The organism is Aureimonas sp. OT7 (genome assembly GCF_014844055.1).
Classification (GTDB): Bacteria; Pseudomonadota; Alphaproteobacteria; order Rhizobiales; family Rhizobiaceae; genus Aureimonas; species Aureimonas altamirensis_A.
Genome location: NZ_CP062167.1, coordinates 2,307,986 through 2,512,500 on the forward strand (window position 1 = coordinate 2,307,986; position 204,515 = coordinate 2,512,500).

178 protein-coding genes, 3 tRNA genes, 2 rRNA genes, 2 pseudogenes and 1 riboswitch (2 of these 186 running past the window's edge) are annotated in these 204,515 nt (G+C 64.8%); of the genes and pseudogenes, 85 read left to right on the forward strand and 100 right to left on the reverse strand.

Annotation, left to right across the window (positions count from 1 at the left end; genetic code table 11):
* Window positions 1-2,858: the 3' portion of a transcription-repair coupling factor gene (mfd, locus tag IGS74_RS11090; protein ID WP_246723141.1), read on the forward strand. The gene continues 517 nt to the left of window position 1, outside the view; the window shows 2,858 of its 3,375 coding nt (coding positions 518-3,375); its start codon lies off the left edge, out of view; the stop codon is at window positions 2,856-2,858.
* 63 nt (window positions 2,859-2,921) lie between these two features.
* Here mfd and IGS74_RS11095 read toward each other — a convergent pair whose 3' ends face one another.
* The 3 genes from IGS74_RS11095 to parE all read right to left on the reverse strand — a co-directional run bounded on the left by IGS74_RS11095 (window position 2,922) and on the right by parE (window position 7,135).
* The gene (locus IGS74_RS11095; protein ID WP_192386180.1) at window positions 2,922-4,433 is read right to left on the reverse strand and encodes a DEAD/DEAH box helicase; all 1,512 of its coding nucleotides are present in this window, start codon (window positions 4,431-4,433) and stop codon (window positions 2,922-2,924) included.
* Between the two features lie 198 nt (window positions 4,434-4,631).
* A complete protein-coding gene (locus IGS74_RS11100; RefSeq protein WP_192386181.1) occupies window positions 4,632-5,144 on the reverse strand; it encodes a hypothetical protein in 513 nt (170 codons plus the stop codon).
* 2 nt (window positions 5,145-5,146) lie between these two features.
* A complete protein-coding gene (parE, locus tag IGS74_RS11105; RefSeq protein ID WP_246723142.1) occupies window positions 5,147-7,135 on the reverse strand; it encodes a DNA topoisomerase IV subunit B in 1,989 nt (662 codons plus the stop codon).
* Between the two features lie 280 nt (window positions 7,136-7,415).
* Between parE and IGS74_RS11110 the strand changes: the two genes are divergently transcribed.
* The gene (locus tag IGS74_RS11110; protein ID WP_192386183.1) at window positions 7,416-8,312 is read left to right on the forward strand and encodes a hypothetical protein; all 897 of its coding nucleotides are present in this window, start codon (window positions 7,416-7,418) and stop codon (window positions 8,310-8,312) included.
* 311 nt (window positions 8,313-8,623) lie between these two features.
* Here IGS74_RS11110 and glnA read toward each other — a convergent pair whose 3' ends face one another.
* Both glnA and IGS74_RS11120 read right to left on the reverse strand, forming a co-directional pair.
* The gene (gene glnA / locus IGS74_RS11115) at window positions 8,624-10,033 is read right to left on the reverse strand and encodes a type I glutamate--ammonia ligase (RefSeq protein ID WP_039196268.1); all 1,410 of its coding nucleotides are present in this window, start codon (window positions 10,031-10,033) and stop codon (window positions 8,624-8,626) included.
* Between the two features lie 49 nt (window positions 10,034-10,082).
* Window positions 10,083-10,421: a P-II family nitrogen regulator gene (locus tag IGS74_RS11120; RefSeq protein ID WP_039196266.1), complete on the reverse strand. Its 339-nt coding sequence runs from the start codon at window positions 10,419-10,421 to the stop codon at window positions 10,083-10,085.
* Window positions 10,422-10,556: 135 nt separating this feature from the next.
* Here IGS74_RS11120 and IGS74_RS11125 point away from each other — a divergent pair, with 135 nt between their 5' ends.
* Window positions 10,557-12,095 (forward strand): NAD(P)H-hydrate dehydratase, encoded by a 1,539-nt coding sequence (locus tag IGS74_RS11125; RefSeq protein ID WP_281413003.1) that lies wholly within the window; start codon window positions 10,557-10,559, stop codon window positions 12,093-12,095.
* Here IGS74_RS11125 and uvrA read toward each other — a convergent pair.
* A complete protein-coding gene (gene uvrA / locus IGS74_RS11130) occupies window positions 12,051-14,927 on the reverse strand; it encodes an excinuclease ABC subunit UvrA (protein WP_039196264.1) in 2,877 nt (958 codons plus the stop codon). The two genes, IGS74_RS11125 and uvrA, sit on opposite strands and share 45 nt — an antisense overlap.
* Before the next feature lie 250 nt (window positions 14,928-15,177).
* Between uvrA and ssb the strand changes: the two genes are divergently transcribed.
* Window positions 15,178-15,708, forward strand: a complete 531-nt coding sequence (gene ssb / locus IGS74_RS11135; protein ID WP_192386184.1) for a single-stranded DNA-binding protein — start codon at window positions 15,178-15,180, stop codon at window positions 15,706-15,708.
* A gap of 100 nt (window positions 15,709-15,808) precedes the next feature.
* Here the strand turns inward: ssb and IGS74_RS11140 are convergent, their stop codons facing one another.
* The gene (locus IGS74_RS11140; protein ID WP_039196260.1) at window positions 15,809-16,435 is read right to left on the reverse strand and encodes a MarC family protein; all 627 of its coding nucleotides are present in this window, start codon (window positions 16,433-16,435) and stop codon (window positions 15,809-15,811) included.
* A gap of 333 nt (window positions 16,436-16,768) precedes the next feature.
* Between IGS74_RS11140 and gyrA the strand changes: the two genes are divergently transcribed.
* The 7 genes from gyrA (at window position 16,769) to ribA (ending at window position 24,995) form a co-directional block, all read left to right on the forward strand.
* Window positions 16,769-19,537: a DNA gyrase subunit A gene (gene gyrA / locus IGS74_RS11145; RefSeq protein ID WP_192386185.1), complete on the forward strand. Its 2,769-nt coding sequence runs from the start codon at window positions 16,769-16,771 to the stop codon at window positions 19,535-19,537.
* A 395-nt stretch (window positions 19,538-19,932) separates the two neighbouring features.
* Window positions 19,933-20,442, forward strand: coding sequence for a pantetheine-phosphate adenylyltransferase (coaD, locus tag IGS74_RS11150; protein ID WP_192386186.1), 510 nt, complete (start codon window positions 19,933-19,935; stop codon window positions 20,440-20,442).
* Window positions 20,439-20,993: a peptidylprolyl isomerase gene (locus IGS74_RS11155; RefSeq protein ID WP_039196256.1), complete on the forward strand. Its 555-nt coding sequence runs from the start codon at window positions 20,439-20,441 to the stop codon at window positions 20,991-20,993. The genes coaD and IGS74_RS11155 overlap by 4 nt, the downstream gene beginning before the upstream one ends.
* An 83-nt stretch (window positions 20,994-21,076) precedes the next feature.
* Window positions 21,077-21,547, forward strand: a complete 471-nt coding sequence (locus IGS74_RS11160) for a peptidylprolyl isomerase (protein ID WP_192386187.1) — start codon at window positions 21,077-21,079, stop codon at window positions 21,545-21,547.
* A gap of 17 nt (window positions 21,548-21,564) precedes the next feature.
* Entirely contained in the window at window positions 21,565-22,614 is a 1,050-nt protein-coding gene (gene queA, locus IGS74_RS11165) for a tRNA preQ1(34) S-adenosylmethionine ribosyltransferase-isomerase QueA (protein ID WP_192386188.1), read from the forward strand.
* Window positions 22,611-23,747, forward strand: a complete 1,137-nt coding sequence (tgt, locus tag IGS74_RS11170; RefSeq protein ID WP_192386189.1) for a tRNA guanosine(34) transglycosylase Tgt — start codon at window positions 22,611-22,613, stop codon at window positions 23,745-23,747. Before queA ends, tgt begins: the two co-directional genes overlap by 4 nt.
* 99 nt (window positions 23,748-23,846) lie before the next feature.
* Complete coding sequence (gene ribA / locus IGS74_RS11175; RefSeq protein WP_246722529.1) at window positions 23,847-24,995, forward strand: GTP cyclohydrolase II RibA; 1,149 nt, start codon at window positions 23,847-23,849, stop codon at window positions 24,993-24,995.
* 6 nt (window positions 24,996-25,001) lie between these two features.
* Here the strand turns inward: ribA and IGS74_RS11180 are convergent, their stop codons facing one another.
* The 4 genes from IGS74_RS11180 to IGS74_RS11195 all read right to left on the reverse strand — a co-directional run bounded on the left by IGS74_RS11180 (window position 25,002) and on the right by IGS74_RS11195 (window position 27,612).
* Window positions 25,002-25,976: an alpha/beta hydrolase family protein gene (locus IGS74_RS11180; RefSeq protein WP_192386190.1), complete on the reverse strand. Its 975-nt coding sequence runs from the start codon at window positions 25,974-25,976 to the stop codon at window positions 25,002-25,004.
* Between the two features lie 59 nt (window positions 25,977-26,035).
* A complete protein-coding gene (locus IGS74_RS11185; protein WP_039196244.1) occupies window positions 26,036-26,230 on the reverse strand; it encodes a hypothetical protein in 195 nt (64 codons plus the stop codon).
* Window positions 26,231-26,312: 82 nt separating this feature from the next.
* Window positions 26,313-27,245, reverse strand: coding sequence for a dihydrodipicolinate synthase family protein (locus tag IGS74_RS11190; protein WP_192386191.1), 933 nt, complete (start codon window positions 27,243-27,245; stop codon window positions 26,313-26,315).
* Between the two features lie 290 nt (window positions 27,246-27,535).
* Window positions 27,536-27,612 (reverse strand) — tRNA-Pro (locus IGS74_RS11195).
* A gap of 437 nt (window positions 27,613-28,049) precedes the next feature.
* Between IGS74_RS11195 and IGS74_RS11200 the strand changes: the two genes are divergently transcribed.
* Complete coding sequence (locus tag IGS74_RS11200; RefSeq protein WP_192386192.1) at window positions 28,050-28,259, forward strand: hypothetical protein; 210 nt, start codon at window positions 28,050-28,052, stop codon at window positions 28,257-28,259.
* Window positions 28,260-28,550: 291 nt separating this feature from the next.
* On the opposite strand, the pseudogene IGS74_RS11205 reads toward IGS74_RS11200, so the two are convergent.
* Both IGS74_RS11205 and wrbA read right to left on the reverse strand, forming a co-directional pair.
* Window positions 28,551-28,841: pseudogene (locus IGS74_RS11205) on the reverse strand (transposase); the annotation flags it as partial.
* A 99-nt stretch (window positions 28,842-28,940) separates the two neighbouring features.
* The gene (gene wrbA / locus IGS74_RS11210; RefSeq protein WP_192386193.1) at window positions 28,941-29,540 is read right to left on the reverse strand and encodes an NAD(P)H:quinone oxidoreductase; all 600 of its coding nucleotides are present in this window, start codon (window positions 29,538-29,540) and stop codon (window positions 28,941-28,943) included.
* Between the two features lie 143 nt (window positions 29,541-29,683).
* Between wrbA and IGS74_RS11215 the strand changes: the two genes are divergently transcribed.
* Together IGS74_RS11215 and gpt are read left to right on the forward strand one after the other, a co-directional pair.
* Window positions 29,684-30,424 (forward strand): competence/damage-inducible protein A, encoded by a 741-nt coding sequence (locus IGS74_RS11215; RefSeq protein ID WP_246722530.1) that lies wholly within the window; start codon window positions 29,684-29,686, stop codon window positions 30,422-30,424.
* A 73-nt stretch (window positions 30,425-30,497) separates the two neighbouring features.
* On the forward strand, window positions 30,498-30,992 hold the full coding sequence (gene gpt, locus IGS74_RS11220; protein ID WP_039196234.1) for a xanthine phosphoribosyltransferase: 495 nt from the start codon (window positions 30,498-30,500) through the stop codon (window positions 30,990-30,992).
* Between the two features lie 69 nt (window positions 30,993-31,061).
* On the opposite strand, the gene IGS74_RS11225 is transcribed toward gpt, so the two are convergent.
* The 15 genes from IGS74_RS11225 to IGS74_RS11290 form a co-directional block, all read right to left on the reverse strand.
* Complete coding sequence (locus IGS74_RS11225) at window positions 31,062-32,864, reverse strand: NAD(P)/FAD-dependent oxidoreductase (protein WP_192391755.1); 1,803 nt, start codon at window positions 32,862-32,864, stop codon at window positions 31,062-31,064.
* 190 nt (window positions 32,865-33,054) lie between these two features.
* Complete coding sequence (locus IGS74_RS11230) at window positions 33,055-34,950, reverse strand: sigma-54-dependent Fis family transcriptional regulator (RefSeq protein WP_192391756.1); 1,896 nt, start codon at window positions 34,948-34,950, stop codon at window positions 33,055-33,057.
* A 370-nt stretch (window positions 34,951-35,320) separates the two neighbouring features.
* Window positions 35,321-36,007 carry a CBS domain-containing protein gene (locus tag IGS74_RS11235; protein WP_192386194.1) on the reverse strand — a complete coding sequence of 229 codons (687 nt, stop codon included), beginning with the start codon at window positions 36,005-36,007 and terminating at the stop codon, window positions 35,321-35,323.
* A 66-nt stretch (window positions 36,008-36,073) separates the two neighbouring features.
* The gene (gene fhuB / locus IGS74_RS11240; RefSeq protein WP_192386195.1) at window positions 36,074-38,029 is read right to left on the reverse strand and encodes a Fe(3+)-hydroxamate ABC transporter permease FhuB; all 1,956 of its coding nucleotides are present in this window, start codon (window positions 38,027-38,029) and stop codon (window positions 36,074-36,076) included.
* On the reverse strand, window positions 38,026-38,907 hold the full coding sequence (locus IGS74_RS11245; protein WP_192386196.1) for an ABC transporter substrate-binding protein: 882 nt from the start codon (window positions 38,905-38,907) through the stop codon (window positions 38,026-38,028). The genes fhuB and IGS74_RS11245 overlap by 4 nt, the downstream gene beginning before the upstream one ends.
* Window positions 38,908-38,915: 8 nt before the next feature.
* Window positions 38,916-41,060: a TonB-dependent siderophore receptor gene (locus IGS74_RS11250; RefSeq protein WP_192386197.1), complete on the reverse strand. Its 2,145-nt coding sequence runs from the start codon at window positions 41,058-41,060 to the stop codon at window positions 38,916-38,918.
* Between the two features lie 116 nt (window positions 41,061-41,176).
* Window positions 41,177-41,761 (reverse strand): glycerol-3-phosphate responsive antiterminator, encoded by a 585-nt coding sequence (locus IGS74_RS11255; protein ID WP_197057576.1) that lies wholly within the window; start codon window positions 41,759-41,761, stop codon window positions 41,177-41,179.
* A gap of 2 nt (window positions 41,762-41,763) precedes the next feature.
* A complete protein-coding gene (locus tag IGS74_RS11260) occupies window positions 41,764-43,317 on the reverse strand; it encodes an FAD-binding oxidoreductase (protein WP_192386198.1) in 1,554 nt (517 codons plus the stop codon).
* 1 nt (window position 43,318) lies between these two features.
* A complete protein-coding gene (locus IGS74_RS11265; RefSeq protein WP_192386199.1) occupies window positions 43,319-44,995 on the reverse strand; it encodes a glycerol-3-phosphate dehydrogenase/oxidase in 1,677 nt (558 codons plus the stop codon).
* A gap of 19 nt (window positions 44,996-45,014) precedes the next feature.
* Entirely contained in the window at window positions 45,015-46,196 is a 1,182-nt protein-coding gene (locus tag IGS74_RS11270; RefSeq protein WP_206688145.1) for an FGGY-family carbohydrate kinase, read from the reverse strand.
* A 4-nt stretch (window positions 46,197-46,200) separates the two neighbouring features.
* Window positions 46,201-46,443, reverse strand: a complete 243-nt coding sequence (locus tag IGS74_RS20050; RefSeq protein ID WP_206688146.1) for an FGGY family carbohydrate kinase — start codon at window positions 46,441-46,443, stop codon at window positions 46,201-46,203.
* A 10-nt stretch (window positions 46,444-46,453) separates the two neighbouring features.
* Window positions 46,454-47,866 carry an MFS transporter gene (locus tag IGS74_RS11275; protein ID WP_192386200.1) on the reverse strand — a complete coding sequence of 471 codons (1,413 nt, stop codon included), beginning with the start codon at window positions 47,864-47,866 and terminating at the stop codon, window positions 46,454-46,456.
* Between the two features lie 158 nt (window positions 47,867-48,024).
* Window positions 48,025-48,810, reverse strand: a complete 786-nt coding sequence (locus IGS74_RS11280; RefSeq protein ID WP_192386201.1) for an ABC transporter ATP-binding protein — start codon at window positions 48,808-48,810, stop codon at window positions 48,025-48,027.
* Window positions 48,807-49,580 carry an ABC transporter permease gene (locus IGS74_RS11285; RefSeq protein ID WP_192391757.1) on the reverse strand — a complete coding sequence of 258 codons (774 nt, stop codon included), beginning with the start codon at window positions 49,578-49,580 and terminating at the stop codon, window positions 48,807-48,809. Before IGS74_RS11285 ends, IGS74_RS11280 begins: the two co-directional genes overlap by 4 nt.
* 26 nt (window positions 49,581-49,606) lie before the next feature.
* Complete coding sequence (locus tag IGS74_RS11290) at window positions 49,607-50,551, reverse strand: ABC transporter substrate-binding protein (RefSeq protein WP_206688147.1); 945 nt, start codon at window positions 50,549-50,551, stop codon at window positions 49,607-49,609.
* 220 nt (window positions 50,552-50,771) lie between these two features.
* Here IGS74_RS11290 and IGS74_RS11295 point away from each other — a divergent pair, with 220 nt between their 5' ends.
* Both IGS74_RS11295 and IGS74_RS11300 read left to right on the forward strand, forming a co-directional pair.
* Window positions 50,772-52,247 (forward strand): NAD-dependent succinate-semialdehyde dehydrogenase, encoded by a 1,476-nt coding sequence (locus IGS74_RS11295; RefSeq protein WP_192386203.1) that lies wholly within the window; start codon window positions 50,772-50,774, stop codon window positions 52,245-52,247.
* Window positions 52,228-53,424 carry an iron-containing alcohol dehydrogenase gene (locus IGS74_RS11300; protein WP_192386204.1) on the forward strand — a complete coding sequence of 399 codons (1,197 nt, stop codon included), beginning with the start codon at window positions 52,228-52,230 and terminating at the stop codon, window positions 53,422-53,424. Before IGS74_RS11295 ends, IGS74_RS11300 begins: the two co-directional genes overlap by 20 nt.
* On the opposite strand, the gene ggt is transcribed toward IGS74_RS11300, so the two are convergent.
* A complete protein-coding gene (gene ggt / locus IGS74_RS11305) occupies window positions 53,421-55,163 on the reverse strand; it encodes a gamma-glutamyltransferase (RefSeq protein ID WP_192386205.1) in 1,743 nt (580 codons plus the stop codon). The genes IGS74_RS11300 and ggt overlap by 4 nt on opposite strands.
* A 268-nt stretch (window positions 55,164-55,431) precedes the next feature.
* Here ggt and IGS74_RS11310 point away from each other — a divergent pair, with 268 nt between their 5' ends.
* The 6 genes from IGS74_RS11310 to IGS74_RS11335 are packed head-to-tail and all read left to right on the forward strand — an operon-like array spanning window position 55,432 to window position 63,307.
* Window positions 55,432-55,524 carry a potassium-transporting ATPase subunit F gene (locus IGS74_RS11310; protein ID WP_039195850.1) on the forward strand — a complete coding sequence of 31 codons (93 nt, stop codon included), beginning with the start codon at window positions 55,432-55,434 and terminating at the stop codon, window positions 55,522-55,524.
* Between the two features lie 30 nt (window positions 55,525-55,554).
* The gene (gene kdpA, locus IGS74_RS11315) at window positions 55,555-57,264 is read left to right on the forward strand and encodes a potassium-transporting ATPase subunit KdpA (protein WP_192386206.1); all 1,710 of its coding nucleotides are present in this window, start codon (window positions 55,555-55,557) and stop codon (window positions 57,262-57,264) included.
* 24 nt (window positions 57,265-57,288) lie between these two features.
* Complete coding sequence (gene kdpB, locus IGS74_RS11320; RefSeq protein WP_192386207.1) at window positions 57,289-59,340, forward strand: potassium-transporting ATPase subunit KdpB; 2,052 nt, start codon at window positions 57,289-57,291, stop codon at window positions 59,338-59,340.
* Window positions 59,341-59,353: 13 nt separating this feature from the next.
* The gene (gene kdpC / locus IGS74_RS11325) at window positions 59,354-59,935 is read left to right on the forward strand and encodes a potassium-transporting ATPase subunit KdpC (protein ID WP_192386208.1); all 582 of its coding nucleotides are present in this window, start codon (window positions 59,354-59,356) and stop codon (window positions 59,933-59,935) included.
* Window positions 59,925-62,609: a sensor histidine kinase KdpD gene (locus IGS74_RS11330; protein ID WP_192386209.1), complete on the forward strand. Its 2,685-nt coding sequence runs from the start codon at window positions 59,925-59,927 to the stop codon at window positions 62,607-62,609. The genes kdpC and IGS74_RS11330 overlap by 11 nt, the downstream gene beginning before the upstream one ends.
* Window positions 62,606-63,307 carry a response regulator gene (locus IGS74_RS11335; protein ID WP_192386210.1) on the forward strand — a complete coding sequence of 234 codons (702 nt, stop codon included), beginning with the start codon at window positions 62,606-62,608 and terminating at the stop codon, window positions 63,305-63,307. The genes IGS74_RS11330 and IGS74_RS11335 overlap by 4 nt, the downstream gene beginning before the upstream one ends.
* 10 nt (window positions 63,308-63,317) lie before the next feature.
* Here the strand turns inward: IGS74_RS11335 and IGS74_RS11340 are convergent, their stop codons facing one another.
* From IGS74_RS11340 to IGS74_RS11380, 9 genes are all read right to left on the reverse strand, one after another.
* Entirely contained in the window at window positions 63,318-65,072 is a 1,755-nt protein-coding gene (locus IGS74_RS11340) for an L-lactate permease (protein ID WP_192386211.1), read from the reverse strand.
* A 74-nt stretch (window positions 65,073-65,146) separates the two neighbouring features.
* Window positions 65,147-65,566 (reverse strand): monovalent cation/H(+) antiporter subunit G, encoded by a 420-nt coding sequence (gene mnhG, locus IGS74_RS11345; protein ID WP_192386212.1) that lies wholly within the window; start codon window positions 65,564-65,566, stop codon window positions 65,147-65,149.
* Window positions 65,566-65,847, reverse strand: a complete 282-nt coding sequence (locus tag IGS74_RS11350) for a monovalent cation/H+ antiporter complex subunit F (RefSeq protein ID WP_192386213.1) — start codon at window positions 65,845-65,847, stop codon at window positions 65,566-65,568. Before IGS74_RS11350 ends, mnhG begins: the two co-directional genes overlap by 1 nt.
* Window positions 65,844-66,185 carry a Na+/H+ antiporter subunit E gene (locus IGS74_RS11355; RefSeq protein WP_192386214.1) on the reverse strand — a complete coding sequence of 114 codons (342 nt, stop codon included), beginning with the start codon at window positions 66,183-66,185 and terminating at the stop codon, window positions 65,844-65,846. Before IGS74_RS11355 ends, IGS74_RS11350 begins: the two co-directional genes overlap by 4 nt.
* The gene (locus tag IGS74_RS11360; protein WP_192386215.1) at window positions 66,185-67,690 is read right to left on the reverse strand and encodes a Na+/H+ antiporter subunit D; all 1,506 of its coding nucleotides are present in this window, start codon (window positions 67,688-67,690) and stop codon (window positions 66,185-66,187) included. Before IGS74_RS11360 ends, IGS74_RS11355 begins: the two co-directional genes overlap by 1 nt.
* The gene (locus tag IGS74_RS11365; protein WP_192386216.1) at window positions 67,687-68,070 is read right to left on the reverse strand and encodes an NADH-quinone oxidoreductase subunit K; all 384 of its coding nucleotides are present in this window, start codon (window positions 68,068-68,070) and stop codon (window positions 67,687-67,689) included. The genes IGS74_RS11360 and IGS74_RS11365 overlap by 4 nt, the downstream gene beginning before the upstream one ends.
* Complete coding sequence (locus IGS74_RS11370) at window positions 68,067-68,474, reverse strand: MnhB domain-containing protein (RefSeq protein ID WP_192386217.1); 408 nt, start codon at window positions 68,472-68,474, stop codon at window positions 68,067-68,069. The genes IGS74_RS11365 and IGS74_RS11370 overlap by 4 nt, the downstream gene beginning before the upstream one ends.
* The gene (mbhE, locus tag IGS74_RS11375; RefSeq protein ID WP_192386218.1) at window positions 68,471-70,780 is read right to left on the reverse strand and encodes a hydrogen gas-evolving membrane-bound hydrogenase subunit E; all 2,310 of its coding nucleotides are present in this window, start codon (window positions 70,778-70,780) and stop codon (window positions 68,471-68,473) included. The genes IGS74_RS11370 and mbhE overlap by 4 nt, the downstream gene beginning before the upstream one ends.
* 79 nt (window positions 70,781-70,859) lie before the next feature.
* On the reverse strand, window positions 70,860-71,939 hold the full coding sequence (locus IGS74_RS11380; protein ID WP_192386219.1) for a catalase family protein: 1,080 nt from the start codon (window positions 71,937-71,939) through the stop codon (window positions 70,860-70,862).
* Window positions 71,940-72,077: 138 nt separating this feature from the next.
* Between IGS74_RS11380 and IGS74_RS11385 the strand changes: the two genes are divergently transcribed.
* From IGS74_RS11385 to IGS74_RS11395, 3 genes are read left to right on the forward strand one after another with little or no spacing between them, the layout of a single operon-like run.
* Window positions 72,078-72,713: a CDP-alcohol phosphatidyltransferase family protein gene (locus tag IGS74_RS11385; protein WP_192386220.1), complete on the forward strand. Its 636-nt coding sequence runs from the start codon at window positions 72,078-72,080 to the stop codon at window positions 72,711-72,713.
* Window positions 72,710-73,306 (forward strand): lysophospholipid acyltransferase family protein, encoded by a 597-nt coding sequence (locus IGS74_RS11390; RefSeq protein ID WP_039195838.1) that lies wholly within the window; start codon window positions 72,710-72,712, stop codon window positions 73,304-73,306. The genes IGS74_RS11385 and IGS74_RS11390 overlap by 4 nt, the downstream gene beginning before the upstream one ends.
* Window positions 73,306-74,244 carry a phosphatidate cytidylyltransferase gene (locus tag IGS74_RS11395; protein ID WP_192386221.1) on the forward strand — a complete coding sequence of 313 codons (939 nt, stop codon included), beginning with the start codon at window positions 73,306-73,308 and terminating at the stop codon, window positions 74,242-74,244. The genes IGS74_RS11390 and IGS74_RS11395 overlap by 1 nt, the downstream gene beginning before the upstream one ends.
* A gap of 42 nt (window positions 74,245-74,286) precedes the next feature.
* Here IGS74_RS11395 and IGS74_RS11400 read toward each other — a convergent pair whose 3' ends face one another.
* Both IGS74_RS11400 and IGS74_RS11405 read right to left on the reverse strand, forming a co-directional pair.
* A complete protein-coding gene (locus IGS74_RS11400) occupies window positions 74,287-75,381 on the reverse strand; it encodes a ribonucleotide-diphosphate reductase subunit beta (protein ID WP_192386222.1) in 1,095 nt (364 codons plus the stop codon).
* A 34-nt stretch (window positions 75,382-75,415) separates the two neighbouring features.
* Window positions 75,416-78,214, reverse strand: coding sequence for a ribonucleoside-diphosphate reductase subunit alpha (locus IGS74_RS11405; protein WP_192386223.1), 2,799 nt, complete (start codon window positions 78,212-78,214; stop codon window positions 75,416-75,418).
* 107 nt (window positions 78,215-78,321) lie between these two features.
* Window positions 78,322-78,534: riboswitch (cobalamin riboswitch) on the reverse strand.
* Window positions 78,535-78,666: 132 nt separating this feature from the next.
* Here IGS74_RS11405 and IGS74_RS11410 point away from each other — a divergent pair.
* From IGS74_RS11410 to IGS74_RS11425, 4 genes are all read left to right on the forward strand, one after another.
* The gene (locus tag IGS74_RS11410; RefSeq protein ID WP_192386224.1) at window positions 78,667-80,160 is read left to right on the forward strand and encodes a CHASE3 domain-containing protein; all 1,494 of its coding nucleotides are present in this window, start codon (window positions 78,667-78,669) and stop codon (window positions 80,158-80,160) included.
* Between the two features lie 29 nt (window positions 80,161-80,189).
* A complete protein-coding gene (locus IGS74_RS11415) occupies window positions 80,190-80,603 on the forward strand; it encodes a response regulator (RefSeq protein WP_192391758.1) in 414 nt (137 codons plus the stop codon).
* Window positions 80,600-81,682 (forward strand): histidine kinase dimerization/phosphoacceptor domain -containing protein, encoded by a 1,083-nt coding sequence (locus IGS74_RS11420; RefSeq protein WP_246722531.1) that lies wholly within the window; start codon window positions 80,600-80,602, stop codon window positions 81,680-81,682. Before IGS74_RS11415 ends, IGS74_RS11420 begins: the two co-directional genes overlap by 4 nt.
* A 79-nt stretch (window positions 81,683-81,761) precedes the next feature.
* On the forward strand, window positions 81,762-82,967 hold the full coding sequence (locus tag IGS74_RS11425; protein WP_192391760.1) for an alpha/beta hydrolase: 1,206 nt from the start codon (window positions 81,762-81,764) through the stop codon (window positions 82,965-82,967).
* 7 nt (window positions 82,968-82,974) lie between these two features.
* On the opposite strand, the gene IGS74_RS11430 is transcribed toward IGS74_RS11425, so the two are convergent.
* Window positions 82,975-83,514: a cytochrome b gene (locus IGS74_RS11430; RefSeq protein ID WP_192386225.1), complete on the reverse strand. Its 540-nt coding sequence runs from the start codon at window positions 83,512-83,514 to the stop codon at window positions 82,975-82,977.
* 47 nt (window positions 83,515-83,561) lie between these two features.
* Between IGS74_RS11430 and IGS74_RS11435 the strand changes: the two genes are divergently transcribed.
* Genes IGS74_RS11435 through IGS74_RS11445 form a run of 3 tightly spaced genes read left to right on the forward strand, consistent with a single transcriptional unit; the run spans window position 83,562 to window position 86,904 of the window.
* Window positions 83,562-84,386 carry a CDP-alcohol phosphatidyltransferase family protein gene (locus IGS74_RS11435; protein WP_192386226.1) on the forward strand — a complete coding sequence of 275 codons (825 nt, stop codon included), beginning with the start codon at window positions 83,562-83,564 and terminating at the stop codon, window positions 84,384-84,386.
* Window positions 84,386-85,849 carry a sulfatase-like hydrolase/transferase gene (locus tag IGS74_RS11440; RefSeq protein ID WP_192386227.1) on the forward strand — a complete coding sequence of 488 codons (1,464 nt, stop codon included), beginning with the start codon at window positions 84,386-84,388 and terminating at the stop codon, window positions 85,847-85,849. Before IGS74_RS11435 ends, IGS74_RS11440 begins: the two co-directional genes overlap by 1 nt.
* Window positions 85,849-86,904 (forward strand): glycosyltransferase family 4 protein, encoded by a 1,056-nt coding sequence (locus tag IGS74_RS11445; protein WP_192386228.1) that lies wholly within the window; start codon window positions 85,849-85,851, stop codon window positions 86,902-86,904. Before IGS74_RS11440 ends, IGS74_RS11445 begins: the two co-directional genes overlap by 1 nt.
* A gap of 3 nt (window positions 86,905-86,907) precedes the next feature.
* Here the strand turns inward: IGS74_RS11445 and IGS74_RS11450 are convergent, their stop codons facing one another.
* Window positions 86,908-87,774 carry a DMT family transporter gene (locus IGS74_RS11450; protein WP_192386229.1) on the reverse strand — a complete coding sequence of 289 codons (867 nt, stop codon included), beginning with the start codon at window positions 87,772-87,774 and terminating at the stop codon, window positions 86,908-86,910.
* Between the two features lie 109 nt (window positions 87,775-87,883).
* Here IGS74_RS11450 and IGS74_RS11455 point away from each other — a divergent pair, with 109 nt between their 5' ends.
* On the forward strand, window positions 87,884-89,257 hold the full coding sequence (locus IGS74_RS11455) for a PLP-dependent aminotransferase family protein (protein ID WP_206688149.1): 1,374 nt from the start codon (window positions 87,884-87,886) through the stop codon (window positions 89,255-89,257).
* A gap of 1 nt (window position 89,258) precedes the next feature.
* On the opposite strand, the gene IGS74_RS11460 is transcribed toward IGS74_RS11455, so the two are convergent.
* A complete protein-coding gene (locus IGS74_RS11460; RefSeq protein ID WP_192391762.1) occupies window positions 89,259-91,253 on the reverse strand; it encodes a BCCT family transporter in 1,995 nt (664 codons plus the stop codon).
* Between the two features lie 127 nt (window positions 91,254-91,380).
* Window positions 91,381-91,992, reverse strand: a complete 612-nt coding sequence (locus IGS74_RS11465) for a GntR family transcriptional regulator (RefSeq protein WP_192386230.1) — start codon at window positions 91,990-91,992, stop codon at window positions 91,381-91,383.
* 112 nt (window positions 91,993-92,104) lie between these two features.
* On the opposite strand from IGS74_RS11465, the gene IGS74_RS11470 reads away from it, so the two are divergent.
* Window positions 92,105-93,484: a gluconate:H+ symporter gene (locus IGS74_RS11470; RefSeq protein WP_192386231.1), complete on the forward strand. Its 1,380-nt coding sequence runs from the start codon at window positions 92,105-92,107 to the stop codon at window positions 93,482-93,484.
* 83 nt (window positions 93,485-93,567) lie between these two features.
* A complete protein-coding gene (locus IGS74_RS11475) occupies window positions 93,568-93,942 on the forward strand; it encodes a TSUP family transporter (protein ID WP_192386232.1) in 375 nt (124 codons plus the stop codon).
* Window positions 93,943-94,046: 104 nt separating this feature from the next.
* Here the strand turns inward: IGS74_RS11475 and IGS74_RS11480 are convergent, their stop codons facing one another.
* Window positions 94,047-94,787: an SDR family oxidoreductase gene (locus IGS74_RS11480; protein ID WP_192386233.1), complete on the reverse strand. Its 741-nt coding sequence runs from the start codon at window positions 94,785-94,787 to the stop codon at window positions 94,047-94,049.
* Window positions 94,788-94,867: 80 nt separating this feature from the next.
* Here IGS74_RS11480 and IGS74_RS11485 point away from each other — a divergent pair, with 80 nt between their 5' ends.
* Complete coding sequence (locus IGS74_RS11485; protein ID WP_192386234.1) at window positions 94,868-95,506, forward strand: TetR/AcrR family transcriptional regulator; 639 nt, start codon at window positions 94,868-94,870, stop codon at window positions 95,504-95,506.
* Between the two features lie 48 nt (window positions 95,507-95,554).
* On the opposite strand, the gene IGS74_RS11490 is transcribed toward IGS74_RS11485, so the two are convergent.
* The 13 genes from IGS74_RS11490 to phnG form a co-directional block, all read right to left on the reverse strand.
* Window positions 95,555-95,639 (reverse strand) — tRNA-Leu (locus IGS74_RS11490).
* A gap of 104 nt (window positions 95,640-95,743) precedes the next feature.
* On the reverse strand, window positions 95,744-96,319 hold the full coding sequence (gene phnN / locus IGS74_RS11495) for a phosphonate metabolism protein/1,5-bisphosphokinase (PRPP-forming) PhnN (RefSeq protein ID WP_192386236.1): 576 nt from the start codon (window positions 96,317-96,319) through the stop codon (window positions 95,744-95,746).
* Entirely contained in the window at window positions 96,312-97,448 is a 1,137-nt protein-coding gene (locus IGS74_RS11500; RefSeq protein WP_192386238.1) for an alpha-D-ribose 1-methylphosphonate 5-triphosphate diphosphatase, read from the reverse strand. Before IGS74_RS11500 ends, phnN begins: the two co-directional genes overlap by 8 nt.
* A complete protein-coding gene (locus IGS74_RS11505; RefSeq protein ID WP_192386240.1) occupies window positions 97,445-98,140 on the reverse strand; it encodes a DUF1045 domain-containing protein in 696 nt (231 codons plus the stop codon). The genes IGS74_RS11500 and IGS74_RS11505 overlap by 4 nt, the downstream gene beginning before the upstream one ends.
* On the reverse strand, window positions 98,140-98,955 hold the full coding sequence (gene phnE, locus IGS74_RS11510) for a phosphonate ABC transporter, permease protein PhnE (protein ID WP_039195825.1): 816 nt from the start codon (window positions 98,953-98,955) through the stop codon (window positions 98,140-98,142). Before phnE ends, IGS74_RS11505 begins: the two co-directional genes overlap by 1 nt.
* A 59-nt stretch (window positions 98,956-99,014) precedes the next feature.
* A complete protein-coding gene (gene phnD / locus IGS74_RS11515; RefSeq protein ID WP_039195824.1) occupies window positions 99,015-100,007 on the reverse strand; it encodes a phosphonate ABC transporter substrate-binding protein in 993 nt (330 codons plus the stop codon).
* 24 nt (window positions 100,008-100,031) lie between these two features.
* Window positions 100,032-100,886 (reverse strand): phosphonate ABC transporter ATP-binding protein, encoded by an 855-nt coding sequence (gene phnC, locus IGS74_RS11520; RefSeq protein WP_192386241.1) that lies wholly within the window; start codon window positions 100,884-100,886, stop codon window positions 100,032-100,034.
* 43 nt (window positions 100,887-100,929) lie between these two features.
* Window positions 100,930-101,697, reverse strand: a complete 768-nt coding sequence (phnL, locus tag IGS74_RS11525; protein ID WP_192386242.1) for a phosphonate C-P lyase system protein PhnL — start codon at window positions 101,695-101,697, stop codon at window positions 100,930-100,932.
* Window positions 101,698-101,700: 3 nt separating this feature from the next.
* Entirely contained in the window at window positions 101,701-102,477 is a 777-nt protein-coding gene (gene phnK, locus IGS74_RS11530; RefSeq protein WP_039195823.1) for a phosphonate C-P lyase system protein PhnK, read from the reverse strand.
* Window positions 102,474-103,352, reverse strand: coding sequence for an alpha-D-ribose 1-methylphosphonate 5-phosphate C-P-lyase PhnJ (locus IGS74_RS11535; protein ID WP_192386243.1), 879 nt, complete (start codon window positions 103,350-103,352; stop codon window positions 102,474-102,476). The genes phnK and IGS74_RS11535 overlap by 4 nt, the downstream gene beginning before the upstream one ends.
* The gene (locus IGS74_RS11540) at window positions 103,349-104,425 is read right to left on the reverse strand and encodes a carbon-phosphorus lyase complex subunit PhnI (protein WP_192386244.1); all 1,077 of its coding nucleotides are present in this window, start codon (window positions 104,423-104,425) and stop codon (window positions 103,349-103,351) included. The genes IGS74_RS11535 and IGS74_RS11540 overlap by 4 nt, the downstream gene beginning before the upstream one ends.
* Entirely contained in the window at window positions 104,425-105,024 is a 600-nt protein-coding gene (phnH, locus tag IGS74_RS11545) for a phosphonate C-P lyase system protein PhnH (protein WP_192386245.1), read from the reverse strand. The genes IGS74_RS11540 and phnH overlap by 1 nt, the downstream gene beginning before the upstream one ends.
* Entirely contained in the window at window positions 105,021-105,479 is a 459-nt protein-coding gene (gene phnG, locus IGS74_RS11550) for a phosphonate C-P lyase system protein PhnG (RefSeq protein ID WP_192386246.1), read from the reverse strand. Before phnG ends, phnH begins: the two co-directional genes overlap by 4 nt.
* 100 nt (window positions 105,480-105,579) lie before the next feature.
* On the opposite strand from phnG, the gene phnF reads away from it, so the two are divergent.
* The gene (gene phnF, locus IGS74_RS11555; RefSeq protein WP_192386248.1) at window positions 105,580-106,299 is read left to right on the forward strand and encodes a phosphonate metabolism transcriptional regulator PhnF; all 720 of its coding nucleotides are present in this window, start codon (window positions 105,580-105,582) and stop codon (window positions 106,297-106,299) included.
* A 28-nt stretch (window positions 106,300-106,327) separates the two neighbouring features.
* Window positions 106,328-107,620 carry an amidohydrolase family protein gene (locus IGS74_RS11560; RefSeq protein ID WP_192386250.1) on the forward strand — a complete coding sequence of 431 codons (1,293 nt, stop codon included), beginning with the start codon at window positions 106,328-106,330 and terminating at the stop codon, window positions 107,618-107,620.
* A 4-nt stretch (window positions 107,621-107,624) separates the two neighbouring features.
* Here the strand turns inward: IGS74_RS11560 and IGS74_RS11565 are convergent, their stop codons facing one another.
* Entirely contained in the window at window positions 107,625-108,080 is a 456-nt protein-coding gene (locus IGS74_RS11565) for a TspO/MBR family protein (protein WP_192386252.1), read from the reverse strand.
* 74 nt (window positions 108,081-108,154) lie between these two features.
* On the opposite strand from IGS74_RS11565, the gene IGS74_RS11570 reads away from it, so the two are divergent.
* Window positions 108,155-108,973 (forward strand): alpha/beta fold hydrolase, encoded by an 819-nt coding sequence (locus IGS74_RS11570; protein WP_192386254.1) that lies wholly within the window; start codon window positions 108,155-108,157, stop codon window positions 108,971-108,973.
* Here IGS74_RS11570 and IGS74_RS11575 read toward each other — a convergent pair.
* Window positions 108,904-109,911, reverse strand: coding sequence for a bile acid:sodium symporter family protein (locus tag IGS74_RS11575; RefSeq protein WP_192386256.1), 1,008 nt, complete (start codon window positions 109,909-109,911; stop codon window positions 108,904-108,906). The genes IGS74_RS11570 and IGS74_RS11575 overlap by 70 nt on opposite strands.
* A gap of 233 nt (window positions 109,912-110,144) precedes the next feature.
* On the opposite strand from IGS74_RS11575, the gene IGS74_RS11580 reads away from it, so the two are divergent.
* A complete protein-coding gene (locus IGS74_RS11580; RefSeq protein WP_156122435.1) occupies window positions 110,145-111,269 on the forward strand; it encodes a GGDEF domain-containing protein in 1,125 nt (374 codons plus the stop codon).
* On the opposite strand, the gene IGS74_RS11585 is transcribed toward IGS74_RS11580, so the two are convergent.
* The gene (locus IGS74_RS11585) at window positions 111,253-112,161 is read right to left on the reverse strand and encodes a LysR substrate-binding domain-containing protein (protein ID WP_192386258.1); all 909 of its coding nucleotides are present in this window, start codon (window positions 112,159-112,161) and stop codon (window positions 111,253-111,255) included. The two genes, IGS74_RS11580 and IGS74_RS11585, sit on opposite strands and share 17 nt — an antisense overlap.
* A 97-nt stretch (window positions 112,162-112,258) precedes the next feature.
* On the opposite strand from IGS74_RS11585, the gene IGS74_RS11590 reads away from it, so the two are divergent.
* From IGS74_RS11590 to IGS74_RS11630, 9 genes are read left to right on the forward strand one after another with little or no spacing between them, the layout of a single operon-like run.
* Window positions 112,259-113,305 carry an ABC transporter substrate-binding protein gene (locus IGS74_RS11590; protein ID WP_246722532.1) on the forward strand — a complete coding sequence of 349 codons (1,047 nt, stop codon included), beginning with the start codon at window positions 112,259-112,261 and terminating at the stop codon, window positions 113,303-113,305.
* A 3-nt stretch (window positions 113,306-113,308) separates the two neighbouring features.
* Complete coding sequence (locus IGS74_RS11595) at window positions 113,309-114,352, forward strand: ABC transporter ATP-binding protein (protein WP_039195809.1); 1,044 nt, start codon at window positions 113,309-113,311, stop codon at window positions 114,350-114,352.
* Entirely contained in the window at window positions 114,349-115,254 is a 906-nt protein-coding gene (locus tag IGS74_RS11600; protein WP_052195074.1) for an ABC transporter permease, read from the forward strand. Before IGS74_RS11595 ends, IGS74_RS11600 begins: the two co-directional genes overlap by 4 nt.
* The gene (locus IGS74_RS11605) at window positions 115,251-116,051 is read left to right on the forward strand and encodes an ABC transporter permease (protein ID WP_039195807.1); all 801 of its coding nucleotides are present in this window, start codon (window positions 115,251-115,253) and stop codon (window positions 116,049-116,051) included. Before IGS74_RS11600 ends, IGS74_RS11605 begins: the two co-directional genes overlap by 4 nt.
* Before the next feature lie 21 nt (window positions 116,052-116,072).
* The gene (locus IGS74_RS11610) at window positions 116,073-117,188 is read left to right on the forward strand and encodes an FAD-dependent oxidoreductase (RefSeq protein ID WP_192386260.1); all 1,116 of its coding nucleotides are present in this window, start codon (window positions 116,073-116,075) and stop codon (window positions 117,186-117,188) included.
* Window positions 117,172-117,474, forward strand: a complete 303-nt coding sequence (locus IGS74_RS11615; protein WP_039195805.1) for a (2Fe-2S)-binding protein — start codon at window positions 117,172-117,174, stop codon at window positions 117,472-117,474. The genes IGS74_RS11610 and IGS74_RS11615 overlap by 17 nt, the downstream gene beginning before the upstream one ends.
* A complete protein-coding gene (locus IGS74_RS11620; RefSeq protein ID WP_192386261.1) occupies window positions 117,471-118,907 on the forward strand; it encodes an NAD(P)/FAD-dependent oxidoreductase in 1,437 nt (478 codons plus the stop codon). Before IGS74_RS11615 ends, IGS74_RS11620 begins: the two co-directional genes overlap by 4 nt.
* Window positions 118,900-120,024: an FAD-dependent oxidoreductase gene (locus IGS74_RS11625; protein WP_246722533.1), complete on the forward strand. Its 1,125-nt coding sequence runs from the start codon at window positions 118,900-118,902 to the stop codon at window positions 120,022-120,024. Before IGS74_RS11620 ends, IGS74_RS11625 begins: the two co-directional genes overlap by 8 nt.
* Before the next feature lie 53 nt (window positions 120,025-120,077).
* Window positions 120,078-120,422, forward strand: coding sequence for a RidA family protein (locus tag IGS74_RS11630; RefSeq protein ID WP_192386263.1), 345 nt, complete (start codon window positions 120,078-120,080; stop codon window positions 120,420-120,422).
* A 6-nt stretch (window positions 120,423-120,428) separates the two neighbouring features.
* On the opposite strand, the gene IGS74_RS11635 is transcribed toward IGS74_RS11630, so the two are convergent.
* Complete coding sequence (locus IGS74_RS11635) at window positions 120,429-121,076, reverse strand: DUF1028 domain-containing protein (RefSeq protein WP_192386264.1); 648 nt, start codon at window positions 121,074-121,076, stop codon at window positions 120,429-120,431.
* 79 nt (window positions 121,077-121,155) lie between these two features.
* Window positions 121,156-122,556, reverse strand: coding sequence for a DUF1338 family protein (locus tag IGS74_RS11640; protein ID WP_192386265.1), 1,401 nt, complete (start codon window positions 122,554-122,556; stop codon window positions 121,156-121,158).
* Window positions 122,557-122,713: 157 nt separating this feature from the next.
* Here IGS74_RS11640 and IGS74_RS11645 point away from each other — a divergent pair, with 157 nt between their 5' ends.
* On the forward strand, window positions 122,714-124,114 hold the full coding sequence (locus tag IGS74_RS11645; protein WP_206688150.1) for a glycosyltransferase: 1,401 nt from the start codon (window positions 122,714-122,716) through the stop codon (window positions 124,112-124,114).
* A gap of 8 nt (window positions 124,115-124,122) precedes the next feature.
* Here the strand turns inward: IGS74_RS11645 and IGS74_RS11650 are convergent, their stop codons facing one another.
* Entirely contained in the window at window positions 124,123-127,758 is a 3,636-nt protein-coding gene (locus IGS74_RS11650; protein ID WP_192386266.1) for a hydantoinase B/oxoprolinase family protein, read from the reverse strand.
* Window positions 127,759-127,903: 145 nt separating this feature from the next.
* Between IGS74_RS11650 and IGS74_RS11655 the strand changes: the two genes are divergently transcribed.
* The 5 genes from IGS74_RS11655 to IGS74_RS11675 all read left to right on the forward strand — a co-directional run bounded on the left by IGS74_RS11655 (window position 127,904) and on the right by IGS74_RS11675 (window position 132,274).
* On the forward strand, window positions 127,904-128,881 hold the full coding sequence (locus tag IGS74_RS11655; RefSeq protein WP_206688151.1) for a TRAP transporter substrate-binding protein: 978 nt from the start codon (window positions 127,904-127,906) through the stop codon (window positions 128,879-128,881).
* 62 nt (window positions 128,882-128,943) lie between these two features.
* On the forward strand, window positions 128,944-129,504 hold the full coding sequence (locus IGS74_RS11660) for a TRAP transporter small permease subunit (protein WP_192386267.1): 561 nt from the start codon (window positions 128,944-128,946) through the stop codon (window positions 129,502-129,504).
* Window positions 129,504-130,808, forward strand: a complete 1,305-nt coding sequence (locus tag IGS74_RS11665) for a TRAP transporter large permease subunit (RefSeq protein ID WP_192386269.1) — start codon at window positions 129,504-129,506, stop codon at window positions 130,806-130,808. Before IGS74_RS11660 ends, IGS74_RS11665 begins: the two co-directional genes overlap by 1 nt.
* Window positions 130,778-131,323: a winged helix DNA-binding protein gene (locus tag IGS74_RS11670; RefSeq protein ID WP_192386271.1), complete on the forward strand. Its 546-nt coding sequence runs from the start codon at window positions 130,778-130,780 to the stop codon at window positions 131,321-131,323. The genes IGS74_RS11665 and IGS74_RS11670 overlap by 31 nt, the downstream gene beginning before the upstream one ends.
* 3 nt (window positions 131,324-131,326) lie before the next feature.
* The gene (locus tag IGS74_RS11675) at window positions 131,327-132,274 is read left to right on the forward strand and encodes a hypothetical protein (protein ID WP_192386273.1); all 948 of its coding nucleotides are present in this window, start codon (window positions 131,327-131,329) and stop codon (window positions 132,272-132,274) included.
* On the opposite strand, the gene IGS74_RS11680 is transcribed toward IGS74_RS11675, so the two are convergent.
* Complete coding sequence (locus tag IGS74_RS11680; protein WP_192386275.1) at window positions 132,240-132,713, reverse strand: GNAT family N-acetyltransferase; 474 nt, start codon at window positions 132,711-132,713, stop codon at window positions 132,240-132,242. The two genes, IGS74_RS11675 and IGS74_RS11680, sit on opposite strands and share 35 nt — an antisense overlap.
* Before the next feature lie 287 nt (window positions 132,714-133,000).
* On the opposite strand from IGS74_RS11680, the gene IGS74_RS11685 reads away from it, so the two are divergent.
* From IGS74_RS11685 to IGS74_RS11700, 4 genes are all read left to right on the forward strand, one after another.
* Window positions 133,001-133,879 carry a putative selenate ABC transporter substrate-binding protein gene (locus IGS74_RS11685; protein WP_192386277.1) on the forward strand — a complete coding sequence of 293 codons (879 nt, stop codon included), beginning with the start codon at window positions 133,001-133,003 and terminating at the stop codon, window positions 133,877-133,879.
* A 9-nt stretch (window positions 133,880-133,888) separates the two neighbouring features.
* The gene (locus tag IGS74_RS11690) at window positions 133,889-134,548 is read left to right on the forward strand and encodes an ATP-binding cassette domain-containing protein (RefSeq protein WP_192386279.1); all 660 of its coding nucleotides are present in this window, start codon (window positions 133,889-133,891) and stop codon (window positions 134,546-134,548) included.
* A complete protein-coding gene (locus IGS74_RS11695; RefSeq protein ID WP_206688152.1) occupies window positions 134,529-136,067 on the forward strand; it encodes an ABC transporter permease in 1,539 nt (512 codons plus the stop codon). The genes IGS74_RS11690 and IGS74_RS11695 overlap by 20 nt, the downstream gene beginning before the upstream one ends.
* Before the next feature lie 131 nt (window positions 136,068-136,198).
* On the forward strand, window positions 136,199-137,692 hold the full coding sequence (locus tag IGS74_RS11700; protein ID WP_192386281.1) for an HWE histidine kinase domain-containing protein: 1,494 nt from the start codon (window positions 136,199-136,201) through the stop codon (window positions 137,690-137,692).
* 103 nt (window positions 137,693-137,795) lie between these two features.
* On the opposite strand, the gene IGS74_RS11705 is transcribed toward IGS74_RS11700, so the two are convergent.
* From IGS74_RS11705 to IGS74_RS11720, 3 genes and pseudogenes are all read right to left on the reverse strand, one after another.
* Window positions 137,796-138,470, reverse strand: coding sequence for an alpha/beta hydrolase (locus IGS74_RS11705; protein WP_246723144.1), 675 nt, complete (start codon window positions 138,468-138,470; stop codon window positions 137,796-137,798).
* Window positions 138,471-138,541: 71 nt separating this feature from the next.
* Window positions 138,542-138,754, reverse strand: a pseudogene (locus tag IGS74_RS11710) (transposon DNA-invertase); the annotation flags it as partial.
* Between the two features lie 199 nt (window positions 138,755-138,953).
* Window positions 138,954-140,165 carry an ROK family protein gene (locus IGS74_RS11720; protein ID WP_192386287.1) on the reverse strand — a complete coding sequence of 404 codons (1,212 nt, stop codon included), beginning with the start codon at window positions 140,163-140,165 and terminating at the stop codon, window positions 138,954-138,956.
* 169 nt (window positions 140,166-140,334) lie between these two features.
* Between IGS74_RS11720 and xylF the strand changes: the two genes are divergently transcribed.
* The 4 genes from xylF to IGS74_RS11740 all read left to right on the forward strand — a co-directional run bounded on the left by xylF (window position 140,335) and on the right by IGS74_RS11740 (window position 144,338).
* On the forward strand, window positions 140,335-141,378 hold the full coding sequence (gene xylF / locus IGS74_RS11725) for a D-xylose ABC transporter substrate-binding protein (protein WP_039195781.1): 1,044 nt from the start codon (window positions 140,335-140,337) through the stop codon (window positions 141,376-141,378).
* Between the two features lie 42 nt (window positions 141,379-141,420).
* Window positions 141,421-142,722, forward strand: a complete 1,302-nt coding sequence (locus tag IGS74_RS11730) for a sugar ABC transporter permease (RefSeq protein WP_192386289.1) — start codon at window positions 141,421-141,423, stop codon at window positions 142,720-142,722.
* 83 nt (window positions 142,723-142,805) lie between these two features.
* Window positions 142,806-143,558 carry an ATP-binding cassette domain-containing protein gene (locus tag IGS74_RS11735; protein ID WP_246723145.1) on the forward strand — a complete coding sequence of 251 codons (753 nt, stop codon included), beginning with the start codon at window positions 142,806-142,808 and terminating at the stop codon, window positions 143,556-143,558.
* A gap of 18 nt (window positions 143,559-143,576) precedes the next feature.
* The gene (locus tag IGS74_RS11740; RefSeq protein ID WP_192386293.1) at window positions 143,577-144,338 is read left to right on the forward strand and encodes an SDR family NAD(P)-dependent oxidoreductase; all 762 of its coding nucleotides are present in this window, start codon (window positions 143,577-143,579) and stop codon (window positions 144,336-144,338) included.
* A 54-nt stretch (window positions 144,339-144,392) separates the two neighbouring features.
* On the opposite strand, the gene bhcD is transcribed toward IGS74_RS11740, so the two are convergent.
* From bhcD to bhcA, 4 genes are read right to left on the reverse strand one after another with little or no spacing between them, the layout of a single operon-like run.
* Window positions 144,393-145,358, reverse strand: a complete 966-nt coding sequence (gene bhcD / locus IGS74_RS11745) for an iminosuccinate reductase BhcD (protein WP_192386295.1) — start codon at window positions 145,356-145,358, stop codon at window positions 144,393-144,395.
* A 15-nt stretch (window positions 145,359-145,373) separates the two neighbouring features.
* Entirely contained in the window at window positions 145,374-146,537 is a 1,164-nt protein-coding gene (gene bhcC, locus IGS74_RS11750; RefSeq protein WP_192386297.1) for a 3-hydroxy-D-aspartate aldolase BhcC, read from the reverse strand.
* Between the two features lie 11 nt (window positions 146,538-146,548).
* Window positions 146,549-147,511: a beta-hydroxyaspartate dehydratase BhcB gene (bhcB, locus tag IGS74_RS11755; protein WP_039195773.1), complete on the reverse strand. Its 963-nt coding sequence runs from the start codon at window positions 147,509-147,511 to the stop codon at window positions 146,549-146,551.
* A gap of 13 nt (window positions 147,512-147,524) precedes the next feature.
* Window positions 147,525-148,715, reverse strand: a complete 1,191-nt coding sequence (bhcA, locus tag IGS74_RS11760) for an L-aspartate--glyoxylate aminotransferase BhcA (RefSeq protein WP_192386299.1) — start codon at window positions 148,713-148,715, stop codon at window positions 147,525-147,527.
* A 150-nt stretch (window positions 148,716-148,865) separates the two neighbouring features.
* Here bhcA and bhcR point away from each other — a divergent pair, with 150 nt between their 5' ends.
* A complete protein-coding gene (gene bhcR, locus IGS74_RS11765) occupies window positions 148,866-149,672 on the forward strand; it encodes an HTH-type transcriptional regulator BhcR (RefSeq protein ID WP_192386301.1) in 807 nt (268 codons plus the stop codon).
* 12 nt (window positions 149,673-149,684) lie between these two features.
* On the opposite strand, the gene IGS74_RS11770 is transcribed toward bhcR, so the two are convergent.
* A complete protein-coding gene (locus tag IGS74_RS11770) occupies window positions 149,685-150,896 on the reverse strand; it encodes a urate hydroxylase PuuD (protein WP_192386303.1) in 1,212 nt (403 codons plus the stop codon).
* 135 nt (window positions 150,897-151,031) lie between these two features.
* Here IGS74_RS11770 and IGS74_RS11775 point away from each other — a divergent pair, with 135 nt between their 5' ends.
* Window positions 151,032-151,949: a LysR family transcriptional regulator gene (locus tag IGS74_RS11775; protein ID WP_192386305.1), complete on the forward strand. Its 918-nt coding sequence runs from the start codon at window positions 151,032-151,034 to the stop codon at window positions 151,947-151,949.
* Between the two features lie 5 nt (window positions 151,950-151,954).
* On the opposite strand, the gene uraH is transcribed toward IGS74_RS11775, so the two are convergent.
* Window positions 151,955-152,317 carry a hydroxyisourate hydrolase gene (uraH, locus tag IGS74_RS11780; protein ID WP_192386307.1) on the reverse strand — a complete coding sequence of 121 codons (363 nt, stop codon included), beginning with the start codon at window positions 152,315-152,317 and terminating at the stop codon, window positions 151,955-151,957.
* 165 nt (window positions 152,318-152,482) lie between these two features.
* On the opposite strand from uraH, the gene puuE reads away from it, so the two are divergent.
* From puuE to IGS74_RS11805, 5 genes are all read left to right on the forward strand, one after another.
* Entirely contained in the window at window positions 152,483-153,922 is a 1,440-nt protein-coding gene (gene puuE / locus IGS74_RS11785; protein ID WP_246722534.1) for an allantoinase PuuE, read from the forward strand.
* 11 nt (window positions 153,923-153,933) lie between these two features.
* The gene (locus tag IGS74_RS11790; RefSeq protein ID WP_192391768.1) at window positions 153,934-154,767 is read left to right on the forward strand and encodes a bifunctional allantoicase/(S)-ureidoglycine aminohydrolase; all 834 of its coding nucleotides are present in this window, start codon (window positions 153,934-153,936) and stop codon (window positions 154,765-154,767) included.
* On the forward strand, window positions 154,764-155,279 hold the full coding sequence (locus tag IGS74_RS11795) for an ureidoglycolate lyase (RefSeq protein ID WP_192386309.1): 516 nt from the start codon (window positions 154,764-154,766) through the stop codon (window positions 155,277-155,279). The genes IGS74_RS11790 and IGS74_RS11795 overlap by 4 nt, the downstream gene beginning before the upstream one ends.
* Window positions 155,269-155,859, forward strand: coding sequence for a nucleoside deaminase (locus tag IGS74_RS11800; protein ID WP_192386311.1), 591 nt, complete (start codon window positions 155,269-155,271; stop codon window positions 155,857-155,859). The genes IGS74_RS11795 and IGS74_RS11800 overlap by 11 nt, the downstream gene beginning before the upstream one ends.
* 156 nt (window positions 155,860-156,015) lie before the next feature.
* Window positions 156,016-157,518: a nucleobase:cation symporter-2 family protein gene (locus tag IGS74_RS11805; RefSeq protein WP_052195089.1), complete on the forward strand. Its 1,503-nt coding sequence runs from the start codon at window positions 156,016-156,018 to the stop codon at window positions 157,516-157,518.
* On the opposite strand, the gene guaD is transcribed toward IGS74_RS11805, so the two are convergent.
* From guaD to xdhA, 4 genes are read right to left on the reverse strand one after another with little or no spacing between them, the layout of a single operon-like run.
* On the reverse strand, window positions 157,515-158,819 hold the full coding sequence (gene guaD, locus IGS74_RS11810) for a guanine deaminase (protein ID WP_192386313.1): 1,305 nt from the start codon (window positions 158,817-158,819) through the stop codon (window positions 157,515-157,517). The genes IGS74_RS11805 and guaD overlap by 4 nt on opposite strands.
* Window positions 158,788-159,564: a xanthine dehydrogenase accessory protein XdhC gene (xdhC, locus tag IGS74_RS11815; protein WP_192386315.1), complete on the reverse strand. Its 777-nt coding sequence runs from the start codon at window positions 159,562-159,564 to the stop codon at window positions 158,788-158,790. Before xdhC ends, guaD begins: the two co-directional genes overlap by 32 nt.
* Window position 159,565: 1 nt before the next feature.
* The gene (gene xdhB, locus IGS74_RS11820) at window positions 159,566-161,893 is read right to left on the reverse strand and encodes a xanthine dehydrogenase molybdopterin binding subunit (RefSeq protein WP_192386317.1); all 2,328 of its coding nucleotides are present in this window, start codon (window positions 161,891-161,893) and stop codon (window positions 159,566-159,568) included.
* On the reverse strand, window positions 161,890-163,371 hold the full coding sequence (gene xdhA, locus IGS74_RS11825; RefSeq protein WP_192386319.1) for a xanthine dehydrogenase small subunit: 1,482 nt from the start codon (window positions 163,369-163,371) through the stop codon (window positions 161,890-161,892). Before xdhA ends, xdhB begins: the two co-directional genes overlap by 4 nt.
* A 127-nt stretch (window positions 163,372-163,498) precedes the next feature.
* On the opposite strand from xdhA, the gene IGS74_RS11830 reads away from it, so the two are divergent.
* From IGS74_RS11830 to IGS74_RS11840, 3 genes are all read left to right on the forward strand, one after another.
* Window positions 163,499-164,419: a LysR family transcriptional regulator gene (locus IGS74_RS11830; protein WP_039195750.1), complete on the forward strand. Its 921-nt coding sequence runs from the start codon at window positions 163,499-163,501 to the stop codon at window positions 164,417-164,419.
* A gap of 113 nt (window positions 164,420-164,532) precedes the next feature.
* Entirely contained in the window at window positions 164,533-165,834 is a 1,302-nt protein-coding gene (locus tag IGS74_RS11835; RefSeq protein WP_192386321.1) for an NCS2 family permease, read from the forward strand.
* A 100-nt stretch (window positions 165,835-165,934) separates the two neighbouring features.
* On the forward strand, window positions 165,935-167,827 hold the full coding sequence (locus IGS74_RS11840; RefSeq protein ID WP_192386323.1) for an AI-2E family transporter: 1,893 nt from the start codon (window positions 165,935-165,937) through the stop codon (window positions 167,825-167,827).
* 10 nt (window positions 167,828-167,837) lie between these two features.
* Here IGS74_RS11840 and IGS74_RS11845 read toward each other — a convergent pair whose 3' ends face one another.
* From IGS74_RS11845 to IGS74_RS11855, 3 genes are read right to left on the reverse strand one after another with little or no spacing between them, the layout of a single operon-like run.
* The gene (locus IGS74_RS11845) at window positions 167,838-168,227 is read right to left on the reverse strand and encodes a response regulator (RefSeq protein WP_192386325.1); all 390 of its coding nucleotides are present in this window, start codon (window positions 168,225-168,227) and stop codon (window positions 167,838-167,840) included.
* Window positions 168,224-170,776, reverse strand: coding sequence for a response regulator (locus IGS74_RS11850; protein WP_192386327.1), 2,553 nt, complete (start codon window positions 170,774-170,776; stop codon window positions 168,224-168,226). Before IGS74_RS11850 ends, IGS74_RS11845 begins: the two co-directional genes overlap by 4 nt.
* Before the next feature lie 48 nt (window positions 170,777-170,824).
* Window positions 170,825-172,000, reverse strand: a complete 1,176-nt coding sequence (locus tag IGS74_RS11855; RefSeq protein WP_192386329.1) for a GGDEF domain-containing protein — start codon at window positions 171,998-172,000, stop codon at window positions 170,825-170,827.
* Between the two features lie 189 nt (window positions 172,001-172,189).
* Here IGS74_RS11855 and IGS74_RS11860 point away from each other — a divergent pair, with 189 nt between their 5' ends.
* Window positions 172,190-172,636, forward strand: a complete 447-nt coding sequence (locus IGS74_RS11860; RefSeq protein ID WP_192386331.1) for an RbsD/FucU domain-containing protein — start codon at window positions 172,190-172,192, stop codon at window positions 172,634-172,636.
* Between the two features lie 2 nt (window positions 172,637-172,638).
* Here IGS74_RS11860 and IGS74_RS11865 read toward each other — a convergent pair whose 3' ends face one another.
* From IGS74_RS11865 to IGS74_RS11900, 8 genes are all read right to left on the reverse strand, one after another.
* A complete protein-coding gene (locus IGS74_RS11865) occupies window positions 172,639-173,037 on the reverse strand; it encodes a VOC family protein (protein ID WP_192386333.1) in 399 nt (132 codons plus the stop codon).
* Between the two features lie 61 nt (window positions 173,038-173,098).
* On the reverse strand, window positions 173,099-173,908 hold the full coding sequence (locus IGS74_RS11870; protein ID WP_192386335.1) for an MBL fold metallo-hydrolase: 810 nt from the start codon (window positions 173,906-173,908) through the stop codon (window positions 173,099-173,101).
* Entirely contained in the window at window positions 173,905-174,714 is an 810-nt protein-coding gene (locus tag IGS74_RS11875; protein ID WP_192386337.1) for a TatD family hydrolase, read from the reverse strand. Before IGS74_RS11875 ends, IGS74_RS11870 begins: the two co-directional genes overlap by 4 nt.
* Entirely contained in the window at window positions 174,711-176,261 is a 1,551-nt protein-coding gene (gene metG, locus IGS74_RS11880; protein ID WP_192386339.1) for a methionine--tRNA ligase, read from the reverse strand. Before metG ends, IGS74_RS11875 begins: the two co-directional genes overlap by 4 nt.
* Before the next feature lie 66 nt (window positions 176,262-176,327).
* Window positions 176,328-177,344 (reverse strand): DNA polymerase III subunit delta', encoded by a 1,017-nt coding sequence (locus IGS74_RS11885; protein ID WP_192386341.1) that lies wholly within the window; start codon window positions 177,342-177,344, stop codon window positions 176,328-176,330.
* A 3-nt stretch (window positions 177,345-177,347) separates the two neighbouring features.
* Window positions 177,348-177,983 carry a dTMP kinase gene (tmk, locus tag IGS74_RS11890; RefSeq protein WP_192386343.1) on the reverse strand — a complete coding sequence of 212 codons (636 nt, stop codon included), beginning with the start codon at window positions 177,981-177,983 and terminating at the stop codon, window positions 177,348-177,350.
* A gap of 11 nt (window positions 177,984-177,994) precedes the next feature.
* Entirely contained in the window at window positions 177,995-179,191 is a 1,197-nt protein-coding gene (locus IGS74_RS11895) for a D-alanyl-D-alanine carboxypeptidase family protein (RefSeq protein ID WP_246722535.1), read from the reverse strand.
* Window positions 179,192-179,293: 102 nt separating this feature from the next.
* The gene (locus tag IGS74_RS11900; RefSeq protein ID WP_192386345.1) at window positions 179,294-180,325 is read right to left on the reverse strand and encodes a septal ring lytic transglycosylase RlpA family protein; all 1,032 of its coding nucleotides are present in this window, start codon (window positions 180,323-180,325) and stop codon (window positions 179,294-179,296) included.
* Between the two features lie 554 nt (window positions 180,326-180,879).
* Between IGS74_RS11900 and IGS74_RS11905 the strand changes: the two genes are divergently transcribed.
* The 4 genes from IGS74_RS11905 to IGS74_RS11915 all read left to right on the forward strand — a co-directional run bounded on the left by IGS74_RS11905 (window position 180,880) and on the right by IGS74_RS11915 (window position 183,406).
* The gene (locus tag IGS74_RS11905; RefSeq protein WP_039195727.1) at window positions 180,880-181,089 is read left to right on the forward strand and encodes a cold-shock protein; all 210 of its coding nucleotides are present in this window, start codon (window positions 180,880-180,882) and stop codon (window positions 181,087-181,089) included.
* A 390-nt stretch (window positions 181,090-181,479) separates the two neighbouring features.
* The gene (locus tag IGS74_RS20430; protein WP_280940220.1) at window positions 181,480-181,605 is read left to right on the forward strand and encodes a hypothetical protein; all 126 of its coding nucleotides are present in this window, start codon (window positions 181,480-181,482) and stop codon (window positions 181,603-181,605) included.
* Between the two features lie 282 nt (window positions 181,606-181,887).
* Window positions 181,888-182,925, forward strand: a complete 1,038-nt coding sequence (locus tag IGS74_RS11910) for a M48 family metallopeptidase (RefSeq protein ID WP_192386347.1) — start codon at window positions 181,888-181,890, stop codon at window positions 182,923-182,925.
* Between the two features lie 391 nt (window positions 182,926-183,316).
* Window positions 183,317-183,406, forward strand: a tRNA-Ser gene (locus IGS74_RS11915).
* Window positions 183,407-183,618: 212 nt separating this feature from the next.
* Here IGS74_RS11915 and IGS74_RS11920 read toward each other — a convergent pair.
* Complete coding sequence (locus tag IGS74_RS11920) at window positions 183,619-184,590, reverse strand: DJ-1/PfpI family protein (protein ID WP_192386349.1); 972 nt, start codon at window positions 184,588-184,590, stop codon at window positions 183,619-183,621.
* 136 nt (window positions 184,591-184,726) lie between these two features.
* Between IGS74_RS11920 and IGS74_RS11925 the strand changes: the two genes are divergently transcribed.
* From IGS74_RS11925 to IGS74_RS11935, 3 genes are all read left to right on the forward strand, one after another.
* A complete protein-coding gene (locus IGS74_RS11925; RefSeq protein WP_192386351.1) occupies window positions 184,727-185,878 on the forward strand; it encodes a DJ-1/PfpI family protein in 1,152 nt (383 codons plus the stop codon).
* Between the two features lie 207 nt (window positions 185,879-186,085).
* Window positions 186,086-186,529 carry an SRPBCC family protein gene (locus IGS74_RS11930; RefSeq protein WP_192386353.1) on the forward strand — a complete coding sequence of 148 codons (444 nt, stop codon included), beginning with the start codon at window positions 186,086-186,088 and terminating at the stop codon, window positions 186,527-186,529.
* 330 nt (window positions 186,530-186,859) lie between these two features.
* Window positions 186,860-187,741, forward strand: a complete 882-nt coding sequence (locus IGS74_RS11935) for a serine hydrolase domain-containing protein (protein ID WP_192386355.1) — start codon at window positions 186,860-186,862, stop codon at window positions 187,739-187,741.
* Between the two features lie 221 nt (window positions 187,742-187,962).
* Here IGS74_RS11935 and IGS74_RS11940 read toward each other — a convergent pair whose 3' ends face one another.
* On the reverse strand, window positions 187,963-188,532 hold the full coding sequence (locus IGS74_RS11940; RefSeq protein ID WP_192386357.1) for a TetR/AcrR family transcriptional regulator: 570 nt from the start codon (window positions 188,530-188,532) through the stop codon (window positions 187,963-187,965).
* A gap of 174 nt (window positions 188,533-188,706) precedes the next feature.
* On the opposite strand from IGS74_RS11940, the gene IGS74_RS11945 reads away from it, so the two are divergent.
* Together IGS74_RS11945 and IGS74_RS11950 are read left to right on the forward strand one after the other, a co-directional pair.
* Window positions 188,707-189,519, forward strand: a complete 813-nt coding sequence (locus IGS74_RS11945) for an alpha/beta fold hydrolase (protein WP_246722536.1) — start codon at window positions 188,707-188,709, stop codon at window positions 189,517-189,519.
* A gap of 13 nt (window positions 189,520-189,532) precedes the next feature.
* Complete coding sequence (locus IGS74_RS11950; RefSeq protein ID WP_192386361.1) at window positions 189,533-189,754, forward strand: hypothetical protein; 222 nt, start codon at window positions 189,533-189,535, stop codon at window positions 189,752-189,754.
* 274 nt (window positions 189,755-190,028) lie between these two features.
* On the opposite strand, the gene IGS74_RS11960 is transcribed toward IGS74_RS11950, so the two are convergent.
* The gene (locus tag IGS74_RS11960) at window positions 190,029-190,919 is read right to left on the reverse strand and encodes a LysR family transcriptional regulator (protein ID WP_192386363.1); all 891 of its coding nucleotides are present in this window, start codon (window positions 190,917-190,919) and stop codon (window positions 190,029-190,031) included.
* Window positions 190,920-191,016: 97 nt separating this feature from the next.
* Here IGS74_RS11960 and IGS74_RS11965 point away from each other — a divergent pair, with 97 nt between their 5' ends.
* Window positions 191,017-191,769 (forward strand): sulfite exporter TauE/SafE family protein, encoded by a 753-nt coding sequence (locus tag IGS74_RS11965; protein ID WP_192386365.1) that lies wholly within the window; start codon window positions 191,017-191,019, stop codon window positions 191,767-191,769.
* 202 nt (window positions 191,770-191,971) lie between these two features.
* On the opposite strand, the gene IGS74_RS11970 is transcribed toward IGS74_RS11965, so the two are convergent.
* From IGS74_RS11970 to IGS74_RS11990, 5 genes are all read right to left on the reverse strand, one after another.
* Window positions 191,972-192,628 carry a hypothetical protein gene (locus tag IGS74_RS11970; RefSeq protein WP_192386367.1) on the reverse strand — a complete coding sequence of 219 codons (657 nt, stop codon included), beginning with the start codon at window positions 192,626-192,628 and terminating at the stop codon, window positions 191,972-191,974.
* Between the two features lie 329 nt (window positions 192,629-192,957).
* A complete protein-coding gene (locus IGS74_RS11975) occupies window positions 192,958-194,277 on the reverse strand; it encodes a hypothetical protein (protein ID WP_192386369.1) in 1,320 nt (439 codons plus the stop codon).
* A 73-nt stretch (window positions 194,278-194,350) separates the two neighbouring features.
* Window positions 194,351-196,351 (reverse strand): peptidoglycan-binding domain-containing protein, encoded by a 2,001-nt coding sequence (locus IGS74_RS20055; RefSeq protein ID WP_206688153.1) that lies wholly within the window; start codon window positions 196,349-196,351, stop codon window positions 194,351-194,353.
* Window positions 196,351-198,012 (reverse strand): DUF2235 domain-containing protein, encoded by a 1,662-nt coding sequence (locus IGS74_RS11985; RefSeq protein WP_246722537.1) that lies wholly within the window; start codon window positions 198,010-198,012, stop codon window positions 196,351-196,353. The genes IGS74_RS20055 and IGS74_RS11985 overlap by 1 nt, the downstream gene beginning before the upstream one ends.
* 738 nt (window positions 198,013-198,750) lie before the next feature.
* Window positions 198,751-200,250 (reverse strand): MFS transporter, encoded by a 1,500-nt coding sequence (locus IGS74_RS11990; RefSeq protein WP_192386371.1) that lies wholly within the window; start codon window positions 200,248-200,250, stop codon window positions 198,751-198,753.
* Between the two features lie 90 nt (window positions 200,251-200,340).
* On the opposite strand from IGS74_RS11990, the gene IGS74_RS11995 reads away from it, so the two are divergent.
* Window positions 200,341-200,886, forward strand: a complete 546-nt coding sequence (locus tag IGS74_RS11995) for a TetR family transcriptional regulator (RefSeq protein WP_192386373.1) — start codon at window positions 200,341-200,343, stop codon at window positions 200,884-200,886.
* Here IGS74_RS11995 and IGS74_RS12000 read toward each other — a convergent pair.
* The 3 genes from IGS74_RS12000 to IGS74_RS12010 all read right to left on the reverse strand — a co-directional run.
* Window positions 200,796-201,755 carry a LysR family transcriptional regulator gene (locus IGS74_RS12000; protein ID WP_192386375.1) on the reverse strand — a complete coding sequence of 320 codons (960 nt, stop codon included), beginning with the start codon at window positions 201,753-201,755 and terminating at the stop codon, window positions 200,796-200,798. The two genes, IGS74_RS11995 and IGS74_RS12000, sit on opposite strands and share 91 nt — an antisense overlap.
* A gap of 1,131 nt (window positions 201,756-202,886) precedes the next feature.
* Window positions 202,887-203,001: ribosomal RNA gene (gene rrf, locus IGS74_RS12005) — 5S ribosomal RNA — on the reverse strand.
* A gap of 56 nt (window positions 203,002-203,057) precedes the next feature.
* Window positions 203,058-204,515: ribosomal RNA gene (locus IGS74_RS12010) — 23S ribosomal RNA — on the reverse strand (it continues 1,361 nt past the right edge of the window).

Consider the following 204,515-nt stretch of genomic DNA (forward strand, 5'->3'; position numbering starts at 1 on the left):
CGGTGTCCGAAGTTTCCCTGCGTGAGGAATCGATCTCGCGGTTCCGCAGCAATTACGTGCGAAGGTTCGGTGCACCCTCGCGGGAGGATGGGCTCTACGCATCCATCTCCGAGGGCAAGCGTTTCGCCGGCATGGAACATTGGCTGCCGCTCTTCTACGAACGGCTCGAGACCATGTTCGATTATGTGGACGGGTTTCCGCTCGTACTCGACCATCTGTTGACCGAGGCCGCGGGCGAGCGTCGAAAGCTGATCGACGACTATTACGAGGCGCGGCGCCGATCCATCGCCGCCGAGAGCGCCGGGGGCGTGCCGTACAACCCCATCGCACCGGACGAATTGTACCTTCCGATGGACGAGTTGACCGACCGGATCGCCGCTGCCGGGCCGGTGCGCCTGTCGGCCTATGCACAGAGCGACGCCGGGGGCGCCGATACGCTGAACCTCGACGTGACGCGCGGCCGCACCTTCGCAGGGGAACGCCAGGCGGGCGATGTCAACGTGTTTTCAGCCGCGGTGGAGCATATCTCGCGGCTGCGCGCAGACGGCAAACAGGTGATCCTGGCCGCCTGGACCGAAGGGTCGCGCGATCGGCTCACGCAGATCGTGGAAGAGCACGGGCTGGGCAACATCAAGCCCGTCGACACGCTGAGCCAAGCTCTGGAAATCGGCCGGAACACGGTCGCCACCGCCGTTCTCGGGGTGGAAGCCGGTTTCGAAACCCAGCGCATCGCCGTTGTCGGCGAGCAGGACATATTGGGCGACAGGCTGATCCGCCGCGCGCGGCGGCGCAAGCGCGGTTCTGATTTCATCAGTGAGGTCTCGGGCCTTGCCGAAGGCGACATCGTCGTTCACGTCGATCATGGCATCGGGCGCTTCGTGGGCCTGCGCACGATCGAGGCGGCCGGCGCCCCCCATGACTGCGTCGAACTGCGCTACGCCGGAGACGACCGGCTGTTCCTGCCGGTCGAGAATATCGAGCTTCTCTCGCGCTATGGAGGCGAGGGGTCGGAAGCCAACCTCGACAAGCTCGGGGGGGGCGCATGGCAGGCGCGCAAGGCCAAGCTCAAGCGGCGGCTCCTGGACATGGCGGGGGAACTCATTCGCATCGCCGCCGTGCGCCAGACACGCGGCGCACCCAAGCTGGTGCCGCCCGAAGGGCTTTGGGACGAATTCCAGGCGCGTTTCCCCTATGAGGAAACGGACGACCAGCTTGGCGCCATCGAGGCGGTGGCCGAAGACCTTGGCGCCGGCCGGCCGATGGACCGTCTCGTCTGCGGCGATGTGGGCTTCGGCAAGACGGAGGTCGCTTTGCGGGCGGCCTTCATTGCCGCCATGAACGGGCTGCAGGTCGCCGTGGTGGTTCCGACGACGCTTCTGTCCCGCCAGCACTACAAGACATTCACGGAGCGATTTCGCGGCCTACCGCTGACCGTGTCGCAAGCCTCGCGGCTGGTGACCGGCAAGGAGCTGGCGGCGACGAAGAAGGCAATCCATGAGGGAACGGTCGACATCGTGGTCGGAACCCATGCCCTTTTGGGAAAATCAATCGATTTCAAGAATCTCGGTCTGCTGATCATCGACGAGGAGCAGCATTTCGGCGTCAAGCACAAGGAACGGCTGAAGGAACTGAAGTCGGACATCCACGTGCTGACGCTGTCGGCAACGCCGATCCCGCGCACGCTGCAGCTGGCGCTGACCGGCGTTCGCGAACTGTCCCTCATCACGACGCCGCCGGTGGACCGGATGGCGGTGCGCACCTTTGTCTCGCCCTTCGATCCGCTCGTCGTGCGCGAGACGCTCCTGCGTGAGCGCTATCGCGGCGGACAGAGCTTCTATGTGGCGCCCCGCCTGTCGGACCTTGCCGGTATCAAGGAGTTCCTGGACGAGCAGGTCCCGGAGTTGAAGGTGGCCGTGGCGCATGGGCAGATGCCGGCCGGCGAACTCGACGACGTCATGAACGCCTTCTACGAAGGGCAGTACGACGTGCTGCTGTCCACGACCATCGTGGAGTCGGGCCTCGATATCCCGACAGCCAACACCATGATCGTGCATCGCGCCGACATGTTCGGCCTTGCGCAACTCTACCAGTTGCGAGGGCGCGTCGGCCGCTCGAAGCAGCGCGCCTACGCGCTCATGACCATTCCGGCAAACAAGACGCCGACGGCCGGGGCGGATCGGCGCTTGAAGGTGCTGCAGTCCCTGGACACGCTGGGCGCCGGCTTCCAGCTTGCCAGCCACGATCTGGACCAGCGCGGCGCAGGTAATATCCTGGGCGAGGAACAGAGCGGCCATGTCAAGGAAGTCGGTTTCGAACTCTACCAGCAGATGCTGGAAGAGGCCGTCGCCGAAATGAAAGGCGAGGAGCCGGAGACGAATGGCATGTGGTCGCCGCAGATCACGCTCGGCACCGCGGTCATGATTCCCGAAAGCTACGTGCCCGACCTGCAATTGCGCATGACCCTGTATCGACGGCTGGCGGACCTGACCGACGCCAAGGAGATCGACGCGTTCGGCGCCGAGTTGATCGATCGGTTCGGCCCGCTTCCCCCGGAGGTGGACCATCTGCTCAAGGTAGTCTTCATCAAGGCGCTGTGCCGCAAGGCCAATGTCGAGAAACTGGATGCAGGGCCCAAGGGCGTCGTCGTGCAGTTCCGCGACAAGAACTTCGCCAATCCGGCTGCGCTGGTGCGCTTTATCGGAGAGCAGGGCGTGTCCGCCAAGATCCGGCCCGACCAGTCCATCGTCTTCATGCGGGATTGGCCGAAACCGGAACAGCGGCTCAACGGTGCCGCGGTCATCGCCACGCAACTGGCGCGCATGGTCGACAAGGCTCCCGAAGCCGCGAAGGCCGGATAAGACGAAAAACGGCAGGCGCTTTCAGGCGCCTGCCGCTTGTCCGTTTCGACTGTTCGGTCGATGTCAGCCTGCGGTGCGAATCAGCATGAAGGCGGGGATATCCTCGCCGAAGCCGACCGGGGACGGTTCGTTGCCATGGTCGTTGCCGCCGCGGTTGCGGCCGTTGCGGGACGGTTCCGGTACGCGGCGGGACGCCTCCTGCGCGCGGGGAGCAGCCTTGGCGGGCTCCGGCTTCCGACGCGCGGTTTCGGCGGGCTTGTCGGCCCGTTCGGCCTTTACTGGCTCGTCAACGGTATCGGACGAGGCTTCAAGCGCCTCGACCGGCTCCTCGATCGGGATGTCGCGCTTCGCACCTCTGCCACGGCCGCGCTCCGAAGAGCCGCCGGCCTTGCGCGCGCTCCGCTTGCCGCGCTTGTCTCCGCTGTCCGCACTTTCGGTCACGGTCGAAAGGTCACCGTCGAGCCAGTCTATATCCTTGGAGATCATCTTCTCGATGGCGGCCAGATACTTGCTGTCCTCACGCGTGACGAGCGTGAACGATTTGCCGGATCGGCCGGCCCTGCCAGTGCGGCCGATGCGGTGGACGTAATCCTCCGCATGGGTCGGCACGTCGAAATTGAAGACGTGGCTGACCATGGGAATATCCAGGCCGCGCGCCGCGACGTCGGATGCCACCAGCAGCGTCAGCTTGTTGTCGCGGAAGGCCTGCAGCGTCATGGTTCGTGCGCGCTGGTCCATGTCGCCATGCAGGGCGCCCACCGAGAAGCCGTGCTTCTCCAGCGAACGGAACAGGGTGGAGACATCGCGTTTGCGGTTACAGAAGATGATCGCGTTGGTGAGGGTCTCGCCCTCGTCGCGGATCAGGCCACGCAGCCGGTCGCGCTTGTCGTAGTCCGAGGAAGCCGTGGCAACGAGCTTCTGCTCGACCGTCATGGCTGTGGAGGCGGGCTTTGCCACCTCGACACGTACGGGGTTCTGGAGAAACTGGTCGGCGAGGCGGGTGATCTCGGGCGGCATCGTCGCCGAGAAGAACAGCGTCTGCCGCGTGAAGGGAATAACCTTGCAGATACGCTCGATATCCGGGATGAAGCCCATGTCGAGCATCCGGTCTGCCTCGTCGATGACGAGGATTTCCACGCCGGTCATCAGGAGTTTGCCGCGCTCGAAATGATCGAGAAGGCGGCCGGGCGTCGCGATCAGCACGTCGACGCCGCGCTCCAGCTTGCGGTTCTGGTCTTCGAAGGAGACGCCGCCGATCAGCAGAGCCACGTTCAGCCGGCTGTTGACGCCGTATTTATCAAAGGATTCCTCGACCTGCGCCGCCAGTTCGCGGGTCGGCTCGATGATGAGCGTCCGCGGCATACGAGCCCGAGCGCGCCCCTTTTCCAGGAGGGTCAGCATGGGCAGCACGAAGGATGCCGTCTTGCCCGTTCCGGTCTGGGCGATACCCAGCACGTCGCGGCGTTGCAGGGCATGCGGGATGGCCTGCGCCTGGATGGGCGTGGGCTCCGAATATCCGGCTTTCTCGACGGCCTCGAGAACCTTGGCGCTAAGTCCCAGCTCTGAAAATGGCATGAAGGGGTTTAATCTCTTGATCTCAATGGTCGAAGACAAGGTTGGGGAAGGCATATGCATTCGCATCGGCCATAGAACTGCAGGCCCGGAATGTCAAGTTGTCGCAACATTAAGGGCGGCGCGATACCGTAAGCTGATTGGAAAACCGACACGAAAGGGCGGCTTTTTCTTGAGGCCGATCTATGGCCGGACCGGGCTTCAATTGGACGCCGGCCCAAACGTGTAGGGCTCGCCCGGGGTGACGAACAGTTCGTATGTTTCGGCGATCTCACCGTCCAGCGGTACGATATCCAGAAACAGAGACAGCGTGGACGGGGCATCCGCGGACGGTTCGTCGGCCCGATAATTGACGATAGCGCCGTTTAGTCCGGCGATTTCCACGATCTCGGTTGTCGACAGCACCGATAACTGTCCTTCGTCCTCCCGGACCTGCTGCACGAAGAACCGGTTGCCATCCGGGTCCCCCGCTGCCTGGAGCAGGACCGTGCGCCACACGCCGTTACTTTCGCCGTCGGCCCAGGGGCCCAGCACCTGCACATCGGTGATGTAGGGCGATAGCTGATCGAGTTCCGGAGCGGCTGCCGCCTGCGGCGACGTCTCCGATGGCATGGTCTGCGGCGGCTCGACGCCTTCGGGCGCGGTATCCTGCGCAAGGGCGGGCATGGCCAGCAGGCAGGCAAGGGAGAGAGCGGGCAAGATGCGTGAGTTCATGGTCAGACGTCCAGATCTTCGGCGAATGCCGCCCGCTCCTGGATGAAGCGGAAGCGGGCTTCGGGCTTGTTTCCCATCAAGGCTTCCACCGCGCCGGCGGTTCCGGATTCGGGAAGGTCGTCCATTTCGACCCGCAGCAGCGTGCGCTTGCGCGGGTCCATGGTGGTTTCCTTCAACTGGCTGGGCAGCATCTCTCCGAGGCCCTTGAACCGGCTGACCTCTACCTTGCCCTTGCCCTTGAACTCGCGCTGCGTCAGCCGCTCGCGGTCGGCATCGTCGCGGGCGTAGATTGTCTTGCCGCCCTGGCTGAGCTTATAGAGCGGCGGTACGGCCAGGAACAGATGCCCGCCACGGATCAGCTCCGGCATTTCCTGGAAAAAGAAGGTGATGAGAAGCGAAGCGATATGTGCGCCGTCCACATCGGCGTCGGTCATGATGATGACGCGCTCGTAGCGCAGGTCGCTCTCGCGGTACTTGCCCCGCGTCCCGCAGCCGAGCGCCAGGATCAGGTCGGCGAGCTGCTGGTTGGCGCCCATCTTTTCGCGGCCGGCGCTGGCGACGTTCAGTATCTTGCCGCGTAGCGGCAGGATGGCCTGGCGTGTCCGGTCGCGCGCCTGCTTGGCCGAACCGCCGGCCGAGTCGCCCTCGACGATGAACAATTCGGCCCCCGCCGCCCCGTTCTGCGAGCAGTCCGCCAGCTTGCCCGGCAGCCGCAGCTTGCGCGTCGCCGTCTTGCGGCTGACTTCTTTTTCGGCGCGCCGGCGAAGCCGCTCGTCGGCGCGTTCGACCACCCAGTCGATCAGGCGCGCGGCATCCTGCGGCGAGCTGGCAAGCCAGATGTCGAAGCTGTCGCGGATGGCGCTCTCGACGATGCGCTGGGCCTCGCCCGTTGCCAGGCGATCCTTGGTCTGGCCGACGAACTCGGGTTCGCGGATGAAGACCGACAGCATGGCCGAGGCCGTCACCATGATGTCCTCGGCGGTGATGACGCTGGCCCGCTTGTTGCCGGACACCTCCGCGAAAGCCTTGATGCCGCGCAGAAGCACACTGCGCAGGCCGGCTTCGTGCGTGCCGCCCTCCGGCGTCGGGATGGTGTTGCAGTAGGACCGGACAGCGCCGTCCGCCGCCGTCCAGCAGACGGCCCATTCCACCGCGCCGTGGCCGGACGCTTTCTGCGTGCGGCCGGAAAAAACCTGCGTCGTGACGCGATGCTCGGAGCCGATGCTCGTCTCGAGATAATCCTTCAAGCCGCCGGGGAAGTGGAATGTAGCCTTGGGCGGTACCTCGGCCTCGCCGAGAAGGGCCGGATCGCAGGACCACCGGATCTCCACCCCACCGAACAGATAGGCCTTGGACCGCGCCATGGCGAACAGGCGTGCCGGATCGAATGTCGCTCCCTCGCCGAAGATCTGGCTGTCCGGGCGGAACCGTACGCGCGTACCGCGACGGTTCTGCACCTCGCCGACCTCCTGGAGCGGGCTTGTTGCGACCCCGCGCGCATAGCTCTGCCGATAGAGCCGACGGTTGCGTGCGATCTCCACTTCCAGGACATCGGACAGAGCATTGACGACCGATACGCCGACGCCGTGCAGGCCGCCGGAGGTTTCATAGACCTTGGAGTCGAACTTGCCGCCGGCATGCAGCGTGGTCATGATGACCTCGAGAGCCGACTTGTCCTTGTATTTGGGATGCGGGTCCACCGGAATGCCGCGCCCGTTATCGGTGACCGACAGGAAACCCTGCGCGTCAAGCGCGACCTCGATGAAGGTGGCATGGCCGGCCACCGCCTCGTCCATCGAATTGTCGATGACTTCGGCGAACAGGTGGTGGAGCGCCTTGGAATCCGTACCGCCCACATACATTCCCGGGCGCCGGCGGACGGGCTCCAGCCCCTCCAGCACCTCGATATCGGCCGCGGTATAGTCGTTGTCGGACGGGGCCTGCGGAGCACGCTGCGGCGCGCGCGGCTGTTGCGCAGGGGCGTCGGCCATCGGGACGACGCGCGCGGCTGAACCGGAAAACAGATCGTCGCTCATATCCGTGCCCCACTTTCGCGCCGCAATGCCAAACTTTTCGCACCCGCCTCCATCCGCATGCCTCTGGGTATACTTTCACGAAATGTTCTACAAGCGCAACGCCGTGGTTTCAGGCAGCAAAAGCTTGGAAACATGCGCTTCTCCACGGTTTTCGTCGACTGTCCCACAGGCTCGACAAGCGGGGACGCAACCGCCACTCTGGGGCCGGAAGCCAGATGATTCCCCGGGAGAAGCCGTGCCACGACGTTGTTCCTCGTTCCTGCTGGCGCTGGCCCTGGCGGTCCTGACCATGCCGGCGGGCAGCCTGCCGGCGGCAGGCCAGAGCATTTCGCCCTACAAGGATGGCCTCTTCGGCTACCGGGACGGCACGGCCAGCCTGGCGGGCGGGCGGGTCCTCGACGTTCCCTATGCGGCGGAAATCGACATCGACAGGCGCGACGAGGTTCCGGAACGTCGGGTGCGGCGCGACTATGTGGACCTGTCGCCGACGCGCCGGCAGACGGATGAAATCTGGCATACGCAGGCCGGCCCCGTCGAAGTGTCGCTGGCCGGCGTCAGGCGCGATCCCGCATTCGTCGTGCTCTTCATCCATGGCAAGGGCGGCGACCGCCGCCTCGGCATGAACGACTGGACGTTCGGCGGGAACTTCAACCGGCTGAAGAATATCGCCCAGCGCTCCGGCGGGCTGTACATGACCATGAGCGCGGGCCTGTTCGCCGAGGCGGACCAGAAGCGGGCGTCGGGCCTCGTTGCGGAGATCGCATCGCGCCATCCGTCCGCGCGCATCGTCGTGGCCTGCGGCTCCATGGGTGGGCGGCTGTGCTGGTCGATCGCGGAGGGGCGGCAGGCAAGCCTGCTCTCGGGCCTCGTCCTTCTCGGGGGGCAGAGTTCGACGGGCGATGTACGGGCCGCCATGAAGGCACGGGGCGGACGGCCGCTGCCGACGCTGATCGCCCATGGCTCGGCCGACAAGGTCTATGATTTCGGGTTGCAGCGCCATGTCACGGATGAGGTTGCAGCCGCGTTCCCAGGCTACCCGATCCGCTTCGTCGGGTTCGAGACGGGCAGCCACGGCACGCCGATCCGCATGGTCGACTGGCGCGATACGCTGAACTGGATTTTCCAGCAGTAGAAGCCACAGTTGCCTTAGCAAACAGTTGCGCTATACTTTTGGGTGGCGAAGGAGGCTGCTCGTTCGTGTAGCCAATGCCAGACATCCGCGCGGACACGCGCCCCGCTTCGCTGTTCAGCGAGCCGGCATGCAAGACCGGCCCTACGGGAGGTGTGTGATGTCTTCGATCATCGACTTTTTTGCCGATGCCAGCCTGCAGTTCTATGCCGGCCTGGGCCTTGCGGTGCTGCTGAGTGTGTTCGGCGGAGAATGACAAAGCCCCGGCCACGCATGCGCGACCGGGGCTTTTGATGTTCAGATGGGCCTGACGATCAGACCGAGTAGTACATGTCGAACTCGACCGGGTGCGGCGTCATTTCGAAGCGCAGCACTTCGGCCATCTTGAGCTCGATGAAGGCATCGATCTGGTCGTCGTCGAACACGCCGCCGGCCTTCAGGTAGTCCCGGTCGCTGTCGAGGGCTTCCAGCGCCTCACGCAGCGAGCGGCAGACGGTCGGGATTTCCTTCAGCTCTTCCGGCGGCAGGTCGTACAGATCCTTGTCCATGGCCGAGCCCGGATGGATCTTGTTCTTGATGCCGTCGAGGCCTGCCATCAGCATGGCCGAGAAGGCGAGATACGGGTTGGCCGTCGGGTCGGGGAAACGAACTTCCACGCGCTTGGCCTTCGGCGACTGGCCGAACGGGATACGGCAGGAAGCCGACCGGTTGCGCGCCGAATAGGCCAGCAGAACCGGTGCCTCGTAGCCCGGCACCAGACGCTTGAACGAGTTGGTGGACGGGTTGGTGAATGCGTTCAGCGACTTGGCATGCTTGATGATGCCGCCGATGTAGAACAGCGCCGTTTCGGACAGGCCGGCATACTCGTTACCGGCGAAGGTCGGCTTGCCGCCCTTCCAGATCGACTGGTGGACGTGCATGCCCGAGCCGTTGTCGCCGAAGATCGGCTTCGGCATGAACGTGGCCGTCTTGCCGTAGGCGTTGGCGACCTGATGGATCACATACTTGTAGATCTGCATCTTGTCGGCGTTGCGGACGAGCGTGTCGAACTTGATGCCGAGCTCGTGCTGGGCTGCCGCCACTTCGTGGTGATGCTTCTCGACCGAGACGCCCATTTCGGCCATCACGGTGAGCATCTCGGAGCGCATGTCCTGGCAGGAATCGACCGGGGGCACGGGGAAGTAGCCGCCCTTGACGCGCGGGCGGTGGCCGAGATTGCCCGTCTCGTACTCGGTGTCGTCGTTGGAGGGCAGCTCGGTCGAGTCCAGCTTGAAGCCGGTGTTGTACGGGTCGGCCTTGTAGCGGACGTCGTCGAAGATGAAGAATTCGGCTTCCGGGCCGAAGAAGGCCGTATCGCCGATACCGGACTGCTGCAGGTAGGCCTCGGCCTTCTTGGCCGTGCTGCGCGGATCGCGGTTGTAGGACTCGCCCGAGATCGGGTCCAGGATGTCGCAGTAGATCGACATGGTCGACTGCGCGAAGAAGGGGTCCATGTGGGCCGTTTCGGGATCCGGCATCAGGACCATGTCGGATTCGTTGATGGCCTTCCAGCCGCCGATCGACGAGCCGTCGAACATCGTGCCTTCGGAGAAGAGATCTTCGTCCACGATTGCGATGTCGAGCGTGACGTGCTGCAGCTTGCCCTTCGGGTCGGTGAAGCGCAGGTCGACGAATTTGACGTCGTTATCCTTGATCTGCTTCAAAACATCATTGGCCGAAGTCATTTTAGTCCTTCCTGTTTGGAATGTTCGAATGTTGGACGGGCTCGGGAGCTCAGATCGCGTCGACGCCGACTTCGCCGGTACGGATGCGAACGGCTTCCTCGATGTTGGAAACGAAAATCTTGCCATCGCCGATACGCCCGGTCTGCGCGGCCTTGCGGATCGCCTCCACCGCGGCCGCTACGGACTCGTCGGCGAGTACGACCTCGATCTTCACCTTGGGTAGAAAGTCGACGACGTATTCCGCGCCCCGGTAAAGCTCCGTGTGGCCCTTCTGGCGGCCGAAACCCTTGGCTTCCGTTACGGTAATGCCCTGAAGGCCGACATCTTGAAGCGCTTCCTTTACCTCATCGAGCTTGAAAGGCTTGATGATCGCTTCAATCTTCTTCATCGGGTCGTCTCCAATGCGCACGCGGGCTCAAGGTTGTCTATCCTGTCGCCCTCCCGAACGCTACCGTACGGAAGGCCAGTTCTGCCCGTTGTTTCACCAATTTGTTGCAAAAAGAATAGGCAAGGTGCGCAAAAAATGAACCGGCATGACGCGGATGTTGGCGATATTTGTTTGCTTACGCCGAAAGAATTGGCGCAAGCAGATGAAATGGCTGCCAAATTAGGCGGTTGCAGCTATTCATTGATGCAGGCGGCGGCGACCGCAGTCGCCAACGTGGCCGAAGCTATGGCGCCAACGGGCCCGATCGCGGTGCTGGCCGGCACTGGCAACAATGGCGGCGATGGCGTGTTGGCGGCGCATTATCTGCGCGCACGCGGGCGGTCCGTACGGCTGTTCATGCTGGGCAAACCGAAAGGCGGCGACGCCGCGCGCGCGATGTCGAAATGGGCATCGCAGGGCGAATCGCCGGAAGCCTTCCTGCCTGCCGAGTTCACCCTCATTGTCGATGGCCTCTTCGGTGCAGGGCTTCAACGCCCGCTGGATGGGGCGGCGGCTGAGCTTGTGCGGCGCCTGGGTGAGGCGCAGGCGCGGGTTCTGTCCATCGACCTTCCCAGCGGCGTATCGGGCGAAACCGGGCAGGTGCTCGGCCGTGCACCGCAGGCCGAGGCGACGGTGACCTTCTTTCGCCGCAAGCCCGGTCATCTGCTGCAGCCCGGTGCCGCCCTCTGCGGCAGGGTGACCGTCGCCGATATCGGCATTCCCGCCGGCCTGCTGCAAAGCATCCAGCCGCGCACCTTCGCCAACCAGCCGGAGCTGTGGCGACATCGGCTGCTGAAGCCGAACGAGGCGGACCATAAATATGCCCGCGGGCACGCCGTGGTCTTTTCAGGAGGCCCAAGCCATACAGGTGCGGCGCGGCTGGCCGCGATGGCGGCCCTGCGTGGCGGCGCTGGGCTGGTGACGATGTTTTCGGCCGGCGGGGCGATGGCCGTCAACGCCGCGCACCTGACGGCCGTCATGCTGCGGCGATGCGACGATGCCGCCCAACTGGCCGATCATCTGTCGGATGCGCGCCTGAACGCCTTCGTACTGGGGCCGGGCTTCGGCAGCGCGGACAAAGCGCGCGCCTATGCCGCCACGATCCTGGAGGCGGGCCGCGCACTGGTGCTGGATGCCGACGGCCTGACGGCCTTTCGCGACCACGCGGCCGACCTGTTCCTGCTGGGCGCCACCAACACGGCCCGGCTCGTGATGACGCCGCATATGGGCGAGTTCGCACGGCTGTTTCCCGACATCGCGTCGCAATCGGAACGCGGCAAGCCATTCATGTCCCGCATGGCCGCCGCGCGGTCCGGCGCGGTGGTGGTGCTGAAGGGCAGCGATACCGTGATCGCGGCACCGGACGGGCGCGCCGCGATCAACGCGACGGGCACGCCGGCTTTGGCCACCGCCGGTACCGGCGATGTGCTGGCCGGCCTTGTCGGTGCGCAACTGGCAAACGGCGTTCCGCCCTTCGAGGCGGCCTGCATCGCCGTGTGGCTGCATGGCGTCGCCGCGCGCCTGCACGGGCCGGGCCTGATCGCCGAGGATCTGCCGGGGCTCGTGCCCGAGGCGCTCGGCAGGCTGCATTCACTCTGCGGCTTCAGCCTTCCCGGCTGGCCGCCGCAGGAGTAGTTCCTTCAGGAAACGGCCGGTCCATGAGCGGGGCTCGGCAACGATATCCTCGGGCGTCCCGGTGGCGACGACTTCGCCACCGCCGTCGCCGCCCTCGGGGCCGATGTCGATCACGTAGTCCGCGGTCTTTATGACCTCCAGATTATGCTCGATCACGGCAACGGTGTTGCCCTGGTCGACAAGGGAGTGCAGCACCTCCAGGAGCTTGGCCACATCGTGGAAGTGCAACCCTGTCGTCGGCTCGTCCAGGATGTAGAGCGTGCGGCCCGTCGCCCGGCGCGACAGCTCTTTCGCCAGCTTGACGCGCTGCGCCTCGCCGCCCGAAAGCGTCGTCGCCTGCTGGCCGACCTTGATGTAGCCGAGCCCCACCTCCTTCAACGTGGCGAGCTTGTCGCGCACGGCCGGAACGGCAGCGAAGAATTCGACAGCCTCTTCCACCGTCATGTCGAGCACGTCGGCGATCGACTTTTCCTTGAAGGTTACGTCCAGAGTTTCCCGGTTGTAGCGCTTGCCGTGACAGACATCGCACGTCACGTAGACGTCCGGCAGGAAGTGCATCTCGATCTTGATGACGCCATCGCCCTGGCAGGCTTCGCAGCGTCCGCCCTTGACGTTGAATGAGAAGCGGCCTGGCTGATATCCGCGCGCCTTGGCCTCGGGCAGGCCTGCAAACCAGTCGCGGATGGGCGTGAAAGCCCCGGTATAGGTAGCCGGGTTGGATCGCGGCGTGCGGCCGATGGGCGACTGGTCGATATCGATGACCTTGTCCAGAAGCTCCAGCCCCTCGACCCGGTCATGCTCCGCCGGCACGTCCCGCGCATTGGAGATGCGGCGCGCCGCCGCCTTGAACAGGGTTTCGATGAGGAAGGTGGATTTGCCGCCGCCCGAGACGCCCGTGACGCAGGTGAAGAGACCCATCGGCACTTCCGCCGAAATGTTCTTCAGGTTGTTGCCGCGCGCCCCGACGACCTTGATCGCCTTGCCCTTCTGTTTCTTGCGGCGCTTGTCGGGCACCGGAACGCCGAGGGCGCCTGAAAGATACTGCCCGGTCAGCGACTTCGGATTGGCCATGACCTCGGCGGGCGTGCCGGCGGCGATCACCTGGCCGCCATGCACCCCGGCGGCGGGGCCGATATCCACCACGTAATCCGCCGTCAGAACGGCATCCTCGTCGTGTTCGACGACGATCACCGTATTGCCGATATCGCGAAGGTGTTTCAGCGTGTCCAGAAGACGCGCATTGTCACGCTGATGCAGGCCGATCGACGGCTCGTCCAGCACGTAGAGGACGCCCGTCAGGCCCGATCCGATCTGCGACGCCAGGCGGATGCGCTGGCTTTCGCCGCCCGACAGCGTACCGGAGGCGCGCGACAGGGTCAGGTAATCGAGCCCGACATCGACCAGGAATTTCAGCCGTTCGCGGATTTCCTTGAGGATGCGGACGGCAATCTCGTTCTGCTTTGCGGTCAGCCTGTCCGGCAGCACCTCGAACCAGTCGGCCGCGCCGCGGATGGAAAGCTCTGTCACCTCACCGATATGGCGCTCGGCGATCTTGACGGCGAGCGCTTCCGGCTTGAGGCGGTAGCCGTTGCAGGCCGGGCAGGGCGTGGCCGACATGTAGCGCTCGATCTCCTCGCGGGACCAGGCCGAGTCGGTTTCCTTCCAACGCCTTTCCAGATTGGGGACGATCCCCTCGAAAGTCTTGGTGGCGTTGTAGGATCGCAGGCCGTCGCTGTAGCGGAACTGGATCTTGTGGCTGCCCGTGCCGTGCAGGATGGCGTCCTGCGCCTTCTGCGGCAGAGCCGACCACTTGTCGGTCAGCTTGAACTCGTATTCCCGCGACAGCGCTTCCAGGGTCTGCAGGTAATAGGGCGAGGTGGACTTGGCCCATGGCGCGATCGCGCCGGCTTTCAGCGTGCGGTTTTCGTCGGGCACGATGAGCTTGGGGTCGATGGCGCGCTGCGAGCCGAGCCCGTCGCAAACGGGGCAGGCGCCGAACGGGTTGTTGAACGAGAACAGGCGCGGCTCGATCTCGGGAATGGTAAACCCGGAGACCGGACAGGCGAACTTTTCCGAGAAGACAAGCTGGCGCGGTTTGCCCTGCTCGTCCTTTTCGTCGGCGAACTCGGCGACGGCCAGCCCTTCGGCCAGCTTGAGCGCGGTTTCCAGAGAGTCGGCCAGCCGTGCCTGGATGTCGTCGCGCACGACGATGCGGTCGACCACCACGTCGATGTCGTGCTTGTACTTCTTGTCGAGCGCGGGGGCGTCGGCGATGTCATAGAACTCGCCATCGATGCGAACGCGCTGGAAGCCCTTTTTCTGGAGTTCGGCAAGCTCCTTGCGGTATTCGCCCTTGCGGCCGCGCACCATCGGCGCCAACAGGTAGAAGCGTGTCCCTTCGGCTTGCGCCATCACGCGGTCGACCATCTGGCTGACGGTCTGGCTTTCGATGGGCAGGCCGGTGACGGGCGAATACGGCACCCCGACCCGCGCGAACAGCAGGCGCAGATAATCGTAGATCTCGGTAACGGTGCCGACCGTGGAGCGCGGATTGCGCGAGGTGGTCTTCTGCTCGATGGAGATCGCCGGCGACAGGCCGTCGATCTGGTCGACATCCGGCTTCTGCATCATCTCCAGAAACTGCCGGGCATAGGCCGACAGGCTTTCCACGTAGCGGCGCTGCCCTTCGGCGTAGATGGTGTCGAAGGCAAGGGACGATTTGCCCGAGCCGGAAAGCCCCGTCATCACCACCAGCTTGTCGCGGGGGATGTCGAGATCGACATTCTTGAGATTATGTTCGCGGGCACCGCGAATGGAGATGACGTTTTTCATCTGGCCGGCCGATAATGGGGAAAACGGGTCCTGTGCCTCCCATATCGGGCATGGGACGGCGGGTTGAAAGACGTATCGGGCAAAAAGACTTGACGCCCCATTGTCTATGTTCTTTCTTTGTTCGCGTCAATCGCGCATCAAACGGGTGTGGATCGTGGCTGATTTCGTGGGGCCGGCCGCTTGGAACGGACGATGCGATGGTCTAGCTTCCGCCCCGTTCGAATTCATTTTCATAGACTGAGGTATCCCGATGGCAGGCAGCGTCAACAAGGTCATTCTGGTCGGCAATCTGGGCGCCGATCCGGAGGTGCGCCGCCTGAATTCCGGCGATGCCGTCGTCAACCTGCGCATCGCCACGTCCGAAACATGGCGCGACCGCCAGTCCGGCGAGCGGCGCGAGCGCACCGAATGGCACAACGTGGTCATCTTCAACGAAAACCTCGTCAAGGTTGCCGAGCAGTATCTCAAGAAGGGCGCGAAGGTCTATCTGGAGGGGCAGTTGCAGACCCGTTCCTGGGAAGATCAGCAGGGCCAGAAGCGCTACACGACGGAAGTCGTCCTGCAGCGTTTCCGCGGCGAACTGCAGATGCTCGACGGGCGTGGCGAGGGCGGCGCTTCCTTTGAAGGCGGCGGCGGCTCCGAACGCGGCGGCGGCGGTGGCGGTGGCCGTGGCGGTTACGACGATCGTGGCGGAAACGGCGGCGGCGGCCGTGGCGGCTATGACGAGCGCGGCGGCGGTGGCGGCCGCGGCGGCGACATGGACGACGAAATCCCGTTCTGATAGCCCGCAAGCATCGGCACGTCTGATAGCGCGCAGGCATCGGTACGATCGGACGCCCGGCCCCCAAGGCCGGGCTTTCTTTTAATACGGTTCGCCGAGGTCAGAGCGCAAAGAGCTGGCGCACGCCATCGGCCACGAACTGCACCGCCAGCGCCGCCAGCAGGACGCCCAGAAGGCGCGTCACCACTGCGCGTCCGGTAACGCCCATCAGCCGGTCGACCCTGTCGGCCACGGCCAGGAACAGGAATGTCGCGACGCAGACCAGCGCGATCACCAGCACCAGCAGGCTCTGCCCGACGAAGCCCGGAAGATTGCCGGACAACAGGATGACGGCCGAAATCGCCCCCGGTCCTGCCATAAGCGGGATAGCCAGCGGAAACGCCGCTACATTGGCCGCTTCCTCGGGGTGGGGCACGGCCTCCCCGGCGCTTTTCTCCTTGCGATGCTGCCGCTTCTCGAACACCAGCTCGAAGGCGATGGTGAACAGGAAGAGCCCGCCCGCGACTCGGAAGGCGCCCAGCGAAACGCCGATCGCCTCGATGATGACGAGCCCGAACAGCGCGAAGACGGCCAGGATCACGAAGGCGATGACGCTGGACTGTAGGGCGATGTGGCGGCGTTCGAGCCGCGTGCGCCCGGGCGTCAGCGTCAAGAACAGCGGGATGAGGCCGAGCGGGTCGATGATGACGATAAGGGTGATGAACCCGGTCAGAAGCATGTCCGCCATCGAAAAGCACCCCTGCGGCGGTTTCGATGAACACCGGTTCAGCGATACCGCTCCGTTGATTTGTCCTGTCGCATTTTCCCCAGCCGAAGCGATTCCGCTTCGGCCGGAAATGCTTTGGTCGAGAATCGCGCCGGCAGCGCGGGTGCGATCCTGCACGGTCAGCGCAGTACGTGCGACAACCATAGGGCGCATTTTTTTCGCGATCTGCTGCAGGCGGCAATAAGTTGTTGAAAAAGCGTTGAAAATACCCGCCGTTGCGGGATCGCGGATTTGCCAATCCGCCGCGCCGCAGGCTATAAGCGCGCAAGATCGAAGTGTAGGCAAGGAAGCGTCTTGGCAGACGATCGTAAGGACACCCCGCCGGCGGAGCGCCCCAGCGGCATCGAGCCCGTATCCATCATAGAGGAGATGCAGCGCTCCTACCTCGATTACGCGATGAGCGTCATCGTCAGCCGCGCTTTGCCCGACGTGCGGGACGGGCTGAAGCCCGTGCACCGCCGCGTGCTCTATGCAATGTCCGAGATGGGGCTCGTACATAACCGACCCTTCCGCAAGTCGGCGGGTGTCGTCGGCGAGGTGATGGGTAAATACCATCCGCACGGCGATGCCTCCATCTACGACGCGCTGGTGCGCATGGCGCAGGATTTCTCCCTGCGTGCACCGCTGATCGACGGACAGGGCAATTTCGGTTCCATCGACGGCGATCCGCCAGCCGCGATGCGATACACCGAGTGCCGGCTGGAGAAGCTGTCGGAAGCCCTGCTCGAGGATATCGACAAGGAGACGGTGAACTTCCAGGAGAATTACGACGGGCGCGAGCTCGAGCCGACGGTTCTCCCGGCCCGGATCCCCAACCTTCTGGTCAATGGCTCGGGCGGCATCGCCGTCGGCATGGCGACCAACGTGCCGCCGCACAATCTGGGCGAGGTCGTGAACGGCTGTATCGCCATGATCGACAACCCGGCCATCACCCTGCCGGAGCTGATGGAGATCATTCCCGGGCCGGACTTCCCGACGGGCGCGATCGTGCTTGGCCGGGCCGGCATCCAGTCGGCCTATGCTACCGGGCGTGGTTCCATCCTGATGCGCGGCAAGGTGCATGTGGAAAGCATGCGCGGCGACCGCGAGGCCATCGTCATCACCGAGGTGCCGTATCAGGTCAACAAGGCGTCGATGATCGAGAAGATGGCGGACCTTGTCCGCGACAAGCGGATCGAGGGCATCTCGGACATTCGCGACGAAAGCGACCGGGAAGGCTATCGCGTCGTCATCGAACTGAAGCGTGACGCCTCCTCCGACGTGGTGCTGAACCAGCTGTATCGCTTCACGCCGCTCCAGACGTCGTTCGGCGCCAATATCGTGGCGCTGAATGGCGGCAAGCCCGAGCAGATGACGCTGATCGACATGCTGTCGGCCTTCATCGCCTTCCGCGAAGAAGTGGTGAACCGCCGCACCAAGTTCCTGCTGCGCAAGGCGCGCGAACGCGCCCACGTGCTGGTTGGACTGGCCATCGCCGTCGCCAACATAGACGCGATCATCAAGCTGATCCGCGAGGCGCCGGACCCGGCCACTGCGCGCGAGCAGTTGATGAGCCGCGACTGGGACGCGCGGGACGTCGAGCCGCTGATCCGCCTGATCGACGATCCGGTCTACAAGATCTCCGACGCCGGTACGTACCGCCTGTCGGAAGCGCAGGCCCGCGCGATCCTCGATCTGCGGCTGCAGCGCCTTACGGCGCTCGGGCGCGACGAGATCGGCGACGAGCTGAACAAGCTGGGCGAAGAGATCCGCGATTATCTCGACATTCTCTCTTCACGCGTGCGCGTGCGGGAGATCGTCAAGGCGGAGCTGGCCGCGGCACGCGACGAGTTCGCCACGCCCCGGCGCACGGAACTCAGCGAAGGCGCCGCCGACCTCGAAGACGAAGACCTGATCCCCCGCGAGGAGATGGTCGTGACCGTCAGCCATGGCGGCTACATCAAGCGTGTTCCGCTGGCCACCTATCGCGCCCAGCGCCGTGGCGGCAAGGGGCGCTCGGGCATGGCGCTGAAGGGCGACGAGGATTCCGTCACGCGCCTGTTCGTCGCCAACACGCATACGCCCGTCCTGTTCTTCTCGTCGCGGGGCATCGTCTACAAGGAGAAGGTGTGGCGCCTGCCGCTGGCGACGCCGCAATCGCGCGGCAAGGCGCTGGTGAACATGCTGCCGCTGGAAAAGGGCGAGCGGATCACCTCGATCCTGCCGCTGCCGAACGACGAAGAGGCCGCCGAGGCACTGAACGTCATGTTCGCCACGACGCGCGGCACCGTGCGCCGCAACAAGCTGTCCGATTTCGTGCAGGTCAACCGCAACGGCAAGATCGCCATGAAGCTGGACGAGGCCGGCGACGAGATCCTGGCGGTGGCCACCTGCTCGGAAGATGACGACGTGCTGCTGACGGCGGCGTCGGGGCAGTGCATCCGATTCCCCGTCACGGACGTGCGCGTCTTTGCGGGCCGCAATTCCGTAGGCGTGCGCGGCATGTCGCTGGCCGAAGGAGACCGCCTGATCTCCATGGCGATCATGCGTCACGTGGATGCGACGCCGGCCGAGCGCGCGACCTATCTTCGCATGCGCCGCGCGGTCGACGGAGAGGCGACCGGCGAGGTCGTAGCCGACGAGGAGGCAACCGAGGAAGTGTCGCTGACGCAGGAGCGTTACGCCTTCCTGAGCGCGGCGGAAGAATTCGTGCTGACGATCAGCGAATTCGGCTTCGGCAAGCGTTCGTCTTCGTACGATTTCCGCACCATCGGGCGGGGTGGCAAGGGCATCAGGGCTACGGACGTGTCGCGCATCGGCGACATCGGGGCCCTGGTGGCCGGTTTCCCGGTCGAGGAAAGCGACCAGCTTCTGCTGATTTCGGATCGCGGCCAGATGATCCGTGTGCCCGTCAACGGCATTCGCATCGCCAGCCGCGCCACCAAGGGCGTAACGATCTTCAACACAGCCGACGGTGAGCGTGTCGTGTCCGTGGAGCGGATTCCCGACCAGGGCGAGGAAGTTCCCGAGCTCGGCGAGGCCGGCGGCGGCGATGAGCCGGGCGAGCCGACAACCGAAGGCTGAGCGTCACCTGAAAAGACAAGGGGCCGTCCATGGGATCGGCCCCTTTGTTCACGGATACCGGCGGGATGCCCGTATCAGTACATTACGCGGTTCTTGCGGACGGAGGCTCTGACGCGCGCCTTATCCGCTTCGTTATGTATGGTAATGGCGGTGGCCGTGAGCAGAGTGACGACCATGGCCATGGACAATGCGAAGATGAGCATTCCTAAGCCTCCGAATTTGCGTGGAAAACGTGGTTAACCCGCCGTTGGTTCCACGCCTTGCGCCGCCTTCCGCGAAACCGCACGCATGTTCCTGTCTGATTGCAGATTGCGCGCCATTTGCTCGCGAAGGGGTTTCGCGGATATGTCCAATTTTAACGAGATGGCCTTGCCTGCGATGAGGGTTACGAAGCTATGAACGAGCCGCGCCGCGCATTGTATTCGGGGTCGTTCGACCCGATAACCAACGGCCATCTGGATATCATTCGCCGCGGCCTGCGCCTGTTCGACGAAGTCGTCGTCGCCATTGGCGTGCATCCGGGCAAGAAGCCGCTCTTCACCTTCGATGAGCGCGTGGCCATGATCGGCGAGGCGCTGGGCGGTCCGATACCGGGATTGAAGGTGATCGCGTTCAAGGGCCTCGTCGTCGACGCCGCGCGCGCCAACGGAGCGAGCGTCCTGCTGCGCGGTCTGCGCAGCGGCAGCGACCTCGACTACGAGATGGAAATGGCCGGCATGAACGGCGCGATGGCCGCCGACATCGACACGCTCTTCCTGCCGGCTTCGCCGCCCGTCAGGCCCATAACCGCCACATTGGTGCGCCAGATCGCAGGGCTGGGCGGTGACGTTTCGGCATTCGTGCCGGCCAATGTCGTGGCCGCCCTGAACGCGAAATTTCCCAAAGTTCCGGAGTCTGCCTCATGAAGCTGCTTGCCCGCCTTGGCCTTATCGCCGGTATCCTTGTATCCGCCTTCACCTTTTCCGCTTCGGCGCAGCAACCGGACCCGGACAACCAGTTGACCGTGACGACCGACAAGGGATCGTTCGTCATCCAGCTCCGTCCCGATCTCGCGCCCCATCATGTGGAGCAGATCAAGAAGCTCGCCGCCGAGGGGTTCTATAACGGCGTCGTCTTCCATCGGGTGATCGACGGCTTCATGGCCCAGACCGGAGACCCGACGGGCACCGGCACGGGCGGTTCGCAGTTGCCGGACCTGCAGGCCGAATTTTCCAACGAGACCTTCGATCGGGGCACGGTGGGCATGGCGCGGGCGCAGGATCCCAACTCGGCCAACTCGCAGTTCTTCATCATGCTCGCGGACGGCGACTTCCTGGACGGCCAGTACACCGTCGTCGGCGACGTCGTCTCGGGCATGGAAGTCGTCGACCAGATCAAGAAGGGCGACGAGGCCCGGAACGGTACCGTCGCAGACCCGGACAAGATGCTCTCGGTGACAGTCGGCGGCGCGTCCTGAACCCGAAGCCGTCTCTCCCGGCGGTTGTGCTTGCCTGCGTGATGGGGCATTCACTGCGCACACTCTGAACGAAAGGAAGGCCGATGACCTTCGAAAAGCCCGAAGACACGCTCATACTGGAAACCAGCAAGGGGCAGGTCGTCATCGAACTGCGGCCCGATCTGGCGCCCAACCACGTTGCGCGCATCAAGGAACTGGCCCGCGAAGGGTTCTATGACGGTGTCGTGTTCCATCGCGTCATCGATGGTTTCATGGCCCAGACGGGCGACCCGACGGGAACGGGTACGGGCGGCTCCGACAAGCCGGACCTGAAGGCCGAGTTCTCTTCCGAGCCGCATGAGCGCGGCACCGTATCGGCCGCCCGCACGGCCAATCCGAATTCGGCGAACTCGCAGTTCTTCATCTGCTTCGACCGCGCACCGTGGCTCGACAAGCAGTATTCGGTGTGGGGCAAGGTGGTCGAAGGCATGGATGTCATCGACAAGATCAAGCGGGGCGAGCCGGTGCGCGATCCCGATTCGATCAAGACCATGCGCGTCGCCGCCGACCTCTAGTTTCGAAGGCGACGGACATGCGGGTCGATCTGTTCGATTTCGACCTTCCGGAAGAGCGGATCGCGCTGCGGCCCGCTCTTCCGCGCGAATCGGCAAAGCTTTTACACGTTCCTTCCCATGGGGACTTCGATGACAGGCGCGTCGGCGACCTGCCGGGCCTGCTGCGCCCCGGCGACTGCCTCGTCTTCAACGATACGCGCGTGATCCCCGCGCGGCTGGCAGGCATCCGGCGACGGGGCGACACCACGGCGCGGGTGGAGGTGACGTTGCATATGCGTCTCGGAGCCGATGAATGGCGCGCTTTCGTCAAGCCCGCCAAGCGTATCGATGCGGGCGAGATGCTGGAATTCGGCGGCGGCGCACTGACGGCCACGATCGCCGACAAGCGCGATGGCGGAGAGGTGACCCTGCGCTTCGACAAAAGCGGCGCGGCCTTGGATGCCGCCATCGCCGAGGTCGGTATCCTGCCACTGCCCCCCTATATCGCGGCCCGCCGCCCCGTGGACGCGCAGGACAGCGCCGATTACCAGACGATCTATGCGCGTGAGGAAGGCGCCGTGGCAGCCCCGACAGCCGGGCTGCATTTCACGCCGGAGTTGATGGCGCGGTTGCGGGAGCAGGGCGTGGAGACGGCCTTCTTGACGCTGCATGTCGGGGCAGGGACGTTCCTGCCCGTGAAGGCCGACGATACCGCCCAGCATCGCATGCATGCCGAGATCGGCGAGATCGATGCTGCCACGGCGGACCGGTTGAACGATGTCCGGAAACAGGGCCGGCGGATCGTGGCGGTGGGCACGACGTCGCTTCGCCTGCTGGAGTCGGCCGCCGACGAAGACGGGACGGTGCACCCCTTCCGCAAGGCGACCGACATCTTCATCACGCCCGGCTATCGCTTCCGGGCCGTGGATGCCCTATGGACGAATTTCCATTTGCCGCGCTCCACCCTGTTCATGCTGGTATCCGCGTTCAGCGGGCTCGAACGGATGCGGGCAGCTTACGAACACGCGATCGCCGGAGGCTACCGCTTCTATTCGTACGGCGACGCCTGCCTTCTGGAACGTGCATGAGCCAAGAGTTCGCATTCACACTCATCAACACCGACGGCAAGGCGCGCCGCGGCGAGATCACCATGCCGCGCGGAACGGTGCGCACGCCCGCCTTCATGCCGGTGGGCACCGCCGGCACCGTAAAGGCCATGTACCTGTCGCAGGTCCGGGAGCTCGGCTCGGACATCATCCTCGGCAATGTCTATCACCTGATGCTGCGGCCCGGCGCAGAGCGCGTAGGCCGGCTGGGCGGGCTTCACGAATTTGCCCGCTGGCCTTGGCCGATCCTGACCGACAGCGGCGGCTTCCAGGTCATGTCGCTGGCCTCGTTGCGCAAGCTGACCGAAAAGGGCGTCACCTTCCGCTCGCATGTCGACGGCTCGGTCCATGAATTGACGCCCGAACGGTCGATCGAGATCCAGGGCCTTCTCGACAGCGATATCCAGATGCAGCTGGATGAATGCGTGCGTCTGCCCGCGGATCGGCGCGAGGTCGAGCGCGCCATGGAGATGTCGCTGCGCTGGGCCGAGCGGTGCGCGGTCGCCTTCGGCAACCAGCCGGGCAAGGCGATGTTCGGAATCGTGCAGGGCGGCGACCAGCCGGACCTACGGATCCGCTCCGCAACCGAGCTGGCCGCAATGAACCTGAAAGGCTATGCGGTCGGCGGCCTCGCCGTCGGCGAGCCGCAGGAGGTCATGCTGGAGACGCTGGACGAGACGCTCCCCTCCCTGCCGGCGGACAAGCCCCGCTATCTGATGGGCGTCGGAACGCCCGACGATATCGTCAAGAGCGTCGCCCGCGGCATCGACATGTTCGACTGCGTCATGCCCACGCGCGCCGGCCGGCACGGTCTGGCCTTCACGCGGCATGGGCGTATCAACCTCCGCAACGCCATCCATGCCGAAGATGCGGCCCCGCTGGACGAGACGTCGGATTGTCCTGCGGCGCGGGATTACTCGCGGGCATACCTGCATCATCTGGTGCGCACCAGCGAGGCGCTGGGCGGCATGCTTTTGACGTGGAACAACCTTGCCTATTACCAGTCGCTCATGGCCGGCATCCGCGCAGCCATAGAAGAGGGGCGCTTCGCAGCCTATGCTGCCGAGGTGACGGAGGGCTGGGCACGTGGCGAAGCCAGGCGCAAGCTTGCCTGACACAGCGTTCGACCGGATCGAACGCCAGGTGTTGGAAACTGGCGCGTGGATAGGCCATATAGGAGCAAAGGCCACAATGCAGTCTGCGAGGCATCCTGCGTGAATATCGACAAGGCTCCCGTTACGGGACGTGATGTCGGCAATCTGGTGTTCGGCTCGCCCGGCACGCTCCGTGCCGAGCGTGGCGCAGCCGAGTTGCGTGCCGGCCGCCCGGTGGTACTGCGCCAGGAAGGATCGCGGATCGCAGTCCTGGCGCTCGATGCCGCCAGCCCATCCATCTACGAGGCATTCCTGGCCGCCACGGACGGGGATGCGTGCCTGTATCTCACGCCGCCCCGGGCAGCGGTGCTTGGCCTCGATGCCCCGCAGGGTGCGCTGATCCCGGCCCGCGCAAGAGATCATGACAGCATCTGCCGGCTCGGTTACATGCGTGGCGCGGATGCCCCGGCCGAGTGGCGCGCGGCGACGCCCCTGGTGCACGAGGCCGCCGCATTGGCGCGGTTGGCGCTGCTGTTGCCGGCCGTTCTCGTGGCCGCGATCGGCGAGGGGCCCTCCCTGTTCGACGCCTGCGCGGAAGTGGAACCGGGAGACATCCAGCAGGGGTTCTCCACCGCTGCGCTCGATTTCCGGGAGGTTGCCCGGACGCCGGTGCCCCTGAAGGATATCGGCGATGTCGTCTTTACCGTCTTTCGGGGCGGGTTCGCGCAGCGCGACCAGCTTGCGCTGATCGTCGGGGAGCCCGATTTCTCCGGCAGTGTCCCTGTGCGGGTCCATTCGTCCTGCATCACGGGCGACCTCTTCGGTTCGCTGAAATGCGATTGCGGCGATCAATTGCGCGGCGGGCTTGCAAAACTGAAGGCGCTGGGCGGCGGCGTTCTTTTGTATCTGGACCAGGAGGGGCGCGGCACCGGCATCGCATCGAAGATGCGGGCCTATGGCTTCCAGCATCAGGGTCTGGATACGGTGGACGCCGACGCGGAGCTGGGCTTCGGCGGCGACGAGCGGCGTTACGAGGCCGCGGTCTCGATCCTCCGGCAACTCGGCATTGGCTCCGTCCGGTTGCTCACCAACAATCCGGCCAAGATCGCCTACCTGCGCGGCAGCGGCATCGTGGTGGACGAGCGCCTGTCGGTGGAGGGCGAAGTGACGCCGCAGAACGAAGGCTACCTGCGCACCAAGGTGAACCGCTCCGGGCATCTGATGAATGTCGACGCCTTGCCGCGCAAGGATAGCGACGCGGCAGGCTGACCACGGTCAGTGCGGGGCGGAGCCGCCCCATTGCCCCTGTATGAAGCGCAATCCGTCCTGTATGGTCTTGCTCCACAGTGGCCATACGTGATCGCCATCGGTAATCCGGAACTCGATGGGGCGATCGTCGGCCTTCATGGTCTCGTACAGTGCGATCGCGCCGCGCCAAAGCTTGTGGCTGTCGTCGTCGCCGACCGTCACGTACAGCGCGGGCAGGGTGTCGCCGGCTTCCAGGCGCTCTTCCAGAAGCGTGAAGACGTTTAGCCTGTTGTAGCGCCGACCGTCGAAGGGTGAACCATAGGCCTTGCCGAAGTAGGGGGGCGCCGGCGGCAGATCCACCCCCTCGGTGACGTCCGTCGGATCGGCGTGGTGGAAGTAGGTGCTGTCGATGATGAGGGCCATCGCCTCCGGCGCGAGGTCAAGCTGATCCTGCGGTATGTTCTGCCACAGGCCTGGCGACAGGGCGACGGAAGCGACGTAAAGCTGCGGGTGGGACAGGGCCAGGCGAAGCGCTCCGAAGCCGCCCATCGACAGGCCGGCTATGGCGCGTCCGCCGCGATCCTTGCGCACCTGGTAGCGCGCTTCCACCGCCTGCCGGAGATCGCGCGTGATGGCCGTCTCGTAATTGCCGGGGCCGCCGACATCGGTCGAATCCACATACCAGCTATCGCCGACACCCGGCATAACCACCATTACGGGGTCAATCTCGCCGGATCCGATCATGCGGTCGAGGGTCGCCTGGATGTCGCCGAGGTCGCGCCAGCTCGTTTCGTCGCCGCCGTGGCCGTGCAGAAGGTACAGCACCGGCCAGCCGCCAGTCGGTGTCGGGCCATCCGGCTGATAGACAATTGCCGGAAGAGTGGCCGACAGGGCCGGGCTGTCGAACCGTTCGGCCGACATCTGGCTTGCCGCCATGGCGCCGCCCGTGACGCCGGATACGATGCTTGCCGCAATGGCCGCTATGCAAAATGCGCGCTTCATGGTCCGCCCGCTGCTTTCGTGAGGGGCAATATGGCGCGGCGTGCCGGGTTGGGCAGCTCTTACGTCCGGCGAATGCTGGGGGCCATGTCCTCGCCATAGGCGGAGACCGCATAGAATGCGGCCTTGACGACGTCCTTGCGGCTGGCGCCGGGATGGGCGGCCTGCACCTGACGGATGATCTTCTTGCGGGATTTGCCGGGCCGCGCAACCCGAACAAGCGTCGCGGCAATATCGAAAAGCGCGTCCTGTGCCACGCATATAACCTTGGGTTGTTTCGTCGGCCCCGCGTAACTGCATTCTGTTACACGCGTATGACATGGGGCGGCCGCCAGGCTGCTAGCGAACTGCCGGGATCGGTGGTTCGCTATCAGGCATGGCCGCCAATGTATCGAGAGCCCTGCCGACCGCCTCGGCAGTTTCGGCATCCACCCGCTGTAGCGGAGCGGGCGGGTTTCCGACGGATAGCGAAAGTCTATCCGCAATCTCATACATGATGCGCAGGCTGCCATGCGCGCGGAACAGTGCCCATAGTGGTGCGAACGCAGCATCGATCATGGACGTTTCGTCGGACTTGCCCGCCTGCGCGCATCGCGTCAGGCGCAGCGCCGGTTGCGGTAGCAGGCCCGCCACCACGCTGTACCAAGCCTGTCCACCTGCCAATAGCGACGATGCCGCGCCCCAATCGCCGCTGTAGCCGATCGTAAAGGTTGCAGGTGTCTCCTGCCGCAACCTTGCGAGTTCGCCGGCATAATCTCCATCCGAGGGCAGTGGCATCTTGATGGCCGCAATGTTTTTCACCATAGCCAGCTTGGCAATGAGGCTCGGCGAAAAGGAGAAGTTCGTCGTGCCGGGATTGTTGTAGATGCAGAGTGGCAGGCCGGTTGCGCCGGCAACGGCCAGATAGTGTTGCGCCACCTCGCTTTTCGTCAGCGGCGTGTATGACATTGGCGCGAGGAGAAGTCCGTCGGCGCCGGCGCGCTCGGCGTCGCCTGCGAGCTCCTCGGACCAGCTTGTCCGCAGCGATCCCGCACCGACGATCAGGGGAACCCGCCCGTCGGCGGCCTCGACCGCCGCCGCGACGGCACGGCAGCGCTCTGCCCGGTCGAGATAGGCGTAGATGCCGGTGCTGCCGAGGAGCCCGATCGAATCCACGCCAGCCTCAGCCAGGCGGTTCACCAGAAGGCCCAGCCTATCGGTATCGACGATGCCATCGGCACTGGCTGGCGTGGGTGGAAAGGCAGAAAGGCCCGTGAACGAAAGTGTGGTCATCCCTGCTTCTCGACTGTCGCGACCGCGCTTGCGGCTCCGGATGGCAGGTTACCGGATTTCGTCACCAGCGCCCATCAAGCAATCTGATCTTCGATAGCGGCCTTGGCTATGACGGAGAACGCGTCGGCAATCTTTCCGGCCCTCAAACGCCGTTGCCCTGGATAGCCTGCGACCCCGTCGATCTTCGCGTCGGGATAGGAAAGCCCTTCGATTGGGCTGAATTCACGTCATATCGGAGGAGAAACGACCGCGCCATTGAGGCCGAGGCCCGGGCTTTACGAGTGCTTGGATGGTCGGAGCGAGAGGATTCGAACCTCCGACCCCCTGAACCCCATTCAGGTGCGCTACCAGGCTGCGCTACGCTCCGACGGGCGAAGCTCTATGAAATCTCACGCCACAGCGCAACCGATTTCTGCCCTTGAAAAGGAAACGCCACGCGACCGCTCCCGAATTGTATCAGTCGGTAACGTAATCGAACCGTACGGTTTGTACAGGTTGTCGCACCGTGCCGCGGACTGTCATGCGGGTGACAAATCTCAAGACAGCTTGCATCGGTTAAAAATTGATTATCATGCACTGTAAGCTCTCGGAGCTGAAGTCGATATCGCAAAATTTATACGTAATTTGAGGCGATCGGAAGTCAGATATACTTAATTCGAGGAAGATATTCACGATTTATAAAAGTGTCATCGTTTCACCGATTGTAAAAAATATGCGAAGGCAGATGTGAGTGCTTGTGTTTTCGCCACATTGGCCGCTACAATCCGTGATTGAGGGTGTAGGGGGCAAGCGAGGGAGACGACCATGACTGGCAGTGACCGTCCTGGGTTTTCCGGCGCCGTGCCGGTAGACTCCATCTCCGACAGAGGGGTCGCTACGGAAAACGCGTCCGGGCTGATTCTGCGGCTGCGGGACAGCAATCGCGCCCTGGAAGACCTCTTGCGCGCGTTGGAGCGGGACGAGTCCACATGCCGCTCGCCGCACTCCGAACCCGACGCCTATCCATTCGTCTGACTTCAGGCGCGCATGAGAAAGGCCGGCGAATGCCGGCCTCAGACTGCTGAAAAACCCCATCGAATTGACTGCTGACAAGCCCCGTCGAATTTCGGCGGGGTTTTGTTATGGCGATTATTTTCGGTGATGTAGGCCGGCCGGGAAAGGTCGGCCGCTCTCTGACATGGGAGCTTGGGACCATTGCGATCTTCGTCATGTTCCGGGCTGCGGCTGCGAGAAGGCACTGGCAGGATGTTCCGATGGGACTTCGAAAGCGTGGCTATCGGTGCCCGTGCGGTCGCTTGGCATCGGCAGCTTCAAACGCAGGAACCAGCGATAGGCTACATTGACCTCGATCTCACGAATGAGCTGGCGTTCCGAGCGGACGTCGAACAGATATCCGACCATCAGCGCCTTGAACATCCAAGTCGGATCAAGTGCCGGGCGGCCGTGCTCGCGCAGTACAGACCGACAACGCGGTCCTGGATATAGGAGAAAATCGATCACCTGGTCGATCTTGCGGAGCAGGTGATCCTTCGGGACAAGCATATCGAGCGTGACTATCTCGGGTGCTGTCCGTTCGGGCGCAGGTTTCTTCAACATGCCCCGGTGAATCGAAAACCCCCGGCTAACGCCAGGGGTTTGTCAGCAGTCTGAGGCCGGCGAATGCCGGCCTTTTTTGCCAGTATCGGCCTTGTCCGATTATCCAGCGAGCTTGCCGGCGATCTCCGCGATATGGCGGCCCTGGAAGCGTGCGCCTTCGAGCTCGATCTCGCTGGGCTGCCGCGAACCGTCGCCACCTGCAATGGTCGTCGCGCCGTAGGGCGATCCGCCCACGACCTGATCCAGCGCCATCTGCCCGGCGAAGGCGTAGGGCAGTCCGACTACGACAAGGCCGTGATGCAGGAATGTCTTGTGCATCGACAGAAGGGTCGCCTCGTTGCCGCCATGCTGGGTCGCCGAGGACGTGAAGGCGCCGGCAACCTTGCCCAGCAACTTGCCGGCTGCCCACAGACCGCCCGTCCTGTCCCAGAAGGACTGCATCTGCGAGCTCGGATTGCCGAAGCGCGTCGGGGCGCCGACGATGATGGCGTCGTAGGCGGGAAGGTCTTCCGGCTTCGCTTCCGGGTGAGCCGAATCCGTCTTGAAGCCGGCGGCGGCGACGACGTCCGCCGGCGCGGTTTCCGGAACCCGCTTGATGTCCACCTCGGCGCCGGTGCTGGCGGCACCTTCGGCCACGGCGCGCGCCATGGCTTCGATATGGCCGTAGCTGGAATAATAGAGTACCAGAACCTTGGTCATGCATCTTCCCTTCGGTTGGCGCGGAGGCCGTTGCTGCTGGCCGTATAGATACGTGATTGCACGGACATGCGTTAGGCTGGATGCAGAGACGCACTGTCCACAGCGGTTGACCGCCGGCCCCGGCGGGAAAGGAAATTCAGGCAATGGCCCAGACTGCTTCCATGCTCGCGATCGGTGACGAACTCCTGTCCGGCCGGACCAAGGACAAGAATATCGCTCATCTCGCCGATGTCATGACGATGGCCGGCATCGACCTCAAGGAGGTTCGCATCGTCGGCGACGAGCCGGAAGAGATCGTGGCCGCCGTCAACGCGTTGCGCCAACGCTACGACTATGTCTTCACGTCGGGCGGCATCGGCCCCACCCACGATGACATGACGGCCGACGCGATCGCCGCCGCCTTCGAAGCGCCGATCGGCTATCACCCGCAAGCCTATGCGCTGATGGCCGCGCATTACGAGGCGCGGGGCATGGAATTCACGGAGGCGCGCAAGCGCATGGCCCGTACGCCGGAGGGCGCCAGCCTGATCGACAATCCCGTTTCCGTGGCGCCGGGGTTCCATATCGGCAATGTCTATGTGCTGGCCGGCGTGCCGGCCGTTTTCCAGGCCATGCTGGAAAAGATCGTCGCCGGCCTGCCGCAGGGCCCCGTCGTGCTGTCCGCGGCGGTGGAATGCTCCTTCGGGGAGGGCGATATCGGCGGCCCGCTGGGCGAGATCCAGAAGCGGCACCCCGATGTCGTCATCGGTTCGTATCCCAAGTTCGACGGCGCGCGCTACAGCACAGAACTCGTGGTGCGGTCGCGGGATGCCGAAGCGCTTTCACGCGCGCGGGGCGAGGTGCAGGCAATGCTGGCCGACCTGGCGACCAGCCGCTCCACGTAATGGCGCGCGCGCTTGCGGTAGGCGCGCAACCGGGCTATCGCATCGCCCTTGGAAAGATCGGAGCCATGCAGACATGACGAGCGAAAAGTCCTTTCCCGTTTCGTGGGATCAGTTTCACCGCGACGCGCGCGCGCTCGCCTGGCGGCTGGCCGGGGTGCGCGACGACTGGAAGGCCATCGTCTGCATCACACGCGGTGGGCTGGTGCCTGCCGCCATCATTGCGCGTGAACTCGGCACGCGGCTGATCGAGACCGTATGCGTGGCGTCTTACCACGACTACGAGACACAGGGCGAGTTGAAGGTCCTCAAGGGCATATCCCCGGACCTGTCTGGCGATGAGGGCGATGGCGTGCTGATCGTCGACGACCTCACCGATACCGGAAAGACGGCGGCGCTGGTGCGTTCGATGCTGCCCAAGGCCCATTTTGCCACCGTCTATGCCAAGCCCAAGGGCCGGCCGCTGGTGGATACCTTCATCACGGAAGTGTCGCAGGATACCTGGATATTCTTTCCGTGGGACATGGGGCTGACATTCCAGGCGCCGATTTCCAAGGGCGTTGCCGGCTGACAGCCCGGGGCGGTAACGCCGCCCGCCGCGCCTGTGGCGCGGAAGGCGGCGATGACCTGCGTCACCGCGTCAGGCGACGTGGTGGGGAGGGTGCAGGCCGTACACCGGCGTTTCAAGGCCAATCTGACGCGCCTTCAATTGCAGCGCCAGATATTGGGAGTAGTGTCGGGACTGGTGGAGATTTCCGCCGTGGAACCATAGCGCTTCCTGTGCGGTCGGCTTCCACATGTTGCGCTGCTCGCCTTCCCAGGGACCGGGGTCCTTCGGGGTGGCCGAGCCGAGGCCCCAGCACTTGCCGACCGCATCGGCGACCTCTTGCGAAATCAGGTCCGCGGCCCAGCCATTCATCGATCCGTAGCCGGTGGCGTAGACGACGAGATCGGCCGGCAGTTCGGTGCCATCCTTCAGCACCACCGCATCCTCCGTCAAATGGCTCACGTCGGAGCCCGACTTCAGCTTGATGGAGCCGTCGATGACGAGATCGCAGGCGCCGACATCGATGTAGTATCCCGACCCGCGCCGCAGGTATTTCATGAACAGGCCGGAGTCGTCAGCGCCGAAATCCAGCATGAAGCCGGCCTTTTCGAGCGCGGCGTAGAAATCGGCGTCCTGCTGCCGGATCTTGTCATAGATGGGGATCTGGAACTCGTGCATGATCCGGTAGGGGATCGAGGCGAAGATCAGGTCGGCCTTGCGCGTGGTGACGCCGTTGGCAAGTGCGCGCTCGGAGTAGAGATCGCCCAGCCCATGCTCCATCAACGAGTCCGAACGGACGATATGGGTAGACGAGCGCTGGACCATGGTCACGTCGGCACCTGCTTCCCACAGCGCGGCGCAGATGTCGTGCGCCGAATTGTTCGAGCCGACGACGACGACGCGTTTGCCCTTGTAGGCATCCGGGCCCGGATGCTGCGATGAATGCTGCTGCTCGCCCCGGAACACGTCCTGTCCGTCGAAATGTGGAATATTCGGCTTGCCGGACATGCCCGTGGCCAGAACCAGCTGCTTTGGATGAAGTATCGTTTCCTGCCCGTCGCGTTCCACGACGACCGTCCATTTGCCATCCGCTTCATCGTACTGGGCGCTCTTGGCCGTGGTGGACCCCCAGTAATTGAGCTCCATCACCTTCGCATACATTTCCAGCCAGTCGCCGATCTTGTCCTTGGGTGCGAAGACCGGCCAATTGTCGGGAAAGGGGATATAGGGCAGGTGGTCGTACCAGACCGGGTCATGCAGGCAGAGCGACTTGTATCGCTTGCGCCAGCTATCGCCCGGCCGCTCGTTGCGTTCCACGATCAGGGTGGGAACGCCCAGTTGGCGCAGCCTGGCGCCGAGCGCGATGCCGCCTTGCCCGCCACCGATGATGAGGACATCCGGCTGCACCTGGCGCCCCAGGGTCTCTACTTCGTCTTTCCGCCGCTCCGACCAGCTCTTGCGGTTGCGGTCGTGCCCGTGCTCGGCGCCCATGGGGCGCTTGAGCCCCTTGGGCTCTTCATGGCCCTTCAGTTCCGTCAGCGTGGTCAGCAGGGTCCATATCAGCCCGTTGCGGATGCGCACATGCCCCACGCCGCGCCCCACCTTCGTCTCGAATGCGAACCACCCGTCGGTGACGCCGCCGGTTTCCGAGGCCTCCCATTCCGTATCCTGCACGAAGCCGCTCGGCCGGATGGCGCCCAGCTGGGCTTTCAGCATGTCGCGGATTTCGGCGTGCCCTTCGGCCGTATCGATGTTCCAGGTAAACGCCACGAGGTCGCGCCAGTAGCAGTCGACCTGGAACAGGTTTACGGCGGTGTCGATATCGCCTTTTTCCAGCGCTGCCGCGAGCTTGGCAAGAACGCTGTCCACCCGCGTTGCGGGGCTGTCGTTCAGCATCGTCATGTCCTCCACGTCTGTGCGGTCGTTGCCGCTCGAGCCCCGGCCCTTATGGCCGGTCCCGATTGCCGCAAAGACGTTGCAAGAGGCATGCCAAAGCGCCGTAAGCGGAAAGATTGCGGGCTTCCCGGCCGGGCGAGACCGCCAAACCGTTGCAGGCGCCACACCTGCGGCGCAACACATGGTGTCGCTAATGCGGCCGCGTTACCCCGAGCCGGCGCATCCGCCGATGCATGGTCGTACGGTCTACGCCAAGGCGCCGCGATGCCGCCGAAATGTTCCAGCCCGTATCTGTCAGTGTGGCGTACAGGCGTTGCGCTTCGTCTTCCGGTGCGGAACAAGGCGCGTCACAAGGCGCCGCTGCCTGAACCAGAGACGGCGGAAGATCGTCCAGGCCGATCTCCCCGGAATCGGCGACAGCGCCGGCATAGGCCAGCGCGTTGGCCAACTCGCGGATATTGCCGGGCCAGTCATGCCGGCGCAGCGCCTCTTTTGCTCCGGTGGACAGGCGTGGCCCGCCCGGGCCCAGCAGCCGTGCGACCAGCCAGTCGAAATCCGCCCGGTCGCGGAGCGGGGGCAGGTCGAGCGCGGCGGCGTTGAGCCGGTAGAGAAGGTCTTGCCGGAAGCGGCCGGCGGAGACGAGTTCGGATAGGTTTCGATTGGTTGCCGACAGGACGCGGATATCCACGGTCCTCGTATCGGACGTGCCGACCGGCTGCACGACCTTCTCCGACAGGACGCGCAGAAGGCGGGTCTGGAGGGCGAGCGGCATGTCGCCGATCTCGTCCAGGAACAGCGTTCCGCCATCGGCCTCTTCCACCAGTCCGCGACGCGCCTTGCCGGCGCCGCTGAAGGCGCCGGCGGCGTGGCCGAACAGCTCGGCTTCGATCAGGCCCTCCGGAATGGCTGCGCAATTGATGGCGATGAACCGCCCCTGGCGGCCGGATGCGGCATGGATGGCGGCGGCCAGTACCTCCTTGCCGGTTCCTGTCTCGCCCTGCAGCAGGATCGGCAGTGTCGATGGGGCCAGTCGCCGGGCCACGGCGCGCATTCTGTCTATCCTGGCGTCGTTGCCGCCTATGGCGTCCAGCCCGGATGCGGCCGGCTGCATGGTCGGCGGGGCGGGTGGGCGGGCCGACTTCCACCGCGTCGGCGGCTCTATCGCATGGGCGAAGACGACGCTGCCGTCGCGCAGGCGCAACAGCCGTTCATGGGCCGGCCGGTCGCGCGTCAGATCCGGCAGGCCGTCCATCCCGATGGGGAAGAACCGATCGAGCCTTTCACCGATCAGGCCCGGCAAGGCACCGCCTGCCTGGCCAATGCTGGCGCCGAGGAGCCGGGCTCCACGATGCGTCATGCCGCAGATGCGGGCGTCGGCGTCCACGGCGATGGCGGCATCGGGATCGACGTCCAGGAACTCCGGTGAATGAGAAAACCGCAAGACCCAGTTGCGCCGCTGCGATGCCATCAGATTGGCCATCTCGATGCGCCGGGCGGTGGCCGTGACGAGGTGCAATGCCAGGTTCTGGCTGACCTTCGGCGTCGGCGACGACAACAGCGAAATATCCAGGACGGCGGCAAGACCGCCCAGCCCATCGTAAATCGGCGCGGCGGTGCAGGAGAGCGGCGTATGGGTCAGGTCGAAATGGTCGTCCTGATGGATCGTCAAAGCCTCGCCGGTGGCCAGGCAGGCGCCGATGGCGCATGTGCCGGCGCGCTCCTCCAGCCATTCGGAGCCAAGATACAGGCCGGCGCGGCGAAGGCGGTGGTCGAAATGCGGATCGCCCATGAACTCCACCGTCACGCCCTTCATGTCGGACAAGAGCAGCACGTAGTTCTGGCCGGCCACCTGCGCATACAGCCGCTCAAGCCCGGACCGCGCGATATGGACGAGCTCTTCCGATTGCTGCCGATGCTCCTTCAGCCGCGTCTGCGGCACGATGACGGCTTCGCAGGCAGCCGCCGGGTCCAGCCCGTGCCGTGTCAGGCAGCGCTGCCAGCTTTCCACCACGAAGCCGTCCCGGCCCGTGGCGTGGCCGCGGCTGGCAAGCTCGATCTCGCGTGCGTGCTTCGACCCGGAGACGATGGCTGATCCGCGCCGCCTCCCAACGACGCGCTCCCTCGACGGTTTCTCCCGCCGGGGAGCTTAGAGCGTTTCCCGCTCCTATGGAACCACTCTGTTTCTCCGAGGGCCGGATGGCCCGCCAGGAAGGCGGCGCAGGCCGTACCGGCGGTACGGGCAAGTCCGGCTGACGCCGCGGACGTCCGCCCCCGGGAAACCCGAAGGGCCGGAGCCATTCGAGCCGCCGTCTTCGGCGTGCATCTTGGCCATACACCAGTATGGCCTTCGACACCCACCTCGATTGCGGCCCGAAGCGCCTCCGGCAGAGTGATTCCATATGAGCGGGAAACGCTCTTGATCAACGCGGACCGTCCCGTCCATCCCGGAGGGACGGTCAACTCCAGGAGACGTCCACGCGGGTGGCATCCTCGATGCCGCGCACTTCGGCCATGCTTTCGGCAGCCAGACGCAAAGCGAGGCGCTCGCGCTGGCTGGAAAGATTGCCGCTGTAGTGCACGATCCCGTCCTGTACCTGCACGTTCTCGTCACGCAGGTAGAACCAGGGCTGGCGCCGAAGGTCTTCCATGAGGCGCCTGCGGATTTCCTCGTCGGAAATCGGCTCCGGTGCGCGGCGTCCGGCCTTGTGGATTGCCTTCAGAATGTCGGAGCGCGTGACGATGCCGACCGGGCGCAGCTTCTCCAGCACCACGATGGAGCGGATCTTGCGGGCGACCATTTCCGCGACGATATCGGCCATATCGGCATCCAGCGGCAGGGTGCGGACCTTGGACGACATCATGTCGCCGGCGACATTGGCGTGGCTGCGGATGTAATGCTCCAGCATCTCGCGCGGGTTCTTGCGATCCCACGACCACCAGTTGGACGGCAACAGCGTATCGATGCTGCGGCGGACGATCAGGTCCGTCGTCGTCACGATGCCGATGAGGTTGCCGGCGTCATCGACCACCGGCAGCGAATTGAACCCCTTGTCCAGCAGAAGCGCCGCCACATCGGCCACGGGCATGTCCGGCTTTATGGTCGTTATGGGCGAAACCATCAATTCGGAAGCCTTCATCGGCATGGGTCTGTCCTCCTGCATTCGTCGATTCATGTCCGGATTGTAGCGCAGTCCTATGAACCGTCCGCTTCACCTTCGGCTTATCAGCGCCACCAGGTACACCCCGCCGATCAGCGACGCGAACAGGCCGACCGGCATCTGGTAGGGAAAGCCGACCATGCGCGCCAGCCAATCGGCCCCCGCCAGCATGATCGCGCCGATCATCACCGCGGCCGCGGCCTCCTGCAACGGTCTGGAGAAGCCCATGCGCCGTGCGATATGCGGGCCGATCAATCCGGCAAAGGAGAGTGGGCCGACATGCAGCGTCGCGGCGGCCGAGGCAAGGGCGGCCAGCACCAGCATCGACCCGGTGGCCCGCCCGGCCGGCATTCCGAGCGCCGTTGCACCCGCCCGCCCCAATGGCAGGATGGCCAACCAGCGGGCGATGAATGGCAGCGGCAGCAAAAGCAGGACCGCACTGGCGACGGCGGCGATACCCTGCGTCGGCGTCGACGACTGGATCGCTCCGCTGAGCCATTCCAGCATCTGCATCGCCTCGGGCCCGCCATCGGAAATCACGGCGGTTACCGCCGCGCCGGCACAACTGCCTAGGGCGATGCCGGCCAGCAACAGCCGCTCCGGCCCGCCGGCATTGCGCGCCGCGAAATACAGGATGGCCAGCAGCGCCAGCGCGGAGCCAGCCAGCGTTGCCGCAAAGCGGAGCGACGGCGACGGCATGTCCACCGTTACGAGCACCGCGGCAAGGCCGAGGCCAGCGCCCGAACTGATCCCCAGTACCTCGGGGCTCGCCATCGGGTTGCCGGTGATACGCTGGAGAAGGTAGCCGGCCAGGGCCAGCAGCGCGCCACTGCCGGCCGCGACGCCTAAGCGCGGTGCGCGGAACGGCAGGAGCTCCAGCAGCGCGTTGCCGGTTGCGAAGGCCCAGCCGGTGCCGGTGCGCCCAACGCACAGGGACACCACGACAACCGCAAGAAGCACCAGGGCCAGTATGGCCAGCAGGGCTTGCGGGTGCGGGCTGCGGCGTCGCTCCATGCCGGTTTCGGCCGGTTGCAGCCCAAGCCGCAGCCGGGGCAGGGCCCACAGCAGGATCGGCCCGCCGATCAACGCGGTAAACGCGCCGGTGGGCAGAAGGTCCCGTCCGCCCGTCGTCATGGCGAGCACCAGTCCGTCGGCTATGGACAGAAACAGGGCGCCGGCCAGTGGCGAAAGCAGAAGCTGCTGGCGCAGCGTGCGCGCGCCACAGGCTCGGGCCAGCGCCGGGGCGGCGAGGCCGATGAAGCCGACGATGCCGACAAGCGCGGTGACGGAGCTTGCCAGAAAGACGGCCAGCGCCAGCGCGGCCAGGCGGGTGGCGCCGACACCGACGCCGAGGCTGCGGGCGCTTTCCTCGGCAAGGCCCAGTACCGTCAATGGACGCAGCATCAAAAATGCCAGCACGACGCCGACTGCCAGGCGGATGCCCAGCGTGATCGACGGCAACCAGCTTTCCTGGGATAGCGTCCCGCCGCCCCAGATGAACAGCGACATGACATAGTCGCCATTGGCCAGCGTGAGCGCCGCGCTCAGGGAGGCCACGACCAACGAAAGCAGCAGGCCGCTCAACACCGTGCCGACCGGCTCCAGCTTGCGCCGCCAGTTCAGCGCGACGATCAGCGCCAGCATCAGGCTTCCTCCGGCGAAGGCCACCGCCTCGCGCCCCGTGGCCAGCGCCGCCGGCAGATACAATGTGGCCAGCGTCAGCGCCAGTTGCGCGCCCGCGGCGACGCCGAGCGTGGAGGGATCGGCGATGGGATTGCGCAAGACGCGTTGCAGCAGCAGGCCGGACAGGCCAAGCGCCGCGCCCGCCAGAAGCGCGATGGCGCCGCGCGGCAGGACGGTGGCATGGAACAGGATCGCCGCGAAGCCGCCGGCTTGCGCTGCCCGCCACGCCGGCACCGCCTCCAGCAGAAACAGGGCAAGGGCCAAGGCGCCGGCGGCAAGCCAGGGGATGGGCGTCAGGCGTGTGTCGTCGCGGCCGTGCGTCATCCGCCGGCGGACCCGGACAACGCCGCCTCGAAAAGCCGCGTGAACCGGCGTGCGGTCGGCAGGCCGCCGAAGGCGTTCATCGGGGGCAGGATGTGGGCGCGTCCGGCCGCAACGGCGGGAATGGCTTTCCATAGGGCGCTGTGCGGCAGGGCGGCGGCGGCATCCGGCGGCACCGGGCCGACGACCACGATGATCGCATCCGGTCGCTCTGCCATCGCCTCGATGCCGATGGGGGCGGAGGCGGCGTAGCGGGTGTTGCCGGTGAAGGCGTTCGTGAAACCGATATCGGCCATGACGCTGCCAAACAGGGAATCCGGTCCGAACACCCGCACATGGCGGGCATCGCCGAGATTGACGAGATAGACGGGCCTTTGGGCGAAGCCGGCAAGGTTTTGCCGGCTGGCCGCGATCGCCGCCCTTGTACCTGCGATATAGGCCGTCGCAGCCTGCTCGCGTCCAAGCTCGGCTCCCATTCCTTGCATCGCCGCTTCCACAAGGTCCAGGGGCCGTTGGCCGCCACCGAAGATGGGATAGGAGCGGGTAGGGGCGATCCGCGCGATCTGTGGTTCCGCCCAGGCGTTGAAGGGCGAAATGTAGATGAGGTCGGGATGGATGCTCGACAGAAGCTCGAGGTTGAACGAGCCGCGCAATCCGAGGTCGATGACGCTTTGCGGGACCTCCGGCTCGACCGCCAGCCGCCGGAAGAGAACCAGCTCGACGGCGGCGACCGGCGTTACGCCGAGCGCCAGGATCGTTTCCAGGAGAGCCCAGTCCAGTACGGCGATGCGCCGGGGCACGGCTGCCGCCGCATCGGGCGGTATCAAGGCAAGGGTCGCCAGGCCGGCCATGAAGCCGCGCCGGTCAAGCGCGGCGGTCATGCCCTACCTCACCACTTGTAGGCAACGGACGCGATGACGCTGCGGCCTTCGCCGTAGTAGCAGCCGAAATTGCAGCTTGCGACATACTCTTCATCGGCCACGTTGTTGACGTTGAGAGCGGCCTTGAAATCATCTTTCTCGTAGCGGATCGCAAGGTCGACAAGGGTTGCGGACGGAAGGTCGATGGAGTTGGAATCGTTGCCGAAGCGCGAGCCGATATAGCGGACGCCGCCGCCCAGCGAAACGCCTTCGAGCACCGTTCCCGGCTGGAATGCATAATCCAGCCAAAGGGCGGCCGCATGTTCGGGAACGTTGGCCGGACGATTGCCCGTCGTGGTGGCTGTAATGATGCCGGCGACGACGGTGTCGTCGCCCTGCGTGATCTCGACGTCGGCATAAGTGTAGTTGCCAACGAGGCTCAGCCCGTCGGTCAGGCTTGCCGTCGCTTCCAGTTCGAAGCCGCGCGAGCGGATCTCGCCTGTCTGGGTGATCTCGCGGACCAGCGATCCGCCGTCCGGCACCGCCTGGTTGGCGACGACATTGGTCTGCTCGATCTGGTACAGCGACGCGGTGATGAACGAGTTCCAGCCCGCCGGCTGGTACTTGATGCCGCCTTCTATCTGCTTGCCTTCCGAAGGCTTGAACAGCGCGCCATCGGATGTTTCCCCGGTGATCGGGTTGAACGAGGTCGCATAGCTGACGAAGGGCGCCAGGCCGTTGTCGAACAGATAGACCGCGCCGGCGCGCCCGGTCAGCGCATCGTCGTCGACGCTACCGTCGGCATTGGACAGGTCCGACCAGTCCTGGCGCAGGCCCGCGGTGACGACCAGCCGGTCGAAACGGATCTGATCCTGCGCGTAGATGCCGGTCTGCTTCAGGTCGACATTGGTGAGGTTGGCGCCGTCCGGGTTGACGATGACGGGCGTACCGTAGACCGGGTCGAAGGCGTTGATGGGCAGGGCCGTGCCGGAGAAGTTCGACGAGCGGTCCAGGTTGTTCTGCCGGTAGTCCAGCCCGATCAGCGCGGTGTGCTGCAGGACGCCGGTCTCGAACTGCGTTTCGACCTGGTTGTCGATGCCGAAGCTGTTGGTCAACTCGTCCTGGACGGAGGGGCCGCGCGACACAGTGAAATTGTCGGCACTCAGGCCGGAGAAGTAGAGGTTCTGGTAGTTGAAGTCGAGCCGCGTGTACTGGGCGTTCTGACGAAACTCGACCGTTTCGTTGAAGCGATGGCTGAACTCGTACCCGATGGTGCCGAACCAGCTTTCGGAATCGTTGAAGTCGGGTTCGCCCAGGTACAGGCTCGGTGGAAGCCGGCCATAGGGGTTGCCGTCCAGGGTACCGGCCTGGGGCAGGCCGACGGGCGAATCCGCCTTGTCGTACTGCAGGCTGCCCATCAGCGTGAAGCTCGTGTCGGAATCTGGACGGAAGCTGATGGACGGCGCGAGGTAGACGCGGTCATCGTCGACGTAGTCCTGCTGCGTGTCCGAAAGGCGGCCCAGGCCGACCATGCGGTAGCTGACATCCTCGTTGTAGACGCCGCCGACATCGAACTTGGCGACATAGCGGTTGTTGTTGCCGATCTCGGCCGCGACATTGCGGAACTCGGTGAAGGTCGGACGCTTCTGCACGAGGTTGATGATGCCGCCGGGCGCGCCCTGGCCGTACAGGACGGAGGCCGGACCCTTCAGCACCTCGATGCGTTCGAAGCCATAGGGCTCGAAGGCGAGTGCGCCGAAGTCGCGGATGAATCGGAAGCCGTTGATGTAAACGCTGTCGGTGGCCTCGAAGCCGCGGATGATGGGTGAGAAGAAGCGCGGGTCGTTTCCGAAAGGCTGCGTCACGACACCGGACGTGTAGTTGAGCGCCTCGCCGATATTCTGGACGCCGCGATCTTCCATCTGCTGCGTGGTGACGACCGAGATGGATTGCGGCACCTCGATCAGCGGCGCCGAAATCTTGGAGCCGGTCTGCGTCTGCGTCGCGACATAGCCATCCACCGGTCCCGTCGCCGTGCCGAACGTGCCGCCCGCGCCACCGCCGCCTGCGCCCTCGACGACGACGGTATCGAGCGTCACGGTCGATTGAGCATGTGCCGACAGCGGAAGCGCGACGGATGCCGCCAGAATGGACAATCGATGGACGAGGCGCATGGCGTACTCCGCGCAGGAAAGTGGACAACTTTACTCCTGATTACGCGGCCGCAGGCCAAGTTTGAATATCGAAATTCAGCCACAATGTCGGATGTCCGCCGCCTGTGCGGGTTTTGTCACAATGCCGGTCGCTCCATGTTCCACAAGGCGGCATTGCTGGAGGATACCGCGACCGCGCCCCGCTTCAAGGCGGCCTGTGCGTCGGCCTGCGTGCAGATGAATCCGGAGGCCACCGCAGGCGGCATCCGCTTCCGATCGTCCGCCGGAATATGTGCCAGCATGGGCGCCGGCATCAGTTGCACCAGGTTAGGGCTGCTCTGGGAGATGGCCTTGACGCTGCGCGGCCAGGTGGACCGGTCCGTAACGAACACCTTCTGCATGGTCAGAAGGCCGCATTGCGCGGCCTTCTGGATGGTCGGGACCCTGGTGGACAGAAGAACCGATATTCCCGCTTCGGACAGGAACTCGATGGCCCCCTTGTCCTGGGACAAGCCCTCGCAACTATCGATGTTCAACACGATCAGCTTGTTGCGCCGGGTCAGCGTCCGCACCAGCTCGGCGACGTGGCGCAGCGATATGTTGGCCACGATGCCGATCTCGGCGCGGCTGGCCAGGAACGTGTCAACCTGCTCCGTGCCGTAGAGTGTCGCCATGACCGGATGGCGCAACAGTCGTTCGCCGATGGTTCTGTCCAGGGCCAAGATTACCTCTTCGCGTCGCGCGGCATATCCAGCGAAAGGCCGAGCTTGCCCGGGTTCAGCAGATTGTCCGGGTCGAGCGCAGATTTCACTGCCTCCAGAATCGGAAACGCGCTGCCGAGACTGTCGCGCATGTAGGGCGCGCGCAAGAGCCCGACTCCATGGTGGTGGCTGAGAGCCGCATTATGCCGGACGAGAACGGCGTTGGCTGCATCCCATGCAGCGCGATACCAGGCGCCACGGCGCTCGACATCCACGTCGCCGCGCAGTGAGAAATACAGGCACGCCCCGTCGATATAAGCATGCGACTGGTGCGCCGAGCCGGCCAACGTGCCCGGAACGGCGTTGATGGCGGCAACGACCTCGTCATAGATCTTCGGAAGGTCTTTCCAGCAGCCCGTCATCTCCAGCGTGTCGGCCACGAAGCCTGGGCTGCGCTTGAACCCTTCGGCGCTCTTGCCGGTCAGGTAGCGCGTGTCCAGCCAGCGTTCGAAGATGGCGTCGCCATCCAGCTTGCGGCCAAGCCCGGCGCAGACCCGCTCGCTGATGGTCATGACGGCATCGACGATCTCCGGCGCACCTTCGTCGGCGATCAGCAGCACGTTAAGCTCCGGTTCCTCGAACTGCACGCCGCTTTCCAGCGCGTCGTAGAGGCGCAGCGCGGCCGGGTTGGCGCCGCCCTGCATGATCTGACGACAGGCTTCGAGACCGGTCGCGAAACTGTCGAACCCGTAGGCGATCGCGCGGCTGTAGTCGGGCAGGCGATGCAGTTTCAGGCGGACGCGCACCACGATGCCGAGCGTGCCCTCCGAGCCGATGAAAAGCTGTTGCAGATCGGGGCCGATGGCCGCGCGGGCATAGCCGCCCAGCGTGACCAGCCTGCCGTCGGCTAAAACGACATCCATCCCGTAGACCATGTCCTCGATCTTGCCGTACCGCGTGGACAATTGCCCCGCGCCACGGCATGCCACCCAGCCGCCCACCGTGCTAATGCCGAAGGAGGACGGCCAGTGGCCCATGGTCATGCCGTAGGATTCCTGGATCGTCTGCTCGAAGACGTCGCCGAACATCCCGGCTTCCACCTCCACGATCTGGCTGTCCGCATCGAACCCGACCAGACGGTTCATGTCGCAGACGTCCAGCACGATGCCGCCGCGCAGCGGTAGGGCTGCGCCCGTCACATTGCTGCGGCCGGCAGAGACGGTCAGTGGCAGGCGATGCCGATGGGCGATCGTTGTGACAGCCTGCACCTGCTCCACCGTCGAGACGCGCACGAAGACGCCGTCCACTGCCGCTGGGGTGCCGTCCGTTTCCGCGATCATGGTGCCGGCCCACCAGTCGCGCGTGTTGACGACGAGATCGTCGCGCGTGGTCAGGACCTCGTCCGACGCGCTCCGCAGCTCTGCAATGACGGCCTCGGAAACCTGCACGGCATTGCGGGCAAGGCCCGCGGAAGCGCCGATCGTCTCGATCGACTTGGCATAATGCGGCTGCGTCGGCGCGCCGACGACGTAGTTGCCACGATTGTATCCGCGGCGCACCGCTTCCTTGCTCATCATATCAATAGTCTCCCGTAAGTATGGATTTTTCTTTGGCGATCGCCGCTTCATATCCGGCGATCTGGCTGGCGATCTCGTTGGACGAAAGCTTCAGCTCCCGCCCGATGATCTCACCGACGCGGGCTGCCGCCCGGCCGGAGGCGTCGCGTGCCATCAGGCGGGCCCGCATCCGCCGCGACAGGACATCGTCCACCGTTGCCGCCATCTCGTGCCGGACCGCATACACAACTTCGGCCTGCGTGAACGGCAGTCCTTCGACGATGGGCTCGGCAAGGCCCGAATCCTCGGCCAGAAGGTCGCTGACGAAGCGGGCTTCGGTGCCGTATCGCTCTCCCAGATGGGCCGCCATCCCGCCGGAGGCGACGATTGCCTGGGCGTCGTAGCCGGCCGCGCCAAGCAGCCAGGCTTTCTTGGTGGTGCATCTGCGCTTGTCGCCCAGCACGCTGCCCACGGCATCCACGGTCTGAGCGGCCATGTGGCGGGCGGTCGTCAACTTGCCGCCGACGATGGAAACGACACCGTCCTTGCCGACATGCACCGTATGGTCGCGTTTGACATCCATCGTGCTGCCACCCGGCGAGGACGAAACGAGCGGGCGGCAGCCGGCGATGCTGCCGACGACGTCGCTGGCGTCGATGTCCGTCTTCAAGGCCGAACGGGCGCCTTCCAGAAGGAAGTCGAGTTCGGTGCGCGTGCAATGAACGTCATCGAGGCTGCCCTTGTAGTCCTCGTCTGTGGTGCCGAGATAGGAAACGTTGCCCCACCGGGTGATGGTGGCCCGACGGCTGCGCCCCGGAACGGGGATCGTCACGGTGCAGTCGTTGCGGACCTTCAACCAGGGAATGGCGACATGCACGCCCTTGGCCGGCCGGACATGCAGCGGCCGCTCGTCGTTGTCGGCAACCATCCAGTCGCGCATCCAGACGCCCGTCGCCATGATGACGGCCTTCGCTCGCACCCGGATCTCGCGGCCGGATGCGGTTTCCACGACCGCGCCGTCCGCCTTTCCGCCATTGCGCGTCAGCTCCATGACGCGCGCATGGTTGAGGATGGCCGCACCATGATGGGCGGCAGACCGTGCCAGCGCCAGCGTCAGCCGAGCATCGTCGACCCGCGCATCGAAGTACATGAAGCCGCCGCGCAGCTGGTCGTCGCGGAAGGTGGGACAGTGCGCCAGCACCTCGGCGGCCGTCAGCCGCTGATGAAGGATGCCCTCGCGCCACCCGCCGGCCAAGTCGTAGCTCCAGAGCAGGCCCTCGAACGCCCTGGCCATCCGCGCATCGAAGATGCCGTCACGCTCCAGGATCGGGAACAGGAATGGCAACCGCTGCACCAGATGACCGGCATTGCGGCGCAGCCTCTGCCGCTCCAGCAGGGAATGGCGGACCAGTCCCAGATTGCCCTGCTCGATGTAGCGCAAACCGCCATGGACCATCTTTGACGATTTGGACGAGGTGCCGGAAGCGAAGTCGTCCTTTTCGATGAGCGCCACGCGATAGCCGCGCAGCGCCGCGTCGAAGGCGCAGTAGCATCCCGTCACGCCACCCCCGACGATGAGAATGTCGAACGTCTCGTCGGCAAGCCTGTCTTCCTGCTCGGCGCGGACGAGCCGCAAGGGCTCGGTGCGGGCAAGGTTTTCGCGGTCGCGGCTGGCGCGTCGGCCGGGAAGTCGAAACATGGGAAACCTCATCGATGTGTCACCCGCCACTGCCGGGCAAGGGCGGGCGGTTGTCATAGACGCCGGCTCGGGTACGGCCGATCTCGTCGGAGATGGCCGCGTGCCAGCCCGCCCGACGCGACAGACGCTCGTCTTCCGACAAGGAAGGTTCGAACGTCTCGCCCGGCGGCAGGGTGGAGCGGGCTTGCGAAAGATCGCTCCACATGAGCCCTCGCGCGCCGGCCATGAAGGCGGTGCCGCGCAGGCTCGCGCGCTCTGCGTCGGGCATGCGACGCACGGGGACGCCGCCAAGATCGGCCTGCATGCGCAGCAGCGGATCGGACGACGAAAGGCCGCCGCCCGCAACCAGCTCATGCATCTGCTTGCCGGCCACCAGCTCGTCCGCTTCCACACATGAGACGACCGACTGCGCGATGCCTCCCAGAACCGCATAGGCGAGCTCTTCACGCGTATGGGTCATGGAAAGCCCGGTCAGGGAGGCCCGCGCGGCCGGCACCATGACCGGCTGTCGCAGCCCCGTCAGCGTCGGCATGAAGCAGATGCCGCGCGCCCCGCCGGCCTCGGCCGCCAGGGCGCTGATCTGACGTGCATCGTCGAACCAGCGCATGTCGGCGCAAAGCCAGTTGAGCGCGGAGCCGGTGGTGGCCGCGTAAGTCTCCACCGCAAAGTCCGAGCATCCACCCTTGCGCCAGGCGGTCATCGTGAACGTCGCCTCGACGGCACCCGGCTGCGCCGGGCGCTCCTGGCCGATCACGAGATCGACGAAGCTGCCCGTTCCGTGGACGCACATGGCCTGGCCGCTGTCATGGCATCCGAGGCCGACAAGGCCTGCAAGCTGATCACCCATGGACGCCATGATCGGAACGCGGATGCCGATCAGGTCGCTGCGTGTATGTCCGAACTCGTCGGCGTCTTCCATAAGGGTCGGCAGCAACTCTTGCGGAAACTCCTGGGCGTCCAGCCAATCGCCGATGTAGCTGTGCTGGCGCAGGTCATAGGCCCCGCAGGAGGTGGCGTTGGTGGGCGTCGTCACGACCCTCCGGGTTTCGGAAAGATGCCACAGAAGCCAGCTGTCGACCGTGCCGAAGGCAAGGCGCTTTTGCTTCAGTGCCTCCGCCACGCATGGCGTGTCGCGCATGTGGCGCACGGCCCAGAGGTAGATGGCCCGTGCACCGATGGGGCGTCCGGCACGCTCGGTCAACTCTCTATCCCAGCGCGGCGATCTCGACGCCTTCGGCCGGCGCCGAAGCGACGACCTTCCGGCACATGGCCAAGGTGGTTTCCAGAAGCGCATCGGCGTCCTGTTCGACGACGCCGTGGCGCGGCGTCGTAACTTTCAGTGGTGCATAGGCGGGGGTGGTAACCCCGCCATCCGCCCGCACCAGGGCAGCCCGCGTGCCGGACGTGCCTTCGTCTATCGCCAGTATGGCCTGCTGCAGCATCGTCATCGTGCCTCCCTCAGTCGCCGGCAAACTGTGGTGCACCCGGCTCGTTGTCCGGATTGACGGAGGTGCGGGTTGGATCCCACCGGATGACGCTGCAGATGATGCAAGCGATAAGCGGAACCACCGACAGGATCAGGAACGTCGTTCCCAACCCATACGTCTCTCTGAAAATCGGAAAGACGAGGAGACCGATGGCTGCGCCGGTTGCACCCATCGCGCCGATGATGCCGTTCGCACCGGCACGCAGTTCGCTGCGGAAGGACAGGGAAGACAGGCTTTTTCCATTCGCCCCCGGTCCGCCAGAGTGAAAAAGGATGAAGAGTGAGGGCACGATGACCGCCAGCCAGACTGGCATCGTGTCGTGGAAAAGCCCCATGATGACCAACATGCAGAAGACGGCGCCGAAGCCGATGGCCGAAGCGCGACGCAGGCCGAAAATCCGTCCGATGGTGGGCGACATGAACCCGCCGACGATGCCGAAGACGTTGAAGACGAGCGTCCCCAGCATGGCGTTGATGAAATCGGTGCCGAACAGCGATGCGCTGATGAGCGGTAGATACCAGCCGACCGCGAAATACTGGATCGACTGGCCGATCTGAACCGTTGCCGCCAGGATGGTGCGCGGCAGGTAGACGCCCCGGAAGATCAGCGCGATGTTGCGAAAACCGCGTTTTGCCTGGTTGACGACCGGCAGGCGCTCGGCCGGCGGGGCCGCGGCGAAGGTAAGGCCGTAGATGCGACTCATGGCCCTGGCGGCGTCGTCCAGCCTTTCCTTGCGCGCCAGCCAGATGGGGCTTTCCACCATGAAGGCGAATTGCAGCAGCATGATCGCGAAGGCGAAAATGCCGGTCGCCGCGACGGAATAGCGCCAGATCGTGTCGCCCACATCCCAGCTATAGAACATCATTGCCAGAAGGATGTTCGTGCACACCGCAAGATACCAGATGCCTTGCCAGGTGTTCAGGCGGCTGCGCAGCCGGGCCGGGGTAAATTCGGCAAGTACGGCCATGGCGATGGCGAAGTCGATGCCATAGGCCGCGCCGACGAAGAACCGGCCGAAGATGATCACCTCGTAGCTCTGCGCTGTCGCTACCAGGACGGCGCCGACCAAAGCGAGGAGCTTGGCGAAGACGAGAGGGCGCATGCGGCCCCAGCGGTCGGCCATCCAGCCGCCGATCGGGTTGAACACGATCGCGACCCAAGATGCGAAGGACGTCATCAGCGCGACTTCGCGCGCGTCCAGCCCCATGTTCCGGGTCATCGGGCCAAGCCCGGCGCTGAGCGCCGAGTTGGCGAAGGCATCGAGAAACAGACCGCCCAGCGCAAGCCACCAGATGAGGCCGGCGCGCCCGCGGATACCGTCGCTCTTGTCGATAAACGAAATGACGTCTTCTATGCCCCGCAGGGCATACTTGCTCCCGTGCATGCTACTACTCCTCCCAGAGTAACAGACACATCCACATAAGGGTCGGGGCAAGTTTTGGACGAGCGAAGACCATCATGCAGATGGTCTTATATCTTCGTCTGCAGTTCGATCTTTAGCGGCCTGTCGAGGAGGTGTCAATCACCGAGGCGGCAGTTCGATCAGTGTTCGGCCGCTGCCAGGATGGCCTCCTGGCGGATCTCCTCGGTCAGGCGGGCGCGCAGGCGGGAGAATTCCGGGCTCGATTTCACCGTGTAATGGCGCGGATGCGGCAGGTCCACGGGGATGATCGACTTGATCCTGCCCGGGCGCGCGGACATGGTGACGACGCGCGAGCCGACGAAGATCGCCTCCTCGATATCGTGCGTCACGAACAGGACCATCTTGTGCTCACGCTCCCATATCCCGAGAAGCAGTTCCTGCATCAGGCCGCGCGTCTGGTTGTCGAGCGCGCCGAAGGGCTCGTCGAGAAGCAGGATCTTGGGGTCGTTGGCCAGCGCCCGGGCAATGGCGGTGCGCTGCTGCATGCCGCCCGACAACTGCTTCGGCCAGTGGTTTTCGAAGCCCTTCAGGCCGACATCGGCGATGTACTGGGCGACGGTCTCGCGGCGTACGCCCTCCGGCACGCCCTTTTCGCGCAGCCCGAAGCCGATGTTCTGCTCGACCGTCAACCACGGGAAGAGCGTATAGGACTGGAAGACCATGCCGCGGTCGGGGCCCGGTCCATGGATTTCGACACCATCCAGCGTGACGCGGCCGCTTGTCGGGCGATCCAGCCCGGCAACGATGCGCAGCAGCGTGGACTTGCCGCAGCCCGAGGGGCCGAGGATCGTGACGAAGTCGTTGGCCGGCACCGTCAGGCTGGTGGGCTGCAGCGCCGTGACGGGGGCGCCGCCCCGAACGCCCGGAAAGATGCGGCCGACGCCGTCGATGATGAGTTCGCTCATGCGAACCTCCAGGCGAAGACCCACCGGTTGAAGGATTTGAACAGGAAGTCGGAGATGAGCCCAATGATTCCGATGACGATGATGCCGAAGATGATCTGCCCCGTTGCCATCAGCGCCTGGCTGTTGATGATCATGTAGCCGATGCCGGAAGATGCGCCGATCAGTTCCGCAACGATGACGTAGGTCCAGGCCCAGCCCAGCACCAACCTGAGGATCTCGGCGATATCGGGTGCGTTGGCCGGCATCAGCACGCGTGCGACGATGCCCCTGTCGCGCGCGCCCAGCGTGTAGGCAGCCTCGACGAGGTCCTGCCTGGTCGAGGCCACCGACCCCGCAACCATCAGGACGATCTGGAAGAACGCGCCGATGAAGATGACCAGTAGCTTCTGCGTCTCGCCGATGCCCGCCCACAGGATCAGCAGCGGCACGAAGGCCGAAGCGGGGAGGTAGCGGGCAAAGGAGACGAACGGCTCCAGCAGCGCCTCGATGGGCTTATAGGCGCCCATGGCGATGCCGATCGGAACGCCCAGCGCGGCGGCGACGGCAAAGCCGCCGACGACGCGCCAGACCGTCATGCCGATATCGTAGAGGAAGCCGCGCTGCAGGAGGTTCCAGCCGTCCGCCAGCATGGTCAGCGGATCGGCAAGGAAGGTGCGCGAGACGAAGCCTCCCAGCGTCGCCACCGCCCACAGTGCAACGAAGGCCACGAAGAAGGATATGCCAAGGACGACGCGCGTTGTGGCGCCGACCGGCTGGAATGGACGAAGCATCATGATCCTGACGGCGCTGGATACAACTACTTGATGTACTGATCGTCGTAGAGCATTGCGACATCGGGCTTTTCACGGATGACGCCGATCTCCAGCAGCAACTCTGCCGCGGCCTCCGAGAAGGTCTTGAACTCGCCCTCGAAAAAGGTCGCATTGGCGGCCTTGTCCTGCCACCGCAGATGCTGGGCCGAGTTCGCGAACTGCTCGCCCGTCTGGTTCACGTCGGCGCCCATGATCTCATAGGCCTTGTCGGGGTCCGCCGCGATCATCTCCAGCGCCTCGAAGTAGCTGTCGGCCAGGGCTTTGCCGGCTTCGGGGTTTTCCTGAAGGAATGTCGGCGTGCAGCCGACCGTGTCCATGACGGCCGGGTAGTCGAGCGTCGTTGCAAGGATCTTGCCGGAATCCGGCGCGTCGCGCACTGTCGACAGATACGGCTCGTAGGTCATCGCGGCGTCGTTCTGCCCGGCAACGAATGCCTGGGCAGCGGGACCCGGCTCCATGTTGACGATCCGCACATCGCGCATCGTCATGCCGTTCTCTTTCAGCATCCAGGCCAGCAGGAAATAGGGAGACGTGCCGGGCGCGGAGGCGGCCACCGTCTTGCCCTCGAGAGCCGCGAAGTCGGCGATGTCGCCGCGCACCGCGATGCCATCGGCGCCGTAGGACTTGTCCATCTGGAAGATCTGCGTGGCCGGGACGCCGTTCGCGCTCCAAGCGACCCAGGTTTCCACCGTGGTTGCGGCGCACTGGATGTCGCCCGACGCCATCGCGAGATGGCGGCTGGCCTGCGGAATCTTCGACAGGGTGACATTCAGTCCATGCTTCTCGAAGATCCCGGCCTCTTTTGCCAGGGTCAGCGGTGCAAAGCCCGTCCAACCGGAGAAACCAAGATTGACGTCCGTCTGCGCCACCGCCGGCGCAGCGGCCAACGATGCGAGAAGGCCTGCCAGAATTCCGTATCGTGCGACCATGGGGACCCCAACCTTCGATTGCATATGTCTACACATAATCAATGTCGCGCCCGCTCATCCAAATCAAGGCCGAGGCGACAAAAAGTGATTACCGGATGGGCGTGGACAAAAGATATGCAGCACGCGTTTGCCTTTGCTCTTGCGACGATCCTCACTTTCAACGCCGCCGCCATGGCACTAGTGTTCGTCGGATCGAGCGATAGAATCTCAGGTTGAACACATGTCGACGTCCAGCAATACCGGTACGGCTTCCCTCCGGCTCTCCGACCCCGGCCTCCTGAAGCAGCAATGCCTAGTCGATGGCGCATGGCGCGATGCGGCCGGCGGCGAGACCATCGCGGTGACGAACCCGGCCGACGGATCCACCGTCGCGCATGTTCCCGTATTGTCGGCCGGCGAGGTCGAGGACGCGATCGAGGCCAGCGCCCGGGCCCAGAGGAACTGGGCGGCGCTGGCCGCAAAGGAGCGGGCCGCCACATTGCGCAATTGGTTCGATCTCATGATCGCCAATGCCGACGACCTTGCCGCCATCATGACGGCGGAGCAGGGCAAGCCGCTGGCCGAGGCGAAGGGCGAGATCGCCTATGCGGCGTCCTTCGTGGAGTGGTTCGCCGAGGAGGCCAAGCGGGTCTATGGCGAAACGATACCGGCGCCGGCATCCGACCGGCGGATCATGGTCATACGCCAGCCGGTCGGCGTAACCGCCGCCATCACGCCATGGAACTTTCCGGCTGCGATGATCACCCGCAAGGCGGCCCCGGCGCTGGCCGCCGGCTGCAGCATGATCGTGCGTCCGGCAGACCTGACGCCGCTGACGGCGCTGGCGCTGGGCGAACTGGCGGTGCGGGCCGGCATCCCGGCCGGCGTGCTCCAGATCGTGACGGGCAAGGCGCGCGAAATCGGCGCAGCGCTGACCGCCAGCGAAACCGTGCGCAAGCTGTCATTCACGGGGTCCACCGAGGTGGGGCGCCTGCTGATGGAGCAATGCGCGCCGACCATCAAGCGCATGTCGCTGGAACTGGGCGGCAATGCGCCTTTCATCGTCTTCGACGATGCGGACCTGGACGCCGCGGTGGAGGGCGCCATGCTGTCCAAGTACCGCAATGCCGGGCAGACGTGCGTCTGCGCCAACCGCATCTATGTGCAGAATGGCGTCTACGACGCGTTCGCCGAGAAACTCTCAGCGAAGGTCGCCGCACTCAAGGTCGGCAACGGCACCGAACCGGGCGTCGCCATCGGACCCCTGATCGAGGAAAAGGCCCTTCGCAAGGTGGAGGAACATATCGAGGACGCCGTCTCCAAGGGCGCCACGCTCTTGTCCGGCGGCAAGCGGCTGGGCGGACTGTTCATGGAGCCCGGCATCCTGACGGGCGTGACGCAGGATATGCGCGTATCGCATGAAGAGACGTTCGGGCCCCTGGCGCCGCTGTTCCCCTTCGAGACGGAGGAGCAGGTGATCGGCATGGCGAACGACACGATCTTCGGGCTTGCCGCCTATTTCTACACGCGGGATTTCTCGCGCTCGGTTCGCGTGGCCGAAGCCCTGGAATACGGCATCGTGGGACACAATACGGGCATCATCTCCAACGAGGTCGCGCCGTTCGGCGGCGTCAAGCAGTCGGGCCTCGGCCGCGAGGGCTCGCACCACGGAATCGAGGAATATCTCGAGATGAAATATGTCTGCAGCGCCGTCTGATGCCATCCGGGTGGAGGAGGGCCTCTTGCCCTTCTCCTTCCGCGCCGTGCCGGCAATGCTGGTCGAATGGGGTGGGGCGCGCCGCCTTGGGCCCATCCTGGCCGAGTTTCACGCCGAGCGGGACGTGCTGCTGGTCACCGATGCCGGATTGCACCGCGCCGGCGCGCTGGAGCCCGCCAAGCGCTCGTTGGTGCAATCCGGCTTCCGCGTCACGGTGTTCGATGCCGTCATCGCCGATCCGCCGGAATCCGTCCTGATGGCATGCGTCGAGGCGGCGCGGGCGTCCGGCTGCGACCTCGTGGTCGGCCTGGGGGGTGGCTCTTCGATGGATGTCGCCAAGCTGGCCGCCGTGATGATCGGTTCCACCCAGCCGCTGGCCGAAATGTACGGCATCGACAGGGTGGTCGGCCAAAGGGTGCCGCTGGTGCAGGTGCCGACGACGGCGGGCACCGGCTCGGAGGCCACCAACATCACCATTCTCACGACCGGCGAGACGACCAAGATGGGTGTCGTTTCCGCCCAGCTTTATGCGGATCTGGTGCTGCTGGATGCGGAACTGACGGTCGGGCTGCCGGCGCTGCATACGGCGGCCACCGGCATCGACGCGATGGTGCATGCAATCGAGGCCTACACCTCCCGGCATCGGAAGAATCCGCTGTCCGATGCGCTGGCGCGCGAGGCCCTGCGCCTTCTGTCGGCCAACCTTGTCGATGCCTGCCGCGACGGGCACGCCCGAGGGCCGCGCGAAGCCATGCTGCTGGGAGCGAACCTGGCCGGACAAGCCTTCGCCAACGCTCCGGTGGCTGCGGTCCATGCGCTGGCCTATCCTCTGGGCGGGCATTTTCACATCCCGCACGGCCTGTCCAACGCGTTGATGCTGGGCCCGGTCCTGTCCTTCAATATGCAGGCGGCGGCGCCGCTGTACGCCGAACTGCATGATGTGGTGGGCGGGGCGTCCCGCGGCGATGTAGCCGAACGGGCGCAAGGGTTCGTCGACGAGATGGAAACCTTGATGAACGCTTCCGGGGCGCCGCGACGCCTTCGCGATGCCGGCATCGGCGAGGAAAGCCTGCCCATGCTGGCCGCCGACGCGATGAAGCAGACCCGGCTTCTTGCCAACAACCCCGTCGAGGTGACCGAGGCGGATGCGCTCCGCCTGTACCGGCAGGCCTTCTAGTAGCCGATGGCCGCGCCGGCCGTGGCGCGGCTGTCGATGGCGCCGTAGTAGCGCGCCGTACCGGTGCCGGCTTCGATCTCTTCCAGGTCGCGTCCCCCGACCAGGATGCCGGCCGCTTCGCCCCAGATGGTCCAATCCGGGTCGATGCCGACCGTGTAGCCCATACCGGCCAACAGTCTTAGCGTGTCCGGCGACAGGGCGTAGGGCTCCATGGCGACGGTGTCGGGCAGCCATTGGTGATGGATGCGCGGCGCGTCGATCGCCTGCTGGATATCCATGCCATGGTCGATGACGTTCATGATCGCCGACAGGGTGATGGTGATGATGCGCGAGCCGCCGGGACTGCCGATCACCATGAAGGGCTTGCCGTCCCGGGAAACGATGGTCGGGCTCATGGACGACAGGGGCGACTTGCCGGGCTCGATGGCATTGGCCTCGCCCTGGACGAGGCCGTAGAGGTTCGGCACGCCGGGCTTGGAGGTGAAGTCGTCCATCTCGTTGTTCAGGAGTATGCCCGTCCCCTCGGCCACCTTGCCCGTACCGAACGAGCCGTTCAGCGTATAGGTGACGGCAACCGCGTTCCCGTCCTTGTCGATGATCGAGTAGTGCGTGGTCTCGGTCGATTCCGTCGCTCCCGCCGGTCTCAGATCCTCGCTGACGCCGGCGCGATACGGATCGATCCGCGCGCGGATTTCCTCCGCATAGGCTTTGCTTGTCAGTTTCTCGACCGGGTTGTCGACGAAGTCGGGATCGCCGAGAGCGGTGTTACGGTCCACGAAGGCATGGCGCATCGCCTCCACCATCAGCCGCGTCGTCTCGGCCGAGCCGTAGCCGAGATAGGAGATCGGGTAACCCTCCAGCACGTTCAGGATTTCGCAGATGACCAGGCCGCCGGAGGAGGGCGGCGGAGACGATACGATGTCGTAGCCGCGATAGCTGCATTCCACTGGTTCGAGCTCGCGGACGCGATACTCTTCGAAATCGGACCTGGCGAGAATACCGCCGTTCTCCTGGCTGGACTTGACGATCAGGTCGGCGATCTCGCCCTTGTAGAAGGCATCGGCGCCGCCCTGCGATATGGCCTCGAGTGAGGCGGCGAGATCGTGCTGAACCAATGTGTCGCCGAGGCGCAGCGGCTGGCCATCCCGAAGAAAGATGCCGGCGGCGGCCGGGTCCTGGGACAGCATGTCGTTGCCATCGGCAAAGGAGGCGATGTCGCCCGGCTCCAGCACGAAGCCCTCCCGGGCAAGCCGCAATGCCGGGGCGATCAGCCGTTCGCGCTCCCATGTGCCGTATTTTTCGCGCGCGGCCTCGAACCCGGCGACCGACCCGGGGACGCCGACGGCGAGGTAGGTGTCCGTGCTGGCGCCGGGGACCGGCTCGCCGGCCGCATCCAGATACATGTCGCGCGTGGCCGCCTTCGGGGCACGCTCGCGGAAATCCAGGAAGGTGGATGTTCCATCCGCAAGGCGGATCGTCATGAAGCCGCCACCGCCGAGATTGCCTGCCGTGGGATAGACGACCGCCAGGGCATATCCGACGGCAATGGCCGCATCCACTGCATTGCCACCCTGCCGCAGCACGTCCACGCCAACCTGCGATGCGAGGTGCTGGGCTGTCACGACCATGCCGTTATCCCCCTCGACCGGTGCCGGCGACGCGGCGCGGGACGGCCATGGGCCGGTGATGGCGATGCCGATCGCCGAGACGAGAATAAGCGTCCTGAGTTCTGCAGGCATTCTATACCCCCCCGTTTCGGCCACCATCCACCGGTTGCAGATCGGAGGCGAGGCGGCAGGGCTTGTCAAGCGTCGGTCCGCGTACGGCACGCCCTTATGCGATCCTTATGGCGGCGGCGACGGTTCCGGATCGAAAACTTATGCGCCTTGGCTCACATGGATTGCGGCCCTGAAAGGAGGGGCCCGCAATGTTGGACCTTCTCTATCTTGGCATCGGCATCGGCGCCTTCGTCGTGCTTGCGGCCTATGCCCGCGCGCTGGCATCGCAATGACCGGCTTCGACTTCTTCGTCGGCGGCATCACCACCGTCTTCGTGGCGGCCTATCTCGGCTACGTGCTGATGCGGCCCGAGCGTTTCTGATCCAACCCCCTCTGTGCGGAAAGCCAAACCATGACGCTTGTCGGTTGGGCGCAGATCATCGCCATCCTTGTCCTGTGCGTGATCTCGGCCCTTTTTCTCGGTCGCTTCATGGCCCGTGTCTTCGCGGGCGAGCGTACCCTCCTGTCACCCATCATCGCGCCGCTGGAAAGGATGATTTATCGCCTGGCCGGCATAGATCCGACCAGGGAGCAGGGCTGGCTCGCCTTCGCCCTGTCGATGATCGCCTTCAACCTCGTCGGGTTTATCGCCCTGTATGCGCTGCTGCGCCTGCAAGGCGCGCTGCCGTTGAACCCTTCCGGTTTTCCGGGGCTGGACGCGGACCTTGCCTTCAATACCGCGGTGTCCTTCGTCACCAATACCAACTGGCAGTCCTATTCGGGCGAAGCCACGATGAGCGACCTCAGCCAGATGGCCGGGCTGACGGTCCAGAATTTCCTGTCGGCCGCGACGGGGATCGCGCTGGCGCTCGCCCTGGTGCGGAGCTTTGCACGCGGCAGCGTCTCGACCGTCGGCAATTTCCATGTCGACGTCGTGCGCGCGGTCCTCTACGTGCTGCTGCCGCTGGCCATCATGACGGCGGCGGTGCAGGTCTACCTCGGCACACCGCAGACGCTTGCGGGTGCGGTGTCCGCCACGACACTGGAGGGCGGAACGCAGGTCATCGCGCGGGGCCCGGTCGCCTCGCAGCTCGCCATAAAACAGCTCGGTACCAATGGCGGCGGCTTCTTCAACGCGAACGCCGCGCACCCGTTCGAAAATCCGTCGCCTCTGACCAATGTCCTGACCATCTGGCAGATGCTCGTCGTTTCGTTGGGCCTCGTCTTCGCCTTCGGACGCATGATCGACGACAAGCGGCAGGCGCGTGTGCTCGTCTGCGTCATGGGTTTTCTCCTCTTCGCCGGGGTCGGTATCGCCTATTGGGCGGAAAGTGCCGGAACGCCCATGCTTGCCGCGGCCGGACTGGACCCGGCGGGCGGCAACATGGAAGGCAAGGAAGTGCGCTTCGGCATTGCGGCTTCTGCGCTTTTCGCCGCCGTCACCACGGGCCTTTCGGACGGCGCCGTCAATGCCATGCACGATTCGTTCACGCCCATCGGCGGAATGGTGCCCATGGCGCTGATCATGCTGGGCGAGATCCTGCCGGGGGGTGTCGGTTCCGGCCTCTACGGCATGCTGGTCATGGCCATCATCGCGGTCTTCATCGCCGGCCTCATGGTGGGCCGCACGCCGGAATATCTCGGCAAGAAGATCGATGCCGGAGACATGAAGCTGGCCGTCCTTGCCATCATCGTGCTGCCGGCGACGATGCTGGGCTTTGCGGCCGTGGCGGCCGTAACGCCCACGGCGCTGGCGACGCTCAACAATGGCGGCCCCCATGGCCTGTCCGAAATCTACTACGCCTACGCCTCCGCCGCGGGCAACAACGGCTCCGCCTTTGCCGGGCTCGGCGCCGATAACCCGTGGTGGAACACCACCCTGGCGCTGTCCATGCTTCTCGGCCGGTTCGCCTATGTCGTGCCGGTCATCGCCCTGGCAGGGCGGCTTGCGGCAAAGCCGAAGCTGGCTCCTTCACCCGGCACGTTTCCAACTCATGGCATCCTGTTTGCCGGCCTTCTGGCAGGCGTCATCCTCATCCTCGGCGGTTTGCAGTTCTTCCCCGCGCTGGCGCTCGGTCCGATTGCCGAACAGGTCCAGATGACGGTCGGAAAGACCTTCTGACAGATGCGCACGGAGCACCCGACAATGCTTTCAAGAGATCGCATATCCATCATCCAGCCGGACCTTCTGACCCAGGCGGCGCTGGAAGCGCTGCGCAAGCTGAACCCGGCCGAGTTGATCCGCAACCCCGTCATCTTCGTCACCGAGGTCGTCGCCTTCGCGGTGACGCTGCTTCTCGTCCGCGACGTGGCCACCGGCAATGCCGTCGCCTTCACCGGCCAGATCGCCGCCTGGCTGTGGTTCACGGTTCTGTTCGCCAATTTTGCCGAGGCCGTGGCCGAAGGGCGCGGTCGCGCGCAGGCCGACAGCCTGCGTCGCTCGCGGACCGATACGATGGCCCGGCGCCTTGCCGACGCTGCCGACAGAGCGACTTTCGATACGGTTTCGGCGCTCGACCTGAAGGTCGGCGATCATGTCCTCGTCGAGGCCGGCGAACTGGTGCCCGGAGACGGCGAGATCGTCGAGGGCATCGCCTCCGTCAACGAGGCGGCGGTGACGGGGGAGTCCGCCCCCGTCATCCGCGAGTCCGGCGGCGATCGCTCGGCCGTGACCGGCGGCACCAGCGTGGTATCCGACTGGATCGTGGTTCGTATCACCGCTGCACCCGGCTCTTCGTTCCTGGACCGGATGATCGCTCTGGTCGAAGGCGCGGAGCGCCAGAAGACGCCGAATGAGCTGGCGCTGACGATCCTTCTGGTCGGCATGACGCTGATTTTCCTTGTGGCTGTCGTAACCCTGGCGGGGTTTGCCTCCTATTCCGGCGTCCTCGTTTCCGTTCCGGTTCTGGTGGCATTGCTGGTCACGCTGATCCCGACCACCATCGGCGGCCTCCTGTCGGCCATCGGGATCGCGGGCATGGACCGGCTGCTGCGGCACAACGTCCTGGCCATGTCCGGCAAGGCCGTGGAAGCGTCCGGCGACGTCGACACCCTGCTTCTCGACAAGACGGGGACGATCACCTTCGGCAACCGTATGGCGACCGAATTCGTGTCCATGGGCGGCGCATCGCCGCGCGAGGCGGCACGGATCGCCAGCCTTGCCAGCCTTGCGGACGAAACGCCGGAAGGGCGCTCGATCCTGGCACTGGCACGCGAGGCGCACGACATCGCAACCGACCGCCCGGACGATCCGTCGATCCGCTTCGTGCCCTTCAGCGCAGCGACCCGCCTTTCCGGCGTGGATATGGGCGTGCGGCGCATCCGCAAGGGTGCCGTCGATGCCATCCGCGCCTTCGTCGCTCAGGAGGACGGGGCCATGCCCGCTCCCGATGGCTTCGACGCGGCAGTGGAGCGGATCGCGCGCTCCGGCGGCACGCCGCTGGCGCTGGCCGAAGGGCCGCGCATCGTCGGCGTCATACACCTGAAGGACGTGGTCAAGCCCGGCATCAAGGAGCGGTTTGCCGAGCTTCGCCGCATGGGCATCCGCACGGTCATGGTGACGGGCGACAACCCGGTCACCGCGGCTGCAATCGCCTCGGAGGCCGGCGTCGACGATTTCATTGCCGAGGCCACGCCGCAGGACAAGCTGGCTTATATCCGGGCGGAGCAAGGGCAGGGGCGCCTCGTCGCCATGTGCGGCGACGGCACCAACGATGCGCCGGCGCTGGCGCAGTCGGATGTCGGCGTGGCCATGCAGACGGGCACGCAGGCAGCGCGCGAGGCCGGCAACATGGTGGACCTGGACTCCGACCCCACCAAGCTGATCGAGATCGTGGGCATCGGCAAACAACTCCTGATGACGCGCGGTGCCTTGACGACGTTTTCGATCGCCAACGATGTCGCGAAGTATTTCGCCATCATTCCGGCCCTCTTCGTGGCGGCGATCCCCGAACTCGGGGTGCTGAACGTCATGGGGCTGGCGTCACCGCAGAGTGCCATCCTGTCGGCCGTGATCTTCAACGCGCTGATCATCATGGCGCTGATCCCGCTTGCATTGCGCGGCGTGGCGTATCGTGCCGCAGGCGCTTCCTCCGCACTGGCCCGCAACCTGGTCATCTACGGCCTGGGAGGCCTCGTGACGCCCTTCATCGGGATCAAACTCATCGACATGGCCGTTTCGGCCATCGGCATGGCATAAGGAGGCCAGGGCCATGATCACGCAACTTCGCAGCGCAGCGACGCTCGTCGCGGTGTTTACCCTGATGCTCGGGCTTGCCTACCCCCTCGCCATGACTGGCTTTGCCGGGGCAGTCTTTCCGGAGCAGGCGGCCGGCAGCCTGGTGGAGCGCGACGGCCGTATCGTCGGCTCTGCCCTGGTCGGACAAGCGTTCAGCGGCCCGGGCTATCTGCATCCGCGGCCGTCGGCGGCCGGCGGCGGCTACGACGCCTCGGCCTCCGGCGGCAGCAATCTCGGCCCTGCCAGCGCGCGCCTGCAGGAAAGGCTCGGCGCCGACAGCGCGGCGCTGCAGGCGCAGTACGGGGTATCGACCATCCCGGCCGATGCCGCGACGACTTCGGCAAGCGGGCTCGACCCGCATGTCTCGCCGCAATACGCACGTATGCAGGCGGCGCGCATTGCCGAGGCGCGGGGCATGGAGCGCACAGACGTGCTACGGCTGATCGACCGCGCGCAGGAGGGCCGCACCCTCGGCTTTCTGGGAGAGCCGCGCGTGAACGTGCTATCGGTCAACCTGGCTTTGGACGAAATGGCGGCAGGCCGCGATGGTGGATGAGGACGGGCCCAGGGTATCGGCCGACGCGTTGTTGGCCGATGCCGAGCGCGAGGGGCGCGGCCGGTTGCGCATCTTTCTTGGCGCCGCCCCCGGCGTCGGCAAGACCTATGCGATGCTGCAGGCGGCACGCGCCGCCGTGGCTGCCGGGCGCGATGTCGCCATCGGTGTGGTCGAGACGCATGGCAGGCCCGAGACCGAGGCTCTGCTGGCGGGGCTGGAGATCATCCCGCGCAAGGGCATCGCCTATCGCGGGCGGCTGATACCCGAATTCGACCTGGATGCCGCACTGAAACGCCGGCCGCAACTGTTGCTGGTCGACGAGTATGCGCATTCCAACGTGCCGGGCAGCCGCCATCCGAAGCGCTGGCGCGATTTACAGGACTGCCTGAAGGCCGGTATCGACGTCTGGACGACGATGAATGTCCAGCACGTCGAAAGCCTGAACGATGTCGTCCAGCGCATCACCGGGGTTCGCGTGCGGGAGACGGTGCCCGACAGCCGCATAGAGGCGGTGGACGAGATCGTGCTGGTTGATCTTCCCTCGGACGAGCTGATCCGGCGGCTAGGCGAGGGCAAGGTCTATGTGGAGGATACGGCAACCCGCGCCAAGCAGAGCTTCTTCCGGCCGAACAATCTGACGGCGCTGCGCGAACTGGCGTTGCGGCAGGTTGCCTCGCGCGTCGACAGCGACCTGATCGAGCGTATGCAGGGAAGCGCCATCGAAGGGCCCTGGCCGGCCGGTGAGCGCCTGCTGGTGGCGATCGGCGGCGACGGCGCGGCCGAGGGGCTGGTGCGCGAGGCAAAGCGGCTTGCCGATCTTCTCGGGGCACACTGGTTTGCCGTCACCATCGACCGGCCCGGCCACCAATGGAGCGACGAGCAGCGCCGCTGCATAGACGGGGCCATGAAGCTGGCAGGAGACCTTGGGGCCCAGACGATGAACCTTGTCGGCACCGATCTTCCCGGCACGATCCTGAAATTCGCGCGGGTGCAGAATGTCACCCAGATCGTCGTTGGCAAGGCGCGCCGGCCCGGCATTGCCGCGCTGTTGCCACGGGCAACCCTGGCGCAAGCGCTCGTCGGGCGGGCCGAGGGCATTGCCGTCCACGTATTGACGAGCGCGCCGACAGCCTCCGTACCCCGCCGCCTCGTTAGACCAGGCCTTGGACCTTCGGGCGGCTATCTGGTCGCCGCGGCCTGCGTGCTGCTGGCAACGCTGGCAGGCGTCGGCGTCGGCCATGTCGTGGATCTGCCGAACCTGTCGATGCTGTATCTTCTGGCCGTCGTCATTCCGGCCATCCGCCACGGTGTCCTTCCGGCGATCTTCGCCTCGTTGCTGTCGTTCCTGGCCTACAATCTCGTCTTCATCCAGCCGACCGGAACGCTGACGATCGCGCGCCCGCACGAGTTTCTGGCGCTGGCGATCTTCCTGATCATCGCCGTCAGCATGGCGACGCTGGCCGGCCGCCTGCGCGAGCAGAACCGCTCTGCCGTGCGGCGCACGCGGGCGGCGCGACGGCTGTACCAGGTTACGCGGCGGCTTTCCGCGCTGCCCGACCCGGAATCGGTGGGTGAGGCCGCCGTCTACGAGGTTCATGCGGCACTGGAGCGTACAACCATCCTGCTTGGGCCGGACGATAATGGCGGCATTTCCATTGTCGCCGCCTGGCCGCCGGAAGACAGGTTGGACATGCCGTCCAAAATGGCCGCTTTATGGGCCTTCGAGCATGATGAGCCGGCGGGATCGGGCACCGAGACCTTGCCCGGATGCAACTGGCTCTTCCATCCGCTCAACGCCGATGGCCGGCGTGTCGGCGTTCTTGGCATCGAACACGACCCTGCGACAGCGCCTTTGGATGGGGAGGGGCAGATCCTCCTGCAGACGCTGGGCGAGCAGGTGGCCGCCGCCCTGCACCGGGCGCGGCTATCGACCGAGATCCGCGATGCGAAGGCAGAGGCCGAGACGGAGCGTATCCGCAATACGCTGCTGGCCTCGATCAGCCATGATTTCCGCACTCCGCTCTCGTCGATCCTTGGATCGGCGACCAGCCTTCTGGACTACGGAAGCCATATGGATGGCGCAACGCAGGCGGACCTTCTTGGCCAGATCCGGGATGAGGCCGGCCATCTGGATGGCATGGTGCGCAACCTTCTTGCAATCACGCGGCTGGAGGCAGGTTCGCTCGATCTTCGCCGGGACTGGGTAGATATCGCCGATATCCTCAACCGGGCGGTTGCCGCCGCGCGCAGGCGCGGCGCTGTGCAGACCATGCTGGTTTGCGTGCCGCCCGGCCTGCCACTGGCCTACGCAGACCAGAGCCTGCTCGAACAGGCGGTGGGAAATGTCCTCGGCAACGCCTTGCGCCATGCCGGCGAAAGGGCGCAGATCGTCCTTCAGGCGGCACAGGAGGGGCGCGATGTCGTCATGTCCGTTACCGACGATGGACCAGGCATAGCGCCGGACATGGCCGAGCGAATCTTCGACAAATTCGTCAGCGGCGGCGCGACGCGCACCGCCGACGGCAGCGAAAGCGCGGGGCTGGGCCTTGCCATCGCACGCGGCGTGATGCAGGCGCACGGCGGCAACGCCACGTTGGCGCCGGCCGCCGCCGGTACCACGGGGGCGCGCTTCATACTGCGCATGCCCATCGACGAAAGGGTGCCCACGCCATGAGCCGCGTCAAGATCCTGCTGGTCGACGATGAGCCGGCCATCCATCGCTTCCTGCAGCCGACCCTGACGGCCGCCGGCTACGATGTCGTTGCCGCGACCACCGGCCGCCAGGCGATCCTTCTGGCGGCCACGCAGCACCCCGACATGATCGTTCTGGATCTGGGGCTGCCCGACATGGATGGGAAATCCGTGATCGCACAGTTGCGCGGCTGGACGACCCTGCCCATCGTCATCCTGTCTGCGCGCGACCGCGAGGCCGAGAAGATCGAGGCATTGGACCTCGGGGCCGACGATTTCGTCAACAAGCCGTTCGGGATCGGCGAGCTCATGGCGCGTATCCGGACGGCGCTGCGACATAGCGCGACGCGTCCGGAGGAAGCGCCGCTCCTGAAGCTCGACGATCTCGTCGTCGATCTGCCGCGCCATCGGGTGACCAGCATGGGAGCGGAGGTGAAGCTGACCCCGCGCGAGTTCGCTTTGCTGGCCTACCTCGTGCGGCATGCGGGCAAGGTGCTGACGCATCGGCAGATATTGAAGCATGTGTGGGGTGTCGCACACGAGAGCGACGTGCAGTATCTGCGCGTCTATATCGGTCAGTTGCGCGCCAAGCTGGAGGCCGATCCGGCAACCCCATCCATCATCATGACGGAGCCGGGTGTGGGCTACAGGGTGGCCGAGCCGAAGCCGAGCCACCCTTGATACTACCGCGTCAGGCGGTGGCGCGACTGGCCTGCATCGGCGCACCGCGATTGGCGAACATGGCCGCAAGGACGACGGCGAGCCAGGCTGCCGCAAGAACCCACCAAATGCCGCCGGAGATGAGGGCCATGCCGACAAGGCCCGCCTGCAAGGTATAATAGGACATCGGTATCAGCGTCATGCGGATGATGTCGCCCTCCCGGTCCGTCAGGCCCACCACGGCGCTGGCCGCGACCACATTGTGCACGCAGATCATGTTGCCGGCCGCGCCGCCCACCGCCTGCAGCGTGACGACCGCGATGGTGCCGAGGCCGGTCAGGCCGATCTGCTCCGCCGCCGAGAACTGGAACAGCGAGAACATCATGTTGGACACGGTGTTGGAGCCGGCGATGAACGCGCCCATCGCGCCGATCAGCGGTGCGAAGAGCGGCCAGAGAGAGCCGGTGACGGTGGCGATGGTTTCCGCCAGCACCAGTGGCATCGATTGAAGGTCTCCCCGGCCGGTGCTCAGGAACACCTGCACCATCGGAACGGCGATCAGCAGCGCCGGAGCTGCCGCAACCATGGTGCGCGCCGAATTGCTCCACGCCCGGCCATACGCCTTGCTGCTCATGCCGAAGATGAAGAAGGCGATAAGCGACGTCAGGATCATGATCGATCCCGGCGAATACAGAAGCTGAGCGCTGGCATCGATGCCCGAGCCTAAGATGTCGGTGAGGGAAAGGGTTGCCGCCGCCGATGTCAGAGCCTCCTTCAGCGGGGCGATGGTGCGCGTGGCAACCAGCAGCGCGGCGATGACCACATAGGGCGACCATGCCCGCAACAGGCCGATCTGTGCGCCCTCGCCACTTTTGGCGGTTCCCAGCTCGGACGGTGTCATGGAGCCGAACCAGCTTTCGTTCCACCCTGCGCGCTTGGGAAACTCGAAGGTGGTCTTCGGCAGCAGGAAGCCGCGCCGGGCGGCGGGGATGACGATCAGGAGGCCAAGAAGGCCACCCAGGAGCGACGGGAATTCCGGCCCCAGCAGCAGCGCGACAAGATAATAGGGCACCGCAAAGGCGAAGCCGCCGAACAGGGCGAAGGGCCAGATGGCGAAACCTTCGCGGAAGGATCGGTTTTCGCCGAAGAAGCGCGTCATCATGCCCACCATGATCAGCGGGATGATGAACCCGACCAGCGCATGGACCAACGCCACATTGGCCGCCACCTGCACGATGTATTCCGGCAGGCCCATGGGGGCGATGCTGGCAGCGACGCCTTCGTTGTTGGCCAGCCCCGTATGAACGCCGACCAACATAGGGGTGCCGACCGCACCGAAGGATACCGGCGTCGACTGGATGATGAGCGTGACCAGAACCGCCGCCATCGCGGGGAAGCCGATGGCCACCAACAGGGGCGCTGCCACGGCGGCCGGCGTACCGAAGCCGGAGGCGCCTTCGATCATGGAACCGAACAGCCAGGCGATGATGACCGCCTGAACCCTCCTGTCGGGCGATAGATCGGTAAAGCCCTGCCGGATCGCGCGGACCGCGCCGCTTTCCTGCACGGTCTGCAGCACGAGGATGGCGCCGAAGATGATGAACAGCAGCGTCAGCGCGGTGACGAGGCCGTTCACGGTTGCGCCGCCGACGACGGAAAAGTCGAGCCCCCATACCGCAACCGCCAGAACGACGGTCACCAGATATGCGACCAGCATCGACAGCTTCGCCGAGCGCCGCATGATGACAAGCAGAACGAGAACGATGGCGATCGGCAGAAGCGCCATGATGAATAACGCGGATTGCGGCAACAGAATCCCCTCCCAGGACTGAAATGCTGAGCAATCCTTGCAGATTCCGATTACCGATCCGAACTTTCCCGGCTCACATTTACTTGAGGATGTCGTGTATGGGGCATGATCCGATCTTCCAGCGGAAGATCTTGACGGTCCAGTACACCGTCCAAGGCGTCTTCCCCCTCCAGGCCATCGATGCTGCTGCCGGACATATAGGCTGCCCGACCCAACAAATGTCCCGCCACCGGCACGGTCAGGAGAAGGAAAGCGATGATAAACAGGCCGATGAGGGTCGGGCCCAGGCTCTGCAGAGAACACATGGCCCCAAGGACGGTGAAGATCGCGCCCACCGTGCCGGCCTTCGTCGCGGCATGCATGCGCTGGAACGGATCGCGGAACCGGATAAGCCCAAGCGCCGCGCCGAAGATGAAGACGACCCCTACGAGCTTGAAAAGGAGAGCGGCCAGCAGCAATGCGGTTTCCATCAGCGCCTCCGTTCCAGAAAGGCGGCGAAGGCGCATGTCGCCACGAAGGAGATCAGCGCCACGCCCACGGCCACGTCGAGGAACTCGCGCCGGCCCGCCATGCTGGCGGTCAGGGCGGCTATTGCTATGGCGATGCCCGTCAGCATGTCGACGGCGATGAACCGGTCGGCGAAGCCGGGCCCGCGCGCCATACGCCAGAACGTCATTGCCAGCGGCACGACGAGGGTGGCGATCAGGACGCTATCGACGATGCCGAGAATCTGGTCGAACTGCTCGATCATGGCTCCATCCTCCGTATCCGGTCCTCGAAGGTCGTAACGATCGCGCTGACGACGCTTTCCGGATCGGGCGCGTCGAGGGCATGGACGTAGATCCATTGCCGATCGTCGCTGACATGCAGCGAACAGGTGCCCGGGGTAAGGGTGATCATGTTGGCCAGCGTGGCGATGCCGAGTTCCGTTTTCAGCGTGACGGGCACCGCCACGATGGCCGAGCGCGTTTCCGGAACGCGGGCGAAGGCGGCGCGCGCCACCGCCCAGGACGAGCTGATCAGTTCGCGGAAGAAGATCACGAACAGAACCGTACCGGCGCCGGCGCGCGCGATCATGGAATTCGCCATCAGCCGAGCCTCATCCGCAAGACCGCCTCGATATAGGGTGTCGGATCGGCAAGCTGTTGCCCGGCAGCCTGCGCATAGGCCACGAAGGGCTGCGCGAACAGGCCGATGGCGACTGTAAGACACGCCAGAAGGCCGATCGCGCCATAGAATACCGGCGGAATCGTCCGCCTGCGCCTGTGCCATTCCGGCGCGGGTTTCCAGAAGCCCTCCGCCCAGATCTTGCTCATGGAATAGAGGGTCAGCAGTCCGACGAAGAGCGCCAGTCCGGCGAGCCACCACGCGCCGGCATCGAAGCTGGCGTCGATGACCATGAACTTCGCCCAGAAGCCGGACAAAGGCGGGATGCCGCCCAGTGACAATGCAGGGATCAGGAAGAGGACTGCCAGCAACGGGTGGCTCTTCAAGAGGCCGCCGCCTTTGCGCAGGTCGAAACTGCCGGAACCGCGATGGATCGCCCCGGCGATCAGGAACAGGTTGGCCTTAACGATGATGTGATGGACGATGTAGAAGATCCCGCCGGCCAGGGCCGCGGGGGTAGCAAGCGCCAGGCCAAGCAGCATGTAGCCGATCTGGCTGACGATGTGGAAGGCCAGGATGCGCCGCACATCCCACTGCACCGCTGCGCCGAACACGCCGAACAGCATGGTGCCGGCCGCGATGACGGCCATGACCGGTGCGAGCCCCGAAATTTCCATGGGCAGGATCAGCGTGAAGACGCGGAAGCAGGCATAGACGCCGACCTTGGTGAGCAGACCGGCGAAGATCGCCGCCACGGTGACGGAAGCCGTATGGTAGGACGCCGGCAGCCAGAAGAAGAGCGGAAAATAGCCGGCCTTGATGCCGAAGCCGCAGAACAGGAGAACGCCGACGATGACGAGCGTCAGCGATGGCTCCGTTTCCCGCAGGCGCAGGGCGATGTCGGCCATGTTGAGCGAGCCGGCGACACCGTAGAGCATTCCGACGGCCAGCAGGAACAGGAGCGTCGAGAAGAGGTTCAGCACAGCATACTTGAACACCCCGTCCAGTTGCGCCCGTGTGCGGCCGATGGCGAGAAGGCCCATCGCGGTGATGAGCATGATCTCGAACCAGACATAGAGGTTGAAGATGTCCCCGGTCAGGAACGCGCCGTTGACCCCCGCCAGCATGCCGTGGAACAGCGGATGAAATCCGGCGCGCTCCTCCCTCCGGCGGATATCGGCCGTGCCGAAGATCATCGTTGCCAGCGCCATCAGCCCGGTGATTGCGGCCATGGCCGCCGCAAGCCGGTCGGCCACGAAGGTGATGCCGAAGGGCGCCGCCCAGGCGCCGAACTGTACAGCGACGACGCCGTCGGCGTCGACGTGCCGAAGAAGATACAGGCCGGCGGCGAAGGTGAGCAGCGCGCCGGAGTACGAGATGGCCCGCTGGACCTTCCCGAAGTTCCAGAGCAGCGCCGTAGGCCCGGCGGTGGCGATGGGAGCCAGAACCGGCCACAGGACGGCATTCGCCATCAGCCAGTCGCTCATGTGCGGTTGCCCTTGTCTGCAAAGGGATTGCCGAGGCCTTCCGCGTCGGTGAGATCGTCGGTATCGACCGTCCCGATGGACCGGAAAAGTTGCAACGCCAATGCCGAGGCAAAGGCCGTCAGGGCGAAGCCGATGACGATGGCCGTCAGGATTAGCGCTTGCGGCAGGGGATTGGCAGCGTCGAGCCCGAGTTCGGAGATGTCGGCCGGAATGACGGGCGGCAGGGCGCTGGCTATGCGTCCGCTGTAAAGGATCGCGAGATTGACCGCCGCCGACAGGATTGCGACGCCGATGATGATGCGGATGACATGGCGCGACAAGAGCATGTACACCCCGCAGCCTGCCAGCGTGGAAATCGCCAGGGCGTAAGTGAGGTTCATACTTCCGTTTCCTCGTAAAAGCGCAGAACCATGGCCATGACGCCGCCGATGACGACGAGATAGACCCCGATATCGAAGATCAGCGCCGTACCGGTATGAAAGCCACCGAGATGGAGCCACCAATGCGTCAGGAACGACCGGTCGGTGAAGAGGCCTGGCAATCCGCTGGCGACTGCCATGACCAGGCCGCAGCCTGACAGGGCTATGGGATGGAAATACAGCGCCTGGCGCGCGGACTCGGCGCCGTTGGCCAGCGCCAGCACGGCAAATCCCGACGCGGCGATCAACCCGCCGACGAAGCCGCCACCGGGAAAGTTGTGTCCGCGGTAGAGAATGAACAGCGAAACGCCGAACATGATGGTGAAAAGGATGCGCGACAGCGCCGACAGGATGAGCGAGTTCATGTGGGACGCTTTCCACCCGCACGAACGCGCAGCATGCCCCATACGCCGGCGGCGGCGAAGCAGATGACGGCGATCTCGCCCATCGTGTCGAGTGCCCGGAAGTCGACCAGGATCACGTTGACGACGTTGCGGCCATAAGCCTCTACATAGGAGGTTTGCCCGTAGAACTGCGACAGGGTGGTGTCCAGCGGTGCGCCCGTCATGGCGATGAGGCCCGCGAAGACCAGGCCGGCGAACGCGATGGACAGGACCGCGTCCAGGCGGCGCTCGGCCATCGTGCGGGAGGCGGCCGTGCGCGCCGGCATGCGAAGCAGCAGCGCGGTCAGGATCAGCACCAGGAGTACCTCCACCGAAAACTGCGTGAGAGCGAGGTCCGGTGCGCCGTTCATCAGGAAGATCAGCGCCGATCCGAAGCCGATCATGCCCATGGACACGACCGACGCCATCAGCGAACGAACTTTGGCGGCGACGACTCCGCCGGCCACCATCAACACCAGGACTGCCGCCGGTGCGACACGAAACCCATCCAGCGAAAGGTCCGGCTGCCCAACGGAGCCGGTGAGCGCAAGCGTGCTGACGGCGATAGCCAGAACGGCGGTCACGACGATGGCGGTATAGCGATGCTGGTCGCCGTTCTGGAGGATGCGGGTGCAAGCGCTGGCCAGCGCCAGCGTACCGTCGAAAACCTTGTTGTAGCCGGCATCGCCCAGAAGCGTCGCCAGAAAGCGGCTGTGGCCGATGGTGCGCAGCGCCAGCGGCCACGCGAGAAACAGGGCCACTCCCAGCGCCACCACGACAAGGCTGAGCATCAGCATCGGCGTGAGGCCATGCCAAAGATAGAGCGGGACATCGACGGGCGCACCGGTGATGGCGGTTGCCGCCGCGTTGGTCAACGGCGTGGCGAAGCCCGGAAACAGGCCCAATATGACGCCTGCGATGCCCAGTATCAGCGGGCCCGCGACAAGGCCGGGCGACTCCGCGTGATGGATCTTCGACGGCGTGCCGGAACCCATGAAGAACGGGCGCAGGGCAGCCGTCATGCCGATCATGACAAAGGCGGCGTTGCCCGCCACCACGGCAGCCAGAAGCACCATACCGGCGCCATCGTCCAGCATCGCCTCGAAGATCGTTTCCTTGGCGATGAAGGCGAACAGCGGCGGCAGACCGGCTATTGCCACAGCGGCCAGCAAGCAGGCGGTTGCCGTCAGCGGCAGGCCCTTGCCCAGCCGGTGCATGGCCAGTACGTCCGGTTGGTGCGTGGCGTGGATGGCGGTGCCCGCGCAGAAAAACAGGGCTGCCTTGTAGAGGGCATGGGCGAGGATGAAGGTGACCACCGCGACGCTGGCGGCGTCGCCTCCAAGGCCGATCAGAAGGACCAGCAAGCCGAGCGAGCCGACGGTGGATTGCGCAAGGATCGCCTTGAAGCCGCCCTGCATCGATGCGCGCAGGCCGGCGACGAGAAGCGTCAGAGCGCCGAAGAACACGAGCAGCGGGCCGAAGGCCGGCATGGACGACAAGGGCGCATCCAACCGCGCCAGCAGATAGACGCCCAGCTTGACCATGGTGGCCGAGTGCAGGAAAGCGGAGGCTGGCGTTGGCGCGGCCATGGCGTTGGGCAGCCAGAAGTGGAAGGGGAACTGCGCCGACTTGGTGAAGGTGCCGACCAGCACGAGAACCAGGATGGCCGAGGCCAGGGGCGACGCCGCCAGCTCCGGCCCCCGCGAGGCGATCTGCGACAACGACCAAGTGTCGAGTTCGAGTCCGATCAGGAGGATGCCGCCGAACAGCGCGAGCCCGCCGCCGGCCGTCACGATCAGGGATTGCAGCGCCGCCTTGCGCGCATCCTTCTTGCTCGAGTCGAAGCCGATGATCAGGTAGGAAAAGAGGCTCGTCAGTTCCCAGAACACATAAAGGCCGATGAGATTGTCGGACCAGACGGTCCCAAGCATCGCCCCCATGAACAGCAGTATGAGCGCGATGAACGCGGCGCGGCGCCTGGCCGGGGCATCGCCGAAATAAGCATTTGCGTAGAGGACGACCAGTGTGCCGATACCGGTCACGAGAAGGGTGAACAAGAGCGAGAATCCGTCCAGCCTGAATGCCAGATCGACACCCAGCGACGGCACCCAGGCGAACGTTTCGATGATCTCGAAGCCGCTGCCGATGCCGGACAGGTAGGTGCAAGACCAAAGGAAGAGCGCGAGCGGAATCAGCGCCGCCACGACGCCGAACCGCGCCGGCACGAGAGCAAGCAGCCAGAAGCTTGCACCTGCAAGGGCAAACAACAGGAATAAGTTCAGTGCCACGCCGATCAGTATACCTCGTCCCCTATGACACGGGACGTAGCGTTTTGATCAACCGCGCGTCAATGCATTCACTAAAACTCTATGCCTGCGCCGGCTCGTGGATGGGGCAGCGATTGTATTTCTGGCGGAAATCCGACGAATGGCGATACGTATCCCGTCTCGCGCGGTTGATATTGCCAAGGGGCCGGTGGGCGGACAGGCCCGTCCACACGCTGAAGCGCATCCCGGAATCCACCGAGGCCACCTTTTCGTCCGACCAGGTGTCCTGCGGACCTGCCTCTATCCGGGCGACCGTGACGAAGGGGGCGTCGTCCTCCGCCCACGCCTTTGTCGGATCCTCGACCGGCTGTTTTTCGAGGTCGCGGCAAAGCTGCACCCGAAACTCCCACACAGGCGCGCGCGTCATCATATCCGCCTGAACGGTCTCCCGGATGGCGTCTGGCCGAGCGTCCGTGTCGATTATGTTTCCCTTCAGCTCCAGAAGGTCGTCGGAAACCGGCGCAAGGCTGAACTTGGCGATGTAGTCGCCATATCGGAACGGCGTGACGCTGTAGTAAGTCTCCCCTAGGGGGTCGACATTCGGCGCACCGCCCAGCGAATCGATCGCCGAGCTCCCCACACCCACGGCTTTCAATGCGGCGCTGACGCCGCGCAATATCGCGGACACGGTCTTCTTGGTGCCGTCCAGCCTGTCGGTGGTCAGGGCAAGCCCCTTCAGGCTGCGAAGGAACTGGCTGGCGGTCTTCGCCTGGAAGACCTTGCCGTTGACCATGACGAAATCCTGCGTCTCGCCTTCCGCACCCGGCAGGCGCTCGCCCTTCACACCGACGACCTTCAACGCCAGACCCCGCGGCAGGGAGATGGCGTCGTCCAGTATGTCGCCGGCATTGGTGGATAGCCGCATGAGAACAGGATACGTCCCGGATGTGGAGAAAAGCCCCTGCGCCAGCTCCGGCGCCAGGCCACCCGGCACGGTCATCCGCCCTCCGATGATGCCATGGGATTTAGCATGCACCGCACGGACCGCGCGTCCATAGTCGGTCGCCGTGGTCTCCAGAACATGATCGAATGTTTTGTTGATGGATGCGACCGTCTCATCCTCTCCCTCGAGGATGTCCTCGACATCGTCCCGGTATGCGACGGGCGGAGAAAGGGCCATGGATGCCTCCTGTTCGACACGGTTCCAAAACAGGCGGCCGTCGACATTCGTTCCGCCGCCGACGCTGAACCACTGGTGTCAATCGCGAGTAGAATCACGTTAGTGTCAGGGGAGGGTCGATGCGGAGGGGCGCTACCGATGATTGACGATTCCGGCGACAGGCGGCCGCTGGCTTCACGGCAGACGGCATGGGCCGGTTCGCTCGCCCGGCTGCTTCTGAAGACACCGGTCACGCCGAATACGATCTCCGTGGCAGGAATGGGCTTCGCGCTGATCGGCGGTGTCGCCCTGTCGCTTGCACCGCTGCATGCCTGGCTGTTCCTGCTGGCTGCCTTGATGGTCCAGTTGCGCCTGCTCTGCAATCTCATGGACGGCATGGTGGCGGTAGAGGGCGGCCGGCACTCTCCGTCCGGGGCCCTCTACAATGAGGCACCGGACAGGCTGGAGGATGCCGCATTCCTGATCGGCTGCGGCTATGCGGCGCTAATGCCGGAGCTCGGCTACCTCGCAGCACTGGGCGCGGTCGGCACGGCCTATATCCGGGCCTTCGGAGCCTCGCTCGGTTTCGGGCAGGACTATCGTGGACCGATGGCCAAGCAGCATCGCATGGCCGCGCTGACGGCTGGATGCGTCATCGGTTTCTTCGAGATCAGCTTCGCAGGGACCCTTTATGCCGTCCAGATCGCACTCGTGGTGATCCTGTTCGGGACGGCCGTCACCTGTATCCGACGGCTGCACCGGATATCGGCGCTGCTGCACGAGCAGCCACGGTGATCGGGGCCCTCGTCGTCGGACTGGCGCGCTTTCTGGTGGGCGGGCGGCCGGAATGGGTGGGCTCCCTGCCATCGGGCCGCTCGCGCATCTACTTCGCGAACCATGGCAGCCATCTCGATACGGTGCTTCTATGGGCGGCTATCCCGGAACACTACCGGCCGCGTACCCATCCTGTCGCGGCGGCCGATTACTGGGGGCGTAATCGCCTGACGCGCTTCATCTCGCTGGGCGTTCTCGGCTCGGTGCTGGTGGACAGGCGTGGGGGTGCCGATGTCCTGGCTCCGCTGGAGGCGGAACTTGCCAAAGGCGACTCGCTCATTCTCTTTCCAGAGGGGACGCGCGGTGCGGAACGCCTGCCCGGACCGTTCAAAAGCGGCCTTTACCGACTGGCACAGGCTTATCCGGAGGCGGAACTGATACCCGTCTATCTGGAGAACCTCTCCCGCGCCTTTCCGCGCGGCGCGTTCCTGCCGGTCCCCATCTCATGCCGGGTCCGGTTCGGCGCACCGCTGGACCGCATCGCCAACGAAGACAAGGACGCGTTCCTGGAACGTGCACGCGGCGCCGTCGTGGCGCTGGCGGAGGACAGGTGATGGACAGGACGCTTCTCTGGCTGCTTTGCGGCCTCGTCATCCTCCTGGCGGTGGCAACGGTGGTGGGGCGGATGCTGGCGCGGCGTGCCAGCGGGGCAAGCGCCATCGCCACGATGGACAATCTCAACAAGCGCATCCGCGCCTGGTGGCTGATGGTCGCCGTTCTGGCCATCGCGTTCTTCTTCGGCAAGGCGGTCACGCTGGTGCTGTTCGCGCTGACGTCCTTCTATTGCCTGCGCGAGTTCATCTCGCTCACGCCGACACGGCCGGCCGACCATGCGGCGCTGGCGGCGGCCTTCTACGTGTTCCTGCCGCTGCAATACATCCTGATCGGGATCGACTGGCAGACGCTCTTTTCCATCGCCATTCCGGTCTACGCCTTTCTGGCCCTGCCGGCGCTGGCCGTGCTGCGGCACGAGACGGACGGCTTTCTGGAGCGCAGCGCCAAGGTGCAATGGGCCCTGATGCTGACCGTCTATTGCATCAGCCATGCGCCGGCGCTGCTGTTGCTGAAGATTCCCGGGTTCGAAGGGCGCAACGTGCTCCTGCTCTTCTTCCTGATCTTCGTGGTCCAGGCGAGCGACGTGCTGCAATACGTGTTCGGCAAGCTGTTCGGCCGCCATCCGATCGCGCCGGTCGTCAGCCCCAACAAGACCTGGGAAGGCTTTGTCGGGGGCGGTGCCACCGCCACGCTTCTGGGTGCCTGCCTGTGGTGGGCGACGCCGTTCACCCCGCTGCAGGCGGCGGGTCTGGCTCTGGCCATCGTATTGGCCGGCTTCTGCGGCGGGCTGGTGCTGTCGGCCGTCAAGCGGTCCATGGGGGCGAAGGACTGGGGCACGATGATCTCGGGCCATGGCGGGGCGCTGGACCGGATGGACTCCGTAACCTACGCCGCGCCCCTGTTCTTCCATCTCGTCAACTTCTACTTCGTGCCGTAGCGCGTTCCGGACGAACGGCCCCTTGCGTTTGAACGCCGATCCTCAATCCCAACTGAGCGCGCCACCATTCTGGTATTCGATGACGCGGGTCTCGAAGAAGTTCTTTTCCTTGCCGAGGTCCATCGCCTCGCTCATCCAGGGGAACGGGTTTTCGGTCGGTGCAAACACCGCCTCCAGGCCCAATTGCGCGCAGCGCCGATTGGCGATGAAGCGCATGTAGCTTTCGCACTGGCCCGAATTCAGCCCCAGCATGCCGCGCGGCATGGTATCGCGGCCGTAGGCGGCTTCCAGTTCGGCGCCGCCGCGGATCATCCCGCGCACTTCCTCCTGGAAGGAATCCGTCCAGAGATGCGGGTTCTCGACCTTGATCTGGTTGATGACGTCGACACCGAAATTCAGGTGCAGGCTCTCGTCGCGCAGGATGTATTGATACTGCTCCGCGATGCCCACCATCTTGCCCCGGCGCCCCAGCGACAGGATCTGCGCGAAGCCGGTATAGAACCACATCCCCTCGAAGACGACGTAGAAGGCCACCAGATCGCGCAGCAGGGCGCGGTCGTTGTCCTCGGTGCCGGTGCGGAAGGCCGGGTCCTCGAGGCTCTGCGTATAGGCCAGCGCCCACGCCGCCTTGTCGGTGATGGAGGGCACCTCGCGGTACATGTTGAACAACTCGCCCTCGTCGAGGCCGAGGCTTTCGACGATGTACTGGAAGGTATGGGTGTGGATCGCTTCCTCGAAGGACTGCCGCAGCAGGTACTGCCGGCATTCCGGATTGGTCAGGTGGCGATAGATGGCGAGGACGATGTTGTTGGCGACCAGCGACTCGGATGCGGCGAAAAATCCGAGATTGCGCTTGATCATCCGCCGCTCGTCGTCGGTCAGCCCGTCGGCCGACTTCCATAGCGCGATGTCCGCCTGCATGGACACTTCCGTCGGCATCCAATGGTTGTTGCAGGCCGCCAGATACTTCTCCCAGGCCCACCGGTATTTCATCGGCAGCAACTGGTTGACGTCGGCACGGGCATTGATCATCCGCTTTTCGTCGACGGCGACACGGCCACCCGTGCGGTCGATCTGGCCAAGGCCGGTGGCGGACTCGGCCGTAGCGGAGTCCGTTCGTTCGATAAGGTCGAGCATTAGTTTGTTATCCCAAGTCTTTGGCGAATAATGGTTACTGGCAGGCTTCGCAATCCGGATCGTCGATGGCGCAGGCCATCGGCGCGGACACCGCCACCGCATTCAGCTTTCCGTCGCTGCGTGTCAGCGTCGATTTCTCGACATGGCTGGCGGAGCGTGTGCGCAGGTAGTAGGTCGTCTTGAGGCCGGACCTCCAGGCCGAGCGGTAGAGGGCATCCAGCGCCTTGCCCGACGGGTTCGCCAGATAGAGGTTCAGCGACTGCGCCTGGTCCAGCCATTTCTGGCGGCAGGCCGCGGCCGCCACGAGCCAACGGCTTTCGATCTCGAAGGCCGTGGCATACAGGTGCCGGAGGTCGTCTGGCACGCGGTCGATGGGCCCGAGCGAGCCGTCGTAATATTTCAGGTCCGAGATCATGACGTCGTCCCACAGGCCACGGGCCTTCAGGTCGCGGACGAGATAGGGGTTCACCACCGTGAAATCGCCCGACATGTTCGCCTTGACGAACAGGTTCTGGTAGGTCGGCTCGATCGACTGCGAGACGCCACAGATATTGGAAATCGTGGCCGTGGGCGCGATGGCCATGCAATTGGAGTTGCGCATGCCCTGGGCGCGAACCCTCTGGCGCAGGGCATCCCAGTCCAGCCGTGCGGAACCGTCGAAGGCCGCGCCGCGCGCCTCGCCGAGAAGGCCGAGCGAGTCGATGGGCAGGATGCCCTGCGACCAGAGCGAGCCCTCGTAGCTTTCGTAGCGCCCCCGCTCGGCGGCCAGGTCGCTGGAGGCGGCGATGGCGTGCCAGGAGATCAGTTCCATGCTCTCGTCGGCAAACCGCACCGCCGCCTTGCTGGCATAGGGAATGCGCAACGCCTGCAACGCATCCTGGAAACCCATGAGGCCGAGGCCGACAGGGCGGTGCCGCAGGTTCGAGCGGCGTGCTTCCGGAATGGTGTAGAAGTTGATGTCGATCACATTGTCCAGCATCCGCATCGCCGTGCGCACCGTGTCGGCGACACGGTCCGCATCGAGCCCGTCGTCGGACAGGTGCGCGACGAGGTTGACCGAGCCGAGGTTGCAGACCGCCACTTCGTCGGCGGATGTGTTGAGGGTAATCTCCGTGCACAGGTTGGACGAATGGATGGTACCGGCATGGCGTTGCGGCGAGCGGATGTTGCACGCGTCCTTGAAGGTGATCCAGGGATGCCCCGTCTCGAACAGCATGGTCAGCATCCGCCGCCACAGATCGACGGCACGGACCTTGCGATGCACACGCACGCGGCCGCCTGCGGCATCCCGTTCAGCGGCCTCGTAGGCCGCCTTGAAGTCCGCGCCGTACAGATCGTGCAGGTGCGGCACCTCGTCCGGGGAAAACAAGGTCCATTCAGCGTCAGCCTCGACTCGCTCCATGAACAGGTCGGGCACCCAGTTGGCGGTATTCATATCGTGTGTCCGGCGGCGGTCGTCGCCGGTGTTCTTCCGCAGGTCGAGGAATTCCTCGATGTCGACATGCCATGTTTCCAGATAGGCGCAGACCGCGCCCTTGCGCTTGCCGCCCTGGTTGACGGCGATAGCGGTATCGTTGGCCACCTTCAGGAAAGGCACCACGCCCTGGCTTTTGCCGTTGGTGCCGCGGATATGCGCACCAAGACCCCGCACCGGCGTCCAGTCGTTGCCGAGGCCGCCGGAATACTTGGCCAGAAGGGCGTTATCCCGCACCGACTTGAAGATCTGGCTGAGATCGTCACCGATGGTGGTGAGGAAACAGGACGACAATTGCGGGCGCGGCGTGCCCGAATTGAACAGCGTCGGCGTCGACGCCATGAAGCGGAAGCTGGACAGAAGCTCGTAGAACTCGATGGCGCGCGCTTCCCGGTCCGTTTCGCGGACTGAAAGGCCCATGGCCACCCGCATGAAGAAGGCCTGCGGCAGCTCGAAGCGGGTACCGTTGCTGTGCAGGAGATACCGGTCGTACAGGGTCTGCAGCCCAAGAAACTGGAACTGCCGGTCGCGTTCCGGCTTCAGGGACGCACCGAGAACGGCGATATCGAAGCGCGCGAGCTCGGGGTCGATGAGCTGTTCCGCGACACCGCGGGCGAGGTAGCGCGAAAAGTAATCCGTATAGGCGTCCTGCATGTCGGCGGCAGTGGCGTTGGTCGGCACGCCCCTGACGAAGCTGAGCGCCTCGGCCCGGAGCTTGTCCATCAACAGGCGTGCGCTGGCGAAGGCATAGTCCGGATCGGTCTCGACAAGCGCCCGCGCCGCCAGGATCGGGGCGTCGGACAGCTCCTCGCGCGAGATGCCATCGTAAAGGTTGCGTTTGGTTTCGCGGACGATCAGCGCCGCATCCGCACCGGGCAACCCATCGACCGCCTCGGCCACGACGGCCGCCAGGCGGTCCATGTCGAGCGGCGTGGCGCCGCCATCCGGCTCGCGCACCACGATCGCCGGTGCGGCAGGCGCGGCCTGCGTTTCCAACCGCGCCCTGGCGCGCTCCTCCCGGTACAGGACATAGGCGCGGGCCACCTTGTGATGGCCGCCGCGCATCAGCGCCAGCTCGACCTGGTCCTGCACGTCCTCGATATGGATGACATGGTCACGGCCGGCGCGGCGCTGCACGGCCGAGGCAACCTGATCCGTCAGATCGTCGACGATGTCGTGCACGCGCGACGAACCGGCGGCCTCCCGGCCCTCGACGGCCAGGAAAGCCTTGGTGACGGCGATGCTGATCTTGCCGGCATCGAAGACGTCGCTCTGGCCGTTGCGCTTGACGACGCGCAGGGGACTGGCCTGCGCCTCCGAGGCCGGACGGACTGTCGGGAATTCTGCGGAAAGTGACATCGGCTGTTCCTGTCGAAGAGGATGGACAGGCCAGGCGGACACGTGCTGCATACCGGCGCCGCGAGACGCCGGGCAAGCTACACGATCCGCCGGGACACCCCGCCCAGGGAAAGGTTCATCGACACGGCAGGTCTCCTGGCTCACGGGTCGTCGCCGGCACCCGGCCTTCCCGGAGCCAGGCTCCAGTGGCGCGATTGGGTGCGGGCTACCCGTCTACAGTTGCGGGGACAGCTTCGGACTAACCATTTGAGCGGCGAACCGAATTCCCTCTTAGCTTCCATATCTTGTGTCTATGGAAGACCGTGACCACAACAGATTGTTTTACGCGGTCGCGGGTGTCAACCCGCCTTCGTCGGTTTTCCACCGCGCCGAAGCGTTCGGGAAAATTCTCGATTGTGGTTCAGCCCGTGCTGCGGCATTCAGGGCATCGTTGCAACAAACACCTGGTTCCGATGCCCATTTCCCAAAAGCAGTTCTATGCCCGCACATTCGCTTTCCTGGCGGCCGCGCTGCTTCTGCTTCTGGCGATCGTTGGCGGTTCGATGTATTTGACCCGGCTGACCCAGCAGAATTTCGATAAAGTCGTCATGACACGCGCGGTGCGGAGCGCGGCAGCTGACCTTTTGTCCCGCATCGTCGATGCCGAAACCGGCCAGCGCGGATATCTCCTGACACGTGACCAGCGTTACCTCGAGCCGTATCGCGAGCAGATCGGGTCCATCGCGCCCAGGGTCGAACGGCTGCAGGTGGCGATGGACGAGATGATGGGCGGCCGCGCGGACTTGTCGGAACTGAGCCAGCGTGTGACGGCCAAGACGGCGGAACTGGATTCCACCGTTTCGCTTGCGCTCAGCGGCCAGTATGACGCGGCCGTCGCAGAGGTGGCCGGCGGCGCCGGGCTCGCCCTCATGGACGAGATCCGAGGCCAGCTCGGCATGATTCTCGACCAGGCGGAAGCGCAATTGCAGGCCGGCATAGAGCGGCAGGAGAACATCGGGTCCACCTTGCGCCACGTCACGGTGATCGGCGCCATCGCCATCATCCTGATGGCCGCCGCCGCCGCCTGGACCATCCTGCGCTATACGCGGGAAGTCGCCGAGGCCCGCGCCGAAATCGAGGCCGCAAACACGGCTCTGGAAGCCCGCGTCCAAGAGCGCACCACCGACCTCATCAAGGCGAACGAGGAGATTCAGCGCTTCGCCTACATTGTGACGCATGATCTGCGCGCGCCGCTTGTGAACATCATGGGCTTCACCAGCGAACTGGAGGCGACGTTTTCGCCGGTGCGGGACTACATGGCCAGCCTGCCGCCAAGCGAGGAACCGCTGCGCCGCCATGCCGAGGAGGCGATCAACCAGGAGGTTCCCGAGGCCATCTCATTCATCCGCTCGTCGACCCGCAAGATGGACGGCCTCATCAACGCCATCCTGAAGATATCGCGGGAAGGGCGGCGCAGCCTGAAGCCGGAAAGGGTGGACCTTCGAGCCCTGGTGGAGACGGCGACGAATGCCGTGCACCATCAGGGTGCCGAGAACAACGGTGAGATCGAAACCGATGTCAAGGCGACGTCCATCGTCACCGACCGCCTGTCGCTTGATCAGATGCTGGGGAATCTGCTTGATAACGCAATCAAGTACCGCGAGCCGTCGCGTCCCTTGCGGATATCCGTCCGTACACGGAATGATTCCTACGGCCGCGTCGTCATTGAGGTCGAGGACAATGGACGGGGCATTTCGCCGGCTGACAATGAACGGGTGTTCGAGCTCTTCCGACGGTCGGGAAAACAGGATACTGCGGGTGAGGGGATCGGGTTGGCGCATGTGCGGACGCTGGCCCGCAACCTGGGCGGCGACATCGGCCTCAAATCTGAACTCGGCAAGGGCTCGACCTTCACGCTCGTCCTGCCGGCCAATCTTTTGAACGTGAAGCGGAGCATTGAATCGTGAGCAGGACCGCAAAGCCTGTCCAGATCGTCATGATCGAGGACGACGAGGGCCACGCACGGCTGATCGAAAAGAACATCCGTCGTGCCGGCGTCAACAACGAGATCCTGCCCTTCGGCAACGGCACGGACGCGTTGGCGTTCCTGTTCGGTGCGGATGGCTCGGGCGAGGACAGTGCCGGACGGCACCTCCTGATCCTTCTCGACCTGAACCTGCCGGACATGGGCGGGGTGGACATCCTGGAGAAAGTGAAGGCCAACCCGCATACCAAGCTCTCGCCCGTCATCGTCCTGACGACGACCGACGACAGCCGCGAGATCCAGCGCTGCTATGATCTCGGCGCCAATGTCTACATCACCAAGCCGGTGGACTACGAAGGCTTCGCCAATGCCATCCGGCAGCTTGGCCTGTTCTTCTCGGTGATGCAGGTGCCGGAAACGGAATGACGATGGCCGGGGGCGCGATCCAGCCGGGCGCAGCCGGTGTCACAGTTCTGTACGTCGACGACGACGTCGTGGCCGGCCGCCTTGCCCAGCGCATGTTGAGCCGCCATGGCATATCAGTGGTGCATGCGCCCGATGCCGTCACCGGCCTGCAACTCCTCAACGATCGCGACTTTTCCGCGGTCATCCTGGATCACGACCTCGGCTCCGGGTCCGGCCTCGATATCCTGAGCGACATGAGCGCCATGGAGAACGCGCCGCCGGCAGTCTACGTGACGGCATCGACCGAGTTGTCCATCGCCGTGGACGCGCTGAAGGCCGGTGCGGTGGACTACGTCGTCAAGACGGTCGGGTCGGAGTTCGAGCTGCTGCTGGCCAACGCCATCCGCGCCTCGGTTGAAAAGGCGACGTTGCGGCGCGCCAAGGAAAGGGCGGAGCAGGAGGTGCGCGAGGCCCGCGACCGCGCCGTGGCCATGCTGGCCGAGGTGAACCACCGGGTGGCGAACAGCCTGGCGCTCGTCGGGTCTCTCGTTCGCATGCAATCGAACGGCACCGAGGATCCCGCAATCCGCGAGGCATTGACCGAGGTGCAGGCGCGTATCACCGCGATCGCCAATCTGCACCGCAGCCTCTATACGTCCGAGGATGTCCGCAGTGTCGATCTGAAGACCTATCTGGGCCGGCTGGTGGGGGAGCTGACCCTGTCCATGGCCGACGACCTGCACAAGATGCCAATCCGCTTCGAGGCCGACCAGGTGACGGTTTCACCGGACAAGGCCGTCTCGATCGGCGTCATCGCGACTGAACTGGTGACGAACGCGATCAAATACGCGTATCCTGACAAGAAGGGCGATATCCGGGTAAGACTGGCAGAGACGGCCGAGGGGATGGCCGAACTGTCGGTCGAGGATGACGGGATCGGGTGGCGTGGCGAAGGACAGATCCAGGGCACCGGCCTCGGCGCACGGATCATCGTGGCGCTGACGCGCAGCCTCGACAGCAAGCTGGTCTACGCCGAAGTCGGCACCGGCACGCGCGCGGTCGTCGCCTTCGATACGATGCAAGACGAACCGAAAGGCTGACGCCCGCCGACGATACGAGGGGACGACACACGTGCAGACCTTCCGTCACAGTCCGACGCGCCTGGCGGCGCTGTTTAGCATGATGGTACTGGCGGGCTGCGCCGGGGCGCCCGTTGGCGTTCTTGCACCCATTGCCGCAAACCCCGCCGATTACGGCGCGACCAGGGTGGACATGCTGGTGGCCACCACGCGAGAGGCGGTCGAAGACCCGGCCTTTCTCTTTTCCGGCGAGCGCGGACCCGATCTCAGCCTCACCGACATGGACATCTCCATCCCGCCGGATAACCGCAGGCGTATCGGCGAGGTGCAATGGCCGCGTCGCCTGCCTCCCAATCCGGCGACGGACTTTGCGATCGTCAGGGCGGAGCCGCTTACCGTCGGCCAGAGCCGCGCATGGATGCACGAGAATCTGGGGCCCACCCGGCACGTCATGGTCTTCGTGCACGGGTTCAACAATCGCTTCGAGGATTCAGTCTACCGCTACGCCCAGATCGTCCACGATTCCAGATCGCAGGTAACGCCCGTTCTTTTCACATGGCCGTCCCGCGCCAGCGTCTTCGGCTACAATTACGACAAGGAGAGCACCAACTATTCCCGCGACGCGCTCGAGCAGCTGATGAAGGCCCTGTCGGACGACAGCCATGTCGGCGAAATCACCGTCATGGCGCATTCCATGGGAACATGGCTGGCCGTCGAGGCGCTTCGCCAGATGGCCATCCGCGATGGCCGGATCGCGCCGAAGATCCGGAACGTCATCCTTGCCTCGCCGGACATCGATATCGACGTCTTCCGCAAGCAGTGGGCGCAGTTCGGCGACCACCGCCCGAAATTCACGGTCTTCGTCTCGACGGACGACAAGGCGCTCGCCGTCAGCCGGATCATCTCGGGCAATCGCGGACGGCTGGGCGCAGTAAACCCGGCGGAGGAACCCTACCGAACGGAGTTCGAGCTGGCCGGCATCGACGTCTACGACCTGACCGGGCAAGGATCGGCGGACTTCCTCAACCATTCGCGCTTCGCCCAGAGCCCGCAGGTGGTGCAACTGATCGGCCAGCGGCTCGTCAACGGTCAGACGGTAACGGATTCGCGCGTTGGCGTCGGCGAAGCGATCGGAGCGGTGGCGGTCGGCGCTACACAAGCCGTGGGGCAGACCGCGTCGGCCGCGATCAGCGTTCCGATCGCGGTGGTCGATCCGACCACGCGCCGCAACCTCGGCGACCAGTTCGATGCCGCGGCGCAGGCAACGGGCGGCACCCTCGATGCCGCCCGCCCGGACCTGCGCTGACGCTGCATCACCATGGGCGCATCCGCCATAAAACGCCGTCGCGCCGCACGATACCGTGGTAGAGCGCGGCGGCCACATGGACGAGGATGAACGCCACCAGCACGATCCAGGCCGAGACGTGAACGGACTCCGCCACGCCTGAAATGGCGTCCGAGCGGGGTACGAGGGAAGGGATGCCCAAGGCGTCCAGCACCTCGACTGGGTAGCCGCCTGCCTTGACGTAAGTGTAGCCGCTGAGACCCATGATGACGAGCAGGGTATAGAGTGCGCCGTGGCTGGCACGGGCCGCGGCCACCTGCCATGCCGGCATGGAGGCGGGCAGTGGCGGCGCGGGGCGGGCAACCCGATAGGCCAGCCGGGCTGCCACCAGCAGCAGGATCAGCACACCGGTATTCTTGTGAAAGAGGTACAGCATGTCGCGAAGGCTTCGCGACACGTCGTCGCCGGCCATGGTAAGCCCTGCGGGGATCATGGCAAAGACAAGCAGGGCCACCAGCCAGTGCAGCAGGCGCGCCGGGCCCCGATAGGACGATCCGCCGTCATCCATCGCCCTTGCCTCCCTGCAAGTCCCATCGACGTCACTGGCTGCGGCAGATGGTCCGCGCATTCGCCGATGGCGTCAAGTGCTTGACAAGGCACGGCTTCCACGATGAGCCTTATGCGATGGACGATGCCACGCAGAACGGCGGTACGAAAATCGCATACCGCCATGCGGGGGCGCGGGCCGTGCTTGTCCGCTTCCTGCAGGCCAGCCTTCCGCTGCTGGCCCTTGCGCTGTTTCTGGCGGACCTGCTGACGCCGAGCCGACCCGGCATGGTAACGCTGATCGTCATCGTGCTTCACGGCGCCGCCACGGCAATTGCAGGATACGGCGTCTGGTCCGCCTATCCCCACGACCGGCTGGGCCGCGCCAATCTGGTGACGCAATTGCGGGCGGCGATGGCCGTTTCGCTTTCTGCCGGCCTTGTCCATCCGTTTGCGGATCATGCAGCATGGATGGCCGTGACGATTGCGACCGCCAGCCTGCTTCTGGACGGTGTCGACGGATGGCTGGCGCGCCGCGACGGCCTGGTTTCCAGCTTCGGCGCACGCTACGACATGGAGGTCGACAGCTTTCTAGCCCTGATGCTTGCCCTGGTGGCCTGGCGCTCTGCCGGCTGGGGTGCGGAGGTGCTGCTGCTGGGGTTGCCACGCTATGGCTTCATGCTGGCCGCGGCCCTTTTGCCCTTTCTGCGGGGCCCATTGCCCCACAGCGTTCGGCGCAAGGCCTGCTGCGTCCTGCAGATCGCTGTGCTGATCGTCCTGATCGTGCCCTTGCCCATAGGCGACGTCGCCGGCGGGTTGGCGCTGCTGGCCGGTGGATGCCTTTATGCGTCGTTCGCCGTCGATATCGTCCATCTTTGGCGTCGTCGCGCCTGATGGCTCTTTACGCGGTCTGGTTCATTCTCGCGCTCTGCCTTGTTCTCGTGCCATCACGCACCGGGCGCCGCGCGGCTGCGCCCGCCATCGCCTTCGTGCTTCTGGTTCTGCTCGGTTTCCACCTTGCGGACCTTGCGATAGGGGCGGCCTATGGGCGCGCCTTCAACCCGTTCGTTGATGGGCATCTGGCAGAGGCCGGTGCGCGCCTTCTTGCCGGAATGCTCGGGCTTCCGCTCCTTCTGGTGGTCATTCTGGCCGGCATCGTTGCCCCCGTCTCGGTATTCCTGCTTCTGTGGGCCGTTCTGTCGGCAGCGACGCGTTATGCGGCACCCACCCGCCGCGTGCGTGCATGGGCGGCGCTGGCGGCCCTTGCCGCCACCCTTGCCCTGTTCCTGATGCCCGGGGGCGCGGCTGCGATCGGAACAAGGCTGGCCGAGCTATCGGCTTTCCGCGCCGAGATGGCAGCTTTCGACGCTGCTTCGCGGGATACAGGGCAGTTCGACACGGCTGCGCTGAGCGGGTTGGAGCGGCGCGACGTCATTCTGGTGCTCGTGGAAAGCTATGGGCGCGCCAGCTTCGACAACCCGCGCTACGCCGGTGCCCATGATGGTATCCGCGCCGCCGCGCAGGCTGCGGGAGAGGCGGCCGACATCGCGATGATGTCCGGTTGGCTGACCGCGCCCATATCCGGCGGCCAAAGCTGGCTTGCCCATGCGACACTGGCATTCGGGCTGCGCATCGGCGACCAATGGCGCTACGAGCGGCTTCTTGCCGGTGACCGGCAATCTCTTCTCCAGATCGCCGCACAGGCCGCGTATCATACGGCAGCCTACATGCCGGCAATTACCATGCCATGGCCCGAAAGCCGGCGCATCGGCTTCGACCGCCTGTTCGCAAGCAGCGACCTCGGCTACGAGGGGCAGAGCTTCAACTGGGTGACCATGCCGGATCAGTTCACCCTGGAGGCGTTCGAGCGTATTTCAGGCGGGCTGCCGGAGCCGCGCTTCAGCCAGATCGTGCTGATCTCTTCGCATGCGCCGTTTACCCCCATAGCCCCCATCCTGCCGCGCGAGGATATCGGCGATGGACGCATATTCGATCGATGGGCCAATTCCGGCGATCCACCCGATATCGTCTGGCGGGACCCGGAGCGTGTCCGCGACCAGTACCGCGACGCGCTCGGCTATTCCCTGTCCGTCGCTTTCGCGTTCGCGACGCGCCAGGCGCAGCAGGGCAGGCTGGTGATCGTGGTGGGGGACCATGCGCCTGCCGGCTTTATTTCGCAGATCGACTCGATGGACGTGCCGATGCACGTCTTTGGCCCGGATCATCTGCTTGCGCGGATGAGCGAGTGGCGTTGGGCACCGGGCCTGAGGCCCGACGCAGCGCAAACGGCGTGGCCGATGGAGGCGTTTCGCGATCGGTTCGTCGCGACCTTCGGTATGCAGAAAGGGGCATCCTGATGGCATCGCACAAGCTTGCCTTCGCCATACCGGGCGGGCTGGAACAGCGCACCGGCGGGACGATCTACGACCTGCGTGTCGTCGAGGCGCTGTCGAGGCAGGGCTGGGATGCGCGGGCCATCGCACTACCGGGCGCCTTCCCCAATCCGTCCGCAACACGGATGCGCGAGGCGATATCGCTGCTGAGTGCCGTGCCGGGCGATGAGGCGCTGATCGTCGATGGCCTCGCCTTCGGGTCTCTGAATACGGCCGAGTTGGCGCGGCTGAACCGGCCTGTGATTGCCATGGTGCATCATCCCATCGGGCTGGAGGCGGGTTTGCCGCCCGACCTTGCCTGCATGCTGATTGCGCGGGAGCGCGCCAATCTGCAACACGCGCGGCATGTCATCGTGCCGAGCGCGCATACGGCAGATATGCTGCGTCGGCAGTTCGACGTTCATGCAGACAGGGTAACCATTGCGCGGCCCGGATTCGATAACGCGGCTTCTGGCGGGCGAAGTGCGGCGCATTCCCCGCTGATCCTCTCGGTCGGCATTCTTGCCCGGCGCAAGGGGCACGACGTTCTACTGGCCGCGCTTGGCGCGCTGACCGACCTCGACTGGCAGGCCGTGCTTGCCGGACGTGCGCACGATCCCGAAACGGCGACCGAGCTTCAGGCCCTGCTTAGCGCGTTCGGACTTGCGGGCCGGGTGCGCATCGCCGGGGAGGTTCCCGATGATGAACTGGCCGGCCTGTACGGCGCGGCGTCCATTTTTGCGCTGGCCACGCGCTATGAGGGCTACGGCATCGTCTTCGGAGAGGCGATGCGTTCCGGCCTGCCCATCGTGTCGTGCCATGTCGGCGCGGTACCCGAAACCGTGCCGAAGGGGGCCGGCCTTCTGGTGCCGCCGGACGACCCACCTGCCTTTGCTGCAGCCTTGCGCCTGTTGCTCGAGAACGGGCCGCTGCGTCAAGACATGGCCGGTGCCGCGCATTGCCACGGCGCGGCCCTGACCGGCTGGGACGAAACCGCGCGCATCGTTGCGGGTGTCGTTGCACAAATGGACAAATCCTGACCCTCAGGCTGCGAAACGCCGCGCGCCCGCAACGCACAGCACGACGCCGATGGTGGCCAGCCACATGGCCGGGCTTACGGCTTCACCCAGCAGCAGGCCGGCCAGCGCCAACCCCATGAAGGGCTGCAGAAGCTGCAACTGCCCGACAGCGGCGACGCCGCCTTGTGCAAGGCCGCGATACCAGAAGACGAAACCGATCAGCATCGAGAACAGCGAAACATAGCCAAGGCTTGTCCAGGCCGCTGGCGATATGTCGGCAAGGCTGGCCGGCCACCGCATCGCCGTTGCCATCAGCATCGGCGGCAGCGCCACAACCAGCGCCCATGAGATGACCTGCCAGCCGCCCATGCGGCGGGCCAACCGGGCCCCTTCGGCATAGCCGAGCGCGCACAGAACGACCGCCGCGACCATGTAGCCATCGGCACGGGACAGCTCTGCCGCGCCGTGCATGAGGGCGAACCCGGCAACGAAAGCACTGCCGAGGCATGCGAAGAGCCAATAGGCCGGCTTTGGCATCTCGCCCGCCCGGAACACCGCGAAGATCGAGGTGGCGAGCGGCAGCAACCCGATGAAGACGATGGAATGGGCCGACGTCACCGTGCCGAGCGCCAGTGCGGTCAAAAGCGGAAAGCCGGCAACGACACCCAAGGCCACGATGACGAGCGAGGCGATGTCGCTCTTCTGCGGTGCGCGTGCCCGGGACAGTATCAGCAGGGCACAGGCGAGAAGCCCGGCGATGGACGCGCGCGCCGTGGTCAAAAACAGAGGGTCGAAGGCCGTTACCGCAATGCGCGTAGCGGGCAGCGAGCCGGAAAAGATGGCAACCCCGATGAAGCCGTTGACGAGGCCCTGTAACCGATCTCCGTGCATGAGCACCTCCTTCCTGCCGTTCGTCCCGCAATAGCGGGGCTGGCACAGGCGGCACAGACACAATACGGTACGGTTTGACAGAACTGTATTGGTTTCAAGGGCAACACAGATGGTGCGTGGGCAGACGGCGAAGGTGATGGATGCGGTGCGCGCGCGCATCGAGGGACGCAGCCTTGCACCGGGCGCCCGTCTGCCATCGGTGCGGGCGGAGGCGAGGGCATCCGGCGTCTCCGTTTCGACTGTCGTGGAGGCGTATGAGAGGCTGGTCGCGGAAGGGCTTATCCGGTCCCGGCCGGGTTCAGGCTTCTATGTGTCGGCATCTGCCGCGCCTCTGATGCTGAAGGCTGTCGCGCCACGCCGGGACAGGGCGATCGACCCCTTCTGGATATCGCGCCAGTCGCTGGAGGCGGCACCCGGAACGTCGATGCCGGGGTGCGGATGGTTGCCTGCGGACTGGATGTTCGAAGGCGGGTTGCGCCGTGCCTTGCGCAAGGTCGCACGCGGTAATGCCGTGGAGCTGGCCGATTATGGCTCGCCGCTTGGCCTCGAGCCGTTGCGCGCGCTGCTGGCGCGGCGTCTGCTTGCGCTTTCGATCCCGGCCGCGACCGACCGGATCATGCTGACGGAGTCCGGCACGCAGGCGATCGACCTCGTCTGCCGCCTGTTGATCGAACCCGGCGACGCAGTTCTGGTGGACGATCCCTGCTACTTCAATTTCCACGCTCTGCTGCGGGCGCATCGCGCGCGCATCGTCGGCGTGCCATATGGCCCGGATGGGCCGGATACCGCGGCGATGGAGACGATTATCGCGCAGGAGCGGCCGCGCCTCTACATCACCAATTCGGCGATCCATAATCCGACCGGCGCAACCCTTTCCCCTGCCACGGCGCACAAGGTTCTGTCGCTTGCCGACAAAGCCCGGATGACGATCGTGGAAGACGACATCTTCGGCGATTTCGAACAGGAGCCGGCAACGCGGCTTGCCGCGCTGGACGGACTGGACCGCGTCATCTGCATCGGCAGTTTTTCCAAGAGCGTGTCGGCTTCGGTCCGCTGCGGCTATGTCGCGGCGCGGCCCGACTGGCTGGACGGCCTGATCGACATGAAGATCGCCACCAGCTTCGGCGGCGGACGGATGGCCGCCGCATTGCTTTACGAGACCCTGTCCGATGGCGCCTACCGGCGCCACATGGAAGAGGTGCGCCGCAAGCTCGGCCGCGCCATGGACCGGACCATCGCGCGGTTGGAGCGGCTGGGGTTCACCTTGGAGCTGCGCCCCAGAGCAGGGATGTTCGTCTGGTGCCGGCTGCCGCATGGGGCAGATGCCGGGCACATCGCCGCGCACTGCCTGGGCGATGGTGTCGTTCTGGCCCCCGGCAACGCATTCAGCCTCACCGGGGCAGCATCGCAGTTCATGCGGTTCAACGTCGCCCAATGTGGCGACGACAGCATATTCGCCAGCCTGGAGCGGGCGTTGCGCTGACCTATTCGGGGTCGGGCGCGCTGGCATACAGCGCCGTGGCCGGCGCGCTGGTCAGAAGCTGGTACGCCTCGAACTGGGCCAGCACATCGGCCTGTATCTCCTCCCGCCGGAAGCCCATGACGTCGTAGCCACGACTGTTATCGGAGAAGAAGGTGCGGGCAAGCCAGACCTGCGAGCGCTTCCGCTCCGGCCGTGTCACCTCGGCAGCCGAGAAGGCGACGGCCAGATGCGTTTCCGGATGGACGCCGTACTGGAAATTGCGCGTCGCGCTGGACGTGACCGTCAGCATGACGCCGCCATCGTCGGGCGAGCGGATGACATCGGCATCGACCCCGCGCACGTTGAGCGCATTCTTGACATCCTGAAGAGCCGGCTCGACCGTCTTGTCGATGAAGCGCAACACGTCGTCCCGGGTCGGGTCTGTCAGCATCCACTGCAGGCGCTCCTGCCAGTTCATGCTGCGTGCCGGGATGGCCGGCCGCGCATGCTTGCGCATGGTCGCGCGGGCGACATCCGCCTTCATGCCCTTGAGCAGGCCGAAAGAGAGCAGCAGGAGGATGATGGCAAAGGGCAGCGCGCTGATGAGCGTCATCGTCTGCAGGGCCGTCAGCCCGCCGGCCAGCAGCAGCAGGGCGGCGACCAGCCCCTCCAGCCCGCACCAGTAGATGCGCTGCCAGACCGGCGTTTCTTCGGTGCCGCCCGACGCGATCGTATCCACCACCATCGATCCGGAGTCCGACGAGGTCACGAAGAAGACGGCGACGAGGATGATACCGAGCGTCGAGGTCAGGGCCGTGAGGGGCAGGTACTCGAAGAACTGGAACAGCGCCACCGAGATATCTGCGCCAACCGCTGCTGAAATGGCGCCGTTTGCCACCCCCATGTCGAGGCTTATCGCGGTGTTGCCGAAGACGGCCATCCAGAAGAAGGTGAAGGCCGAGGGGACGAAAAGAACGCCGACGACGAATTCGCGCACTGTCCGCCCGCGTGAGATGCGGGCGATGAACATGCCGACGAAAGGCGACCAGGAAATCCACCAGGCCCAGTAGAACAGGGTCCAGTTGCTGACCCAGTCTCGCGGCTCGTAGGCGTAGAGCGTGAAGGTACGCTCCAGGATCGTATCGAGATAGGTGCCGATATTCTGCACGAAGGCGCGGAAGATGAATTCCGTCGGGCCCATCACCAGCACGAAGAGCATCAGGATGATGGCAAGGATCAGATTGCCTTCCGACAGTCGGCGGATGCCGACATCGAGGCCGGAGACCACGGACAGCGTCGCCATGGCGGTGACGACGACGATCAGGATAACCTGGATCGTCGCGGTCTGCGGCACACCGAGAAGGTAGTTCAGGCCCGCATTGATCTGCAGCACGCCAAGCCCCAGCGAGGTGGCGATGCCGAACAGGGTGCCGCAGATTGCGAAGATATCGACGGCATGGCCCAGCGGTCCGTTGATCCGCTCCTGCAGCAGCGGATAGAAACCGGAGCGGATGGTCAGCGGCAGGTTGTAGCGAAACGAGAAGTAGGCCAGCGACAGACCGACGACGGCGTAGATGGACCAGGCATGCACGCCCCAGTGAAAGTAGGTGATTGCCATCGCCTGACGGGCTGCCTGGAAGGTGCCGGGCGAGGCTTCCGGCGGCACGGAATAGTGCAGGATCGGCTCCGCCACCGCATAGAACATCAGTCCTATGCCCATGCCGGCGGCAAACAGCATCGCAAGCCAGGTCAGATAGGGATAATCCGGGTCGGCATCGTCACTGCCCAGCTTCAGGTCGCCATAGCGGCTGATGGCAAGGTAGAGCGCAAAGAACAGGAAGATGCCGACGGACAGGAGGTAGAACCAGCCGAACGTGTCCAGCACCCAGGCTTGCGCTGTCTTGAAGATCCTGTCCGCGTCTGTCGGGAAGACGATGCCGATCATCACCATGACGATGATAATCGCGCTTGAAATGAAGAAGACGGGTTTGTTGATGGTTGTCGTCTGGGCGCTCATGCCGATGCGGAAATCCTGTATTCGGGCCAATGCCAATTGCGGCGAAATGGGGGCCGGCCAGACGACACCTAGGGCATAATGATAGAGGACAAGTGTGCGCCGCATGACGCGGCCCGCGAAAGCCGCATCAACCCGTCCAGTTGACGTGCTTTGCCAGAAGGGTCGTCGCCAGCTCGGACCGGCCCGTTCGCAGTGCGTTCAGGATCGCCTTATGGTCCCGGTCGGTCGGGGCCTCCCACTCTGCCCGCCAGCCGGAAAACAGAAACCGCGCGCTGGCGGCCTGCAGGTCGTCGATGGAGCGTAGAAGGCGGGGCATGCCGCACGGCTCTATCAGCGTGCGGTGGAAGCGGCGGTTACACTCCTCCCACACATGGACGTCGCCCGCGGCCTCCGCTGCCTGGTTTATCTCTTCGGCCCGATCCAGGATGGCTCGGGTCAGATGGGGGATCGCGTGCCGCAGGGCCAGCGCCTCCAGCGCAGCGCGCATTTCGGCCACTTCGCGCACCTCGGCCCGCGTGAAGCCGGCGACGCGCACGCCGCGCCGCGGCACGCTTGCCACAAGGCCCCGCGCTTCCAGCCGCCGGAACGCCTCCCGCACCGGCACATGGCTGGCCGAGAATTCTTCGGCCACATGCTCCTGCCGCAGCTTTTCGCCGGCGTTCAGCACACCGGCGACGATGCGCTCGGCCAGCGTCCGCTCGATGCGTGCGGCTATGGTTTCACCGGTACGAGTCGTCATGCTTTGTAGATAAATGTCGCCAATGCGGTTGTCACCTCGGCGGCACTCAAATAGGGCATCCACTTTACGTTGTGCCCGCAGTGGATCGGGCCACTGGCTTACAGGAGTTGGAATGGAAGGATTCGAGCAAACGTTGGGGGCGGGCACTCTCTTGTCCATCGCGGCAGGGGCGATCGCGCTGCTGCTCGTCCTGATCATACGGTTCAATATTCACGCCTTCATCGCGCTGGTCCTCGTCAGTCTGCTGACGGCACTGGTTGCCGGCATTCCGACCGCCGCCATCGTCCAGACGCTGACTGCGGCCTTCGGGTCGACCCTTGGCGGGGTGGCGCTGCTGGTCGCACTGGGCGCCATGCTTGGGCGTCTCCTGGAAATTTCCGGCGGCGCGGAATCGCTGGCCAACGCGCTGGTGGCAAAGTTCGGCGAGAAGCGCGCGCCGCTCGCGCTTGGCATCGCATCCCTGATCTTCGGTTTTCCGATCTTCTTCGATGCCGGGCTTGTCGTCATGCTGCCCGTCGTCTTCACGATTGCCCGCCGTCTCGGCGGCGGCCTGCTGCTCTACGGCATGCCGGTGGCGGCGGCCTTCTCGGTGATGCACGTCTTCGTGCCGCCGCATCCCGGGCCCGTCGCGGCATCCGAGCTGCTGGGTGCGGACGTCGGCATGCTGATCGTGGTCGGACTGCTGGTTGCCGTGCCGATCTGGATCGTCGCGGGCCAGATCTTCGGTCAATGGATCGGCCGTCGTATCGTGCTGCCCGTGCCGGACATCCTGTCCGGCGGCCCGCGCGAAGACAGCGCCGACCCGGCGCCGAAGCCCTCGACCGTAATCCTGCTTCTGCTGTTGCCGCTGCTGCTGATCTTCCTGAATACCGGTCTCGACTATGCGCGTGCCGCAGGTTGGGTCGACGGGGAGGCCGCCTGGTTCGCGCTGGCGCGCACCATCGGGGCGACGCCCGTCGCGCTGCTGATCTCCGTTCTTGTCGCCGTCTACGTCATCGGCATCCGGCGTGGGCAGGACGGCAAGAAGATCGAGGGTATCCTCGATTCGGCCCTGGGCCCGGTCTGCTCGATCATCCTGATCACCGGCGCGGGCGGCATGTTCGGCGGCGTGCTGCGCGCGTCGGGCATCGGCGACGCGCTTGCCTCGGCGCTGGACGGCATCGGCATGCCGTTGTTCGTGGCCGGCTTCATCATCTCGACGGCGCTTCGGATCGCGCAGGGGTCGGCAACGGTTGCGCTGATCACCTCTGCGGGCCTTGTCCAGCCTGCCGTGGCCGCCGCAGGCTATGGCAATGTCGAACTGGCAGCCTTCGTCCTGTCCCTGGCGGCCGGGTCGGTCATGCTCAGCCATGTCAACGATTCCGGCTTCTGGCTGGTGGGCCGATTCTTCGGAATGGACGTCAAGACGACGCTGAAGACCTGGACCGTGATGCAGACGATCGTCGGCCTGATGGGCTTTGCCATCGCCGGGCTGATCTTCTGGATCGCCTGATTTTTAAGGAGCGGCCGGGTCTGCCGGCCGCTCCATATCACTTGCCGCTTGTCGATCGGCGGCCTCGCGGGCATCGACAGGGCATGAGCGATCCATCCATCGGCCTTGTCCTTGCCGCCACCTTCCTGATCGCGGGGCTGGTGACAGGCGCGACCGGCGTTTTCGTCATTCCGGCGGTTCCGCGTCTGCAGGCGCTCGGCTTCGAGCGGGACGATCTGGTGCAGGCGCTTTGCCTGTCATTTACCGTTGCGACCGTCGCTCGGGCGCTTGGGATCGGCATGCATGGCGGATTGGAGTTCGGCAACATCGGCCTGTCGGTGCCGGCGGTGCTGCCTGCGTTGGCCGGCATGGCGCTCGGACAGGCATTGCGCAAGCGGATCAGCCCCACGGCATTTCGACGCGGATTCCTGGTCTGTTTTCTGCTGCGGGGCAGCGAGATGCTTGTGCGAGGCATCTAGTCCTGAAGGCGAAGCAACCTTCGTCGCTTCGCCCAGCCGGCCGAGCCGACTGACGCTTGTGCCTCGCAGAGGCGCCATCAGTGGACTTGACGTCGGCAGATGCCTCAGCTCAGCGCACCACCATCAACGGTCAGAATCGTGCCGGTGATCTGCCGCGCGGCGGGTGAGGCCAGGAAAGCAACTGCCGCTCCCACATCCTCGGGCTGGCCAAAACGGCCGAGCGGCATCAGCGAGCGCTGGAAGTCGGCGGATTCGCCGTCCTCCGGGTTCATCTCGGTGTTGGTCGAGCCCGGTTGCACCGTGTTCACGGTGATGTCGCGTGGCCCCAGCTCCTGTGCCAGCCCACGCGTGAGCGACTGGATCGCCGACTTTGTCATGTAGTAGACCGTGCCAGGAGATCCGACGATCCGCTCCGCCCCGGCCGAGCCGATATTGATGATCCTGCCGCCGGCGGGCAGATGCGGGATCGCGGCCTTCGATGCCAGGATCGGCCCACGCACGTTGACGGCCAATTGCGCGTCGATATCCTCGACCGGGTAATCGGCGATCGGGCTGAAGCGCGCGATGGCGGCGTTGTTGACCAGAATGTCCAGCCCGCCCAGCTTTTCTGCCGCCTCGTCCACGGCGCGCTGGATCGCGGCAGGGTCGCCGCTATCCGCCTTTATTGCAACGGCCTTGCCACCCTTGCGGGCAACGGCCTCCACCACCTGTGCCGCACGTTCTACCGAGTGCTCATAGGTGATGGCGACAGCCGCGCCTTTTTCCGCAAGCGCCAATGCGATCGCCGCGCCAATGCCGCGTGATCCGCCTGTCACCAATGCACGCTTGCCAGCCAAGTCTGTCATCTTCGTAGCCTTTATGTATCAATCGATACAAAAATAATTGGGATGTTGCTAATGCCTGTCAATAGATTATATATCGATTGATGCAAAAAAAGCCGACAGCGACGAAAGATGTTGGCTGCCCAAGCCGTGTGCGCGGTCGCCCGCGCGCGTTCGACCGCAAGGCAGCGCTGGATGCCGCAACAAGACTGTTCTGGAAGAAAGGCTATTCCGCCACGTCGATAGCCGATCTTACCACGGCAATGGGCATTGGCTCGCCCAGCCTCTATGCTGCGTTCGGCTCGAAGGAGCAGTTGTACGCCGAGACACTCGACCATTATCGCCAAGAGAACGAGGCGACGGTGTGGGGTGGCTTCCTTGCATCGGACACCGCACGCGGTGCCGTCCAGGCTTTCCTGATGGACTCTGCCGCCGGGCTCAGCCAGGCCGTAGCCGGCTGCATGGTGACGCTGTCGTCGGTTGGCTGCGAGGGAAATGCGGAGCTTGGCGCATTGGTCCTGGCAGCCCGCAATACCGCGCTCGAACGGTTGGAGGCGCGGCTGCGGCGCGGCGTAGAGGATGGAGAGATTCCGGACACGGTCGACGTCCACGGGCTCGCCCGCTTCGTCCAGAGCGTTCAGAACGGCATGTCTGTGCTTGCCCGCGACGGAATAACCCGCGCCGAACTGGAACGCATCGCCGAGACCGCAATGTTGGGCTGGGACGCTCGCGTTGGCAGCTAGAATCTGGAGATACTGCCCGCCCGGCTGATCTGCGAGACTTCAGATGAATGGTGCGGGTGGTCGGGGTCGAACCGACACTCCTTTCGGAACCGGATTTTGAGTCCGGCGCGTCTACCAATTCCACCACACCCGCACGGTGTGCCTTGCCGGATATGCAATCGATTCCGGCAGGGACATGCCCCTATACGATAGCTTCGTGCGCATTTCCAGATGCCGCTTTGCAGGATAAGCGCGGCGTCAAATGGTTTCGGGTTGGCGCAGGAGCGTCAAGGCATCGACGAACCGGTCGACGCCGGCGGCAAGCGGCCCGCTATTGTCGATACGCACATGAAGCCGGGCAGAGGCCGGGACATCCAACGGCACCGCCCGTGCCAGCCGCGCATCCACCTGCTCCTCCGTTTCGCGCCCGCGCGCCAGAAGTCGGGCGCGCAGGATGTCGCCAGGCGCCGTGATCTCGATGACGGCCAGGCACGGAAACAGCTTCGAGGCGGGGGCCAGCGCCCGGCGCGACAGGTTGGCGACCGCGATGCCACCGGCAAGCGTATGCGCCAGTGCCGAGGCGGGCAGCGCGTAGGAAAGATCGTGCGCGCTCCAGGACAGGCAGAACTGGCCCGTCGCGTCCGCTGCCCGGAACGCGTCCGGCGTCATTGCTTCGTTGTCTTCGCCCGGTCCTTCTGTCCGCGTGATGACGCGCCGGACGAACATGATGTCATGGGCTCCGCCCGTCCTTGCGGCAACCGCCGCCAGGACGGTGTCCTTGCCGGCCCCGCTGGGGCCCACCACGGCGACGAGGCAGCCTTTCGGATCACGCAACGCGCATGCCCTCCCGCCAGACCCCGGCGACGATGGGAGGCTCGCCCTGCATGGTGCGTATGCGGACCATATCCGCCCGAAGGCCAGGCGCCAGGCGTCCCCGGTCGGCCATGCCCGCCGCCTTGGCCGGGGTATCGGTGACGAGGGCGATGGCATCTGGCAGGCTCATGATATCGTCGTCGGCAAGAAGGAACGCGGCCTGCAGCAGGCTGAAGGGGACGTAGTCCGACGACAATATGTCGAGATGGCCGCTCTCCACCAGATCACGTGCCGATATATTGCCGGAATGGGAGCGTCCACGCACGACGTTGGGTGCCCCCATCAGGACGCTCATACCGGCCTCATGCGACAGACGGGCGGCCTCGCGCGTCGTCGGGAATTCGGCAAGCTGGATACCCAGTTCGACACCCTCCGCCACATGCTCGGCCGTTGCGTCGTCATGCGATGCGATTGGAATGGCCCGCTCGCGACAGCGCTCGGCCAGGCTGCGGCGGTTGGGTGCGGAATAGGCGGCGGACTCCGCCAGCCGCCGCTCGCAGAAGCGATGGAAGTCGGCATCGCTCATGCGGCGCTTGCCCTGGTAATAGGTCTTGTACGCATCCAGGCTGACGAATTGCCGCTGCAACGGGGCGTGATCCATCAGCGAGGCCAGACGGACACGGCCGTTGCCGGCAATGGCATCGAACTCGTCCACGACATCCGGCACGGATACCTCGCAACGCAGATGGATATAGTGGTCTGCCCGCAGGCGACCGGCGTCCATCGCCGCATCGATGGCACCGGCCATCTCGCGCGCGTCCTCGCCCTTCAGTTCGGTATCGCCGTCGAGGCCGACGCGCAATGCATCGAAGACGGTGGTTATCCCCGAAGCGGCGATCTGCGCGTCATGCGCCTGCAGCGCCGCCATGATGTTCCAGCGCACCTTGGGTCGCGGCACGAAATGGCTTTCGACATGGTCGGTATGCAGCTCGACGCAGCCCGCAACCAGCGTGTCGCCGCCCAGATCCTCTCCGTGGACGGCACCTTCCGAGATGTCGGCGATGCGACCGTCGCGAATTTGGATCGCGCCATGCACGATCCGGTCTCGAAGGACGATCCGCGCATTGCGCATCACTGTTTCATGGGTCACGGAACAAACTCCGGCTGGGGCGCGCGGACGGCGAGGGGGCAGCGTGCGGCCACGGTGAAGGGGGCGCCCGGATAGGGCTCGATGAACAGGGCCAGCGCGTCGAATGTCAGCCTGTCGCGCAGGAAGGGAGCGAAGCGTCGCTTCAGATGCATGAGCAAAGGCGTGCTTTCTGCGCCAAGCGGCCCCGTCAGCGTCATGTGGAAATGGAAATCGTCCAGCACATGCGGGTAGCCGAACCTGTCGAGGTTTGTGCGCTGGCGTTCGGTCAGCCGGCCGGGCAGGCGCTTCTGCCGCTCGTCTTCCGTCATCGGCGCACGAAACGGATCGAAATGGCGTACCGTGTCGGTGGCGAGCGCATCGAGGGCGGCGTCCGCGGCAGCCGGCACCAGGGCAAGGAACCCGCCCGGCATTGCCTTGACCTCCAGCGGCGGCAGGGGGAAGGCGGCGCGTCCGGATGCGAAGTCGGCGAGCGCGTTGGCGAGCATGCCGAGATCGCGTCCCGCCGCAAGGCGAAAGGGCGCCTTGATCGTCGCGTGGAAGCCGTATCGCGCCGGCGCCGCAACCGTTGGGTCGATCCCGACATCGGGCGCGCGGGAGGGGCCGCCGGTGTACGGATTGCGCCCGAGCCATTCCGCCGCGGCGAGCGTGAGGGGGGAATCCGCCGCGGGCGTGTAGTAGAGAGCGGCCCGCATCAGATCACCATCCGGCGCAGGCGCTGCGAGATGAGGTCCATGATCGACACGGTGACGACGACGATGATCAGGATGGCCGCCGTTTCGGCGTAATAGAACCCGCGCACGACCTCGAACAGGACCTGTCCTATTCCGCCGGCTCCGATGAGGCCGAGCACGGTTGCGGAGCGGATATTGGATTCCAGCCGATACAACGAGAACGACATCCACAGCGGCAACACCTGCGGAATGACGCCGAAGATCACTTCCTGCACGCGGCTTGCACCGGTGGTGCGGATTGCCTCTATCGGGCGCGGGTCCACAGCCTCGACCGCTTCGGAAAACAGCTTGGCGAGAACGCCGGTCGTGTGGACGAAAAGGGCCATGACGCCGGCGAAGGGGCCGAGGCCGACGGCAACCACGAACAGGACGGCGAAGACCACCTCGTGGATGGCGCGGCACAGGTCCATCAGGCGTCGCGTCGGCTGCAGTACCCACCACGGCACCATGTTGTGGGCCGAGAGGATACCGAGCGGTATGGAAAATACGACGGCAAGGAACGTGCCCCAGATCGCGATCTGGATGGTGACGAGCATCTCCTCGAGATAGAAGCGCCAATCGGCGAAATTCGGCGACAGGAAGCCGTGAAGATACTCCGCCATGTTGCCGGCATCGGTGAAGAGATAGGGCCAGCGCTCCATCTCGGCGGGGCCCCAGCTCCAGGCGAGGGCCGCGACCACGCCGGCGGCAAGCGCCGGCATCTGCCAGCGGGCGCCTTTGGCCATCTGCGCCGGGGATACGGCCCGGGTCCCTGTCATGTTCGCGCTTTCGCTCATCTTCGATCCTTTCCGCGGGCGGCGACGGCGCGTCGCCGCCCGCTTCGGCTTGAAACCGGTCAGCCCTGCGGCGCGGCGGCCAGCTTTTCCTCGAAGGTCTTCTTCATCGATTCCAGCTCGGCGATGCGGGCGGCGCGCGCTTCTTCCGACAGGCTGGTGTCGGAGCGCGCCTGGCCGATGGCCTTCTCCGCTTCCATTACGCGGATCGGCAGCAACTGGTCGTCGGTGGATGCGCGGAACGGGGCCCATTGCAGCCCGGCGAGCACGGCGCGCTCGTGGGCGACGTCACCGGTGGACTGGTCGGTGCCGTAGGTGAGCATGAAGTCGCGCACCTTCTGCTTGGTCTCGTCGGACAGGTCCTTGCGCCAGACCAGCGGATCGGACGGGATGAGAGGCGAGCGCCAGATTTCGCGGATATTGGCGAAGGAATCCGGGGAATTCGCCTCGATCAGGGCCATGGATTCGGTGTTGTTGGCAGCGGCGTCCAGTTGGCCCTTGGCCACGGCCATCGCATTCGTCTCATGGTTCGCGTTCGTCACGTTGCGGAAGCAGGATTTCGGGTCGATGTCGCGCGCCGAGAAGACGAAGGTCATCGGCACGAGGAAGCCGGAGGTGGAGTTGGGATCGCCAAGTCCGAAATTGACGCTCTGGTCGCATTTCAGGAGGTCGTCCACCGACTGGATGGGCGAATCCTTGGGTACGATGATGACCGACCAGTAGCCGGGATCGCCGTTTTCCGCGACGGTCTGGGCGAAGACCTCGCCGTCGGCGCGGTCCACCGCCTCCATGGCGGATTTGTTGCCGTACCAGGCCATCTGCACCTTGCCGAAGCGCATGCCCTCGATGACGCCGGCATAGTCGGAAGCGAAGAACGGCTTGATCGTCAGGCCGGTCTTCTCGGCCATGTCGTCCAGGAAGGGCTCCCAGTTCGTGCGCAGATTCTGCTGCGACTCGGTGGAGATGATGCCGAAATTGATATCTTCGGCCAGCGCGCTGGTGCCCGCCATGAGGGCGAGCGAAAGGCCCGCAATGCTTTTCATGATCGCGTTCATCTGATTGCTCCAGTTGTATCTTTGTCAGGCGGGTTCGGGGACGCGCCTTGCGTTGCGCCATTGGGCCGGGGTGGGCCGTGGGGCGCGTGCGGACTCTGCCGGGCTGTCCGGCAGGACCAGCTCTTCCGAGGCAGCGCCGTAAAGCTCTGCCAGGAAGGCATTGGAAAGCGCGGTGGACGGGCCGTCATAGACGATGGCCCCGTCGCGCATCGTGATGGTGCGGGGGCAGTAACGCCGCGCGTATTCCACCTGATGCAGCGAGACGAGGACGGTGATCCCCTCGCGCGCGTTGATGTCGGCCAGGACGTCCATCACGCGGCGCGCGGAAGATGGGTCGAGCGCGGAGATCGGCTCGTCGGCGATCAGGATGCGCGCGCCCTGCATGAGGGTTCGGGCGATGGCGGCGCGCTGCTGCTGCCCCCCCGACAGGGTGGAGGCGCGCTGCCGGCCCAGATGTCCGATATGCACCCGCTCCAACGCGCTTCGACCCAATGCGCGCTCCGCCTTGTCGAACAGGCCGAGCGTCCCGCGCCAGCGCGGAATACGCCCGAGGCAGCCGATGAGTACGTTCGTCAGCACCGACAGGCGGCCGACGAGGTTGAATTGCTGGAAGATCACCGAGATATCGCCGCGCATGTTGCGCGACTGCGTGGACAATCGTCCGCCCTGCTGCGTCGTCCTGCCGAAGACGGTAATCCGGCTTTCGGCGCCATCACCCTTTTCAAGCCCGGCGATATGGCGGATCAGCGTGCTCTTGCCCGATCCGGAAGCGCCGATCAGGGCAACCATTTCGCCGGGCGCGATCGCCAGGGAAACGGTATCCAGAGCCTGCGTCGTGCCGAATCGCTTGGACAGGCGCGCGACTTCGATTGCGTGCATGGAAGAATCCTCTTGCTACGGCAGGGAAACTGAGGGTTGAGGATCAGGCGGTGATGACGGCGGGATGAACATTCGATGACATGGCCTGGCCGGTCGAAAGCGGCGACGTCCGCGCCGAAAAGCCGGACACGTCGACGATGCGCGTGGCCACTGCATCGCGGACCGGCCGGTCGTGGAAAATGCCCAGTATGGCGACGCCACTTCGCATTTTCTCCACGATCATGTCGGTGACGACATCGCGGTTGGCCGCATCCAGCGATGCCGTCGGCTCATCCAGCAGCAGCACGGGGTGGTCGGTGATGAAACCCCGGGCGATATTGACGCGCTGCTTCTCGCCACCGGAGAACGTGGCTGGCGGCAGGTCGTACAGGGCGTCCGGCAGGTTCAGCCGCCGCAGCATGGTACGGGCCCGGCCGCGGGCCTCCTCGACCAAAACCCCACGTGCAACCAGAGGTTCGGCGACGACATCGACGGCCCCGATACGCGGCAGGGCCCGCAGGAACTGGCTGACATATCCGATCGCGTCGCGGCGGGCGGCCATGATGGCGCGCGGATCGCCCTGCGCAATGTCCACGACGCCATGCGAGGTTGCGAGGCGGATGGAGCCGGTATCGACGGCGTAATTGCCGTACACCATCCGCAGGATCGACGACTTTCCGATGCCGGAAGGGCCGCCCAGGACGACGCATTCTCCGGCCGAAACGTCGAATCCGACATTGGCGACGACCGGCAGCACGATGCCGCCGCGCAGATGCATCACGAAGCTCTTGCCGACGCCGCGGACGCTGAGGGCGGGTTGCTGGAGAGACATGGGTCAGCTTTCCAATACGGAGGACACGAGAAGCTGCGTGTAAGGATGGCGGGGATCGTCGAGCACCCGGTCCGTCAACCCGGACTCGACGATCCGTCCGTCCTTCATCACCAGCATGCGCTGCGACAGGAGACGGGCGACCGCCAGATCGTGGGTGACGATGATGACGGCGAGGCCCAGTTCGGCCACCAGTTGCCGCAGAAGGTCCAGCACCCGGGCCTGTACGGAAACGTCGAGCCCGCCTGTCGGCTCATCCATGAAGACGAGGCGCGGATGGGTGACGAGGTTGCGGGCGATCTGCAGCCGCTGTCGCATGCCGCCCGAAAAGGCGGACGGCCGGTCGTCCATCCGCGAGGCGTCGATCTCGACACGCCCGAGCCAGTCCTCGGCGGTGCTGCGCAGTTGCCCGTAATGGCGATGGCCGACAGCCATGAGGCGCTCCCCGACATTGGCGCCGGCCGATACCGCCATGCGCAGCCCTTCTGCGGGGTTCTGGTGGACGAATCCCCAGTCCGTGCGCATCAGCAGGCGGCGCTCCGCCTCTGAAAGGCTCTCGATGTCGGCAAGGCGTCCGTCGCGCAGGCGGTAGAAGACCTTGCCCGCGCTGCGCGGCATGCGTGCAGAGATGCAGTTGAGCAGCGTCGTCTTGCCGGAGCCCGATTCCCCCACGATCGCAAGGACCTCGCCCGGCCAAAGGTCGAAATCGATATCGGTGCAGCCGATGAAACTGCCGTATCTTCGCTCGAGTCCGCGCACGGACAGGATGGGTTCCTCGGTCATTCGGCAGCCTCCGCGATACCGTTGGCCGGCCCGACATGGCCCGCTGCGATCCGGCTTTCGCAATGGTCGGTATCCGAGCAGACGAACATCCGCCCACCCGTATCGCTGGTCAGGATCTCGTCGAGATACACGCCGGTTGCGCCGCACAGCGCACATCCGCCGGCGAATTTCTGGACGGTGAAGGGGTGGTCCTCGAAGTCGAGGCTGCGGACGCGCGTGAACGGCGGCAGCGCATAGATGCGCTTCTCGCGTCCCGCGCCGAACAGTTGGAGCGCCGGTGACATGTGCATTTTGGGATTATCGAATTTCGGGATGGGCGAGGGGTCCATCACGTAGCGCCCCTCGACATGAACGGGGTAGGCATAGGTGGTGGCGATATCGCCGTGGCGGGCGATATCCTCGTACAGCTTCACATGCATGAGGCCGTATTCTTCCAGGGCATGAAGCTTGCGTGTTTCGGTTTCCCGAGGCTCGAGAAAGCGCAACGGTTCGGGAATGGGCACCTGGTAGACGATCGTCTGCCCGGCCTTCAGCGGCGCCTCGGGTATGCGGTGACGCGTCTGGATTATGGACGCCTCCGCGGTGCGCGTCGTGGTGGCGACGCCGGCGGTGCGCTCGAAGAAGGCACGTATGGAGACGGCGTTGGTGGTGTCGTCGGCACCCTGGTCGATGACCTTCAGCCGATCGTCCGGACCCAGGATCGCCGCCGTCACCTGCACGCCGCCGGTGCCCCAGCCGTAGGGCATCGGCATTTCTCGCGCGGCGAACGGTACCTGGTAGCCGGGAATGGCGATGGCCTTCAGCAGGGCGCGGCGGATCATCCGCTTCGTCTGCTCGTCCAGATAGGCGAAGTTGTATTGCGGCAGCACGCTCATTCCGCGGCCTCCCGATCCTGTTCCCGAAGGCGGCGCAGAAGTTCCAGCTCGGCCTGGAAGTCGACGTAATGGGGTAGCTTGAGATGTTCGACGAAGCCGGTCGCCTGGATGTTGTCCAGGTGCTCCATCACGAACTCCTCGTCCTGCGCCGGGGCCTTGCGGTCTTCCTCGAACTCATCCGCGCGCAAGGCGCGGTCCACAAGGCTCATGGACATGGCCTTGCGCTCCGACTGGCCGAAGGCGAGACCATATCCCCGCGTGAAGCGCGGCTTCCCGCCATCGGCGCCCTTGAACTGCGACACCATCTGGCATTCGGTCACACGAACCTCACCGATTGCGACGGCGAAACCAAATTCCGGCAAATCCACCTCGACGGTCGCGAAGCCGATGCGCACCTCGCCTACGAAGGGGTGCGTGCGGCCATAGCCGCGTTGCGTGGAGTAGCCGAGAGCGAGCAGGAACCCTTCGTCGCCCCGCGCCAGTGCCTGCAGGCGCCGGTCCCGCGTCAGGGGAAACGCCATCGCCTCGCGGGTGATGTCGCCGGGCGCCGCGTCGCCCGGCGGCCCGTCCGGCTCGATCAATCCGTCGGCGCCGAGAAGGTCGGTAACGCGCGAGAACGTCTCGTCATCGTTGGGCTGGCGCGTTTCCGGGGGCGGCACGGGTGCATCGGATGCCATCTCCGGATCGATCAAGCGATGGGTGTAGTCGAAGGTCGGGCCCAATATCTGTCCGCCCGGAATATCCTTGAAGGTGGCGGATACGCGGCGTTCTATGCGCATGGACGCAGTATCGAGTGGACATGCTGCGGCGAGGCGCGGCAGCGTCGTGCGATAGGCGCGCATGAGGAAGATCGCCTCGATCAGGTCGCCGCGCGATTGCCGCACGGCCATCGCCGCCAACTCGGGGTCGTAGAGCGAGCCTTCGGCCATGACCCTGTCGACGGCGAGCGACAACTGGCCTGCGATCTGCTCCAACGTCAGGGCAGGTATGCCGGCATCGCCGCGCCGACGCGCAGCCATCAGCCGGTGGGCGTTGCGGATGGAGGCTTCGCCTCCCTTGACGGCGACGTACATCAGGCCACCTCGCGGATACGGGTTGTGCGGGGCAGGGCCATGGCTTGCGACCCACAGACGAGGATGAGATCGAAGCCCAGTGGAAACAGGCTGCGATTGGCCGCCATTGCGGCAACGAAGCCGGGCGGCAGCCCGGCGATGCGCACACGCCGGCTCGTTTCGATGCCGGGTCCCGCGAGGTCCAGCGTGGCGCCCTCGTCGAAAGCCTCGACGGCCAGGAGCACGGTGGACGAACGGTCCGGATAGTCCGCCGTGCCGATGGCGAAGTCGCCGAACGAAAAGGTCAGGCCGCAGGGAAAGCAGGCAAAGCTGGCCATGGCCGCAGTCGACGCAAGCGGTGCCCCGGTGTGGAAGGCCAGCCATGCTGCGGCGTCAGCCTGGATGTCGGCGTGGAAGAAGACCGGCGTTTCATGGTCGCACAGAGTTGCCAGCAGCGCCGCCATGGCAGGTGGAAGGCCCGGCCCATAGGCCATCCCATCCAGGCAAACGCCGGTCCCCGGCTGGGCGAAAGCATCCATGATGCGCCGGAAAACCGATTGCGCGTCATAAACCGGACTACGAAAGCCGCCATCGTGGATAGTGTCGGCAAGGGGCGTCATTCGTCGTCTCCGCGAACCATTGTGAAGAAATCGACCCGGGTCGCCTCCGCCTCCGACCGCTCGTTGCGCACAAGGGCCCGGCGCGCGTCGATGGCGGGATCTATCAATCGGGCCTCGACGGCCTCACGATAGGCGTGCGTCTGCCAGAGGGCGTCCACATGCGCCGCCCTCGTGCTGCGCTCCGCATGCCGGCCCAGCAGCATGGAATGCCCGACCGTTCCGTCCGCCAGGCGCACCGAAGCACGGGTGACGCTGGCTTCGCCGAGGTTGAAAGCGGCGCCGGCGCCACCGATCCGCCCACGCAGCATCACCGAGCCGATCTCCGGCCCGCGCAGCGTCTGCGCGCATGGCATGTCGGCCGACAGCGCCTCATAGAGCTGGTCGAACCGATCGGGCGGACAAAGGGCGATCGCATCCAGCGCGCGCTTTCTCCGGCTTGTCTCGTCACTCTGCATGTCCATTCTCCAAACATGTCTACTTGTGTATACAAGTGACACTCTGTATCTTCTGAATACGCCATGGCCGATGACGGCTTGATGACACCGGAGGTTTTGTTTGGAGCGGCAGGATGGATTGGCGCGCTGGCGCTGGGTCGCCGACCGGATCGAAGAGGCGATCCGCAATGGGGAGTTCGCCGGGAAGCTTCCGGGCGAGGTTGCCCTGGCCGAAAAATACGGCGTCAACCGCCACACCGTACGACGGGGCATCGCCGCTCTCGGCCAGGCCGGCTGGCTTCGGACCGAGCGCGGCAAGGGCACCAGCGTCGTGCGTCTGGAAGAGGCGAAAATCCCCTATCCGATCGGCACGCGAACGCGCTTCTCGGAGAATATGGGGCGGTTGTCACGCAAGGTCGGGGGTCGGCTGATTCGCGCGGAAAGGGTGCAGGACGCGTCTTTGGCCGCAGTGCTCGGCTTGCCGCCATCGGCGGTCCTGCATCGCCTGGAATGCCTGTCGGTGGTGGATGGCGTGCCGCTTTCCCTGGCGACGAACTGGTTGTCGGCCAAGGACTATCCCGGCATCGTGCACGCTTACGCCGAAAGCGGCTCCATCACGCAGGCCCTGTCGAGCGAAGGGCTGGTCGACTATGTGCGTTCGGAGACACGCGTTACCGCCGAGCCGGCCGGACCGGACGACGGGGAATTGCTGCACTGCGCATCGCAGGCAATACTCCTGATTACCCGTTCGATCGACTCGACGCCGGAGGGCAAGCCGGTCCAGATCGTTCGTACCCGTTTTCCGGCCGACCGCATGGAACTCGTTTTCGGCCCATCCTAAGCTTTTTTCCGCAGCGCGAGGAAACCCCATGAGCTTCGATCTCGTCATCCGCAACGCAACCCTGCCGGACGGACGGCGCGGCATCGACATCGCGGTCCGCAATGGTCGGATCGAGGCCGTCGAAGCAGGCGTGGACGGCGAGGCGGGGGAGGTGGTCGATGCGGGAGGACATCTGGTCTCGCCGCCCTTCGTGGACATCCATTTCCACATGGACGCGACGTTGTCGCTTGGCATTCCGCGCCTGAACCGCAGCGGGACGCTTCTGGAAGGCATCCAGCTATGGGGGGAGTTGAAGCCGCTGTTGACCAGGGACGCGGTCGTGGAGCGGGCCATGCGCTATTGCGATCTTGCGGTTTCGCAGGGGCTGCTTGCGGTCCGCAGCCATGTCGACGTGTGCGATGACAGGCTGGTCGGTGTGGAGGCGCTGCTCGAAGTCAGGGATGCGGTCCGCGACTATCTGGACCTGCAACTCGTGGCTTTTCCCCAGGACGGCCTGTTCCGCAATCCGAATGCGGAAGCAAACCTGTTGCGTGCGCTGGACATGGGCGTGGACGTCGTTGGCGGCATCCCGCATTTCGAGCGGACCATGGAGGCCGGCGCCCGGTCGGTCACGCGGCTCTGCGAGATCGCCGCGGAGCGGGGCCTGATGGTGGACCTGCATTGCGACGAGACGGACGACCCGATGTCCCGTCATATCGAGACGCTGGCGGCCGAGACCGTGCGCCTCGGACTCCAGGGCAGGGTGGCCGGTTCGCACCTGACCTCCATGCATTCGATGGACAATTACTACGCCTCCAAACTGCTTCCCTTGATCGCGGAGGCGCAAATCCATTGCGTGCCGAACCCGGTAGCCAATATCGTGCTGCAAGGCCGGCACGACACCTATCCGAAGCGACGGGGCATGATGCGCGTGCCGGAGTTGTGGGCGCTGGGCGTCAATGTCGCTTTCGGACAGGATAGCTGCATGGACCCATGGTACTCGATGGGCAATGCCGACATGCTGGATGTCGCGCATATGGCGGTCCATACCGGGCACCTGACCAGCCGCGACGCCGTCACGAGGTGCTTCGATGCGGTGACACGCGCCGGGGCAGCCGCCTTCGGGCTGGAATCCTACGGGCTGGAGAAGGGGTGCCACGCCGATCTGGTGATGCTGGATGCGGCGGACGCCATAGAGGCGGTGCGCCTTCGCAGCCCGCGACTGCGCGTTTACCGGCGGGGCAGGCTGGTCAGCCGGGCCGAGCCGCGCCGCGCCGAGTTGAGCCTGCCGGGCCGACCCGCCATAGTGGCGCCCTCCGCCTACGCACCGCCGCTGGGCTGAGCGTTCAAGCGTTCAATTGCCACAAGGCGCCATTAAGCAGGCTGGCAAAGGCCACCCACGCGACATACGGCACGAAGCACCAGGCGGCACGGCGCTCCACCGTCCACGCACGGACGGTGAAGGCCCCGGCTGCGGCCAGCATGCCAAGGGCAATCCCGAGAGCCGGCCCCAAAAGGTTTGCGCCGAAGAAGACCGGTGTCCATACGAAGTTCAGGCCCATCTGCAGGAACCATAGCGTCAGCGCCGGTCGATCCCGCTTGCGCCAGACGAGCCATCCGGCGATGCCGATGAGGACATAGAGCAATGTCCAGACCGGTGCGAAAATCCAGTTGGGTGGGTTGAACCACGGCTTCTGAAGGCCCTCATACCACGCGCCGGGAACGTTGTTCGCGCCGATCAGGAGCCCGCCGCCCACGGCGATCAGCAGGAAGATACAAAGGGAAACGTATCTGGGAGTCATCGGCCACCTAACTCTGTGCAACCCGGAATATCGCTGTGTCGTTTGTTCGGGACCAGGAAGAAAGAGGCGCTCCCGTGACGAATTGCAAGATCGCCGACAGGCCGCTTCTCGTCCTGCTTCACGCCTTCGGCTCGAGTCGCAATGCGTGGAACGAGATCGCACCGCATTTCGAAGAGGTATTCGATGTCTTCGCGCCCGACCTGCCGGGCTTCGGAAGCGCGGCCGACCAGGGCGCGCGCAGCGTCGAAGACACTGTCACCGCGCTGGCCGGTGAGATCGCCGACCGTGTGGGCCCCAAAGGATGGATCGCAGCCGGGCACAGCATGGGCGGCAAGTTTGCCACCATCCTCGCATCCGGAAGGACAGGCGGGCTGTCGCCGGCACGCGGCGTTCTGCTTCTGGCAGGGTCGCCCCCCTCGCCGGAGCCGATGGGCGAAGACAGGAGGGCCGAAATGATCGGCTGGGCCCGGGATGGACGGATCGACGAAAGCGAAGCCTCCGCGTTCGTTTCGGCCAATACCGGCTCGCCCTTGCCGACCGAGGCGGCAAGGCTTGCCGTGGCGGACGTCATGGCAAGCTCGGCCGACGCATGGACGGCATGGCTGGAAACCGGCAGCAGGGAGGACTGGTCGGGAAGGGTCGGCGGGCTCGATATGCCCTGCGCGATCCTCGTCGGCTCTGAAGATGGCGATCTCGGTGAAGCCGGCCAGAGGGCGACGAACATGACCGTCTATGACGATGCCGAACTGTCGGTAGAGGCGGGCTGCGGCCATCTGCTGCCGCTTGAACGGCCCGCCGCCGTGGTGGCCGCCCTGTCGGCACTTCAGCGCCGCGCCGACATGGCGGGGGCCCCGATCGCATCGGACGGGTCCGTCGGCGCCCGTTCAGCATAGCGCTGCGCCATCCAGGCACAGGCGAAGAGCTGGATCTGATGGAAGAGCATCAGCGGCAGGACCATCATGGCGAGGGCAGGGCCCGGCATGAGGATACCGGCCATCGGAATGCCGGTCGCCATGCTTTTCTTGGAGCCGCAGAAGACGATGGCGATCTCGTCCGCGCGGCTGAAGCCGAGCTTCCGGCTTGTCCAGGTGGTGGCCAGAAGGACGATCAGCAGGATGACGCAGGACGCCAGCACCGTCAGCGCGAGGTCCGACCAGCCGATGCTGGACCAGACACCTGCGTTCATGCCCTCGCTGAAGGCGGCATAGACGACCAGCAGGATCGACAGGCGATCGACGAAGGCCGTCAGCGGCCTGTGGCGCGTCAGGAAGGCGCCGATCAGCGGACGCATCGCCTGCCCGGCGGCAAACGGCGCCAGGATCTGCAGGGCGATCTTCTGGATCTGGTCGAGGCCGAAGCCCAATCCGCTGGAGTGCATCAATGCCATGACCAGAAGCGGCGTCACGACCACTCCAACGAGGTTGGAGAGGGACGCGCTCGTCAGCGCGGCCGGGACATTGCCCCCGGCTATGGAGGTGAAGGCGATGGAGGATTGTACGGTCGAGGGCAGCAGCGTCAGGAACAGGATGCCCGCCACCAGCGGATCGGACATCACCGGCCTCAGCACCAGGACGGCGAGGAGGCCGAGAAGCGGAAAGACCGCGAAGGTGAACAGGAAGACGAGCCCCTGGAGGCGCCAGTGAAGCAGTCCCTGCCATACGGCCTTCGGCGAAAGCCGTGCGCCGTACAGGAAGAACAAGAGGGCGATGGCGCCGTAGACGACCCACTCGAACATCTCCGCCGCCTGGCCCCGCGCGGGAAAAACGACGGCAATGGCCACCGCGCCCAGAAGAAGAAGTGTCTGACGATCGATGGGTAGGCGCAGGCGCATGATGGTCCAGCCGTTCGTGAGATTGATAGCAGGTGTAACGATAGTTACGCCCAATGGCCATGCGATCACGTTTCCGTCAAGGGTCCATGTCCGACGCGGCGGTGCAGCGCGGCATCGTTGGTCGCCTAAACAACGATCTTGTCGCGCCCGGACCAATTGGTTACCGAATTTACCGGGGAACACGACATGCGCTCCACGATCCCGGCAGGCCGGCTTGAGCAGGGAGTACTGCATTGAGAGGCATTGCAGAACGCGTCCACGCACGTGTGACCGTTCCGATGGTCCAGTGGTTCCTGAAGCCCGATACCTCGACCGACGCGTCCATCGTCGACGATCTTCTGCGCTCGACGTCCGGCGGGGTGGCCGTCGTGATGTTCGGCTGCGTCTGCCTGACGCTGCAGGTGGCGATCTACGCGTTTCACCGCCCGGCGCAGGCCATGGCTTTGCTGCTGCTGGTCATGGCCGCGTCCTCGGCGCGCATGCTGGGCCTGCATCGTGCGCGCAACGGCATGGCCGCATCCGGTATCGTCGTCTTGACGGGGATCGCCTGGGCATCGACCGTCGGGCTCGTCTGCGCGCTCTGCATGCTTACGGGTGAGATCGTGCTGACGACGGTCGCGGCACTCACCATGACGGGATTTGCCTTTACGTCGGCCTATAACAATGCCGGCATACCGCGGCTGGCCCGCGCGCAGGTGCTGATCGTCAGCGTGCCGTTCCTGCTGGCCAGCGTGTTTACCGGCATCCCCGAAATGCCGGTCATCCTGGCCCTCGGCCCGATCTGGATTCTGGGCATCATGTATCTCGTGAATGGCATTCACAGGAGCGTCGCGGCAACCATCACCACGCAGAAGCACAATGCCTTTCTTGCCATGAACGACGACCTGACGGGACTGGCGAACCGGCTGTCCATTCTCCGCGCCCTCGAGGACATGGCGCGGGATGCGATGGCCGATGGCCTGCAGGAACGTCCGTACGTGCTGTATCTCGATCTCGACGATTTCAAGCCGATCAACGACAGGTTCGGGCACCAGATGGGGGACCTGGTGCTGCGCACGGTCGCCGGCCGGCTGCGCGATGCCGTCGGCGCATCCGGCCGCATCGGCCGCGTCGGCGGCGACGAATTCGTCGTCGCCCTGACGCCGGCAACCGCCTGCCAGGCCGCGGAGGTTGCGGCGCGGCTGGGCGAGGCCGCCCGACTTCCCGTCGATCTCGGCGGTGGACGCGTCGTGCGGATCGGCGCGACCATCGGCGGGGCATCGGTCGGCAGCGCCGGCGTCGATGCCGCCCTGGCGCGGGCGGATGCACGGCTTTACGAGGGAAAGCGTCAGGGCGGCGGCGTCAGCCGGTTCGATTGACGGCAACGCGCGCGGCGAATTCGGCGATGAAACCGGCCATGAACTCCTCCGCAAGGGGCGCAAGCGCGGTGAATGACGGGGTGATGATCGCCCATTCGAACAGGATGGCCGGGCGGAACGGCCGCACGACCAGCCGTTCCCCGGCATAGTGATCGGCGGTGAACGGGTCCACCAGGGTACAGCCGATGCCCTCGGCCGCCATGCGGCACGCCATCATCGTCAATGGCGATTCGACCCGGATCCGGGGCTGGACGCGATGGGCGGCGAACACGCTGGAGATCGTATGCTCGATCAGCGATGGCGCTGCCAACGTGATGAAGTCCTGCTCATGCAGGTCGGTCGCATGGATCTCGTGCCTGGACGCCAGCGGATGGGCGCGGGGCAGGGCGACGACTGCCTTGAAGGGGGCAAGTGGCGTCGTCTTGACCGCGGTGCTCTGGAACTGCTCGTGGACGATGGCGAGATCGCATTGGCCGGACGACACCCAATCGAGCGCCAGCGGTGAAGTCGGACCCAGCACGGTGATTTCCAGCGTTGGCCGCGCGGCCAGGAACCGCGCTGCGAAGGCCGGCAGGAAGTCGACCGCCAGCGCCGGCAGGCCGGCGATGCGCAGCCGGCCAACCCGACGCTCGCGCAGATCCGCCGCCTGCCGCTCGATCCGCTCCAGGCCCTGAAACGATCGCTCCACCTCGCGATACAGCGTGATCGCATCGCTGGTCGGGACCAGCTTGCCGCCCCGCCGCTCGAACAGGGTTAGCTGCAACCGGTATTCGATGTCCTGGATCAGGCGCGTCACGGCGGGCTGCGTCAGGGACATCAGTTGCGCGGCGCCGGTTGCGGAGCCGGCCAGTATGACCGCGCGAAACGCCTCGACCTGCCTATGAGTGATCATAACATTTGCACATGGAACGGCCCGAAAATCTGATCTGACGTATAGAGCCTAATTTTAGAACGTTGCCAAGTGACGTAATTCTGAACAGGACGCAACAATGAGCAAACGAGCGCGTACGACCCTCTTCGCCTCCGTGGCGATTTCCTGCATGACGATGGCCGGCGCTGCCGGCGCGCAGGAAAAAGTGCTGTATGTGGCTGCCTATGGCGGCTCGTACGAGCAGACCTTGCGAGAGAAGGTGTTCCCGAAGTTCCAGGCCGAGCACAACGTTCGGATCGAGTATCTGGCCGGAAACTCCACCGATACGCTCGCGCGCCTCGTCGCCATGCGCTCCAACCCGCAGGTGGACGTCGCCATCATGGACGACGGGCCGATGTACCAGGCGCTCGCGCTTGGCCTGTGCCGCGATCTCGACGATGCGCCGATCTTCGCCGATCTCTTCGATACGGCCAAGGTCGAGGGCAACCAGGCCACCGGTATCGGCGTCGTTGCCACCGGGTTCATGTACAACAAGGACTACTTCGCCGAGCAGGGCTGGGAGGCTCCGACCTCGTGGGCGGACCTGCGCGATCCCAAATATGCGGGCAAGCTCGTCGTGCCGCCGCTGTCCAACACCTATGGGCTGCACGCGCTGGTGATGCAGGCCGAGCTCGACGGTGGTGACGAGCGCAATATCGACCCGGGCTTCGCCGCTTTCGCCGACACCATCGACAGCAACGTCCTCGCTTACGAGCCGTCTCCCGGCCAGATGACGGCGCTGTTCCAGAGCGGGCAGGCCGTCCTGTCGGTCTGGGGCTCGGCGCGCATCAACTCGCTCGCCAACACCGGCTTCCCGGTCGAGATGGTCTATCCGAAGGAAGGGGCCGTCGCGCTGGGCATCCTGGCCTGCCCCGTTGCCGGCAAGAACCAGCCGGAAGCCCAGGCGCTGATCGAGTACATGCTCTCTCCCGAGGTGCAGCAGGAAATCGCACGCGACTACGGCTACGGCCCGGTCAACAAGAACGCCAGGCTGACCGACGAGGAAGCCGCCGGAATCCCCTACGGGCCGGAGCAGGTCGGCAAGCTGCGGGTCATCGACTGGCCGTACGTCAACCCGGTTCGCGAAGAGTGGAATACGCGCTGGACGCGTGAGGTCGAAGGCTGAGCAATGAGCTTCCTTGTCCTGGAAAGGCTGACGAAGATCTATGACGGCGTGACTGCCGTGGACGGAATTTCGCTCAGCGTCGAACGCGGCGAGTTCGTATCGCTGCTGGGGCCGTCCGGCTGCGGCAAGACGACCACGTTGCAGATGATCGCCGGCTTCGTCGACGTGACATCCGGGCGCATCATGCTGGAGGGGCGGGACCTGTCGCAGGTTCCGCCCGACCGGCGCGGCCTTGGCATCGTCTTCCAAAGCTATGCGCTGTTTCCCCATATGACCGTTGCCGACAATGTCGGATTCGGACTGGAGATGCGCAAGGTGGGCCGGGCCGAGCGCGACCGCAAGGTGGCGGCGGCGCTGGATCTCGTCGGACTTTCGGGCTTTGCGGAGCGCTATCCGCGCCGCATGTCCGGCGGCCAGCAGCAGCGCGTCGCGCTGGCGCGGGCCCTGGTGATCGAGCCGAGCCTCCTGCTTCTCGACGAACCCCTGTCGAATCTCGACGCCAAGCTGCGCGAGGAGATGCAGAGCGAGTTGCGCGACATCCAGGAGCGCACCGGCCTGACGACCATCCTCGTGACGCATGACCAGAACGAGGCAATGGCGCTGTCCGATCGCGTCGTCGTGCTGAACAAGGGACGGATCGAGCAGGTCGGCGCTCCGGAAGCCGCCTACCAGGTGCCGGAAACGCGCTTCGTCGCCAGCTTCCTCGGCCGCACGAACACGCTCGAAGGGCATTCCAACGGAACCTCGATTTCGCTGAAGGATCAGAACTGGCCGGTGGCGCGGCCCGAACTGACGGGCAAGGTGCTGATTACCGTACGGCCCGAGCGGATTGCCTTCAGCGATGGGCGGGGGCTGCGGGGCGTGGTGCGCAAGCGCGTATTCCAGGGCAGCCAATGGGCTTTCGAGATCGACAGCGAGGCCGGCGACGTGGCGGTGATCGCGCCCAATGGCGGCGGTGCATTGCCTGCGGTTTCCGAGACCGTACGCCTGACATGGGCCGAAGGCGACATGCGGGTGCTGCCCCTCCACGAGGGTGACGCACGATGAGCGGCGCCGCGACATTGCGGGCGCCGGCCACCGGCGCTGCCGCCCGCAGACGGCGCAGCTTCGCTCCGCTGTTGCTGAGCCTGCCGGCTCTTGCGGTGGTCGGCACGCTGATCATCGTACCGCTGGCCATGACGGCGATGCTGTCGCTGCATTCCTTCGGCATGTATACGGGCGTGACGGACGACGTCTCGCTGGCCAATTACATCGAGATCTTCGGCGACCCGTATTTCCACGACATCTTCCTGCGGACCTTGCGCATCTCGGCCTTCGTTACGCTGCTGGCCATGCTGATGGGCGCACCGGAGGCCTATATCCTGCATCGCATGCGGGCGCCCTGGCGCAGCCTTTTCCTGCTGGTGATGCTGGGCCCGCTTCTCATTTCGGTCGTCGCGCGCACGCTGGGCTGGGCGATGCTGCTCGGCTCCAACGGCATCATCAACCAGGGCCTGATGGGCATCGGCCTTCTGAGCACCCCCATCCAGTTCATGTATACCGAAACCGGCGTCATCATCGCGCTGGCGCACGTGATGCTGCCCTTCATGGTGATTTCGGTCTGGGCCTCGCTCCAGAAGCTCGACCCGCAGGTCGAGAATGCCGCCGTTTCGCTGGGGGCAAGGCCCGGCACCGTCATCCGGCGCGTGGTGCTGCCACAGATCATGCCGGGCATACTGTCGGGGTGCATCATCGTCTTCGCGCTGGCGGCATCGGCCTTCGCGACACCGGCCATCATCGGCGGCAGGCGGCTCAAGGTAGCGGCGACGCTGGCCTATGACGAGTTCCTCTCGACGCTCAACTGGCCGCTCGGCGCGGCCATCGCGATGCTGCTTCTGGTCGCCATCATCATCATCATCGTCGGTTGCAACCGGCTCGTCGAAAGACGCTATGCTGAGGTGTTCGAATGAGACGCAACGGCTTCCTGGCGCTCGCCTTCCATACTTTCGTCGTCGTCTTCACGCTGGCGCCCATCGTCACCGTCTGCATCGTCGCCTTCACGCCGAACGGCTACCTGTCGCTACCGACGTCCGGGTTTTCCCTGCGCTGGTTCCGCGCCATCGCGGATCGACCGGAATTCATCCGCTCGTTCGTGGACAGCCTGTGGCTGGCTGCCGTGGCCTCGACATTGGCGGTCGTGCTGGCGGTGCCGGCGGCCCTTGCCATCGCACGGCATCGGTTTTTCGGCCGGGCCGCGCTGTTGAACCTCTTCCAGTCGCCGCTCATGATACCGCATCTGGTGCTCGGCATCGCCTTCCTGCGCTTCTTTACGGAAACAGGGCTCGGCGTATCGTCCGCGACGCTCGTGGCAGGCCATCTGGTCGTGGTGTTCCCGTTCGCGCTGCGCCTGGTGCTGACGGCGTCGGTCGGTATCGACCGCCTGGTGGAGAACGCGGCGGTCTCGCTCGGCGCGTCGCGCTGGACGACGTTCCGCCGCATCACGCTGCCGCTGATCCTGCCGGGCGTCATCTCGGGCTGGATGCTGTCTTTCATCCAGAGCTTCGACGAGGTGACGATGAGCGTCTTCATCTCGACGCCGCAGACGACGACGCTGCCGGTCCGCCTGTTCCTGTACATACAGGACAATATCGACCCGCTGGTCGCATCCGTATCGGCCATCCTCATCGCGCTGACGGTGGTGGTGATGGTTGTCCTGGATCGCATTTTCGGAATGGAACGGTTGCTTGTCGGCCCCGGCCGGAGCTGACCGCAGGAGGCAATAGTGAACATGGATAGCCAATACGACTTCGCCGTGATCGGCGGGGGGCTGGTCGGTGCTGCCTGCGCCTATGGGCTTCAAAGGCAGGGCCTGAAGGTTCTGATGCTGGACGAGGGGGATGTGGCGCGCCGTGCCTCACGCGGGAATTTCGCGCTCGTCTGGGTGCAGAGCAAGGGGCTGGGAATGCCGGCCTATGCGCGCTGGACGCGCCAGTCCTCCGATCTCTATCCCGGCTTCGCGGAGCGGGTGAGCGAGGAGGGCGGTTTCGACATCGCCTATCGCAGGCCCGGCGGATACCATCTTTGCCTGTCACAGGACGAGTTGGACCGCCGCGCCGAGAATATCCGTCGCCTGCACAACCAGGCCGATGCCGTGCCCTACAGGATCGACGTCCTGGACGGCGACGAGATCCGCCGCCGGTTGCCCGAGGTCGGGCCGGAGGTTGCCGGAGGCACCTATTGCGCGCTCGACGGAGACGTCAACTCGCTGAAGCTCCTGCGTTCGCTCCATAGTGCCTTCGTGCGTCTTGGCGGAACCTACAAGGCGGACTCCCTGGTCGAGCGGATCGAGCCGGGGGCAGACGGTTTCGGCCTTGCCACGGGCAGGGACCGCTTCGGCGCCGCGCGCATTCTTCTGGCGGCCGGGCTCGACAATCCACGCCTTGGCGCAATGGTCGGCATGGATCTGCCGCTACGCCCCCTGCGGGGGCAGGTGATCGTGACCGAGAAGACGGAACCCTTCCTCGACATGCCCCTTTCGACGGTCCGCCAGACCGACGAAGGCGGCGTCATGATCGGCGACAGCCAGGAAGAGGCGTCCGATTACAACGTCATGCGGCCGGGCATCCACGCCGTGATGGCCGACCGGGCCATCCGCATGTTTCCGCGGCTCGCAGGGCTGAACGTCGTGCGGACATGGTCGGCCCTGCGGGTCATGAGCCCGGACGGCTTCCCGATCTACGAACAGTCGGCCAGCCACCCGGGCGCATTCGCCGCCGCCTGCCACAGCGGCGTCACTTTGGCCGCGGCCCACGCCGACGTGCTTGCCCCGGCTCTGGCCGGTGGGCGGCTGGGCGAGGCTTTCGAGGATTTCGGTATCAGGAGGTTCCATGTTCAAGCGGCTTGAGGACATCGGCGTGGAAGGCGTGGCCTTCACCATCGATGGCAAGCGCCATACCGGCCGGCGGGGCGATACCGTGGCCGCCGCGCTGCTTGCGGCCGGTGTCGAAACCTGCCGCACCAGCGCGGTGGGCGGCGTTCCGCGTGCGCCCTACTGCATGATGGGAGTGTGCTTCGAATGCCTCGTCACCATCGACGGGGTCGGCAACCGGCAGGGGTGCCTGGTGCCCCTGGCAGAGGGCATGCGCGTGGAAACGCAGATCGGACACGGCAAGCGGGAGTTGGGACGATGACACCATTGGGCGACGTCGCGGCCCTTGCCGACAGCTACGACCTGGTCGTCATCGGGGCCGGCCCGGCAGGCATGGCCGCCGCGACGCTGGCCGCCGCCAAGGGCGCCTCGACGCTTCTTGTCGACGAAAACCCGGCGCCGGGCGGCCAGATCTATCGCGGCATCACGAATACGCCGCTTCAGGTCAAGGCGGTTCTGGGCGCCGACTACTGGCGCGGAGAGGCAATCGCCACGGCCTTCCGCGACAGCGACGCCGCCTATCTGCCGTCCGCGACGGTGTGGCAGGCGGCACAGGGTTTCGAGCTCGGCATTTCCGCCCATGGCAAAACGCGCTTGATCCATGCCCGCCGGGTGATTGGCGCGACAGGGGCCCTCGAGCGCCCGTTCCCCATTCCGGGTTGGACGCTGCCCGGCGTCATGACGGCGGGCGCGGCGCAAACCCTTCTCAAGGCGAGCGGGATCGCCATGGAGGGCCGCGTGGTGCTGGCCGGCAGTGGCCCGCTGCTGCGGCTGATAGCGGCGCAGTATCTGGCCGCGGGCAGCCGCATCGACACAATCCTCGACACCACTCCGCGGGGCAACTGGCGCAATGCGCTGGGCGGCCTCTCCGGGTTCGCGACGTCGCCTTACCTGCGCAAGGGCCTCGGCCTGCTGATGAAGGTACGCCGTTCGGTCAGGGTCGTCTCAGGCGTGACGGCCCTTGCGGCAGAGGGCGATGCGCGGCTGGAAGCGGTCCGCTACACGAGTGGCGGCCGGGAAACGGTGCTTCCCGTGGATCACCTCCTGCTGCATCAGGGTGTCGTGCCCAATGTCAATCTGGCCAGCTCCATGGGCTGCGAGATCCTTTGGGACGATGTGCAGGCGGCATTCCGCCCCCGGGTGGACGGCTTCGGCGAGACGAGCGTCGAGGGCTTCGCCATTGCCGGCGATGGTGCGGGCATCGCCGGGGCGGAAGCCGCCGCCGAGCGCGGCCGCCTTGCCGCATTGGGGGCGCTGGCCGCCCTCGGCCGTATCTCAACCGGGCAGCGCGACGAGGCCGCGGCGCCGATCCGCGCCGTGCTGAACTGCTACGACAAGGGCCGTGGATTCCTCGACGCGCTCTATCGGCCCGCCCCGCAGTTCCGGGTGGCGGCGGACGATGCCATCGCCTGTCGCTGCGAGGAGGTGACGGGCGGGCAGGTGCGAGATGCCGTGACCCAGCTTGGCGTCACCGGCCCCAACCAGCTCAAATCCTTCCTGCGGTGCGGCATGGGGCCGTGCCAGGGGCGGCTCTGCGGCCTGACCATAACGGAGACCATCGCCGAGGCACGGGGCGTCTCGCCCGAGGCCGTTGGCTACTACCGTTTGCGGGCACCCATCAAGCCGATCACGCTGGCCGAGCTTGCCTCGCTCGACAAGGCGGATGAGGAAGTCCGCATGGTGGCGCGTGGCTGAGGCCCGAACGATCGGTGACGTGATCGTTGCCGGCGGCGGGCTGCATGGCTGTTCGGCAGCCCTGCAGCTCAGCATGCGCGGGGTCCGCGTGACCGTGGTGGAGAAAGACTATCCCGGCCGCCATGCTTCCGGCGTCAATGCCGGGGGCGTGCGGCGGCTTGGCCGGGCCTTGCCTGAAATTCCGCTGAGCCTGCGGGCCATGGAGATGTGGCACGACATCGAAACGCTCGTCGACGATGACTGCGGCTTCGAATCCGAAGGGCAGGTCAAGGTGGCCGAAGGCGAGGCGGACATGGAAACCTGCCGCGCCAGGCGTGAAACCCTCGTGGCGGAGGGCTTTACGCATGAAGAGGTGATCGACCGCCAAGAGCTGCGGGCCCTCGTGCCGCACATCGCCGAGCATTGCATCGGCGGTCTGGTCAGTCGTGGCGACGGGGCCGCGCTGCCGTTCCGCACGGTGCTGGCTTTCCGCAACAAGGCGAAGGCGCTGGGGGCGCGCTTCATCGAGGGCGAGCGCGTCGTTTCCCTTGTTCGCACGGGCACTGTGTGGACCGCGACGACCGATGCGGGAACGCGGCTCCAGGCACCGGTGGTGGTCAATGCCGCCGGGGCCTGGGCGGGGCACCTGGCGGAGATGGCCGGCGACCGCGCACCCGTGGAAGCCGTCGCCCCCATGCTGATGATCACAGAGCGCCGGCCTCCCTTCCTCAGGCCCGTCGTCGGCGCCACCTCCCGGACCCTGTCCTTCAAGCAGTTCGCCAATGGCACGGTGCTGATCGGCGGTGGTTACCTCGGACGTCCGGACCCGGACACCAACCGCACCGAACTGGACTATCGCAAGCTGGCGGAAAACGCCCGCACCGTCCGCGACCTCTTTCCCATCATGCGCGACGCCCGCATCGTGCGCACATGGGCGGGCATCGAGGCGCGGATGCCCGACGGCATCCCCGTCATTGGCGCATCGGCCGCGGCGGAAGGCCTGTTCCATTCGTTCGGCTATTCCCTGCACGGCTTTCAACTCGGGCCGGTGACCGGGGTGGTGCTGGCCGACCTGATCCAGAACGGCCAGTCGAACCTGCCGATCGCCGCGTTCTCGATCTCCCGTTTCGCCGCGTAGCGTTCGCGTTACGTAAACCTGAAAAACCATTCCAGACAAGGAGTTATATTGGTATGGTAAAGCGTGGCCTTCAAACCCCGATCATGCATCGCTTCGTCGAGCATAACGGCATCATCGCCTTTGGCGGTCTCATCGCCGACGATCTGTCGCAGACGATGGGCGGCCAGACCGCACAGATATGCCAGAAGCTCGACAAGCTGCTTGCCGAGGCCGGCACCGACAAGAGCAAGCTCATTTCCGCCATGCTGTATGTGACGGACATGGGCCAGAAGGCCGAGATGAACCAGGCATGGACGTCTTGGATCGAGGCGGCCGACCTGCCCACCCGCGCTACGATCGGCGTTGCCGACCTTGGCAAGAACGTCCTGATCGAGGTGGTGGTGACGGCTGCCGCCTGATCGGCGTCAGCCGCGACGGCGCGACGGCATGTCCAGAACGTGCGGGTAGAGTTCCTCGCGGAACACGGTTTCCAGCCGTCGCAACTCCGAGACGACATCCGGGTGGGCATCCACCCGGATGTCCCAAAGGGGATATTCCTCGGCACCGACGATATAGACGTTCGCCGACCTTTCTCCTGCCCGGTCGCCGCCTGCAGCCACGCCGGCCGCTATTGCCGCGATCAGGCGGTGCACCAGCTCGGCCCCGGCATCCTGCTCGAAAGCCTGCAGCATGGCCTCCAGCACGGCCGGGCCCACAAGCCTGTTGCCCTGGACGCTGACGTCGCGGTCCGTCCGGTGGCCGGCCCAGGGAAGGCAATCCTCGCCGGTGAAGGCGTGGGCGCGGCCCTCCTTGTCGATGGCGGCAACCTGCCGCTTGTGGCGCTCCGCATCGTCATCCAGCACGGTTTCCACCGTGCCGCGCGCGGAGACGCTGAGGGACAGCAGCTTGACGCCGTCGATGCCGAGATAGGGGTTCACCAGCGCCTGTGTCGCAAAGGCTCCGAAACCGGGAAAGGCGTAGGACAGAAACTTGCCCACCGCCGGCATCTCGGTTGCCGCCGCCACGCCGAACTGTTTGGTCCGTGGGCATCTGGCGGCGATGGACAGGGTCATTGATCGGCTCCATGTGGGTCACGACGGGGTGACGCCAGCAGATGGGGCCTTGGGACCCGGCGTCAATGCAGTCCGCCGCTCAGGCGGCGGTGCGGGCGCCCAGCACGCCGAGGGTCGATTGCAGCGATTGCATCTCCATCCGGCGATAAAGCTCCATCTCGTCGAGGACGGGCCGGCCGAGGGCCTTTTCGAACAGGGCCTTGCTGCCGCTGGCGGCGGCGTCCGACTGGGCATCCGTCCCGAGGTTGGACTGGAAGATGCCTGCGGCCGATACGGGAAGGAAATCTTCGTAGACGATGGGGTCGCAGACGGCATGGCCAGCCGACAGAAGGCTTTCGATATCCTTGCCGGTTTGCCCGGCGCGTGCGGCGGCTAGGCCCTTTTCGGTGGGGGAATAGCGAAAGAACGCCAATCCTTCGGACCGCATCGTCCGCCAGTCGTCCGGGAAGGTACTGAAGTGCCGGGCAAGGCGCGCCATGTAGCTCGACGCGCCGGTGCCGGCGGCATCGAGCGAGCCGGACTTGCGCGCATCGGCCAAAAGCGCGTCGTAAAGGGCGCGCCCCTTCGGCGTCAGGGCCGCCCCGCGCTGCTCGATTTCACCGAAACGGGCGGTGTGTCGCCCTGGGACGTGCCCATCCGCTTCGGGAAACAGGATGTCCTCTTCGAGTGCCTTGAAGCTGGTCTGACGCAGGAGGATCGGGCATCGGCGCTGCGGCGGGCCCTCGATCACCGCCTTCGGCGCGATGCCGTGCGCCGGCATCCCGGCCTGCACGGCATCGATATCCAGCGTGCGCGGCGTCAGATGATTGATATGCGGGCCCTTGAAGCAGACGATATCGGCGATCAGGCGATGTTCGGCGGCAAGCTCGGCGTAAGTGGCCGCATCCACCGTCGCCTCGGAATGCCAGCGGAAGGTTTCCAGCGCCTGTGCGATGAAGTGTTCCGCCTGGGCGGGGGTCAGCCCGCCTTGCGCTTCGTGGAGCGATGCCAGCTCCAGCGCCTTCGGAGTGAAAATGCGACGCCTGGCCAGGATGGCGGTAGCCTTTGCGCGCAACGCCCCGTCCTCGATCAGGTCGAGCCGGAGCAGCGAGGTGAAGACGCGGAAAGGGTTTTTCGACAGCGCCGCCTCGTCGATCGGCCGGAAGGCCGTCGAATGGACGGGGATGCCGGCCACGGCAAGGTCGTAGTACCCTACCGGATGCATGCCCATCACCGCGAAAATCCTGCCGATGTCGAAGAGTTCGGCCGCAGTACCGAGGCGGATGGCGCCATGCCGCTCGTCCGACAGACGCTCCAGCTCTCCCGCGCGCGCCAGCCGCGCTGCCAGGTCTGCGTCCGCCTTCAGCACGTCCGAGTTGACCGCGCCCACCAACTGCATGAGCGCACCATATTGCGGCACCTCCTGCCGGTACATGTCGGACATTGCGCGCGAGAAACCGGCGCGGATCTCGTCAGGGGGCACGAAAGGGCCGGATGTCATGGATGGCGGCTCCGTCGAGTGTCGAAAGCGTGGACCGGCTTCTTCGCGCACCCACCCGCGCCCGACAAGCGATGGATGTTCGCCGCGCCATTCCAGCCTGGAATACCGAGGGCGCACCACCCGTTTTGAGTAGGCCTCTGGCGCATTGGACGAATTGATGGTGGCGGGCGCTCCGCACAGGATGGCGGGCCAGAACCGTGCCGGGATCGCCATGAAGACGAAGCCTAAAGTCCTGATCGTCAGTGAGAATGCGTCGATGATGTTCGGCGGCGAGGCATCGCTGCCGTGGCATTACTTCACCCGGCTGCGGGGACGGGGCGTCGATACCTGGCTGGTCGTGCACGAACGGACGCGCGCCGAGCTGGCGCGCCTGGCACCGGAGGCGCTGGACCGCATCCATTTCATACCGGACAACCGCTTCAACATCTTCTGCTGGAAGATGGGGGCGAAGATGCCGGCCCAGCTTGGAGATATCACCTTCGGCTACGCCAGCCGCATCGCCAACCAGATCGAGGCGCGCCGGCTAGTGCGCCGTCTCGTCCGTCAGAATGGCATCTCGGTCGTCCATCAGCCCATTCCCGTGTCCCCGCGCGAGCCGTCGCTGATGGTCGATGTCGGGGCGCCGGTGGTGATGGGGCCGATGAACGGCAACATGTCCTATCCGCCGGCGATGCAGGCGAGGGCCGGGGGCACGGTGCAGAAGATACTGCGCTCGGCGCGCGCCCTTTCCGACCACGTGCACGGCCTGATGCGCGGCAAACGCGAAGCCGCTTTGCTTCTGGTCGCCAACCAGCGTACGCGCATGGGCCTGCCGCCGAAATGCCGTGGCGCGGTGGTGGAGCTGGTGGAAAACGGCATCGACACCGAGCTCTGGCAGCCCGGAAGCGCGCCGGCCTCCGGCGCTTCGGGTGACATGCGCCTTTTGTTTCTTGGCCGGCTGGTGGACTGGAAGGCGGTGGATATCGTCCTGGAGGCGGTCGGGCGCTTGCCGCCGCAGGGCGGCGTGACGCTGGATATCATCGGCGATGGGCCCATGCGCCAGCCTTTGCAGGCGCTGGCGGAGCAACTCGGCCTCGATGGTAAGGTTCGCTTCCACGGCTTCCTGCCGCAGCCCGAATGCGCCGCGGCGATGCGCAATGCGGACGCTCTCGTCCTGCCGAGCCTGTACGAGTGCGGCGGCGCGGTCGTGCTGGAGGCCATGGCCGCGGGCGTCCCGGTGATCGCGACGGCGTGGGGAGGGCCGTTGGATTACCTCGATGCAAGCTGCGGTATCCTGATCGAGCCGACCAGCCGCGACGATCTCGTGGCCGGTTTCGCCACCGCCATCGGGCAACTCGCCTCCGAGCCGGAGCGGCGCGCCGCAATGGGGCAGGCCGGGCGCAACAGGGCGCTGCGCAACTTCGACTGGGATGACAAAATCAGCCGCATGCTGGTGCTTTACGAGGCCGTCGCGGCCGGGCGGCCGTTGACCGACGCGGACGTGGAGCCGACACGGCCTGCGGACAGGCTGGTGCAGCACCAGTTCATGCTCCGGCCGTCGGCGCGCCAGGACTCCTGAAAGGCCGGTCAGCGGTTCCGGCTGCCGTATCCGCCGGCAATGGGCGTGACGACGGTCACCGCCTCGCCGGCTTCCAGAACCGTCTGGTCGCAGGCCTTGAGTACGTCGATGGACCCGTCCAGACGCCGAACCTCGGTCCGCCCGCATTCACCGGCAGCGCCGCCCATGATGCCCTTTGGCGCAATCGAGCGATGCGAGGACAGGATGGCGCAGTCCATGCGTTGCAGGAAGCGGATGGTGCGCGTGGTGCCTTCGCCGGGGTCGAAGGCGCTGTCGCCGCGCGCCCCCCGGCGCAGGCCGAACTGCTCCAGCATCACCGGGTAGCGCATTTCCAGGATCTCCGGGTCGGTCAGGCGGGAGTTGGTCATGTGCACGTGCACGCCCGACGTTCCGGCGAAGCCGCGCCCGTCATTGGTGCGCCCGGCGGGCGAGCCCGAGCAGATCGTCTCGTAATACTGGTACTCGTTATTGCCGAAAGTCAGGTTGTTCATCGTACCCTGGCTGTTGGCGATCGCGTTCAGCGCGCCGAAGATGGCGTTGGTGACGTGCTGGGAGGTCTCGACATTGCCGGCGACAACCGCGCGCGGATAGGCGGGCTTGAGCATCGAGCCCTCCGGCACGATAATGCGGATGGGCCGCAGGCACCCGGCGTTCATCGGGATCGGCGCTTCCACCATGACGCGGAAGCAGTACAGGACGGCGGCGCGTGTGACGGGCTCCGGCGCGTTGAAATTGTTGGCGATGGCCTCCGATGTCCCCGTGAAGTCCACGGTCGCCGTACGCTTGTCGCGATCCACGGTGATCCTGACCTTGATCGTCTGTCCCGTGTCGGTGTCGTAGCTGTATTCGCAATCGTCGAGCCGGCCGATCAGCCGCGCCACCTCTTCGGCGGCGTTGTCCTGTACATGGCCCATATAGGCTTCCACGGCGGGCAGGCCGAACTCGCTCACCATGCGGCGCAATTCCGCCGCGCCACGCTCGTTGGCAGCAATCTGCGCTTTCATGTCGGCGATATTCTGCGCCGGGTTGCGGGCCGGGTAGGGGTGTTCGATCAACAGTTTTCGCAGGCCGTCTTCCTGGAAGACACCATCCGCGACGAGCCGGAAATTGTCGATCAGGACGCCTTCTTCGTCGACGGTCGTGGCCAGCGGCGTCATCGAGCCGGGCGCCGTGCCGCCGACATCGGCGTGGTGGCCGCGCGAGGCGACCCAGAAGATGATCCGCTTGCCGGCGTCGTCGAAGACCGGGCTGACGACGGTAATGTCGGGCAGGTGGGTGCCGCCATTATAAGGCGCGTTGAGCGCGTAGACGTCGCCCGGCCTTATCGAGCCCTCGTTCAGCCGGATCACGGTTTCCACCGAGCGATCCATCGAACCCAGGTGCACGGGCATATGCGGGGCGTTGGCCACGAGCGCGCCGCCGGCATCGAAGACGGCGCAGGAGAAGTCCAGTCGCTCCTTGATGTTCACCGAGTGGGCCGTGTTCTGAAGGGCCACGCCCATCTGCTCGGCGATGGCCATGAAGAAGTTGTTGAACACTTCCAGAAGGATCGGGTCTGCCTGCTCGGTGCCGATGGCACCGGCCCGCACCATCGCCTCGTGCCGCTTCAGCACGATGTGGTCGGCCGCCGTCAGGCGTGCCGTCCAGCCCGGCTCGATCACCACGGTCTGGTTTGGCTCTATGATCAGTGCGGGGCCGCGGACGGCGTCGCCGGCCGCAAGGCCCTCGCGGCGGAAAACGCCGGCGTCGTGCCATGCACCGCCGGAGAAGAACCGGGCGCGCTCGTCGCTCTGCGCCATGCGTTCCCCATCCGACGCCGCCTCGGCGACGGTGTCCTCGGCCTGCCGGTCCCAGCCTTCCACTTCCACGGCCTCGACCGTGACGGGCTTGCCCGGCGTGATGAAGCCGAATTGAGCCTTGTGCATCGACTCGAAGGTTTGCCGGGCGGCGTCCTCGTCGCCATCGAAGGGCACGTCGAGTGTCGTGTCCGTTCCGTCATACCGCAGGTGCAGCTTGGTTCGCGTCTGCGTTGCTTCGGATGGCACGCCCTGTTCGGCAAGCTCGTGGAGGACGGCCGCACGCAACTCGTCCGTCAGGGTGGCGACGGCCTCGCGGCTGGCTGCGCCGAAGGGCCGGACAAGCCCCTGCTGGCGGCTGGCGGTCACCGTGGCAAGGCCCATGCCATAGGCCGAAAGCAAGCCGGACAGGGGATGCAGCAGGATATGCTCCATGCCCAGCGCGTCGGCAACGAGGCAGGCGTGCTGCCCACCCGCGCCGCCGAACGAATTGAGCAGATAGCGCGTCACGTCATAGCCGCGCTGGACGCTGATCTTCTTGATGGCATTGGCCATGTTTTCGACGGCGATGGTCAGGAAGCCTTCCGCCACCTCCTCGGCCGAGCGCCCTTCGCCGGCCGTGGCGGCGATTTCGGCGAACTTCTCGGCGACCGTCTCGCGGTCGAGGGGCTGGTCCTGTCCCGGGCCGAAGATCGAGGGAAAATATCGAGGATTGAGCTTGCCCAGCATCACGTTGGCGTCGGTCACGGTCAACGGGCCGCCGCGCCGATAAGCCGCCGGGCCAGGGTCGGCGCCGGCGGAATCCGGCCCGACGCGGAAGCGCCCCTTTTCGGCATGCAGGATGGAGCCTCCGCCGGCGGCCACCGTATGGATGCGCATCATCGGGGCGCGGATCCGCACTCCGGCGACTTCGGTGTCGAAGGCGCGCTCATACTCGCCGGCCGAATGGGCGACATCGGTCGAGGTGCCGCCCATGTCGAAACCGATGACGCGTGAGAAGCCGGCCTGGCCTGCCGTGCGTACCATGCCGACGACACCGCCCGCCGGTCCGGACAGGATGGCATCCTTGCCGCGAAACCGGTCGGCGGCCGTCAACCCGCCGGACGACATCATGAACTGCAGCGTGGGGCCGGGCTCCCCGGCCGGTGTAGCACCCAGCGTGCGCGCCACGCGGGAGACGTAGCGGCCGAGGATCGGCGAAAGGTAGGCGTCGACGACGGTCGTGTCGCCGCGCCCCACCAGCTTTATGAGCGGCGAAACTTCGTGGCTGACCGACACCTGCGAAAAGCCGAGCGAACGCACGAGCTCGGCCACGGCGATCTCGTGGCGCGGGTTGGTCCAGGCATGCATGAGCACAATGGCGACGGCATCGAAGCCATCCCTGCGCGCGGCCTCCAGCCGAGGGCGCAGGGACTCCAGATCGAGCGGGCGCTCCACCGTGCCATCGGCCAGAAGTCGCTCGTGCACCTCCTCGACGCGCTCATAGAGCTGCTCGGGCAGGATGATTTCCTTGGCGAAGATATCTGGCCGTGCCTGATAGGCGATCCGGAGCTGGTCGCGCAGCCCTTCCGTAATCAGAAGAAGGGTGCGCTCCCCCTTGCGCTCCAGAAGCGCATTCGTGGCGACCGTCGTTCCCATGCGCACCGTGCCGACGGAGCCGGCAGGGATGGGTGCGCCGGCTTCAACGCCGATCAGGCGGCGGATGCCCTCGATGGCCGCGTCCTCGTAGGCTTCGGGATTTTCGGACAAAAGCTTCATCGGGTGGAGTTCGCCCGATGGCGCGCGCCCGATGACGTCGGTGAAGGTGCCTCCGCGGTCGATCCAGAAGTCCCACATGCGCTCAGACATAGTCCCAATCTCCACCTGCCGACATCACGTCGATAATTTGTTGACAAAATGCGGACGTGTAAGTCAAGCTCTGTTTTTAAGCATGCCCATTTGGTAATCGGCGACGTTGCCGGGTGCTCGAACTTTCGGAACAGGGAAGCAACGCATGACCAATCTCATTCGTGTCGGCCTCATCGGCGCCGCCTGCCTGACCCTTGGCGTGGCCTCCGCCCGGGCGGAAAACTGGGATATGCCGACGCCCTACGCGGACGGCATCTTCCATACACAGAACATAGCTGAGTTCGCGGCCGCCGTGGGTGAGGCGACGGGTGGCGACCTCACCATCACGGTCCATTCGGCCAACTCGCTGTTCGGCCATTCCGAGATCCGCGATGCCGTGCGTGACGGGCTGGTACCGATCGGCGAGTTTCTTCTGTCGCGCCTGGCCAACGAGGATCCGATCTTCGCGCTCGACTCCATCCCTTTCCTGGCCTCGTCCTATGAGCAGTCGGAAGCCTTGTGGGCAGCCTCGCGCGAGGCCGTTTCGACCAAGCTGGCAGAGCAGGGGCTGACATTGCTCTACGCCGTACCCTGGCCGGGGCAGAGCCTGTATCTCAAGCAGCAGATCACCGATCCGGCGCAACTTCAGGGCCTTAATTTCCGTGCCTACAACGTTGCCACCGAGCGCCTGGCCACGCTTGTCGGCGCAACGCCGACCCAGGTGGAGGAAACCGACGTGGCCACGGCCTTCTCGACCGGCCGCGTCGAGGCGATGATTACCTCGCCATCCACCGGCGCCAACGCCAAGGCATGGGATTTCGTCAGCAACTTCATCGACGTGCAGGCCTGGCTTCCGAAGAATGTCGTGGTGGTCAACACGGACATGTTCGAATCCCTGCACCAGGAAGACCGCGACGCGCTTCTGCAGGCGGCGGCTGCCGCGGAAACCCGCGGCTGGGAGATGTCCCGGGCCGAAAACGACCAGAAGATCGCCGAACTCGAAGCCGGCGGCATGGTGGTGTCCAAGCCGTCCGAGGCATTGACGGCGAAGCTCCAGGAGGTCGGCGCCACGATGACGGCCGAGTGGGAGCAACAGGCCGGCGACGAGGGCCGCGCCGTGGTCGAGGCAAATCGCAACCGTTGATCTGGCGCGGGGGCTGCTTGCCGGCTGCCCGCACCCTGACCGCTGCTGGAGACGACATCCTCATGCGCAAGGCACTCGACGCCCTCTACGGCGTCTCTCTCGTTGGCGCCTGTCTATCGATGGTGCTGATTGCGGCTCTCGTCTCCATCCAGGTCCTGGGGCGGGTCGTCGACAGGGTTGCCGTGCTGCTCGGGGGCGCGCGATACGGCTTCGCGATCCCTTCGCTGGCCGAAATCGGCGGCTTCCTCTTCGTGGCCGCCGCATTCCTGGCGCTGCCCGCCGCGCTACGCTCGGCGGGGCATGTCCGCGTCACGCTGGCGCTGCGGCTGTTCGGCGACCGTGGAGACAGGGTCATGTCCATCCTGGTTCTCGTCATCGGCCTTGGCCTCGCCGCCTTCGCCGCCTGGGCGATCGGCGTCCAGACCCTCGCTTCCTTCCAGCGCGGTTCGGTTTCCTATGGCCTCGTGGCGATTTCGCTGTGGATCCCACAAGCCGTCATGACGCTGGGCCTGACGATCTTCGTGATCGCCCTTTTGGACGAACTGGTCACGGCCCTGTCCGGCCGGGAGCCAGCCTTCCGAAGGATCGAAAAGGAACGTGAAACGGGCGAGGGGGCACACTGATGGATATCGGGCTTCTTTCGCTCGTTCTCGTCGCCGTCCTGTTCGGCCTGCTTCTCTGCGGGCTCTGGGTCGGCTTCGCACTGATGGCGGTCGGCCTCGTGGCCATGGAGATCGCCTCGTCCGCGCCGGTGGCCTCCGTCTTTGCGCGGCGTGTCTGGGGCTCCATGAACTCGTGGGACCTGACGGCATTGCCGATGTTCATCTGGATGGGGGAGATCCTGTTCCGGTCGCGCCTGTCATCCAACCTGTTCGGTGGGCTCGCGCCCTTCACGCGCCGGCTGCCCGGGGGCCTGCTGCACGTCAACGTCTTCGGCTGCGCGCTCTTCGCCTGCGTTTCCGGCTCCTCCGCAGCCACCACCGCCACCGTCGGGCGCATGTCGCTGCCGGAGCTGAAAAGCCGGGGCTACGATACGTCGCTGGCCATCGGCACCCTTGCAGGGTCGGGCACGTTCGGCTTCCTGATCCCGCCGTCGATCATCATGATCGTCTATGGGGCGGCGACGGAACAAAGCATAGCCCGGCTGTTCCTGGCCGGCATCGGACCGGCCATCCTGCTGGCCATCCTGTTTTCCGGCTTCGTCATGATCTGGGCAAGTCTCAATCGCGACAAGATGCCCCCGCCGGAACCGGCGCCAAGCTGGGCCGAACGGGGGCGGGCGCTGGGCATGCTGCTGCCAACCGTGCTGCTGATCGCCGCGGTCATCGGCTCCATCTATGCCGGCCTGGCCTCGCCGACGGAGGCTGCCGTCATCGGCGTGGTCGGCTCGCTGCTCATTGCCGGCCTGTCGGGTGGGCTCGACAAAGACAGCTTCGTGGCGGCACTAAGGGGCGCGGCGATTACCAGTTGCATGATAGCCTTCATCCTGGCGGGCGCGTCCTTCCTGACGATCGCGATGGGCTTCACCGGAATTCCGCGCAGCCTTGCCAGCATGATCGGCGAGATGGGACTGTCGCCTTATGCGCTGATTGCCGTGCTGCTGGTGTTCTTCATCATCATCGGCTGCTTTCTCGATGGCATTTCCATCGTGGTGCTGACGACATCCGTCATCCTGCCGATGGTCCTTGCCGCCGGGATCGACCCCATCTGGTTCGGCATTTTCCTGGTGCTGGTGGTGGAGATGAGCCAGATAACCCCGCCTGTGGGCTTCAATCTCTTCGTCATACAGTCCATCACCGGGCAGAACATATTCCGCATCGCCTATTATGCGCTGCCCTTCTTTTTCCTTCTGGTGCTGGCAACCGCCATCATCACGATCTTTCCGGGAATTGCGCTATGGCTGCCGGGCACGATGATGAGCAATTGACGGCGAGCGTCGGCATAGGGCCGGTCGTTTCGTCGGCGCATCTGGCGGATTCCGACCTGCCGGCGCTGTCGGAGTTCGAGTTCGCGCTGACCATGTCCAGCCACGCCTTCCAACGCTGGATCGTCCGCTGCACCGCGGCGGCCGGCGGCCCGACAATGTCGCCGATGGAGGTGTTGATCGTTCATCTCGTGCATCATCGCGCCCGGCCCAAGACGCTGGCCGACATCTGCCTTGTGCTGAATATCGAGGATACGCACCTGGCCAGCTACGCAATCAAGAAGCTCGTGGCACATGGGCTGGTGGAGACGGGGCGCGACGGCAAGGAAAAGACCGTCTCGATCACCCGTGAGGGCGCGGAGCTGTGCCGTCGCTACCGCGAGGTGAGGGAGGCGCTCGTCGTGCAGGCGGCGCGCCAGCTCGGTTTCGAGGCGGGCGATCTATCACGCCTGGCGGCGCTGATGCGGGCGCTGTCCGGCGCGTATGACCAGGCGTCGCGCGCGGCGGCATCGTTGTAGGGCATGCCTGTCGCGTCCCTTCTGGCGCGCCACGCGCGATTGGTCCTCGTTGCGGGGCTCGTCATCGGCATCCTTGCCCCGGGCCTGGCCGAGTTGCTGCGCCCGGCTGTGGGCCCGACGGTCATCCTCCTCTTGTTCATCGCAGTGCTTCGCATGGGCCCGCAGGGGGTGTCAGCCGGCCTGCGGGGGCTGCCCGACGCCATCGGCAGAACGCTTGTTTTCCAGCTGGCTCTTCCGGTGGCCGTCGCAGCCTCGTTTGCCGCAGCCGGGGCATTGGCCCATCCGATCGCGATGGGATGCGTGCTGGCGCTCGCCGCGCCGCCGATCACCGGCAGCGCCAACATAACGCTGATGGTGGGTGGAGAGCCCGGTTCCGCGTTGCGGCAACTGGTGGTGGGCACCGTGTTGCTGCCGCTGACCATCGTCCCGGTGTTCCTGATGGTGCCGGCCTTCGGCTCGCCGCAGGCGGTCATGCGCTCCGCCGTCGAGTTGCTGGCGCTGATCGCGCTGGCCGGCGCGGCTGCCCTTGCGCTGCGTCACTTCCGGCTGGTGCGGGGGACGCCGGGCGCACTGCTGGTGATGGACGCCGCCGCGGCCTTTCTGCTGGGGGCGGTCGTAGTGGGGCTTATGTCGGCAATCGGGCCGGCCGTGCTGGATCGGCTGTCCATCTTCGCGGCAACGCTCGGCGCGGCCTTCATCGTCGGCTTCGCGCCGCAGCTGGTGGCCAGCTTGTTGGCAAGCCGGAGCGATCCGGGCGCGGCGACAGCCATCGGCATAACGGCAGGAAACCGCAACATGGCGCTTTTTCTCAGCGTCCTGCCGGCTGCAACGGTGGACGATGTCCTGCTGTTCGTCGGCTGCTTTCAGATCCCGATGTATCTGACACCGTTCATACTGGCGCGGTGGTATGGGCGGATCAACGCGGCGGCGCATCGAGATCGAGGTGCATGAACCGGCTGAAACCGTTGTCCGCATAGGCGCCGAAGGGGCCGCCATCGACGAAGCCGCGCCGGTGATACAGCGCGATGGCCGGCTCGAATGCGGGGCCCATGCCGGTTTCGAGGCTCAGGTGACGCACGCCCTTGGCCTTTGCTGCCTGGATGATCGTATCCAGGATCGCGGCCGCGGCGCCCATGCGCAGAAAGTCCGGGTGCGTACGCATCGATTTGACCTCAGCCGTGCCGCCGCCAAGCAGCTTCAACGCACCGATGGCGGCCACGTGGTCTGCGGACCATGCCGTCCACACGGTGACGTCCGGCGATTGCAGGCCGGAGAGATCGAGCGCGAAAACGGCGTCGGGCGGTGAGCTGGCATGCATTCCGGCAAGATGCAAAGCGAGGAGGCTGCGGGTTTGCTCACCCGTCAAATCGTCGATCCTGATATCGAGCATGGCGACCCGTCCGAGGCGAGAGAGGATATCGTGCAAGGCAAGTCGCATGGAACGATACAGCGTGGCAACGCCACCGCATGCAAAATGGCATAAGATAGATTATGGAACCAAAATAAGTCGGCTGGTATAAGCCGGCTTGTGTCCGGATGCCCCCGCGGCTAGCCTTGCGCCAGCAGCCGGATTCGATTGCCGATGCGCCGTGTGCGCTCACGCCTTTCCAGGCGTTCCACAATCGACAGTTTTCCCGATCCGGGCGCAGCCTGCCAACTCCCGTCGGAGACGACCTTATGCTTCGCCCGTTTCTCGGCTGCGCTGCCGCCGCCTTTTGCCTTACGCTCTCCGGTGGTGTGTCTGCCGTCGCGCAGACACCGCCGACGCTGTACTTTTCCGCCATTCCCGACGATGACGAAACGCGGCTGATGGAGCGCTTCGGCAAGGTAGCGGACTACCTGTCGGAAAAGCTCGACGTGCCGGTGCAGTATATTCCGGTCAAAAGCTATGCGGCCTCGGTCACCGCGTTCCGCAACGACCAGATCCAGCTCGCCTGGTTCGGCGGCCTGTCCGGCGTTCAGGCCCGGCTGGCGGTGCCTGGCTCCCAGGCGCTGGCCCAGGGCAACGAGGACATGAAATTCGTCTCTTATTTCATTGCCAATGAAAGCACCGGGCTGGAACGGTCGGATGACTTTCCGCAAGGCGCAAAAGGCATGAGCTTCACCTTCGGCGCCCAGACCTCGACCTCCGGCCGGTTGTTTCCGGAATTCCATATCCGCCAGGAGACCGGTTCGGCCCCGGAGGAATTTTTCTCCCGCGTCGGGTTTTCCGGCGACCACGGACAAACCCTGCGGCTCGTTTCGACCGGGGCGTTCGATATCGGAGCGTTGAACTACACGGTCTACGATACGGCGGTTGCCGAGAATGCGCCCGAAGTGGTCGGAACCCGCATCATCTGGCAGACGCCACCTTACCCGGATTACAACTGGACGATCCGCGGCGATGTCGACGAACGCTATGGCGAGGGCTTTTCCGACAGGGTCAAGGCCGCGTTGATCGGCATGGACGATCCGGATCTGCTGGCCTCGTTTCCACGGGCGGCCTTTGTGGAAACGTCCAACGAAGCCTATGCTCCCATCGAGGAAACCGCCCGCGCCCTCGGCCTTCTCGACTGACGGCGCGCCGTGCTCCAATTTCATGACGCGACGTTCGGCTATGGTGGCAGGTCCGTTCTGTCGGGAGTGGATTTCGCCCTGTGTCCCGGGGAGCGCGTCGTGCTCCTGGGACGCAGCGGCTCCGGCAAAACGACGCTTCTGAACGCGGTCTATGAAAGGCTCGCCCATCGATTTCCGGAGATTGCGCTGGTGCCTCAGGAGCATGGGCTGGTGCCGCAATTGTCGGTCTTCCACAATGTCTACATGGGCCGGCTGGATCGGCACGGCGCGCTCTACAATCTGGCAAACCTCGCCCTGCCGTTCGCTCGGGAGCGCCGGGCAATGGCCGGTGTGCTTGAAACCGTCGGGCTTACGGGCTTCGAGGGCAAGCCTGTGGGAAGCCTCTCCGGCGGCCAGAAGCAGCGCACCGCCCTTGCGCGCGCCATGCATCGCGGCGGCCCGATCCTGATCGGCGACGAACCGGTTTCGGCGGTGGATGAACACCATGCAGTGGCGCTGGTGGAGGCGTTATGCGGCCGGTTCGAAACGATGGTGCTGGCCCTGCACGATGTTGCGCTGGCGCGTCGGTTCGCCAGCCGGCTCGTCGGCATCCGTGGCGGGCGCATCCAGTTCGACGGGCCGGTCGCCGAGATTACCCCAGAGGCCATCCATGACCTCTATCGCAGCTGAGCGCGTGCGGCGGTTGCGCATCGGGCGGCTCGGCCTGTCCGCCCTGTTCGTCGGCATCGCCATCGTGCTGGCGCCGGCGGCGGATTTCCAGATCGCCGGCCACGACCCGTGGGCCGAACTTGCCCGGATGGGCGCCGGGCTGCTGCATCCGGACTTCTCCGCGCTGGGCGCGCTGTCTTACGCCGCAGCCCTCACCATCGCCTTCGCCATCTGCGGCGTGGCTCTCGGCGCTGCCGCCGGGTTCGCCATGGCGCCTTTCTACGACCGATGGCCGATACGTATGGTCTGCATCGCCATACGCGCCGTCCACGAACTGTTCTGGGCGCTGATGCTGATGCAGATCGTTGGTCTGTCCGCAACGACGGGCATTCTGGCCATCGCCATTCCCTATGCGGGCATCTTCGCCAAGGTCTTCTCGGAATATCTCGATGAAGCCGACCCACGCCCGGCCGCCGCCATGCCCGTGCGGGCCGATACCGTGTCGGTGCACTTCTACGCCCGGCTGCCGCTGGCTGCCCGGGAGTGCCGGACCTACCTTATGTACCGGCTGGAATGCGGATTGCGGTCCAGCGCGGTCCTCGGTTTCATCGGCCTGCCGACACTCGGCTTCCAGCTCGACACCTTTTTCCGTCAGGGCATTTATGGCGCGGTCGCGGCGGTCCTGATGCTGTATTTCGTCGTCATCGGCACGATGCGGCACTGGATGCGCCCCCGCCTCGCCCCCTGGTATCTCGTCGCTTCCATCGCCTTCATGGCCAGCCTGGCGACGCCGCCCATGGCGTCGGGTGCGCTCTGGCGCTTCCTGACCGGCGATATCGTACCGGCGCCCCTGCGTACCGGCGATCTGTCGAGCCCGGATACCTGGGCGCGCCTTGGCGACTGGCTTCACCTGTTGCTTGTCGGGCAGGCCCTGCCCGGCCTTGCCGCGACGATGATCGTGGCGCAGATCGCGCTGGTTGTGGCGGGCATCGTCGCGCTTGTCGGTTTCGGCTTCATCGTCGTTCCCGTGGCCGGCCGTTTCGCGGCGTGGTTCGGACATCTGGGGCTCGTGGTCGGCCGCTCGACGCCGGAATACATGCTCGCCTATATCGCCCTGCAGGTCTTCGGCCCGTCGATGCTGCCGGCGGTCATCGCCCTCGGCCTTCACAATGGCGCCATCATAGCGCATCTGCTGGGGCGGCAGGCCGATGCCATGCATGAGGAGCTGCGCCCCGACGCGCCGCGCGGCATCGTGCTCTATGCCTATGAGCTTCTGCCGCGCGTCTACGGCTCGTTCCTGGCGCTTTGCCTCTATCGATGGGAGATCATCGTGCGGGAATCCGCCATCGTCGGCCTGCTGGGCATCGCGACACTGGGCTTCTATGTGGACATCGCCATCCAGGAGATCCGCATCGACCGCGCGCTGGTGCTGCTGCTGGTCTGCGTGCTGGCAACGCTGGCCATCGACGCCGCCTCACGCCGTCTGCGCGCGGCCACGGGGCTGGATCGCCTGACGACACTCACGCATCGCGCTTCATAATCCATCCCAGGTACCTCGTCATCGCGGTCGAGGCTCTGGATTTCTACAGGGTGTAGTGGCTCGACAGGGCATCGGAGACCCATTAGGAGAGGTGACGCGCGCGCCCACTTTCTTTGGAAAATGCCTTGCCCATGCAATTCGACGATGCCGGACGCAGGCGGCTTGAAGCGCAGGAGCGCCTGAGCGTGATGTTCGACATGGCGCCGAGCTTCATGGCGCTGCTGAGGGGTCCGGAGCACATCTTCGAGATCGCCAACCCGGCCTATCTCGATATCGTGGGCGACCGGCCCATCATCGGGCTGCGCGTGGCTGACGCCCTGCCCGATGCGGCGGCGCAAGGCTATGTCGACCTTCTCGACCGCGTATACGAGACCGGCCTTCCCTACCGTACGTCGGGCTCCCGCTTTCGTCAGCAACGCGGCCCCGACAGCCCGATCGTCGATCTGTACCTCGACTTCGTCTACCAGCCCATGATCGACGAGAACGGTTCGGTAGAGGGGATTTTCGTCGAGGGCTTCGACGTCACCGCCCGCGTCCTCCAGGTAAGGCGGCAGGCCGCATTGATCGAACTGGGAGACCGGATCCGCGACCTCGAGGAGGTGCCGGCCATCGCCCAGGCGGCAGCCGAGATCGTCGCCCGTGTGATCGGCGCTTCACGCGCGGGGTTCGGCACGGTGGACGCTGCGCTGGAAACCGTCCTGATGCATCCCAACTGGTGCGCGGCAGGCGTGCAGCCCGTAATCGGCCTGCATCGGTTCCGCGACTATGGATCCTTCATCGAAGACCTGAAGGCTGGACGCACCGTCATCATCGGGGATGTCGCCAAGGATCCCCGCACCAGCGCCTCCGCCGAGGCGCTGCGGGCCATCGGCATCAGCGCCCTCGTCAACGTTCCGATCCTGGAGCATGGCGTCCTGGAACTGGTCGTCTTCGCCCATTATCCGACGGCGCGAGAGCTTTCGAACGAGGATCTGGATTTCATCCGGCAGGTCGGCGACAGGACGCAGGCCTCCATCAGCCGCGCCGGTGCGCGGCGGCAGCAGGATGTGCTGAACCAGGAGCTCAGCCACCGTCTGAAGAACACGCTGGCCATGGTGCAGGCGATCGCTGCGCGGACGTTGAAAGGTCTGGCGGACGAGCCCGCGGTCGACATCTTCATGCAGCGGCTTCATGCGCTGGCCTCCGCGCACAACGTCCTTCTGCAGCAGAACTGGTCCGGCGCGCCGGTGGCCGATGTCGTGGATGCCGCCCTCGCCGGCATCGAGGCGGTGGACCGCCTGAACATACAGGGGCCGCCGCTGCACTTGGGCGCGCGCGTCGCCCTGTCGATGTCGCTGCTGCTTCATGAACTCGGAACCAACGCGCTGAAATACGGTGCCCTGTCCAACAATGACGGCACAGTGGAGATCCGCTGGTGGACGGAAGTCCGGGGCGACGTCGACACATTCCTCTTCCGCTGGACCGAGACAGGCGGCCCCCGTGTGCTTGCCCGGAGACGGCGCGGGTTCGGTTCCCGCCTGATCGAGATGGGCCTTATGGGCAGTGGCCACGCCGAGATGGATTTCCGGCCCGAGGGTCTCGTCGCCGAGCTGACCGCTCCTCTGGGCCGGATCGGCGACTTTTAGACCGCTCGCCTCAAGGGGTCGTTTGCGGGAGAGCGGCGAATCCTGTGCCAAGCCCGCTTGTAGCTGAATGGCATGGAATCGGCGGAAAGCAAATCTGCGCCGATCAGGCCAGTTCATCGATCAGTCTGTTGGGGATTTCGTTCAGCGCGGTCGGCTTCTCGAATGGCACGTAATGCCCACATCCCGGGATGATGGTCAGGCGCCCATCAGTTGCCAGGCGCGCCTGTTTGCCCATGATAAGAGGACCGGGCGCCACGTCATGATCCCCTGAAATACAGAGGACCGGGCATTTCAAATGCGTCGGAAGATCTTCTCTGGAAGGTTTGGTATGAAAGGCGTCGATGCCCATCGAGATCGCTTTCCAGCCCACGTTCTTTGCCCATAACTTTGCTCGTGCGCGAACTTTGGAAGGCGTAGAGGCAGAGATCAGCGGGTCCCAATATCGTTCCCATGCCGTCTCCGCGCCACTATTGCGAAGCAACTCAAGAGCCTCGGACCGCAGTGCGGGATCGCGACGATGTCCAGCCTTGGCCCCTATCAGCACAAGGGCCGCGATGCGCTCGGGTGCAAGAGCGCCCATTTCCAGGGCGCAGGAACCCCCGACCAAGTTGCCCACCACTATCAACCGATCACCATCGAGATCGCTGAGGATTCTCGAAGCCCATTGGGGCAAGGTTTCGCCGAGACCGTACATCGTGGGGATATGAGTGCGGCCCGGCAGGATGTCCCGCTGCTCTGTCCACATTGATCCACCAAACGGCAGAGCATGCAAAAGCACGAGTTCCAACGGCCTTCCTTTCAGCGGGGTGAGGCCGCCCTTCTCCTGCTGGTTCGATCGGGCCACAGCTATCATCCCACCGCCAAGCCAAGGAAGCGTTTCCCATAAGCCCTGAGTTCGCCCTTGGGTCCGACATATCGGTTGAGGGTAATGCGCTCAATCCCGAGTTCTAAGCAGAGGTTGGAAACGGAAGCGTCGCGTTGCGCCACGGCGGCGAGACGCACCTGAACCTTTGACAAAGCAAATTTGCGGCCTCCTTTTCGGCCACGCGCTCGGGCAGCGGCGGCGGGCTCACAAGAGGTTCGGCTTCGCCCTGCAATCATGCGTCCTGCGCTATTCCGGCCGGGTGCTGGCGCCGGGCGAACTAATCCCACCCAGGTGGTGTCTTCGGACCTGGTACGCGCGAGCTGAGGGACTGGCACAGGCGAATATCGCTGGCGAAAGCCCTGGCATAGCATTCCACCCCTTACGCGAACGACCCTCTCAAGCCGTCTCTAGAGCGCCGGGCACCGCATGCCGGTCGTCCACCGCCGCGAGGCCGAATGCGATGGAAGCCTCCAGCAAGACGGCATCGACATCGGGATAGATCAGAAACGGGACGTCCGCGCCGACGCCTTCGATGGCGCTGAGCGCGATGGCTTGCCTGATGGACGGTTCGATAAGGTCCATCGCATGCGCGCCCGAGCCGACAAAGGCGACAGGCAACGGGTCGATGAGGGTGAACAGGCGGCCTAGGCCATAGCCCAGCGCCTCGCCGGCGCGCGCAAAAGCGGAGCGCGCGCGCATGTCCCCTGCACGGGCGGCATCCGCCAGCTCCTGCATCTCTCGGTCGCTGACACGGCGCGACAGCCCCTTGCCGACATCCTCGCCTTTCGCTGCCCGCAGGATGGCGTAATCGCCCGCATAGGCTTCGATGCACCCCGCATTGCCGCAGCGGCACGGCGCGCCGCCCGGAATATGGTTCATGTGGCCGAACTCGACCGCCGAGGAATGGGAACCGCGAAACGTCGTGCCCCCAAGGCGTAAGCCCATGCCGACACCGAAGCCGATGAACACCGTTGCGAAGTCGCGCATGAGACCATCGCGCGACCAGCGGAAACGCTCGGGCATCAGCCCGCAATCGTTCATCACCACGACCGGTGCGCCGAGGCGCTCACGCAGCGGCCCGCCCAGATCTATATCGCGGGTGCCGACGATGGGCGACCACAGCAGCCGCCTGCTTTCGGCGTCCGCAACGCCCTGTACCGCAACGACGACGAGCTTCAGCGGCCCCCCTGCCGTCTCGGCAATGGCCGCCGCCGCCAACCCGGCGACGAGCTCGACCAGCGCGTCCCCGTCCAGCGGCATCAGATCGGCCGACACGTGGCGGGTGGCGAGGACCGAACCCGCATAATCGGCCACCGATACGGCGACCTCCCCCACCGCGATCTTGATCGCCACGATCCGCGCCGCGCCGGCATCGACGGCTAGCTCGATCTCGGGCCGGCCCCGGCGCGCGCCCGGCTGGACCGCGAGGCTTTCCTTCAACAGTCCTTCGCGGACGAGATCGGTGGCGATCGCCGCCGCGCCTGACATGGACAGCCCGGTATCCTGCGACAGGCGGCGGCGGGTAGAGCGCTGCCACCTTCGCACGTGCTCCAGCGCGATACGCCGGTTCTGACGCCTGACGGCCTCGGAATCCGCCTTCGGCAACATGCTGCTCCTCCCCTCCTCGTCTGTCGCACTCTCGATGGCGCTTCAGCGCAAGTTGACACAGGCTGAATAGTCTGTCAGCTTTTTTCCGCGCCGTGGAAAAAAGGCGTGACGAGATGGAGACCTCGTCGGGAGAGGTTCGCTGCCGAGATCGGTGGCATGGGAGGATCAGATGAAGACCATTCGTATCGCGCTTGGCTGCGCGGCGCTTTCGCTTGTGCTGGGCTCGGTCGCTTCGGCCCAGGAAGGCAAGACCGTGGGCGTATCGTGGTCCAACTTCCAGGAAGAGCGCTGGAAGGTCGACGAAGCCGCCATCAAGGAAGCGCTGGAAAAAGCCGGCGCCAAGTATATTTCCGCCGACGCGCAGTCTTCGGCGGCCAAGCAGCTTACGGACGTGGAAAGCCTGCTGAGCCAGGGTGCGGACGCCCTCATCGTCCTGGCGCAGGATTCCAGCGCCATCGGCCCGGCGGTGCAGCGCGCGGTCGACGAAGGCATCCCGGTGATCGCCTACGACCGGTTGATAGAGAACCCGGATGCCTTCTACATCACCTTCGACAATGTCGAGGTCGGCCGCATTCAAGCCCGCGAAGTCGAGAAGGTGGCTCCGACCGGCAATTACGTCTTCATCAAGGGCAGCTCGGCCGATCCCAACGCCGACTTCCTGTTTTCCGGCGCCATGGAAGTGCTGAAGCCGAAGATCGACGCCGGCGAGATCGTCAATGTCGGGGAAGCCTATACCGACGGCTGGCTGCCGGAAAACGCGCAGGCCAACATGGAGCAGTTCCTGACGGCCAACAACAACGAGGTCGCGGCGGTGGTGGCCGCAAATGACGGCACGGCCGGCGGCGCCATCGCCGCGTTGGAAGCGCAGGGTCTTGCGGGGTCGGTGCCGGTTTCCGGTCAGGATGCCGACCACGCGGCCCTCAATCGCATCGCGCGCGGCACGCAGACGGTATCGGTCTGGAAGGACTCCCGCGAGCTTGGCCGCGAGGCGACCGAAATCGCCCTCCAGTTGGCCGATGGCACGGCCATGGCCGATGTCGAAGGCGCCACCACCTTCAACGGCGGTCCGAACGGGGTGGAGATGAATTCGCTCTTCCTGACGCCTGTCGCGATCACCAAGGAAAACCTCGGCACCATCATCGATTCCGGCTGGGTCTCCAAGGACGTCGTCTGCCAGGGGGTCGCAAGCGGGTCGGTGCCGGCCTGCGATTGATCCGGGCGCTTCACGGCAGCATGTAACGAGGAGTCCGATCGCATGTCCGATGCAACAGTGGAGCGCCGCCAGGATGGCGGCGCCGGATTGCTGACGCGCGCATTGCGCGCCACGGAAGTGGATACGCGCATGCTCGGCATGCTCGGTGCTCTTCTGGTTATCTGGCTGGTCTTTCACGTCCTGTCCGGTGGCATCTTCCTGACGCCCCGCAACCTGTGGAACCTGTCGGTGCAGACAGCGTCCGTCGCCGTCATGGCGACGGGCATGGTGCTGGTGATCGTAACGCGCAACATCGACCTGTCGGTCGGCTCGATCCTGGGTTTTACCGGCATGATCATGGCGGTCACCCAGGTCCAGTACCTGCCGCCCCTTCTGGGCTTCGAAGCGCCATTCAACTGGTTCATCGCCAGCCTTGCCGGCGTGGCGGTGGGTGTGGCGATCGGCGGATTGCAGGGTGTCATCATCGCCTATGCCGGTGTGCCGGCCTTCATCGTGACGCTCGGCGGGCTGCTCGTCTGGCGCGGCGGAGCATGGTGGCTGACCTCCGGAAAGACGGTCGCGCCGATGGATTCCACCTTTCGCCTGATGGGTGGCGGAGCGGAAGGCTCGCTCGGCGAAACCTGGACCTGGGTCATCGCCGCGCTCGCATGCGTCGTCGTCTGCATCTCGTTCCTCGCCGGCCGGCGCCGCCGGCGCCGCTTCAACTTCCCGCAGCGCCCCGTCTGGGCGGAACTTCTGCTCGGCGGCATCGCCTGCGGGGGCATCCTGGCCAGCGCGGCGGTGCTGAACGCCTATAAATGGCCGTCCGCAATCGCCAACCGGTATGCCGCGGCCAACGGCATGGCCGTGCCGGATGGCGGGCTGTCCATCGGCTACGGCATCGCCATTCCGGTGCTGATCGCCGTCGTGGTGGGTATCGTCATGACCTTCGTGACGACGCGCACGCGGTTCGGCCGCTATGTCTTCGCCATCGGCGGCAACCCTGAAGCCGCAGAACTGGCGGGCATCAACACCCGCTGGGTGCTTACGAAGGTTTTCATGCTGATGGGAGGCCTTGCCGCCCTCGGCGCGATGATCTCCACTGCGCGCCTCAACGCGGCCACCAATGCGCAAGGCACACTGGACGAACTCTACGTGATCGCGGCGGCGGTCATCGGCGGCACATCGCTGGCCGGCGGCGTCGGCACGGTGGCCGGCGCGATGATCGGCGCGGTGGTGATGCAGTCACTTCAATCGGGGATGGTGCTGCTGGGTATAGATTCGCCCTTGCAGGCGATCATCGTCGGTATCGTTCTCGTCATTGCCGTCTGGATCGACGGCGTCTACCGCAGGAGGACGGCATGATCGCGACGACGATCGAGGAAATCGCCGACCATGGGCGCGGCACTTCGGATGCCATCGACCGGTCCGGCGCACCGCTGGTGGCGATGGAAGACATCTCCATTGCCTTCGGCGGCATCCACGCCGTGGAGCGTGCGTCGGTGGACCTGTATCCGGGCGAGGTCGTAGCCTTGCTGGGGCATAACGGCGCCGGCAAGTCGACCCTTATCAAGATCCTGTCCGGGGCGTATCGGCGCGACAGCGGCGAGATCCGCGTCAATGGAGAGGTCGCAGCCATCGGCAACCCGCGCGATGCCAAGGCTCACGGCATCGAGACGATCTACCAGACGCTGGCGCTGGCCGACAATGTCGATGCCGCGGCCAACCTGTTCCTTGGCCGCGAGATGATGACGCCATGGGGCACGCTGGACGATGCGGCCATGGAGGCGGAGGCGCGCAAGGTCATAGGGCGCCTGAACCCGAATTTTCGCCGCTTCAAGGAGCCCGTGAAGGCCCTGTCGGGCGGCCAGCGCCAGTCGGTTGCCATCGCGCGGGCCATCCTGTTCAACGCCCGCATCCTCATCATGGACGAGCCGACAGCCGCTCTTGGCCCGCAGGAGACGGCGCAGGTGGGTGAACTGGTCAAGGAGTTGAAGAAGGACGGTATCGGCATCTTCCTTATCAGCCACGACCTGCACGACGTGTTCGACCTTGCCGACCGTGTGGTCGTCATGAAGAACGGCAAGGTCGTCGGTGAGGCCCTGACCTCCGACGTCACCAAGGACGAGGTCCTGGGCATGATCATTCTGGGCAAATGCCCGCCGGGGGCCAAGCCGGGGCCCGGCGCGATGGTGGATTGAGGAAAGAGGCGTGTCATCATGAGCAGACTTGCAGTCGTCACCGGCGGCAATACCGGCATCGGCCGCCACCTCGTCACGGCGTTGGCCGGCGCAGGCTACGACGTCGCCTTTTCGTGGATAGACCGGCCCGAAATGGCCGAAAGCCTCATCACCGAGGTCGAGGCCGTCGGCCGTCGCGGCTTCGGGCACAGATGCGATGTCGGCCGGGAGGCGGATGTCGTCACCTTCTACGACGCTGTGCTGGAATGGGCCGGCACGGCCCCGCATCTCCTGGTCAACAATGCGGGCGTGCAGACCTGGGGCCCGCTTCTCGAAACCACCTCGGATGACTGGGACCTGGTTCTGCGCACCAACGTCAAAGGGGCCTTCCTGAATACGCGCGAGGCCGCCAAAAAGATGATCGACGGCGGCATCGCCGGCTCGATCGTCAATATCGGGTCCGGCTGCAACAAGCTGGCCTTCGCCAACCTCGTCGCCTACACGGCGTCCAAGGGCGGCATCGAGCAGTTCACCAAAGTGTCCGCCGTGGAGCTTGGCCGTTACGGCATCCGCGTCAACTGCGTTGCGCCGGGCGCGATCCTGAACGAGCGGACCGCGGCGGAAACCGGCGACTATGCCGGAAGCTGGGGCGCCATCACGCCGCTCGGCCGCGTCGGCACGGTGGAGGACATTGCAGGTCCGGTGTTGTTCTTCGCTAGCGAAGCCGCAGGCTTCGTCACCGGACAAACGCTGTGGGTGGACGGCGGCGTCTTCACGCAGGCAAACTTTCCACGGTACTGAACGCACCGCCTGCATCCACTGTCGCCGCGCGAGCAAGGTCGCGCGGCGGGAGCGTCAGAATTCCACTTCTGTCGCAATGCCTTTGCGGACGGCCAGGTCCACGACCGCCGACGCCACGGCAAGATCCTGCAGGCCGACGCCCGTGCCGTCGAAAAGCGTGATCTCCTCAGCCGAAGTCCGGCCCGGATGGGCCCCGGTCACCACCTGGCCGATCTCCACGATCGACCCGGCATCGACAAGGCCGGCGGCAACCGCGTGCTGGCTTTCGCCGAGCGTCACCGCCTGTGCCACCTCATCGGTAAACACGCTCGCGCGGGAAACCAGCTCCGCCTCCACCTCCTGCTTGCCGACGGTGTCGGTGCCCATGCAGGCGATGTGCGTGCCGGGCCGCACCTCTGCCGCCTTCAGGATGGGCGCAAAGGACGAGGTTATGGTGATGATGACGTCGGCCTGTGCGCCGAGACCATCGAGATCGACGCGCTCGAACGGCAGGCCGCGCCGCGCGGCGACCTCCTCCAGCTTCGACAGCATGTCCGGCTCGACATTCCAGCCGACGATCTTCTCGAAGGCGCGTTGCTCCAGCGCCGCTTCCAGCTGGAACGTGGACTGGTGCCCCGCCCCGATAATGCCGAGCACACGGGCATCCTCGCGCGCCAGATACTTGATGGAGATGGCCGACGCGGCCGCGGTGCGCAGGGCCGTCAGCCGGTTGCCGCCGACGATGGCCCGGCATTGGCCGGTATCGGCGTCGAACAGGAAGATCGTCGACTGGTGGTTCGTCAGGCCCCGGGCCATATTGCCCGGCCAGAATCCACCGGATTTGAGGCCGAGGGCAAGGCTTTCGGCATCGAAGCCCGATTTGAAGCCATAGAGCGCGTCGGCGTGGCCGAGCGCCTCGCGCACGACCGGGAAGTTGCGCGCGGTGCCCCGCGCCATGGCGGCGAATACGCCCTCCACGGCCGCAAGGCAGTCTGCCGGCCCGATCAGGCCGGCAATGTCGCGTTCGGGTACGATAATCAAGTCAGGGTACTCCGCTCAGTAGGCCTTGCCGCGCGCCGAAACCGGCCACACGGTTTCGACGACGCCGTTGCGCACGCCGACATACCAGTCATGGACATTGCAGGTGGGGTCGCAATGGCCGGGCACGAGCTTGAGTTTCTCGTTGATCTTCAGGACGCCGTTCGCATCCTCGATGACCCCATGCTCGTCCGAGCATTTGATGTACTTCACATCGTCGCGCCCATAGATGAACGGCAATCCGGAATCCACCGACTGCGCCTTCAGGCCGGCATCGCAGATGGCCTTGTCGGGCTTGGCGTGGCTCATCACGCTGGTCAGGATGAACAGCGCGTTCTGCCATTCGCCCTTGTCTATGCGCTGCCCGTCCTTGTCGTGGATGCGCCCATAGTCGGCGTCCATGAAGGCATAGCTGCCGCATTGCAGTTCGTTGTACAGGCCCGAATTGCTTTCGAAATAATAGCTGCCGGTGCCGCCGCCGCTGACGATCCGAGGCTCAAGACCCTCGGCCTTCAACGCCTCGACCGCGTCGCGCACCTGGGCGATGGCGGCGTCCAGCTTGGCCTTGCGCTCCTCATAGCTGTCGATGTGCTGCATGGCCCCCTGATAGGCCTGTATGCCGGTAAAGCGCAGGCCCGGCGCCTTGGCGATTGCACGGGCGATCTCCAGGACCGCCGGGGTCGTGGTGACGCCACAGCGCCCTGCCCCGCAATCGATCTCGCCGAAGCAATCCAGGACCGTGCCGTTGCGCTGTGCGGCCTGCGACAGATCGCCGACATTGGCGACGTCGTCAACGCAGACGATCACACGGCCGCCATGCAGCGGCAGGCGCGCCAGCCGCTCAATCTTGGCCGGATCGCGCACCTGGTTGGACACGAGCACGTCCTTGAAGCCGGCCCGAACGAACACCTCCGCCTCCGAGACCTTCTGGCAGCAGACGCCGATGGCGCCGCCCAACTCCATCTGCATACGCAGCACATCCACCGACTTGTGCATCTTGCCATGCGCGCGATGCGCCATGCCGTGCGCCTTGGCATAGTCGCCCATCTTGCGAATGTTCGCCTCCAGCGCGTCGAGGTCCAGGATCAGGCAGGGTGTCTGGATGTCGTCCGCGCTCATGCCCGGCAGAGCAGGAATGTCGTAACCGACCTCGAGGCCGGCGAATCTGGTTTCCGTATCCATGGGGTGTCTCCTCACTGAGCGTTCGGCTGGTTCCAGGGCAGCTTGTCGAGGTCGACATTGCCGCCGGTGATCACGACGCCGACGCGCTGGCCGGCGAAAAGCTCTTTGTTTTTCAGTATGGCTGCCAATGGCACGGCGCTGGAAGGCTCCATCACGATCTTCAGCCGTTTCCAGATCAGCTTCATCGCATCGACGATCTCCGTCTCGGAGACGGTGAGGATATCGGTGACGTTGCGGCTGACGAAATGCCAGGTCATGTCCTTCAGCGGCACTTTAAGCCCATCGGCGATGGTTTCCGGCGCGTCGTCGGCGATGATGTGCCCGGCCTTCAGGCTTCGGTAGGCATCGTCTGCCTGCTCCGGTTCGGCGGCATAGATGCGGATGCGCGGTGCCAGCGTGGACAGGGTCAGGCAGGTGCCGGATACCATGCCGCCACCGCCGATGGGCGCGATGACGGCATCAAGACCGTCGACCTGCTCGTTGAGCTCCAGCGCGCAGGTGGCCTGCCCGGCGATGACGCGCGGATCGTTGTAGGGATGCACGAACTCGGCCCCCGTACGCGCCACGACTTCGGCGAAAACGGCCTCGCGGGAACTGGTCGACGGCTCGCACTCCACCACCTCGGCGCCGTAGCCGCGTACGGCGTCCTTCTTGGCCTGCGGCGCGGTGCGCGGCATCACGACCGTGCAGGGAATTCCCCGTCGCCCGGCGGCATAGGCCAGGCACGTGCCGTGATTGCCGGACGAGTGGGTGGCAACGCCGCGCGCCGCCTGCTCGTCGCTGAGGCCGAAGACGGCGTTGGACGCGCCGCGTGCCTTGAAGGCCCCCGCCTTCTGCATATTCTCGCATTTGAAGAAGAGGCGCGCCCCGGAAAGGCCGTCGATATGCTGCGACGTCAGGACGGGCGTGCGATGGATGTAGGGTTCGATCCGCTCGCGCGCATCGAGCATGTCCCGATAGCTGGGTATGGTCATTCTGTCTTCCCCGTCAGGCGGCGAGCCGGTCTTCGGCGGCTTGTGTGCTGCGATAATGCTCCTGTGCGGCGGCCACACCGCTGCCCAGCGTGATCGGCAAACCAAGATCGGCCATCGCCATTTCGGCGGTTGCTATGCCGGCCAGTGCCATGACGTCGCTGAGGCTGCCCAGATGCCCGATGCGGAACAGCTTGCCGGACACTTCGCCGAGCCCGACGCCGAAGGCGACGTCGTATTTGGCACTGGCATGGGCCACCAGCCGCGTCGCGTCGAAGCCCTGCGGCGTCATGACGGCCGTGACCGTTTCGGAGGCGATCTCCGGACGCGTGGCGCAAAGCGGCATGGCCCAGGCCCGGGCCGCCGCGCGGACGCCCTCGGCGATCCGCCGATGCCGGGCATAGACATTGTCGAGCCCTTCCGTCAGCAGCATCTCCGTCGCCATTTTCAGGCCGTTCAACAGGCCGACACTGGGTGTATAGGGATAGGCGCCGTCGGCGTAGCGCGCGCGCATGTCGGCGATATCGAAGAAGGTGCGCGGCAGTTTGGCATCCGCCATCATGTCCATCGCGTGCGGCGAACAGGCCACGATGGCAAGGCCCACGGGCAGCATGAAGCCCTTCTGCGACCCGGTGACGGCAATATCGACACCCCATTCGTCCATGCGGAAATCCATCGACGCGATGGAACTCACCCCGTCCACGAACAGCATTGCCGGATGGTTTGCGGCATCCAGCGCGCGACGCACCGCAGCGATGTCCGAGCGAACGCCGGTGGCCGTTTCGTTGTGCGTGGCAAGAACGGCCTTGATGCGATGCTGCCTGTCGGCGCGCAAGCGTGCTTCATAAGCCTCGACGGGAAGAGCATTGCCCCACGCTTCTTCGACCAGCTCGACATTCAGGCCGTGACGGCGACACATGTCGATCCAGCGATGGCTGAACATGCCGTAGCGGGCGGCAAGGACCGCATCGCCGGGGCTGAGCGTGTTGGTGATGGCGGTTTCCCAGCCGCCGGTGCCGGTAGACGGAAATACGAAGACCTCGGCCGACGCACTCTTGATAACCTTTCGCACCCCGGCGAGCGCCGGATGCAGGATCTCGGCAAAGCGCGGCGACCGGTGGTCCAGCGTCGGCATGTCCGCCGCGCGGCGCAGCACTTCCGGCATGTTGGTCGGGCCAGGTATGAAAACGGGGTTCTGCATGTACATCGGCAAACGCCCTCCTCGACGATGCTTGAAGCCTAACACCGGTGATCGACACTGGAAATTTTCTTGAAAAATATTTTCATTTTTGGAAGAACGGTGTTTTATTGCGCGATATCAGTATCTTGCAATTTTTCAAACCAAAGGGCGACACTCGTGGGTGAAATCAGGAGGCGCGGTCGGCCGAAGGCTTTCAACGAGCCGGAGGGGGACGCACGCGTCAAGGCGGTGGACCGCGCGCTGGATGTGCTGGACGCGATCGCGGCCTCGGACGGTATCAGCCTGAGCAGGCTGGCCGACGCGTTGGGCGAATCCGTCGCCACGGTTCATCGCGTGCTCGGTACGTTGGAGCATCGCGATTTCGTCGAATGCGGCACGGACGATCAGCTATGGCGCGTGGGTAGCGGCGCCTTTCGATTGGGCTCGTCCTTTCTGCGTCGGACCAACGTGGTGGAGCAGAGTCGCCCGGCGCTTCATCAACTGATGCAGCTTTGCGGAGAAACCGCCAATCTCGGAATGGAGAAGGAAGGCTTCGTGCTGTTCCTCAGTCAGGTGGAAACGCATGAGGCGATCCGCGCCTTCTTTCCGCCGGGGACGCTGTCGCCGCTGCATGCCTCCGGTATCGGCAAGGCCCTGTTATCCACCTACGACGCGCCGCGCTTCCGATCGTTCTGCGAGAGAGCCCCCATGCTGCGCTTTACCGCGCAGACGCTGACGAGCGCAGAGGATCTGGCTCGTGACATCGCGCTGACGCGGCAGCGCGGATTTGCCGTCGACGACGAGGAAAAGTCCCCCGGCATGCGTTGCGTGGCCGCGCCGATCCGCAACCATCATGGCGAAGCGGTCGCCGGCATATCGGTGTCCGGGCCGACGCACCGCATGGGCACGGAGCGCCTGGAGGAGATCGGCGCCCATGTAAAAAACGCCGCGACACAGGTGTCGCGGCGGCTCGGTGCTGCATGAGGAAGCGGGCGGTCAGCTGCCTTCGTACCAGGCTACGAGGCGCTGGCGCTCTTCCGGCGTCATGGCGGTGATGTTGCCCGGCGGCATGGCATGGCTGCGTCCGGCCTGCACGTAGATTTCCCGTGCATGCTCGGCGATCGCCTCGCCGCTGTCGAGCAGCACGCCCTTCGGCGCGCGGTGGACTCCCTCCCATACCGGTTCTGCGGCGTGACACATGGAGCAGCGCCCCATCACCGTCGTCTTCACGGTGCTGAACTCACCGGATGCCATCAGCGTTTCGGCCCGCGCGGATACCCTTTCCTGCCCGGTCAGGATCGACGGCGCGGTCGACAGCCACATGATTACGATGAACAGCACGGCGGAGGCGCACCATGTCCAGTGCGGTTTGGCGCCGGTTGCGTGCATCGTGTTGAAATAATGCCGGATCAGCACGCCGATGATGAATACGAGCGATGCGATGACCCAGTTGAACTCCGTGCCGTATGCCAGCGGATAATGGTTGGACAGCATCAGGAAGATCACGGGCAGCGTCAGGTAGTTGTTGTGCGTGGAGCGCTGCTTGGCGATGCGGCCGTATTTCGGGTCGGGCTTGCGGCCGGCCTTGAGGTCGGCCACCACGATCTTCTGGTTCGGAATGATGATCAGGAAGACGTTTGCCGACATGATCGTGGCGGTGAACGCGCCAAGATGCAGCAGTGCGGCGCGGCCGGTGAACAGATGCGTGTAGCCGTAGGCGACGCAGACGACCACCGCATAGAGCAGCAGCATCAGCGCCGTATCGTGCCGCCCGAGCGGAGACTTGCAGAGCTGGTCGTAGATCACCCAGCCGAGGGCCAGGGACCCCGCCGAGATAAGGATCGCCACCGGCACGGACACGTCCAGAACGTTCCGGTCGATGAGGAACAGGTCGGCCCCGGTGTAGTAGACGACGGCCAGGAGGAAGAAGCCGGACAGCCAGGTGGCGTAGCTTTCCCATTTGAACCATGTCAGGTGCTCCGGCAGGTTGGCCGGGGCGACCAGGTATTTCTGGATATGGTAGAAGCCGCCGCCATGCACCTGCCACTCTTCTCCATAGGCGCCCACCGGAAGCCCTTCGCGCTTGCGAAGGCCGAGATCCAGCGCGATGAAGTAGAAGGACGAGCCGATCCAGGCGATGGCCGTCACCACATGGAGCCAGCGCGCGGCGAAGGCCAGCCACTCCCAGAAGATTGCAAATTCGTACACGGGCACCCCCTCTCGGCTAGGACGGGCACTCTACGCTGCCGCCCTGTCGGCGAAATCATGCCGCATTCGGGATGACTTTCAAACGAAAGACGAAAATGATAGCGGGCCGGACTGCATGAGGGAGGAACGTGCCGGATGATCTATCTCGACAATGTCGCCGTCTTCGTCCGCGTGGTGGAGCTGGGAACGCTGTCGGCCGCCGGGCGGGATCTGCGGATATCGCCGGCTGTCGCCTCGCACCGGATCAAGGAACTCGAGAAGCATCTGGGCGTACGCCTGTTCAACCGCACGACGCGGCAGGTCAGCCCGACCGAACATGGCCGCGCCTTCTACGAGGGCGCCAAGAAGGTTCTGGACGCGGTCGCGGAGGCGGAAGCCAATGTGGCCTCGCTGTCCGACAGGCCGCGCGGGGTCATCCGCGTTACGGCCCCTCTGGGCTTCGGCCGGCGGTTCATAGCGTCCGGCATCCCGGAATTCCACGACCGCTTTCCCGAGATCGAGGTGCGTCTGCGCCTGTCGGACCACAATGTCGACATGATGAAGGAAGGCATCGACCTGGCCTTCCGGCTTGGCCTCATGGAGGATTCGAGCCTGCGGATGCGCGGCATACTGGAGTGCGAGCGCGTGCTGGTCGCATCGCCGGACTATCTGGCGCGCAAGGGCGTACCGGAGGAGCCCGCCGCGCTCGTTGCCGGCGGGCACGATTGCCTCCTGCTGCGCTTTCCGGGATCGCGGGAATTCTTCTGGACGCTGCAGGGGCCGGACGGACCGGAAAAGGTGGATGTGAGCGGGCCGTTCGATTCGGACGACGGCGACGTCCTGACCGATTGGGCACTGGCCGGACATGGCATCGTGATGAAGCCCCGCTTCGAGGTGGAGCCCTATTTGCGCTCGGGCCGGCTGCAGGTCGTGCTGCCGCAGTCGCCTCCGCCTGCCGTGCAGCTTGCCGCGGTCTATCCGCACCGCAAGTTCCAGGACCCCAAGCTGCGGCTGTTTCTGGATTTCATGGTGACGCGCTGCCAGCGCATGGTGCGCGATGCGCTGGCAGCGTGAGGCCGTCAGCTACCCCGGTAGGTGGAGTAGCTGAACGGCGAGATCAGCAGCGGCACGTGGTAATGGGCCGCCTCCGCCATGCCGAAGCGGATCGGCACCAGGTCCAGGAAGAGCGGCTCCGGAAGGCCGGGGGCGGTGCTTCTCAGATAATCGCCGGCATGGAACAGCAGCTCGTACACGCCGTTGGAAAAGTCCGCGCCGGACAGGATCGGTCCATCGCAACGGCCATCATCATTGGTGACGACCGTCTTCAGGTGGACGCGGCGATCCCCGTCCAGCCGGAACAGCTCTATGCTCATCCCGGCGGCGGGACGCCCCGTCGCCGTATCCAGAACATGCGTCGTCAACCGTCCTGTCGCATCCACCATGGAGACTCCCTCATTTTTCGACTTGCATGAGGATACCCTAACGCCGGAACCGAAACCCCATGGATGCTGTCCGGCCGGAAAGACTTTCAAATATCCGGGGGTGAATGCGGCCGGGCAAGCTATTCTAACCTCGAATCCGAGTGGACTGGAGACGACGCTATGGGCATGGCCGACCGTTACGTACGCAACATGCGGGGTTATGGACCCAACCCGCCGGACGCGCGCTGGCCCGGAGGCGCCAAAGTGGCCGTGTCCTTCGTCGTCAATTACGAGGAAGGCGGCGAGAACAACGTTCTGCACGGGGATGCCGCTTCCGAGGCTTTCCTGTCCGAGATCGTCGGCGCGGCACCGTGGCCGGGCAAGCGCCACTGGAACATGGAATCCATCTACGAGTACGGCGCGCGGGTCGGCTTCTGGCGGCTGCACCGGCTGTTCACCCGGAGTGCCGTGCCGGTGACGGTGTATGGGGTCGCCACCGCCCTCGCCCGCTCGCCCGAGCAGGTGGAGGCGATGAAGGCCGCCGGTTGGGAGATCGCCTCGCACGGCCTGCGCTGGATCGACTATCGCGACCATTCCGAGGCGGACGAGGCCAGGGACCTGGCAGAGGCGATCCGGCTGCATACGCAAGTCGTTGGCGAGCGTCCAACGGGGTTGTATCTCGGCCGGACGTCGAGCTGGTCTGTGCGGCTGGCGGCGAATGACAAGGGTTTCGTCTGGATATCGGACACCTATGACGACGACCTGCCCTACTGGCTCGACCATGACGGCCACGGCAACGCCATCGACCCGCAGCTCGTGCTGCCTTACACGCTCGATGCCAACGACATGCGCTTCGCAACGCCGCAGGGGTTCAACACCGGCGAGCAGTTCTTCACCTATCTCAAGGATGCCTTCGACACGCATTATGCGGAAGGCGCGGAAGGCCGCCCCTCGATGATGACGGTCGGCCTGCACTGCCGTCTCATCGGGCGGCCGGGCCGCTTCGCCGCGCTGCGCCGCTTCGTGGAGTATGTCAGGGGCCATGAGGACGTCTGGATTGCCCGGCGTATCGACATTGCGCGGCACTGGATTGCAGAACATCCCTACCAGGCACCGTCGCTGCGGCCGTCGCGGATGACGCGGGCGGATTTCGTCACCCGCTTCGGCTCGATCTACGAGCATTCGCCCTTCATCGCCGAGCGGGCTTTCGACCTGGAGCTGGGGCCCGCCCATGACAGCGCCGCCGGCCTTGCCAACGCCCTGGCCCGCGCCTTCCGCTCGTCCAGCGCAGAGGAAAGGCTAGGCGTTCTGCAGGCCCACCCCGATCTGGCCGGCAAGCTTGCCGCGGCAAAGCGGCTGACCGACGAGTCGACGCGGGAGCAGGCATCGGCCGGACTGGATGCCTTGACCGATGACGAAAGGGCGAAGTTTACCCAGCTCAACGAGGCCTATGTGGCCAAGTTCGGCTTTCCCTTCATCATCGCCGTGCGCGACCACGACAAGGCGTCGATCCTTTCGGCCTTCGAGCAACGCCTTTCGAACGACCGCGACAGCGAACTGGCCACCGCCTGCCGGCAGGTGGAGCGGATCGCGACCCTGCGCCTCAAGGAGATCCTCCCGCAATGAACGCAAAGACGATGAACCGCAGCTATTATGCGCCAACCGGCGGGCTGCCGCCGCAGACGCAGCTTTTGACCGACAGGGCGGTGTTCACGCAGGCCTATGCCGTCATTCCGAAGGGCACGATGAGCGACATCGTGACAAGCCTTCTGCCGCACTGGACCGGAACCCGTCTCTGGGTGTTGTCGCGCCCCTTGTCGGGCTTTGCCGAAACCTTCTCCCAGTACATCATGGAAGTGCAGCCGGGCGGCGGTTCCGACCGGCCCGAGAGCGACCCGGATGCAGAGGGCGTGCTCTTCGCGGTGGAGGGGGAAACCACCGTCAGCGTGGATGGGCAAACCCATCGCCTGCATTCCGGCTGCTATGCCTATCTGCCGCCATCCAGCAACTGGACGCTGACCAATGCAGGCGATCGTGTCGCGCGGTTCCACTGGGTGCGGAAGGCCTACGAGGTGGTGGACGGTATCGAGCTGCCCGAACCGCTGTTCCTGGACGAAGCCACCATTGCGCCGACGCCGATGCCCGGCACGGACGGCAAGTGGGCGACCACCCGGTTCGTCGACCCGGCGGATCTTCGGCACGACATGCACGTGACCATCGTCACGTTGCAGCCGGGGGCGGTCATCCCCTTTGCCGAAACACATGTCATGGAACACGGGCTCTACGTGCTGGAAGGAAAGGCCGTCTACCACCTCAACCAGGACTGGGTAGAGGTCGAGGCTGGTGACTACATGTGGCTGCGCGCCTTCTGCCCACAGGCCTGCTACGCGGGCGGACCGGGCAATTTCCGCTATCTGCTCTACAAGGACGTCAACCGCCACATGCCGCTGCCGCGTCGGGGCCGGGCATGAGCCGCGTCGTGACGGCAAGGCCGCTGACGCGCGCGGCCTTCGCGCCCTATGGCGATGTGCTGGATACCGATTGGACGAACCATTATCCGATCAATGCCGGCCGCTGCGAGCGTTTCCACGAGCTGGCGCGCATCGACGCCGTCGGCGAGGATGCGCGGGCCATATTGTCGATCTTCTGCGGCACACCCTACGACATGCCGCTGACCCTGACGTTGGTAGAGCGGCACCCGCTCGGCAGCCAGGCCTTCATGCCCCTGGACGGGCGGCCCTTCCTTGTGGTCGTCTGCCCGGACGAGGACGGCCGGCCCGGCCGGCCGGAGGCGTTCGTGACGGCCCCGGGACAAGGGGTCAACTATCATCGCAACGTCTGGCATGGTGTGCTGACGCCGCTTGGGCAACCGCAGAACTTCATCGTGGCCGACCGGGGCGGAAGCGGCAACAATCTGGAGGAGTTCATCCTGGACGAGCCCTTCACGATCGAGCTGCCGGAGGGCGCTTCCCATGAACAGTGAGATGATCGACCGACTGTTCGACGTCATCGAGCAGGACATCGTACCCAGGACACGCGCTGGTGTCGCCGCCGGCAACAAGGTGTTCGGGGCGGCGATCCTGCGCAAGGACGATCTGTCGGTGGTGGTGGCGGAAACCAACAACGAGCTGGAAAACCCGCTTTGGCATGGCGAGATGCATGCGCTGAAACGCTTCTATGAAATGCCGAAGGCAGACCGGCCCGACACGCGGGACTGCGTCTTCCTGTCGACGCACGAGCCGTGCACCCTTTGCCTGTCGGCGATCACCTGGGCCGGGTTCGACAATTTCTCCTACTTCTTCAGCCACGAGGATTCACGGGATGCCTTCGCCATCCCGCACGACCTTGCCATCCTGAAGGAGGTGTTCGGGCTGGAGCCGGGCGGCTACCGCCGCATGAACGCCTATTGGACCAGCACCGCCCTTGCCGGTGCGGTGGAGGCTGCGCCCGACGGCGCGCGTCCCCGGCTGCGGGCCCGTGCCGACGCCATCCGCGCAGCATATGACGGGCTTTCGGAAACCTATCAGGCGTCCAAGGCGGGCAACGACATTCCTTTGTCGTAAAGACTTTCAAACCGTCTGACGGAAATGCGCGCGCCGATCCGATAGTAGGCTCGCCAGGATCGTCCCTGCCCCGGACAACAACAACAAGATTGGGGCATGGCCGAGATGCGCCGCAAGGTGCATCATGATCAGGACAAACAGGGAGGAGCGTTCCTGATGACCCCCAATTCCATTGGCGCCGATACCGCCGGCCCGCAGACGGGCGTTCATCCCGTGGACGAGATTTTGCCGGCCCCCAAGCTGTTCACGCTGGGCCTGCAGCACGTGCTGGTCATGTATGCCGGCGCGGTGGCGGTGCCCCTCATCGTCGGCCGGGCCTTGCAGCTGACGCCGACGCAGGTGGCTCTCCTGATCTCGGCGGACCTGTTCGTCTGCGGCATCGTCACGCTGATCCAGTCGCTTGGCGCGACACGCTGGTTCGGCATCAAGATGCCGGTGATGATGGGCGTCACCTTCGCGGCGGTCGGTCCGATGGTGGCCATCGGCACGGCCAACCCGGGCGCCGATGGCGCGCGCATGATCTTCGGCTCGATCATCGCCGCGGGCTTCATTGCCATCTTCCTGGCACCGCTGGTAGCGCGGATGCTGCGCTTCTTTCCGCCGGTGGTGACGGGCTCCATCATCCTCGTCATCGGCGTGACGCTGATGCGCGTCGGCATAGACTGGGTCTTCGGCATCCAGCGCGGCCCCACCGCACCGCAGGTCGTCGACCCCGCGCATGCGGCGTGGCTGCAGGCCGCCGCCGCCAATGCCCCGGCGATGCCGGACGGGCTCAGGCTGGCCGCGACGGTGGACAACCCCGCCTATGCCCAGCCCTCGCACATCGCCATTTCGGCCCTGGTGCTGGCCGTGGTGCTGCTGATCGCCCGGTATGGCCGTGGGTTCCTGTCCAACATCTGCGTCCTGATCGGCATCGTGCTTGGCGGCGTCGTCGCCGCGCTTGCCGGCATGATGGACTTTTCCCATGTGGCCGATGCCGGCTGGTTCGCTTTCGTCACGCCATTCAGCTTCGGCACCCCGATCTTCGAGCCGGTCATGATAGCAACGATGGTGCTGGTGATGATCGTGACCCTGATCGAGTCCACCGGCATGTTCCTGGCGTTGAGCGACCTGACCGGGCGCAAGCTGACCCGGCCGATGCTTGAGGCCGGCCTGCGCACCGATGGCCTCGGCACCGTCATCGGCGGCATCTTCAACACCTTTCCCTACACGTCGTTCTCACAGAATGTCGGGCTTGTGGGCGTGACCGGCATCCGCTCGCGCTATGTCTGCGCGGCCGGCGGCATCATCCTGATATGTCTGGGACTCGTTCCGAAAATGGGTGCCCTCGCGGAAGCGATCCCGACCTTCGTTCTGGGCGGCGCCGGCATCGTCATGTTCGGCATGGTGGCGGCGACGGGCGTGCGCATTCTAGGCGCCGGTGCGGACTTTGCCCATAACCGCCACAACATGTTCATCGTCGCGGTCAGCCTCGGCTTCGGCATGATCCCGATGGTGGCGCCGCATTTCCTGATGTGGTTGCCGCATGCCCTGCATCCGCTGATCGAATCCGGCATTCTCCTGGCCAGCATATCGGCCGTGGCGCTGAACGCGTTCTTCAACGGCGCCGGCGCAACGGAAGCGGATCTGCGTGCCGCGGCTCAGGTGGCGGAACACTAGGCGGCGATACGCTCCTTCTCGGTCGCGCCCTTGCGGGCGCGGCCGGCGACATAGGTTTCGGCGACGGCACGGTCATCGCCCATCGTCTGCAGGATGAACAACTCATCCTCGAAACAGCGGGCACGCTCGGCCCGCAGCGCCATGGCAGGCGTCGCCGCCGGATCGAGAACGACGATGTCGGCGGCGCTGCCGACAGCCAGTGTGCCGATATCGTCCACAAGTCCGAGCGCCAGGGCGTTGCCGCGCGTCGCCTTGTGGTACCCTGCCAGAATGCCCAGCTTGTCGCCGCGTAGCTGCCGGACATCATAGGCCGCCGCGAGCGTGCGCAGCATGGAATAGGAGGTGCCCGCGCCGATATCCGTGGCGATGGCGCTGACGATGCCGCGCCCCTCCAGCGTCCGCCCGGCGAACAGGCCGGAGCCGAGGAACAGGTTGGAGGTCGGGCAGTGAACGGCGCGTGCGCCGCTTTCGGCCATCCGCTCGATCTCGCGCTCTTCCAGATGGATGGCATGGGCGAGATGCAGGCGCGGCGACAGCAGGCCCACGCTTTCATAGATATCCAGGTAATCGCGCGCCTTCGGATAGAGCGACAGCGTATAATCGATCTCGGCACGGTTTTCCGACAGGTGCGTCTGCACGATGCAGTCGGGGTTTTCCCGCGCCAGGGCGCCGGCCGCGTCGAGCTGACCTTGCGTCGAGGTGATCGCGAAGCGCGGCGTGATCGCATAGCGCAGCCGTCCGCGTCCATGCCACCGGCCGATCAGCGCCGTGCTGTCGTCGTAGCTGGACTGCGCCGTATCCAGGACACCGTCCGGCGCGTTCCTGTCCATCATCGTCTTGCCGGCGATCAAACACATGTTCCGCGCCTCGGCGGCGGCCATCAGCGCGTCCACGGACGTCACGTGGCTGGACCCGAAGGCCAGCGCCGTCGTCGTGCCGTTGCGCGCGAACTCGTCCAGGATAAACGCCGCCATGCGCCCGGCGTGGGCCGCATCCGTAAAGCGCCCTTCCTCGGGGAAGACATAGCTGTTCAGCCAGTCGAGGAGCTGCTCACCCCAACTGGCCACCACCTGCACCTGCGGAAAGTGGATATGCGCATCGATGAAGCCCGGCATGAGGATATGCGGGCGATGATCCACCACCTTCGCATCGCGTCCGTCCACGTCGCAAAAGGCGCCGCTGGCGACGATACGCCCATGCTCGACCAGGATCGCGCCATCCTCGATCCAGCGGTGGCTGTCGGCGTCCGTCTCCGGATCGCCGTGGAAATCAAGCAGGCGTCCGCGCAGCAGCGTTTTCATGGTTCTTTTCCTTCGGATCCGCAGGGCCGAACAGGCCCATCAACTCGGCGGCGGTAAATGCGGCGATGACTTCGGGACGCTTGTCCCGGGAAAAGCCCGCGCCGATGGGACAGGTCAGCCCAGCGTCCGAAAGGCCGGGCACGGACCGGCGCAGCCATGAACGGAAGCTGGCCCGCTTGGTGGCAGAGCCGATCATCCCGACATAAACCGCATCCCCACGCTCCAACGCCTCTGCGGCCAGCAGAAAGTCGAGGGCATGGTCATGCGTCAGGATGACATAGGCCGTGCCGGGCAAGGCGGCGCGGATTTCGGCTTCCGGTATGGGCGTCAGCACCCGTTCGATCCCCGGGGGCAGCAGCGACAGCTCCTCCGCGCGTGGATCGATGACACGGAATGAAACCGGAAGCAGCGCAAGTGCGCGTGCGAGGGCGCGCCCGACATGCCCGGCGCCAAAGATCAGGACCGTCGGCAGCCTTGGCGCCGGGGCATCCTCGCCCTCGGTGACGGTCAGTTGCAGCGTCACGTGGCCGCCGCAGCATTGGCCGATGGCCGGTCCCAGCGGAACCTCCATCCGCAACGCGCCGCCGCCGGCCGCAAGAAGGCGTCGCGCCTCCGCGATGGCCATATATTCCAGTTGACCGCCGCCGATGGTCCCCGCCAGCCGATCGGCATGCACGTCCATGAAGGCCCTGGCCTCGCGGGGGGCCGAGCCACGGGTCCGCACGATGGCGACACGGACGAACATGTCAGGCGCCGCGCTTCATGCGTTCGATGGCCATCAGCACCCGCTCCGGCGTTGCCGGCGCATCGAGACGCGGGCAAATGCAATAATCAGCGAACGAGGCGACGGCCATGCCGATGGCCTCGAAGACCGATATGCCGAGGCAGAATGGCGGCTCGCCCACGGCCTTGGACCGCTTGATCGAGCGTTCCTTGTTGACCGACCAGTCGGCCAGAGCGACGTTGAAGACCTTGGGCCGGTCGGAGGCCAGGGGGATCTTGTATGTGGACGGCGCATGGGTGCGCAGTTCGCCCTCCGCGTTCCACCATAACTCTTCGGAGGTGAGCCAGCCGGTGCCCTGCACGAAGGCCCCCTCGACCTGCCCCTTGTCGAGTGCCGGGTTCAGCGACTTGCCGACATCGTGCAGGATATCCGCGCGCTCTATCACGTATTCGCCCGTCAGGCTGTCTACCGATACGTCCGCGACCGCGGCACCGTAGGAGAAATAGTAGAAGGGCCGCCCCTGCCCCGTCTGCCTGTTCCAGTGAATCTTGGGCGTCTTGTAGAAGCCGGCCGCCGAGAGCTGGATGCGCGCCATGTAGGCGGCGCGGATGAAGCTGTCGAACGCCATCAGCCTTTGCCCAAGCACCACACCGGCCGATGTCAGCGCGAACTCGTCCGGCGTGATGTCGTAGGCCTCGACGGCGAAGGCGCGCAGGCGATCCACGATCTGCCTGCAGGCATCCTCTGCCGCCATGCCGTTCAGGTCCGTGCCGGAGGACGCCGCCGTTGCCGAGGTATTCGGCACCTTGTCGGTCTGGGTCCGCGTAATCAGCACGCGGTCGATATCGACCTGGAAGGCATCGGCGACCACCTGGGCAACCTTGGTGTGCAATCCCTGGCCCATTTCGCAGCCGCCATGGTTCAACTGGATCGAACCATCGGAATAGACATGCACCAGCGCCCCGGCCTGATTGAACCATGTTGCGGTGAATGAGATGCCGAACTTGACCGGCACCAGCGCGATGCCGCGGCGGATGACCCCACCGCGTGCGTTGGCCTCCAGGATGGCGCGCCGGCGCGCCTGATACTCGCTGCTGGCCTCCAGCTCGTCGATCAGGCGCGGCAGGATCTGGTCTTCGACGGGTTGATGATAGGGCGTCAGCTGGCCGTTTTCGTAAAGGTTGCGGCGGCGAACCGAGAGCGTGTCCTGCCCTGTCGCATAGGCGATCTCTTCCACGATCCGCTCCGCGGCGATGATGCCCTGCGGCCCGCCGAAACCGCGGAAGGCGGTATTGGACACCGTATTGGTTTTCAACGGATGCGAGTTCAGGCGCACATGCGGATAGAAATAGGCGTTGTCGGCGTGGAACAGCGCCCGGTCGGTGACGGGGCCGGACAGATCCGCCGAGAAGCCGCACCGCGCCGCATAGTCGCCGCGCACAGCCTGGATACGGCCCGTATCGTCGAAGCCGACCTCGTAGTCGATGGCGAAGTCGTGCCGCTTGCCGGTCGCCACCATGTCGTCGTCGCGGTCCGGCCGCAGCTTGACCGCGCATTTCAACCGCTTGGCCGCGATGGCGGCGACGCAGGCGAAAAGGTTCATCTGCGTTTCCTTGCCGCCGAAGCCGCCGCCCATGCGGCGCACCGAAACGGTGACGGCGTTGGCCGGCACGCCGAGTGCGTGCGAGACCATGTGCTGCACCTCGGACGGATGCTGTGTCGACACGTGGACGGTGACTTCGGCATCCTCGCCCGGCACGGCCAGCGCGATCTGGCCTTCCAGATAGAAATGGTCCTGCCCGCCCACGACCATGCGTCCGGCCAGCCGACGCGGCGCACCGGCCAGGGCCGTATCGGCGTCCCCCCGCTGCAACGTCAGCGGCGCCGTGACATAGGGGTAGCCCGCCGCACGGGCACTTTCGATGTCCAGCGCGTGCGGCAGCTTGCGGTAACGCACCTTGGCCAGCCTTGCCGCACGGCGCGCCATGTCACGCGTTTGCGCGACCACGGCGAACAGGGGCTGACCCCAGAACTCGACCGTCTCGGTCGCGAAGATGGGATCGTCATGCAGGCCGTTCGGGGAAATGTCGTTGACGCCCGGTATGTCCGCGGCGGTCATGACCCAGCGGACCCCAGGCGCGGCCTCGACGGCGGACAGGTCCATCGCCTCGATATGACCATGCGCGACGGTCGACAGGCCGAGGCAGGCGTGCAGCGTCCCCACCGGTTCCACGATATCGTCGGTATATTCGGCAGTTCCGGTGACGTGCTTGTGGGCACTGTCATGCCGCAGCGATTGATGGACGCCCCCTGCGATGCGGTTGGCGATGGCCGCGTTGTCGTCCTTCATGCCACCCTCCCCATGATGGTCGCGTCGACGCCTCGGTCCAGCCGGTGGACATCTCCGGTGCCGTGTTCCAGCCAGAAGCGGCGCAGAAGGTTGGCCGCGACGAGGAGCCGGTAGTCCGCGCTGGCGCGCCAATCCGACAAAGGCGTGAAATCTTCCGGTATGGCGGCTGCCGCTGCCTCGAAACTGCGCTCGCAGAAGGGCGCGCCGGCAAGGGTGACTTCCGCGCCCGTCGCGCGCTTCGGCGTGCCTGCCATGCCGCCAAAGGCAATGCGCGCCTCATCGATGACGCCGTCGCGCACGGTGATGCAGAATCCGGCCGCGACGGCCGAGATATCGGCATGATGGCGCTTGGATACCTTGTAGGCCGAAACCAGCCGTCCGGCCGGCAGGGGTACGTGGATGGTCTCCAGGAACTCGCCCGGATGCCTGTCCTGTTTTCCGTAGGCGATGAAGAAATCCTCGAGCTTCATCCGCCGACGCTGCCCGCGATGGCGCAAGGTGATCTCCGCGCCCAGCGCGATCATCAGCGGTGGCGTCTCGCCGATGGGCGAGCCGTTGGCGATGTTCCCGCCGATGGTGCCGGCATTGCGCACCTGCCAGCCGCCGATCCGCGACCAGTAGTCGGCGGCGCCCGGCACCAGCCGGCGGATGGTGTCCTCTGCCTCGCTATAGGTGACGCCGGCGCCGATGGTCAGCCATTCGCCGTCCTCGGCCACGCCTTTCAATCCCTCGAGGCCGCCGATGAAGATGGCGGGCGCGATCGGCCGCAGAAACTTGGTGACCCACAGGCCAACATCGGTTGCGCCGGCCACCAGCGTCGCCTCCGGCATATCGGCGTAGCTCTGCGCGAATTCATCGAGATCGGCCGGCACCAAAGCAAGCCCGGAGGGGCCTTCCAGCCGCGCGCCGCTGCCGGCCAGCGGCGCCAGCCGCGCCATGATGTCTTCCCGTTCGACGGCCAGCCTGTCGAAGGCCTGCCCGCCGGCGGCGGCAGCAGCCAATGCGGCGCGCACGATGCTTTCATATCCGGTGCAGCGGCACAGATTGCCTTGCAGCGCCGTCTCCACCGCGACCGCATCGGGCGCGGGATTGCCGAGCCATAGGCCGTACAGCGCCATGACGATGCCGGGCGTGCAGAACCCGCATTGCGAGCCATGATGTTCCATCATCGCCACCTGCACCGGGTGCAGGCCGCCATCGGACCCTTTCAGATGCTCGATGGTCACGACATGGGTGGCATGGCAGGACGCCAGGAAGCGGATGCAGGCGTTGACCGGCTCGTAGACCAGGCGGCCATCCACAAGACGTCCGACAAGGGCGGTACACGCGCCGCAATCGCCCTCGGCACAACCCTCCTTGGTCCCCGTCAGGCGCAGTTGCCCGCGCAGGAAATCGAGAAGCGTCGCGTCGGGGGCGCCGTCGCGCACCTCGATATCGCGATCGTTGAGAATGAACCGTATCCCATCGGCGCCGCGCATTCGGATTCCTCCCTGTATCCCGGTGAGACTAGGTCCGAATGCCCCCTTGCCGACAGGCATCGTTTCGATGAAGACTTTATAGATCGCGTAGATAATCGCGGCCCTCCTGCCATCGGTCGGACATCGCATGACGCACATAGACAGCCTCAAACTCTTCATTCGCGTCGTCGAACTGGGCAGCATCACCGCCGGGGGCCGCGACGTGCGCATGACGCCGGCCGTCGCCTCAAACCGCATCCGCGCGCTGGAGCAGGCGCTGGGCATCCAGCTTTTCAACCGCACGACGCGCAAGCTGAAGCCGACGGAGGCGGCGCAGCTCTACTATGAACATGCGCGGCGCATCGTCGATGCCGTCGAGGAGGCCGACGCGCAGATGGCCGGCTATGCCGGACGCCCGCGCGGAACCATACGCGTGGCCGCCCCGCTGGTGGCGGGCAAGATCATCGTCGGGCCGATCATCCCGGCCTTTGCGGACGCCTATCCCGACATAGAGCTGCGGGTCCGGCTGACCGACCGGACCATCGACGTCTTCGACGACAGTCTCGATCTCGTCTTCTTTCTGGGGGAACTGCACGATTCCGGACTGAGCTGGGCCCATATCGCGGACTGCGACCGCGTCATCTGCGCCGCCCCGTCCTACATTGCGCGCCACAGCGCACCGGAACGGCCCGAAGACCTTGCCGCACACAACTGCCTGCTGCTGCGCTACCCACGCTCGACGGAGTATTACTGGGTTCTGACAGGCCCGGACGGACCACAGAAGATGCTGGTCAAAGGCAGCTTCGACGCCGATGACAGCGGCCTCCTCCTGGAATGGGCGCGGGCGGGGGCCGGCATCGTCAACCGGCCGCGCTTCGAGGTGGCCGCCGACCTGGCGGCAGGCAGGCTGGTGGAGCTGCTGCCCAGGCATGCGCCGCCTCCGGCGCGATTCGGCCTTCTGTATCCCCACAGCCGCATGCGCAATCCGAAGTTGAAAGTCTTCGTGGACTTTGCCGTACGCGAAGCAAAGAAAGCCCATCAGCGATTGTTGTCAGGGGGCGCGGCTTGATTTTCAATCATCTGTAGAAACTGAGTGCGCGAGTTCTGGTTAATCACCTTGCCGCGATCTCCGTATTCTGGCCCGCATAAGCGGGATTTAACCCGACACCACCGGGAGGAATGATGGCAGGGAAATGGTTCGACCTCGAGGCATTGGGCACCAATGTCCGTACCGAGGTAATCGCCGGTGTCACCACGTTTTTGACGATGGCGTACATCATCTTCGTTAACCCGGAAATCCTCGCCACCACGGGCATGGACCACGGAGCGGTCTTCGTGGCCACCTGCCTTGCCGCCGCGCTCGGCTCGGCGATCATGGGCCTTTGGGCGAACTGGCCGGTGGCCATGGCGCCGGGCATGGGCCTCAATGCCTTCTTTGCCTTCACCGTCGTCGCAGGGCTCGGCTTCACATGGCAGCAGGCGCTCGGAGCGGTCTTCATCTCCGGCCTCATCTTCCTGTTCCTGTCCGTGACCGGCGTGCGCCGGTGGCTGATCGCCGGGATACCGGCTTCCATGCGCAGCGCCATCGCCGCCGGCATCGGCCTGTTCCTGGCCATCATCGCGCTCAAGAGCGCCGGTGTCGTCGTCGCCAGCCCGGCCACGCTGATAACCCTCGGCGATCTCACGGCCAGCACGACGCTTCTGGCCATAGGCGGCTTCTTCCTGATCGCGGCGCTGGATGCGCTGCGCGTAAAGGGCGCGATCCTGATCGGCATCATCGTCGTCACGCTGGCGGCAATGATAACCGGGGACGCCACCTTTGCCGGCATCGTCGACCTGCCCCCATCCCTGGCGCCCACCTTCCTGCAACTGGACATCTGGGGCGCCCTCGGCTTCGGCATCGTCCATGTCGTGCTGGTCATGGTGCTGGTGGAGGTGTTCGACGCCACCGGCACCTTGATCGGCGTCGCCAAGCGCGCCGGCCTGCTGAAAGAAGGGCCCACCCACCAGAACCCGAACCTCAGCCGCGCCCTCATGGCGGATTCGACCGCCATCCTGGCCGGCTCGATGCTCGGCACATCGTCCACGACCGCCTATGTCGAAAGCGCATCGGGCGTGCAGGCCGGTGGCCGGTCCGGCCTGACGGCCCTCACCGTGGCCGTCCTGTTTCTTCTGGCCATGTTCTTCTCGCCGCTGGCAGCGGCCGTGCCCGCGGCGGCAACGGCGCCGGCATTGCTGTTCGTCGCCACGCTGATGATGCGCGAGCTCGTCGAGGTGGACTGGGAAGACGTCACCACCGCCGCGCCGGCGGCGCTGACGGCGCTGGCCATGCCTTTCACCTATTCGATCGCCAACGGCCTCGCCTTCGGCTTCATCTCCTATGCGGTGTTGAAGCTGGTGACGGGGCGCGGCCGCGAAGTGCATCCCGCAACCTGGATCATCGCAGCGCTCTTCGCCATCAAGTTCGCCTTCTTCGGCGAGTGATGCCCTTGGCCGGCGGTCCAAATTCGGACTGCCGGCCACTCCTCCCCCGGGCGGCCGCACGCTCTATCTTCGCGATGTACACCGTCGGGGCCCAAAATTCATGGATATCATTTCATCCCAGCAGATGCGGAGGCTTCTGCCGCTGCTGACCGCCCTGGCGGTAACCGTGCTTGTCTTGAGCATCTCGGCGATCCTGTATCTTGGCCGGGAAATCTTCGTGCCCTTTGCCCTGGGCATCCTGTTGTCCTTCGTGCTGGCGCCCATCGTGATCGGGCTGCAAAGGTTGAACGTTCCGCGCAGCCTTGCCATTTCCGCCGCCATCCTGACGGCGACATGCGCGATCGTCGCGCTGATCCTGCTGATCTTCTCGCAGGTCGCCAATCTTGCCGAGGACCTGCCGGGCTACCGCGCCACGATCCAGCAGAAGCTCGATAGCGTCGCCGAGGGTGAGGCGCGTCCGAGCGGCCCTTACGGGCGCGCGCTGGAAGCCCTGCAGGGCATCGCCTCGGATATCGAGAAGATCGGTGGCAGCGGCGCCGTGGAGGCGGACAGCCCCGGAGTTGCCCGGCCGATGCCGGTGACGATCGTTTCCCCCGGCGGAGGCGCGCTGGCCACGGCCACGGCCGTCATTTCGCCTCTCCTCGGTCCGCTGACGACGCTCGGCATCGTCATCGTCTTCGCCATCTTCATCCTGCTTCAGCGCGAAGACTTGCGGAACCGCTTCATCCGCCTTGCGGGCACCGACGACCTCCAGCAGACGACGGCGGCTATCGACGATGCCGCCTTTCGCCTGTCACGCCTGCTCCTGTTCCAGTTCGGCATGAACGCGGCCTTCGGTCTCATCACCGGCGCGGGCCTCTATCTGATCGGCGTGCCGAGCCCGTTCCTGTGGGGCGTCCTCGGCGGCATCCTTCGATACATTCCCTATGTCGGTGGCTTCATAGGCGCGGGGCTGCCGATGATGCTGGCCTTCGCGGTCGATCCGGGCTGGAACATGATCCTGTGGACCGCCCTACTCTACATCGCCGTGGAGACGGCGATGTCCAACATCGTAGAACCCATTCTCTATGGGCATTCATCCGGTCTTTCGCCAGTCGCGATCATTCTTGCGGCCCTGATATGGGCGCTGCTGTGGGGCCCGGTCGGGCTGATCCTGGCGACGCCCCTTACGATCTGCCTCGTCGTGCTGGCGCGTTACGTTCCCGCACTCGGCATCATCGACATCATGTTCGGTGACAAGCCGGCCCTGTCGCCGCCGCAGATATTCTACCAGCGGATGCTGGCCGGAGAGCCGCAGGAGGCGGGGCTGCAGGCACGCGAATTCCTGCGGGAGCGGGCGCTGGTGACCTATTACGACGAAGTGGCGCTGGAAGGCATCAGGATCGCCCACGACGATGTCGCGCGGCTTGCGGTGCAGGGCAAGCGGCTGGAGACGCTGCAGCATGCGGCGATGGCGCTCGTGGAACGGCTCGACAGGGTGGAAAGCCCGCTACCGCGCGGCGGCGTGGTACGTACCGAGGCCAAGGCGGCAGTGGAGGCCGCCGGGCCGGATACGGCAGGCGCGCTGGTGGTGCAGCGCCCGGAAGACCTCAAGCCCGAATGGCGCGTCGCCCGGCCCGTGGTCTGCATATCCGGCAACGATCCGCTCGATGGGACGGTGGCGGCGATGCTGGCCCAGCTATTGACGCGGCATGGGCTGACGGCCGAAACCGCGGCATGGGCGGACCTTGCCAAGAACCCGCCTTCCGCCGCCGATGCTTCAGACGTCCGCCTTGTCTGCCTGTCCTTCCTGGAGCCGCTCTCCACCGTCCACCTGCGCATGATGGTGCGCCAAGTGCACCGGATCGCTCCGAAGGCGCATGTCTTCGTCGGCATATGGCGGCAGCGGGATCCGGCCATGGTGGAGCAGCTCTCCACCCGCCTCCACACCGACGCGCTCGTCACCACATTCGCGGCGGCGCTGGTGGAGGCGCAGAAGCTGGCCGCGAAATAACAAGCGGGCCTTACGCGACGGGCTCGTCGCTGCCTTCCTTCTCCACCAGCGCCTCGATCTGGCCGAGCAGCCTCGCGAAATCCACGGGCTTTGCGTGATAGTCGTCGCAGCCGGCGGCGATCGTCTTCTCGCGGTCGCCGGACATGGCATGTGCCGTCAAGGCGATGATGGGCATACGCGGCAGGGAGGCATCGGCGCGGATGGTCCGCGCGGCCGTCCAGCCATCCACGACCGGCAGGTTCATGTCGAGCAGGATGATGTCGGGGTTGGTGATGCGCGCCTTGTCGATACCGTCCTGCCCGTCATGGGCCAGGATGACCTCATACCCCTTACGTTGCAGGCGCCGCGACAGAAAATCCCAGATTTCCTCATGGTCCTCGACAAGAAGGATACGCGTCATTCGGATGTCTCCTGTGCTGGCGAAACGATAACGCGTATCTGGGCGGCAAGCTCCGGCAATTCGATCTCCTTTTTCGCGATGACCTCGTCGGTCTCGGCACGCAGTTTGCGGAATTCCTCCCGCGTCAGGTCTTTCGACGTCAATACGATGATCGGGGTCTGTGCCGTGTCCGGTCGGGCGCGCGCGGCCCGGATGAAGGCGAAGCCGTCCATCTGCGGCATAACCAGATCCGTCAGGATCAGGTCGGGCGTCTTTTCCGCAAGGGCTTCCAGCGCCATGTGTCCGTTGGACGCCGTCATGACACCATACCCCTCGCGCTCCAGGATCTCACGCGTGCGAGCCAGGAAATCCTCGTCATCGTCGACAGCCAGCACCAAGGCGTTCTCGGCCGTGCGGAAGCGGTCCATCACCTTGCGCAACTGCCCCCACTCCACGGGCTTGAGCAGGTAGTCGGAAGCACCCAGCGCATAGCCGAGGCTGTGCTCGTCGATTACCGTCAGCATCACCACCGGGATCCGGGACAGGTCCGCATCGGCCTTGAGCGCCGACAACACCGACCAGCCGTCCATGCGCGGCATCGTCACATCGAGAAGAATGACATCCGGGCGCACCAGCGCCGCCATCTCCAGCCCCGCCAGGCCATCGGCCGCGGTGCGGACAAGGAACCCCTCGCGCGTCAGGAAGCGCGCAACCAGCTCGCGTGCGTTGGGATCGTCATCGATGGCCAGCACCACGCCGGACGATGCATTGCGCTCCGCCGCGGCGATCGGCTGCATCGAAGGCGCCTCCACGACACTGGCCGTGGCGATAGCGGGAATTTTGATCGTGAACGTGGACCCCTCGCCCGGCCGGCTGACGACCGCGATGTCGCCCCCCAGCATCTTGGCGAAAGCCTTGGTGATGGCGAGGCCAAGCCCGGTGCCGCCGAATTTCCGCGTGGTCGAGGCATCGGCCTGCGTAAACCGCTGGAACAGCCGGCCCAGCTCTTCCTGCGTCATGCCGATGCCGTCGTCCTGGACCTCGAAGACAAGCCAGTCGCGCTTGTCGGCCGCCTCGCGCCGCACCCGAAGGACGATGGTTCCATTCTCGGTGAACTTGGCCGCGTTGGACAGAAGATTGATGACGCATTGCCGCAGCTTGACCTGGTCCGTGTGCGCCTCGCCCAGGCCGGGCGCTGCGTCGACGACGAAGCGGTTACCCTTCTTGTCCATGAGGCTTCCGACGGTGGCCGCGATCTCTTCAACGGCGGTGTCGACGGCAAAGCTTTCGGTGAAGACCTCCATCCGCTCGGCCTCGATCTTCGACAGGTCGAGGACGTCGTTGATCAGGCTCAGGAGATGGCGGGCATTGGCGTTGATCTTGCCAAGATCCGCAAGCAAGGTCTGCTCGCCCATCTCGGTCACTTCTTCCTCGAGCATCTCGGTATAGCCGATGACGGCCGTCAGCGGCGTGCGCAGCTCGTGGCTCATATTGGCGATGAACTGGCTTTTCGCCCTGTTCGCATTCTCTGCTATGTCACGGGCGGTTTCCAGTTCGCGCTCCTGGGCGCGTTGATGCGTCACGTCGGTATTGGTGCCGAACCAGCGCAGAACGGTGCCGTCCGGGCCCCGGATCGGCACCGCGCGCGTCAGGAACCATCCATAGGTTTCGTCGGCGCCCCGCAGGGGAAAGGTATCTTCCCATTCTCGCGCGGCGGCGACCGAAGCGCCGAACCCCGCTTTGACGCGGTCGACATGGTCGGGATGCACCGCAGCAAGCCAGCGATCGCCTCCCATCTCCTCCAGGGTGCGACCGGTATAATCGACCCAGCGGCGATTATACCAGAAGATGTCGCCGTTCTTTCGCGCCATCCATGCCATCTGCGGGATGTTCTCGGCCAGCGCCTCGAACTGGGCGTTGGTCTCGCGAAGCCGCGCCTGCCGGCGCAGGGCAAGCCAGGCAAGCGCCAATGCCGCGACGGCCGCGATGGCGAACGCTATGCCCGAGATCATCTCGGCCTGCCGCCGCTCTATCGTGATGGACGCGATGCGCGTTGAAGCCCCTTCCTGAACGGTATTGATGATGGCACGCACCGCATCCATGCGCGCCTTGCCTTCGCCGGACCGCACCATCTGCGCCGCTGCCTCGAAGCCGGACACGGCGCGGGTCCGCACCGCCTCTTCGGCAAACTGCGTCTGTGCCCCGATGGCGGACCGCAGGTCTTCCAGGGCCGCGCCATCGGCATCGGCATCGGACCATGCGGTCTCGAGCTGGGATATCTGTGCGCCCAGCGCCGCCAGCGCGCCTTCGTAGGGCTCCAGGAAATTCTCCAGCCCGGTGAGGACATATCCGCGCTGGCCGGACTCGATCGACAGAAGCGTCGAAAGGACCTTCTGCGTCTCGTCGATCAGGCGGACCTGCGCGGCGATGGCATCCGTCTTCTGGGACGATGACCAGAAGGTCCAGGCAAACATTGCGATCCCGATCGCAAGCGCGGCGATCGCGGCCTTCTCGAAGCGGCCCAGACGGCCGATCAGGCCGGACGTCCCCCTTGCCGAACCATCATCCATGCAATCCGTACCCGTGGCCAGAAAACCGATGTCCTGGAAGATGGTCCCTCAGGCCGTTTCTGACAGTCCCCCCGAGGTGCGAACAAGCTCCGGTTGCGCACCCAGAACCCGGTTGCGCCCTGCCCTTTTTGCCTCGTAAAGGGCGCGGTCGGCACGGCTGAACAGGGTAACGCCGGTTTCCTGGCCATCGGAAGCGATGGCGAACCCCGCCGTCACGGTGGCGATGATCGTTTCGCCGTCTGTGGAAACGGGGGTCTGCGCCAGTGTGCGGCGGACCGCCTCGCCCAGCGCATGCGCCTGTGATGCCGCAACGTTGCGCATCATCACGCCGAACTCCTCGCCGCCGAGGCGGGCCGCAATCGCGTCGTCCGACACGTGGTCTGCAAGAATGCCCGCGAAGTGGACGAGGGTCATGTCCCCCGCCGCGTGGCCGTACCTGTCGTTGATCTGCTTGAAATGGTCCAGGTCGAAAAGGATGAGGCAGGTGCCCGGCGCCACCGGCACATCGAGGAAATTGTCGGTCAGCGCGCGCCGGTTGGGGAGCTGCGTCAGCGGGTCTGTCAGCGATGCGCGGCGATGCTGCTGGCTCGTCCGGAACTGCATCAGCGCAAAGGAGATCGCCCCGATGCTCGTCAACCCGACGATGGAGGCCACGGCGTTGAACTCTTCCGCCCAGTTCGACGGGCGAGCCGTCAGTACGGCAGGGCCCTCGATGAGGAGTACGGCGGCGCATGCTGCAAAGGACAGGGCGGTCACGGCATAGAGCATGGCAACCGCGCCCATGCCGAGCAGCGCCTCGTGCCGATGCATCCAGAAGCGCCAGCCGGTCAGCGACATCAGCGTCGCGACCGCCACGTTGGCGCTTGCGGTGGCAATACCGGACAAACCCTGCAGGAAGAGAAGCGTCACCGCGACGATGCCGAAAAGGCCGATACCGACCGGAAGCCGCCAGTGCATCCGCCGCGCGCAGAACAGGCTCGAACCGCAATCGATGGCGACGAACCCGGCAACCAGCAATGCCATGGCGGGCAGACGCAGGACCAAAGGGTATCCCTCGCCGCTGTTAAACAGGACGATGGCGATGATGATGGCTATGAGGCCGGTGGCCCATACCAGAAGATGCCTCTCGTTGCGGAAAAAAATCCAGGACGTCAGAAAGGCGACCGCGAGCGCGGCGCTGGAAAGCCCAGCGGCTGTCAGCAGGGTCGTCTGATCCAGGTACATGAAACCATCATCGTAGAGGGATGCGCTCCTGCATCGACCGTTCCGTACGGCGTGGCAATGCATGGAGCCCATATGAACTTACCTTGCCTCAGACGAAAGGCGTGTGCAATCTCCGATATGGCACGGCAAGCACCCATGGTTTAGAGAAGCGGCACGCGTGACCCGCCCGCTTCTGGAGGACGACCAAGGATGTTGAAACTGATTCCGCCGCTCATTTCACCCGAGCTTCTCCTGACCCTCGCCGAAATGGGCCATGGCGACGACCTTGTCATTGCCGATCGCAATTTCCCGGCCGAGTCGGTGGCCGCGTCCACCGTCACGGGCCGCTGCATTCGCCTGTCCAACGTGGACACGACGCAGGCCGCGCGCGAAATCCTGAAGCTGTATCCGCTCGATTCCTTCGTGGAGGCACCGGTGCGGCGGATGGGCGTCGTGGACGATTTCAGCGCCGTGCTGGAAGTCCATACAGACATGCAACGGGTTATCGACGAAGCCGAAGGAAAGCCGATCCGCATGGAGACGGTCGAGCGCTTCGCCTTCTACGAGGCGGCGGCCAGGGCCTACGCGGTCGTACGCACGACAGAGGCGCGCCCCTATGGCTGCTTCATCCTGAAGAAGGGCGTCATCTTCGATTGACCTCAGGTGAGGTCCATCGCCGGGTTCCAGGCGATCTCCCATAGAAAGCCGTCCGGATCGGCGAAGTATCCGGAGCGCCCGCCCCAGAATGCGTCGGTCGCCTGCTTGACGATGCGGGCGCCGGCGCGCTCCGCCTCCGCGAGGGCGGCGTCGACATCGCCTTTCGCCGCGACGTTGTGCGCCAGGGTAATGCCGGGAAAACCGGCTCCTGCCGGCGCCACGCCAGCGTCGTCGGCCAACGACTCACGCGGGTAGAGGCTCAGCCAGCTTCCATCGAGCTCGAAGAAGGAGACGCCCTGGGCGTCCACCGGATACGGCTTGAAGCCGAGCGCTTTATAAAAGGCCGTCGCGCGGGCGAGATCCCGTACGCCCAATGTCACCAGACTGATCTTTCCCTTCATCGCCCTCTCCCGCCGATCCCATAATAGGAACATAACGGGAACATATATCGAAGGCAACCGCTCAGTGGATCGGGAAGTCGAATGTCTGCCCGTCATAGGCCGGCCGCACATGGGGCGGTAGCTCGGCACATAATGTGTCATAGTCGAGCGGGGTATGCATATGCGTGAGCACCGCCCGTCCGACATTCAGGCGGCCGATCCATTGCAGGGCTTCGTCCAGCGACAGATGGCTGGGGTGCGGACGACGCTGGAGCGCGTCGATAATCAAAAGCTCGGCGCCGGAAATCTCCTCGATCGCGGCCGCCGGAAAGTCCGAAACGTCGCTGCAGTAGGCGATGTCGCCGATCCGGAAGCCAAGCGACAGGATACGGCCATGGACCTGGTGAAAAGGCCGGAGCGTGATCGCCCCGCCGGCACCCTCGATGGCAAAGGGCTGCCCGCCCCATATCGGGACATGCTCGACGATGGGGGGGTAGTTGCTGCCTTCCGGTGTCTGGAAACAGTAAGCGAAAGCCTCGAACACCCGGGCGAATGTGGGCTCGTCGGCGAACACCGGCACCAGCCCGCGCCTGTCTTGCGCAAAGCCCCGGACATCGTCGATCCCATGGATATGATCCGCGTGCGGATGGGTCAGCACCACGGCATCGAGATGCCGCACTTCGGCATCCAGCATCTGGTTGCGGAAATCCGGGCCGCAATCGATCGCGACCGTCGTGACGCCATCCGGGCCGTACCGGCGCACCAGGGCGGCCGCCCGCCTGCGCCTGTTGCGCGGCTGGGCTGGGTCGCAGGCGCCCCAGTCGCCGTTTACGCGCGGCACGCCTGGCGATGACCCGCACCCCAGGATCGTCAATTCCAGTCGCTCGCTCACGCCGCCTCGGCTGCGCGCGGGTCCGGCGTCTTTGCGAACAGACGGAAGAAATTGTCGCTGGTGGCGGCGGCGACCTCGTCCAGCGTCAGGCCCTTCACCTTGGCGAGGACCTCGGCTGTGTACCGGGTGTAGGCCGGTTCGTTGCGCTTACCCCGGAATGGGGGCGGCGCCAGGAAGGGTGCATCCGTTTCCACCAGGATTCGATCCATGGGGCTGGCCGCCGCGACGGCGCGGATATCTTCGGAGCGGTTGAAGGTCAGGATGCCGGAAAAGGAGATGTAGCCGCCCATGTCCAGCCCGGCCTCGGCAAGCCGTGGGCCGGACGAAAAGCAGTGCAGCAGGAATGGGAAAGCGCCCCTTGCCATTTCCTCAGCAAGAATGCGCTCCATGTCCGCGTCGGCGTCCCGTGCATGGATGACCAATGGCAACCCTGTTTCCCGCGCGGCGTCGATATGGCGGCGGAACACCACCTCCTGCACCGCCGGGCCGGCCTTGTCGTAGTGATAGTCCAGCCCGGCCTCGCCGATACCGACGATCTTTTTGTGGGCGCTCAGCGTCACGAGGCGGTCCGTCGGCACGTCCGGCTCGTCCGCTGCGCTGTTGGGATGCGTGCCGACCGTGGCGTAGACATTGGAATAGGTGTCGACGATATCCAGAAGCACCGGCAGGCGCTCGACCCTGGTGGAGATCGTCACCATCAGGCGCACGCCATTCTCGGCGGCACGGGCTATCAGCGCATCGCGTTCCCCGTCGAAATCCGGGAAATCGAGGTGGCAGTGACTATCGACGATGAATGGCAGGGTCATGATGCGGTCTGGCCTTCCGCCTCCACGTAACGCGGGAACACCCCTTGCGGTGCCGGCATGGAGCGTCCGGGCTCCAGACCGTTCCCGTCGGAAAGAGCGGTGAAACTGCGCTCGTCGGGCGCCACCGCCAACAAATCCAGCAGCCGGGCGCAGGAATCCGGCATGAAGGGCTGCAGCAGGATAGCCGCGCGGCGGACGACTTCCGCCGTCACGTAGAGAACCGTCGCCATGCGCGCCGGATCGGACTTGCGAAGGGCCCACGGCTCCTGCCCGGCGAAATAGCGGTTCGCCTCCGAGATGACGGAGACGACCTGGCCCAGCACGACATGGAGCTCCTGACGCGCCATCGCCTCGCGCGCCTGCGCCAGAAGATTGCCCGACGCCGACAGGATCGCCTCGTCCTCCGGCGCGAACCGGCCGGGCTGCGGCACCTGGCCATCGCAATGCTTGGCGATCATCGAAAGCGAGCGTTGCGCCAAGTTTCCAAGATCGTTGGCAAGTTCGGAATTGGTACGGTTTACAATGGCTTCGTGTGAATAGTTCCCATCCTGCCCGAAGGGCACTTCGCGCAGCAGGAAGTAGCGGAACTGATCCAGCCCGTAGGTGTCGATCAGCGCCATCGGATCGATGACGTTGCCGACGGATTTCGACATCTTCTCGCCCCGGTTGAAGAGGAAGCCGTGCACGAAGACGCGTTTGGGCAGCGGTATCCCCGCCGACATCAGGAAGGCCGGCCAGTAAACCGTGTGGAACCGGACGATATCCTTGCCCACGACGTGCAGGTCGGCCGGCCAGAAGGCGCTCCGCTCTCCTTCGTTGGGGAAGCCCGTTGCCGTCAGGTAGTTCGTCAGGGCGTCGACCCAGACATACATGACGTGCCGCTCGTCCCCCGGCACCGGAATGCCCCAATCGAATGTCGTGCGCGAGATGGACAGATCCCGCAATCCGGACCTGACGAAGGACACGACCTCGTTACGTCGTTCGGCTGGCGCGATGAAGCCGGGATTGTCTTCGTAGAGGGCCAGAAGGCGATCCTGAAACTTCGACAGGCGGAAGAAGTAGCTTTCCTCCTCCACCCATTCCACCGGGCTGCCCTGAGGGCCGAGACGCGTTCCGCCTTCGGTGACGCGTGTCTCGTCCTCGCCGTAATAGGCTTCGTCCCGCACCGAATACCAGCCGGAATAGGAACCCTTGTAGATATCGCCGGCATCCAGCATGCGACGCCAGATCTCCTGGCTGGCGATCTTGTGGCGTGCCTCCGTCGTCCGGATGAAATCGTCGTTGGAAGCGTTGACGCAGCGGCCCATCGCGCGGAACTCGTCCGCATTGCGGGTCGCCAGCTCGAGCGGTTCGATGCCGAGGTTGCGGGCCGTCTGCAGCATCTTGATGCCATGCTCGTCCGTGCCGGTCAGGAACAGGACTTCCGCGCCGTCGAGCCGCTTGAAACGGGCGATGGCGTCGGTGGCGATCAACTCGTAGGCGTGGCCGATGTGCGGACGGCCATTCGGGTAGGAAATGGCGGTCGTCAGATAGTAGCGTTCGGCCATGATGGTTCCGGAATCCAGTCGCGATAAGTCGTATGCCAAGCGAGATAATGCATCCGGGCGATGGGCTCAATCGTTTCGCGCGGCGGAAAGCCCGGTAAAGAAGGTCAGCAGCATCTGCTTGCGATCGAGATTATAGGCTTCGCCCTCCCGCCAGCGGGCATCCTCCGACTGCCAGAATGCGGCGAGCCGCTCGGCGGCACGCAGGTCTCCGCCGGCCAGCGCCTTTTCAGACTCCGCAGCCAGCGCCTGGAACAACTCCCGGACCATCAGCCCGTAAGACGCCTCGCGCCCCTTTGCGGAAACGGCGTCGGCCAGTGCCTGGATGCCCGCCCAGTCCGGCGTGGACAGTACAAAGAGGCGCTGCACCTGCGCATTCACCTCGCCGCCGCCACCGATCAGGTTCTGGAAGCCGGTCCGCATGCTGCCCATGGCTTGCGCGGATGCCTGTGCGATCTCGTCGTCCGAGGCGTCCGGAACGTCCCGGCGCAGTCGGGACGCAATCTCCGGCGCCTGCAGCTCGCCCAGCCGCAGGACCCTGCAGCGCGAGCGGATGGTGGGCAGCAGCCGGCCGGGCATGTGGTTCACGATCAGGAACAGCGAGCGCGCCGGCGGCTCCTCCAGGATCTTCAGCAGCGCATTGGCGGCATTGCGGTTCATGTCGTCGGCCGGGTCGACGATGGCGACCCGCCAGCCGAGGCCCGCCGTCGTATGGAAGAAGTGCGTCAGCCGCCGAATTTCGTCCACGGTGATCTGCGTCTTGAAGCCGCCGCCCCTGTCGGCCAGCGGACGGCTGAGATGGATCAGCCGGGGATGCGCCCCCTGCGCCACCTGTCGCGCCACTGCGACCGTGTCCTCGCCCGTGGAGGCCAGCAGCGTGCGGGCGAAGGCGAAGGCAAGCGTTGCCTTGCCGATGCCCTGCGGCCCCTGCAGCAGCCAGGCATGGTGCATGCGGCCGTCATCCAGCGCCTGCGTCAACGCGCCGAGGGCTGCGTCATGCCCGACGACATCCAGCCGTGCTGCGGGCGGCGGAATGCCATCCATATCGTCGTGCCGCTGCTGCGCGACCAGGTCCGCATCCGACATGGATCAGGCTTCCGTCAGGCCCAGGCGCTCGGCGACGCGGGCAAGTATATCGTCTGCCACGATATCGACCGGACGCCGCGCGTCGATGATATGGCACCGCTCCGGCTCACGCGCGGCGATCGCCAGGAAAGCCAGGCGCCGCTCTTCGTGGAGGCTGGACGCCTCGGCTTCGAAGCGGTCGGCGGTGGCCGTCTTGCGCCGCGCCGCCGCCCGGCGCAGGCCCTCTTCCGCCGGTAGATCGAGAATGAAGGTCATTGTGGGGCGACAGTCGCCCATGGCTGCGTCTTCCAGCGCTTCAAGATAGCGCGCATTGTCGCCGCGCCCTTGGTAAACGCGGGTCGAATCGTGGAACCTGTCGCAGATGACGTCCGCGCCCCCGGCCAAAGCCGGCGCGATCACGCTGTCCACATGGTCGGCGCGCGCCGCGGCAAACAAGGCTGCCTCGACATCGTTTCCAAACGCCTCCGCGTCACCGCCAAGCACCATCTCGCGGATCATGTCCGCCCCCGTGGTGCCGCCCGGCTCGCGCGTCGTGACGACGGTGCGCCCAAGCTTTCGCAGCGCCTCCGCCAGCCGTGCGACCTGCGTGGACTTGCCGCTGCCTTCTCCGCCTTCGAAAGTGATGAACAGCCCCGCCAAGTCGCGCCTTCCTACAATGCGCGGATCCAGCCGAAGGCCAGTTCGTGCGCGGCATCCAGAGCGCGGCTGGAAAATGTGCCCTGGGGCACGTCCTCGCCGGCGAACAGGTCACGCACGATGCTCGCCTGATTCTCGATCCGCATCTCGACCCGGCCTATCTTCTGCCCCTTCTCGATCGGCGCACGCAAGGGCCCGTCATAGATCATCACAGCCTTGACCAGATCGGGCGATGCATTCGGCACATAGGCGACGACGTCCTCGGCGGTGCGCAGCGACACGCGCGGTACCGTCCCGCCATAGACGGTGGCATGCCCGACGATTTCGTCCGCCGAGAACACCTCCCGCCTTTCGAACGTGTCGTTGGCCCACTTCAACAGCGTCTCCGCCTCGCGCGCCCGCTCCGCATCGCTGGCAAGGCCGCCGAGGGCGATGAAGGTCTTGCGGCCGCCGCGTTCCGTGACCCCGACGAGCGAGAACCCGGAAGCCTCGGTGAAGCCGGTGCCCATGCCGGTCGCGCCGATATCCAGACGCAGCAGCGGGTTGCGATTGCGCTGCAGGATCTTGTTCCACTCGAACTCGGGCTGCGAATAAAGCCGGTAATACTCGGGATAGGTCGTCTCGATATGCCGCGCCAGCGTCACCAGGTCCCGCGCCGTTACGCTTTGCCCCTCTGCCGGTAGACCCGTCGGGTTGACGAAATGGCTGCCCGTCAGCCCGATCTCGGCGGCACGCCGGTTCATGCGTTGGGCGAAGGCGGCCTCGGAGCCGGACATGCCTTCCGCCAACACGATGCAGGCATCGTTGGCGGCCTGCACGATGGCGCCCTGCAGCAGCGCGTCCACCGTCACACTGGACTTGACCGCCGCGAACATGGTCGATGTCCGGGAGGGCGCGCCCCCGGTACGCCAGGCATGCTCGCTGACGGTGAAGCTGTCGGTCAGCGAAATTTCGCCCCGCTTCAACGCATCGAAGACGATTTCCATCGTCATCAGCTTCGCCAGCGAGGCCGGCCCGAAGGCGACGTCGGCGTTTTTCTCCAACAGGACGGCGCGCGTCTCGCCATCCACGATGAGGGCCTGGCGCGCCTTTGTCTGGTTGAAGAAGGACGGTTCGGCATCCTGCGCGGCGGCGGGCACCGCGAGGGCGAGCAGCAGCAGGACGGACATGCGGGGAAGGATTGACGCACACGCCGGGCTGAAGCTGATCATGGGTTCCTCCGCCGCAACAGTTCAACCGGCAGTGTAGCAAACCCAGAGCCGACCGCCATGACCGGGCGGCCGCATCGTCAAAAGCTTCGCGGTATCGTTAACTCATTCCTTGACGACGAAGGCATCTTCAGCGCCGCTCATCCACAGGGCCTGCAACACCGTGTCGGCGCTTTCGCCGGGCGCCAAAGCGAGCGTCAGGGAAACGCCGCCGCCGAACTCCGCCGGGACCGCTTCACGCGTCACATTGCCGTGTTTTGCGGCCAGTGCCTCCACGCCGGCCAGCACGGTTGCGTCCGTCAGGATCCCGAGCTCGATGGTCTCGGTGCCGGCCGCAATGGCGGCAAGGGCGCTGAACGCGTTGCTCTGCGTCTCTGCCGGTGCGTAGGAGAGCATGCCGGACCGCGGGGTGGGCATGGGTGCGAAAGCAGGTGCCGTCGGCGCGGGGGCCGCGACCGGCATTGCGAAGCCTTCGCTGCGCGCCGCGCGCTCAGCCGCCGTCGCCTGCTGGATGGCCTGCATGGACCGGACGCCCGGTACGCCGCTGCCTGCGGCGGCTGCCGTGGTGCCGACGGGCGCATCATGACCGGCGGAGGCGAAGGCCGCCGCCACGAGCATCTCGTCGCTCGGGCGCTCGGCCGAGGCGACCATGACGCCCTGCGGCAGGCCGTCCTGCTCTCCGCCCTGCCCGCCTGGCCGGAACGAGGCCATCAGCATGGACGTATCGTCGCCGTCGACAGGGGCACGGCCGACATATTCGACATGGACGTCGGCAATACCGGCGTTCTTGAAGCCAAGGACATCGGCGGCCTTGGACGAAACGTCGACGATACGGTTATGGGAGAACGGGCCCCTGTCGTTGACGCGTACGAGCACGGAATTGCCGTTGCTCTTGTTGGTCACGCGGGCATAGGACGGAAGCGGGAATGTCGGATGGGCGGCCGACAGGTGATACATGTCGTAGACTTCGCCGTTGGCGGTCAACCGGCCGTGGAAGTTGGCTCCGTACCAGGAAGCCTTGCCGGCCTTGGCGTAACCTTCGTCTTCCTTGGGATAGTACCACTTGCCCTTGACCTTGTACGGCTTGCCGACATGGTCGCGGCCGCCGCCCTTGCGTACCTGTTTCAGGTTGGTCACGCGGGGACTTGCGTCCACGCCGTACTCAGCAACGGTAAAGGCCGGCGCGTCCGGCTCGGGCGCCAGCTCGGCATGAGTGGAAGAACCGGATTGGCAGGCTGCCAGCAAGGCGGTCGCACATACAGCGATAACGACAGGCGCCACGCGGGATCGTGACGCATCGGCAGTCATTTTCATCTTTTGTCCCCTCAGATGTGACGCCTGCAGATACCGGCCAACTGGAACGCGGCCATCCCTCTTCGGAAATTGTTACCAACAAATTAACACGCAAGGCAAGCCAGTAATGACAAACGCGTGTTTCCGGGTTGATCGCGGGTAAATTTTCGCGCAAGGAAGCAAGATGAATGTATAAAGGATAAAGTGCAGTACACTGCCGTACAGAAAGCTTTATCTTTTCTGATATCATTCACAGGAAAACTGCGCCGGTCGATGCCTTTGCGGGGCGTGTGGCGTGGGACGGTTTATGACGGATTCAAGCCACAATTTGTATCTGACCCCAAAATCATGCCATTGTGGGTTTGCCGCACGTTCGCGGTCGTTACCGAAAGACACTCATGGCTACTGGCACTGTTAAATTCTTCAACGCCGACAAAGGGTTCGGCTTCATCACTCCGGACAATGGGGGTCCGGACACCTTCGTTCACATTTCGGCGGTACAGAATTCGGGGATCAACGCCCTGAACGACGGCCAGAAGGTTTCCTACGACACCGAGCCGGATCGTCGCGGCAAGGGCGACAAGGCCGTAAACCTTAAGCTCCTTTAGTTTCACGTTCGGTGGCGGTGTCCAGGGCATCGCCACCGATCCATTTGCGCCGGCATCGACACGGCGATCGATACTTTTTCGCAAATCAGTTCGTCTGCATTGCGCAAAGGCCAAAGGCCGATTCGCTGCGTCATCCGGCTTTGGCGGATTAGGCAACCAGGCTAAGGCAGCGACTGCAAGAAGCCCGCTCGACGCAGGCGCCTGACCGGTACGCCGACGCCCATGATGAGGTGACCCGCCCGCCCGGGTAGCAGGCTCGACGACGCAGCACCCTCGACGACTAAGGGCGGGACATCAGAAAGCCTCCTCTCGGTGCGCCCGTACGATTTCATGAGTGCGGCTTGCAGCATCTGTGCAAGTATCAGGCTCCACTTGCGAAAGGATCGACCGATGGGCGAGAAATCACGCGGCTCCAAAGAGGCCCGCAAGCCGAAGAAGGTGAAGGAAAAGGTCATAGCGGCGGCGCCGAGCCTCAAGGGCGGCACCTCCAGCACCCAACCCGCCAAGAAAAAATAAACGCGGCGTCGGTGCCCGCTGCCGAACCAGGACGGGGGCGCACAAGCCCTCGCCCTGACGAGAACCGCTCCTGCCTTCCCGGCATCCACAAGCCCTTCCGCAACAATCAACGCCGACAGGACGCCGACGCAAGAATCTTGTTGCGCAGGTTGAGATGCGGGCGTACCGCCTGCGGCGGAACGCCGCGCAAGGGGGATATGCACTGTGCTGACAAAAGGATCACAAGGCCTTGGCCAGGCTGTTCAGGTGCGACGTTGGCCAAGTGAGATACCACTATTCGTTATGGTTCTCGTCTTCTCGCTCGCCATCTGGGCCCTGCTCCTGGCCGGAAGCTTCGGGCTGATCCTGCTCTATGTGATCCTGATCGCGCTCGTCCTGTTCGTCTTGCAACTCGTCTATGTCGTGCATCTGCGCGGCAATGCAATTCTGGTTGGGCCGGACCAGTTCACCGACATCCACAGCCGCGTGGTCGATCTGTCGGAGAAGGCAGGATTGCGCAAGGTGCCGCGCACCTATCTCCTGCAGTCGGACGGCATGTTGAATGCCATGGCGACCAAGCTGTTCCGTGGCCAGTACGTCGTTCTCTACACCGATCTTCTGGACGCCTGCGGCTCGGACACGGTGGCCCGCGACATGATCATTGGCCATGAGATCGGTCATCTGCGCTCCGGTCACCTGAACTGGTTCATTCTAACGGCCCCGGGTCGCTTCATGCCGTTTCTCGGTACCGCCTATTCGCGCGCGTGCGAATACACCTGCGACCGCTGGGGAGCGGCTCTGTGCGGCGATGAAGCCGGTGCGCGTCGTGGCCTTCTTGTGCTTGCCGGCGGGCGTGCCCTGGCGCCGAACATCAATGTCGACGCCTATATCCGACAGCAGAACGACCTCGATACCGGCTGGATGACCATCGCACGCTGGTTGTCGAACTATCCGCCGCTGTCGGCTCGCGTCGATGCGCTGACCGCTCCGCTTGGAACCATTCACCGTTCCGCCCGGGGGCCGCTCCGCGCTGTAGCGATCATGCTGACCATCGTGGCGCTGGCTATCGCCGTGCCCTATGGCATCATTCAGGCGCTTCCCCATCTTCCGGCCCTCACCCACCTTACTGTAGGAGGTGATCCAGCCCCTGATGCATCGCAGGCAGGGGCTGAGACGGAGGATCTCGACGGGCTGATGGCCACCTGCCGCGAAGGCGATATGCAGGCTTGCGACGACCTCTATTACGCTGCACCGGTGGACAGCGAAGAGGAAGAGTTCGGCAATAGTTGCGGCGGCCGTGTGCCGAACAACACGGAGCTCTGCGCGAACATGAACTTCTAGTCCATCTCGGCCCGGACTGGGGGAATCCCCGCGGGCACGAGCACAACCGCTTCGGCCGAATTCGCTGACGCATGAGGGACCCGCATTCTGGCGAAGACCCCTGCCCCGCACCCGCTCCACGACCTGAGGCACAGCCACGCTAGGCAGATGCCGGCCGCTGGCGTTCATCCGAAGGGCGCCGGGAAAGGCCTGGACGCCCGACGATCGCCATCAATCCGGACATCTGTAGCCACGTCATGTCGGGAATGGGCACCGACGCTGCGGAACAAGTTGACGCCGCGATCCGCAAGGCGGTAAAGACGGCCTCGTAAAATCATTGGGTAGCAAAGTTGTAGCAACGGCGAGAAATAGGTCGGCGTAAAGACTAAAAAGCTCAATGATTTCAAGCGCTGGAAGGGTGGCCGAGTGGTTTAAGGCAGCGGTCTTGAAAACCGCCGTGCGGGAGACCGTACCGTGGGTTCGAATCCCACCCCTTCCGCCAGACACCGCCGATTGCGCGATATTGCCGCCGATAACCGCCAGTCATCGCATACCCACCAATCGGCATGTAGAACCGCCTATTCTAGGCTACGACCCGATAAATCTTGGGGCAGCGAACGGCGATTTTCGACCTTATGTCGGCCATTCCTGCATTTATGGCATCGCCAAAAACCTGACATTGAATCCCAACGCAAATGGGTCGCGTGTCGGCACTCACAGTTCGGCGTGCATGTCACGGTACAACCTCGGCGCAATGCCGAAGCGGCGTTCGAAGGCGTTGGCGAGGCGTGCGGGCGGGAACAGGCCCACTTCCGCTGCGACCGTCTTTAACGACAGCCCACGCGAAAGGAGCATGCGCGCGGCATCGAGCCTCGCGGCTTCGACGAAGCGGGCGGGCGTCATGCCTGTCGCCGTCACGAACTTGCGATGGAAGGTACGTTCGGTGAGCCCGGCACGGGTTGCCAGCACGGGCACATCGAGTGGTGCGTCGAGGTTCGACTGTATCCAGCCGATGAGGTCGTCAAACGGGCTGTCGCCCTTAACCTGCGCTTCAAGGATCGGGCTGAATTGGGATTGGTAGCCTGGACGCCTTGCATAGAGCACGAGCCGCCTGGCGACCTCGCCGGCGATCGCTGCGTCCAAGTCACGCGAGACCATGGCCAGCGCCATGTCGATGCCGGTCGTGACCCCGGCCGACGTCCATAGCCGACCGTCGACGACGTAAAGCGCGTCGTGATCGACCGTGACCTTCGGAAAGGTTTTTGCGAACGGCTCGCAGGAATCCCAGTGCGTCGCGATGCGGCGGCCGTCGAGCAATCCGAGCGCGGCCAGAACGAAGCCGCCGGTGCAGACGGAGCCGAACCGTTCGGCTTCGCTGGCCAGTCGCGGCAGGGAAGCCCGTAAGGCTGGGTCAGCCACCGCCTTCAACAAAGGCTCGCGCTCGGCTCCCACCACCAGAACTGTGTCGACCGTCCCGGGTACCAGTTCGGCGATTTGCAGAGTCTCCATCGCGACGCCGCTGCTGCTTTCGACCGCGCCACCCTCCGCGGATGCGATCACGATCTTGTAGAACGCCGATTGTCCCCGCTGGCCCAAGGCCCGGTTGGCGCCGTTGAAAACCGAGGCCGGACCGGAAACGTCGAGCAGTTCAAAACCCGGATAGACGATAAGCGTGACACGGTGCATTGGCAGAAATTAGCATCTTTTTGTCATTTCTGCCACGCCTGACGAGTGCTAGGTTCCGGGCACCCAATGGGCGCGCTGTGAAGGCAAACCACCGACAAGGCGCCTCCCTCGATCTTTCCTATCGGGTGACGCGGTGATGTCGAAAGCTTGGTTGATATGGGGAGGTGCCACCCTCGTCGTCTTTTCGCTGGTCGGATTTGGCGGCTGGGTGTTTAGCCTGCCCTCCGCGACGGCGGCCGCCGAAGCGCCAGGGGTGCCGCAGGAGGAGATGGACGCCGTGCTGGCATCATTGCAGCCGCCGAAGCGGGAACGGCCTTTGATCGCCATCATCGGTATCAACGACGCCACCGAGACGACCGATTACCTGATGCCAGCCGGGATCTTGCGACGGGCCGACATCGCCGACGTGATGATGCTGGCGACCGGACCGGGGCCGGTGCAGCTCTATCCGGCGCTCAAGATCGAGCCGGATGCGACGATCGCGGCGTTCGACGCCGCGCACCCGCAGGGCGCCGACTACGTGATCGTGCCGGCCATGGAACCTCATGACGATCCGGCCGCGCTGGCATGGATCAGGAGCCAGGCCGAAAAGGGCGCGACCATCGTCAGCGTGTGCGTCGGAGCCACGGTGGTCGGCGCGGCCGGTCTGCTGGACGGCAGGCGAGCGACGACACACTGGTATTTCCTCAGGCAACTGCGCGCCGAAACTCCGACGGTTCGGTACGTCGCCGACCGACGGATGGTGATCGACGGTACAATCGCGACGACAACCGGCATCACCCTTTCCATGCCCATGATGCTGACGCTGATCGAGGCAATTGCCGGGCAGGCCAAGGCGGAAGCGGTCGCTCATGATCTGGGGGTGGACACTTGGGATATGCGCCATGCGAGCGCCGCGTTCATGCTGACGCGCCCATTCGCGACGACGGTGCTTACCAATCGGATATCCTTCTGGAACCGGGAGGAACTCGGCGTAAGGCTGGAGCCGGGTATGGACGAGGTGTCACTCGCGCCGGTCGCCGATGCGTGGTCGCGAACCTACCGTTCGAACGCGACGAGCTATGCTGGTTCTCCGGCCGCGGTGGTGACCAAGTACGGCGTCCGCGTCACGCCCGACCGGGTGGGCACTGACTGGCCGGAAGGTCGGGATGTGTTGACCTTTTCCGACCGCATGCCGGCCGATGCGCTCCACCTCGTGCTCGACGCGATCACCGCACGCTACGGAGCGCGCACAGCCGATGTGGTTGCCATGCAGCGCGAGTATCCGCGGCCGACCACCGATCAATGACGGAGTCGGCACTGCGCCCAGACTTTTTCCGACGTCTTGTCGGTTTCTAGCGCCTCCGCTCGTTTTCACGGCATCTGAGGGCGGTTGACCGCCCGTAAGATGTACAAACGGAAAAGGAAGCGGGACGATTGCCTGATACCGTGCTCCGATCTCGCCGCACAGCACGATCGGAGAAACCCGAAAAATCCAAATCACAGGGAGAGTTCCATGCCCAGTACGATCCGCCTGCACCGCGTCATCGCGACGAAGCCTGACAAGCTGTATCGTGCATTCCTCGAACCGGACGCGGTGGCGAGCTGGCTTCCACCATACGGGTTTGTCTGCACCGTCCGGGAGCTGGATGCAAAGGTCGGCGGCAGGCACAAGATGTCGTTTCGGAACTTCACGACTGGCCACAGTCACTCTTTCGGCGGCACCTATCTGGAGCTCGTTGCGGGCGAACGCCTCATCTATACCGACAGCTTTGACGATCCCAACTTGCCGGGTGAGATGAAGGTCACTGTGACGTTGAAGGCCGTGTCAGCGGGCACGGAGGTCAACATCCAGCAGGAGGGTGTGCCGGACGTGATTCCCGCCGACGCCTGCTATCTCGGCTGGCAGGACTCGCTCGACAAGCTCACAAAGCTCGTCGTGCCGGAGATCAATCAGTAATGCGGACCGGGTCGGTGAACTGTCGGTAGCGTTAGATCACGGCTGATACGATGGCATGAAGCTGGCGTCGCGCTCGGGAAGCCCTCGCACCGACCCGGTTGCTAACTTCAATGTCGACGACATGGCCACCACGGGCGATCGCGCGATCAATCGCTGAGGCTTCGACTTCAAAAGTGGGTCAGCTCGCGGCCTCAACCGGATGTACGTCCGAGACGGTCTGATCATCGAGGTGACGGGTGACCCACAAGTCCCTCGCGGGTCGGCACCGCCACCGGCCTCACCGAAAGCAGTCGTGTTCGCTTTCAGAGCCGAGACGGATAAGTTTGTGGGATGGAAGCACGGGCAATCATAGGCGCGGACGGCAAAATCGACTTATCCGGGATCGCGACCGCTGTTCCGTGGCGGAGTCTTACCAAGACAGTTCTTTCCGTTGCGCTACTACGCTTGTCGGAGGGTAACAGGATTGACCTGGACCAAACAGTCTCAGGCAGACCATTCACGCCGGCTCAGCTCCTTCGTCACGAGGCTGGGTTGCCGGATTACGGTATGCTGGCTGCCTATCACGCCGACGTTGCGGCGGGCCGATCGCCATGGCCGATCGATAAGCTCATGGCAGCGGTCGACGCGGATCGGCTGCGCTACGAGCCAGGACATGGCTGGGCATATTCCAACATCGGCTACTGGTGGGTTGGCCGTTTGATAGAACAGGCTTCGGACCGGCCGCTCGCTGAGGCTCTCACGGATCTTGTTTTCAACCCGGCAGGACTGACAACGGCTCGGCTTGCTACAGGTCCTGCCGATCTCGCCGACGTGAGCATGGGGGAAGCAACCGACTATCACCCGGGGTGGGTCTATCATGGCCTGGCAATTGGAACCGCGATGGACGCCGCACGGCTGCTCCAACTTTTGCTCCAAGACCAATTGCTAAACGAGCGGACGCTGTCACGAATGCGACAGTCGAAAGCTCTCCCGCAGTTTCGCAACGACCTGTACCCCGATCCGGCATACGGGATGGGGCTAATGCTCCGGGCCACGAATCCGATTGACCATCCGATAGGCCATACCGGCAGCGGTCCGGGCAGCGAGATTGCCGTCTACGGCCAAGGAGGTGCCGCCTGCGCGGTCTGGGCGTCCACTGGAACAGGTATAGATCCCGTAGCCGAAGCGTTTCGCGCGCTAAAGGACGACAGCGATCGTAAGATTACGACCTGAAAGTCGACCGTCCCCTTCCCACTTCCCACCCATTGTGGCCCTGAACCTGATGCTCAATTCTGGAGGGCTATAGCGTCGATGTAGTTTTCCGTTTCGCCGGCTTCGCCCCGCCAAACACCGCCGTGTACAGCCCGAAGACATAGGTAACAGATCGCCCGTAAGACATGGGTGACAACCTCGTGCCGAATGCGCGGCTCGGTCGTGATTGACGGGGTTTCGCTTCAACCTGCGATCAACTGCGCTGCAGCTTCGCCAGCGCTGTCCATATAGCTGGCGTCCTTGTGTAGAAGAACGACAGCGAAAGCCCCATCGAGCAGAAGAATGATCTGACGCGCGAGACGGCGCGCTTCGTCCGCGGAGCGCATTTCCTCCAGCACGACGCACAGCCAGTCCTCAACCCGTCTCTTATGCGCGCGGCCCGCCAGGATTGCTGGATGTCCCGGCTGGTGAATGAGTTCGACCGAGGTCCGCAGGAAGCCGCAACCCCTCCACCTGGGATGGCGCGCGGAGGCCGCCAAATTCCGGAAGATGCCTTGCACCTTGTCCGCCGTGCTGCCCTCAGTCTCGGCGAACCACCGCTGGAACAGCGCGAGATCAGGCTGGTCCCGCGTTTCAAGATAGGCGGCAATCAGATCGTCTTTGCTGCGGAAGTGATAGTAGAGCGTCCGCTTGGTGAGCCCGGCCTTTTCGGCGACGGCATCGACACTGACGGTGCGGATGCCTTCCGCGTGGAACAGCTTGCCGGCTGCCTCGATGATGCGTTCGCGCGTCGGTCTTACAGAAGTGGCCATGTCCGAATGTATACCGACTAGTGAATATACTCAATCAGCGGGCGCGCTTATCGTATCGGCATGTTTCACCCGTCTTCAAACACGACTCCTGTCGAGGGACAGCCGGTTGAGTTTTCCTCTCCAGACGAGGTGCTGCTCGCCGGCCATCTCTGGCGGGTCCGGCAGGCCGACCCCATGGGGACTGTCATTATCAATCCCGCAACCGGGGTGCTCGCGCGCTATTATCATCGCTATGCCCGTTTCCTTGCGGAGCGAGGATTCGACGTGCTGAGCTATGATTATCGCGGCATCGGGCTGTCGCGGCCCGTCCGTCTACGTGGCTGCCTCTATCGCTGGCGTGACTGGGGCGAACTGGATTTTGAAGCTGCCATCAGGTTCGTGGAGCAGCAGGGTCGTCATGACAGAGTGCTGGTGGTCGGGCACAGCGTCGGCGGTTTCCTGCCGGGACTCGCTGCGAGTGCTCACCGCATCGAGCGCATGCTGACCGTTGGCGCCCAATATGCCTGGTGGGGCGACTACGCCTCGCATCGGCGGCTCCGCCTGTTTTTCAAATGGCATGTCGCGATGCCAGCTCTGACGTTGGCATGCGGCTATTTTCCCGGCCGCCGGCTCGGGTGGCTGGAAGATCTGCCGGCCGGCGTCGCCTTTGAATGGAGTTTTCGCAGGTCGCGTTTCGAGCGTAGCCATCCGCGCGCGGTGCGGCGGGGTGCGCTCGACCGCATGGCTGCCGTGACGGCGCCGATCCTGGCGGTGGCCGTGTCCGACGACGAGCTTGGGACGCCGGCCGCCATTCGCCGGACGCTGAACTACTACACCGGCAGCGCCGGGCGAACAGCGGTGCTGCTACGGCCGTCCGATTATGGCCGCGACACGATCGGACATTTCGGCCTGTTCCACGACAGCCATGCCGCAGGCTTCTGGCTGGACACGCTCCTATGGCTGCGCGACGGCCGAAATCCATGGCCCAGCCGCGTCATCGATCCTTGAACGGGAGATTTTCATGCACAGTCTCTGTTACTCGCCCGGCCCCTGCCCGCTCGCTGTCCACAGCCTGCTGGAGGAAATGGGCGGCCAGCCCGAGGCGAAACTGTTGCCGGCCGATCCGGCTGGTGAAGCCCGATGCCTGGAATGGCTGAGCTGGATTTCGACCGATCTACACGGCATCGGCTGTCGCCAGCTCTGGCGTCCGCACCGGTTCGTGCCCCGATCCGGCGCACCATGAGGCAGTGAAGAGCAAGGGATAAAAGAACATCCGCACGCCTACGATCATATCGACCACATCCTGTCCGATGGCCGCGAATGGGCAGTGCCCAACCAATACACGGTCGTCGATGCCAATCTTGTCGTGTTCTGGTTTTGGGGTCGGCGGATCGGTGTTGAGATGAAGACAGGCTGGCCGAACTTGCGCGGCTGACGACAAGGTGTTGGAACGTCAGACGGTGAAGCAGGCGCTCAGGCGGAAGGGCCTGGCTTGGAATGGCGCCTATCACGGCCCATCAGGCGTGCGCAGCCGATGTCAGATGCTCGAACAGACTGCGTGCGGGCGCGGTCAGCTCCGCTTCGCTGCGAACACAGACGGACAGTTCGCGCGTCGCCCAGCCGTCGTGAAGCCGAGCCGTTGCAACAGGTGCGGATCGCCTCAAGCGCCGGGCTGCCGTTTCCGGAATGATGCCGACACCGACGCCCTCGCTGGCCATCCGGCAGATACCTTCGAAACTGCGAAGCGCAACGCGCAACTTCAACTTCGTCCCAAGCTGGGCAGCCTGCATCTCAAGGTGCTGTTGCAATGCGCCTCCCGCCAAGGCGATGAAAGGATGAACGAGCAGATCGGCGAAGCAAAGCAGGCGCTGTTTCGTAAGATCGTGGTCCCGCGCGAAGACGGCTACCAGCCGGTCGATGGCAAATGGGTGCGATATGAGGTCGGCGGTCTCAGCGGCGCTGGACAGGATACCGATTTCCGCAAAGCCCGCGGCAACGCTGCGCGCGATCTCAGAGCTTTGCCTTTCTTTCAGTTCGATGTCGATCTGTGGATGAGTTGCCATCCAGGGCGCGAGCCGATCGGGAAGAAACTCCGTAACCGCCGCCGTATTGGCGTAGATGCGGACGCTGGCGCGCATTTGCTTGGCGTAGCGGGATATCTCTCCGCGCATCTGCGCCATCTGATGCAGGATCGTGCGCGCATGATGGGCGAGCGCCTCACCCGCTTCGGTCGGACTGACGCCCCGTCGGCCGCGCCGGAGCAGCTGGACTTCACCGGCGGCTTCCATGTCGCGCAGCCGCTCGCTGGCAGCCGGCAGCGACATTCCCGCTTCGGCCGCGCCATGGGTGATGCTACCGGCATCGACGACCGCCAGGAAAAGGCGCAGATCAATCAGGTCGAAACGCATGCTGAACGTATAATCGCATATCTGCCTTCGGTATAGCCGAAGTCACGCATCGGACCTTCCGCATTGCGAGAAGCCGTCCGCCCGAGAGTCATGGGCTATGTTCGATCTTTCCTCCACACCGTTACTCATCGCGGTCGTTGCCACCTTCTTCGCGGCCGGCCTCGTCAAGGGCGTCACTGGCATGGGTTTGCCCACCGTGGCGATGGGCGTGCTTGGTGCCCTCGTCTCGCCGCTGGCGGCCGCAAGCCTGCTGATCTTGCCGTCCTTCGTCACCAATGTCTGGCAGCTTCTGGCTGGCCCGAACTTCGGCCCGCTCCTGAGGCGGCTCTGGCCGATGATGCTGGCCGTCGTCGCGGGAACCGTGCTCGGATCGACATGGATCGCCGGCGGCGACACCAAGCTTACGACGGCGTTTCTCGGCATCGCGCTCGTCGTCTATGCGGCCTATACATTGTTCGCGCGCCAGATCAGCGTTCCGTGCCGTACCGAGCCGTGGCTGTCACCGCTGATCGGCGCGATCACAGGAGCCGTGACGGGGGGGACCGGCGTTTTCGTCATACCGGCAGTCCCTTATCTCCAGGCGCTTGGTCTATCCAAGGACGACCTCGTGCAGGCTCTCGGTCTATCCTTTACAGTATCGACGATCGCACTCACCATCGGACTTGGCGCGCATGGGGCATTTCAGGCCGATCGCTTCTTGCTCTCGGCGTTTGCGGTGTTGCCGGCGCTGGCGGGCATGTGGGCGGGGCAGATCGTTCGCAACCGGATCAGCCCGCTCGCCTTTCGGAACGGCTTCCTGATCTGTTTGCTGTTGCTTGGGTGCGAAATGGCCACGAGGTTTTTGCGCTGACCCAGCGGGCGACGGTCGAATCCATTTTCCCGATGACAACCGATTGTATGGCATGTTCGGGGGAACGGACGCCAACCGTGCCATGCACATCGCATGACCCGCCCGATGCAGCACGCCGGTGGTTGGCCGCATCGAACTGAAGCTTCAGTAACCGAAGTTCGAACCCCGGCACATGGATCGCATAGGCCGCCAGACCGGCTGTTCAGAACCACACACCCAGGGTATCGGCCGCCATGCCGTTCTGCGGGCGCGGCGCGATGGTGACGTTGATCACGGCGGCGAGGATCGAGCCGACAGTGTCGGCCTTATCGCGCAACGCGGGTTGCACTTCTTCCGAATTGCCGATCGAGGCCGGATAGTCGATGCCCGGCCCGCCGACGAGATCTTCCTGCCTGTCTGTTCCCTTGACGACAAAGCCGGCGGCCTGCAGGCCCGCGCTGAGCGCATCGATCTCCTGACTGGTCCGGCCTGTATGGAGATAAAGGGAAACGGACCTGTTCTCGGCGGCAAGCCTTGCGATATTTGGCAGCGCACTGCAGCCAGCAAAGGAACCCGGTTCCCTCGATGCGAGAATGATGAGGTTGGCCGGCGAGGCAAGATCGGCCTGTTCACGCCCGAGTGTGGCCAGCAAGTTGCGTGTCTTGGCAAATCCCTCCTTGGGCAGGCGCTCTGTCACCGCCGAGACCGCCTGCGCGTTCCACGCGCGGTTTTCAGCCATGGCATAGCGGTTGGCGATCCGGAGGATCTGAAGAAAATTGTACTGCGCGTCGGCATCGAGTTCATTGGCCATAAGCTTGTCGGCAACGGCGCACATCGTCCGATTGTCGATAAGATCGATCAGCAGGCGGGCCGCCGTCACGCGAAGCGGTCGATCCTTCGAGGACGCCGCCGCAGCGATTCGGGACACTGCGGCGACGTCGAGCGCATTGCGAAAGCCCATCAGGGCCTGCGGATCCTTGGTCAGTTGCTGGCCGAGTTGCAGGACGGCGGTCAGGTTGCGCGATGGACCGTCCTGCGCATAGCCGCCAAGTTCTGCCCGGAGCGCGTCGATATAGCCCTGGGGGTCGGCCGCGGGTTCGCACCGGCCCGTCGCGGGGCTCAAGGCCATCAACAACGCCACAAGGGCCGTGGCGGCCGACCTTTTCTTCCGCCCCAGGATGCACCTCGTGGATATCCACCGGGCGCTCATCATCGCAGATCCAGATCCACTGACTGAAGGCTGTCCGCATTGAGACTGCCGGACGGCACGTCCGGAACTGGCTGCATCTTGGCCTGCAGTGCGCCATCCGGCGCTTCCCGCACGAGGTTCAGGGACAGGATGTCCATGGTCGTCCTTACCTCCCTGTTGTCGAACGGATCGCGCACCATCGCGACACGGCAATTGGCCGAGCGCGTGCTGAGTGTTGCAAGGCAGGACGATGCCTCCCCTCCATCGACGACCCTGCTTTGAGAGTCCGGCAGCCGCATGGTCAAGGTGATCGATGGCTCATAATCGCTGGCGGCGGCCTCTACCTCGGTGCGCAGCAGCTTGACCTGCACGAGCCGGCCGATCTTGAGATCTTCCCCCGGGAGGGCAAGGATCTGGAACCCTCCCTGGCTTTTGCGAACGAAAAGCTCCTCGCCTTCCGCATTGCTGGCCGTCACCTCGTAGGAGCGAAAGTCGAAATCCCTGGGCCCATCCCGGAGCGTGAAATCGGAGGCGACACAGCTTTGCGCCCGCGTGTAACACGGCTTCACGAGGATGCGCTCATACTGGCCATAGTCGTTGAATACACGCGGAATCTCATCCCGGTAATAGATCACCCCGAAGCCGAACACGATGGTCAGGACGGCAGCGCCGCCTGCGATGATGGCATTGGCTTTCATCGGCCCCCATCCCGGCGCGCCGTCTCCCCCTTGGCCGGAAGGTTCCGTCGCAGTCGTACCGGACGGTTCCCCAAGCGGCGGAAGCCGTGCACCCTGGGTAGCCAGGGCGCCCGTCGCCTGCGAGCCCGTGCCGAAAAGCATGATCGCAACGCCAAGCATGGCAAGGATGAAGGTGATCGACGGGTGTTCGCGCGCATCGGAGCCGCGCTGCGCGAAAAAAAGAAGCGCAAGGCCAGCGAAGAAATAGAATGACCCCGATTCAAGCACCAGAGATACGTTCCGCCAGTGCGACGGAAGATCGGTCGCAAGCGACAGGACGAGAAGCAGGACAAGCACGATCGTCGCGATTGCGACGACGACGCCGAGAGGAGACGGGTCCAGAGATCGGAGGGCGATAAGGAGCGGCAGCGAGGCAAGGATGGACAGGACCGCGAGAATCTGCGGCAGGCTGCGCCGGGCCGCGCTCCGCCATCCACGCGGCATGGTTGCGTCGGCGCCACCGGGCATGTCGACCAATGCCTTGACGAAAGGCCGCTCCTGCGCCGAGCAGGCATCAAGAAGCGTTTGACGCTCCTGTTCGAGGGCTGCGGCCTTCGCGCGCAGCAGCCGCGCCCGATCGACCTTTTTGCCTGTATCGACCACGCTCTGCCCCTCCCTCATCATCCGGCCCGCGGGCGGCATCGGCGGCGCTGTGCGACTGATGGAATGTCATCTCTCAGCCCAGCACCCTGTCTCCCGGCAGGACTGTCGTCATGAACCGGTACGAGCGGCTGGCGATATAGCGCGGGTCGGTTTTCACGAGCGACATGAACTTGCGGTGGCCATCCCTGGTGCGGCCGACAAGGCAGCCGGCACTCGTGCGCCCAAGGTCGTCCTGCGGCGCGTCGTAGCCCCAATGCTGATTGATCGCGAAGAGGCCCGTATCGACCATGTCGCCGGGGCGCTTGAAGTCCTTGTTCCGGTCTCGGTAGACGCTGATCGGCTCGATCTGTACCAGCGCCTGATGCGCCGACGCGGCGTTGGGATGATGGGTTCCGACACACCATGCCTTGTACTGGCCGAAGGCGATGCGTGCCGCGCCAAGCGGGTTCATCGGATTGAGCGTCCAGTACCGGCCGGGCTCGGTCGTGCCGTCCCAGACAGAGCCTTCGACATCGATCGTCCCGCCTTCTCCGACGGAGAATACGATACGCAGATCATTGAACTGGTTGGGCGTATCGTCGTTCGGCCGGCCATCGCGGCTTGCACCTTCAAGGTACACGATGTTCTTCGCGTCTGGGTGCCGGCTGATGAAGTGACCCTCGGTCTTCATGGCCGAGATGACTTTGTCGAACCACGTCCCGCCCGGTACGATCTCCGGCAGAAAAACCGTTGGTGTCACCAGCCGCTGCGCCACCGTGCGGGTGAAGCCCTCGCGCAGAGAGACCCCGTTCCGGTCGCAGAACTCGCCGAGAGCCCAGGACGAAACCGGCCCGAACTTCCCGTCTGCCGGCGGGTCGAGATAACCGAGTTCGGTCAGGCGCCATTGCACCGCCTTGGCCAAGGCGGCATCGGAACTCAGATCGCTGACCGGGCGCGCCGCGCCGTCGAACTGCAGAAGCGATTTCAGCCCCTCGCCGCGCGGCAAGGTGATACCCGGTCGGCTGCGGCGGAACCTTGCAGGCTGTATCTTCTCCTGCACATACGTATCCAGCCAGGTGCGATAAGCCCGCGTCGCATCGCCGCCGGCCGCGTCGACGAAGCGCTGCGCAGCCGCCTGACCGACCTGCTTCGCAAGATCTTTCAGGGAATAGGTCTGGCTTCCCTCCAGAAAGGATCGTGCGCCGCCCAGCCCTTCATGATGGGCGATGTAGATGAAGCGCGCCTTCTCGTCGTCGCCGGCTTCCAGCGGCACCAGGCCGGCCTTGACGAGAGCTTCCAGATTAGCGGCACCGTATTCGGCGGCGGCGACGATCGACAGTTCCGGGTCGAACCGCAGCGCCAGAAGCTCGGCTTGCCGGCGGGCGACGACGGCGTTGGCCGCATCGACATAACCCTTGGCCCGGCAGCATTCATTGAGGAACGTGCGCGGCTTTCGCGCCTCGCCCAGCCAGGTGGTTTTCAAGAATTGCGTCAGGCCGGCGGCGCTGCTGGTGCCTGCCGTCGACCTCTTGTTCCATTCCCCCGAGGGGAGCTTGGCCGCTTCTGCGTCGATAAGCGCCGCCAGCGCCGCCGCCGCGATACCGGTGCGCGTCTGCGCCAAAAGGATGGACGATCGGTAGATCTCGTTTGGCCCAAGATCGAGCGTTTCCCGGCCTTCCCCCGACTGATTGTCGCCGACTGAACTGCCGTCGTCTCCGCCGGCGTCGCCGTCGGGGGCGCTCGCATTGACGATCCAGCCTGTCTCTACGCTGCCGTCCGAAAGGAGGATGTCGACCTTGCGCCAGGGCGGCAAGGTGAGGCGTGTCGCCACGATCTCGCCGATCACGCTCCTTGCCACGCCCTCCGGTTCATCGAAGACCTGAAATGGATCGGCCGCACGCGTGCTGACCATTTCCAGGCGCACCCAGCCAAAGAGGGTCTCGCAGCCATCCCGGCTCAGCGAAACCTTCATCCAGGGACGGAGTTCACGCAGTGCCGAGACCGTCTCATTGATCTGTAGTAAGGTGACCTCCGGAGACGTGTCGTCCGGGTCGGGCCGCAGCGCGGTCTTGCGAGTGACGAAATAATCGACCATCACGCTTCCTCCTTCGGCGACACCGTCAGGCGAATACTTCCTCTGTTATTGTCGTAGGTCTGCCATGCGTCGTTCGCGAAGCAATAGAGGTATCCGCCAACCGCAGGTGTGAATGTCGTGCCCGAGCCAATAGGGAAAATCTGGTTTGGCCGCTCTCTCGGGCTGTCCGGCGGCTTCCAGCCATTGGCGACCATGCCGACCAGCGCGAACCAGTCGATCTCCTCTTCCCGGCGCGTCAGGATGAAATCGGCCTGGGGGTTGCCTGTCAGGCGTTTATAGACCCTCTCCAGCTTGCCGAGCGCCGTACCGACGAGATGGAAGGCCTTTCCAACATCGAGGCGCCCATCGGCAGCCCCGTCCGGACCGCACGCGATTGATCCATCGATCCACTGCCCCTCCGAGGTGAAGCGATAGGAAACGCCCCCTTCGAGGTACAATCCGGTCGCATTCCACTGCTGCCTGGCGAAAATCCTGACTGTTTTCGGCTTTGCGGGGGCGAGCGTCACGGATGGCCAGTAAGCGCCCTGCGCGATGGGCGGATCCTCGCGGCGCATGTGCGCCGGGGGGTGTATGGCTGCACCGGATGATGTGTCGACAAGGGGCACGGCGCGTGGACGCGTTTTCAAGGCCTTGAAAATGCCTGTCCGGGAATCGTGCAGGACATCGCGCGGATCGGACCTGATCTGTTGGACACCGCCAGGCTTGAACGCCAGCCCCAGGGCGGAGGCTTCATCCACCATCCACTTGAGTGCGCCGTCCGACAGGCCGCAACGCCAATAGCCGCCGCCAACATCGCCGTGCACCCCGGGAAACCAGACCTGCTTCATTTCCTGGCGTGGCGGCGTATCGATCCAGAGCGTCGGCTCGAAACTTTGTCGCCGCTCGTCCATGGCAACCGCATGGCGGGCATGAACCACTGCAGCACTGAGATCCGTATCGTGAAATTCGAACTTCGCGGGATCGTCGATGAGGTTGAGGAGCGCCATGTCGTCGGGCACGCCCAGGGCACCGACCGTGTCCCACACACCGATGAAGTAGATTTTCGTCGACAGCAGGGTAGGTTTTCCCGGTGGCACACCATGGAAGGGCATGTCCCTCAGCGCGACCATCTTTGGAGTGCCGTCCGATGTCCTGCGATAGGCTTGATAAACCGCTTCGACCGAGGCCCATGCCGTCTCAGGCGGGATGGCGTGATCGGAAAGGTCGAGCAGTCCACACTGGGAGATCATCCCGCTCAGGCTGCGAACCGTATAGGCACCCCGGCTGAAGCCGAAGAGCCAGATCCGGCCGCCCGGCCGATAGGTCGTTGCAAGCCAGTAATAGGCGCTCTGGACGTTCTTCTCGAGCCCCTCGCCCATCCCGCCGCCGGCGAGCCGTTCCCACTTGGTGCCGTCGGCGCCGACGCCCGGATGATAATAGACGCGCTGCGGCGTTCCGTCGGGGCCCGTATCCGCAAGGATGTTGCGCAGCTTCACGACGTTGGTGGGCGCGGGAATGCCCTGATCCAGGTCATCCGGCGTGTTCCAGGTTCCATCACAGCACACAACGAATTCCATCGCTCTCCCCCGATGAGCAGGAAAACCGGATCTGTACGCTTGGACAAACTTATCTGTATGAAGAGAATTCGGGTCTACGCAGTCGCGCCGACCGAAATGCTTCATGCCGCTACAACCGGGCGATCTGGTTGTCTCGATCGCCATTCTCAGATTATGTATTACTGACAGGGCACGCCAAGGCTGCTCCTAGCCATCGATCCATGACTATGCCGCCACCAACCCGATCATAATTCTTAAGCACAGATTCAAAAGATACAGGCGGTAGTTGTTAGCGCATCGACGTCATAAAAGCAACCAGGCGTCAGTTCGACTTTCAACTGCACCGCAACAAGCAAGCCCACCTTATGATGTTAAAGGACCATGCAGTCTTTGCTGCGGTGGAAAGCGTCATGGCGGTATCATGATCGGCAGAAGGTCCAGTAATGCGCCCGCACGCAACCCGTGCCTGTTTGCCCTTGGAGCGGCGGGGCAAGCTCTGCCGATGCGCCTTCTGCCCTGATCGCGTCTTTTTCATCCGGGTTACGCCATCCGGGCGGGAAAGATTTCCGGATCAACTCTATGCACCTCCTATAGTTGATGCGTGGCGATCGGTCGCTGGTCGTCGGTCGTTCCTGTCCCAGCTTAAGCCACGTTGCGCCGCACAAATGGCGTTCGACCCGCCATATCGGCCGGACGTGGAGGTACAGGCAGCATGGTCACCCGAGAAAAAATGCTTATCAGCGGTTCCGGCCTGGAGCGCGGCGCGGTCAGTCTGGATTCGTTTGGAGACGAAGACCTTCGCCTCCTGGCGCGATTGCATGAGCGTGGGAAGGTGAAACTGGTGGGAACTCCCGGATCGGTCCCCTATGTCGTCGTCGTTCGCGATGCGGCCTGATTGCGGGTCATGAACCACACACCCAGTGCAGTGGCCAGAAGCAGGAATGTCACCATCGCGGCGACGGCCAGATAGGCGTTATCGAACGCGGATTTGGCCAGCGCGGCCAGGATTTCGGCTTCGCCCGCCGGCAGGCGGTCCGCAGCGATGAGCGCTTCGTCCAGACTGTCCAGCGCGGTCTTGTCGCCGGTCAGCCCCTGCGGAAGCATAAGGCTGGCCGTATAGACGAGCGACATCAGGCTGCCGATCATCGCAACCCCGATCGCGCCGCCGAGTTCGTAGGACACTTCTTCTACCGACGCGGCCATGCCTGCCCGGTTTTCCGGCGCACTCATCATGATCGTACTGGACGCTGCCGTCATCGCCGCTCCAATCCCGAACCCCATGACCGCCAGTGCGCCAAGCCAAACGGACGCCGCGCCGCCAAGGCTCAGAATGTAAAGGGCCAGGCCGAGCCCCGCGACGCCGAGGGAGAGCCATAAGGTGCGGTCGACCCCCAGCTTCGGCAGGGCAAGCCCGGCAAGCGGACCCGCAACGAAGGCCGCCGCCGGGATTGGCAGGATCAGCAATCCTGCCTCCAATGGAGAGTAGCCGAGGACGAGCTGAAGCCGCTGGCTGAGGATGAGTTCGATGCCGACGAGAGCGGCGGCGGTGGCCATCGCGGTCGCCACACCGGCCGAGAACCGCGATGCACGGAACAGGGTAAAATCGATCAGCGGCGCGGGGCTGCGGCGCTGCCTGCGGACAAAGAGCGCCATGGCGGCAACACCGACGACCGCGCCGGCCACGACTGTTTCCCAGGTCGCCTCACGTCGTCCGACTTCTTTTATGGCAAAGGCAAGGGCGATCAAACCCACCATGATCTGCGCGGATGCCACGATATCCCATTTGCGGCTGGCATCGCCGCGCCGCGCCGGAACAATCAGGTAGCCAAGGACAAACGCCGCCGCCACGACCGGCACGTTGATAAGGAAAACCGAGCCCCACCAGAAATACTCCAGCATCACTCCGCCGATGACCGGGCCGAAGGCCGCGCCCCCGGAGGCGACAGCGGCCCATATGCCGATTGCGAAGGACCGTTCATCATCGTCGGTGAAGGTCAGGCGAATGATCGACAGCGTCGCCGGCATCATCATGGCTGCACCGACCGCCAGCAGCACCCGTGATCCGATCAAGGCTTCGGGCGTTGGCGAATAGGCCGCGGACAAGGATGCAATGCCGAAGACGACCAGGCCGGCCAGGAACAGGCTACGATGACCCAACCGGTCGCCGAGTGTGCCCAGCCCGGGCAAAAGACCCGCAACGACGAGGGGATAGGCGTTGACGATCCATAATTTCTGCGATGCGCTGGCAGCGAGATCATGTGTCAGCCGCGGCAGGGCCGTGTAAAGTACCGTCATGTCGACGACGATCAGGAAAAGCGCGCTGGATACGATTGCAAGAACCAGCCAGCGGTTACCGGTAGCCATTTCGGAATCCTTATCGTGCCCTCGCTCCGCCACGGATTGCGATCGGGTAACGGCAATATAAATACGTACGTATGGAAATAAAGAGGCAACATGGCCGGCAGACCCAGAACGATCGATAGGGACAAGGTGCTCGACGCTGCGGAGGCGGTCGTGCAGCGGACCGGCGCGTCCGGGCTGACGATCGACGCGGTCGCCCGCGAAGCCGGGATCACTAAGGGCGGCGTGCAGTATTGCTTCGGCTCGAAGGACAGTCTCATCAACGCCATGTTGCAGCGGTGGTGCGAGGGGTTCGATGCCGCCGTGCGTCAGCTTGCTGGGCCTGACGCCGACGCCATCGCTACCTTGCGCGGCCATGTCGAGGCAAACCGCAGGACCGACGCTGCAGAAAACTCGCGATCCTCCGCAATGATGGCCGCTTTGCTCCAGACGCCATCCCAGATCGCCGAAACACGCGACTGGTACACCCACCGCCTGTCCAACCTCGACGCGAAAACTGAGGAAGCCCGGCGGGTGCGCCTGGCCTTTCTGGCTTCCGAGGGTGTCTTCTACCTCCGCGCCTTCGACCTGGTCGCATTGGATGACGCAGAGTGGAACGACATTCTCGACGATATATCCGCCTTGTCCAAGGGTCGGTAGCTGACCTGGCCCTGCATCCAGTCGACGAAGTCGGCAACGAGTGCATCGCCGGCAGCCGCAATCGGGGTCACCAGATAATAGGCCCCCGGCCCGCTCCATGGCGGATTGGGCAGTGCCTGGAGCTCGCCCCTGACCAGTTCCCGTTCGATCAGGAATGTCGGAACCAGTGCGATGCCCATTCCGGCGACCGCGGCCTGGCTTGTCATCGCGAACTGGTCGAACATCGGCCCGCGATAGGGGTATGGGTGTTCCGCACCGACGGCCGCGAACCATTGCTGCCAGATGTGCGGACGCGTCGCCTGCTGCAGCAAGGTCGCATGTTGAAGATCGTCCACCTGTTTCACCGCATTGTCCCGCAGATAGGCGGGGCTCCCGACAGCCACGATCTGCTCGCGGCATAGAAAGCTGACGTCGCCATTGGGCCAGGCCGGCGCGCCGTAATGAATGGCGACGTCAACCGACCGCTCCACCATGTCGAACGGCTTCGGCTCGGTCGTCAGCTCGACCGTCACACCGTCATGGCGCGCAATGAAAGCAGGCAGCCGCGGAATAAGCCATCGCGAGGCAAAGGTGGGAAGTACGGCGATCCGAAGGGTTCGCTGGCTGCCGACGGACGACACGATCGCATGGGTCGCCTTTTCGCAATCCTCCAAAATCCGGCGTGCCGACAACAGAAAGCGCTCACCATGCGGCGTCAGGGCAACGCCCCCCGGCAGGCGGATGAACAGCTGTACGCCGAGTGTATCCTCGAGTTGCCGTACCTGCTTGCTGACCGCGCTTTGGGTCAGGCTGAGTTCCCTTCCGGCGGTGGTGAAGCTTCCATGACGCGCTGTGGCCTCGAAGGCGCGCATTTCCTGAAAGGATGGCATCAGGCTTCGTGGAAGCAACATCGGCAAGACCTCGAGCGACGCGGAGCGTTTGCCTGATATATGCCAACAGATCACGCTTCATTCCAGTTCGGAATAGCCTCCTCTGCCTGCCTGCTGCGCCTGTTCATGGAGATCGGGGGCTGATTGGGGTCGCTCTGGCGTGACGCGTCTTCGGAACAACCCCTTTCCCGCCTGTGACAGGCATCTCCCGGAACTCGTGCCTGTGGCTTGCCTTTGCCGCTTTGTGTGGCTCAGCCGCCCCCCCTGCCTGCCTGCCTACTGCGCCTGTTCATGGAGATCGGGGGCTGATCGGGGCCGCTCTGGCGTGACCGCGTTCCGTTGTTGCCGCGGGGGGATCATTGCCGCGGCGCGATGGCGGAAGGGACTTGAGGGGTTTTGAACGCGGACGGCCGCGTTTCTGCATTTCAGCTTGGATCGTGGCCCAAACGCGAACAGCCCCGCTTTTGGCGGGGCTGTTCGGGATAAGTTTGGAGTTTGGAAGGGGAGGAAAAGAGAGAGAGATGCACTTGGCAGACCTGGCAGCGACGGCTTCTGCTTTGCCTTACTAGCGTGCGCCCTGGGTGAGGCTTTGCCGCCGTTGGCTTGTATGGGGAGAGGTACGCCGGGGCGACGTTCTGGAGCGTTGCCGCCCCTTTGCCTGCCTGCTGTGTCTGTTCATGGAGATCGGGGGCTGACCCGGGTCGCTCTGGCGTGACGCGTCTTCGGAACAGCCCCTTTCCCGCTTGTGGCAGGCATCTCCCGGAACTCGTGCCTGTGGCCGTGCCTTTGGCGCTTTGGGCGGATCATACCGTCCAACATTTCGCTTTGTGTGGCTCAGCCGCCCCTCTGCCTGCCTGCTGCGCCTGTTCATGGAGATCGGGGGGCTGATCGGGGTCGCTCTGGCGTGACCGCGTTCCGTTGTTGCCACGGGGGGATCATTGCCGCGGTGCGATGGCGGGAGGGACTTGAGGGATTTTGAACGCGGACGGCCGGGCTATTTGCGTATTGGCTTGGGTTGCAGCGCGAACGCGGACGGCCCCGCTTTGGGGCGGGGCGTTTTGTGATGTGTGTTTGTATGTGTTGGGAAGCTGGTTTGTTTTGATGATGTGAAGAGAGAGATGCACTTAGCAGACCTGGCAGCGACCGACTTTCCCGCGTCTTGAGACGAAGTATCATTGGCGCGGAGGGATTTCACGGCCGAGTTCGGCATGGGATCGGGTGCAGGGCCCTCGCAATGACCACCAGGTCGGCTAAGTGCATTGGAAGCTGTGTCTTTTTGGGAATGGGCATTGGCGAATGAGAACGATCAAGCCGATCGAGCTATTAGTACCGGTAAGCTTCACGAGTTACCTCGCTTCCACACCCGGCCTATCGACGTGGTGGTCTTCCACGGCTCTGATAGGGAACACTCGTTTTCAGGTGGGTTTCCCGCTTAGATGCCTTCAGCGGTTATCCCGACCGTATATAGCTACCCTGCTATGCGGCTGGCGCCACAACAGGTCCACCAGAGATACGTCCATCCCGGTCCTCTCGTACTAGGGACAGATCCTGTCAATATTCCTACACCCACGGCAGATAGGGACCGAACTGTCTCACGACGTTCTGAACCCAGCTCACGTACCGCTTTAATTGGCGAACAGCCAAACCCTTGGGACCTGCTCCAGCCCCAGGATGCGATGAGCCGACATCGAGGTGCCAAACAACCCCGTCGATATGGACTCTTGGGGGTCATCAGCCTGTTATCCCCGGCGTACCTTTTATCCGTTGAGCGATGGCCCTTCCACGCGGGACCACCGGATCACTATGACCGACTTTCGTCTCTGCTCGACTTGTCTGTCTCGCAGTCAGGCGGGCTTATGCCATTGCACTCGACGAACGATTTCCGACCGTTCTGAGCCCACCATCGCGCGCCTCCGTTACTCTTTGGGAGGCGACCGCCCCAGTCAAACTACCCACCATACACTGTCCCGGACCCGGATGACGGGCCGCGGTTAGACATCCATGACGATAAGGGTGGTATTTCAAGGATGGCTCCACGAGAGCTGGCGCCCTCGCTTCAAAGCCTACCACCTATCCTACACATGCCGACACGAATGCCAGTGTAAAGCTATAGTAAAGGTGCACGGGGTCTTTCCGTCTGACCGCAGGAACCCCGCATCTTCACGGGGAATTCAATTTCACTGAGTCTGCGTTGGAGACAGCGGGGAAGTCGTTACGCCATTCGTGCAGGTCGGAACTTACCCGACAAGGAATTTCGCTACCTTAGGACCGTTATAGTTACGGCCGCCGTTTACTGGGGCTTCGATTCAGAGCTTGCACCCCTCCTCTTAACCTTCCAGCACCGGGCAGGCGTCAGACCCTATACGTCGTCTTGCGACTTCGCAGAGCCCTGTGTTTTTGATAAACAGTCGCTACCCCCTGGTCTGTGCCACCCCATACCGGTTGCCCGATAAAGGGTCACGCTTCTTCCGAAGTTACGCGTGCAATTTGCCGAGTTCCTTCAACGCAGTTCTCTCAAGCGCCTTGGTATACTCTACCAGTCCACCTGTGTCGGTTTCGGGTACGGTCTATTCGGTGGGGCTATTTCCTGGGACCCCTTCGCCGCCGAGACAATCCGTTAAGCCTCGACAACACACAGGATCCGTCACTCACCACCAGGCCCACGATTATTAACGTGGTTCCCATCGACTACGCCTTTCGGCCTCGCCTTAGGGGCCGGCTAACCCTGCTCAGATTAACTTTAAGCAGGAACCCTTGGAC

Coding starts and splice junctions, on each gene's coding strand:
- IGS74_RS11095 (WP_192386180.1), bottom strand. CDS start 4,433: ATGCCATTTTCAGAGCTGGGACTTAGCGCCAAGGTTCTCGAGGCCGTC.
- IGS74_RS11100 (WP_192386181.1), bottom strand. CDS start 5,144: ATGAACTCACGCATCTTGCCCGCTCTCTCCCTTGCCTGCCTGCTGGCC.
- parE (WP_246723142.1), bottom strand. CDS start 7,135: ATGGCCGACGCCCCTGCGCAACAGCCGCGCGCGCCGCAGCGTGCTCCG.
- glnA (WP_039196268.1), bottom strand. CDS start 10,033: ATGACTTCGGCCAATGATGTTTTGAAGCAGATCAAGGATAACGACGTC.
- IGS74_RS11120 (WP_039196266.1), bottom strand. CDS start 10,421: ATGAAGAAGATTGAAGCGATCATCAAGCCTTTCAAGCTCGATGAGGTA.
- IGS74_RS11125 (WP_281413003.1), top strand. CDS start 10,557: ATGAACCGGCATGACGCGGATGTTGGCGATATTTGTTTGCTTACGCCG.
- uvrA (WP_039196264.1), bottom strand. CDS start 14,927: ATGAAAAACGTCATCTCCATTCGCGGTGCCCGCGAACATAATCTCAAG.
- ssb (WP_192386184.1), top strand. CDS start 15,178: ATGGCAGGCAGCGTCAACAAGGTCATTCTGGTCGGCAATCTGGGCGCC.
- IGS74_RS11140 (WP_039196260.1), bottom strand. CDS start 16,435: ATGGCGGACATGCTTCTGACCGGGTTCATCACCCTTATCGTCATCATC.
- coaD (WP_192386186.1), top strand. CDS start 19,933: ATGAACGAGCCGCGCCGCGCATTGTATTCGGGGTCGTTCGACCCGATA.
- IGS74_RS11155 (WP_039196256.1), top strand. CDS start 20,439: ATGAAGCTGCTTGCCCGCCTTGGCCTTATCGCCGGTATCCTTGTATCC.
- IGS74_RS11160 (WP_192386187.1), top strand. CDS start 21,077: ATGACCTTCGAAAAGCCCGAAGACACGCTCATACTGGAAACCAGCAAG.
- queA (WP_192386188.1), top strand. CDS start 21,565: ATGCGGGTCGATCTGTTCGATTTCGACCTTCCGGAAGAGCGGATCGCG.
- tgt (WP_192386189.1), top strand. CDS start 22,611: ATGAGCCAAGAGTTCGCATTCACACTCATCAACACCGACGGCAAGGCG.
- IGS74_RS11180 (WP_192386190.1), bottom strand. CDS start 25,976: ATGAAGCGCGCATTTTGCATAGCGGCCATTGCGGCAAGCATCGTATCC.
- IGS74_RS11190 (WP_192386191.1), bottom strand. CDS start 27,245: ATGACCACACTTTCGTTCACGGGCCTTTCTGCCTTTCCACCCACGCCA.
- IGS74_RS11200 (WP_192386192.1), top strand. CDS start 28,050: ATGACTGGCAGTGACCGTCCTGGGTTTTCCGGCGCCGTGCCGGTAGAC.
- wrbA (WP_192386193.1), bottom strand. CDS start 29,540: ATGACCAAGGTTCTGGTACTCTATTATTCCAGCTACGGCCATATCGAA.
- IGS74_RS11215 (WP_246722530.1), top strand. CDS start 29,684: ATGGCCCAGACTGCTTCCATGCTCGCGATCGGTGACGAACTCCTGTCC.
- gpt (WP_039196234.1), top strand. CDS start 30,498: ATGACGAGCGAAAAGTCCTTTCCCGTTTCGTGGGATCAGTTTCACCGC.
- IGS74_RS11225 (WP_192391755.1), bottom strand. CDS start 32,864: ATGCTGAACGACAGCCCCGCAACGCGGGTGGACAGCGTTCTTGCCAAG.
- IGS74_RS11235 (WP_192386194.1), bottom strand. CDS start 36,007: ATGCCGATGAAGGCTTCCGAATTGATGGTTTCGCCCATAACGACCATA.
- fhuB (WP_192386195.1), bottom strand. CDS start 38,029: ATGACGCACGGCCGCGACGACACACGCCTGACGCCCATCCCCTGGCTT.
- IGS74_RS11245 (WP_192386196.1), bottom strand. CDS start 38,907: ATGACCGCCGCGCTTGACCGGCGCGGCTTCATGGCCGGCCTGGCGACC.
- IGS74_RS11250 (WP_192386197.1), bottom strand. CDS start 41,060: ATGCGCCTCGTCCATCGATTGTCCATTCTGGCGGCATCCGTCGCGCTT.
- IGS74_RS11260 (WP_192386198.1), bottom strand. CDS start 43,317: ATGATGAGCAAGGAAGCGGTGCGCCGCGGATACAATCGTGGCAACTAC.
- IGS74_RS11265 (WP_192386199.1), bottom strand. CDS start 44,995: ATGTTTCGACTTCCCGGCCGACGCGCCAGCCGCGACCGCGAAAACCTT.
- IGS74_RS20050 (WP_206688146.1), bottom strand. CDS start 46,443: ATGACGATGCTGCAGCAGGCCATACTGGCGATAGACGAAGGCACGTCC.
- IGS74_RS11275 (WP_192386200.1), bottom strand. CDS start 47,866: ATGCACGGGAGCAAGTATGCCCTGCGGGGCATAGAAGACGTCATTTCG.
- IGS74_RS11280 (WP_192386201.1), bottom strand. CDS start 48,810: ATGAGCGAACTCATCATCGACGGCGTCGGCCGCATCTTTCCGGGCGTT.
- IGS74_RS11285 (WP_192391757.1), bottom strand. CDS start 49,580: ATGCTTCGTCCATTCCAGCCGGTCGGCGCCACAACGCGCGTCGTCCTT.
- IGS74_RS11290 (WP_206688147.1), bottom strand. CDS start 50,551: ATGGTCGCACGATACGGAATTCTGGCAGGCCTTCTCGCATCGTTGGCC.
- IGS74_RS11295 (WP_192386203.1), top strand. CDS start 50,772: ATGTCGACGTCCAGCAATACCGGTACGGCTTCCCTCCGGCTCTCCGAC.
- IGS74_RS11300 (WP_192386204.1), top strand. CDS start 52,228: ATGTCTGCAGCGCCGTCTGATGCCATCCGGGTGGAGGAGGGCCTCTTG.
- ggt (WP_192386205.1), bottom strand. CDS start 55,163: ATGCCTGCAGAACTCAGGACGCTTATTCTCGTCTCGGCGATCGGCATC.
- IGS74_RS11310 (WP_039195850.1), top strand. CDS start 55,432: ATGACCGGCTTCGACTTCTTCGTCGGCGGCATCACCACCGTCTTCGTG.
- kdpA (WP_192386206.1), top strand. CDS start 55,555: ATGACGCTTGTCGGTTGGGCGCAGATCATCGCCATCCTTGTCCTGTGC.
- kdpB (WP_192386207.1), top strand. CDS start 57,289: ATGCTTTCAAGAGATCGCATATCCATCATCCAGCCGGACCTTCTGACC.
- kdpC (WP_192386208.1), top strand. CDS start 59,354: ATGATCACGCAACTTCGCAGCGCAGCGACGCTCGTCGCGGTGTTTACC.
- IGS74_RS11330 (WP_192386209.1), top strand. CDS start 59,925: ATGGTGGATGAGGACGGGCCCAGGGTATCGGCCGACGCGTTGTTGGCC.
- IGS74_RS11335 (WP_192386210.1), top strand. CDS start 62,606: ATGAGCCGCGTCAAGATCCTGCTGGTCGACGATGAGCCGGCCATCCAT.
- IGS74_RS11340 (WP_192386211.1), bottom strand. CDS start 65,072: ATGGCGCTTCTGCCGATCGCCATCGTTCTCGTTCTGCTTGTCATCATG.
- mnhG (WP_192386212.1), bottom strand. CDS start 65,566: ATGGAAACCGCATTGCTGCTGGCCGCTCTCCTTTTCAAGCTCGTAGGG.
- IGS74_RS11350 (WP_192386213.1), bottom strand. CDS start 65,847: ATGATCGAGCAGTTCGACCAGATTCTCGGCATCGTCGATAGCGTCCTG.
- IGS74_RS11355 (WP_192386214.1), bottom strand. CDS start 66,185: ATGGCGAATTCCATGATCGCGCGCGCCGGCGCCGGTACGGTTCTGTTC.
- IGS74_RS11360 (WP_192386215.1), bottom strand. CDS start 67,690: ATGAGCGACTGGCTGATGGCGAATGCCGTCCTGTGGCCGGTTCTGGCT.
- IGS74_RS11365 (WP_192386216.1), bottom strand. CDS start 68,070: ATGAACCTCACTTACGCCCTGGCGATTTCCACGCTGGCAGGCTGCGGG.
- IGS74_RS11370 (WP_192386217.1), bottom strand. CDS start 68,474: ATGAACTCGCTCATCCTGTCGGCGCTGTCGCGCATCCTTTTCACCATC.
- IGS74_RS11380 (WP_192386219.1), bottom strand. CDS start 71,939: ATGGCCCTTTCTCCGCCCGTCGCATACCGGGACGATGTCGAGGACATC.
- IGS74_RS11385 (WP_192386220.1), top strand. CDS start 72,078: ATGATTGACGATTCCGGCGACAGGCGGCCGCTGGCTTCACGGCAGACG.
- IGS74_RS11395 (WP_192386221.1), top strand. CDS start 73,306: ATGGACAGGACGCTTCTCTGGCTGCTTTGCGGCCTCGTCATCCTCCTG.
- IGS74_RS11400 (WP_192386222.1), bottom strand. CDS start 75,381: ATGCTCGACCTTATCGAACGAACGGACTCCGCTACGGCCGAGTCCGCC.
- IGS74_RS11405 (WP_192386223.1), bottom strand. CDS start 78,214: ATGTCACTTTCCGCAGAATTCCCGACAGTCCGTCCGGCCTCGGAGGCG.
- IGS74_RS11410 (WP_192386224.1), top strand. CDS start 78,667: ATGCCCATTTCCCAAAAGCAGTTCTATGCCCGCACATTCGCTTTCCTG.
- IGS74_RS11415 (WP_192391758.1), top strand. CDS start 80,190: ATGATCGAGGACGACGAGGGCCACGCACGGCTGATCGAAAAGAACATC.
- IGS74_RS11420 (WP_246722531.1), top strand. CDS start 80,600: ATGACGATGGCCGGGGGCGCGATCCAGCCGGGCGCAGCCGGTGTCACA.
- IGS74_RS11425 (WP_192391760.1), top strand. CDS start 81,762: ATGATGGTACTGGCGGGCTGCGCCGGGGCGCCCGTTGGCGTTCTTGCA.
- IGS74_RS11430 (WP_192386225.1), bottom strand. CDS start 83,514: ATGGATGACGGCGGATCGTCCTATCGGGGCCCGGCGCGCCTGCTGCAC.
- IGS74_RS11435 (WP_192386226.1), top strand. CDS start 83,562: ATGGTCCGCGCATTCGCCGATGGCGTCAAGTGCTTGACAAGGCACGGC.
- IGS74_RS11440 (WP_192386227.1), top strand. CDS start 84,386: ATGGCTCTTTACGCGGTCTGGTTCATTCTCGCGCTCTGCCTTGTTCTC.
- IGS74_RS11445 (WP_192386228.1), top strand. CDS start 85,849: ATGGCATCGCACAAGCTTGCCTTCGCCATACCGGGCGGGCTGGAACAG.
- IGS74_RS11450 (WP_192386229.1), bottom strand. CDS start 87,774: ATGCACGGAGATCGGTTACAGGGCCTCGTCAACGGCTTCATCGGGGTT.
- IGS74_RS11455 (WP_206688149.1), top strand. CDS start 87,884: ATGGTGCGTGGGCAGACGGCGAAGGTGATGGATGCGGTGCGCGCGCGC.
- IGS74_RS11460 (WP_192391762.1), bottom strand. CDS start 91,253: ATGAGCGCCCAGACGACAACCATCAACAAACCCGTCTTCTTCATTTCA.
- IGS74_RS11465 (WP_192386230.1), bottom strand. CDS start 91,992: ATGACGACTCGTACCGGTGAAACCATAGCCGCACGCATCGAGCGGACG.
- IGS74_RS11470 (WP_192386231.1), top strand. CDS start 92,105: ATGGAAGGATTCGAGCAAACGTTGGGGGCGGGCACTCTCTTGTCCATC.
- IGS74_RS11475 (WP_192386232.1), top strand. CDS start 93,568: ATGAGCGATCCATCCATCGGCCTTGTCCTTGCCGCCACCTTCCTGATC.
- IGS74_RS11480 (WP_192386233.1), bottom strand. CDS start 94,787: ATGACAGACTTGGCTGGCAAGCGTGCATTGGTGACAGGCGGATCACGC.
- IGS74_RS11485 (WP_192386234.1), top strand. CDS start 94,868: ATGCAAAAAAAGCCGACAGCGACGAAAGATGTTGGCTGCCCAAGCCGT.
- IGS74_RS11505 (WP_192386240.1), bottom strand. CDS start 98,140: ATGCGGGCCGCTCTCTACTACACGCCCGCGGCGGATTCCCCCCTCACG.
- phnE (WP_039195825.1), bottom strand. CDS start 98,955: ATGAGCGAAAGCGCGAACATGACAGGGACCCGGGCCGTATCCCCGGCG.
- phnD (WP_039195824.1), bottom strand. CDS start 100,007: ATGAACGCGATCATGAAAAGCATTGCGGGCCTTTCGCTCGCCCTCATG.
- phnC (WP_192386241.1), bottom strand. CDS start 100,886: ATGCACGCAATCGAAGTCGCGCGCCTGTCCAAGCGATTCGGCACGACG.
- phnL (WP_192386242.1), bottom strand. CDS start 101,697: ATGTCTCTCCAGCAACCCGCCCTCAGCGTCCGCGGCGTCGGCAAGAGC.
- phnK (WP_039195823.1), bottom strand. CDS start 102,477: ATGACCGAGGAACCCATCCTGTCCGTGCGCGGACTCGAGCGAAGATAC.
- IGS74_RS11535 (WP_192386243.1), bottom strand. CDS start 103,352: ATGAGCGTGCTGCCGCAATACAACTTCGCCTATCTGGACGAGCAGACG.
- IGS74_RS11540 (WP_192386244.1), bottom strand. CDS start 104,425: ATGTACGTCGCCGTCAAGGGAGGCGAAGCCTCCATCCGCAACGCCCAC.
- phnH (WP_192386245.1), bottom strand. CDS start 105,024: ATGACGCCCCTTGCCGACACTATCCACGATGGCGGCTTTCGTAGTCCG.
- phnG (WP_192386246.1), bottom strand. CDS start 105,479: ATGCAGAGTGACGAGACAAGCCGGAGAAAGCGCGCGCTGGATGCGATC.
- IGS74_RS11560 (WP_192386250.1), top strand. CDS start 106,328: ATGAGCTTCGATCTCGTCATCCGCAACGCAACCCTGCCGGACGGACGG.
- IGS74_RS11565 (WP_192386252.1), bottom strand. CDS start 108,080: ATGACTCCCAGATACGTTTCCCTTTGTATCTTCCTGCTGATCGCCGTG.
- IGS74_RS11575 (WP_192386256.1), bottom strand. CDS start 109,911: ATGCGCCTGCGCCTACCCATCGATCGTCAGACACTTCTTCTTCTGGGC.
- IGS74_RS11585 (WP_192386258.1), bottom strand. CDS start 112,161: ATGATCACTCATAGGCAGGTCGAGGCGTTTCGCGCGGTCATACTGGCC.
- IGS74_RS11590 (WP_246722532.1), top strand. CDS start 112,259: ATGAGCAAACGAGCGCGTACGACCCTCTTCGCCTCCGTGGCGATTTCC.
- IGS74_RS11595 (WP_039195809.1), top strand. CDS start 113,309: ATGAGCTTCCTTGTCCTGGAAAGGCTGACGAAGATCTATGACGGCGTG.
- IGS74_RS11600 (WP_052195074.1), top strand. CDS start 114,349: ATGAGCGGCGCCGCGACATTGCGGGCGCCGGCCACCGGCGCTGCCGCC.
- IGS74_RS11605 (WP_039195807.1), top strand. CDS start 115,251: ATGAGACGCAACGGCTTCCTGGCGCTCGCCTTCCATACTTTCGTCGTC.
- IGS74_RS11610 (WP_192386260.1), top strand. CDS start 116,073: ATGGATAGCCAATACGACTTCGCCGTGATCGGCGGGGGGCTGGTCGGT.
- IGS74_RS11615 (WP_039195805.1), top strand. CDS start 117,172: ATGTTCAAGCGGCTTGAGGACATCGGCGTGGAAGGCGTGGCCTTCACC.
- IGS74_RS11620 (WP_192386261.1), top strand. CDS start 117,471: ATGACACCATTGGGCGACGTCGCGGCCCTTGCCGACAGCTACGACCTG.
- IGS74_RS11630 (WP_192386263.1), top strand. CDS start 120,078: ATGGTAAAGCGTGGCCTTCAAACCCCGATCATGCATCGCTTCGTCGAG.
- IGS74_RS11635 (WP_192386264.1), bottom strand. CDS start 121,076: ATGACCCTGTCCATCGCCGCCAGATGCCCACGGACCAAACAGTTCGGC.
- IGS74_RS11640 (WP_192386265.1), bottom strand. CDS start 122,556: ATGACATCCGGCCCTTTCGTGCCCCCTGACGAGATCCGCGCCGGTTTC.
- IGS74_RS11645 (WP_206688150.1), top strand. CDS start 122,714: ATGGTGGCGGGCGCTCCGCACAGGATGGCGGGCCAGAACCGTGCCGGG.
- IGS74_RS11650 (WP_192386266.1), bottom strand. CDS start 127,758: ATGTCTGAGCGCATGTGGGACTTCTGGATCGACCGCGGAGGCACCTTC.
- IGS74_RS11655 (WP_206688151.1), top strand. CDS start 127,904: ATGACCAATCTCATTCGTGTCGGCCTCATCGGCGCCGCCTGCCTGACC.
- IGS74_RS11660 (WP_192386267.1), top strand. CDS start 128,944: ATGCGCAAGGCACTCGACGCCCTCTACGGCGTCTCTCTCGTTGGCGCC.
- IGS74_RS11665 (WP_192386269.1), top strand. CDS start 129,504: ATGGATATCGGGCTTCTTTCGCTCGTTCTCGTCGCCGTCCTGTTCGGC.
- IGS74_RS11670 (WP_192386271.1), top strand. CDS start 130,778: ATGGCTGCCGGGCACGATGATGAGCAATTGACGGCGAGCGTCGGCATA.
- IGS74_RS11675 (WP_192386273.1), top strand. CDS start 131,327: ATGCCTGTCGCGTCCCTTCTGGCGCGCCACGCGCGATTGGTCCTCGTT.
- IGS74_RS11680 (WP_192386275.1), bottom strand. CDS start 132,713: ATGCTCGATATCAGGATCGACGATTTGACGGGTGAGCAAACCCGCAGC.
- IGS74_RS11685 (WP_192386277.1), top strand. CDS start 133,001: ATGCTTCGCCCGTTTCTCGGCTGCGCTGCCGCCGCCTTTTGCCTTACG.
- IGS74_RS11695 (WP_206688152.1), top strand. CDS start 134,529: ATGACCTCTATCGCAGCTGAGCGCGTGCGGCGGTTGCGCATCGGGCGG.
- IGS74_RS11700 (WP_192386281.1), top strand. CDS start 136,199: ATGCAATTCGACGATGCCGGACGCAGGCGGCTTGAAGCGCAGGAGCGC.
- IGS74_RS11720 (WP_192386287.1), bottom strand. CDS start 140,165: ATGTTGCCGAAGGCGGATTCCGAGGCCGTCAGGCGTCAGAACCGGCGT.
- xylF (WP_039195781.1), top strand. CDS start 140,335: ATGAAGACCATTCGTATCGCGCTTGGCTGCGCGGCGCTTTCGCTTGTG.
- IGS74_RS11730 (WP_192386289.1), top strand. CDS start 141,421: ATGTCCGATGCAACAGTGGAGCGCCGCCAGGATGGCGGCGCCGGATTG.
- IGS74_RS11735 (WP_246723145.1), top strand. CDS start 142,806: ATGGAAGACATCTCCATTGCCTTCGGCGGCATCCACGCCGTGGAGCGT.
- IGS74_RS11740 (WP_192386293.1), top strand. CDS start 143,577: ATGAGCAGACTTGCAGTCGTCACCGGCGGCAATACCGGCATCGGCCGC.
- bhcC (WP_192386297.1), bottom strand. CDS start 146,537: ATGGATACGGAAACCAGATTCGCCGGCCTCGAGGTCGGTTACGACATT.
- bhcB (WP_039195773.1), bottom strand. CDS start 147,511: ATGACCATACCCAGCTATCGGGACATGCTCGATGCGCGCGAGCGGATC.
- bhcA (WP_192386299.1), bottom strand. CDS start 148,715: ATGTACATGCAGAACCCCGTTTTCATACCTGGCCCGACCAACATGCCG.
- IGS74_RS11775 (WP_192386305.1), top strand. CDS start 151,032: ATGATCTATCTCGACAATGTCGCCGTCTTCGTCCGCGTGGTGGAGCTG.
- uraH (WP_192386307.1), bottom strand. CDS start 152,317: ATGGTGGATGCGACAGGACGGTTGACGACGCATGTTCTGGATACGGCG.
- puuE (WP_246722534.1), top strand. CDS start 152,483: ATGGCCGACCGTTACGTACGCAACATGCGGGGTTATGGACCCAACCCG.
- IGS74_RS11790 (WP_192391768.1), top strand. CDS start 153,934: ATGAACCGCAGCTATTATGCGCCAACCGGCGGGCTGCCGCCGCAGACG.
- IGS74_RS11795 (WP_192386309.1), top strand. CDS start 154,764: ATGAGCCGCGTCGTGACGGCAAGGCCGCTGACGCGCGCGGCCTTCGCG.
- IGS74_RS11800 (WP_192386311.1), top strand. CDS start 155,269: ATGAACAGTGAGATGATCGACCGACTGTTCGACGTCATCGAGCAGGAC.
- IGS74_RS11805 (WP_052195089.1), top strand. CDS start 156,016: ATGACCCCCAATTCCATTGGCGCCGATACCGCCGGCCCGCAGACGGGC.
- guaD (WP_192386313.1), bottom strand. CDS start 158,819: ATGAAAACGCTGCTGCGCGGACGCCTGCTTGATTTCCACGGCGATCCG.
- xdhC (WP_192386315.1), bottom strand. CDS start 159,564: ATGTTCGTCCGTGTCGCCATCGTGCGGACCCGTGGCTCGGCCCCCCGC.
- xdhB (WP_192386317.1), bottom strand. CDS start 161,893: ATGAAGGACGACAACGCGGCCATCGCCAACCGCATCGCAGGGGGCGTC.
- xdhA (WP_192386319.1), bottom strand. CDS start 163,371: ATGCGCGGCGCCGATGGGATACGGTTCATTCTCAACGATCGCGATATC.
- IGS74_RS11830 (WP_039195750.1), top strand. CDS start 163,499: ATGACGCACATAGACAGCCTCAAACTCTTCATTCGCGTCGTCGAACTG.
- IGS74_RS11835 (WP_192386321.1), top strand. CDS start 164,533: ATGGCAGGGAAATGGTTCGACCTCGAGGCATTGGGCACCAATGTCCGT.
- IGS74_RS11840 (WP_192386323.1), top strand. CDS start 165,935: ATGGATATCATTTCATCCCAGCAGATGCGGAGGCTTCTGCCGCTGCTG.
- IGS74_RS11845 (WP_192386325.1), bottom strand. CDS start 168,227: ATGACGCGTATCCTTCTTGTCGAGGACCATGAGGAAATCTGGGATTTT.
- IGS74_RS11850 (WP_192386327.1), bottom strand. CDS start 170,776: ATGGATGATGGTTCGGCAAGGGGGACGTCCGGCCTGATCGGCCGTCTG.
- IGS74_RS11855 (WP_192386329.1), bottom strand. CDS start 172,000: ATGTACCTGGATCAGACGACCCTGCTGACAGCCGCTGGGCTTTCCAGC.
- IGS74_RS11860 (WP_192386331.1), top strand. CDS start 172,190: ATGTTGAAACTGATTCCGCCGCTCATTTCACCCGAGCTTCTCCTGACC.
- IGS74_RS11865 (WP_192386333.1), bottom strand. CDS start 173,037: ATGAAGGGAAAGATCAGTCTGGTGACATTGGGCGTACGGGATCTCGCC.
- IGS74_RS11875 (WP_192386337.1), bottom strand. CDS start 174,714: ATGACCCTGCCATTCATCGTCGATAGTCACTGCCACCTCGATTTCCCG.
- metG (WP_192386339.1), bottom strand. CDS start 176,261: ATGGCCGAACGCTACTATCTGACGACCGCCATTTCCTACCCGAATGGC.
- IGS74_RS11885 (WP_192386341.1), bottom strand. CDS start 177,344: ATGTCGGATGCGGACCTGGTCGCGCAGCAGCGGCACGACGATATGGAT.
- IGS74_RS11895 (WP_246722535.1), bottom strand. CDS start 179,191: ATGATCAGCTTCAGCCCGGCGTGTGCGTCAATCCTTCCCCGCATGTCC.
- IGS74_RS11905 (WP_039195727.1), top strand. CDS start 180,880: ATGGCTACTGGCACTGTTAAATTCTTCAACGCCGACAAAGGGTTCGGC.
- IGS74_RS20430 (WP_280940220.1), top strand. CDS start 181,480: ATGGGCGAGAAATCACGCGGCTCCAAAGAGGCCCGCAAGCCGAAGAAG.
- IGS74_RS11910 (WP_192386347.1), top strand. CDS start 181,888: ATGGTTCTCGTCTTCTCGCTCGCCATCTGGGCCCTGCTCCTGGCCGGA.
- IGS74_RS11920 (WP_192386349.1), bottom strand. CDS start 184,590: ATGCACCGTGTCACGCTTATCGTCTATCCGGGTTTTGAACTGCTCGAC.
- IGS74_RS11925 (WP_192386351.1), top strand. CDS start 184,727: ATGTCGAAAGCTTGGTTGATATGGGGAGGTGCCACCCTCGTCGTCTTT.
- IGS74_RS11930 (WP_192386353.1), top strand. CDS start 186,086: ATGCCCAGTACGATCCGCCTGCACCGCGTCATCGCGACGAAGCCTGAC.
- IGS74_RS11935 (WP_192386355.1), top strand. CDS start 186,860: ATGGAAGCACGGGCAATCATAGGCGCGGACGGCAAAATCGACTTATCC.
- IGS74_RS11940 (WP_192386357.1), bottom strand. CDS start 188,532: ATGGCCACTTCTGTAAGACCGACGCGCGAACGCATCATCGAGGCAGCC.
- IGS74_RS11945 (WP_246722536.1), top strand. CDS start 188,707: ATGGGGACTGTCATTATCAATCCCGCAACCGGGGTGCTCGCGCGCTAT.
- IGS74_RS11950 (WP_192386361.1), top strand. CDS start 189,533: ATGCACAGTCTCTGTTACTCGCCCGGCCCCTGCCCGCTCGCTGTCCAC.
- IGS74_RS11960 (WP_192386363.1), bottom strand. CDS start 190,919: ATGCGTTTCGACCTGATTGATCTGCGCCTTTTCCTGGCGGTCGTCGAT.
- IGS74_RS11965 (WP_192386365.1), top strand. CDS start 191,017: ATGTTCGATCTTTCCTCCACACCGTTACTCATCGCGGTCGTTGCCACC.
- IGS74_RS20055 (WP_206688153.1), bottom strand. CDS start 196,351: ATGGTCGATTATTTCGTCACTCGCAAGACCGCGCTGCGGCCCGACCCG.
- IGS74_RS11985 (WP_246722537.1), bottom strand. CDS start 198,012: ATGAAGCATTTCGGTCGGCGCGACTGCGTAGACCCGAATTCTCTTCAT.
- IGS74_RS11990 (WP_192386371.1), bottom strand. CDS start 200,250: ATGGCTACCGGTAACCGCTGGCTGGTTCTTGCAATCGTATCCAGCGCG.
- IGS74_RS11995 (WP_192386373.1), top strand. CDS start 200,341: ATGGCCGGCAGACCCAGAACGATCGATAGGGACAAGGTGCTCGACGCT.
- IGS74_RS12000 (WP_192386375.1), bottom strand. CDS start 201,755: ATGCCATCCTTTCAGGAAATGCGCGCCTTCGAGGCCACAGCGCGTCAT.